The following is a 229,719-nucleotide window of genomic DNA, read 5'->3' on the forward strand; positions in this document are numbered from 1 at the left end:
TACCACCAGTGGCTGAACAGGTAGGGGTGCGCCCATCCGAGCTGCGGCACCGCGTCGATCACCTGGCTGAACACCGGCAGGACGGCGGTCGTCGTGATCGCGGCGATCGGGCTGTCCGTCACCGTGGACACCGCCAGGCCGATCGCGGCGAGCGTGGCGACGCCCGCGGTGATGTACAGCGCGATGAGGAGCAACCGGAGCGTCCCGGCCCCCAGGGAGACCGTCGAGCCGGACAGCAGTGTCACCGGTCCGACCGGGAACAGCAGCAGCCCCGTGACAAGCGCGGTCGCGGTGAGCGTCGCGACGGCGGCCACACAGAAGACCACCGACGAGACGTACTTGACCAGCAGCAGCCGGGTGCGCCCCGCCGGGACGGCCAGCAGGTATCGCAGGGTGCCGGTGCCGGCCTCTCCGGCGATCGCGTCTCCGGACACGACCGAGACGGCCAACGGCAGGATCAGCGGCAGCACGAAGAACAGCGAGCCGACCGTCAGGAAGACGCCATTGCCCGTGACCTGGGCGACCAGTCGCGGGCCGCCGTCGTCGGGGCGCGGTGTGCTCAGCCTCAGGGCCGTGCCGACCAGCACGGGGATCGCCCCGAGCAGGACGAGCAGCGCCTGGTTGCGCCGCCGCCGGAACACCAGCCCGAGCTCCGAGCCGAACAGCCGCAGCCCGAACGTGGAGCCGGCGGATCCCGTCCCGGCCTCCGGGCGGGCGGACGCGGGCGTCGGCGGGTCCGTCGTCCCGGCGATCGCCCGCCGGTCGGCCTGCCGTGACAGGTCAGCCGTCGACATCGAAGCCCTCCCCGGTGAGCTCGACGAACATGTCCTCCAGGCTCGGCCGGACCACCGCCAGCCCGCGTACGGCGACGCCCACGCCGACCAGCTCGGCGCACACCCGTTCGGGCGCCATCCCGCCCAGCTCCGCGCTCACCTCGTCGTCCGATCCGCGTACGTCGGTGAGGCCCAGTCCGGTCAGCACGCCGCGCGCCGAGCCGGTGTCCGGCGTCTCCACCCGGATCCGGACGCCGGTGCCCGCCCGCAGTTCGTCGAGGGAGCCCTGCGCGACGAGCCGGCCGGTGCGCATCACCGCGACGTGTGTGCAGACCTGCTCGATCTCGGCGAGCAGGTGCGAGGACACGAACACCGTGGTGCCGTCGGCGGCGATCTCGCGGATGAGGGTGCGGACCTCCCGCGTGCCCTGCGGGTCGAGGCCGTTCGTCGGCTCGTCGAGGATCAGCAGCTCCCGGTGGCGCAGCAGCGCCGCCGCGATCCCCAGCCGCTGCTTCATGCCGAGCGAGTAGGCCTTGTAGCGCTTGCTCGCGGCGGCGGTCAGCCCGACGCGTTCCAGCGCGTCCCCGATCCGACGGCGCGAGGTGCCGGGATCGGCCGTGCGGTCGGCGGCGTCACAGCGGCGCAGGTTCGCCGCGCCCGACAGGTGCGGGTGGAACGCCGGCCCCTCGATCAGCGACCCGACCTTCGGCAACGCGGTCGCCCAGCCGTCCGGCATCGGAACGTCGAGCAGTGTGTGGCTGCCGGACGTCGGTGAGATCAGCCCGAGCAGCATCCGGATCGTGGTGGTCTTTCCCGAGCCGTTGGGGCCCAGGAAACCGAAGACCGACCCGCGGGGGACGGTCAGGTCGAGGTCCGCCACGGCGAGCTGCCCGCCGCGGAACCGCTTGGTCAGGCCACGTGTGGCGATCGCCTGACCCTCGGCGGGGGACGGGGGCGCCGCGACCGGCGCCCCCGCTTCGGTGGCCGCGGTCACTTGTGCGCCGCCGCCTGCTCGAGCACATCGGGGGTGACGGCTCCGACGTACACCCGGCCGTCGTCGGTGAGCAGGGCCGAGACGAGCTTGGTGCGCAGCAGCCGCCCGCTGCCCCAGGATCCGCTGACCGGGGTCGCGGCCTTCTGGAGGGCGGACAGGATCCCGGCCCGCTGGTCCTTCTGGCCGGGCTGCCCGCTGTTCTGCGGGAGCGTCAGCCGCTTCACCGCGGTCCAGCCGCTGCCGATCGTCGACGAGTCGCCCGACCGGCCACCGGCCTGCGCCCTGCCCGGCAGGGTCTTCGCGATCGGACCCTTCCCGCCCGGGATCTTCGCGCCCGGCGCCGGCTTGGAGGTGTCGGGGCGCACGACCTTCGCGCCGGAGGGCGGCGTGAAGGAGAAGTTCGCCGCGGCCGGCTTGGAGAAGGTCACGGACGTGAACCCGATCTGCGCCGCCGGGCTGTTCGCACCCCGCGCGAACACCTGCACCCGCAGCGGGACGTAGGTGCCGCCGTCGAGCGCCAGCCGCACCCGGCCGATGAGTGATCGTCCGTCCTTCGGTGTCAGGACCAGCTCATAGACGTCCCGCCCGGCGACGCGAGCCGTCGGGTCGACCCGTACCTCGGTGGTCTTGTCGATCGCGGCCAGCGCCCGGTCGGCGGCCTGCTGGGGCGTCAGCGGCGTCTCCGTCGGCGCGGCCTTCTCCGGCCTTCCCGGCTTGTCGGCGGCCCGCCGGTACGTCGCGGTGTTCGCCTCGCTGTTCCACTCCCAGACGTCCTGTCCGTTGCGGATCAGGTCGGTCTCGCTGCCGGTGCCCAGCAGCGCCAGCCGTACGTGCTTCTCGTCGCCGTACCAGACCCGTGCGGTGTTGGACCCGGACAACAGGCTCATCAGCGAGGTGCCGCCGCCACCGATGCCCGGCAGCGCCGGAAGCCCCAGGGACGCGTTCTCGACGACCGTGCCGGAGAACGGCTGGACCTTCCCCGAACGATGCGCCTCCTGGACGGCGGTGAGGAGCTGCGCCGCGGTCTTCGGCGGCAGCGACGGCCTGCCCTGTGCGGCGGCGATGACCGGACCGGCGCCGGCCGCCGCGCCGACGACGGCGATCGCCCCGACGGGCACCGCCCATCGGATGGCGCGCGAACTCTTGAACGTGGATGCCATCGAGACCCCCTGCTCGTTTCCAATGTCCGCAACACTGTCAGTCCGTTCCTGTGGGGACGCTGAGAAAGCCGTACGTCTCGGGAGGTATCCCGATTCATCCCTGCGCACGACGTCGTGAGCCGGTGAACCCCGTCATGCTGGGACGGGCCGGAAGGAGGGGCGCGTGCGGGTTCTCGTGGTGGAGGACGAGCGCCGGTTGGCCGACGCGCTGCGCCGCGGGCTGCAGGCCGAGGGATTCGCCGTCGACCTGGCGCACGACGGCGTCGACGGTCTGCACCTGGCCCGCGAGGGCGGCTACGACGCGATCGTGCTGGACATCATGCTGCCCGGCCTGTCCGGCTACCGCGTGTGCGAACGGCTGCGCCAGGAGCAGAACTGGGTGCCGATCCTCATCCTCTCGGCCAAGGACGGCGAGTACGACCAGGCCGACGGTCTGGACCTCGGCGCCGACGACTACCTCACCAAACCGTTCTCCTACGTCGTCCTGGCCGCCCGGCTCCGCGCCCTGCTGCGCCGTGGCCCGACCCGCAGGCCCACCGTCCTCACCGTCGGTGACCTCCGGCTCGACCCGGCCCGCCGCGAGGTACGCCGCGGGGACGCGGAGATCGAGCTGACGCCGCGCGAGTTCGCCCTGCTGGAGTACCTCATCCGGCGGCCCGACGAGGTGATCTCCAAGACGGAGCTCCTCGAACACGTGTGGGAGGACTACGACGGCACCGACCTCAACACCGTCGAGGTCTACGTCGGCTACCTCCGTCGCAAGATCGACGCGCCGTTCGGCCGGACCGCCCTGCGCACCGTGCGCGGCGCCGGATACCTGCTGGTCGCCGACGGTGGCTGACCCCGCGCCACGGCACCGCGACCGTCCGGACGGATCGAAGGCCGCGGCCGGTCGCACGCGGCGCCCGACCGAGCGGCATGGCCCACTCCGGTGGTGGCGTCGACGCGGGATCCGCGCCCGGCTGGTCCTCACCTCCGCCGCCGCCCTGGCGCTCGCGCTGTTCGGCCTGGCGCGCCTCTTCGCCTTCGCGGTGGGGCACTCGATGCTCGCGACGCTGGACTCCTCCACCCGGCGCAGCGCCTCGGACGTCGTCACCCTGATCAACGCGAATCGGCTGCCCGATCCGATCCTGACGGCCGGCGGCACGATGACGATCCAGGTGGTCGACACGACGGGCCGGATCCGCGCGGCGTCTCCGGGCGCCGACCGTCTCGTCCCGCTCCTGGACGCCCACACTCTGGCCGCGGCGCGTCGCGACGGCCGCGCGCGATTCCTGGACGGGCGCGGTTACGGAATGCCCGCCGTGCTGCGCGTGGTGGCCCTCCCGGCCGACGACGGTGAGACGGTCATCGCCGCGACCTCGTTCGAGCAGGTACAGGACGGCCTCAAGACCGTCTCGCGGATCCTGGTGATCGGCGCGCCGATTCTCCTGGTCCTCCTCGGTACGGCCGGCTGGCTGGTGATCGGGGGAGCGCTGCGCCCGATCACCGAGCTGCGGCGCGGCGCCGAGGAGATCAGCGGCACGGCCCGGTCCCGCCGGCTGCCCGTCCCCGAGGCGCGGGACGAGGTGCACGACCTCGCGGTCACCCTGAACGACATGCTGCACCGGCTCGAACGCGCCGAGGCCCGGCAGCGGGCGCTGGTCTCCGACACCGCCCACGAGCTGCGCAGCCCGCTCGCCAGTATCCGGGCCCAACTGGAGGTCGCCCTGGACCACCCGGACGGTCAGCGGTGGTCCGAGACGGCGGCGGGCGTGCTCGCCGACACGCTCCGGCTCTCCCGCCTCGCCGACGACCTGCTCGTCCTGGCCCGGCTCGACGAGCACGGGGTCCGGCCGGCGGCGCGCGAGGCCGTCGACCTGGCCGCGCTGGCCTGGGCGGCGGGGGAGCGCCATCCCGCCGCGCGGGTTCCCGTCACCGTGGACGCCGGCGATCCGGTGATCGTTCACGGCGATGCGAAGGGCCTCACGCGCCTGGTCGACAACCTGGTCGACAACGCGATGCGACACGCGGCCACCGGCGTACGGGTCCGCGTGTCGCGGGCCGGCGAGCGGGCCGAGCTCTGCGTCTCCGACGACGGCCCGGGAATCCCGCCGGCCGACCGCGAACGCGTGTTCGCCCGGTTCACCCGTCTCGACGAGGGCCGGAGCCGCGATGAGGGCGGCGCGGGTCTCGGCCTGGCCATCGTCCGCGAGACCGCCCGCGCCCACGGCGGCGACGCCCACCTCGAGGACGCGTCGCCCGGCCTTCGCGCCGTCGTACGCCTGCCTCTGCGGGGTCCCGCCCGCTGAAACGGACTTCGGGCGCATTCCTGCCGCCGCCGGAGAGCGCCTGCCGATCCGGATGCGGAGGCCGATATCCGCAGGCAACATGCCTGAAACGTGACTATGGCAGCCTGTTCGTCCAGGAGGTGAGCAGTATGCCGCTTTTGCGGATACGACTCAGGCTGCCGGACCGACCCGGATCGCTCGGTACGGTCGCCCGTACGCTGGGTGCCGCAGGTGCCGACATCGTGCAGGTCGTTGTGTTGGAACGTTCCGGAGGCCGGGCGGTCGACGACATCACCGTCTCGTGGCCCAAGGGCGCGTCACTCGACGTCCTCTGCGACGCCCTCGTCTCGGTCCGCGGTGTCGAGGTCGACGGCGTCTGGCAGACCCACGAGGCGCCCGGCGTCTTCTCCGACGTGGAGGTGGTCGGCCAGATCGCCGCCAACCCGCCGAACGGAGTCGTCGCCCTCGTCGAGGCCGTTCCCAAGATCTTCGGTGGCGACTGGGCCGCGATGCTGAACCAGGACGGGCTCGTCGTGCACGCGAGCTGGCAGGCCCCCGATCCGCTCACACTGCCGGTCGTCCCCGTGTCCGGCGCCCGCGCGTTCACCGGCGTCGACGGGATCCGCTACGCGTTCGTCCCGGTCGGCCGGTCCCGGCAGACGCTGCTGCTCGCGCGCGTGGCCGCCCCGCCGTTCCACCAGACCGAGCTCGAGCGGCTGATCCAGTTGGCCACCGCCGCCGAGGCGGTCCTCGGCGTGGGCTCGTCGGTGATCGGACGTCCGGTTCCGTGACGCGAGTCGGCCCGTGAAACCCTGAGCAGGTGGTCGAGGAACAGGAACAGCAGGAGAGCCGGCTGACCGTCGTCCTCGCGCTCGCGACCAATCTCGGCATCGCGCTCGCGAAGACGGTGGCCGCGGTGATCACCGGCTCGGCGTCTATGGCCTCGGAGGCGGGGCACTCATTCGCCGACACCGCCAATGAGGTCCTCCTGCTCACCGCGCTGCGCCGGAGCCGGCGACCCGCCGACCGGCGGCACCCGTTCGGGCACGGCACAGAGCGGTACATCTGGTCGCTGCTCGTGGCCGTGTGCATCTTCGGCATGGGCGCGCTGTTCGCCTTCGTCCAGGGCGCGCAGGCGATCCTGGGCGGGGAGGCCGAGCACAAGAACGCACTGGTCGGTTACCTGGTGCTGGCCGTGTCGGCGGTGCTGGAGTCCATCTCGTGGCGGCAGGCGTTCCGGCAGACCCGGCAGGGGGCCCGCGCGGACGGGCAGTCGCTTCTCGCGTTCCTGCGCAGCACCGACGACCCGACCACCAAGTCGGTGCTCTACGAGGACTCGGCCGCGCTGATCGGTCTCCTCCTCGCCGCAGCCGGCCTCGGCCTGCACCAGGTCACCGGCTCCGCGGTCTGGGACGGCGTCGCCTCGCTGCTCATCGGGGTCGTGCTGACGGTGGCGGCGTTCCTCCTCGGCCGGACCAACCTCGACCTGCTCATCGGCCGGCAGGCGCAGCCGAGGATCCTGGAGGGGGTGAAACGCCTCCTCATGACCGCGCCGGAGATCGAGGCGCTGGTCGACCTGATGACCATGACCGTCGGCACCGGCGAGGTGCTCGTCTGCGCCCGGCTGGACTTCCGCGACGACCTGGGCGCCGCCGACGTCGAACGCGCCTGCGTACGCCTCAGCGAGGAGCTCCGCGCGAGCCACCCGGACGTCTACGAGGTCTTCCTGGAGCCGGTGCCGCGAGACGACCCCGGCCTGCGCCGGCGCGTCATCGAACGGTACGGGCGCCCGCCGTCGTACTGGGCGGCGGGCGAGCGATGACGGCGGAGTCCGGCCGGGCGACGACCGCGCGGGCGCGTTCGTTCCGCCGGGCGCGACCGTCCGGTGCGCCGCGGTAGCGTCCGGCGCGGAGGTCAGCCGAGCTGGACGCCGAAGAAGAGGGCGACCAGCGCGCCGAGCGCCCCGAGGGCGCCCCAGATCGCCAGCCCCCGCTTCGAGGTGGCGCGCATGTGCAGGAACGCCGCCACGCCGGACAGCACCACGAAGACCATCTTGACGTTCAGCGTCATCCGGTAGGCGTCGCTCGGGTGGTCGAGCGCGACGATGTTCCAGACGCCGGTGAGGACGAGCACCGCGAACGCGGGCCACGCCACCACGTTGAAACGGCGCGCAGCGACCTTGGTCACGCCCTCATAGCCGCGCAGGGCGGGGACCAGCGCCCCCAGGGTCACCTGGCCGCCGACCCAGATGGTCGCCGCCAGAACGTGCAGGAAGACACGCACCGTGTCCATCGAAACCGCGAGCAACGTCCTTCGCCTCTCTCTCGGGGAACCGGTTCAGATCATTCCGGTAGGTCCGGCCGGGTCCGCACCGGGGCCGTCATTGCGCTCCCGGGCGGATCCGTGACGCCGTTCCGTACGGCCTTGGCGATACCGTGACCCAACCGGCGCGTCAGCTTGAATCGGCCGACTAATGATCTACGGTCGGTTTCGTGACCCGTACGGACCGCTTGCTCGCCCTGGTGGAGGAGCTTCGTGCGGGCGCCCCCCGGTCCTTCAGCGCCGGTGAGCTGGCCGGGCGGCTCAAGGTCGGCGAGCGGACCATCGAGCGGGACGTCGAGGAGCTGCGCGAGGCCGGCGTCCCCATCAAGGCCGACGCGGCCGGAACCGGCTGGTTCCTGGACACCGTCGGGACCCTGCCGCCGGTCGTTCTCTCCCCGGCCGAGGCCGTGGCCCTGGCCACCGCGGTGGGCCGCGACGGCGCGTCGCCCTTCGCCTCCTCCGGCCGTACCGCCCTGCTGAAGATGGTCGCGGCCATGTCCGCGGCGGAGGGCCCGGAGGACCGGCGACTCGCCGAGCGGATCCGCGGGCTGATCCTCGACGGCGCCCCGCAAGTACCCGCCGCGGCGGTCGTGGAGGAGGCGGTCGCCACCCGCCGGGTCGTCCGGTTCGCCTACGCCGGCCGCGACGGCACGCGGACCGAGCGCGAGGTGGAACCGGCCGCGTTCGTCGCCGGCGCCCGTGACTGGCACCTCATCGGCTGGTGCCGGCTCCGCGACGCGCCACGGATCTTCCGGATCGACCGCATCCGGCAGGCCGCGCTGCTGGAGGAGATCGCGCCGCCCCGCGACTACTCCCGCGCGACCCCGCACGTCTCCGACCTCCTGGCCGCCGCCCTCCGTCTCGACTGACCGAACAGGGTCAGCCGGTGAAGTGCGGCTGCTTCTTCAACGGGGACGCCGCAGGAGCCTCGGTCGCCGGAGACGATGTGTCCTCCTCGCTCGGCGTCGTCTCACTCGCCGACGGCTCCGGCTCCGACGGGGACGGCTCCGGAGCCGAATCCGTCGGCGTGGGCGTCGGTGTCGGCCTCGGGCAGTCCTTCCCGGTGATGTGGCCGTCCACCTTGGGGTACCGGCTGTCCTCCACCAGGCGCTCGCAGTACGTCCGGTACACCCACCGCCACGGGTCGATGCCGCTCGTGGTCGCGTCCGCCGCGAAGTAGTGCAGCGGCCACTGAGCCGTCGCGGGACCGGCCGTGCCCTCGTAGTGCTCGGTGTCGGCGCACTGCGGTCCGGTGGCACTCGTCACCGTGTAGTCGCCGTCGCCGCGGAACGAACCCGTCACCTTCGCCTGGATCGGGTCGCCGCTGTCGGAGGTGGTCCCCGGGATCGTCGTGAACTTCCCGCGGTCGCGGATGCGCACCTTCCACGTGCCGTCGGTGTCGCCCGGCTCGAACGTCGTCGTCCGCGTGAAGTCATCGAGCGCCCACGCGGGCGAGGCGTTCTCGGGGTGATCCACGAACGTGGCGGTGCAGGTCGGCAGCTTGCCGCCGGTCCGTGCGTACGCGACGGCGGGCACGGCGGCGACCGCCGCGGTCACGGCCGTGGCGGCGAGAAGCTTCTTCATGAGTACTACGACGCTCCGTGGCCCCCGAAGGATCGCATCCTGTCCGGTTCAGGACAGGCATGACCGCGGGTCAGGTTCCCCCGAGGGCCGGCCTCGACTCGTCGGCCTCATCGAGGTCGGCGGCGAGATCATCCGGCGCGCGCATCCGCCACGCGTCGGTCACGAGCTCCCTCAGACGTTCGACGTCCACCTCTGCCAGGCGCAGCATCACCAAGGGAAAGTCGTCGTAGCCGGGCGCGGTGAAGAAGACGTCCGGCTCGCCGAGCAGGAGAGCCTGCTTCTCGGCCTCGTCGCCGACGAAGAGCACCGCGATATCGGTTCGGATCAGGCGCGGCTTCCCGGGCGTGCGCTCGGGATAGGACCAGACGAACCCTTTGCCGGCCACCCGGAAGTCGAAGCCGTCACTGTCGATCTCCACCACGTGAGGCAGAGCCAGCGCCAACCGGCGCACATCATCGGCGTCAGCCACCGAGATCCCTTCCAGAACGCCCGATCCGCACGTGCAGATGCTATGCGGGCCCGGCGGCCAGGACATCCCGGTCCGGCGTCACCGCGGGCACCAGGCCCACGCCCCAGAGTCCGAAGGTCTCAGGGGCGCCGGTCGCCGAGCGAAGCGAGCGCCTGTGCGCGCTCGATGATGAGCAGGCGTTTCTGGTGTCGTCTGCGTGGGTCGGTGTGAGAATCCCGCGCGGTGGTCTGGTGCGGGTGCTGGCGGTAGAGCATGCTCGGCTCCCCGATGAAGTACCCGTCGGCCACGGCGTTCGCCGCGATGACCAGCCCGGTGTCCTCGGACGTGTCGAGCGCCATCCACCCGCCGAGCGCGAGCAGGAGGCCACGCCGTATGCAGAGGGTTCCCGGCACCAACGGGAGGATCCACCCCTGCTCTTCCCAGGCGCGCAGGACCGCCCCACGCTCGATGACGCCTTCTGGAAGATCGTTCTCCTCGTGGCTCCTGGTCGTTCCCTCGGGGAGAAGGTCGAGCGCCCGAGACGCGGTCCAGCCGATCTCCGGTCTGTCCGCCAGCAATGCGATGTCCCGGAAGAGCGCGCCGGGGAGCAGGCGGTCGTCGGCGTCGAGGTTGCGCACGAGTTCTCCGGTGCCGTGAGCCAACGCGGTCGTACGGGTCACCGCCGGGCCGCTGGTCGGAGTGGTGCCGAAAGTGATGCGCGGGTCCTCGGGAAGCGCGGACTCGATCAGACCGCTTTCGCCGTCCTCCTGGACGACCCACTGCCAATCCCAGCCGCGCGGAAGCACCTGAGCGCATAGTGATTCGTACGCTTCGCTCAAGAACGGCGCGTTCGGCGGATGCGCCGGAGTGACGACGGTGATGGTTCGTGTCATCGTTTCCCCGGCCGCCCGGGCGTATCCGCGGTGTCCCGGACGCGGAGGTGCTGGCTGAGGAACAGGGCCGCGCGATCCAGTGCCTCGTCGGCCTCATCCAGAACGCCGGCGAACGCCTGGAACACGTGGGGCACGTCGGCGGTGATGTCCAGGACGACGTCCACTCCCGCCGCCCTCGCGCGCGCGGCCGTGCGTGTGGAGTCGTCCAGGAGCACTTCGTTGGTGCCCGCTTGCAGCAGCATCGGCGGGAAACCGGCCAGGTCGGCGAGGACGGCCGGGCTGAGCAGGGGCTGGTGCGGGTCCTGTCCCACGAGGTACATGGCCGCGGTCTGTTCCAGCGACTCGCGCGTGAAGAACGGATCGATGGCCGCCTTGGCGTCCATGCTCTCTCCCGTCCGGGTGGCGTCGAGCCCGGGGGAGAACGCCACGAGCGCGGCGGGCATGGGCAGGCCGGCGTCGCGGGCGGCGAGGCAGGTCGTGACGGTGAGTCCACCGCCGGCGGAGTCTCCGGCGAACGCGATCATCGAAGGATCTTCACCACTGTCGAGAAGTGCGCGGTAGGCGCTCAGGGCGTCCTCGATCGCGGCCGGGAACGGGTGCTCGGGAGCGAGCCGGTAGTCCAGCGAGAAGGCCCGGTATCCGGTCCGGACCACCAGGTTCCCCGTCAGCGACAGCGCCGTTTCGGGCGAGCCGACCACATAGGAGCCACCGTGGAAGTACAGGATCGTTCCGGCGCGGGGGCCGTCGACCGGCTCGACGAGCAGCGCGGGCCGGTCGCCGAGCGTCGTGGACGAGGTGCGGATCCCGAGCGGGACGATCATCTCGGCCATCATCGCCCTGAATCCGGCTCGGATCTCCTCCACCGACTGAGGGCCTTCGGGTCGGGGGCGCCGCAACATCGCGTCGATCTCCGCTCGCTGTTTCCTGCTCATTGTCCCCTCCATCGCAAGTGCATGCCGGTACACTATATGCCGTGGCATACAAGTCAAGCGGGGACCCGGTCGACCTCCCGGGCTTCTTCGGCGACCTCGTCCGGTGCGAGACGCGTCTCTACAACGCCCTGAACGACCGTCTTCGCGAGCGGCACGGGATCGTCACGTCCCAGTTCGAGTTCCTGCGCTACCTCCGCGACCATCCCGGGTCCCGGGTGGCGGACCTCGCCGCCGAGTTCGCCGCCGGAATCGGGGCGATGAGCAAGGGCGCCGACCGCCTGGAGAGACAGGGATGGATCGTGCGGCAACCGAACCCATCGGATCGCCGGTCATCACTGCTGGCCCTGACGGACGACGGCCTGCGACTCGTCGACGCGGCGGAGGGAACCTTCACCGAGCGGCTGGCCGAACTGATCGGAGGCGTCCTCGGGAGTTCGTCGGCGTCGGCCGCCGCGCAGGCCCTCGCGGAGCTCCGCTCAGTGCTCGAACACGACCAGATCGGTCTACCGACAGGCTGACGGGCAGGCGCGGGTCGTCCACCCGGCCCACAACGCGAACGACCCCGAACCCAATGAAGGTCCAGGGTCGTTCCGATGTCCTGAGACATGACAGGGTGGGCACAGCTGGATTCGAACCAGCGACTCCTGGTTTGTAAGACCAGTGCTCTAACCACTGAGCTATGCGCCCGCTGCCGGAAGGACCCGGCGCGCCACAGCCTACCGGGATCTTCCCCCTGCTCGCGAAACGGAATCAGGCCACGGGACGCCAGGGGCCGTAGATGCCGGCGGGGCTGCGGGACGTGACGTACAGGCGGCCGTCCTCGGCCAGCGCGAGGGCGTACACCTGGCCGGTCCGGTCGGTGGCGACCATGGGAACGCCGATCGGCGGGAGCGGCAGGGCGGGCGGCGGGACGCGGCTGCCGGTCGGCACCGGAGCCTCGCCGGTCTCGTGGAACACCGCCCGCAACGGAGTGGCGGGGCCGCTCCACGTACGGCCGGTCTCCTTGGCCTGGCGGATCGCCGTGGTGCCCGCCTCCTCGTACACGAGGGTCGGGTTGCCGCCGGCGTCACGGGTCGCGGTGATGGGTCCGCCCGGCCGTACGCCGGGGACCGCGCCCGCGTACACGAAGGTGCAGCCCGTGCCCTGCCGCCACTGCAGCACCTGGGTACGGGTCGGCGCGAACAGCTCGATTCCCGGGCTGCCGCCGACGGCGTCCATGCCGTCCTGGACGTCCCGGCCGGGAGGGTTGACCCGGGGGCGCTTGCGGGCGGGCGCCGCGGCGGCCTTCTTCCGGGGAACCGCGGTGTGCCGGGGGGAGGCGGGGCCGCCGCTGCGCGGGGTCGTCCGCGGGGTCGCCGGGGTGCGGCCGGGAGCCGGGATGGTGCTCACGCGGGGCAGCGGGAGGGAGGGCAGGACAGGGCGGCGCGCCGACGGCGAGGCGCTCGGCGTCGGGGTCGTGCTCGGGGTGGCCGATGCCGTCGGGGAACGGCGCGGGACGGTCCTGCGGGGCGTGGGGGAGGAGGGCGCCACGGCACGCCTGCGGGCGGTCCCGGCCGCGGGGCCGCGCAGCTCCTGCCACGAGGTCCACGATCCGTCCGTGGACTGGCACCGCACGCTGACTCCGCCCCTGGCGTTCCGGACGAACAGGGCGGGGTGGCCGGTACGGCCGGGTACGGCCACGGGGGTGCCCGTCGCGGCGCCGAGCCCGGTCCAGGTGACCGTCCATCTGCCGCCGGCGTAGCGGGGGCGGGCGACGACGATCTGACCGCCCCGGCGGGCGAAGACCTGGCCGTCGGCGGTGGCGATGGACGGCGCGAGGCCACTGCCGCCGAGCGAGGCCGGCCCGGACCAGCCGGTGGGCGTCTGCCACCACGTGTACAGCCGGCCGGAGAGGACCGCGAACGCCTGCAGTCGTCCGTCGTCCGCGCGGGTCGTCCAGGAGGCTCCCCGGGGCCAGCGGTAGCGCATGCGCAGCTGCCAGGACGCGAAGTTCTTGGCCTCCGGGTTGATCCGGTAGTCGTCGGCCCGGTAGTCGGCGAAGAAGCGCTGCTTGGCGGTCGAGGCGGCCCTGCCGAGGTTCACCGGCGTGTCGCTGAGGTTGTAGTCGCGGTAGTCGACCTGGGCCACGGGCCGGCCGTACGCGGCGACCGCCTCGGTCGCGAACTGAGCCGTCGCCTTGTGATCGGTGTGGTCGGCGGTGTAGCGCCGGTCGGGCGACGGGTCCTGCGTCCGTACGACCGTGGGACGGTACCGCTGGAACAGGGTGACCAGGGCACGGACGACGTCGGCGTGGGTGTAGCAGTGGGCGTACGGCGACAACGGCGGCGTCACGGTCGAGGCGCACTTGGTCGAGCCGCGGTCGGCCTCGAGCTGGGCGACCGCCCGTCTGCCGATGTGGACGCGGGGGTCGCGGCCGTCGGGCAGGCCGAGGAACGCCAGGTGGACGTTCGGGCGCGCCGTCAGCGTGTGCACCTCGATGTTCACCCGACCGGAGCGGACCGTCTCGACGGACCAGCCGTCGGCGACGCCGGCCATGGCGGCGTACGCGGCGTGCAGCCCCTGGCGACGTTGCGCGACGTACGCGAGGGCGTCGTGGGTGTCATTCATCCCGGCGTGGCCCTCGGCCGCGGTGAGCACGACCGTCGTGACGCTCTCGCCGCGGCGGAGGTCGTTCGTCAGGTCCGGGGACATGAACAGGAGATCGTCGTCCGGGTGGGCGACGACCTGGACGAACCCGGCCCGGACCGGGAGCGTCCGCTGCTGGGCGGCCCCTGCGGGGCCGGCGACGCCGAGAAGTCCGACACATGTCGCCGCAGCCGCCAGACCCGCGATCGTCCGCGCAGGGCTCCCCGCCACGCTCTTCCCCCTCAGCCCTGCGATCGCCCGTCAGCAGGAGCGGAAGGATCATGCCATACCGCAGGTTGACATTTCGTTAAATGCCGGTGAATGGGGCTTTGATCACATCAACTGATCAAAAGGTGTCTGGTTGATCGCATGGCGGGCCCCGCGCCGGAGGCGTTCGGGATCAGGCGGCGGCCGGCACGGCGACCAGGACGATCGGCCGGCGGCCAGAGTGGATCAGGGGGTGGGGTCGCTCCCCAGCAAGCGGCTGAGCGCGGCGGCGACCTCTTCGGACAGCCCGGGACTGTCGGAGGGGGACACCGGCGTCTCGGGCGCCCGTTCGACGGCCCGTACCTGCCCGCAGGCGCGGCACTCGACCTCGCCGAGGCGGCACACCAGCATGGTGGCCCCGCACGCCGTGCAGTGATCGAGCTCCCGGGCCCAGTCCCGGCCGTGCTGGCAGCCGGGGCAGATCAGGACCTGCCGATCCGCGCGGACTCCCCGTCGCCAGGGACTGGGGCCGCGATCCGGGTCCGTCTGCCGGGCCCCGCAGCGGTAGCAGGGCATGGCGCCTCCGGTGGGATCCGGGGCCGGGCCCGTGCGGGCCCGGCCACAGGCGACTAAGCGATGTCGGCGAGCGCCTTGCGGTACTCGTCGAGGTCACGGGCGTCGGGGATGGCGTTCTCCACCTTCCACCGCACGACACCGGTCTTGTCGATGATGTAGGTGCCGCGCGTCGCGATGCCCCGGTCCTCGTCGAAGATCCCGTAGGCCTTCGCCACCGCACCGTGCGGCCAGAAGTCCGACAGCAGCGGGAACTGGTAGTTCTCCTGGTCGGCCCAGGCCCGATGCGAGAACATCGAGTCGACCGACACCGCGAGGACCTGCACGTCGTCGCCGCCCAGAGTGGGCAGCTCGTCGCGGATCGTGCAGAGCTCGCCGGTGCACACGCCGCTGAACGCCAGCGGGTAGAAGACCAGAACGACGGTCTTCTTCCCCTGGAAGTCCGACAGCCGCACGGGGGTCCCGTGCTGATCCTTGAGCTCGAAGTCCGGTGCGGATTCGCCGACCTCAACCGCCATGTGGTGTCACCCTTCCTCGCCGAGTCTGGCCGTACGCCAGTCTGCCACCCGGCGCATCGGCGGATCGAGGGAACCCCCGCGGGCTGACACGTCTCACACGCCCGTCAGCCCTCTCTCCGCACGGTCCGTTCCTCGGCGGGAAAGGTCAACGCCGTGCCTTGGGCGAGACCAGACGCGTGCCCGACCACTCCTGGGCCGCGCTGATGCTCTTGGTCTGCGACAGTCCGGCCTGCTGGGCGGCCTCGAGGATGTCGCTCGGCTCGACGTGGCCCTCGCGCCCCGCCTTCGGCGTGAGCAGCCAGATGTGGCCGCCGTCCGCCAGTGTGGTGAGTGCGTCGGACAAGGCGTCGAACAGATCGCCGTCGTCCTCGCGCCACCACAGCAGCACGACGTCGACGACGTCGCCGTAGTCCTCGTCGACCAGCTCGCTACCCGAGACCGACTCGATGGAGCTGCGCAGCTCCTGGTCGGTGTCCTCGTCGTAGCCGATCTCCTGCACCACCTGGTTCGGCTTGATGCCGAGCCGTTCGGCCAGGCTGCTCTGCGCCTGACCCGCGGTCGCGCTCACGAACGTCCTCCCTGTGTTGTGGGCCGCGAATGTCAAACATGCCCATGTTGTTTACCGCCCGACCCTCCGGGTGCGGCATTGCCGGACAGTTCACACGGCGGACCGCCCCGTGCGCAAGTGTCTGACCCGCAAGTGAGCGAACCCGGCCACTTCTCTCAACCCCCGGTGATGAAGCTGAGTCGCACCTTGCGCACGACATTGTCCACGTTGAGGTCGACCACAGCCACCGATTGCCAGGTGCCCATCGCCGGTTTCCCGTCGATCACCGGGATCGTGGCGTACGGCGCGATGAACGCCGGCATGACGTGGGAGCGGCCGTGGCCGCGGGATCCGTGTGCGTGAGCCCACCGATCGTCCGCCGGGAGCAATTCGCTCAACGCGGACAAGAGGTCTTGGTCACTGCCGGAGCCGAGCTCTATGAGCGCGAGGCCGGCGGTCGCGTGCGGAACGAAGAGGTTGAGCAATCCGTCGGACGCCCCGATGTCTCGCAGGAAACTGAGGCATTCGCCGGTGATGTCGTGCACGACCTCCTTGCTCCCGGTGGCCACGCTTATCACTTTGCTCATCATGCGTACATGTCTACTCTTCCGGCTCGATCACGGCATCCGGCCCCGGGTACACCAGACCGGTGTGCCCATCGTCAAAGCGGACGAGATAGGGCGGTCCCCCGGAGGTGCCGCGCACTTCAATGATCTTTCCTGTCCGGTCGGCCTGTCCGACGGTGTTGCCGTGGACGTGCAACCGGTCACCAACGGCCGCTTCCATCCTCGTTTCACCTCCCGACCGCGGGTATCCCCTGAGCGGTGGCTCTCCACACAGCCTCGTACGGCTCGAGGCCGATGGGAAGCCGTACCGAACGGTTACCCGGCAGTAGAGATGCGTTACCGGTCCTGACGTACGACGATGGTCGGGACAGCAACGATCCATCACCTGACCTGGGTGGGCACGAAGCGAAGGGGAACCCGTGGCTTCCGGACGCCAGCGCTTTTCGATCATCAGCGACGGCCTCCCCAGTCAGCTTCCGGACATCGACCCTGATGAGACCCGGGAGTGGCTGGAGTCGCTCGACACGGTCATCAAGACCGAGGGCCGCTCGCGCGCCCGCTACCTCATGCTGCGGCTGCTGGAGCGGGCCCGAGAGCAGCAGGTCGGCGTGCCCGGCCTGCGCAGCACGGACTACATCAACACGATCCCGCCGGAGCGCGAGCCCTGGTTCCCCGGTGACGAGTACGTCGAACGCCGCATCCGCGCCTATATCCGGTGGAACGCCGCGATCATGGTCTCGCGGGCGAACCGCCCGGAGCTGTCGGTCGGCGGCCACATCGCGACCTACGCCTCCGCCGCGTCGCTGTACGAGGTCGGGTTCAACCACTTCTTCCGCGGCAAGGACCACGGCGAGTCCGGCGACCAGGTCTTCATCCAGGGCCACGCCGCGCCGGGCATCTACGCCCGCGCGTTCCTCGAGGGCCGGCTGCCCGAGGACAAGCTCGACGGGTTCCGCCAGGAGATCTCCCACCCGGGCGGCGGGCTCTCGTCCTACCCGCACCCGCGCCTGATGCCGGACTTCTGGGAGTTCCCCACGGTCTCCATGGGCCTCACCGCGATCAACTCGATCTATCAGGCCCGGTTCAACCGCTATCTGTACAACCGGAAGATCAAGGACACCTCGCGGTCGCACGTGTGGGCGTTCCTCGGTGACGGCGAGATGGGCGAGCCCGAGTCCCTCGGCGCGATCGGCCTCGCCGCCCGCGAGGAGCTGGACAACCTCACCTTCGTCATCAACTGCAACCTGCAGCAGCTCGACGGGCCGGTCCGCGGCAACGGCAAGATCATCCAGGAGCTGGAGTCGTTCTTCCGCGGCGCCGGCTGGAACGTCATCAAGGTCATCTGGGGTCGCGACTGGGACCCGCTGCTCGCCCAGGACGTCGACGGCGCGCTCGTCAACAAGATGAACACCACGCCGGACGGCCAGTTCCAGACCTACACCGTCGAGACCGGCGAGTACATTCGCGAGCACTTCTTCGGCGACGACCCCCGGCTGCGCAAGATGGTCGAGCACATGTCCGACGACGACATCCGCAAGCTGTCGCGCGGCGGCCACGACTACCGCAAACTGTACGCCGCGTTCAAGGCGGCCCGTGAGCACGTCGGCCAGCCGACCGTCATCCTCACCCACACGATCAAGGGGTGGACGCTCGGGCCGGACTTCGAGGCGCGCAACGCCACGCACCAGATGAAGAAGCTCACCAAGGCCGAGCTGAAGGAGTTCCGCGACCGGCTCTACCTCGACATCCCCGACTCGGCCCTCGAAGCGGAGCTGCCGCCGTACTACCACCCGGGCGAGGACTCCGACGAGGTGCAGTACATGCGCGAGCGGCGCATGGCCCTCGGCGGTTACCTGCCCAAGCGGCTCAACCGGGCGAAGGCCCTCAAGCTCCCCGGCGACCCGGTCTACGCCGAGCTGAAGAAGGGCTCCGGCAAGCAGAACGTCGCGACGACGATGGCGTTCGTCCGGCTGCTCAAGGACCTGATCAAGGACGAGAACCTCGGCGCCCGCTTCGTGCCGATCGCCCCGGACGAGTACCGCACGTTCGGCATGGACTCGCTCTTCCCGTCGGCGAAGATCTACTCGCCGCACGGACAGACGTACGAAGCGGTCGACCGCAAGCTGCTGCTGTCCTACAAGGAGTCCGAGCAGGGCCAGATGCTGCACGAGGGCATCAGCGAGGCGGGCGCCGTCGGCTCCGCCATCGCGGCCGGCACGGCGTACGCCACGCACGGCGTGCACATGATCCCCGTCTACATCTTCTACTCGATGTTCGGGTTCCAGCGGACCGGCGACAGCATCTGGGCGATGGCCGACCAGATGAGCCGCGGCTTCCTGCTCGGCGCGACCGCCGGCCGCACCACCCTCACCGGTGAGGGCCTGCAGCACAACGACGGCCACTCGCCGCTGCTCGCCGCGACCAACCCGGCGTGCGTCTACTACGACCCGGCGTGGGCGTTCGAGCTGGCGCACATCATCAAGGACGCGCTGCGGCGCATGTACGGCTCGAGCGAGGAGCACCCGAACGGCGAGGACGTCTTCTACTACCTCACCGTCTACAACGAGCCGTACCAGCAGCCCGCCGAGCCGGCCGACCTCGACGTCGGCGGCCTGCTCAAGGGCCTGTACCGGTACGCCGAGGCGCCGCAGGTCGAGGGCGAGGCGCCGGGCGCGCAGATCCTCGGCTCCGGCGTCGGGCTCCGGTGGGCCCTGGAGGCCCAGCGGATGCTCGCCGAGGAGTGGGGCGTGGCCGCCGACGTCTGGTCCGCCACCTCCTGGACCGAACTGCGCCGGGAGGCCGTCGCCTGCGACGAGTGGAACCTCCTGCACCCCGACGACGAGCAGCGCGTCCCGTACGTCACCCGCACGCTCGACGGGCAGCCCGGCCCGGTCGTCGCGGTGAGCGACTTCATGCGCGCCGTCCCGGACCAGATCGCGCCGTGGGTGCCGGGCGACTGGTCGTCGCTGGGCACCGACGGGTTCGGGTTCTCCGACACCCGGGCCGCGGCCCGCCGCTTCTTCCACGTGGACGCGGCGTCGATCACCCTCGCCGTGCTGACCCGGCTGGCCCGGCGCGGCGAGATCAAGCAGGAGGTCCTGCAGAAGGCGATCGACCGGTACCAGCTCGGCGAGGGCGCCGAGGTGGTCGTCGGCGCCGGCAGCACCCCGCCGGAGAGCGAGACCGGCGGCATGAGCGCCGGCTGAGACACCGAGAATACGGCGGCCGGGGCATCCCACAGGTGGGGCGCCCCGGCCGCTTGTCATTTCCGACCTTTCCGAGGCGTTCGGCGGTCACCCGTACTCAGCCGCACGGCCGGATCCTCTTCACGGCGCCGTCGCAGGGATGTGGTCGGGGAGTTGCGCCGCCCTGGGGACAGATGTTGTGAATTTGTGTCAACGCCCGATTCGTCTTGCTGACCTGTCCGCGGAGTTAGCGTTGTGACTACCTGGAGACACGCGGACGACCCGTTCAGGATCCATCGTGATCCCGCCTCTCCCCATCGCTCTGATCCGCTTCTCCAGGCGACCGAGTGGAGGAGGGAAGGGCCCGGCACACCGCCGCTGCCGGGCCCTTCCGAATGTCCGGGCACCGAACCTCGCCGTTGCGTTCCCCGGAGGGGACGAAGGGAGATACGGTCTTCGAGCTGACAGTCGAGATCATCCCGATTACGGATCGCAGGGGGGATGAGAGTGTCCGGCCCGACGGACGACAACGTGCCCGAGTCCGATGCCGCCGTGCCCTCCGGCGACGGCTTCGCCCCGGGCCCTGCCGGCCCGCCCGGTACGGACCGGTCCGCGACCGGCGCGGACGTCTCTCCGCCACCGGCGGAAGAGGCCACCGCGGCGGCGGACGGCCCGCAGGGGAACGTTCCCGCCGAAGAGGACGGCCTACGGGACGAGACCCCGGTGGAGACCGACGGCCCCCCGCAGGCGGGCTCCGAGCCCGTGACCGGCGGGGAGGGCGAGCTGCGCCCCCCGGACCACCCGCCGGGGCCGGGCACTCACGTGGTGGACGGCCCGCCGGGATCGGGCGCCCACGTGGTGGACGGCCCGCCGGGGCCGGGCGCCCACGTGGTGGACGGTACGCCGGGATCGGGCGCCTACCTGGCGGACGGTACGCCGGGGCCGGGCACCCGCCCGGCGGATGGCACGCCGGGAACACGCGAGGCTCTGCCCCCGCTCCAGGACGGGGGCGACGCCGATGCGCGCCCCTGTGCCTACTGCGGGCGTCCGATCCCCCAGCCGGGCGAGGCGGGACCCGTCCTGCGGTACTGCGTCGACAATGACGGCGCCTGCGCCCGCGCCGCGGCCGAGCGGCGCCGCCGCGACCAGGACTCCCCGGGCCTCGCCGGCCAGGTCGCGCGGACCTGGGACATGGTCGAACGCCTGGAGGACGTCGCCGAGCTCCTGGCCATGTCCCTGACGGCGGATCTGAGCGTCGCGGGCGTCGAGCGGCGGATCGCGGAGGCGAGGGCGGAGGCGGCCGCCGCCGTCGCCGAGGCCCAGCGGGACCGCGAGGCGGCCCGGCTGGACGCCGAGCAGGTGCTCGCCCAGCTCGGAGACGTACGGCGCCGCGCCGAGCAGGCCGAGGCCGGCGTCGCCGACCTGACCGCCCGGCTGGAGGCCGCCCGTTCGGACCGGGACGCCGCGCGCGACCTCGGCGACCAGGCGACCCGGACGGCGGAGGCGGCGACCGAGGCGGCCACCGCCGTACGCGAGGAACGCGACCGTCTCACGCACCGGACCACCGAGCTGACCTCGGCGTTGGACCTGGCCCGCGACGAGATCGCGCGATACCGGGCGGAGCTGGCCGAGGCCAAGGAGTTGCAGAAGCGGGCCGTGGCGGTGGAGGAGATGCGCTCGCGGCTCCGGGCCGCCGAGTCCGAGCTGGACAAGATGCGCACCACGGCCGAACTCGCACAGAACTCCCGGGCGGCCGCGGAGCAGGCACGGGCCGCGGCGGATCGCCAGGCTCTGGAGGCACGGGCGCACGCCGATGAGGTGAGCGGCCAGCGGGAGACGGCCCTGGCCGAGCTCGAAGAGCTGCGCGGCGAGCTGGAACGCACCCGCACTGAGCGGGACGAGGCGCATACCGAGCTGGAACGCACTCGCACGGAGCAGGACGCGACGCGTACGGAGCTTGAACGGACACGTACTGAGCGGGACGAAGCCCGTACGGAGCTGGAACGGACTCGCATCGAGCGGGACGAGGCGCATACCGAGCTGAAGGGCGTCCGTCCCGAGCTGGAGAGCGCTCGAGGCGAGTTGGAGACGGTCCGTGCCGATCTCGCGACCTCGCGCGGGGAGCTCGACGCGGCGCGGCCTCGGCTGGACGAGGGCGCGCGGCTCACCGAGGAGCTCGAGTCCGCCCGCCGTGAGCTGGAGAAGGCACAGGCCCGGCTGGATCAGTACCGGCTGCAGGCCAAGGAGCGCTCGAGCATGCTGGACCAGCTCCGCGCCGCGCTCGCCACGATGATCGCCGAGCGTGACGCCGCGCGGGCCGACGCCGATGAGGCCAAGGCCCAGGTGGAGCAGTTCGCCAAAGGCCATCTGAGACCCACGATCTCGGCTCGGCACGCGCGGCCGACCGCCGATCCGCAGGCCCAGGCCGAACCGGCGGCCGACTCATCGGCCGGCCCGCAGGAGCCGAGCGACCCGTCGGCCGCTCCTCAGGCCCCCGACGACCCGTCGGCCGACCGGCAGGGGCCGGTCGATCCGTTGCCCGATCCACGGAACCCGAGCCTCCCGGCGCCCCACCCGCGGCCTCCGGGTGTCCCGTTGTCCGACCCGCAGGGATCGGCCGATCCGTTGAGTGATCCGCAGGGCGGAAGCGATCCGTTGTCCGATCCGCGGGGCCCGAGCGTCCCCGCGCCCGCTCCGTGGGGCCCGAGCGTCCCGTTGGGCGATTCGCGGGGTGGGGGCGATCCGCTGTCCGACCCGCGGGCTCCGGGTGTCCCGGTGGCCGACCGGCAGGGATCGGCCGATCCGTTGTCCGATCCACGGGGCCCGAGCGTCCCCGCGCCCGCTCCGTGGGGCTCCAGCGTCCCGTTGGGCGATCCGTTGACGGATCCGCGGAGCCCGAGCGTCCCGGTGTCCGACCCGCGGGGTGCGGGTGATCCGTTGGCCGACCGGCAGGGGGCGGGCTTCCCGTTGGGCGATCCGCGCCGACCGGGGAGCCCGTCGATCGACCCGCGCTTCCGCCCGCAGGGACCGCTCGATCCGGGGTTGCCCGGCCGGGCGGCGGCCGATCCGCAGGGCCCGCCGTCGGCCGACCCGCTCGCTCCCGCACCATCACCTTCGCCGCCGGGTCCGCGGCCGGTACCCCCGTCTCCGCCATCGTTCCCCGGCACGGGGCCAGGCGCGGGAGGCTCCCCTCCTCTTCCGGGCGGAGCCCGACCCGGCCCGCCGGCGTACGGCGGGACGTCGTACCCCGCGCCCGGCCAGCCCGCCCAGCCAGGCCAGGCCGCGCCCGGTCAGGCCGGCGCGGCGCCGGATACGGGACCGACGTACTTTGCGCCGGGCTCCACCGGCGGACCGGGTCTCCCAGGCCGGCCGGGCGTCCCCGGCGCCTCGCCCGCCCATGGCGGAGGGAGCCCCACCGGCGTACCCGGCGGGCCGGGTCTGCCGGGCGTGCCCCAGGGGTCCGCACCGGGGCAGGAGAGCGATCCGTCCGCCGACGACCCGGCGAACGACGCCGCGCGTACCCAGCCCCCACCCGAGCACGACTCCGGCTGGGTCGGCCCGTTCGACCGTTTCCGCCGTCGCTTCCCGCCGTCGTCCGGCGATTGACGCGCTCCCCGGCCTGAGGGCCGGGGACGGGTCAGGACGGGCGAGTCGGCATGGGGATTGGGGCGGGTCGCCGGACGCGGTTGGCGGCGACCCGCGCGAGCACCGCCGGGGCGAACAGCGACGTCGGTGCGGCCATCAGCGCCAGGACGTGGACCAGGCGTTCGCACACCAGCGGGTCGACGTTGGCGGTGGCGACGACCTCGTCGACGTACGCGTTGATGACGCGGGTCCGGAGCCGTACGGGCGCGGCGACCGTCTCCCGGTAGCGCAGGTCCTCGCCGGTGGCGACGAGCCACGCTCCGGCGGCGCTCCGGGCGGCGCCGCGCTGGAAGCGACGTTCGAAGCCGGGACGGGCGTCGCGCAGGCAGCGGTCGAGGGCCAGGGCCGCGACGGCGGCCACGCTCATCCCCTGGCCGTAGATGGGGTTGAACGCGCAGGCCGCGTCGCCGGTGACGACGAACCCGCGCGGCCAGGACGGCAGCCGGTCGTAGTGCCGGCGGTGGTTGGCGGTCCGGCGGAACGCGACGATCGGCGTGAGCGGCTCGGCGTCGCGGATGGCCTCGTACAGGACGGGGCTGCGCAGCCCCTTGGCGAACTCCAGGAACGCCGTCTCCTCCGCCGGGCCGTAGTCGCGGCCCGCGCCGGACAGGCTGCAGATCCAGCGACCGCCCTCCTGGGGGAACAGCCCGCCGGTGCGCCGCGTCGCGGGTGGGTCGGCCTGGATGTACAGCGCCTTCCAGCCGGGCTCGAAGCCGGGCGGTATGGCGTAACAGCGGCTGGCGTACCCGAGGAGGGGGTCCACCCGCGTCTCGGGCGGCGCCGGGTGACCGAGCCGGGCGAGCCATTCCGGTGCCCGCGACCCGCGGCCGGTCGCGTCGACGACCAGGTCGGCGTGCAGTTCGCCCTCGGCGCCGAGGACGACCCCGGCGACGTCCCGGCCGCGGGGGACGAGCCCGGTCACCCGGTGCCCGTCGAGGATGTCGATGGGCTTCCGCGCACCGTCGGGCGGTGCGGTGAGCCGGTTCCGTACGGCCCAGTCGAGGAGCGGGCGGCTGAACGTCAGCAGCCGCGTCACGTCGAAGCGCTCCCGCCAGCCCGCCGAGGTCAGCCAGAGGACGTCGGCGGGCACGCGGACCTCCTCGGCGCCGGCCGCCCGTAGCGTGTCCTCCAGACCGGGGAGCAGCGCCTCGACGATCTCCCGGCCGCGCGTCCAGAGCACGTGCAGATGCGGGGACTGGGGTACGCCCGGCCGGAACACCGGCTCGGTGGGGAACGGGTCGCGTTCGACGAGGGTGACGCGTTCGAAGTGGGCGGTCAGGACGCGGGCGGCGAGCAGGCCGGCCATGCTTCCGCCGACGACGATGGCGTGTTCGCGTTGCACTCAGGTCTCCGGTGGCGGGGGAGTGAGCTCCGGCTTATATGAAAACGCGGATATTGACCCTATGTGAAGGGCGCACGGATACTCGGGTGAACGAGCGAGGAGTCAGATCATGGCGACCACTGTCGGCGACCATTCACAGGTCCCCTCTCGGACCCGTCATCACCGCATGGTGAAGAGCGAACTCACCGAGACCCCGCATCCCGCATGGGCTCGGTCGATGGTCGATTCGCTCCGTCCGGACTGGACGTCGGTGCTCGAGGCGAAGATCTTCGCCGAGACGGTCCACGGGCCGTTCCCGGAAGAGGCGTGGCGGCGGATCCTCCTTGATTTCTTCTGCGTCGTGGAGGCGTTCCCCAAGTACATGGGCGTCTATCTGGCCAAGACCACATTCGGTCAGATCCCCGGGGACATCCTGGCCCGCGACTGGCTGATCGGGAACATCCGTACCGAGGCCCTGCACGCCCAGTGGTACGCCGACTGGGCGGCCGCGCACGGCATCGGCTTCGAGGAAATCGTCTCGCACCGGCCCTGCCCGGAGGTCGGCGCGCTGTACGACTATCTGTGGTCGGTCTGCTATCGGGGCGGGCTGGCCGAGGCGTTCGGCGCGGTCAACTACGCGATCGAGGGGGTCACGGGGGAGTGGACGCGCCTGGTCCTGCCCGCGTTCCGCGAGAGGTACGGCGATGACGTGCCCGCCCTCCGCTGGCTGACCGGGCACGCGGAGTACGACGACGCGCATCCCCGGGAGGCGTTCGAGCTGATCAAGCTGACCGTCCGGGACGAGGCCGAGCAGGCGAAGGTCGAATCGGCCGTCCGCCGGTCGCTGGAGTTGTTCCGGCGAGCTTTCGACGCCAGTTACGAAAATCGGGCAATCCGGGTGAATATCCCGTAATGTGCGCCTCAAAAGGGTAAAACCGCCCTAAGCTCCGGAGTAGTGCACTACTCAGAACAGGCAGCGACGTACCATTTTTCCTCCTTGACGCCCTGATGGCGGCCGAAGTGGACTGCATTCTCCCGATCCCCGATGGGTATCTCGTAGTCGATCAATTTTGCCGTCGGCTGGGCCGTTGGAAGGGCTGCACATGCACGTCAATGCCATACGGACGCAATTGGCGCTCGGCGCGGTCACGGGGACCGCCCTGGTCATGACCACGGGTTGCAGTGGCGGCAACCGGGCTGCCGGAGAGAGCGCCGAGAAGATCAAATTGGACGCGGCGGCGGCTCGCGTGCTGATCACGCCGGGCAACGGAACGTCGGCCGTGCGTCCCGATCAATCCGTCGTCGTACGTGCCGCGAGCGGCCGGCTGGCCGACGTGGCACTCGACAGCGGCGGCCGGAACGTCTCCGGGGAGTACAACAAGAGCCGCACCGAGTGGCGATCCCGGTGGGGCCTCGAGCCGGGAGCGAACATCACGGTCCGGGCCGTCGCCCAGAACGCCGACGGGCGAACGGCCACCGCGGTGAGCACCTTCCGCACCGAGGGGACGCCCAGCACGGTGACCGTGTCCCAGGACCCCGTCATGGAAGAGAACCGTAAGGAGACCTACGGCGTCGGGCTGCCGATCATCTTGAACTTCAACAAGGCGATCAAGGACCGTGCGGCGGTCGAGAAGGCGCTCCAGGTGGTCGCCGACAAACCGGTCGAGGGCGCGTGGCACTGGTTCGACGACGACAAGCAGGTGGTCTACCGGCCCAAGTTCTTCTGGCCGGCCCACCAGACGGTGCGCCTCGTCGCCCACCTCACCGGCGTTCCCTTCGGGGACAACACCTACGGCACCAAGGACTTCAGCCGGACGTACCGCATCGGCCGGGCACAGATCTCCCACCTCGACATCGCGGGGCACCACATGCGGGTGGACTGGGACGGCAAGCCGGTGCGCACGATCCCGATCAGCGCGGGCAACGGCGAGACCCACGAGTACACCACGACCAGTGGGATCCATCTCAACATGGAGAAGGACGAGGACGTCACGATGACCTCCCCGGGCCGCGGGCCCGGCGACCCCGGCTACTACAGCGAACTGATCCACTACGCCGTCCGCGTCTCCAACGCCGGTGAGTACCTCCATCAGACGCCGGGCGATGAGGGCTGCCTCGGCAACCGCAACTGCAGCCACGGCTGCATCCGCCAGTCCCGCGATGACGCCATCTGGTACTACAAGCACTCCCAGCCCGGCGACCCGGTCATCGCCACCGGGACGGACCGGCAGGTCGAGCCGGACAACGGCTGGTCGTTCTACCAGATGCCCTGGCGCAAGTGGCTCAAGGGCAGCGCCCTGCACCGCTGACTCCGGCTCGACCCACAGAAGTCAGCGGCTGGTCATCCGCCCGGAAGGCGGCCGTTCCGCCGCCTGGGCACCGTGCGAGGGTGAGCATCACCCGCCTGAGCGTGATCGCCGTCATCCTGCTCCCGACCTGTGTCGCGGCCACGGTGGCCACGCCGGCCCGGCGCCCGGGCACGCGGGCCGTCGGCGCGGTCCTCGAACCGGCCCGGCGCTGCCACGCCGGGGCCGTCCCCGACTTCGACGGGGACGGCGTCCGTGACCTCGTCCTCGGCGCCCCGTACGCGACGAGCGGCGGCCGCCGCAGGGCCGGGGCGGTCGCCGTCCGCTACGGGGGCCGGCCCGCCTGGCTCCGGCCGGGCCTCCCACAGACCGGCGCGGGGTTCGGCGGCACGCTCGCCGTCGGCGACTTCGACGGCGACCACTGCGCCGACCTGGCCGTGGCAGCCTCCGACCAGGGGCGGACGCGCCCCGGCGCCGACGGCACGGGGGCGGTCGCGGTCTACTTCGGCTCACCCGGCGGGTTGCGCCCGCGGCTGACCCTGAACGTACGGACCCTCGGCCGTACGCCGGCGAGCGACCGTTTCGGCGCCGCCCTCGCCGCGGCGGACCTGGACCACGACGGCCGGGACGACCTCGTGATCGGCATCCCCGGCCTCGCGGGCGGCGGCGGTGTCGCCCTGTTCACCCGCGGTCTGCGCAGCGCCCGCCTGATCACCCAGCACACCTCCTGGGTGGGGCAGCGGTCGAGCCGGACCGACGGCTTCGGCGCGGCCCTGGCCGTCGGCGCGTTCGGCGCCTTCGGCCGCGGGCGGCACCCGCAGATCGCCGTCGGCGCACCCGGCGACGGCACCGAGGCGTCGGGCGCGGTGACGGTCGTCGACCCGGCCGCGCACCGGTCCCGGCGGATCACCGAGGACAGTCCGGGCGTCCGCGGCGTCCCCGAACGCTACGACGAGTTCGGCGCGGCCCTGGCCGCCGGCGACTTCGACCACGACGGCACCGACGACCTCGCCATCGGAGTGCCGGGCGAGGACGATACCGCGATGCCGGAGAACTTCGCCCAGGGCGCCGTGTACGTCGAGTACGGCTCCGGAGGCGAGGACGTGTGGAACCTCCACCGGCCCGGCCCCGCGGACCGGCTGGGAGCCGCGCTGGCGGCCGCCGACCTGAACGGCGACGGCACGGCCGACCTCGCCGCGGGCGCTCCGGGCGGCGGCGTCGTCCAGGTCCTCGACGGCCGTCGCCGGCGGGGCCTGAGTCGCGGCGCCCTCGTCGCCTCCCCGGCCGGGGGCACGGACCAGTTCGGCTGGTCCGTGGCGATCCGCGGCCGGGACCTGCTGATCGGCGCGCCGGGCGCCGGCGGTTTCGGCGGCGCCGCGTTCCTGGCGCGCGGCTCCCGTACGACGACCGTGCAGGCGGGCGCGGCGGGCGAACTGCTCGGCTACGCCGTCTCCTGAGCCGCCCTCCGGCCCGGCACGCGAGCGCCGCCGCCACGGCACCGTACGAAACGCTCGGTGACCGCTGTCGCGAAGCGGGACAAGGACACTGAGGAGCCGTCCGCCTCCGGCCTTCACCGGGCTTCCCGCCCGCCATGCCCCAGGGGAACACCACGCAGGTCCGCGCCGGCTCGTCAGGCCGGCCGGTTCTGGGCGATCAGGGATGGCGGGGCGCGCCGGCGGCCGCGGCCTGGGGTGCGCGCGACGCCGGTACGGCGGAGCGGGAGAGGTGGTGCGCGCCGTCGGTGACGGTGAAGCTCGCGGTGACGGTGCTGGGCGCGTTCCGCTTCGTCACGTACGGCAGCGTGTGGAAGTCGGCCCGCAGTTCCGTGGGCGTCAGCCGGGCGGCGATGAAGCCGCGGCGCTGGTCGGCGTAGGCGATGTGCGGGTTCTCGGCCAGTTCGACCGCGCGGGCGGCCGGGGCGTCGTAGCCGTCGCCGTCGCTCGTCACGGAGGTCGTCACCAGTTCGACGCCGATCCGCCGGGAGTCGGGGTCGTCGAAGTCGGCGAGCAGGTCGCTGGCGTAGTGGCAGTGGATGTCGCCGGTCAGGACGACGGGGTTCCGGGCGCCCGAGGCGACGACGTCGCCCAGGACCCGGTCCCGTTCGGCGGTGTAGCCGTCCCAGGTGTCGAGGAGCACCTCTTTGCCCGGCCCGAGGTGGTAGTCGTGCTGGGCCATGAAGATCTGCTGGGCCAGCATGTTCCAGCGGGCACGGGACGCGCGCAGGCCGGCGGCGAGCCAGGCCCGCTGGGCGGCCCCGACCAGCACCCGGCCGGTGGCCAGGCGCGCGGCGCAGTCCGCGCGTACGCCGTCGTCACACGGCTGGTCGTCCCGGAACTGCCGGGTGTCGAGGACGTGGAACGTCGTCAGGTCGCCCCAGGCCAGCCGCCGGTAGAGCCGCATGCCGGACCCGCGCGGCAGCGCGGAGCGGCGGAGCGGCAGGTGCTCGTAGTACGCGCGGTAGCCCGCCCTCTTGCGCTGGGCGAAGTCCGGCCGGCCCGACGTGCCCGGATGGACGCCCGCCCAGTTGTTCTCGATCTCGTGGTCGTCGTTCACGGCGATCCACGGGGCCAGGGCGTGCAGCGCGCGCAGGTCCGGATCGGTCTTGTACTGCGCGTGCCGGAGCCGGAACTCGGCGAGCGTCTGGCACCGGTGCTCGGTGTGCGAGCGGACGATCGTTCCGGCCGAGTTCTTGTAGCCGCCCGGCGCGTACTCGTAGATGTAGTCCCCGAGGTGCAGGACGAGGTCGGGCTGCTGCTCGGCGAGACGCCGGTACGCCGTGAAGTAGCCCTGCTCGTAGTTGGAACACGACACCACGCCGAACGCCAGGTCCGGCGCCGTGCCCGGGGCGGGCGCGGTCCGCGTCCGGCCGGTCGGGGAGAGGTGGCCGCCGGTGCGGAACCGGTAGAAGTACTCCCGGCCCGGTCGCAGCCCGGAGGGCTCGACGTGCACGCTGTGCGCCCACGACGGCCGCGCGGTGGCGGTCCCGGAGCGTACGACGCGGGTGAACCTCTCGTCCTCGGCGAGCTGCCACTCGACGCCGACGTCCCGGTCCGGCATGCCCCCGTGCCCGCCGTCGGCGAGCGGCCGGGGCGCCAGGCGGGTCCACAGGACGATGCCGTCGGCCGTGGGGTCGCCCGAGGCCACGCCCAGCGTGAACGGGTCGCCCGTCCGCCGGGAGGCCAGCGGCAGCCCGGCCGTGCCGATCAGGAAGCTGCGGCGTGTCAGATCCACGCCCTCAGTTCAGATCCCGCCGCTGAGGGCGGCGAGACGTGCCGCTGACCGGGCGGACAACATCCGGTGGACGCCACATGACCCGGATACCCACATTTTTGTGGGTACTTGTCGGCTGGATCCGGTGGCCCGAAGCTTGGTCATGGACATTCCGCGCCGTCACGCCGGGCGGAGGTCATCTCGTCCGGCGTGACGGCCGAAAAAGAACACGGAGGGGTGGCGGTGCATCAGGAGGGCGACCGGGATTCGGCCAGCTTCTCCAGGCGCCGGTGGCCCCAGTCGGACAGCGGCGTCAACGCCTCGGACAGGTCGCGGCCGAATTCGGTCAGGGAGTACACGGTCTTCAGGGGCCGCCCGTCGTGCACCTCACGGTGGACGAGACCGTCGGCCTCCATCTCCCGGAGCGTCTGAGTCAGCACCTTCTCGGTGAGGCCGGGTAGCCGCCGGCGCAATTCACCGGGACGGTGCGGACGCGATTCCAGCAGCCACAGCAGGATCGTCTTCCATTTGCCGTCGATCACGGCGATCGCGGCGGTGACTCCGCACACATTGGTGTCCTGCGCACGGCTGCGCGTCATCGTCATTCCCTCTATCGACCCGATCAGGAGTTCAATCATGCCCTTCAACCCCGAACATTCTGCCGTCACCGTGCTCGGTCTCGGCCCGATGGGCCGGGCGCTGGCCGGCGCCTTCCTCGACGCCGGGCTGCGCACGACGGTGTGGAACCGGACGGCGGGCAGGGACCGGGAGCTGACCGGACGGGGCGCGGTCGGCGCCCCGTCACCCGAGACGGCGGTCGCCGCGAGCGGGCTGACCGTCATCTGCGTGGTCGACTACGACGCGGTGGACGCCATCCTGCGGCGCGACGCGGTCACCGACGCGCTGAAGGGGCGCACGGTCGTGAACCTCACCGCGGACACCCCCGACCGCGCGCGGAAGACCGCGGCCTGGGCGGCCGAGCACGGCATCGGCTACCTCGACGGCGCGATCATGACGCCGGCCACCACGATCGGGACGCCGGCCGCGGCGTTCATCCACAGCGGCCCGGGAGAGCTCTACCAGGAGCACCGGCCCGCGCTGGAGGCTCTGGGCGGCACGCACACCCACCTCGGCGAGGAGATCGGCCGGGCGGCCGCGTACGACGTCGCGTTGCTCGACATCTTCTGGACGACGATGGCGGGCTACGCGCACGCGCTGGCGGTGGCGCGGGCGGAGGGGGTGAGCGCGGGAGAACTGGCGCCGTTCGCGCAGGGCATCGGCGCCTTTCTCCCAGCGCTCTTCGAGAAGTTCGCGCATGATGTGGACAGCGGCGGCTTCTCCGGCGAGATCAACCCGATCACGTCGGCGGCGTCGTCCATCGCCCACATCGTGCACACGTCCGAGTCCCACGGCATCGAGGCCGGCGTGATGCGCGCGGTCCAGGACCTGGCGCGCCGCGTGATCGACCAGGGTCATGGCGCGGACGGGTTCACCAGGATCACCGAGCTGCTGAACCCGCGCTAGGGGGGTGTCCGGTGGACCTTCGTCCGGCTGCGCGTCGCTCGCTATGAACACGATCCACCGGGAAACCCCTGGGCGAGCGGGTCAGCCGGTGGCGAGCCGCTCGTGGGTCTGCCAGGACGACGTCAGGTTCTTGCCCGAGCGGCGGCAGCGGCCGGCGTTCAGCTGGACCCAGTCCTCGGTCCGTTTCGTCTTGGCCCCGAACCGGACGGTCGGCCCATTGTCGACGGGCTGCACGCCGCCGCCCTTGGACGAGATCAGCGCGGTGCTGATGAAGCCGCCCGCCGACCCCGTCAGGTGGCCGCGCAGCTGCGCGCAGACCTCCCAGCCGTCCTTCGGCGCCGTGTCGGCCAGGACGAACGTCCCGGAGTAGACCGTCCGGCAGACCTTGCCCCTGAAAATCACCGTTCCAGCGTTGGGCAGGCCGTACGTGCGGGTGTACTCGCGACAGCCCGGCGCCTTCGGGTCGTTCTTCTTCCTGCTCCTGGTGGGGGTCGGCGTCGGGGTCCGGCCCTGGTGCAGAGCGTCGTCCGGGGAGGTGCTCGCCGAGGAGGACGGCTGTGATGACGGCGTCGCGGCGACGGCCACCGTCTTCCCGGGGCTCGCGGAGCCCCCGCCGTCGGGCCACAGAAACACGGCGAGGAGGAGCGCCACCAGGGCCGTCGCGGCGCCGGCGCCGACCGCCCAGCGGGCCGCCGAGCGCCGGGACGCGGGCGGCGCGGCGGCGCGGGAGGCGGTGCCGGCCCCGCTGGTCGTGCCAGGGTCCGTCCCGCTCGGCATGGTGGGGCTCGTGCCGGGCGGCGCGGCGGCGGATGATCCCGGGTCGGTCCCGCGCGGCATGGCGGGGGTGGTGCCGGGGCGGGACACCGGGTCCGTCCCGCTCGGCATGGCCGGGGTCGTGTCGGCGCGCTCGCCGGTCGGGACCGGCACCGGGGGACCGAACGAGGACGGGACCGTCAGCGCGTCGACGGGCTCCTGTCCGAGCAGCGCGGCCTGGGCCTGCTGGGCGGTGGGCCGGCGTGCCGAGTCCTTGGCCAGACACGCGGCGACGACGGAGCGCAGCGGCTCCGGCAACGGGTCGAGGTCCGCGTCGCCGCGCACGATGCGCTCCATGACCCTGGGCACCGAGTCGTTGCCGAACGGCGGACGGCCGGTCGCGGCGAACAGGATCGTGGAGCCCCAGGCGAACATGTCGACCGGCGGGCCGATCTCGCCGCCCGCGATCTGCTCCGGTGCCATGTACGCGGGTGTGCCGAGGTTGTTGCTCTCGTTGCTGCGGGTGGTCCCGAGGGCACGGGCGATGCCGAAGTCGATCACCCGTGGCCCGTCCACGCCGAGCAGGACGTTCTGCGGGTTGAAATCGCGGTGCACGATCCCGGCCTTGTGGATCGCGGCGAGGGCGGTCAGCGTGCTGATCGCCAGCCGTTCCAGCGCGCCGCCCGACCGGGGGCCCTCGGTGAGGATCTGCGACCGCAGCGACCGGCCCTCGACGTACTCGCTGACGATGTAGGGCTGGTCCCCGGCGAGGTCCGCGTCGAGGACCTGGGCGGTGCAGAACCGCGCGACCTTCTTGGCGGCGTCCAGCTCCCGGACGAACCGGTCGCGCGCGTCCGGATGCGCCGCCGTGCGGGCGTGCAGAAGCTTGATCGCCACGTGGGTGTCGGCGTCGTCCCGGCCGAGGTAGACGACTCCCTGCGTGCCCTCGCCGAGGCGCCCCACGAGCCGGTACGCCCCGAGCCGCGTGGGATCTCCCGGCCGCAGCGGATGACCCTCGGGCATCTGGTCGTCCTCCCGGTCTTACCGTCGGTCACGCGAGAGGTAACCATAGCGCCGGTCACGCCGGCCGACACTCCGGTGGGCCGAGCCGCCGGGCCTCGGCCGCAGGCTTCGGCGGCTCAGCTCGTGGCGCGGCCGAGGGCGTACTGGTACAGATGCTCCTGCTGGATGGAGCCGTCGGCCCGCTGCATGGTCGCGAAGTTGGCGATGAAGATCTCGTGCGCCGCGTCGACGCCCATGACGTCGATCGCCCGCTCGACGTTCGGCGAGGTCGTCATGGACTCCCAGGCGCTGTCCAGGGAGGCGAAGTCGTGCCGGTGGTTGACCTCCGCGCTGGCGAAGACGTCGAGTCCCGCCTCCACCATGACCTCGCGCAGCCGGTACAGGTCGTGCACGGGCGGGCCGTCCGTGGGCGGCGTGGGCACCCGGCCCCGTACGGCGCTGAGGAAGGCGCTCGCCTCGCGGCCCGCCCAGTTGTGCCACAGGCCGATGGCGACCACGCCACCTGGCCGGGTGACCCGGGCCAGCTCCGCGATGGCCGCCGCGGGCGACCTGGCGTACTGGATGGCATCGAACGCCATCACCTGGTCGAAGCAGCCACGGTCATAGGGCAGCTCGGTGACCTCCGCGGCGCGCAGGTCCGCGTCCGGCAGCCGGTCCCGGGCGTACGACAGCAGGTCCGGCGCGGGGTCGAGTCCGGCGAGGTCCGCGCCGGTGAACGCCGCGAGGCCCAGCGCCGTGCCGGTTCCGCAGCCCACGTGCAGCAGGCGGGTGCCGGGTTGCGGTCCCAGCGCCGCGAGTGTCGCGGCGTACAGGGGGCGGACCTGCTCCTCACGCACGCGCGTGCAGGGGGTACCGCGCTGCTGACGGACCTGCACGGTCCCCATCGTCGCGTCCTCCGTGTCGACTGCCGATGACCCCATGGTCATGATCGGGTTCATCGAGTGCATCAGCATAATTGCTTACTTTTCAACTACATGTACGGCTTATCTACTACATACTCGCCATGTGACAAGGCGGGTTTCGTGTCCCACGCTCATCGGCCGTGCCGCCGAGCTCGACCGACTCGACGCCGCCCTGACCCAGGCGCAGGGCGGTTCGTCCGTCCTGCTCTTCGTCTCAGGGGACGCCGGGATCGGCAAGTCTCGGCTGGTCACGACCTTCACCGACCGCGCGCGGTGGCGTGACGCGCTGGTCTTCACGGGCGGCTGCCTCGACCTGGCCGAGGGCGCCGCGCCGTACGCGCCGTTCGTCGCCGCGCTCCGGCCGCTGGCCGAGGAGCTCACGGCCGAAGAGCTGTCGCACGTCCTCGGCGACGCGCCACGCGAACTCGGCGCCCTGCTGCCCGAGCTCTGCGGACGGCCGCCGACCCGCCGGGACGGCGCGGAGCGTGGACGGCTGTACGAACTCGCCCTGGGCCTGTTCCAGCGGATGGCCGCGTTGCGCCCGGCCGTCCTGGTCCTGGAGGACCTGCACTGGATCGACCCGGCCTCCGCCGACCTGCTGTCGCTGCTCGGCACGAACCTGCGCCGCTCCGGTCTGGTCGTCGTCGGGACGTACCGCAGCGACGAGGTGGTGCGCGGCCACCCTCTGCACGGCACCGTGCTGGAGCTGGAGCGCTCGGGAAACGCCGAGCGCATCGAGCTCAGCAACCTGTCCCGGGACGAGGTGGCCGCCCAGGTGGCCGGCATCCTCGGGACCCGTCCCGCCACCCGCCAGGTCGGCACGCTGTTCGACCGGTCGGAGGGGAACCCGTTCTTCGTCGAGGAACTGGTCGCGGCCGGTCCGACCACCAGGGAACTGCCCGCCAGCCTCCGCGAGGTGCTCCTGACCCGCGTCGAACGTCTCGCCCCGGAGACCCGGCGGGTCCTGCGCGCCGTCGCCACCATCGGCCGGGTCGGCGACGAGGAGCTGATCGCCGCGGTGACCGACCTGCCGTCCGAGGCGCTGAACGACGCGCTGCACGAGGCGGTCGCCCACCGGCTGCTCGTCGTCACGGACGATGGATACGACGTACGGCACGCGCTGCTGCGCGAGGCGCTGCACACCGAACTGCTGCCCGGCGAGCGCAGCCGGCTGCACGTCGCCGTCGCGACGGCCCTGGAGAAGCGGGGCCCGTCCGCCGAGCTCGCCCGCCACTGGCACGCCGCCGGCGACGCGGAACGGGCGCTCACCGGCTTCGTGGCGGCCGCCGCGGCCGCGGCGGCCGGGTACGCCTGGGCCATCGCCCTGGCGCACTACGAGCGCGCCATCCGCCTGTGGCCGGAGGTGCCCGACGCCGAGTCCCGCGCCGGGATGCCGCACGCCGAACTGCTGGGCCGCGCCGCCGAGGTCGCGATGGCGGCGGGGGAGGTGGACCAGGCGGCCCGCCTCGTTGAGGAGGCCATGACCGAGGTCGACCCGGCGGCCGCGCCGACACGCGCGGCGAGCCTGTGGACGCTGATGGGCCGGGTCCGCTGGATGGCCGGGGACATGGCGGCCGCCTGCGAGGCGTACGACAGGGCGATCGCGCTGCTGCCCACCGAGGCGTCGGCCCGCGAACGCGCCCGGGTCCGCGGGCTGCAGGGGCACGCGCTGATGATCCAGTGCCACTTCCGGGAGTCCGTGGCGTCCTGCCGCGAGGCGATCGAGGTCGCCGCCGCGGTCGGCGCCCGCGACATCGAAGGGCACGCCCGCAACACCATGGGCGTCAGTCTCGCGATGCTCGGCGAGATGACCGCCGGTCTCGCCGAGCTCGCCGAGGCCCTGCGCAGCGCCAAGGAGCGCGAGGACGCCTGGGAGCTCGGCCGCGCGTACGTCAACTACACCGAAGCGCTGCTGTGGGCGGGGGACTGGGCGAAGGCCGCGGAGCTCGGCATGGAGGGCGTGGGCACCTGCCGGCGCCTCGGGTACGGCCGGACGACCTGCATGTGCGCCGCCGGCAACACGCTCGCCGCGCTGATCCGGCTGGGCCGCTGGTCCGACGCGGACCGGCTCGTCGACGAGGTCATGGACATCGAGGCGCCGCCATGGCAGCGCTGGGGTGTCACGCTCGCCATGGCCGAGCTGCAGCTGCGCCGGGGCGACGCCGACGGCGCGCGGCGTCACCTCGCCACCCTCGCCGAGACCGTCGGCCGGACCGACGGCCTGGACCTGGCCAGCGCCTACCACGCCTGCCGGGCCCGCCTGGCGATCCTCGAGCACGACCCGATGGCCGCGCGGAGCCACGTACGGGCGGGGCTCGACGTGATTCGCGGCAGCGAGTTCACCCGGATCGGGCCGGAGCTGTGCGCGTCGGGAATCCGGGTGGAGGCGGGGCTGCACGGCGACCCGACGCCGCTCCTGGAGGAGTGCCGGGAGACGCTCGCGGCGATGCCCAGGATGCCCGAGTCGGAGGCGTACGCCCTGCAGGCCGAGGCGGAGGCGACTCGGCTGACGGGCCCGGATCCGGTCCTCTGGCGCTCCGTGATCGCCCTCTGGGACGGCCTCGGCGAGATCTACCGCGCGGCGTACTGCCGGATCCGCGAGGCCGAGGCGATCCTCGCCGTCCGTGGTCCGCGCGAGGCCGCGGTGAAGGCACTGCGGACGGCGTGGGCGGCCGCCGACGCCCTCGGCGCCGGCGCGCTGCGGCCGGAGATCGAGGGCCTGGCCCGGCGGGCGCGGCTCGACCTCGTCCCGGCGGAGGAGCCCGACCCCGCGGAGGAGACGGTGCCGGGGCTCACCGCGCGGGAGGTCGAGGTGCTCGCGCTGCTGAGCAGCGGGCGGACCAATCGGCAGATCGCCGAGACGCTGTTCATCAGTGAACGGACGGTCGGCGTCCACGTCTCCCGGATCCTGCACAAGCTCGGCGTGCCCAACCGCGGCGCCGCCGCCCATCTCTTCCGCGCGTCGAACTGACGGCGGCCGGCGCGACCGACGATCAGTGTTCGGGAGCGACCGATCGGAACCCGGAAGCGAAGGATCAGAGCTTCAGAGCGAACGATGGGAGCTTAAGGAGCGAACGATCGAAGCTCGGGAGTGAATGATCAGAGCTTGGGAGTGAACGAGCCGCCGCGCAGGCCGGCGTCGACCAGCTCGACGGCCCGGGCCATGGCCGCCAGCCGGGTGCCCTCCCGGCGGTAGATCTCCAGCACCGCCTCGAGACCGTGTGCGGGGACCGTGTCCGCCAGCTCGGCGCGGGCGGTGCGGAAGCCCTCCCTCGCCGCCTCCAGGTCCGCGGCGACGTGATGACGGGCCATGCGCGACAGCACGGTCGGATAACGCCGGAGTACGCCGTACCGGCGGTATTCGGCCGGCACCAGGTCGAAGAGCCAGGCCACCGCCGTGCCCTCGAATCTCTCGGTGCCCGGCGGATGCACTCCCGAAGGCCAGCCGGGCGGTACGTACGCGGTCACGTCGTCAGGATATCTTCAACTCGAATATATGTTCGAGAAAAGGTAGGGGAAACTACCGATCCGGCCTACTTATCCGAGTCATCGTCTGGATCGCGGCGCTTCGTGATTCTGATCATGCCGGAGTCGAGATCATCGCGGCCGCCGGCGCTGTTCGTGTGCAGCTCATGGCGGCGGGTCTTCTCCTTCTCCTGCTCCTCGAGCTGGATCTGCTTCCCCGCACCACCGAACGCGGCCTGCAGGTCCGCGAACATCCCAGGCCCGAACCCGGCACCGGACGACGAATCACCCCGGATGGCCGACATCAGGCCGCCGCCTCCGCCGTTGCCCTCCTTCGGCCAGTCGATCACTTCCGGCTCAGGAGCAGCGACGGGGCGCTTACGCGGACGCCTGCGGCGCCGTCGAAACGGTGACTTCACGCAACCTCCAACGATCGGCCGAGTGCCATGATTCCGCCCGGCGCCCCGCCGATGGTATGCGCGATTCCAGTGATCTTGAATGCGCGGTCACCGCGATCTCGGACGGTACCCTGCGGAGGGTGCCCACCACACTGGCCGACATCATCACGATCCTGGAAGATCGCTACGATCCCGCCTGGGCGGAGTCCTGGGATGCCGTCGGCCTGGTCTGCGGTGATCCGGAGGCCGTCGTCCGCCGTGTCCTGTTCGCCGTGGACCCGGTGAGCGACGTGGTCGACGAGGCCCTGGACTGGCACGCCGACCTGATCGTCACCCATCACCCGCTCCTGTTGCGGCCCGTGCACGGCGTGCCGGCCACCACCCCGAAGGGCCGCGCCGTGCACCGGTTGATCACCGCCGGCGCCGCCCTGTACACCGCGCACACCAACGCCGACGTCGCCGACCCCGGCGTGTCCGACGCGCTCGCCCGGGCCGTCGGTGTCACCGGGAGCCTGCGACCGCTCAGCCCGTCCGCCGAAGATCCGCGCCGGGGGCTCGGCCGCGTCGGTGAGCTTCCCGCACCCCTCACGCTGCGGGAGTTCGCGGACGCCGCGGCCAAGGGCCTGCCCGCCACCGCCGCCGGACTGCGCGTCGCGGGCGACCCGGAGGCGCCGGTCCGTACGGTGGCGGTCTGCGGAGGCGCCGGCGACTCGCTGCTGGGCGCCGCCCGCGCCGCGGGAGCCGACGTCTACCTCACCGCCGACCTCCGCCACCATCCGGCGTCGGAGTTCCGCGAAGATGGAAGTACGGCACTCATCGACGCCGCGCATTGGGCGACGGAATGGCCGTGGCTCGGCGACGCGGCGGCCGTGGTGCGACAGACTGGCGTGGAGACCCGGATCTCCACCGTTGTAACCGACGCGTGGACCTTTCGATCCCTTGAAGGAAGTACGTGAAAGCAGCACCTGAAGCCCAGATGCGGCTCCTCGACCTGCAGGAGCTGGACAGTCGGCTCGACCGGCTGGCCCACCGCAGGCGCACCCTCCCGGAGCTCGCCGAGATCACGAAGGTCGAGGAGCGCATCGGCGGGGTCGCCGACGCGCTCGTCGCGGCGCAGACCGAGATCAGCGACATCGACCGGGAGCAGAAGAAGGCCGAGCAGGACGTCGACCAGGTACGCGCCCGCGCCGACCGGGACCAGAAGCGGCTCGACTCCGGGCAGGTGTCCTCGGCCCGCGACCTGGAGAACCTCCAGTCCGAGATCGTGTCCCTGCAGAAGCGGCAGGCCGACCTCGAGGACATCGTGCTCGAGGTGATGGAGCGCCGCGAGGAGGCCGAGAACCGCCTGCGCACTGTCGAGGCGGACAAGGAGGCGGCCGACAAGGAGCTGACCGAGCTGGCCGAGCGCCGCGACGCCGCCTACCGGGAGATCGACGGCGAGGCCGAGCTGGTCCGTACGGCGCGGGCCGGTGTCGCCGACGACATCCCCGGCGACCTGCTCAAGCTCTACGAGAAGCTGCGCGAGCAGCACCGGGGCGTCGCCGCCGCGGCCCTGCTGCGCGGCCAGTGCCAGGGCTGCCACCTGCAGCTCAACACCGTCGAGCTGAACGCCATCCGCGCGGCCGCCAAGGACGACGTCATCCGCTGCGAGGAGTGCCGCCGAATCCTCGTCCGCACCCCGGAATCCGGCCTGTGAAGCTGATCGTCGAGGCCGACGGCGGGTCGCGCGGCAACCCCGGACCGGCCGGGTACGGCTCGGTGGTCCGGGACGCCCTCACGGGCCAGGTCCTCGCCGAGCGGGCCGAGTCTCTCGGCGTGGCCACCAACAACGTCGCCGAGTACCGCGGGCTCATCGCGGGCCTGGAGGCCGCGGCGGAGCTCTCCTCGGACGCCGACGTCGAGGTCCGGATGGACTCCAAGCTCGTCGTCGAGCAGATGTCCGGCCGCTGGAAGATCAAGCATCCGGACATGAAGCCGCTGGCGCTCCAGGCGCAGCGGCTTGCCTCGCGGCTGCGTTCGGTCCGCTACACGTGGATCCCCCGGGAACGCAACAAGCACGCCGACCGGCTCGCCAACGAGGCCATGGACGCCGCCGCCGAGGGCCGTACGTGGGCGCCGTCGGCGGTCGAGGAGGACGAGCCGGAGCCGCAGCCGCCCACCGCCACGACGGGCTGGGCGCCGCCGACCACGGAGCCGACGACGACGCTGCTGCTCCGGCACGGCGAGACTCCGTACTCCGGGGAGCGGCGGTTCGCGGGCACCGGCGACATCCCGCTCACCGACACCGGCCTGGTCCAGGCCCGCGCGGCGGGGAAGGCCCTCGCCGGTCGCGGCATCGAAGCGATCGTCACGTCGCCGCTCAAGCGCACGCGGCAGACCGCCCAGGAGGTCGCCCAGGCCCTCGACGTTCCGGTCCGCGTCGAGGACGATCTGCGCGAGACCGACTTCGGCGACTGGGAGGGCTACACCTTCGCCGAGGTCCGCGAGCGCTGGCCCGCGGAGATGGACGCCTGGCTCGCCGACCCGTCCGTCGCGCCGCCCTACGGCGAGAGCTTCGCGGCCACCCAGAAACGCGTGCAGACCGCCCGCGACAAACTGCTCGTCCGCTTCCGGAAGCAGAAGATCCTCGTCGTGTCGCACGTCACGCCGATCAAGACGCTCGTACGCCTGGCGCTGGACGCCCCGCCCTCCGCGCTCTACCGGATGCACCTAGACGTCGGATCACTGTCGGTCGTCGACTGGTACGCCGACGGCCCCGCCGTCGTACGGTCCCTCAACGACACCCACCACTTGCGTCAGGGTGCCGAACCGGGACTTTGGTAAAATCTTGAACGACGGACGAGTCGGCCGGACGGTCGCGTCGGAGTTCCGCTCCGACGAGGAAGGTCCGGGCTCCACCGGGCAGGGTGGTCGGTAACGCCGACCCGGGGTGACCCGCGGGAAAGTGCCACAGAGAACAGACCGCCTCCGCGTGCGGAGGTAAGGGTGAAACGGTGGTGTAAGAGACCACCAGCGCCCCAGGTGACTGGGGCGGCTCGGCAAACCCCACCCGGAGCAAGGTCAAGAAGGACCCGCAACGCGGGTCCGCGCAGGCGTTCGAGGGCGGCCCGCCCGAGCCTGCGGGTAGACCGCTCGAGGCCGCCGGCAACGGCGGCCCTAGATGGATGACCGTCGCTCCGCGCGAGCGGAGGCACAGAACCCGGCCTACAGGCCGACTCGTCCGTCATCCACGCTGCTGACCTGGAGCGCAGCACGTCAGCCCTCCTCGTCAGGGCACTTTGAGGGCACACCGAGCGCGAGCCCGAACGCCTTGTCCAGCGCGTCACGAGCCCGGCCGCCGGCCTCCGGCACCAGGTGCCCGTACAGGTCGACCGTCGTCGTGATCGACTTGTGCCCGAGCCACCGCGACACCTCGGAGATCGGTACGCCCCCGGCGAGCGCCGTGCTGGCGAAGGTGTGCCGCAGATCGTGGAACGTGGTGTCCTCAGGCAGGCCGACCGCCTTGATCGCTGGCTTCCATATCCGCTTGTTGTAGTAGTCCCGCCGCAGCAGACCACCGCGCGGAGTACGGCACAGCACCGCGTCGGCGTCGAGCTGGAGCGCCTGGGCGTGCTCGTCGATCGCATCACTCAGGAAGACCGGCATCGGTACGTCCCGGACCGACGCCGAGGTTTTCGGCGATGCCAGCACCGGCCGCCTGTCGATCACGACGACCTGTTGATTAACGGTGATCATCCCTAGCTCGGAGTCGATGCGGTCGAGCGCCAGCCCAAACGCCTCGCCCTGGCGGAGGCCGGCCGCAGCACCGAGCAGGACCAGGACCCGGTACCGCTTGGGCATAGCGTCGGCGAGGGCCAGGACCTGTTCCGGTGGGGTGGGGCCTGGCCATCCCGCCCGCCGACGTCCCAGGACAAGCCGAGCAGAGCCGCCGGCGGTGGCGAAGGTCGTTCTTCCGCGGGGAGCTCCACCATCACCACCGCCGGCGGCCCCGCTCCCCACGGGGTGGGACGACGGCGAACGGGATGGCCAGGCAAGAAGATAGCCGCTTGTGGGACAAAGTTCCGCCCGGCGCTGGCATGGCGCCCTATTTGCTACAGCGCCATGAGCTCATTTATCAAACGCTCACTAAGTAGTGACAGATTCATTTAGTGAAGATCGGGAACCCTTTAGCCAAGGTAACGCCGACTGGATGAACGATAGGGTTGTCCGACTTCTCGGCGAACGATCAAGAGTGTAAGCCCCTGGCGGCTGGCTAGAATAGGAGAACTCGAATGCCTCTACCGGAGTCGCATCGACAGCAAATGTGTGAAATGGAGTCGGGTTTTGATGCAATTCATCAACTTGTGAACTCGATGCAAACTCTACTCAGCGACGCTAATTTTCTGAATGTATTGAATCACATTTATGACGATCCCAGGGCCCAAGTGGCCGCAGAAAGGGACGGTGCGGCATATTTCAGGGACCGAGATGTCGACATTCCTGAGTATGTGGAACTAAAGGTAATAGCGGGCAACTGGCGTGCTAGCGGGTGCGCGTACATAAATGGATGGGGTGGTTGCATTCACTACGACAGCAACTCTGGATGGGGCTGGGGCCCTTAGTGGTCTTTTCCGCAAGTCATTCGGGGGTTAGGCCACGGCTTCCCGGCGTTGACAGGGGCACATCGACGGAACATGACTGCGAGAACAGTCGACAAGCGATGACAGATATCGGTAACCGTCGGCGCAGCTTAAAGGCTTGCCAACGGTATCGCCGCAGGTAGTTGTCACGCAGTCCAGAGTTCACGAACATCTACAGAGTCATAGCCGCCAACAGGCTGCGTGACCAACTGAGTGACAATCGCGACGTACAGCCAAGGACTCTGGCGGACGACCAGAGACCATCTGTCCAGGTAGAGCCGAGGATTGGCCGTAGTCGACGCTTACTCGATCTTCCCTCGTAACGAATCGGTCTCCCTCCGCCGTAACGATCACACCTCTTTGCGCAACGGGTATCACTCAGGTATGAGCAAGCTGGATGAGAACGCGAAGCGCCGAATCCAATCTAGCGAGGACAGGAAACCAGAGCACCTCAGAAGCCGGGGGTTCAAGCAGCGCGTACAACGCACCGTAGATCGCCGCGACAGTGAGAAGGGCAACGGGAAGAAGGGGCGCTCAAGCTGAAGGCACATCGAGGGCACATCGCAGCGCGATCGTGCGCGAAACGTTGAGAACAGTCGAGACGGTCCAGCCCAGGTCAGCAGCGAGAGCACAGCGCTGACGCAGCTCAGGGATACGCCGGTTAAGAACCCGGCCTACAGGCCGGCTCGTCCGTCATCCACGCGCTCGGCACACCCTCGGCGAGTGCCGTACGCGATCAGCCATGGGTATCCAGCCCTCTGTGATCGAGCGCTGTTCGGATCCGGCTGAGCCACTCTGTGCCCAGCCGGCGCCCGTTCGGGAGTTGGTCACCTCGATCCCAGCGCCACGTTGTGATCATCGCCAGCACGAGGATCCGGCACTCGCGCAGCAAGTCTTGGTCGACACCCGGATAGTGCTCGCCGACTTCTTCGGGCGCATGGGCGAGGTCGAATTCGACAGGCCCACGGCAACACGTCTCAAGGTCTATGAACAGCAGACCGTTCTTCGTGGTGAGCACGTTGCCCGGGTGCGGCTCGCCGTGCAGCAGCTGCTCAGTGCCGCCGCGCTCGCCGATCACCCGCCTCAGGCTTCGCAACGTGTCGCCGAGCAGCTCCCGGTCCGCTCCGGCGAGCGCCGGAGTGCGGTCGCGGTCCGCCACGAGTCGCTGAGCCTGCTCGACTCGATTCGTGAAGTGCGGCGTCGGGACGTCGACCTCGCGCATGCCGGCGTGCAGTCGCTGGAGCGCATCGGCGTAGTCGGTCGGTGAGATCTCTCGAGGTGCCACGGGTTCGTAGTAGGTCCATAGCGTGACCACGAAGCCATCACGCTCATAGGCGCGTGGCTCCGCTCGAGGCTCGAGGGCAGCCACCGGGCAGCCGGATTCGGCGAGCCGCTGAGCAAGCTCGAGTTCGAACCGTGCGACCTGATGCGCTACTGGTGCCACCCGGGCCAGGACGTCACACGGCAGCAGACGCAGAGTCAGCTTGTTCGAGTCATGAAGAACGATCGCGTCGTCGGCTGTCAGGCCAAGTGATGAGGCGGTGGACATGGCCGCGGCTACCGCACGCGAAACCTCTGAGGCCCGCACCGTCGCCTGGCCCCTCTCCCGTGAGCGCTGCCGTGACTCTCCAAGCGGTGCGACGCGCGCACCTTACCAAGTCATCGGTATCGGATCAGTGGGGAATGCCGGCGATGATGTCGCGGGCGCCCTTGCGCGCCAGAGTCGCGGCGACGAGGGCGCCGAGTTCGGGCGCGCGGTCGAGGGTGTCCGATTCGTGGGCGTAGGCGAACTCGCCGCCGTCGCGGGAGAAGACCATGCCGGTCAGCGAAAGCCGTCCATCCGGCGTGGTGGTGCAGTGCCCGGCGATCGGGGAGTTGCAGTGTCCTTGCAGGCCCTGCAGCATCGTCCGCTCGGCGGTGATGTGCGTACGGGTCTCGGGATGGTCGACCAGGCGCAGCAGCTCGCGGATTCCCTCATCCGCCTCGCGACACTGGACGCCGATGACGCCGGCGCCGATCGCGGGGCACATCCGGTCCATCTCCAGGATCTGGCCGACACGGTCCGACACTCCGGCGCGTACGAGGCCGATGCGGGCCAGAACTAGCGCCTCGATGCGGTCGTCGTTCTCGTCGAGCTTGGTAAGGCGGGGGATGACGTTGCCGCGGAAGGGGACCACTTGCAGATCGGGGCGGGCTTGCAGGATCTGGGCTTTGCGTCTCACCGCGGAGGTGCCGATCACCGAACCGGGCGGGAGTTCGTCGAGGGAGGCATGGCGGGAACCGGAGCGCCACACGACGCAGTCGCGGACGTCTTCGCGGGGAAGGTAGGCCGCGAACATCAGCCCCTCGGGGAGCGGGACGTCACCGGGCACGTCTTTCATGGCGTGGACGGCCATGTCGATCTGGCCGGCGACCATCGCCGCGTCGATCTCCTTCATGAAGGCGCCCTTGCCGCCGAGTTGGGCCAGGTCGCCTTTCCACGCGTCGCCGGAGGTCTTGATGGCGACGATCTCAATGTCGATGTGAGGGAGTGCGCTGCGGATCGCCTCGACGACGCGGTTCGCATAAGCCATGGCCAGGTGGGAGGTGCGGCTGCCGAGCCGGAGCCTCCTGCGTGGTAGGAGTTGGTCGAAGTCCGTGATGACGGTCGTGTCGGTGGAGTCGGCAGGGACGATGGTCATAGCGGCAACGCGTTCCTTGTCGTGATCGGCCGGCCGGAGTCGCGCGGTGTCCGCGGCGGCGTAGGTGATGATCCTGGCAGCGCCCGCCCGCTTCAGCGCGGTGAACAGCTCGATCCGCAGTGTGAGATCCAACGCGTTGTGTTCGCCTGACACGCTGAAGGGCCCCTCGTGCTCGCGAAGTGGAAGGGGCGCCTGATGGCCTTGTCCAGCGCGTCCCGTGCCCGGCTGCTCCGCTGCGTCTGGCCATGAAGCCTCTCGCCGCCGGGCAGGGCGGCCGACAGGGCATGCACGCTGCCGGGCACCGCCCCGGACACCCAGATGGTCGATCCGTCGGAACCTGCGATGACCCAAGAACCCCACCGGCCCGGGTCGTGATCATTGGCGCGGACGCCTGAACAGCCTTTGTGAACAGTCTTCGCCGGCCCCCCAGTGGTAGAGGTGCGTCGACCCTGGTCACGGGGCCGCGAAATTGGTCACGGTCAGCGCCTTGTCCCACCGAGCGGCGGCCAGGTCGTCGTGGCGGATCATGAATTTCGTGTAGTACTCCGCGTAGACCCGGGATTCATTGGCGAGCGGTATCCATTCGCTCGCCAGCTGGAGCGCTTCTTCGTCCAGATAGGAAAACCTTTCTCCCTTCGGGAGGGTCTTCGCCGTGATGCTGCCGACCGTCGCCTCGTCATCGGCATACCCGCCGATGACGAGGTAGGCGCCAGACGACCAGAGGCCGTAGGCCAGATCTCTCGTCGTCCGGGATGCCCAACTCAAGCGCTGCCCGACGAAACTCTCCCTGATGATCCATGCCCGAGAAGATAAACCCTTTTCAACCCGGCTGTGCCATCGGGGTGTTGGTGGGCCTGGGTTGTACGTGGCTCAGTGTTTCGCCACAGCCTGGCCCAGGTTGAATGCGACCGTGGCCACAATGCCGGCGATGACGAGCAGGGCGGCGATGGTCGCCCAGAGCTGAGGCAGCCGAATAGTGCGAACAAGTTGCCCCAACGTCAACTGCTCTGGCGCGATCCGCTGCTTTTCACTGCCGCGCGCTTCGAACTCCGACACGCGTCGCTTCCAGTCGCTGAAGATTCCTTTGAATTCTGCCCCGTTCAGCACATCGACGTCCAGGTCCACCCGTTGCACATACCAATCGTATCTGCCTTCGAGTAGTCCTTCGGTTTTTAGGCCGTCTTCCACGATGACCAGTAGTGGATGCCCCTTGATGTAGGCCATCGAGGCTTCTATCTGATTCCAAATCGTCGGAAGTGCCAGATCGGAGATGCTCTGCTCTTTGGTGGTGCCGCGAAATTCTATAGCATGGTCGGCGCGGATGCGTTCGAAGGCTATCACCACCGTCCCCTTGCATCTGTCCATCATCTCGGCGATCAGTTCTAGGGGCTGGCGGGAGGTGAAGTCGTTCCTCCCTACCGTTCGAGGTGTCATTCCGTTTGCGCGCAGCAGATCTTCGATGGCGCATACGAAGTCTTCTTGATTTGAATTGTATGTGCGGCCTACGCTCAGAAAAATGTCTGTCTGCAACGTCTGTGTCCAATGAAGGCGTGAGTGGTCTTTGCTCTGACTATCGCATGCGAGTAAGTGATCGTTTCGCCGAGTCATCGATTCCATCCACTGAAGCAGTGGACTCTGCGCATCGGGGCGCACGAGCACTACGGCCGGCCTTCGGCAGCAGTAAGTGCGGAGAAGTAACGCCCCAGGTGGGCAATGTGGCCAGGATGCCGAAGTGGTAGGCGACGTCGCCGGTACGGGTGCTGTTCAGCGTGATGTTCAGGCAGTAGACAGTCCCCAGGAGCGCGAACGATGTCGTCCCCAGCGCGATAACCGCCCTGCGGCACCAATCAGCCGTCGACGGCCGCCTGGTCCGCGCGTCCGCGGTTCGGGAAACTCAGACCGCACTCGTCGTCATCCTCCGCCTGCTCCTCATGCCGGACGGGTCGGGCGTCCAATCGACCCCGGCACAGGGGAAGGGCAGAGGGCCCGGCTGATGCCGGGCCCTCGTGGTTGAGCGAGGAGGCGGTGAGCCTCCCCGCGTGGCCGCCTCAGGCGTCCCGGGTCCCCTTGAGACGGGAACGCACGAAACGGCGGATGGCACGGATGGCGACCTCGCCGCCGACGAGGCCGGTGACGGCGCCGCCGACGATGCCGAGTCCGAACGTGCTGGCACCGACGAGGACGCCGGTGGCGGCGGTGGCGATCGACCCGACGATCAGCCCGATGACGAGACCGAGAACGCCGCCGACGGCGCCGAGGACCAAGGCCCAGCGCGCAGGGGGATCGGGTGAATCACGGGCCGATTGGCCATCTGCGGCCACGAAGGCGTCAGCGTTGGGACAGGGCGATGGGTGGCCGAGAGCAGACCAGTCCTAGGAGCCGCGCGTGCTCCGCGTGGCCGGGCACGACCGGACAGCGGAACGGATCTCGGTTGACGGCATGACGCCGGATCCAGGAGCATCCGCCGGTGATCACAATCCGCATGAACGACGATGCGGCCGACGCCCTGGGGCTCCTTGCCGGCTCCGCGCCCGCGGACGCGTACCCGGAGTTGGACGATCAGCTGCGCGAGATGCTCGACCGGGGGCTCACCCGAAACGACGACGCCCTCGTCTTCGTGATCAATGATCGGGGCGGGGCCAAGCTGACGGCGGGCTCACGCGAGGCCATGGCCCGGATGGGCTGGGACACCACGCAGTACGAGTGTCAGGCCAGCAGCTTCCACCTGGAGGACCATGCTCCGGTCACCGTCGACGTGGTCGACGGTGACCTGTACATCAGCCGGGAAGACCAGGTGGTGATGCTCCGACTCGGCCTGCGGGTGGCCGACGGCGTCGGACGGCTCGTTCGCGCCCTTCCCGATCCGGTTCCGGTCAGGTGCATCATCGGTGCCGGATCGACCAATGGGACCTTCCGTTTCCACCAGCTTCGGGAGGGGGAGTCCTGGCTCCTCGATGACCTCGACCACTATCAAGAGGAGATGCTCGTGGTCGTCGACATCGAGCCCTGATCACGATCGAGTCGATCCGCAGGCCGGGTTCCGCGCGCCGATCAACCGAGGCGCCGGCGCTCCCACTCGGCTCTGCTCAGCGCGTACTCGACCTCACCATGCTCGGAGCCTTCGATGGAATCCCATCCCTCAGGGTGGAAGGTACGCACCAGTGTCAGACCGGCCTTCTCCAGCACGCGCCGAGAGGCGGAATTGACCGTCATCGTCTCCGCGACCACGCGTTCCACCCCTTGCTCGGTGAAACCCTTGTCGATCAGCGCACGGGACCCCTCGGTGGCGTAGCCCTTGCCCCACGCCGACCTGCGCAGTCGGTAGCCGAGCTCGATCTCGCCATCACGTGCTTCATCCTCGTACGGTCGAAAGTGGAACCAGCCCAGAAAGCGTCCGGTGGCTTTCTCTTCCGCCGCCCAGAACCCGAGATCTTCGAACCGTTCGTAGTAGCCGAGGAACCTGGGCAGAACCCGGCTGCGGATCTCTTCGCGGGAACTCGGCCTGCCGCCGGTGAGGTAGCGCATGACCTCGGGATCGCCGTTAAGCTCGACCAGATCGTCCTCGTCGGCCGTGGTGAAACGGCGGAGTATCAGACGGTCGGTCTCCAAGAAGATGGACATTTCTCGATCATCCCGCCTCCGAGAGCCGTGTCGTGCGGCTCAGGTGCTCTCGGTCTCCGCTCTCAGAGAGCCGGACGGCGATCGGTAGGGTGCCGGCGTGCTCGTCTCCCAGTACACCTACTTCGCCCTGGCCTCGATGCGGATACCGGGGACCGAGATCACCGCTCGGCTGGGAATCGAGCCCGACGAGGTGACCGTGCGCGGTAGTCGTCTCGCCAGGCCGCCCCGGCCGGTCGCCCATGAGTGGCGTGTCGTCTGCCGCAAGCCCGGTCTGACCGTCGATGAGCAGATGACCCGGATCATCGACAGGCTGTTCGATCATGCCGAGCGCATCGGCGCCCTGGCCGCCGAACTCGACCGTGTCGATGGAGAGTCGGGTGCCAGTCGATTGCAGGTCGTGCGGATATTCGAGCATCCGGCCGGTGAGGCGGAGGGTTCGGCCGGCCCGGTCGACGGCCTCGGAAACCGCTTTGGGCAACACCGGTTGCTCGGTTGGCACCTCGATTCGCGGATCCTGGAGTTCCTCAGGCTGACGCGTGCGCAACTGGACGTCGACGAATACGCCTACGAATGACAGACACCGGTCCGTCCAGGAAGTAGGGAAGCCTGCGCACCGAAGTCTCGGGGAACACCTTCCAGCCGCCCGCTTCATCCCGGTTCAGCAGGACCGGCGCGCCCGGTGGAGCCTCGTTCACCGAATGTTCAGGAAGGGGGGCGTACGACGGAGATGGCGGTGAGGATCAGGCCGTCGCGGGCGAGCCAGCGGCCGGTGAAACCGGTCAAGGGGCGGCCGTCGACCTGCGGGGGAGGGACGGTCAGCGCGGCGGTGAAGGTTCCGGCGTCGGGGTCCACGGTGATGCTCGCGCCCTCGAAGTCCAGCCAGCGCCGGGTCAGCGGGAACCACGCCTTGTAGACCGACTCCTTGGCGCTGAACAGCAGGCGGTCCCAGCGCACGCCGGAGTCGGCGGCGAGCAGGTCGGTCAGCCAGGCGCGCTCTTCGGGGCGGGACACGGCCCCCAGGACGCCGTCGGGGAGCGGACCGTTGGGCTCGGCGTCGATGCCGATCGTCTGGACGTCGCGGGACCGGGCGACCGCGGACGCCCGGTAGCCGTCGCAGTGGGTCATGCTGCCCACGATCCCGTCCGGCCAGATCGGCGCGCCGCGTTCGCCCCGGAGGAGGGGCGCCGGGGCGACGCCGAGGCGCGCGAAGGCCGTACGGGCGCACGCCCGTACGGTGGTGAACTCCCTGCGGCGCTTGTCGACGGCGCGGGCGAGCAGCGCCTCCTCTTCGGGAAACAGCGTCGTCGCGGGCGCGTCGTCGAAGGTGTCCTCGCCCACCGCCTCCGGTGGCAGCAACTCCTCGATCATGGTGTCGGAAGGATCTGCCGCAGGGACGGTGCCGCCGGGCGTTTCTGCCACTCGCGCGGGTAACCGACCGAGACCTCCTCGAAGCGCACGCCGTCGTGGTAGGTCGTGCGCGGGATGTGCAGGTGGCCGTAGACGGCCACGGTCGCCCGGAAACGCAGGTGCCAGTCGGCGGTCCGTTCGGTGCCGCACCACTGGGCGAACACCGGGTGGCGCAGGATCCGGGTCGGCTCCCGCACCAGGGGATAGTGGTTCACCAGTACGGTCGGCAGCTCCGGATCCAGCGCCGCCAGGCGCTGCTCGGTCGCCGCCAGCCGGGCCCGGCACCATGCGTCGCGTGTGGGGTACGGGTCCGGGTGCAGCAGCATCTCGTCGGTGCAGACCACGCCCTCCTCGTAGGCCTGCGCCAGCGCGGCCTCCTTGGTCGTGACGCCGTCAGGACGGAACGTGTAGTCGTAGAGCAGGAAGAGCGGCGCGACGACGGCCGGGCCGCCTGGGCCCCGCCAGACCGCGTACGGATCCTCCGGAGTCAGCACGCCAATGGCCCGGCACAGCTCGACGATCCGCAGGTAGCGTGCCTCGCCGCGCAGCCCGGTCGTGTCGCGCGGGTGGGTCCACAGCTCGTGGTTGCCGGGCGCCCACACGACCGTCGCGAACCGTCGTCGCAGCGTGTCCAGCGCCCACGCGATGTCGTCGAACTTCTCGCCGACGTCGCCGGCGACGAGCAGCCAGTCGTCATTCGACCGCGGACGCAGCTCCTCCACCAGCTTCCGGTTCTCCGAGTAGGAGACGTGCAGGTCGCTGATGGCGAAGAGCTTCGCGCCCTCTCCCGGCGTGCCGATCACATCCGTGATGCTACGGCGGATCTCGCCGGAGCGGACCCCCTCACCATCCCCGCTCGAGCGGCCGTCGACCGCCCGTCCGTGCGAGCGCGGACCGGCGGCCGGGAACGGAGGTCAGCCGAAGTTCACGTCACTGCAGAAGAAGAACGCCTGGTCCATGTGCGAGGCCTGCCAGATCGTGAAGACGACGTGGCGGCCCGTACGGCCCGGGGCGCTGAGGTTGTCGACGATGTAGTCGCTGCCCGGCGCGTACTTGCCCGTCTTGCGGATCAGCTCCAGATCGCTCCAGCGCAGGGGCTGGGTGAGGGCGTCGTACCCCTGCCGGGTGACGTAGACGAGGAGGTAGTCGGCACCGTGATGGGCCTGATCCATCAGGTGTACCGAGAACGTGTTGTGCACGGCGGTCGTCTTCCAGGCGCCGGGGACGTCGAGGGAGCGGTAGCGGCCGCTTTCGGTCAGGCCGCCGCTGCACAGCTGCCCGTCCGGCAGGCCCGCCTGGAAGTTGCCGCCGAGGCCGTTACGGTACAGGCCGTTCCAGTTCCACATGGCGTTCGGGTTGTCCTGCCATGCCTGCCAGCACATCGGGTCCTGCTGCTGCATCGCGGGGTCCTGGAAGTCGCTTCCCCAGCGCAGCCAGCAGCCGTAGTTGCGGGAGGCGGGGTCGACGACCGAGCCGTGGGCGAAGGCGGCGTCGGCCCAGGGGACCAGGAACAGCACTGCCGCCGACAGCAGGGTCAGGGCGCGGAGCGCCCGGCGGGAGAGGTGACCTCGGTGGTGATGCATGCGCGTTTCTCCGTCTCGCGGGGACAGAACGGACGGTGGGAGCGCACGATGGATCTTATCCTGACAGAGTAATTTACCGAACTTTACCGGTGAAACTTTCACCGTTGCGGTGCGGGCCGGCAGCCGAGCATGAGTCGAGCCGCGGTGGCGGGGGCGTGGTCACCGCCACCGCGGCTCGGTCCGTTCGCGCGATCGGGCCGGGGGCTCGGTCACGCGGGCTTGTCGAACGCGCCGTCGAACTTCGCGCAGATCTCCCGCGCCTCGTCGGGGTAGCGTCCGATCAGTCGGTGCAGCTCGGCGAGCTCGGCGTCGCGGCGAAGGTGTCCGACCACGGTCAGATCGTCGAGGATCTGCCGGAACTCGCTCAGCTCCTGGTCATAACTCATGCGGCCTCCTTCGCCCCGTTCGCTCATGTGTCCGTCCGGAGACGTGAGGCGCGGTTGCCGATCACGCGACTGATCTCCCGGGCCGCCAAGGCCTTGTCCACCGCCGGACAGATGGGCTGGCCCCACGAGTAGAAGAACCAGTAGGCGTCGCCGTCCACGATGTGGTGTTCGCAGCGGATCGTCTCCGACATGACAGGCGCGTGCCGATTGGTCGCCCGGAGGTACGGTGCCGCGCCGTGGGGATGGTCGAAAGTGGTCTCGAAGCCGGCCTGATCGAGCGCGCCCCGCAGTTCGTGCAGGTGCCGGACGACTAACGCGGCGACGGGCTCCTCGCCCATGTGCGTTCTCCTCATCGCGCGGGGTACACGGCCGTCTGCCGTGACGTTAAAGCCGGCGACCTGCAAGGTGCGAGGAGTGTGCCCGAGTGTGGCACACGCTTAAGGCGCACGGGTCTCCGGCGCGCGATCCTCCAAGGCGCGCGATCCCCGGCCCGGCGGACGCCCGCCGGGCCGGCTCAGGGGAGGCCCACTCGGGTCGGGCGGGGGGAGCTCAGTCGAGGGCGTCGATCGCGGCGGTGATGAGCGCCCGTGCGGCGGTGCCGAAGACCGCCATCGTCGACAGCTCGGCGAACGCCTTCGCGTACAGCTCCACCTCGCCCGGTGTCGTGACCGTCACCGCCGCCGACAGCAGCTCCACCGAGACCTGGGCGGAGTCGAAGATGTTGAAGCCCTCCAGGGTCCACATCCGGCGGCCGCCGTGGTCGAAGGGGATGACGCCCAGGGACACCGACGGCATCGCCATGATGTCCAGCAGGTGGTGCAACTGCCCGGCCATGGTCTCGGGGCCGCCGACCTGGTAGCGGAGCACCGACTCCTCGACGAGCACGGCGAACCGGTGGTCGCCGTCCCGTACGACGTGCGAGCGGGCCATCCGGGCGGCCACCGCCTCCTCGACGTCGTTCGGGGAGTCGTGGAACGTCGTGATGGCCGACAGCAGCGCCCCGGCGTACGCGGCCGTCTGGAACAGACCGGGAACGACCTGGGAGCAGTAGACGCGGAAGTTGCGGGTCCGCTCGTACAGCGGCACGCGGGACTCCTGGAGCCGGCGCAGGCCGGTGCGCTGCAGCCGCCGCCACTCGACGTAGGCGCCCTCGACGGTGCGCAGCGAGGCCACGAGGTCGGCGGCCTGGTCGTCGGCCTTGCAGACGGCGCACCAGCGGCGGATGTCGTCCGCGGAGGGCGGCCGGGAGGCGTGCTCGATCTTGGAGATCTTGGTGCGGTCCCATTCGGCGGCGAAGGCGAGCGCCTTGGCGGTCAGGCCGGCGTCGACCCTGATCTCCCGCAGCCGGTCGGCGATGGCCTGACGGGCCGCCTGGACGGACGAGGACGGTGAGGTCATGGACACCGTCCCTCGCGATGGTCGGGGGCGCTCAGGCGGGGCGATAGTCATCGTGATCGACCCCGCGTTCCCAGGCCGCCTCGAAGGCGGAGGTGCATAGCTTCACCACGTCAGGATCCTCCCAGACGTCGTGGCCGACGAAGTCCCCGTCTCCGGCGAAGTAGCCGAATCGTACGACCCGGCCATCGAACACCCAGAAGTCATTGCCCGGCAGGGCCAGGTCCGAGGCCTGCCGGCGAGGCAGCCACCGTACCTGCTCGCCGGCCGCGACGTTCAATCCTCCCGTTATGTTGTATTCGAAACGGATGAAGTCCGCCAGTGGTTCCGACACGATGCGGACGCGCCGCATCCGGACACCACGGGCGACGGTGGTCCGTACGAGCGCGAACCATTCGGCGTAGCGCTCCGGCCCGTCGATCCGGAGCCCCGCCCGCCAGTCGCGGTAGACGGGATCACCGGGCGTGTAGCCGTCCCGCATCTCCAGGTGGACGGCCGACTCGTCGCACTCGGCCAGCAGGTCATTGAACGATGGGACCTCCGGCGACATCGCACGCCTCCTTCAGGATCGGTGCCATTCGCGCCGGTAGCCGCAGCACCGTCTCGTGGTCGGGTATCGGGCCGGTCGCCAGGCATTCCCTCCGAGTATCCGGGTCCGCGGTCCATCCTTGAATGACGATCTCGCTGGTCTTCTCGTCCACCCACACGGTGGGGCAGTTATCCCCGTTGGTGAATGGGTCGATTCCGACGAACTTAAGAGGCATGGATGATCTCCTGAGTCGCTGTCCGTGTACGGAGTGCGTAGGAGAGATTCACGCAGCGTGTTGGGGGTGGTCAAACGGTTGCCATGCAATCGAACGGTCGTTCGCCGCCTCTCCGGAGGGATCCTTATATCCCGCGGTGTACGTCTCTCCCGCCGCGACCGCCGGGTGGACGAAACCGACCCCCTCGGGAAAAAGACGTGGGCTCCGTGGTTCGCATGAACCACGGAGCCCACGGTCGTGTCGGGGCGAGGGGCCTCAGCCGCGATGGTCCCCGTAGGAGCCCCAGTCGTCCGAACGCTTGTCGTCGGTCTTCCGGTCGCCGTAGGAGGTGCCGTACGGGCTGCTCGGGTAGGCCTGCGTCGCGTTGGGATCGTCGGACGCCTGGCCCGACCCCGGCGTCGAGGAGCCGAGGTCGTAGCCGGAGCCGGGCGAGGAGGAGCCCAGGTAGTCCGAGCCGCCGTAGGACGAGCCGGAGGCCTGGTAGCCGCCGGTGCTCGAGTAGCCGCCGGTGGACGTGCCGCCGTAGGAGCCGTACGAGTCCGACGACGAGGACGACGAGCCGGTGTATCCGCCGCCGAGCGGGTCGTCCTGGCTCGCCGAGCCCGAGCCCGAGCCCGAGCCCGAGCCGTACGAGGACGAGTCGCCGCCGTACGCCGGGGAAGAGCCGTAACCGCTGGAGCCGCTGTCGTAGGAGGGGGTGCTGTACCCGCCGGTCGAGCTGTAGCCGCCGGACAGCGGGTCGGACCCGTACGAGCCGCTCGTCGAGGAGCCGTAGGAGGAGTCCCCGGAACCACCGCTGTAGGAGTCGGAGGACCCGTAGGAGCCCGTCGACCAGCCGCCGCCGGTGGAGGAGCCGGCCGACGAGGAGCGGTACGAGTGGTCGCCGGTGTCGAGCGGGTCGGTGAGCGGGTCGAACTTGGCGGGGCTCGGCGAGACCGGGGCGGAGCCGCCCGAGTCTCCCTCGCCGCCTCCGGCGCGCTGCCGCTGGATCTTGGCCAGCAGCTCGTCGACGGCCGGGACGACGGGTCCGTCGTCGCTGCCGCTGATCGAGGGGGACGAGCCGAGCGGGGCGGAGGATCCCAGCGGGGAGGGGACCGGCGGCGCGGACGGCGGAGTCGGCGCGGCGGGGGAGCTCGAGCCGTACGCCGGGCGTTCGCCGGTGTTCAGCGGATCGTCGCCGTAACCGCTCGTCGGGTCCGCGCCGTACGGGCGGTCGCCGCCGTACGAGGGCTCGGACGAGTACGGGGACTCCGAGGAGTAGGACGGCGCCTCGGAGGAGTACGACGGTGCCTCCGAGGAGTAGGACGGCTCGGAGGAGTACGAAGGTGCCTCCGAGGAGTACGAGGGCGCCTCGGACGAGTAGGAGGGCGCCTCGGACGAGTAGGACGGCTCGCTCGGGTAGGAGGGCGAGAAGCCGCCGCTCTGTTCGGTCGAGCCGTACGCCGGGATCTCGTCACCGGCCACCGTCTCGGCCGCCCGTTCGGAGGACGGGATGTCCAGCGCGGACGGGAGCGACGGGATATCGAGCGGGCCGGGCGGCGTCGACGGCGTGTCGAGGGCCGGGACGGCCGGCTGCGGCCTGGTCGGCGGTGCCGGTGAGTCGATCGAGCCGCCGTGCGGGGACTGGCCGGCGAGCGGCATGCCCTGCGGCTGCGGGCCGGCCAGCGGCGTCGGCTCGGGGTGCGCCGCCTGGTGCTGGCCCAGGGGGTCCTGCCCCCGCGCCTCGGACGGCTGCCCGGCGTCCTGCCGCCAGGGGAACTTCGGCTTGTCGAAGGTGATGGTCGACCAGTACTCGTCGTCGTCCATGTCCTCGTTGTTCCGGCTGCCCGGAGGCGCGGCCGGAACCGGGGCGGGCAGCTGCGCCGGACCGGCGCCCGGGCCGGCGATCGGCGCGGCGGGCAACTGGTGCTGCTGCTGCGGGAGCGGAGCACCGGCCACGCGCATGTCGCCGCCGCCGTACGAGTCCTCCACCGCCTCGTCACCCTCGCCATGGCGGCCTCGGGATCTGCCGGCGCGGCGGCCCCGAGGCTGCTCCTCGTCGGACATCCAGTCGTCTTCGTCTCCGGACCGGCTCGCCCTCATGCCGAGGGCGACGAGCACCCCGACCAGGATGACGACCGCGACCAGGCCAAGGACAACGATCAGACCCCACATAGCTACCACCCAACGCCATGGTCTAGCGGTCGACGCCGACGCGGAGACCTTTTCCCATGATCACCGGCACCGGGCCCCCCAAGGAGCTAGACCGATTGTCGCCGACCGCTATGACCCTTGTCATACGGTTCGCACACATCTACCTTCACACTACTGGCCCTCAGACCCGTTGGTGCCGCCATGCCCGCTCCACGCCTCCTGGCGCGCGGCGACGGTCCGGCGCACCCGTCCCTCAGGACTTCACGACCGCTCCCTGGAAGATCGCGGTCAGCCGGCCCCGCGCGATCGTACGGGAGGCGATCGCCGCCAGGGCGTCGCCCAGGCTCGCGCCGTTCTTCAGGGGCACCTTGTCCTTCAGCGCGTAGAGCGTGAAGCGGTACTTGTGCACCTCTCCCTTCGGCGGGCAGGGCGGGGCGTACCCGACCTTCTGCGCGGTGTTGACCGCCTGCTCGGCGTGCGGCGGGACGGTGTTCTCCAGGAGCTCGGCCGCCGTGGCGTCGATGTTGTAGAGCACCCAGTGGACGTACGCGCCGCTGGGGGAGTCCGGGTCGTCGATGACGAGCGCGAGGGAGCCGACGCCGTTCTGCGCGACGGACCAGCGCAGCGGCGGCGTCTTGGACCGGCCGCCGTACTGCGGGCATGCGAAGCGGACGGGCATCGGCGCGCCGTCGCGGAACGCCGGACTGGTCACCGTGATCGAGTCCGGCACGCTGCCGCGTACGAGTTTGTTCTGCCCGAAGAGGCTGCAGCCCGTGAGGGACAGCAGCCCGACGACGGCCAGGCACACCGGCCGCCACAACGTGGTCATCATCGATATACAGCTCCCGGGGGACGATCGTACGCCGCGCCCGGCGGATGTCCGCGTATTCGGCGCATCGGGGGCCGCGCGGCTCCTCGACGCGGCGTCGGGACCGAACACCGGGCGTGCGGCTCACCCTAAAGCGGTCCGGCGGCCGATGCCGTCTCGACCGGCGGACGGCCGGGAGACGGACCGAGGTGGAAGGCGGGTCATGCGGCGGCACGATCGGAAGAGGTGGCGGATTTCTCGGGGGAACCCGCCGGTTCATTTGGCGTAACGTGAACTTTCGCGATCTTTCACATGGCGATCCCCTGGAATATCGGGCTCGATGGCGTAGTTTGTGAATGTATTCACAAGTCGAGCAGTCGAGCGAGGAGAGCATCGCCGTGGCCACGAGCCCGAACCCGAGCCGGACCACTCCCCACATCCTCATCGTCGGCGGCGGTTACGTCGGCATGTACACCGCACTGCGCCTGCAGCGGCGACTGCGGTCGAACGAGGCGACGATCACGGTCGTGGACCCCCAGTCGTTCATGACCTACCAGCCGTTCCTCCCCGAGGTGGCCGCCGGCCACCTGGAGGCCCGCCACGTCGTCGTGCCGCTGCGCCGGGTGCTGCCCAAGGCGCGCGTCCTGAACGGGCGGGTCGTCTCCGTCGACCACGCCCACCACGTCGCGACGGTGCGCCCGGCGTCCGGCCCGGCGACCGAGATCTCCTACGACTACCTGGTGATGGCGCCGGGATCGGTCTCCCGCACGCTTCCGATCCCCGGGCTCGCCGAGCACGGCATCGGGTTCAAGAACGTCGCGGAGGCCATCCACCTGCGCAACCACGTGCTCGGACGGCTCGACGCCGCCGCCTCCACCGACGACGAGGCGGTGCGCCGCCGCGCCCTGACCTTCGTCTTCGTCGGTGGCGGCTTCGCCGGCGTCGAGGCCCTGGCCGAGCTGGAGGACATGGCGCGCGGCGCCCTGAAGTACCACCCGGAGCTCGGCCCGCAGGACATGCGCTGGGTGCTCGTCGAGGCCAGCGACCGGATCCTGCCCGAGGTCGGCGACCGGATGGGCCGCTACACGGTCGAGGAGCTGCGCCGCCGGGGCATCGACGTACGGCTGAACACGCGCCTCACATCGGCCGTCGACCGCCGGATCGTGCTGGACGACGGGACGGAGTTCGAGGCGGGCACGCTCGTGTGGACCGCCGGCGTCAAGCCGAATCCCCTCAACCGCTCCACCGACCTGCCCCTGGACCGGCAGGGCCGCATCGTGGCGACCGAGTACCTCACCGTCGAGGGCGCCGACGACGCGTTCGTGGCCGGTGACTGCGGCGCCGTCCCGGACCTGACCCGGCCCGGTGAGTACTGCGCGCCCAACGCCCAGCACGCCGTGCGCCAGGCCAAGCGGCTCGCCGACAACATCGTGGCGACCCTTCGCGGCAAGGAGCGCAAGGCGTACCGCCACTCGTACGCCGGGTCGGTCGCCAGCCTCGGCCTGTACCGGGGCGTGGCGCACGTGTACGGCGTGAAGCTGCGCGGGTTCGCGGCCTGGTTCATGCACCGGACGTACCACCTGTCGCGGGTGCCCACCGTCAACCGCAAGGTGCGCGTGGTGGCCGACTGGACGCTCGCGCTGTTCTTCCGTCGCGAGACGGTGGCCCTGGGCGGCATCGAGCGGCCGCGCGCGGAGTTCGAGCTGGCCAGCGGGCAGGACCGCGCGGCCTGACCCCGTGTCCCCGCCCCCGGCCGGGGGCGGGGGCGCCGTGTCCTTCCCGGCCAGGGGGAGCGCGCGAAGTACCACTTTTCCATCGTTACGGCGGGTCGGCAGGGAGGCCGACCCGCCGTTTTTGTGCGAGACTCATCGAGATATATCTCGCGAATTCGGAGAAGCCGGGGCGCCGCCCCGGGCGGACAGGGGAGGATCGACCCGTGCGGATCTCGTTGCTCGGCCCTCTCGAGGTCACCGATGACGGCGGACGGCCGGTGGAGGTCGGTGGCGTCCGGCTGCGCACCCTCCTCATCCTGCTCGCCCTCGAGGCTCCCCGCGTCCTGACCGCCGACCGCCTCGTCGCCGGCGTGTGGGACGGCGATCCACCGGCCGGCGCCCCGAACGCCCTCCAGTCGCTGATCTCCCGGCTCCGCCGGACTCTGCCACCCGGGGCGATCGACTCCCGGCCCGCGGGGTACCGGCTGGTCGTCGAGGAGGACGTGGTCGACCTGCGGCGCTTCGACCGGCTCATCGCGCACGGACGGCGCCTGCTGCAGGACGACCCGGCCCGCGCGGCGGACGCCCTGGCCGAGGCGTTGAGCCTCTGGCGCGGCACGCCGCTCGCCGACGTCACCGACACCGGATTCGCCCGCGGCCACGTCGCCCGCCTCACCGAACAGCGCCTCGCCGCGATCGAGGACCACGCCGAGGCGCTGCTGCTGCTCGGCCGCGCCGACCCCGCCGAGCTGGAGGCGCTGGTCGCCGCGCACCCGCTCCGCGAGCGCCTGCGCGGGCAGTACATGCGGGCGCTGTGCGCCGCCGGCCGCCAGGCGGACGCGCTCGCCAGCTTCGAGGACGCCCGCCGCACCCTCGCGGAGGAACTCGGCGTCGACCCGTCGCCGGAGCTGCGCGCCGTCCACCTCGCCGTGCTCCGCGGCGACCAGACCCCCGCCCGGTCACGCGGCCGCAGCAACCTGCCCGCCCGGCTGACGAGCTTCATCGGCCGCGAGGAGGAGATCGAACGCGTCGGCAAGCTGCTCGAGGAGAACCGCCTCGTCACCCTCACCGGGCCCGGCGGAGCGGGGAAGACCCGGCTGGCCGTCGAGGCGGCCGCGGGCCTGACCGAGCGCATGCCCGGCGGCGTCTGGCTGGTCGAGCTGGCCGGCGTCGGCGACCCGGGTGAGGTCCCGCAGGCGCTGCTGAGCACGCTCGGGCTCCGCGAGACCGCGCTCACCGCCGGCATGCTCGGCGCGGCGCCCACCAGCGTCGAACCGGTCGAGCGGCTCGTCGCCGCGCTGGCCGACGAGCGGCTGCTCATCCTGCTCGACAACTGCGAGCACCTGATCGACTCCTGCGCCCGGCTCGTCGACCGGGTGCTCGGTGACTGCCCCGGCGTGCGCGTCCTGGCGACGAGCCGGGAGGCGCTCGGGATCACCGGTGAGAGCCTGTGGCCGGTGCCTCCGCTCGCCTTCCCGCCGGAGGGCCCGGCCGAGGCCCACCGGCCCGCCGCCGACTCCGGCCGGGCGCCCTCGCCGCCGGGCGGAGCACTGAACTACCCCGCCGTGCGCCTGTTCGTCGAGCGCGGCACCGCGGTGCGGCCCGGCTTCGACCCCGGAGCCGACCTCCCCGCGGTCCTCGCCATCTGCCGCCGCCTCGACGGTATGCCGCTGGCCATCGAACTGGCCGCCGCCCGCCTCCGTACGATGACCGCCACGCAGCTCGCGGACCGCCTCGACGACCGGTTCCGCGTGCTGACGGGCGGCAGCCGTACGGCCCTGCCCCGGCACCAGACCCTGCGCGCCGTCGTCGACTGGAGCTGGGAGCTGCTCGACGACGCCGAACGCGCGCTGCTGCGACGGCTGTCGGTCTTCGCGGGCGGCGCGACCCTGGAGAGCATCGAGGACGTCTGCGGTGACGACGTCCTCGACGCGCTCACCGGGCTGGTCGAGAAGTCGCTCGTCGAGATCGATGCGACCGGGCGGTACCGCGTCCTGGAGACGATCCGGGCGTACGGCGCGGAGCGGCTGTCCGACGCGGGCGAGGCCACGAGGGTCCGCCGCGCGCACGCGCACCACTTCCTCCGCCTGGCCGAGACGGCAGAGCCCGAGCTGCGCACCCGTGATCAGCTGCGGTGGCTGGACCGCCTCATCGCCGAGTACGACAACCTTCATTCGGCGCTGCGCTGGGCGATCGAGGTGCAGGACGCCGCGCTCGCCCTCCGCTACGTCGCGAGTCTGGGCTGGTTCTGGTTCCTGCGCGGGATGCGCGTCGAGGGGCAGCAGCTCGCCCGGGACGCCCTGGCGGTGTCCGGCAAGGGGCCGGCCGTCGCGCACGCGGTCGCCACCCTCTACTGGATGATCGGCAAGATCGACGACGATCCGATGCTGCGCGACAGGGACGACATGCGGCACAGGATCGAGGCCGCGATGGAGGCCTGCGCGGGCATCCCGCCGGACGACCTGCATCCGATGCTCCGCATCGCTCCGCTGGGCCTGTTGATCTTCGACGGCCGCATCGAGGACGCGCTCGCGGCGGTGGAATCCCTGCGCGACGCCCGTGACCCGTGGCTCCGGGCCACCGTGGGGACGATCCGCGGGCACGCGCTGATCAACCTCGGCCGGGTCCGGGAGATCGGCCGGAACTTCACCGACGCGCTCGACGAGTTCCGCGCCCTCGGCGAACGCTGGGGCATGTCGCTGACGCTCACCGGGCTCGCCGAGCTGACCTTGTGGCAGGGCGATCCGCTGTCCGCCAAGGACTACATCGAGGAGGCCCTGCGCTACTCGCTGGACCTGGGCAGCTTCGACGAGTCCAGCCACCTGCGCGTCCGGCTGGCCCAGGCCTACGCCTCGCTCGGCGCCGACGAGAGGGCCCGCGCCGAGCTCGACGCCGCGCTCCGGGGCGCCGAGCGCCGCGGCTCGCCCATCGACGTCGCCGTCGTCCGCTTCACCACCGCCGACGTGGCACGGCGCCGCGGCGACCTCGACGCCGCACGCGCCGCGCTCGAGGACATCGTCCTCGGAGAGTGGCCCGGCGGGCCGCCGCAGTTCGCTTCGATGATCAACACCCAGCTCGCCATGCTCCACGGGGTGGAGGGCGATCTCGACGCGGCGCGGGCCCGACATGTCGAGGCGTTCCGGTACGCGTGGGTGGCGCACGACGCCCCGATCATCGGGCAGGCCCTCGTCGGCCTGGCCGACCACGCGCTCCGCAGCGGTGACCACGAGCTCGCGGCATCGTTCCTCGGGGCCGCCGTCGGCATCCGCGGGACCGAGGACCGGTCGCTCGAGGATCCGCCGCGGATCGAGCACGCCGTACGGGAGGCGATCGGCGAGGAGCGGTACGCGGAGGCGTACGCGCGCGGTCACGCGATGCGGATCACGGACGTCGCGGAATACCTCGGGATCGACCCGATCACCGACCACTGACCGGCGGCCCGCCCGGGAACAGCGACCCCGCACGCTTGACCGTACGGATGATCGGCGCGGTCTCCATCGACTGGATGCCGCCGAGGGCGGCGACCCGCTCGGTGAGGTAGCGGGCGAGGTCCCCGGCGTCCCGGCAGTTCACGGCCGCCAGGAGGTTGGTCGGGCCGGTCGTGAGCGCGGCGAACGAGACCTCCGGGTGCCGCGCGAGCGCCTCGGCGGTCTCGATGGCCTCGGCCGGCCGGATGCTCATCCACAGCCGGGCCTCGGCCGCGAAGCCGACCACCGCGGGCGGGACGTCCAGCTGGTACCGCAGGACCCCGGTCCGGCGCAGGGCCGTCAGGCGCCTCCTCACCGTGGACTCCGACCAGCCGGTGACCGAGGTCAGCTCCGCGTACGGGGCCCTGCCGTCGCGGGACAGGGCCTGCAGCAGCGCCCGGTCGCCGTCGTCGAGCGTGACCGGCCCGTCCTCGGCCTCCTCCGGCTCGGGCCGGAGCCGCTCCACCTGCTCGGGGGACAGGGCGGCCACGCCCGCCCAGCCGGTGGGCAGCGCGAAGCCGCGCAGCAGCAGGTGGGCGGACACGGAGACGACCCGGCTCGTCCGCGGCAACCGGTGCAGCAGCAGCGCCTCCTGCTCGTCGGCGCTACGCGCCTGCACGTTGCAGGAGATCTCGGTGCCGCCGGACAGCAGGTACACCCATGAGGTGTCCTCCCGGGTGGCGAGCGCCTCGGCGACCCTGCTCGCCGCGTCGGGCGTGCAGCGGAGCCGGATGGTCCAGGGGACGTAGCCGAGGCGGGCGCCGTTGACGGTGCCGACCACCCGCAGCAGGCCCTCGCCCCGCAGCCGCCGGTAGCGGCGCGCCACGGTGTTCTCCGACACGCCGAGGACCTCGGCGACGGCGCGGAACGACACCCGGCCGTCCAGCCGCAGCGCGTGAATCAGGCCCAGGTCGACGGAATCCACCGCGCCACCGTAACAGCCTGACGGTATCCGGCGAGCGGTCCCGCATGGCTGGCGGCGGCGGCCCGGTCGCGCAGGCGATCGTTCGGACCCGTTCCCGTCCCTCACCGTATGCGGGCCCGCGCCGGCGCGGGCCCGCATACGGTGAGGGCCCGCATCAGACGGACGGCCCTCAGACCCGGCGGCGCAGCGCGCGGACCGCGAGCGGCGCGAAGACCACCGCGATGCCCGCCGCCCACACCAGGGACTTCAGGACCGGGGACGCGACGGCGCCGCCGTTCATGAGACCGCGGGTGGCGTCGGCGAGGTGCGTCACGGGGTTGACCTTCACCCAGGCCTGCAACCAGCCGGGCATCGTGTCGACCCGCGCGAACGCGCTGCTCGTGAAGCTGAGCGGGAAGACCGTCGTGAACCCGAAGATCATTACCTTGTCCGGCTCGCTCACCAGTACGCCGATCAGCACGGCGATCCAGGAGAACGCGAGCGCGAAGGCCAGGAGCAGCAGGAAGGCCAGGAGCAGGTGGACGACGTCGGTCTTCACACGGAAGCCGATGATCATGCCGACGGCGATCAGGATCGCCATCGACCAGGCCTGCTTGACGGTGTCCGCGACGATCCGCCCGGCCAGGGGCGACATCCGCCCGATGGGCAGGCTGCGCAGCCGGTCGAACACGCCCTTGGTCAGGTCGGTGTTCAGCAGGAAGCCGGTGTTCATGGTGGCGAACATGGCGTTCTGCGCGATGATCCCCGGCAGCGCGAACTGCAGGTATTTCGTCGGCCCCCCGGCCATCTGCCCGCCGAACACGTACGCGAACAGCACGACGAACATGATCGGCTGGATGCTGAGATCGATCAGTTCCATCGGGTTGTGCTTGATCTGCACCAGGCTGCGCCAGGCGAGGGTCGCGGTGTGCCGCAGGGTCGCGACGGGGCTGACGCGCCGGGTCAGCGTACGGGGTGCGGCGACGGTGGAGGCGGTCACGCCCGGCTCCCTTCGGTGACGAGTTCGGCGGCGGTGTCGGCGGGATCGGCGCGGTGGCCGGTCAGGGCGAGGAAGACCTCGTCGAGGGTCGACTTGCGCAGCGACAGCTCGGCCACCAGCACGCCCGCGTCGTCGAGCCGGCGGACGATCGTCGGCAACACGGCCGGATCGGCCACCGGCGCGGTCACCAGGTCACCCTCGACCTGCATCCCGTCGCCGACCACCATGCTGACCAGACCGGCGACCGTCTCACGGTCCCGCTCGTCGACCGGCCGGACCTGGAGCACCTGCCCGCCGACCTGCGTCTTGAGCTGGTCGGGGGTGCCGTTGGCGATCACCTTGCCCCGGTCGATCACGGCGATCTCGTCCGCGAACAGATCGGCCTCCTCCAGGTACTGCGTGGTCAGCAGCACGGTCACACCGTCGTCGACCAGGCCGCGGACGTTGTCCCACAGCCCGCCGCGGGCGTGCGGATCCAGGCCCGTGGTCGGCTCGTCGAGGAACAGCACCGACGGCCGCCCGACCAGGCTGGCCGCCAGGTCCAGCCGACGGCGCATGCCGCCGGAGTAGGTCTTGGCCGGGCGGTCGCGGGCGTCCCACAGCTCGAACCGCTCCAGCAGCTCGGCCGCGCGCGCCTTCGCCTCCGACCGTGACAGGTCCAGCAGCCGGCCGATCATGACGAGGTTCTCCGTGCCGGTCAGCATCTCGTCGACCGACGCGTACTGCCCGGTCAGCCCGATCAGCTGCCGGACCTGGTGCGCTTCGCGCACGACGTCGTGGCCGTCGACGGTCGCGCGGCCCTCGTCGGGCCGCAGCAGGGTGGCGAGGATGCGGACGGCGGTGGTCTTGCCGGCCCCGTTCGGGCCGAGCACGCCGAGTACGGTGCCGGGGCGCGCCGTCAGGCTCACGCCGTCCAGGGCGACCGTCTCACCGAACCGCTTCACCAGGCCCTCCGCCTGGATCGCGTAAGTCATGGGGGTCTTCTCCCGTGAGGTCTATATGTGTACGACCCTCACTGTCTCCGACCGCTCTGACATACCGCGCACATCCGTCTGATACCGCCTGACAGCCCCCTGAGAAGAGGCCCCTCAGCGCGGCAGTCCCGCCGCCGGCCACGCGATCAGCTCGACGTACACGCTCTTGCCCCGCGCCAGGACCTGCCAGCCGAGCCGGTCGGCCAGCGTCTCGGCGAGCAGGAGACCCCGGCCGTTCTCCTCCAGCAGCCCGCCGTGCCGGATCCGGGGGAGCGCCGGATCCGTGTCGTGGACCTCGATCCGCAGCCGTTCGCCGTCGCGGGAGACGACCAGGCGCAGATTCGTGCCGAGCCGGTCACGCGCGTGCCTGGAGGCGTTGGCGACCAGCTCACAGACGAGCAGTTCGGCGCGGTCGGCGACCGCCGCCGCGCCCCAGGCGCAGGTGACGGCCTTCACGATCCGGCGCGCCGCCGACGCCGACTCCGGCGTGTTGACCAGCCGCACGTCGGCCAGCAGCACCCCGCTGACCTCTCCCGGTAGAGCGCAGCGCGTCACGACTTCCTCCTGTTGGTTGGGGATTTCACCAGGACAGAGTGTCGCGACGTGATTACGCTGCGGAGGGATTCGGATTTCACAATCGAGGTGCCGCATGCCCCCACCCCGCAAGCTCGACGCCTTCTCCTCGCTCGGCGCGTTCTTCGGCGCGGAGGTCCGCCGCCTGCGCGAGCGGAACGGCTGGACCCTCGACGAACTCGCCCACAAGCTCGGCTGGGCGCTGTCCACGGTCGCCAGCGTCGAGACCGCCCGCCGCAACCCGCCGGACGGTTTCCCCGAGCGCGCGGACACACTGTTCGCCCTGCCCGACATGCTCACCCGCCTGGCCGAGCTCGTCCGCTCCGCCCCCCGCTGGTTCGAGCACTACGTCGAACTCGAATCCCAGTCCAACAAGATCAGCATCTGGGCCAACAGCCTCATCCCCGGCCTTTTCCAAACCGAGGACTACGCGCAAGCAGTCATCCGAGCGAACCGGCCGATGATCAGCGATGAGGACATCGGAGCCGGTGTCACGACACGCCTCGATCGACAAGCGCTCTTCGACCGCACCGACCCGCCGTTGCTCTGGGTCGTATTGCACGAGACGGTTGTGAAGCAGCCGGTCGGAAACGCGGAGATGACCCTCGCGCAGCTTCGGCGGCTCGTCGATCTGGCCCGCCTTCCTTTCGTGAACTTGCAGGTGCTGCCCTTCACCGCCGCCCAACTGACCGGAGCTACTGGGCCATTCACCATCTTCGACTTCGTCGATCAGTCACCGGTCGCTTTCGCGGAGGGCCGTAGAGGAGGGCGACTGATCGATCAGAAGGAAGAGATCACCGAGATCACGTTGACTTACGATCGGTTGCGGGCGGCGGCACTGTCGCCCGAGGAATCGATCGGCATGATCGTCGGAGCGATGGGGCAGACATGGATCGACCGGGCCTGATCGGAGCTGAGTGGCGAAAGTCGACACGTAGCGGCGAGGAGAACACCAGCTGCGTCGAAGTCGCGATCACTTGGCTTCGTGTCGATCGATCGGCGTGATCCGGAGGTGGGCTCCAGGGATCGACCGAACCTGATCAAGACCGAGTGGCGTAAGTCGAGTCGCAGCGGAGAAGCGCAGTCCAGCTGCGTCGAAGTATCCGTGGCCTGGCTTGAGTCGGATCGAGTGGCTGGCTGACCACAAGATCACTGGCGTTCGCTGACTCTAGAACGCAGTGATGGCCAGTGATCATGGTTCGGCCGGAACCCGACGGCGCCGGGCCGGGGCGGTATGGCCTGTATGTGGTGCTCAGTGACGTCGAGACTGGCCGTGATGGTCCGTTGCGTGACGTGGCGCGCCGTGCGGGCGTCGCGGTGTGGATCGGCTGGTGCGTGGGCGCGCGCGAGGCTCGGTGAAGCCGCCGTGAGTAGGCCCTTCATTGGGACGAATCACCCGACGGCGCGCACTTTCCCCGAGACTTTTGCCCGCCCCCGAACGGGAGCGGCCGAGTCCGTCGGCCCATCGGGCGCAGTAGCGGGCCAGCGATCACCCAGGGGCCGGTGATCGACCCGTCGGTGGGCGTTGTCGCAGGTCATCGCCGAGCCTCTCATAAACTCTGGGTAATCACTGCACGTACCCGGAGGTGTGTCACGGCTGCCGAGATCGACTACGAGGCTCTGTTCGCGGCCACTCCGAGTCCGTGCCTGGTGCTCACTCCCGAACTGACGATCGTGGAGGCGAACCGGTCCTACCTCGAGACCACAGGACGCACGAGGGAGGAACTCCTCGGCCGGTACATGTTCGATGCCTTTCCCACGGAGCATGACGCCGGGCTGCGGGGCTCGCGCAGCCTGAAGACGTCGGTGCGACGGGCCGCGGTCACGCGCCAGCGGGACATCCAGGGACCGCAGAAGTACGACATTCCCGTGGCGGACCGCCCCGGTGAGTTCGAGGAGCGGTACTGGAGCACGTTCACCAGCCCCGTCCTGGGCCTGGACGGTGAGGCGGTGCTGTTCGTGGTCCGTACCGAGGATGTGACCGCGTTCGTCACGCATCAGGCGCAGGAGGACCCGGTCAGGCACCAGGCCATGGAGGCCGAACTGTTCGGCCGGGCCAAGGAGCTCTATGAGAGCTACGAGGAGCTGAGGCGGGCGTACGCCCGGGAGCGGCAGGTCGCGCTGACGCTGCAGCGGGCGATGCTGCCGGAGGTCGACCTCCAGCGGCCCGGTGACGTCGCGGTGCGCTACCTGCCCGCGGTCGACACGTTGCACGTGTGCGGCGACTGGTACGAGCTGATCGAGCTGGACGAGACCCGGCTCGCGGTGGCGGTCGGGGACGTCGTCGGGCACGGGCTGTCCGCCGCCGGAGTGATGGGGCAGCTGCGCAGCGCGCTCAGCACCGCCGTCCACTCCCTCGCGGAGCCCGCCCCGGCGCTCCAGGCGCTCGGCCGGTACGCGCTTTCGGTCGAGGGGGCGCTGGCCAGCACCGCCGTGCAGGCCGTCATCGACAAGGCCGAGCAGAAGATCACCTACAGCTGCGCCGGCCACCTGCCGCCGGTCCTGCTGCAGCCCGACGGCACGGTCGACCTCCTCGACCAGGCCACCGACCCGCCCCTCGGCCTGAAACCCCTGGGCACTCCTCGGCCGCAGGCCGAGCGGCGCTACGCCTCCGGGGCCACGCTCGTGCTGTACACCGATGGCCTCGTCGAACGCCGGGGCGAGGACATCGACGACGGCATTGGCCGCCTCGCCGACAGCGTCGGACGGCACCGCGGGCTGGACCCCGAGCCGCTGGCCGACGCGGTCCTCACCGACCTCGGTGTCGCCGGCGGCGCGGCCGACGACACGGCCCTCGTCGTCGTACGCCTCTGAGCCCGCCGCGCCTCCAATGGGCACGGCGTGCCGCTGGAGGCGCGGCCGTCACCCGCCCAGGGGAGCTCTGCGGGCGAGCACCGTGCGGTGGCTGATCCGCCAGCCGTTCTCCACGCGCACGACGGTGTCCTCGTAGGTCACGCTTCCGCTGGTGCCGTTCGCGTAGATGCCGATTCCCTTCGACCGCGCGTGCACGTGGCCGTCGGCCTGCTCGCTGAGGACCACGTTCGTGACGTGGTGGCCGACCGGGTTCCGCTCGCCGAGGGCGCGCCCCGCCTCGGCGAGGGCCGTCACACCTACGATCTTCTGCCCGAAATCCGGGACGTCGTACGTCACGTCGGTGGTGAACACCTCGCCGAGGCGGTCCAGTTCCCCGCTGTCGCACAGGTGCCCGTGCATCGCGATCAACTCCGTGACGGCGAAGCGATCTTCAACCGTGATGGCCATGACGATCCTTTGCTCGCGGGACGTGAGGGGCGCCGCTCGGCCTGCTCGCGGGCGGACGACGAAACGGGGAGCTCCCCGGATAGTGCGCTAACCTAAGTGGGGAACTCCCCACTTCGCAACCATGGAGACGACGATGGCGCATCCGGGCAGTCCGCGGGACTCCCGACGACCGCGCAGGACGGACGCGGCCCGGAACGCCGAGTCGCTGCTCGCGGCGGCGCGGGAGCTCTTCGACGAGCGCGGGCACGACGTCGCGTTGGACGAGGTGGCCCGCAGGGCGGGCGTCGGCAACGCGACGCTCTACCGGCATTTCCCGACCCGCCGCGACCTGATCGTGGCGGTGTACGCGGACGAGGTGACGGCGCTCTGCGAGCGGGGCGCCGCCCTGATCGAGGCCGAATCGCCGGCAGAGGCCCTGTTCACCTGGCTGGACGACTTCGTGGTCCACGTCGCCACCAAGCGCGCCTTGGCGCTCGCCGGGACGGACGACGACGACCAGCGCCGTACCGCGTTGTTCGACGACTGGCACCGGTCGATGCGGTCCACCGCGGACAGGCTGCTCGCCCGAGCCCGACGGGCCGGTGCCGTGGACGGCGGCCTCAGCGTGGACGACCTGCTCGCTCTGACGAGCGGGGCCGCCATCGCGGCGACCGGCGCGGACGACGCACGACGGCTTCTCCGGATCACGCGCCACGGCTTCGCGGGCGACCAAGGGTCGGCGGGCTTCGTGGGGTGACGGGAAGTGGCCGGCTCAGGGCGGGCGCGATGCTCGGTGAAAGCCCGTGCTGCCGGGTGATTCGTCCCGACAACGGGCTCGCCGGCAGCGGCCTCACCGAGCGCTATGCCTGCCTCAAGCCGTCGAGACCGGCCCCGATCAGCGCACCGGCCCACCGTACGGTGCCCGTCCGCCGCCGCGACCGACGACGACAACCGACCTCGGCGGCCGGCCTGCAGGCGATGGTCCGGGTTCCGCCGCCCGTCGGCTTACTCGGGGCGGCGGGCGCCGAACATGATCTCGTCCCAGGACGGGACCGAGGCGCGCTTGCTCCGGGCCCTCTTCCGGGCCGGCGGGCGCTTCTCCGGAGCGGGCGGTGCGGCGGGCTTCGCCGCCGCGGCGGCCGCGGGACGGTCGGCGACCTTCTCCGCCGGCTTCTCGGCGGGCTTGGCCGCGGCCGGTTTGGCGGCCGGCTTCGCCGGAGCCGGTTTGGGCGCAGGGGCGGGCTTCGGTGCCGGAGTGGGCTCGGGCGTCGCGGGCTTGGCCGCGGCGGCCGGTTCGGCGTCGCGTGGCTTCGGCGTGGTGGGCCGCGGGGCGATCGGCTTCGGCGCGGCGGGCCGGGGAGCCGGCGGCTCGGCCTCGACGCGCTCCTCCTCCGAGCGCTGCGGCTGCTTCGGCTCGGCCGCCTTCGGGGCCGGCTCGGGCTCGGCCGGGGCCGGCGTGGCCGGCGACTGCGCGGCGGCGGGCGGGGCGACCGGCTCGGGCTCGGCCGGCTGCGGCGCGGGCGCCGGGCGCTCGGCGGCCGGGGCGGGCCTCGGGACGGTCAGCTCCTGCGGCCTGGCGACGATCTCCGGGCGGGCCTCACGGGGGCGCGGGGTGAGCGCGGCCGGCTCGTCGGGGACCGGCTTGGGAACGTCGCGGACGACGGCCGGCTCGGCCGGCGGCTCCTCCCGCAGGACCGGCCCGGGGACCGGAACGGGCGGAGGCGGCGGAGCCTGGTCGCGCGGCTGGCCGCGTAGGGGGTCGCCGACGACCTTCATGGCGCGGCGCGGCATGAACGGGGTGACCGTGTCGTCGACGGGCTCCTCGACGTCGAGCGAGGACAGGCGCGCGGCCTCGTCGTTCACGGCCGAGATGTGGCGGCGTCGCGGGTCGTACGCCCACTCCGCGGAGTAGGGCCGGCCGTCGTAGTAGAAGGCGAGGCTGACCCGCCACGTAAGGTCCTCGCACTTGCGGGAGTCCCATTCGACCTCTTCCAGGTCGATGCCGCGGCGGCCGAGACGCTCCTCGACGAGCTCGCCGAGGGCCGGGGCGGGTGAGGACTCTCCCGGGCGTCGGATGGGCACACGCTGAGCCTGCTGCGCCATGTACTCGCGCTCCTGGAGAACCGGTCCCTCGAACCAGCGGACACGCTCCACCGGAATGCCGGCCGTCTCGGCGATCTCTTCCGCTGTCTCTCCAGCGCGGATGCGAGCCTGGATCTCCTTGGGACGCAAGGGACTCTCCACTTCGATCTCGTACTGGCCGAGGCGGGAGAAATGTCCACGGACCACGGCGCGCAGCCGATCATCGATTGGCAGCGTGAACCGGGTGCCCCGTCCCGCGGTGGCGAGGACGAGGTACGACCCGTCCTCACTGACCGCGACGAGGCGCAGCTCCTGCATGCGTGTCCTTTCGTGCCCTGTCCGACGCGGCTCGGGGCGCATGCGTGCCCTTCCCCCGGTCCTACCAGTCTCGCGTCAGGACGCACCTGCCCGCCAGCACCGTACCCGGCATGTCCGAACATCGCCGCCCTCGCGACGTGATCCTTGTCAAGTTCCCGCAGTGTCGTCCCAGCTTGCCTGCTCGAAAGCCACGGGGGCGGGGGGCTTAACCATTCTTGTGGATCCTTTGCCGCGTGATGCCGTCCCTCTTGCGTGGCTCACGCGGTCGCTGTCGTGGGAGGCGGCCGGGGGATCGGTGGATGCTGACGGTAGAAGGGTCCTGCGCGGTTACCGGTCGGAGCGAAAGGGAATCAGCACGCCGCGCGAGCGGAATGCGACACCAGGGAGTCTACGGCCTTCACGTGCCGAGAACCTGGGTCAGATAGCGATTCGCGAATCTGCGTTCGGGGTCGAGCCGGTCGCGTAGCGCGAGGAAGTCGCCGAACCGGGGATACACCCCCTCCAGGTACGAGGCGTCCCGCGTGTGCAGCTTTCCCCAGTGCGGACGGCCGCCGAGCGGCGTCAGGACCTCCTCCACGCCGCGGAAGTACTCCTCGTGCGGGGTCGCGTGGTACACGTGGATCGCGATGAAGGCGCTGTCGCGCCCGTACGCCATGGACAGCCAGGCGTCCTCCGGCGGCAGCAGGCGCACCTCGATGGGGAAGGAGATCCGCCAGCCCCGGCGCTCGATGAGCGCCCGGACCTCCCGCAGCGCGTCGGCCAGCTCCTCGCGCGGGATCGCGTACTCCTGCTCCTTGAACCGCACCCGGCGCGGGCTGGTGAAGACGTTGTGCGACACGTCGGTGTACGTCCGGGCGCCGAGGGCCCGCGCGGACACGCCGTTGATCGTCGTGATGGTGGCGGGGAAGCGGCGGGCGACGCGGTTGGCGACCCCGAACACCGAGTTGGACAGGAACTCGTCGTCCAGCCAGTGCCGGAACCGCCCGAGGGGCTCGGCCGGGCCGGCCGCCCGGTTGTTGCGCTTGGTCAGGCAGCCGTCGGTGTGCGGGAACCAGTAGAACTCGAAGTGCTCGTTGCCGGTGGCGAACTCCTCCAGGCGCTCCAGGACCTCCTCCCACCGCATCGGCTCCTCCCGCGCCTCCAGCAGGAACGCCGGGACGGTCTGCCAGGTGATCGCGGTGACGACGCCGAGCGCGCCGAGGCCGGCGCGCGCCGCGTCGAACAGCTCGGGCCGCTCCTCACGGGAGCAGGTGACGACGCTGCCGTCGGCCAGCACGAGTTCGAGCCCGGCGATCTGCGACACCAGGCCCGCCGCGTCGCGCCCGGTCCCATGAGTGGCGGTCTGCGTCGCACCGGCCAGGGTCTGCTCCTGGATGTCCCCCATGTTGGCGAGCGCGAGGCCGTGCTGGGCGAGCTGCTCGTTGAACACCTTCAGCGGCATCCCCGCCTCGGCGGTGACGAGGCCGGTGGCGGTGTCGACCGACCGCAGCTCCGTGAGCCCGTCGGGCCGCAGCAGGAGGCCCTCGGTCGCCGCGACGTCGGTGAACGAGTGCCCGGTTCCGGTCATCCGGACCGGCAGGCCGGCGCCGGCGGCGGCCTTGACGGCGGCGGCGACGTCCGCGGTGGACCGGGGCGTGACCACGCGGCGAGGTGTGGCGCGCTGGTTACCGGCCCAATTTCGCCAGGTCTGAGGTGTGACGGGGGGCATAACACGAAATTTACTCACGTTGCGCCAGGCTCGGGCAAGCCCGGTGACATGATCCTTGTCCGTCGGGCCATGCCTGTCGAGTCCCCGCGAGTCATGGGTAACTACCGTCCGGGTCCGATCGTTGGGAGTAGCGATGAGACGTTTCGTGCGCAGAGGACTCCCGGCCGCCGTCGCGGCCATCGCGCTGGCTGCCACCGCGACCGCGGCCAGCGGCGCGGTGTACGTCGTGACCGCCGCGCCGAAGACGACGCCGAAGGACGACGGTGCGGCGGCCTCGGGGCGGAGGGCCACGAACGGGCCCGTCACCACGATCGTGCCGAGCACCGAGCAGCCCGCCGCGCTGAGACGGGTCGTCGACCCGGACTTCCTCGTCGTCGCCGACCGCCCGGTCACCTCGGCGCGGCTGCGCTCGGTCTCCCAGGTCAAGCGCGTACGGGACCTGATCACCGTGGACGCCGGGGCGGTGCAGTTGCAGGGCGGCCGGGTGAACATGTTCGCCGTGGACCCGTCGGCGTTCCGTGCCTGGACCCCGCCCGGCACCGCGAAGAACGACGGGCTGTGGAACGCGCTCGCCCAGGACCGGTTCGTCGTGACGGACGAGGTCCAGCAGCAGTTCGGGCTGCGCGAGTCGATGCAGTATCCGATCATCGGCCGGACGCAGCTGTTCGTCACCATGGGCGGCTCCGGTTCGCTGGGCCTGCCCGGCATCAACGTGCTCGTCGGGCGCGAGATGGGGCGCCGGATCGGGCTGGTCCACGACCTCGCCCTCCTCGTGAACGCGCCCGGCGCCGACCACGCGATGCTCGGCTCGCAACTGCGCAAGCTCGTCGGCGCGCACAGCCAGGTCATCGACCTGCACCAGTCCGCGACCCAGTCCCAGGGGCAGCCGGCGCAGCAGCAGCGGTCGCCGGCCGGGCGCCCCGGCACGTACCTCGCGCTCTACCAGCAGTCGGCCCGCCTCTGCCCGGGCCTGTCGTGGACGGTGCTGGCCGCGATCGGGCAGATCGAGAGCGACCACGGGCGCAACACCGGCCCGTCGAGCGCCGGCGCGCTGGGCCCGATGCAGTTCATGCCGGCCACCTGGCGGACCTACGGCGTCGACGGCGACGGCGACGGCAAGGCCGACATCATGGACCCCTACGACGCGGTCCCGGCCGCGGCGAAGTACCTGTGCGCCAGCGGCGCCGGGCGCGGCGGCAGCGGCCTGTCCCGCGCCATCTGGGCCTACAACCACTCGCAGTCGTACGTGAACAACGTCCTGTCCCTGGCCCAGGCCTACGCCCGCCGCTACTCCTAAGACGCGTGCGGGGCGGTGTCGCGCTGCTGGTTGGATGGTAGGCATGCCGTACGACGCGCTGCTGTTGCTGTCCTTCGGTGGGCCGGAGGGGCCCGAGGACGTCATGCCGTTCCTGGAGAACGTCACGCGGGGCCGGGGAGTCCCGCGGGCCCGCCTCGAGAGTGTGGCCGAGCACTACCACCGCTTCGGCGGCGTCAGCCCGATCAACCGGCACTGCCGCGACCTCAAGGCCGCCATCGAGGCCGATTTCGCCGCGAACGACCTCGACCTGCCGGTCTACTGGGGGAACCGGAACTGGCACCCGTTCCTCGCCGACACGCTGCGGCGGATGAAGGCCGACGGCGTACGCCGGGCGGCGGCGTTCGTGACCTCCGCCTACAGCGGCTACTCCTGCTGCCGGCAGTACCTCGAGGACATCGACCGGGCCCGCGCCGAGGTCGAGGACGCCCCCGAGGTGGACAAGCTCCGGATCTACTACAACCACCCCGGCTTCGTCGAGCCGATGATCGAGAACACCCGGGCCGCCCTCGACCGGCTGCCCGCCGAGCTGCGCGACGACGCGCGCCTGGTCTTCACCGCCCACAGCGTGCCGCTGGCCCAGCCTGGCCGCGAGGACTACGTGGCCGAGCTGAACGACATCTCCGCCCTCGTGGCGGAGGGCCGTCCCTGGGACCTGGTGTACCAGAGCCGCAGCGGTCCGCCCAGCGTGCCGTGGCTGGAGCCGGACGTCCTCGACCATCTGTCCGAGATCCACGCCAAGGGCGTCCGCGCGGCGGTCATCGTGCCGGTCGGGTTCGTCTCCGACCACATGGAGGTCAAGTACGACCTGGACGTCGAGGCGGCCGAGCTCGCCGACCGGCTGGGCCTGCGGATCGAGCGCGCGGCGACGCCCGGCGTCCATCCCCGCTTCGTCGCGATGGTCCGTGAGCTGCTCCTCGAACGCGACGGCACGGAACGCCCCGCGCTGGGGAGTCTCGGTCCGCGCCCGGACTGCTGCGCCGCGGGCCACTGCCGCCGCACGGGCTGACGGCCGGCCGACGCCGGACGCGTACGAGGCCGTACGGGCCTGAATCACGAGGGGGGAACGTGCAAGACCTGCAGGAGCTGCTGGAACTGGCGATCAGCACGGCGGAGGTGGCCGCCGTCATGCTCGTGGACAAGCGACCGGCCGACCTCGGCGTCGCGTACACCAAGAGCAGCTCGACCGACGTCGTCACCGAGATGGACCGGGCGTCCGAGCGGCTGATCGTCGACCGCATCCGGGCCGCCCGGCCGGGCGACGCCTTCCTCGGCGAGGAGGGTGGCGAGACCGGCGGGTCCAGCGGCGTCCGCTGGATCATCGACCCGATCGACGGCACGGTCAACTACCTGTACGACCTGCCCGACTGGGCCGTCAGCATCGCCGCCGAGGTCGACGGTGAGGTCCTGGTCGGCGTCGTCGCCGTGCCGATGCGCGGCGAGCTGTACACCGCCGCCCGCGGCCAGGGCTCCCACCTGGTGTGCGTGGACGGCTCGATCCGGCCGCTGCGGTGCAACACCGGAGTCTCCCTGGACCAGGCCCTGGTCGCCACCGGGTTCGGGTACGCCGCGGAGCTGCGCGCCCGCCAGGCCGAGGCCCTGCTGCGCGTGCTGCCGCGCGTCCGCGACATCCGGCGCGGCGGCTCGGCCGCCGCCGACCTGTGCTCCGTGGCCGCCGGGCGCGTCGACGCCTACTACGAGAGCGGGCCCAAGATCTGGGACTTCGCCGCGGGCGCGTTGATCGTCCAGGAGGCCGGCGGGTCGGTCGGCGGCCTGCACGGCGCCCCGCCGAGCGCGGGCCTCACGATGGCCGCAGCCCCCGACCTGTTCGCTCCGCTGCACGACCTGCTGGACGAGGCCGGCGCCGCGAACGGCTGACGAAGGATCCGGTCGAGGAAGGATCCGTTCGGCGCGTACGCAGAGCCCCGCACCGGATCGGTGCGGGGCCCCCGTACGTTTCAGGTGCGGGCGTCGGCCCGCGGTGTGCTCAGCCGCAGCGCGGAAGGTCGATCCCGTGGTCTGCGGCGGTGCGCCGCAGGTCGTCGATCTCGGCCTGTTGGGCGTCGATCAGGAGATCGTCGCCCGTGTCGCGGGCCGTCCGGAGCGAATCGTACGCATCGGACAGGCGCTGGTGGATCGTGGCCGTCAACTCGCCCACGCGGTCTCCTTTCGATAGGTCGCCAGGCTCCCCTACCCATGCCACTCTTCGCGGTAAACCTGTGAATATCCTGGACGCGGCTTATCGGGCGCTTACGCGCGCTGTGACATAACTGAACCTGCCGGTCCAGCGCGTGGCCTTCCAGGGGGTGGAAACAGGGTGAGAGTCCTGGTCGTCGAGGACGAGCGCGTACTCGCCGACACCATCGCCACCGGGCTGCGGCGCGAGGCGATGGCCGTCGACGTCGCGTACGACGGCGCCAGCGCGCTGGAGCGGACCAGCGTCAACGACTACGACGTGGTCGTGCTGGACCGCGATCTACCGCGGGTCCACGGCGACGAGGTCTGCCGGAGCCTCGTCGCCGACGGGGCCACGGTACGGGTCCTCATGCTGACCGCGGCGGGTGAGCTGGAGGACAAGGTCGAGGGCCTGTCGATCGGAGCCGACGACTACCTGGCCAAGCCGTTCGCGTTCGCCGAGTTGATCGCCCGGATCCGCGCACTGGGCCGACGTTCCGCGCCGCCGCTGCCGCCCGTGCTCGAGCGCGCCGGCGTGCGGCTGGATCCCGCGCGCCGCGCCGTCACCCGGGACGGCCGCCCGGTCGACCTGACGCCCAAGGAGTTCGCCGTCCTCGAGGTGCTGATGCGCGCCCAGGGCACCGTCGTCAGCGCCGAGCACCTGCTGGAGAAGGCGTGGGACGAGAACATCGATCCGTTCACCAACGTGGTGCGGGTGACCATGATGACGCTTCGCAAGAAACTCGGTGAACCGCAGGCCATCGAGACGGTCCCGGGCGCGGGGTACCGTCTTTGATCCCTTCGCCCGGCTCGCTGCCGCGCCGCATGACGGTGCGGCTGCGGCTCACGCTCCTGTACGGCGGGCTGTTCTTCGCCGCGGGGTTCCTGCTGCTGACGGTCGCGTACGTCCTGGTCACCAACATCCTGGAGAACCTGCCGTTCGCCGTGCAGCCCGCCGAGCCGGGCGGCATCACCCAGCAGCAGGCCAGCGCCATCCGGCGGGCCTTCATCGACGGGGTGCAGCACCGGCTGATCGTGCAGTCGGCGTTCGCCCTGCTCGGAGTCGGGCTGATCGCGCTGGCACTCGGCTGGTTCGTCGCCGACCGGGCGCTCGCGCCGCTGCAGAAGGTCACGGTCACCGCGCGCAAGCTCTCCGAGAGCACCCTGCACCAGCGGATCGCCCTGCAGGGCCCTGAGGACGAGATCAAGGAGCTGGCCGACACGTTCGACGCCATGCTCGACCGGCTCAGCCAGGCGTTCGACACGCAGCGGCGGTTCGTCAGCAACGCCTCGCACGAGCTGCGCACGCCGCTCGCCATCAATCGGACCCTCCTGGAGGTCGCGGTCACCGACCCCGAGGCGTCGGAGGACATGAAGACGGTCGGCAAGACCCTCCTGGCGAACAACGCCCGCCACGAACGCCTGATCGAGGGACTGCTCCTCCTGGCCCGCAGCGAGCGTGAACTGACGACCCGCACGGCCGTGGACCTGGGCGAGGTCGCCTCCACGGTGCTCAAGACGGCGGTCCGGACGGACCGGCCGGACATCGACGTCAAGCCGGAGCTCACCGAGGCGCCGACGGTGGGGGACCCGGTGCTGCTCGAGCACCTCGTGTCGAACCTCGTCGACAACGCGATCCGCCACAACGTCGACGACGGGATGGTCGTCGTCCGCACCGGCGTCCTGGACGGGTGGGCCACCTGCCAGGTGGAGAACACCGGCCCGGTGGTGCCCGCCTACGAGGTGCAGAGCCTGTTCGAGCCGTTCCGGCGGCTCAACACCGACCGGATCGAGTCGTCCAAGGGCGCGGGCCTGGGCCTGTCCATCGTGCGGTCGGTGGTCGGCGCGCACGGCGGGACGGTGATCGCCACGCCGCGCGAGGACGGCGGCCTGATCGTGACCGTACGGCTGCCGCTCGCCTGACCGAGGCCCACCGGCGGGCGGCCCCGGCCGGCGCTCTCACTTGTGCGCGGTCGTGGTGAGCACCGGGAAGCCGGTGTAGTCCAGGTCCATGCCGACGAAGGACGCGGTGTTCGCGACCCGGAACGTCGCGTTGGAGTACAGCGGGATGTAGGCCATGTCGTCGAGCGCGATCTTCTCCGCCGCCTGGAGCCGCTGGGCGCGCTGGGTCGAGTCGGAGGTGGCGCGGGCGCTGTTCAGCGCGGTGTCGAAGGCGGGGTTGCTGTAGCGCGCGTAGTTGGTCCCGGTGGTGGAGCCGTCGCTCTTGCGCTGGATGTTGTCACCGGCCAGCAGGGCGTCGAGCACGCTCTCGGCCGAGGGATAGTCGGCGGCCCAGGACAGCCGGTACAGGCCCTGCGGGTTCTTGCCGGCCATGTCCTTGTAGAACTCGGCGGTCGGCAGGGTCCGCAACTGGACGTTCCAGCCCAGCGCCGTCTTCAACTGGCTCTGCACCAGCGTCGCGAGCTGCAGGTAGGTGGCCTGGTTCGCGACGGTGAGGGTCACCTTGGCGCCTGAGCCGAGCCCGGCCGCGTCGGCCATGGACTTGGCCTTCCCGATGTCGGTCGTGCAGGCGGTGCAGCCGCCCACGTCGGCGCCGGGGACCGCGGGCGGCACCAGGGAGGTCGCCGGGGTGTAGCCCTGGCCCAGCGCGGCGGCGAGGGCCTTCCGGTCCAGGGCGTAGGAGACGGCGAGCCGCGCCTCCTTGGACTTCATCGGCCCCTGGTCCGTGAGCGGCATCAGGTACGTCATGGTGGTCGAGGCGACCTGGATCAGCTTGTGGTCCGCGGTGTGCCGGGCGCGGGCGCTGTTCACCGTGGTCCCCTCGACCTCGGCCCAGTCGTACTGCCCGGCGTCGAAGCCCGTCAGTGCCTGGTTGAGGTCGGAGACGAAAGTGACGTCGACCGTGTCGAGTTTGGGCCTGGCCAGGGTGTAGCCCTCGTTGCGGACGAGGCTCAGCCGCTGGTTGGGGGTGTACTGGCTCACCCGGAACGGGCCGTTGCCGACGGGGTTGTTGTTGAAGGCGGTGTTCGTCGGCTCCCCGGCGGCCGCCGGGACCGGCGCGAACGGCGGGGTGGCGACCCGCATGGCGAAGTCGCAGTCGGCCTTGGTCAGGGTCACCCGGAGCGTCCCGGCGCCCTCCGCCACGACGCCCTGCATCGTCTTGCTCCGGCCCGCGACGACGTCCGGGTACCCCTTGATCTCGGTCATGAGGTAGCCCATGCCCGTGCCGCGGGCGGCGCGGTTCCAGCCGCGGACGAAGGCGGCGGCGTCGACGGGGCTCCCGTCGGTGAAGGTGGTGCCCTGCTTGATCGTGAAGTCCCACTCGGTGCAGCCGGTGTTCGGCGTCATCTTCGTGGCGAGCGCCTGGGCGACGGAGCCGTTGGGCCGGATCGTGGTCAGACCGGTGAAGAGGTTCTCGGCGGCGAACACGTCGGAGGTGAGCACGGCGTTGGACGGGTCGATGGCCCCCGGGGCGTACATCGCCATCCGGAAGCCGCCGCCGAACCGGCCCGCCAGGGCGTCCGTCGGGCCGGGGCGCGGGTTCGAGCGGTGGTGGGGCAGGAGCTGGACCGCCGCCACCGCGCTCGTCGCGATCAGCACGACCGCGCCCGCGGCGACGGCCGCGACGACGCCGGGCCGGGTGCGCCGCCGGGCGGGCGTCGTCGGCGGGTCCCCGGCGGGCCCGTACGGGCCGTACGGCGCCGTCGGGCCGTACGGGCCGGGTGGCGCCGTGTCGGGCCCGCGGCCGTACGGCGGCGTGTCGCCCGGGTAGGGACCGGCCGGCCGGTCGGTGCCATAGGGGCCCGGCGGTGGGGTGTCGCCCGCCAGGGCGTAGGGGCCGGGCGGCGGGGTGTCGCTCAGCGGGGCGTAGGGGCCCGGTGGCGGGGTGTCGCCCGCCGGGGCGTAGGGGCCGGGCGGCGGGGTGTCGCTCGGCGGGGCGTACGGCCCCGGGGACGCCCAGCCGCCGGACGGCGCCCCTTCGGCCGCGACCTGCGCGCCCTCCTGCAGAATCGTGGTGGGCGCGGGCGCACCGGCGCCCGGCAGGACCACGCCCTCGTGGCTGAGCAGGCGCAGCAGGACCTGCTGGGCGGTGGGCCGCCGCGCGGGGTCCTTCACCAGGCAGGCCGTGACGATCTCCCGGAGCGGCCCGGTCAGCATCCCGAGGTACGGCTCCTGGTTCAGGATGCGGTTCATCACGGCGGGGATGGAGTCCTGGCCGAACGGCGGCGAGCCCGTCGCGGCGAACACCATCGCGGCGGCCCACGCGAACACGTCCGTCGCCGGGCCGACGACGTGCCCGGAGATCTGCTCGGGCGACATGTACGACGGCGTGCCCACCGCCGTGCTCGACAGGGTGCCGGTGGCGTCCAGGGCTCGGGCGATGCCGAAGTCGATCACCCGTGGGCCGTCGGTGGCGAGCAGGACGTTCGACGGCTTGAAATCACGGTGGACGATCCCGGCCTCGTGGATCGCCGCCAGCGCGGTGACCGTGCCGATGGCCAGGCGTTGAAGTGAAGCGCCCCAGCGGGGCCCCTCGGCGTCGACGACCTGGCGCAGCGACGGACCGTCGATGTACTCGCTGACGAGGTAGGGCGTGTCGCCCTCGACGTCGGCGTCGAGGATCTGGGCCGTGCAGAACGGCGCCACGCGCTTGGCGCTGGCCAGCTCCCCGGCGAACCGGGCCCGTACCTTCGTGTCCCCGCTGAACTGCGCGTGCAGGAGCTTGACCGCGACCTGCCGGCCGTCCGGCGCCTCGCCGAGGTAGACGACCCCCTGGCCGCCCTCGCCGAGGCGGCCGGCCAGGCCGTAGGCGCCCACGCGTTCCGGATCACCGGCTCGTAGCGGGCTTCCGGGCATGGGCGTCCTCCCTCGGACGGGTTCGGGGGCCTACTGCTTGGTGAGGGTGCCGCTGGCGAGCGGAGCGCCGCCGGCGGTCTGGCTCATCTGCCAGGTCATCGACGAGCCGCTCAGGGTCAGAGTCACGGACGAGGGGGACAGGCACTGGTTGGTCCCGAACGACGTGAGGGTCTGCTGGAACGTCACCTGCTTGCCGTCGTCGGAGATCTGCGGGTTGTCGAGGCTGCCGGAGCAGGTCTCGTACCGGACGTTGCCCGATTTGATGAGGCGGTAGAGCGTGAGGTCGATCTCGTGCGACTGGCTGGTGCCGAAGGCCACGTTGCTCGTCGGTATGCCCTTGCCGCCCCAGCTCCCCTCGAAGCCCGACGGCAACTGGTCCTTGTTGACCTTGTTCCACAGGCCCGCCCCGATGGCGATCGGCAGGCCGATCGCCAGCAGCAGCACGACGACGCAGCCGAGGCCGACGAAGAGCGGGGCGTTACTGCTCTTCTTCTGGGGACGCGGCGGGGCGTACGGCGCCCCCTGCGGGTGCGTCGGCCGGCCCTGCCCCTGCCAGGGCGGGGGCGTCTGGGGTCCCGGACGCATCATCGGGTTCGGCGTCGCCGGGCCCGGGTGCATCATCGGGGGCGGCGTGGACGGGCCGGGACGCATCGGCGGCGGGGTCGGGGGGCCCGGGTGCATCATCGGCGGCGGGGTCGTGATCGGCGGAGGCGGCGGCAGCTGCGCGGCGATCTGGGTGCCCTTGTCGAGCAGGTCGTTCCGGTCGGCCGCCGGACCGGGAGCCGCGCCGACCTGGCCCAGCAGCCGCAGCAGGAGCTGGTGCGCGGCGGGGCGGCGGCGTGCATTCTTGTCCAGGGCGGCGGCGACCAGCTCGCGCATCGTGCCGTGCAGCCGGGACAGGTCCGGCTCCTCGTTGAGGATCCGGTTGATGATGATCGGGAGCGTCTCGGCCTCGAACGGCGACCGCCCGGTCGCCGCGAAGACCATGGTGGCGCCCCACGCGAAGATGTCCACGGACGGCATCAGCGGCTCACCGGTGAGCTGCTCCGGGGCGAGATACCCGGGCGTGCCGACCACCATGCCGGTCGCCGTCACCGAACTCTGCTGGGAGTCCACGGACCGGGCGATGCCGAAGTCGACCACGCGCGGGCCGTCGGACGCCAGGAGAACGTTGTTCGGTTTGAAATCGCGGTGGACGATGCCGGCCTCGTGAATGGCCGCGAGCGCGGTCGCCGTGCCGATCGCCAGGCGCTCGAGCGCCGCCCCCTCGAAAGGGCCCTCCTGAAGGACCACGTCGTACAGCGGCGGGCCGTCGATGAACTCACTGATGATGTAGGGCGGCCGGCCGTTCAGGTCGTAGTCCAGGACCCGCGCGGTGCAGAACGCCGAGACCTTCTGCGCCGCCTCGGCCTCGCGCGCGAACCGCGTCCGGGCAGAGGAGTCGGAGTTCATCTGCTCGTGCAGCAGCTTGATCGCCACTGGGTCCCCCGACGGGGACCGACCGAGGAAGACCGCGCCCTGGCCGCCCTCTCCGAGCCTTCCGACTACCTGGTATTGCCCCAGCGCGGCCGGATCGCCCGGCTCCAGGGGAGCGGCATCCGGCATGTGTGACCCCTTCCCGCAACCCTTATCCTGTGCACCCGCCAGGTCCGTACAGGCGGGAAACCATATCGCGTTACCTGTGACGTTCGCCGTCATCATCCGGTTCACGGCGGAGGGCTGTCACCGCTTCGCCATGGGCTGTGTGATTTACGCCACATCGGACATCTCGGAAGCGCGGTGAGAGGAGTCACGGAGTGATACGACGCGCCTTGCGTGTTCGGGGTCAAATCCCGTGACAGAATTTCCCGCCCGGATCGGGCACAAGATGAGCCTCCCGAGCGTTAGACCCGCGCGACGGGGCGCATAACTAAGGACCGAGGGGGATGGAGACAGAAGATGGCCACCGACTACGACAGCCCACGCAAGACTGATGATGACCTCAACGAGGACAGCCTGCAGGAGCTGCAGGCGCGCCGGGCGGACAAGAGCACGGGTGTCATCGACGAGGACCTGGACGCCGGTGAGGTGACCGAGCTGCCGGGTGCGGACCTGTCGAACGAGGAGCTGAGCCTCCGCGTTCTGCCGCGCCAGGCGGACGAGTTCACCTGCGCCCGCTGCTTCCTCGTGCACCACCGCAGCCAGCTGGCAGAGGAGAAGAACGGTCAGCTGATCTGCCGCGAGTGCGCCGCCTGACGCCGGGTTCACCCGTGTCCGAGGGAGAGCTCGCCCGTAGGGAAGACGGTGACGACCGGCTCGGCCAGGAGATGGCGGAGCTGGTCGGCCGATTGTCCGACGATGAGATCGATAACGGGACCCGCGGTCGCCTGCTCGGCCGGCTCGCCCGCCTGCTGGCGGCGAGAGCGCGCCGGGCGCGCGCCGCGGGTCTCGCGCGCGGACGCTGGCTGACGGACGTCGTCGCGGAGATCGGCCCGCACATCCCCGTCCGTGACCTGCAGACCCTCCGAGCCCACCACCAGGGCCTCACCGGGGAGCGGCTGGCCGACTCCCTCGTGCGCGCCGCGCAGCGCGCCACGACCGCGGTCGGCGCCACCGGAGGCGCGCTGGCGGCGGTGGAGTTCGTCACACCGCCGCTTCTGCTGTCCGCGCCCGCCCAGATCGTGGCGGAGACCGTCGCGGTCGCCGCGATCGAGGTCAAGCTGATCGCCGAACTGCACGAGGTCTACGGCGTGCAGGTGCCCGGCAGCGGTACGGCCCGGGGCGCGATCTTCCTGCAGCTCTGGGCCCAGCAGCGGGGTTTCGACCCGATGCAGCCCGGCAGCGTCGCCGCCGTGCTCGGCCTGGCGGCCAGAACCGGCCTGCGCAAGCGCCTCATGCGCACACTCGGCCGGCACCTGACCACGATGGGCCCCTTCCTGACCGGCGCCGTCGCCGGCGGCACCCTCAACCGCACGGCCACCAAGCGGCTGGCCGACATCGTGCGCAAGGACCTCCGCCGCGCCATCGGCGCCCCCGCGCCCCGGCCGGGCACTGACGAAGACCCGGCTGCCTGATCCGCCGCCAGTCCCCCTCCTCGTCGACATCCCCCGGCGGCGCCCCGACCACCCGGTCGTCCATGCGACGGCCGTCGCCGCACTTCGGCGCGGCGCGTGGCGGATCGAGTCACCGGATGAGAACGGCGCCCCCGGTCGGTCCGTGGGGCGCCGGGCACGACCTCGCTCAGGCGACGCTCTTGGCCTTGTCGACCGCCGTGCGCAGCGCGGCGGGCAGCTCGCCCGTGCTCTTGTGCCAGCGGTTCGCGGCGGCGCGGGTGGCCAGCAGCCGCGCGACCTCCATGCCGACGCCCATGACGACGGCCCAGGCGATCGCCTCCTTCAGCTCGACCTCCGGCGACTCCGGGTTGGTCGGCGGCTCCTTGCCGATGGCCCGCTTCCACCCGAACGTGATCGCCTTCCGGGCCGCGAACCCGGCGCCGAAGGCCGCCGCGCCGGCCACCAGCCGCCAGCCCAGCTCTCCCTTGTCCGGCATGCGTTCTCCCTCTCCCGCGTTACCAGTGTGATTTCCGGTTCTGTCGATGTTCCGACCCTCTCACAGGCGATCACCTGACGAGGCCCGACTCCGCCGTCGTCGCCAATACCATGGGCGCCATGACAGACAAGCCACGCCCGCCGGAGAAGCCCACCCTCGACGGTCTCGAGGAGAAATGGGCCGTACTCTGGGACGAGCGCGGCACCTACCGCTTCGACCGGTCGAAGGCGCGCTCGGAGATCTACTCGATCGACACGCCGCCGCCCACCGTCAGCGGCTCCCTGCACGTCGGTCACGTCTTCTCCTACACACATACCGACACGATCGCCCGTTTCCAGCGGATGCGCGGCCGCGAGGTCTTCTACCCGATCGGCTGGGACGACAACGGCCTGCCCACCGAGCGCCGGGTGCAGAACTACTTCGGCGTCCGATGTGACCCGTCCCTGCCCTACGACCCGGCGTTCGAACCTCCGGACAAGCCCGGCCGGCAGATCCCGGTGTCCCGGCGCAACTTCGTCGAGCTGTGCGACCGGCTGACCCGGATCGACGAGAAGGCCTTCGAAGACGTCTGGCGCCGCGTCGGGCTGTCGGTGGACTGGTCCCTGCTCTACACGACGATCGGCGCGCCCGCCCGCGCCGCCGCCCAGCGGGCGTTCCTGCGCAACCTGGCACGTGGCGAGGCGTACGTCTCCGAGGCCCCGACCCTGTGGGACGTCACGTTCCGCACCGCGGTCGCCCAGGCCGAGCTGGAGGACCGCGAGCAGCCCGGCGCGTTCCACCGGATCCGCTTCCACGGTTCCGCCGGGCGTCCGGTGTACATCGAGACGACCCGGCCGGAGCTGCTGCCCGCCTGCGTCGCGCTGGTGGCCCACCCGGACGACGAGCGCTACCGCGAGCTGTTCGGCACCACGGCGCGGACGCCGCTGTTCGGCGTCGAGGTGCCGATCGTCGCGCACCGCCTCGCCGAGCCGGACAAGGGGTCCGGCATCGCGATGATCTGCACGTTCGGCGACCTGACCGACGTGACGTGGTGGCGGGAGCTGCACCTCCCGACGCGCGCGATCATCGACTGGAACGGCCGGATCCTGCCCGACCCGCCGGCCGGCGTCGCCCCGGAGCCGTACGCCGAGCTGGCCGGGCTGACCGCGCACTCGGCCCGCGAGCGCGTCGTCGAGCTGCTGCGCGCGTCCGGCGACCTCGACGGCGAGCCGCGGCCCCTCACCCGCCCGGTGAAGTTCTACGAGAAGGGCAGCAAGCCGCTCGAGATCGTCACCACCCGCCAGTGGTACATCCGCAACGGCGGGCGCGACCCGGAGCTGCGCGACCGGCTGCTGGCCCGCGGCGCCGAGCTGACCTGGCACCCGCCGTACATGAAGGGGCGGTACGACAACTGGGTCGAGGGGCTGGCCGGCGACTGGCTGATCTCCCGGCAGCGGTTCTTCGGCGTGCCGATCCCGGTCTGGTACCCCCTGGACGGCGACGGCGAGCCGATCTACGACCGGCCGATCACGCCGCCGGAGGACGCGCTGCCGGTCGACCCCTCCTCCGACGCCCCTCCGGGCCGCACCGAGGACCAGCGCGGCAAGCCGCACGGCTTCATGGCCGACCCGGACGTCATGGACACCTGGGCGACCTCCTCGCTGACGCCGCAGCTCGCCGGCGGCTGGGAGCGGGACCCGGACCTCTTCGGCCGGGTCTTCCCGTACGACCTGCGGCCCCAGGGGCACGACATCATCCGCACCTGGCTGTTCTCCACCGTCGTGCGGGCGCACCTGGAGCACGGCTCGCTGCCCTGGACCGGCACCGCGCTGTCCGGCTGGATCCTCGACCCGGACCGCAAGAAGATGTCCAAGTCCAAGGGCAACGTCGTCACGCCGATGGACCTGCTCGTCCAGCACGGCGCCGACGCGGTGCGCTACTGGGCCGCGAACGGCCGGCTCGGCACGGACACGGCGTTCGACACGGGGCAGATCAAGATCGGCCGCCGGCTCGCCATCAAGATCCTCAACGCCTCGAAGTTCGTGCTCGGCCTCGGCGACGTCCCGCCCGGCGCGTCCGTGACGGAGCCGCTGGACCTGGCGATGCTGGCGACGCTGGCCGAGACCGTCCGCGAGGCCACGGCCGCCTTCGAGGCGTACGACTACACGCGTGCCCTCGAGCGCACCGAACGCTTCTTCTGGGACCTGTGCGACGACTACCTGGAGCTGGTCAAGGCCCGCGCCTACGGCGGGCCGGACGGCGAACCAGGCCAGGGGGCGGTCTCCGCCCGGGCGGCGCTGCGCGAGGCGCTGTCGGTGGTCCTGCGGCTGTTCGCGCCGATCCTGCCTTACGTCACCGAAGAGGTCTGGTCGTGGTGGCGGGACGGCTCCGTGCACCGGGCCGCCTGGCCGATCGCCGACGCCCCGGCGGGCGGTGACGCGGCGGTCCTCACCGCCACCTCCGACGTCCTCCGGCAGGTCCGCAAGGCCAAGTCGACCGCGAAGGTCTCGATGCGTGCCGACGTCGAGCGGGCGGTGGTCCGCGGCGCGGACGTCGCCCGCCTCGCCGTGGCCGACCTGCGGGCCGCCGGCCGGATCGCCGACCTGGCGCTCGACCCGGCGTCCCAGGAGGAGGGCTTCACCGTCGACGTGACGCTGGCGCCCTAGCCGTAGAGCAGGGCGAGCGCGAGCAGGACGGCGACGCCGATCGCGTTGGTCAGGATCGGCATCCGTGTGACGCGGCGGTCGTCCCACTCGTCGTGCCGGCTGGCGTACCGGGCGGTCGCGGTGACCGCCCGGCCGACGCCGAAGCCGGTGCCGGCCAGGATCGTCGCGAGCGGCCCCTGGTGCGCCAGCACGAGCCCGAGCGCGACGACGTACGGCGCGCTCGCCGAGACGTACGTGCGCACCCCGGTGCCCAGTTCGAAGCCGAACTGCAGCGAACCGCGCCGGATCCGGCTCTGCAGCACCTCGCGTGGGATCTGCCGGGCGTTCTGGGGGAGCGGCACGCGGATCCAGCCGGCCTCGCGCGCCACGCCCGCCACCGCGATCACCAAGATCGCCCCGATCCGCACGGCCCGGGGCAGCGGCGCCGCGAGACCGGACAGCAGCCACAGCACGGTGGCGCTGAGCGTGCCCCCGAGGAGCAGCCCGAGGGAGAAGACGGTCAGGACCTCGCCCTGCCGTACGTGAGCCCGCCAACCTGGCGAGAACAGCACGAAGTCGCTGTTACGCGTTCAAACCGAGCCGGACAGCGAGTATCCGGCCAGCGCCCCGACCGACGCCCAGCACAGCACGGTCCGCTGCGCGGCCGCCGCCGCGACGGCCAGCAGGGCCAGCGCGACGAACGGCAGCAGCGGCTCGGTCAGCCCCCGGCGCAGCCGGCCGGCCGGCCGCGTCTCACTTGGCGCAGGCAAGGGCCCACCGGCAGACGGTCTTGTACCAGTGCCCCGCCGCGCTCTTCTTCCAGCCGTCGTGGCAGCGCCAGGTCACCGACTTGGTGCAACTGCCGCACTTATGGGCGTACGCCCAGATCCAGCCGTCGTACTTGCCCGCGTAGCACTGGTTGGGACGGAGCTTGAACCGCCCCGGATCGGAGACCCCGGAGCGGTGGTACCCCGTGTACTTGCCGCTCGTCCGGCAGGCGCTGGACAGCACGGTGCTCGGCCCGCAGCCAGGGGAGCAGTCGAACGGCGCGGCGTACGCCGGGCACGTGCCGTAGATGTCGTAGTAGCCCGGCGTCAGGGTGTAGCCGGCGGCGAGGGCCTTGCGCGCGGGGGCGAAGACCCCGAGCGCGGACAGGCCGACGGTGGTGCCGGCGGCCAGCGCGCCGCCCAGCATGGACCGGCGCGCCACCCCCTCGGCCGTCGCGTGCGGGATCCGCCGGGCGGCCCGCCGGGCGCCCTCGGGCCGCGGGCCGCTCAGCATGGGAATGTCGTCGAGTTCGAGCATCGGGCATCCTCCCCGTTCTCTCTCACACGGTCGCCGTGTCCGCGTCGGTGATCGGCGGCACGGGCGTACCTGCTTCCACGACCCGGCCGCCGGCCTGCACGATCAGCCCGTGCAGCGCGCGCACCGAGCCGACCGGCTCGGCCGTCCGGATCCGCCCGTCCGAGCCGACGAGCACGGCGTACGGCGTGGCCGGGACCTGGTACTCCTGGAACAGCTCGCCCTGATCCGCCAGGACGACCATGTTGTCCGGCGGGGTCACGTCGAGGGCGTCGTCGAAGAACAGCGCGCGGATCGGCGGTGCCTCGGTCTGGCCCAGCGCGTCCTCGAAGACGTCGTGGCAGGCCGGGCACTCCGCGCCGAGGAACAACAGCAGCGTCGGGCGGCCCGGCTCGGGCGCGAGCCGGGCCAGACCCGGTGCGGTCATGCCCGTGGTCAGGCCGTCGTCGGGCGTGCGGGGCCCCTTGGTCAGGTGGTGTACCTGGCGGACCAGCCCGGCCACCACGAGGGCGAGCAGGAGGATGGCCACCCAGGTCACCAGCAGGGCCGTGGTCTCGAAGGTCATCCCGCGACGCTCCTTTCGGGGTCGGCCATGGCCGTCGGCAGCGACCACAGCAGCACCGCGAACGTTACGGACGACAGGCCAACGAGCGCCACATGCACTCCGTGCGAGGCGATGGCCGAACCGGCGCCGGCCGACGCGGTCACCGACGCCAGTGCGAGCGCCGCGGCCCGCCCGGCCACCCAGCCGCTCATGGGGGTGTCGTCGGCCGAGCAGCCGCACGGCACGGCCCGGTTCTCCGCACCCGCCACGCGGTCGCCGTGTCGTCCCCGCCCGCTCGGCCGGGTGCGCAGGACGTACAGCCCGTACAGCGCGTAGGCCACGAACAGCAGGGCGCTGCCGGTCGCGCCGAGCGTCAGCGCCCGGGGCCGTCCGGCCAGCAGCGCGTACCCGGTGACCGCCCCGAGAACGCCCTCCAGCGCGCCGACCGCGACGGCCACCGGCCAGATCAGCGGGGCGGGAACCGTGCGATGCGCGGTCAGGGCGGCGGGCAGGACACGCGGATGCAGCAGATGGCCCGCGAAGCCCGCGAGCAGGATCAACGCCACCGTCCCGGCCGACACACCGGTCAGCATCGCCGCCATCAGGCGACGGTCTCGACGCGCAGCCCGCCGATCCGGTTCGCCACCGCGGCGGCCTGGCGGGACTCGTGCGGCAGCACGGTGACCATGGCGGACGACGTGGCGAGCAGGAAGTACGTCGTGTCGTCGTCGAGCGTGTCGCGGAACAACTCCCCGCTGTGCACCTGCGCGCCCGACCACGCCGGGAGCCTCCGCGCGGTCGTCTTGGTGAGCGCGGTGATCTCGAGCAGGCCGATCCCCGGGATCTCCTTGGCCACGTCGGCCGGCTCGGCGATGCCCGCCCGCTTGGGATTCCGGGAGGCGACCGTGATGCCGTCCTGATGCTCGGTGACCCGCAGAAGCTGGAAAAGGCGCACGGCGTCGGCTGCCTTGGCGCTGTACATGGGGACGAACAGTGAATAATTCCGACCCTGCCACATCACGGCGAGGAGATGGTCTTCCAGAGCGACGCGTTGGTCATAATGGGTCACCCGTGTCGTGCGAAGTGCGCCGCCCTGAACCGAGAATTCATCGTCGAAGTGGCGAATGCCGAGATCCTCGGCCCACGCGGACGCCGCCTGGTGGTCGCCGGAGGTCAGCTCGTAGATCCTCCCGTCCACGGCGTACCGCGTCACGGAGGTGAAAGGAAGAGTAAGATCAAGATCGCCGGAGATCTGGAATCGATAGCCGTCCAATGCCCTATGTATCACCCCGTGCGCCATGACGCAGCCCTTCCCCGTTCGACCGACCCGCCTAGCGAGGGTCTTGGTTAACACAACGTAAGAGCATTTCGGCTTGTTGGCGAGATACCAGAGCACGGATGCCCGAATGTGGCCAATCGTGCATCAGTGTGAACACGACAGGTCACGAAGACGTCGGCTCGGTAATGAGTCGATGACGGTGGTCCGGGTAGGGCGTGGTCCGGAGGAGAACAGTGAGCGATCGAGATCCGGGAGTGCCGCGGACGCTGGCGACCGTGGCCGCGTTCTGCTGGCGGTTGATCGTCGTCGGGATCGTGATCTACGCGGTCGCGCGCATTCTGGACAAGCTGCGGCTCGTCGTTCTGCCGTGTGCCATCGCGCTGCTGCTGTGCGCGCTGCTGTACCCCGTCACCGCCCGGCTGCGCCGCCGGATGCCCTCGCTCGCCGCGACCTGGCTGACGATGCTGCTCGCCCTTGGGGTGCTCGGCGGCGTGGGCACGTTCGTCGGGATCCAGGCCAACGACCAGTTCCCCCACCTGGTCACCCGGATACAGCGGACGGCGACCCAGTTCCAGCGCTGGCTGGTGACCGGGCCGCTGCACCTCAAGAACTCCCAGCTCCAGTCGGCCGTGGACCAGTTGCTCAACCAGATCCAGCAGCAGCGCGGCAAGCTGGTCAGCACGGCCTTCACCGGCGCCACCGTCGCCGGCGAGGTGCTCGCGGCCATCGTCTTCCTGTTCTTCGTCACCTTCTTCCTGCTGAAGGACGGGCCGGGGATCTGGCGCTGGCTCATCAGCGGGACGGGGCGGTACCGGGACCGCGTCGACCGGGCGGGGCGCGCGGCCTGGGAGACGCTGTCGCAGTACGTCCACGGCACGGTGATCGTCGCGCTCATCCACGCGATCGTCATCGCCGTGACGCTGATGATCATGGGTGTGCCGCTCGTGGCGCCGCTGGCGGTGATCGTGTTCTTCGGGAGCTTCATCCCGATCGTCGGCATCCTGGTCGCCGGGGCGCTGGCCTTCCTCGTCGTCTTCAGCTTCAAGGGCTTCGTCGCCGCCCTGGTCTTCCTCGGCATCCTGATCATCGAGCAGCAGCTCGAGGGTCACGTCCTGCAGCCGCTCGTCGTCGGCCGCTGGGTGCGCTTCCACCCGCTGGGGATCATCATCGCGATCTCGGTCGGCGCGGTCGTCGGCGGCATCCCCGGCGCGGCCGTGGCGGTCCCCACGGCGGCGGTCATCTACCGGGCGTGGCCCGCGCTGCGCGGTGCCGACGACCAGGCGTCCCCGACGGAACACCCCGCCCGCGCCCCCCTGCTGGGCCGGAGCCGGAAGAAGACCGCGCCGTCCGGTGACGCTCGGGCGGGCACCGGGACGATCGCGCCGGACGAGGCGTCATCGTCCGACCCACCGGCCGATCGGGCGGCGGACGACCGGTCCTCGGACGCCTCCTGAGCGGCGCCGCGCCGGACCCGCCCGCGCGCCGGGGCGAAGCCGGGCGGGGGCCGTCCCCGCGCCGGTGGCGGCGCCGGCGTCTCGCACCGTCCGGCGGAGCCGTGACCGGCCGCGCCGCGCTCATCGGCGCGGGGCCGCACAGGCGGTAGTGTCACGGCCTGTGACGCGCGCCGAGGCGAGCGCCGCCATCAAGATCGCGACGAGGTGGAGCCCTTGACTGTGGAAGTTCTCATCCAGCGGCTGGATCCCGGCCTGCCCGCGCCGTCGTACGCCCACCCGGGCGACGCCGGGGCCGACCTGGTCACCACCGTGGACGTCGAGCTGCCGCCCGGGGCCCGCGCACTCGTGCCGACCGGAATCGCGATCGCCATCCCCGACGGCTACGCCGCCTTCGTGCACCCGCGCTCCGGGCTGGCGGCTAAATTGGGAGTGACGATCGTGAACGCGCCCGGCACCGTCGACGCGGGCTACCGGGGAGAGATCAAGGTCACCCTGCTGAACACCGACACCGAGCACACCGTGCGGCTGACGCGCGGCGACCGTATCGCGCAACTGGTCATCCAGCGCGTCGAGCGGGCCGTCTTCCATGAGGTCCAGGTCCTGCCAGGCTCGGCCCGCGGAGACGGTGGTTTCGGATCCACGGGCGGGTACGCAGGAGCCGTGGGGGGCCGCGCCGCGGACGTGGCCGTACAGCACAACGAAGGAGCGTGAGTCGTGTTTCGACGCCGTCGTCGGGACGAGGAGCCCGAGAAGAACCTCGAGCCGACCGACGAGGAGACCGTCGCGGCCGAGGAATCCGAGGCCGAGGAGCCCGGGTCCGAGGGGGAGCAGGAGAGCGCGGCAGTGTCCCACGGCGGCCCTTGGGACGCCGAGGCCGACTCGATCCCAGAGGTGGAGCGCGTCGACTTCGGCGCGTTCCAGGTGCCCATCGCCGAGGGGATCGAGCACCAGCTCAACATCGAGGACGCCGAGCAGGACGCCCAGGGCAACCTCGTCGGCGGGCACTTCGTCGCCGTCACCGTCGTGATCGGTGAGAGTGGCCTGCAGCTTCAGGCCTTCGCCGCGCCGAAGAAGAGCGGTCTGTGGGACGAGCTCCGTCAGGAGATCGCCGAGGAGATCAAGCAGGCGCAGGGGGAGACCCAGGAGGCCGAGGGGCCGTTCGGCACCGAGCTGCACGCCATGGTCCCGGTCGCCATCCCGGAAGAGCTCAAGGACCAGGTGCCGCCGGAGATCGCCGAGCAGGGCTTCGGCTGGCAGCCGGTCCGCTTCCTCGGCGTCGACGGCCCCCGCTGGTTCCTGCGCGGCGTGGTGCAGGGTGCCGCCCTGCAGGACCCGGAGCAGGCGCGGGCCGTCGAGGAGATCTTCGCCAACATCGTGGTCAACCGTGGCGACGCCCCGATGCCGCCCCGTGAGCTGCTGGAGCTGTCCCTGCCGGACGGCGCCCAGCAGGCGATGGGCCAGCAGGAACAGGAGGGCGGCGAGGACGGCGGGTCCCCGTTCAACCCTTTTGAGCGCGGCCCGGAGATCACCGAGGTCCGCTGACCCGACCCCGAATCCCGCCCCCGGCACCGGCCGGGGGCGGGATTTCGCGTTTTCAAGATCTGTGACCGAGCCGTTGCTTACAGTGATTCACCGGCGTGCGAGACTGGCGACGTGTACGGAGGTGATCCACCGATGACGAAGGCGTTTGCCGTGCCGCCCGATCATTACCGAACGAGCTGGACGATCGAGGAGGTGCTGGCCCTGCCGGAGAACGGCATGCGCCAGGAGCTCCTCGAAGGAAGACTGGTGGTATCCCCCGCGCCTCCGAAACCGCATCAGTGGGCCGCAAAACGGCTGGAGAGGCTCTTCGACGACGCGGCGCCGCCCGGCCTTGAGGCGAACCGCGAGGTCAACCTCCAACTCGGGGCCGATCTTCTGATCCCGGACGTCATGGTCGGATCGGCCGTCGCGCTCTCCGACGCGGGCCCGTGCATGAACGCCGCGGACGTGACGATGGTGGCCGAAATCCTCAGTCCCGGTAACACCGCGTTCGGGCGCGCGTGGAAGTCTCAGCGCTACGCGGAAGGCGGCATTCCCTTCTTCGTCGAGGTGGAGCTGTCCGGCGTCGTACAGGTCACCGTCTACGAACTGCGCGGGCGGGGATACGCGAAGATCGCCGCGGCGCACGCGGGAGAGATCCTGAAGTCGGCGGAACCGTTCGAGCTGAGTTTCGACCCGGCCGAGCTCGTCGGGGCGCGCTGAGGGCGCGCGGGCGTGGACCGGGGGCGGGCGGATTCGTAGCCTGGGAGGACGGCCAGGTTCGCGACGGTGCTCGGGAGGACTCCATGGGGACGGCTCTGACGCAGGCCCGCTGGACGCACGTCGCGCTGCCGACCGGGGACCTCGACAAGGCGATCGAGTTCTACACGGCGCTCACGCCCCTGGTGGTCGTCGAGCGCTTCGCGGACGCCGCCGGCGAAAGCGCGTGGTTGTCCAACGACAAGCAGGTCGAGACGCCGTTCGTGCTGGTCCTCGTGTCGTTCAACGAGGACAGGGGCGGCAGGCTGGGGCTGCTCGCCCCGTTCGCGCACCTCGGCATCGAGGTGCCGCGGCGGGAGGACGTCGACGCGCTCGCCGACCGCGCCCGGGAGCTCGGGTGCCTGCACTGGGAGCCGCGCGACATGCCCGGCCCGGTCGGCTACATCTGCGCCCTGAAGGACCCGGACGGCAACATCGTCGAGATCTCCCACAACCAGAAGGTCTTCGAGACCGTACGCCGGCTGTGGGGCGAGGGCTCCTGATCGTACGGGCGGCGGACCGTGGGTGACGCCGAGCGGCCCCATGTGATTCCATGCACTGGGTTGCCGTTCGAGGAGATGGAACATGTCTGTTCTGCGCAGCTCACAGTGGTACTCGGGGCAGGACCGTAACGCGTACATCCACCGGGCGTGGATGCGCCGGGGCCTGCCCGGTCGCGCCTTCGACGGGCGGCCGCAGATCGCCATCGCCAACACCGCCTCGGACCTGACCCCCTGCAACAGCCACCTGGACGAGGTGGCGGAGAGCGTCAAGCAGGGCGTGTGGGAGGCCGGGGGCGTCCCGCTGAACCTGCCCGTCGTGTCCCTGGGCGAGACGCAGTTGCGCCCGACCGCGATGCTGTGGCGCAACATGGCCGCGATGGCGACCGAGGAGATGCTGCGCGGCAACCCCGTCGACGGCGTCGTCCTGCTCGGCGGTTGCGACAAGACGATCCCGTCCCTGCTGATGGCGGCGGCCTCGGTGAACCTGCCCGCGGTCGTCGTGCCCGGCGGGCCGATGCTGTCCGGCACGTTCCGCGGCGTGCCGCTCGGCTGTGGCACCGACGTCTGGCGCCTCAGCGAGGAGGTACGCGCCGGCGAGCTGTCCGAGCGCGACTTCCTGGAGTCCGAGTCCTGCATGATCCGTAGCCGTGGCCACTGCAACACGATGGGCACGGCCTCCACGATGGGCCTGCTCGCCGAAGTGCTCGGCACCACGCTCCCGGGCACCGCGGGTCTGCCCGCGCCGGACAGCCGCCTGCTCGCCCGGGCGCACGAGACCGGCCGGCTGGCCGTCGAGATGGTGCACGAGGGCCGCAGGCCCGGCGACGTGCTGTCGATCGGATCGTTCCGGAACGCGATCGTCGCGCTGGCGGCGCTCGGCGGCTCGACCAACGCGGTCGTCCACCTGCTCGCCATCGCCGGCCGGCTCGGCGTCCCCCTCACCCTGGACGACTTCGACCGGATCGGCGCGGACGTCCCGCTGCTCGTGAACCTGCAGCCCGCCGGCCGTTTCCTGATGGAGGACCTCCACCGGGCGGGCGGACTGCACGCGGTGCTCCGCCAGGTCCAGGACCTCCTCGACCCCGCCGCGCTCACCGTCACGGGGCGGCCGCTCGTGGACCACCTCGGCGACGCGGAGATCTGGGACCCGGAGGTCATCCGCGGCCGGGAGTCGCCGCTGCGGCCCGCCGCCGGGATCGCCGTGCTGCGCGGCAACCTCGCCCCCGACGGCGCCATCATCAAGCCCGCGGCGGCCTCCCCGCGCCTGATGCGCCACCGGGGCCGCGCCGTGGTGTTCGACTCGATCGAGGACCTGCACGCCCGCCTGGACGACCCGGACCTCGACGTCGACGAGGACTCCGTGCTCGTCCTGCGGGGCTGCGGCCCGAAGGGCTACCCGGGCATGCCGGAGGTCTCGAACATGCCGCTGCCGGAGAAGCTCCTCAAGCAGGGCGTCCGCGACATGGTCCGGGTCTGCGACGGCCGCATGAGCGGCACGGCGTACGGCACGGTCGTCCTGCACGTCTCGCCGGAGGCCGCGGCGGGCGGCCCGCTGGGCCGGGTCCGGACCGGCGACCCGATCGTCCTGGACGTCGAGAACCGCCGGATCGACGTGGACATCCCGCAGGAGGAGCTGGCCGGCAGGGAACCCTCACGAGCCCTGCTGGAGAGCGTGGCCCGCCCGCTCCGCGGCTGGGAGCGGCTGTACGTCGACACCGTCATGGGCGCGGACACCGGCGCGGACCAGGACTTCCTGGTCGGTTCCTCGGGCGACGAGGTGGCCCGCGAGTCGCACTGATCGCCCTACGGCTTTCGTCACGCCGGAGCCGTGAGCCGTGTACCGGTGGGGTCGTTAGGAGTCCGTTAAGGCCCGGAGGGTGCGCGCTAAGACTCCGTCAATAGCGACCGAAACCCCGGAAATCGGGCGTTTACTCCTGCCGTAGCCCCGACGTGGGGGCCGGCGGGGCATGCCGTCGGCATGCTCAAGGAGGATGCGATGACGCGCCTGGACATCTCCGCATGGTCTTTGGCCGGCGGTAGCGGCTGCGTCTTCGCTCTGGCCGTCGTAATGGCCGGGCTGCCGTGGCAGGCCGCGTTCGCGGTCGTCGCGCCGGCCGTCGTGGCCTGGGCATGGCAGAGCCGGATCGTGGACGGTGCCGCGCTCGGCGGAGTCGCGTGGATGTGCGTCACCGGCTTCGACGTGCACCGCTTCGGGTACATCCGGATCACAGGGAGTGACGACATCGTTCGCGCGGCGGTGTACGTCCTCGGCGGGGCCTTGGCGGCCTCGGTGCACACGGTGATCGATGCCCTGCGCCGTTACCGGCGTGCCGATCAGGTGTGGGTCGACTTCCACTTCCATGAGCCCGCCCTTCGGGCAGATCCGACCACGGGGACCGGCGGTCCGATCGAGGCCGCGACCCTTGACGGCGCTCGGCGGCACGGCGGTCATCCCCGTGAAGCGAATAGAGGAACCGAGAGAAATGGCTGACCTGGTCTACATCCTGCTGACAGTGGCGATCTTCGCCCTGTTCAGCCTCATCGTGAGGGCGGTCGAGCGACTGTGAGCGTGGAGAACGTGGTCGGGCTGGTCCTGGCCGTGCTCCTGTCCGTCTTCATGGTGGCCGCCCTACTGTTCCCGGAGCGTTTCTGATGAGCATGACGGTCGCCGGGATCCTCTTCACGGGATCCCTGGTGCTCGCTCTGGCCCTGGTCTACCGGCCGCTGGGCGACTACATGTACCGGGTCTACACCGGTACGCGGCACTCGCGGCCCGAGCGGCTGGTCTACCGCCTGATCGGTGCGCATCCGGAGGCCGAGCAGACCTGGGCCACCTACGCCCGGAGCGTGCTGGCGTTCTCGGTCGTGTCGGTGCTGTTCCTGTACGGCCTCCAGCGGCTGCAGAACCATCTGATGCTGAGCCTGGGATTCAAGCCGGTCATGACGCACCAGGCGTGGAACACCGCCATCAGCTTCACTACCAACACCAACTGGCAGTCGTACTCCGGTGAGTCGACCATGGGCCACCTCGTGCAGATGGCCGGCCTGGCGGTGCAGAACTTCGTGTCCGCCGCCGTCGGCATGGCGGTGGCGATCGCCCTGGTCCGCGGCTTCGCGCGCAAGAGGACCGAGCACCTCGGCAACTTCTGGGTCGACCTGGTCCGCGGCACGCTGCGGATTCTGCTGCCGATCGCGTTCATCGGCGCGATCATCCTCGTGATCGGCGGCGTGGTGCAGAACTTCCACGACCCGCACACGATCCAGACCCTCGCGGGCGCCAAGCAGTCGATCACCGGGGGCCCGGTGGCGAGCCAGGAGGTCATCAAGGAACTCGGCACGAACGGCGGCGGGTTCTACAACGCGAACTCCGCCCACCCGTTCGAGAACCCGACGACGTGGACCAACTGGCTGGAGATCTTCCTGCTCCTGATCATCAGCTTCAGCCTGCCCCGGACGTTCGGGCGCATGGTCGGCAGCAACAAGCAGGGTTACGCGATCGTGTCGGTGATGGCCACCCTCGCCATCATCAGCGTGACGCTGATGTCGTACTTCCAGCTCTCCCACCACGGCACGGTCCCGACCGCGATCGGCTCCTCCATGGAGGGCGTGGAGGCACGATTCGGAGTCGCGAACTCCGCGACGTTCGCGGACGCCACCACGCTGACCTCGACCGGCGCGGTGGATTCCTTCCACGACTCCTACACCAGCCTCGGCGGCATGATGACGATGTTCAACATGATGCTGGGCGAGGTCGCGCCGGGCGGCACGGGTTCGGGTCTGTACGGCATGCTGATCCTGGCGGTGATCACGGTGTTCGTGGCCGGGCTGATGGTCGGCCGCACCCCCGAGTACCTCGGCAAGAAGATCAGCAGCCGGGAGATCAAGTTCGCGGCGAGCTACTTCCTGATCACTCCGATCTGCGTGCTCGTCGGCACCGCGTTCGCGATGGCGCTGCCCGGCGAGCGGGCGGGGATGGCCAACAGCGGTCCGCACGGGCTGTCCGAGGTGCTGTACGCATTCACCTCGGCGTCCAATAACAACGGGTCGGCGTTCGCCGGGATCACGGTGAACACGACCTGGTACGACACCGCACTGGGCCTGGCGATGGCCTTCGGGCGCTTCCTGCCGATGATCTTCGTACTGGGTCTGGCCGGGTCTCTCGCCCGGCAGGGGCACACCCCGGCGTCGGAGGGAACCCTCCCCACCCACCGTCCGCAGTTCGTCGGCATGGTCACCGGAGTGACGGTCGTCCTCGTCGCCCTGACGTTCCTCCCGGCGCTCGCGCTCGGGCCGTTGGCCGAAGGAATCCACTGATGTCCACACAGGTCACTGAAGCTCCCACCGAGACTCCGGAGTCGCCGAAGTCGTCAGGCGGGCGTGTCCAGGGCGGTCTCCTGGATCCCAAGCAGTTGCTCACGTCGCTGCCGGACGCCGTCAAGAAGCTGGACCCGCGCAGGATGTGGCGCAACCCGGTGATGTTCATCGTCGAGATCGGCGCCGTGTGGTCGACGATCCTGGCGGTCCTGAAGCCCGACTGGTTCGCCTGGCTGATCGTGGTATGGCTCTGGCTGACCGTCATCTTCGCGAACCTCGCCGAGGCGGTGGCCGAGGGCCGGGGGAAGGCACAGGCCGACACGCTGCGCAAGGCCAAGACCGACACGATGGCGCGTCGCCTGATCGACTGGGCGCCGGGACGGCGGCTTCAGGAGGAGCCGGTACCCGCGCCGCAGCTCCAGCAGGGCGACCACGTGATCGTCGAGGCCGGGCAGATCATCCCCGGCGACGGCGACGTCGTCGAGGGCATCGCCAGCGTCGACGAGTCGGCCATCACCGGCGAGTCCGCGCCGGTCATCCGCGAGTCCGGTGGTGACCGGTCCGCGGTCACGGGCGGCACCAAGGTGCTGTCCGACCAGATCATCGTGAAGGTCACCCAGAAGCCGGGCGAGAGCTTCATCGACAAGATGATCGCGCTGGTCGAGGGCGCCAACCGGCAGAAGACCCCGAATGAGATCGCCCTCAACATCCTGCTGGCCTCGCTGACGATCATCTTCGTGATGGCGGTCGCGACCCTGCAGCCGCTGGCGATCTTCGCCAAGGTGAATCAGCCCGGCGTACCGGACTCGCTCGCGCTCGACGCACACGGCGTTACCGGCATCGTCATGGTCTCCCTGCTGGTCTGCCTCATCCCGACGACGATCGGCGCGCTGCTGAGCGCGATCGGCATCGCCGGCATGGACCGGCTCGTCCAGCGCAACGTCCTCGCGATGAGCGGCCGTGCCGTCGAGGCGGCCGGCGACGTCAACACACTGCTGCTGGACAAGACCGGCACCATCACGCTGGGCAACCGGCAGGCCGCGGAGTTCACGCCGGTGTACGGGGTGAGCGAGCAGGTCCTCGCCGACGCGGCGCAGTTGTCCAGCCTCGCCGACGAGACCCCGGAGGGCCGGTCGATCGTGGTCTTCGCCAAGACCGCGTACGGCCTGCGCGAGCGCACGCCCGGCGAGCTGCACCGCGCCGAATGGATCGAGTTCACCGCGCAGACCCGCATGTCCGGCGTCGACCTCGACGGCGATGGCGCTCCGGGCCGGAGCCGGTCGCTGCGTAAGGGCGCGGCGACCGCGGTGATGAAGTGGGTCCGCGACAACGGTGGCCATCCCACGGGGGAGATCGGCCACATCGTGGACGGCATCTCGGCCAGCGGGGGCACGCCCCTCGTGGTCGGCGAGGTCGTCCGCGAGAACGGCGCGACGAAGGCCCACGTGCTCGGCGTCATCCACCTGAAGGACGTCGTCAAGGCCGGCATGCGCGAGCGTTTCGACGAGATGCGCCGGATGGGCATCCGCACCGTGATGATCACAGGGGACAACCCGCTGACGGCCAAGGCCATCGCGGACGAGGCCGGCGTGGACGACTTCCTCGCCGAGGCCAAGCCCGAGGACAAGATGGCGCTGATCAAGAAGGAGCAGCAGGGCGGCAAGCTCGTGGCCATGACCGGCGACGGCACCAACGACGCGCCCGCGCTCGCCCAGGCCGACGTCGGCGTGGCCATGAACACCGGCACGTCGGCCGCCAAGGAGGCCGGCAACATGGTCGACCTCGACTCCAACCCGACGAAGCTCATCGAGATCGTGGAGATCGGCAAGCAGTTGCTGATCACCCGCGGTGCGCTGACGACCTTCTCGATCGCCAACGACATCGCCAAGTACTTCGCGATCATCCCCGCGATGTTCGCGGCGGTGTACCCCGGTCTCGACAAGCTCAACATCATGCGGCTGCACAGTCCGCAGTCGGCGATCCTGTCGGCCGTCATCTTCAACGCGATCATCATCGTCGCGCTGATCCCGCTCGCCCTGCGGGGCGTGAAGTACCGCCCGAGCAGCGCGTCCAAGTTGCTGTCGCGGAACCTGTACGTCTACGGGCTCGGCGGCATCATCGCGCCGTTCATCGGCATAAAGATCATCGATCTCTTCGTCCAGTTCCTTCCGGGGATGTCCTGACATGCGCCTGCCCAACTGGATCCGCCAGCACCTCGCCGCGGTCCGCGCCCTGCTCGTCCTGACCGTGGTGCTCGGAGTGATCTATCCGCTCGCCGTCTGGGGCGTCACGCTGATCCCCGGCCTGCATGACCAGGCCGAAGGCTCGTTGATCAAGGGCGCGGACGGCAAGGTCGTCGGTAGCCGCCTCATCGGACAGGCGTTCACCGACAAGGACGGCAATCCGCTCAAGCAGTACGTCCAGAGCCGCCCGTCCAACGCAGGCACCGGCTACGACCCGACCTCCACGGCCGCGGGCAACCTCGGCCCGGAGGACATCGTCGACACTCTCCCGAAGAACCCTGCCGAGAAGGCGGCGGAGATCACCGCCAAGACCGCCCGGGACAGTCTGCTCACACAGGTCTGCTCCCGCAGCAATGCGGTCGGTGCGCTCGAGGGCGTCAGCGGCGCGCGACCGTTCTGCACGCCGGGCGGAGTCGGGGCGGTCCTGTCGGTCATCGGCCCCCGCGACCGCTCGGGCCACGTGACCCGGCCGACCCGTGTCGTCAGCGTCAACGAACAGTGCGGCGTCGTGACCAAGCCGTTCCTCGCCACGTACAAGGGCGTCGCCGTCGAATGCGCGAAGGCGGGTGAGGACTACTCCGCGGGCGAGATCGTGCCGATCCGCGGCAGCGCCCCGGCCGTGCCGCGGGTGCCCGCGGACGCGGTGACCGCCAGCGGAAGCGGCCTGGACCCCCATATCTCCCCGGCGTACGCCCGGCTGCAGGCTCCCCGCGTCGCGAGGGCCCGTGGTGTCGCCGTGGCGCAGGTCCTGGCCGTGATCAAGAACAACGAGGCCGGCCGGACGCTCGGCTTCATCGGCGAGCCGCGCGTCAACGTCGTGCAGCTCAACCTTGAACTCGACAAGAAGTACCCGTTCCACGGCTGACCGTACGGCCTGCCGCGTTCGGAAGAGCGCGGCGGGCCGCCCCACCGGATGAGAAGGAGGCGAGGTGACATGGCCCGGGGGCGTCTGCGCGTCTATCTCGGCGCCGCGCCGGGCGTCGGCAAGACCTACGCCATGCTGGCCGAGGGCCATCGGCGCCGGGACCGGGGCACCGACGTGGTCCTCGGCTACGTCGAATGCCACGGCCGGCCTCGAACGATCGACCTGCTAGACGGGCTGGAGGCCGTGCCCCGCAAGACCATGGCGTACCGGGGGACGACGTTCACGGAGCTGGACGCCGACGCCGTCATCGCCCGTGCCCCCAGGGTCGCGCTGATCGACGAGCTCGCGCACACGAACATCCCCGGGTCGCGTAATGAGAAGCGCTGGCAGGACATCGAGGAGATCCTCGAGGCCGGCATCGACGTGATCACCACCGTCAACGTCCAGCATCTCGACTCGGTCAACGACGTGGTCGAGCAGATCACGGGCATCCCGCAGCGGGAGACGGTGCCCGATGAGGTCGTCCGCCGGGCCGACCAGGTCGAATTGGTCGACATGGCCCCGGAGGCGCTGCGCCGCCGGCTGGCGCACGGCAACGTGTACGCTCCGGAGAAGATCGACGCTGCGCTGGCGAACTACTTCCGCGTCGGAAACCTCACCGCGCTCCGCGAACTCGCCCTGTTGTGGCTGGCGGACAAGGTCGACGACCAGCTCGACCGTTACCGCGCCGACCACGACATCCACACCACCTGGGAGGCGCGCGAACGTGTCGTCGTGGCCCTGACCGGCGGACCCGAGGGCGACACGCTCATCCGCCGGGCGGCGCGCATCGCCGACCGGGCGAAGGGCGCGGACCTGTTCGCCGTGCACGTCACCGCCGGCGACGGGCTGACCGGCGCCAGCCCGGCGAACCTGGCCCGCCAGCGTGCGCTGGTCGAGAGCCTGGGCGGCACCTACCATCAGGTCGTCGGCGACGACATCCCGCAGGCGCTGCTGGACTTCGCCCGGGGGGTCAACGCCACCCAGCTCGTCCTCGGCGCGTCCCGGCGCGGCCGGTTCGCCCAGCTGTTCTCCCGCGGCGTCGGGGTCACCACCACCGCGCTGTCCGGGCCGATCGACGTCCACATGGTCACCCATGAAGAGGCGAGCAAGACCCGGCTGCGCACCCGCCGCGCCGGCGCGATCACACGCCGCCGCCAGGCCGCGGGATTCGTCCTGGCCGCCGTCGGCCTGCCCCTCCTCACCGTGCTGCTGGCCAACCTGCGCGGGCAGCTGTCCATGCCCAGCGACATCCTGCTCTTCATCGTCGCCGTGGTCGGAGTCGCCTTGGCCGGCGGGATCTACCCGGCGCTGTTCGCCGCGGTCGTCGGCTCCTTGTTGCTCAACTACTACTTCACTCCACCGTTCTACGAGTTCACGATCAATCAGCACGAGAACGTCCTCGCGCTCGTCGCCTACGTCCTCGTGGGGGTCGCGGTCAGCGCCGTGGTGGAGATCGCCGCGCGGCGCACCCGTGAGGCGGCTCGCGCGGGCGCGGACGCCGAACTGCTGTCCGACCTCGCGGGCAGCGTGCTCAGGGGCTGGAACGCGGACGGACGGCACCAGGGCGCACTGAACGATCTGCTGGAGCGCCTCCGGGTCACCTTCGCCCTCAGCGCGGTGACGCTGCTGGAACGCCGCCCGGAGGCGCCGCTGACCCCGAATCGCCAGCGCGACCCGGGCTGCTGGCGGATCATCGCCACCGTCGGCGGAGAACCGGCGTGCACCCCTGACGAGGGTGACGCCGACGTCCCCGTCGACGATGATCTGGCGCTGGTCCTGCGCGGACGTACGCCCTCGGCCGCCGACCGGCGGGTGCTGGAGGCGTTCGCCGCCCAGGCCGCCGTCACGCTGCGCCAGCAGCGCCTCGCCGAGGAGGCCGAGCAGGCCCGGCCGCTGGCCGAGGCCGACCGGCTCCGCACCGCGCTGCTGACCGCGGTCAGTCACGACCTGCGGTCCCCACTGGCCTCCGCCAAGGCGGCGGTGGAGAGCCTGCGCACCGACGACGTCCACTGGTCCGAGCAGGAGCGCGGCGAACTGCTCGCCACCGCCGACGAGTCCCTCGTACGGCTCGACCGTCTTGTCGCCAACCTGCTCGACATGAGCCGTCTGCAGGCAGGGGCCCTCGGCGTCTCGGCCCAGCCCGTCGCGGTCCAGGAGATCGTCCCGTACGCCGTCGACGAGCTCGGCGCGCCCGAGGTGCGGCTCCGGATTCCCGACGACCTGACCGATGTGCTGGCCGACCCGATTCTGCTGGAACGCGTCCTGGTCAACCTGATCTCCAACGCGGTGCACCACAGCCCGCCCGGCGAACCGGTGCTGGTCACGGCCAGCGCCCACGCCGGCCATCTCGAACTGCGGGTCATCGACCGCGGTCCTGGCATCCCGCCGGCCGACCGGGACCGTGTCTTCCAGCCCTTCCAGCGCCTCGGCGACCGGGACAACGAGACCGGCGTCGGGCTCGGCCTGGCCCTGTCACGTGGGCTCGTCGAGGCCATGGACGGCACCTTGATCCCCGAAGAGACCCCGGGTGGAGGGCTCACGATGATCATCACCCTTCCCGTCGCTCCTTCCGACGTGGCCGATCCGGCGCTGACCTCACATGTCGACGCGCTGCGGGAGAGGCGGACTCGATGACACGCGTCCTCGTCGTCGACGACGAACCGCAGATCACCCGCGCGATCTCCCTCAACCTGCGGGCCCGTCAGTACGACGTGACCGTCGCCGCCGATGGCAGCGAGGCGCTGCGGCGCGCCGGCGACTGGCATCCCGACGTCGTCATCCTCGACCTGGGGTTGCCGGACCTGGACGGACTCGACGTCATTCACGGACTGCGCGGCTGGAGCCAGGTTCCGATCATCGTGCTGTCGGGACGTATCGGCGCCGAAGACAAGATCACGGCACTGGACGCCGGCGCCGACGACTATGTCACCAAGCCCTTCGGCGTGGACGAGTTGTTGGCCCGCATCTGCGCCGTGAGTCGTCGTACCGGTTCGTCGAGATTGTCGCCCACCGTCCAGATCGGTGATCACCTCGTCGACCTCGCCGCCAAGACCGTCACCCCCGACGTCCATCTCACGCCCACCCAGTGGCGCCTGATCGAGATCCTGCTGCGCAACCCGGGCAGGCTGGTGAGCCAGCGCTGGCTCCTCACCGAGGTCTGGGGGCCCTCCTACGAGCGCAGGACGAACTACCTGCGCCAGTACATGGCCCAGCTCCGCCGCAAGCTGGAGGCCGATCCGACGCATCCGCGGCATCTGCTCACCGAGCCCGGGATGGGCTACCGCTTCCAGCCCTGAAGGCGCTCATGCCACTGCTGTTCGAACGTGAGAGAACTCACCGGTCCAGGGCGGCCGGCGAGGCCGATCGACACCGGTTGTCGGTCGTCGGAGGGCTCGCCGCGCTGTCGCTCGACGCCATGGCGTCCGTGGCGTACGGCCCGGAGGCCATCGTCGTCGTCCTGGCCGCCGCCGGCGCGAGCGGGCTGGGCTACACCCTGCCCGTCACTCTGGCCATCGCCGGGCTGCTGGGCGTCCTGACCCTGTCGTACCGCCAGGTGATCGCGGCCTTCCCGGAGGGAGGCGGGGCGTACGGCGTGGCGAAGACCCATCTCGGTCGGAGATCGTCGCTGGTGGCGGCCGCCTCGCTGGTCGTCGACTACGTGCTGAACGTGGCGGTGTCGATCGCCGCGGGCGTGGCGGCCCTCACCTCCGCGGTGCCCGGCCTGCTGCCGTACACCGTCTGGCTGTGCCTGGCGGTCCTGGCGCTCGTCACCGCCGTCAACCTGCGGGGCATCGCGCACAGCGCCCGGCTCTTCATCGCGCCCACCGCGGTCTTCGTCTTCTCCATCGTCGCGGTGATCGTCGTCGGGATGTTCCGTGACCACCCCGTGTCAGTCGAGCACGCCACCGCGCAGGCGCACACGCTGCGCGCAGTCGGTCTGCTCCTGCTGCTGCGGGCCTTCTCCAACGGATGCGCGGCGCTGACGGGAGTCGAGGCGATCGCCAACGCCGTGCCCAGCTTCCGCGCTCCCCGGGTCAGGCGGGCCCAGCGCGCCGAAGTCGCGCTCGGCGCGACCCTCGGGCTCATGCTGATCGGCATCGCCACGCTGATCGTGAAGTTCCACATCCACCCCGTCCACGGCGTCACGGTCCTCTCCCAGGTCACCGCCGGCTCCTTCGGGCACGGGATCGGGTACTACGTCGTCCAGTTCGCCACGGTGCTGCTCCTGGCCCTGGCCGCCAACACCTCTTTCGGCGGCATGCCCGTCCTGGCGCAGCTCCTGGCCAACGACAACAACCTGCCGCACCTGTTCGCGCTGCGTGCCGAACGGCAGGTCCACCGCTACGGCATCTACTTCCTGACCGCCACCGCCGCCCTGCTGCTCATCGGCACGGACGGCGACATGAACACGCTCGTGCCGCTGTTCGCCATCGGCGTCTTCGTCGGCTTCACCCTGTCCCAGGCGGGCATGGTGCGGCGGTGGTGGACCGAGCGGCCGGCCGGGTGGCGCCCGCGTGCCGCGCTGAACGGCCTCGGTGCCCTGCTCACGGGGTTCGCCGCGATCATCGTGACCGCCACCAAGTTCACCGAGGGCGGCTGGCTGATCGCCGTCGCGATGCCGCTCATGGTCGCGCTCATGGCGGCCATCAACCGTGCGTACGGCCGCATCGCGGACCGCCTGGAGATGAACCGGGTCCCGGATCGTCCGCGCCCGAGGCACGCCCTCGTGATCGTGCCCATCGGCGCGGTCAACCGGCTCGCCCAGGAGGCGATGTCGGCGGCGCTGTCCATCGGCGAGCGCGTCGTCGCGCTGCGCGTCACCCATCCCGAGGACCCGGAGGACGTCAAGGAGTTCATCGAGGCGTGGGAACGCTGGGCCCCGGACGTCAACCTGACCTTGATCAGCGACGCCCACCGGCGCCTGGTCGAACCGGTCGTCGACTACGTGCGGAGCGTCGACGAGCCGCACGTGTTCGTTCTGATCCCCGAGGTCGAACCGGCGCACGCCTGGCAGCGGGTCCTGCAGAACCAGCGTGGTGCCGTCCTCGCGCACGCGCTGCGCCGCGACACCGACGCGGTGGTCTGCCGGCTGCGCTTCCGCCTCAGCCCGATCACCCACCTCCGCCGCGCCGTGCCCTGACCGGCGACGGGTTCTGGCTCACGTACCGACGGTGGAAGGATCTTTCATGCTCGACAGCGTGCTGCTCGTGGCCGGCTTCACCATGCTGGTGGCCGGTGCGCTCGTTTTCACCAACGCGGTGGAATGGGCGGGGATACGTCTCGACCTCGGCCATGGAGCGGTCGGCAGTGTGCTGGCCGCCGTGGCGACGGCGATGCCCGAGTCCCTCGTTCCCGTCGTCGCGATCATCCGCGGCGAGCAGGGGGATCCGATCGCGATCGGGGCGATCGTCGGAGCGCCTTTCCTGCTCGGCACCCTGGCAATGGCGCTGTGCGGCACCGCGGCACTGGTCTACCGCGTGCGGCGGGAGGGAGCCGGTCTCCGGTTGGACCGGCAGGCGATGAGCCGCGACCTGCTGGTCTTTCTCGGCACGCTGTCGATCGCCATCGTCATCGGGAACATCCACGCCCGCCCGGTGCACGTCATCGGAGCGTTGCTGCTGGTCGTCGCGTACGGGGCGTACCTGACCACGACGATCGCCCGGGCCAGGCGGCAGGGTGCCGAGGATGAGCCGCCCGGCCCCCTGTACTTCGACCGTACCGGGAATGCTTCGCCGGCCGCGTACCGCATCCTGGCGCAGGCTCTCGTGGGCCTCGGTCTGCTGGTCGGCGGCGCGGAGGTGTTCGTCACCGTCATCGAGCATCTCGCGCGGGCGATCGGAACCAACGCCCTGGTGCTGACCATCCTGGTCGCGCCGCTGGCGACGGAGCTACCGGAGAAGATCAACAGCGTGCTGTGGATCCGCCAGGGCAAGGACACCCTCGCCCTGGGCAACATCACCGGCGCCATGGTCTTCCAGTCGATGATGCCCGTCGCGGTCGGGATGGCGTTCACCGACTGGCACCTGACCGCACCCGCACGAGTGGCCGCGATCGCCGCGCTCACCGGCGCGGTCCTCGCCGTGATCGCCGTACGGCGTACCGGCCGCTTCTCCGGGCCGCTCATCGGTTGCTGGACCGGTCTGTACGCCGGAGCGACCGTTTCCATCCTCGCGCTCACGTGACCCGTCCGCTCGGACATTAAGGCCCTGTTAGGAATGACGGCCATGACGTTCGGATGCCGTAGCGAACTCCGGATCCCTTCCTGATCAGGCATAACGTTGAGCCAACGGCTGCTTGTGAAAGGAAGCACAAGGTCTGCATGGAAGAGCCAGGTGAGCCCCCGGATCCCCTCTTCGTTCCGGTTCGCCTGACGGAGGGGGTGCGCTGAATGCCGCCGGACACTGTGAAGGCCGATGGTCTGGCCGCGGTGGAGGCGTTCGTCCGGGTCCGTATGACGGAGCAGGTGCCGCCGGAGTCGTTCGAGTCGTGGCTGCGCGGCCGCCCGGTCGTACGCGGCGTGTGGTCGCTCAGCGGCGACTGCGACTACGAGATCCGCGTGGCCGCCGCGAGCCTCGACGAACTCACGGCGGAACTCCGCGCCCTGCGCCACCACGGCGTCGAGCAGACCAACACCTGCCTGCTGCTGCGCGAGATTCTGTGAAGGAGCGACCCCATGGTTCTGACAAGGGAGAAGAACACACTGGCCCACGCGGTCTGGCCGGCGACGGCGCAGGCCACCCCCGGCGGTGACATCCTGGTCGGCGGCGTGCGGCTGACCGACCTCGCCGAGCGATATGGCACCCCCGTCCACGTCATGGACGAACGCGACGTGAGGCAACGCTGCAGGGAATTCCGCCGTGCGTTCCCGGACGCCGAGATCGCCTACGCCGGCAAGGCGTTCCTGTGCCGCGCCATGGCCCGGTTGATCGCCGAAGAAGGGCTCACCCTCGATGTCTGCTCCGCCGGCGAGCTGGCCGTGGCGCGGTCGGTACGGTTCCCGGCCGAGCGGATCCTCATGCACGGCAACGGCAAGACCCCTGAGGACCTGCGAGCCGCCCTCTCCTACGGTGTGAGCCGGATCGTCGTGGATTGCCCCTCCGAGATCACCCGGCTGGCCGCCCTCGTCGGTGGTGACGGGCCCGCCCAGCAGGTGCTGATCCGCGTGACCCCTGGCGTGGACGGGCGTACCCACCCTGCCGTGGCGACCGGTGGGGAGGACCAGAAATTCGGCTTCTCGCTGACCTCGGGCGCGGCTGCCGAGGCCGTACGCCGGGTCCTCGCCCAGCCCGGACTCGTCCTGGCCGGCCTGCACTGTCACCTCGGGTCGCAGATCACCCGCGTCGCCGCCTATCAGCAGGCCGCCCGCCGGATGGTGGACCTGCTCGCGGCGGTACGAGACGAACACGGCCTGGCCCTTCCCCGGCTCGATCTGGGCGGCGGCTTCGCCGTGCCCTACCTTCGGGACCAACAGGGCCTCGACCCCCTCGCCCTGGCCGTGCCACTGATCACCGAGCTCAGGTCGGCCTGCGATGCCCACCGGTTCCCGATGCCGCGGGTCACCTTGGAACCGGGCCGCGCGATCAGCGCCCGCGCCGGCGTCACCCTCTACCGGGTCCTCGGGATCAAGCACACGGCGACCGGCCGCGTCTTCGTCACCGTCAATGGCGGCATGAGCGACAACCCACGGCCGAGCCTGTACGGCGCCCGCTACTCGATACGGCTGGTCGGCCGGCGCCCGGTCCCCGGACACCGGTCCGTGACCGTCGCGGGACGGCACTGTGAGGCCGGCGACGTGCTCGTCGAGGACGTGCAGTTGCCGGCGGACCTGCGCCCCGGAGACCTGCTCGCGATCGCCTGTACCGGTGCGTACCACCACTCCATGGCGTCCAATTACAACCTGGTCCCCAGGCCGCCGGTCGTCGCCGTGCGGGGAGGGGAGAGCCGGTTGCTGATCCGCCGTGAGACCGAAGCGGATCTGCTCTGTCGCGACGTCGGCTGAGAACGCTCGTCGCCCGTTCGCCGGAGAGGGATCAAAGGTCTGGCTCGGCCACCACTTCGGCGGCGATGCAGAGCCCGACGAGCCTGGCGCTCACCGGCGCCGCGAAGCGTAGCTCCCGGTGTCGTGCGTGGTGGTTGGCGTACCGGAAGGCGCGGCCCACATCGACACCCTCCTGGTCGAAGATGACGCTGTTGCTCGGACCGGGAGCCGCGGTCAGCCGGGGGTCGAACTCCGCGAACGGGCGAAGAGCCATGCGTCCGACCTGCCGGCCGTCCGCGTCCGACAGGTCGTACAGGACACCGCCGCGGCGGGCGCTCGGCCGACGAGTGTGGTGCACGGATCCATGGGTGACGCCGTCGGAGCCGGTTACGGACAACAGATTCCGGGCGGACCGGGCGACCGTGAACAGCGGAGCCCCGTCGGCGGCGGAGAACTCCATCGCCACACTGCGGGTGTCGATCGTCCCGGGCGTGAGCCGCCGTACCCGTACGCCGGGCCGGGGACGATACCGGGCGACCGCGAGCAGTTCACCGGCCTCGTCGCGGACGTGCCACGGATGGTTGGCGAAGTCGCGCCGCAAGATGACGACAGGGCGCTCAAGAAGTGTCAGCATCACTGAGTCCGTGAGAAAGTGTTGCGGATATCGCGCCGAACGGTCCGGCCAAGGACCTGTCATATCACACGAGCCACTCACGGAATACACCCGGAGCTCGAGGAGTGACTTCGCGTTAAGAATTCGCTAACGCTGGACATGGCGGCGTCATGGCGGCGTCTAAAACGTTCGCCCGCTGAAAAATTGATCGTAGTCTCGGTGATCGGAACGACGTTCATTGGAGGACGATGATGGACGAGCGGATCCTCGCGCAGGCGGTCGAGGACGCGACGGCGCAGCGGTTCGCGGGGACCGACGGCCACCGAACGGTCACCGTGACCGTGAACGGGGCCGGAAAGGTGGTCGAACTGCGCGTCATCGCGCAGGACCCGCGGCGGCTGCCCGCCGGGGTCTTCGCAGGCGGCGTCATGCAGGCGTTCGCCCGCGCCCGGGAGGCCGCCGCGGAGGACGGATCGGTGGTGCGGGCCCTGCGCGAGCAGGGCGTCGACGTCGCGACGCCTCGTGGGATCACGGCATGACCCCGGACGACGCGATCACCCGGATCCTGGATCGGCTCCGTACGAGCCTGGACCAGATCACCGTGTCGGTGAACGCGCTCGGCGCGGAAGAGTCCTGCGGCGAGTCGGCCGCGGGCTCCGTGAAGGTCGTGTTCAACCCGCTCGGCGAACTCAAGCGTGTCGAGATCGATCCCTCCTTCCTGCACGGCGCAGGTCGGCGGCGTGTGGAAGAGGCGCTGCTCGAGGCGTTCCGCGAGGCCGAACGGGCGGCCGACGCGGCACGCGCGGATTTCGCGAGAGGATTGGAATTCATGGGCGTTCCGATCGGCCAGGCCCTGCAGGACGGCTCGATCGTCGAGATCCTCCCGGACCGCCGGCACATCTCCCGAATGTTCCAGGACTGAGAGAGAACGCTGATGGACGAATTGACGGTGAACACCGCGGAACTGTGCGCGTTCCACGACGAGACATTGCACGGGGCGATCACGGCGATCGAGGATGTGCGCCGGATGCTGGACGACGCCCACGTTCCCGCTGAGGCCTACACGGTCACGGAGGCGGGTCGCGTCGCCCACCGCGGACACACCGAGAATCAGCGGGCCCTGGACGGGCTGCTTCTCGACCTGCACACGCTGCTCGGCGACTCCGCGCAACGGGTCCGTCTCGTCACCGGCGATTATCGGTCGGCCGAAGACGCGGCCGTTCGAACCGTGCGACGCGTGTCGGCCTAGGAGGGCGCACGGTGCAGACCGCGGTCGACAGCGACTTCTCGCCCCTTCCACAGATCATCGAGCGGTTCGGACTGCCGAATCCGCTGGCGGTCCTCCCGGAGCTGAAGAACCGGCTGGAGACGGTCGACGTCTCCTCCGGGCACCTGACCCGCCTGCGGGACCACCTCACGCGCCTGGCCGACGACATCGAGGACTCCGCCGGAAGCCTTCGATGGCAGGGGGACGCGGCCTCGCGTTTCCACCGCAGGAACGCCGAGACGGTCACCTCACTTCGCCGGACGGCGGCGGCCGCCCAGGACACCGTTCAATGCCAGTCCTACGCAAAGATCACCATGTGGGACCTGGCCGTGTGGATCACCCTGGCGATAGCCATCCTGACGCTCATCGTGGCGGCGATCCTGGCCATCATGGTCGCCACGGCGCTCCAGTCCGGCGGGACGTCGATCGTCGTCGGGATCACCGCGATGTCCACGCACACGGCCACGGTCACCGCGGAGATCCTGGGGGCCATCGGGACGGTGTCCTGGCTGCTTTCGAGCGTCTTCGGGGAGGTCCGCGGGAAGCTTGACTCGCCGGACATCGTCTGTCCGGTCCCGGCTCCGCCGCCCGGATCCGCGCCGGCGCCCACGCCTCCCGGATCTCCGACGGGCACTCCCGCCGATCCCTCGCCGAGACGCCGCGCGGTGTGATCGCGTGCCGGAGCGGGAGCCGCCTTCCTCTAGCGAGAGGTGAGCAGGACGCCCGCGTAGGAGATCCCGGCGATCAGCGCCCAGGAGGTCAGGCCGAGCAGGAGGGCGCGGCGACCGGTCCGCATGAGCTCCCGCAGGCGCACGGCGCTGCCCAGGCCGAACAGCGCCGCCGCGAACAGCACGTCCCGCGCGGTGCTCGCGGCGGCCAGGGCGCCCGGCGGGACGCTCACCGCCGAGCGGAGCGCCATCAGGCCCAGGAACCCGAGCACGAACGCCGGCAGCAGCGCGGGCCGGCGGTGCCCGGCCGCCAGGGAAACCCGACGGGTCCGCAATGCGACTCCGGCGGCGATCGGCGCGAGCATGACGACCCGGACGAGCTTCACCGCGACCGCCGGGACGAGCGCCGCCGAACCGGCGAGGGTGGCCGTGGCGACGACCTGGCCCACGTCGTGCACGCTCGCCCCGATCCAGCGGCCCGCGTCGTACGCCGGCAGGCCGAGCAGGCGCGCGACGGGTGGCATCACGACGATGGCCAGGCTGCCGCACAGCGTGACGAGTCCGACGGCGGTCGCCGTCTCGCGCTCCGCGTCCGGGTCGCCCGGACGGGTGCCGAGCGCGCCGTCGACCGCGGCGACGGCCGACGCGCCGCAGATGGAGAAGCCGGCCGCCACGAGCAGGGAGAGACGTTCGGACAGGCCCAGCCGACGGCCCAGCCACCGTGTTCCGGCGAACGTCACCGCCAGCACGGTGACCACCATGACGATCGTGCGCGCTCCCAGCGCGAGGATGTCGCCGAACGACACCTGCAGCCCCAGGAGCACCACTCCCGCGCGCATGAATTTGGTCGCGGCGAAGCGGAGGCCCGGCCGCGCCGCCGCGGGCAGCAGTCCCAGGTTCGCGGCGAGTACGCCGATGATCAGTGCGGCGGTGAGCATCGGCACCGTCCCGGCGACGCGGTGCGCGGCGTACGACGCCGCGACGGCCAGGGCGGCGGCGATCATGCCCGGGGCGAGCGTCCGTCCGCGCCGGAACCGGGCCGGGCCGGGAGGCGGCGCGGACGACGGCGCCACGCCTTCCGTGAGGTGAGCGACGGAACGGATCGACCGGTGCGGCGTCGAGATCGGCATGATCTCCAGCATCGGTGCCGCACGACCCCTCCAATAGCAGGCATTCTTGGGGCAGGTCATAGGGTTGCCCTATGAGTACCCGGCTGCCCGACCTGGAGGCACTGCAACTGCTGGTCGCCGTCGCCGAGACCGGAAGCCTCGGCCAGGCCGCCGCCCGACAGGGGATCAGCCAGCCCTCGGCGAGCGCCCGGATGCGCACACTGGAGCGGCGGCTGGGCGTGCGGCTCCTCGTGCGTTCGACCAGCGGTTCCCGGCTGACCCCGGCCGGTTCGGTGGTCACCGACTGGGCGCGCGCCGTCCTCGTCCAGGCGAACGCGCTCGTCGAAGGCGCCGCCGCGCTGCGCTCCCGGCAGGCCGACCGCCTCCGGGTCTCGGCCAGTCTCACGATCGCCGAGCACCTCGTCCCCGGCTGGCTCGTGGCCCTACGGGAGGCCGCGCCCGGCGTCCACGTCGAATTGAACGTCGCCAACAGCACCCACGTGATCGAGCGGCTCCGGACGGGCGAGGCCGACCTGGGGTTCATCGAGGGGCGTGGCGCGCCGCGCGACCTGCACAGCCGAGCCGTCGGCCGGGACCGCCTCGTGATCGTCGTCGTCCCGGAACATCCGTGGGCCCGCAAACGCAGGCCACTGCGCCCGGTCGAACTGGCGGCCACGCCGCTGCTGCTGCGAGAGGCCGGATCGGGGACCCGCGAGACGTTCGAGGCCATGCTCGCTCCGTACGGAGGACCGGCCGAGCCGGCTCTCGAGCTCGGCGCGACCGCCCCGTTGCGCGCCGCCGCCATCGCGGGCACGGCGCCGGCCGTGCTCAGCGCCCTGGTGGTCGCCGACGAGATCGCGACCGGACGGCTCGTCGAGGTGCCCAGCGAGCTGCGGTTCGACCGGGTCCTGCGGGCGGCGTGGCCACGGGGCCGAGCACTTCCCGAGCCCGCCCTCCACCTCCTGCGCGTCGCCCGCTCCTGAGCGGCACGCCCGGCTTCGCCCGTTAGAACCGCGTTAAGGCGGTGTCGACCGCCGCGAAAGATCCGTCAAAGGCGGCGGATGCCGCCTTCTTCGGGCGTTGACTGCCTGCGTACTGATCTGTCCGTCTCGAATACCGTCATCTAGGGACACAATTCAGGAAAGGGGGTGAGGCAGATAGCGACGCGGGGCAGGCTCAAGATCTACCTCGGGGCGGCGCCCGGGGTGGGCAAGACGTACGCCATGCTCGACGAGGCGCACCGGCGGCTGGAGCGCGGCGCCGACCTCGTCGTGGGCCACGTCGAGACATACGGCCGCGCGCGCACCGCTGCGCTGCTCGACGGCCTGGAGACCGTGCCCGGCCGCGAGACCGCCCACCGCGACCGGGTGGTCACCGAGATGGACGTCGACGCGATCCTCGCGCGCCGCCCCGAAGGGGTGCTGGTCGACGAGCTGGCGCACACCAACGTCCCGGGGTCCCGCAACGAGAAGCGCTGGCAGGACGTCGAGGAGCTCCTCGAGGCGGGCATCGACGTGGTCTCCACCGTCAACGTCCAGCACCTGGAGTCGCTCACCGACGTCGTCGAGCGCATCACCGAGGTACGACCCCAAGAGACGGTTCCCGACGAGGTCGTCCGGCGCGCCGACCAGATCGAACTGGTGGACATGGCTCCGGAGTCCCTGCGTCGCCGCCTGGCCCACGGCACTCTGTACGCGCCGGACATGATCGACGCGGCGCTGGCCAGCTACTTCCGCGTCGGCAACCTCACCGCACTGCGGGAACTCGCCCTGCTCTGGCTGGCCGACCGGGTCGACGACGCGCTCGCCCGTTACCGCGACGAGAAGGGCATAACCGGCACCTGGGAGGCCCGAGAGCGGATCGTGGTCGCGCTGACCGGCGGTCCGGAGGGCGACGCGTTGATCCGCCGCGCCGCCCGGATCGCCGCCCGCGCCGGCCGTGCCGACCTCGTGGCGGTGCACGTCGCGCGGGGGAAGGGCCTCAGGGACGGGTCTCCGGAGGCGCTCGCCCGGCAGCGCGCGCTGGTGGAGAGCCTGGGCGGCTCCTACCACCAGGTCACCGGTGATGACGTGCCCAAGGCACTGCTCGAGTTCGCCCGCGCCGCGAACGCCACGCAGATCGTGCTCGGGTCGAGCCGGCGGAGCCGTTGGCAGTACGCCTTCGGCCCGGGCGTCGGCACGACCGTCGCCCGCGCGTCCGATGACGTGGACGTGCACATCGTCACCCACGACTACGCGGGCAAGGGCAGGGGACCGGCGGCCGTTCCGCCCACGTCGCTGGGGCGCGGACGACGGACGGCCGGCTGGCTGCTCGCGCTGTTCGGCCCGCCGGCGCTGACCGGTGTGCTGTCGGCGGCCGTCCGTCACCTCGGGCTTCCGACCGAGCTGCTCTTCTTCCTCGCGCTGGCCGTCGGCGTGGCGCTGGTCGGCGGGCTGTGGCCCGCGATCGTCGCCGCCGTCGCCGGGTTCCTGCTCGTCAACTGGTTCTTCACGCCCCCGGTGCACACCCTCACCGTGGCCCACCTGGAGAACGCCCTGGCACTCCTCGTGTTCGTGACCGTGGCCGTCGCCGTGTCGACCGTCGTGGACCTCGCGGCGCGGCGCAGTTCCCAGGCGGCGCGGGCGCGTTCGGAGGCGACCACGCTCAGCATGCTCGCGACGAGTGTGCTGCGCGGCGAGGACGCCCTGCCCGAGCTGCTCGAACGCGTCCGGGAGACGTTCGGGCTGTCCTCGGTGACGCTGCTCGAACGCTCCGGCGACGGTTGGGCGCCCGTGGCGTCGGCGGGTCCGGAGACCTGCGCGCGACCCGGGGACGCGGACGTCACCGTTCAGGTCAGCGACACTTTGACACTGGCGCTCGACGGCCGGGTGCTGCCGGCCGCCGACCGCCGTGTGCTCGCCGCCTTCGCCTACCAGGCGGCGGCGGCCCTGGACCGCCAGCGCCTGGCCGAGGAGGCGAAGGAGGCTCGGCGGCTCGCGGAGGGCAACCGGATCCGCACGGCGCTGCTCGCCGCCGTCTCGCACGACCTGCGGACCCCCCTCGCGTCGATCAAGGCGGGCGTGAGCAGCCTCCGCTCGCCGGACGTGCGCTGGGATCCCGAAGACGAGGCAGAGTTGCTGGCCACGATCGAGGAGTCCGCGGACCGCCTCGACGGCCTGGTCGCCAACCTGCTCGACATGAGCCGCCTGCAGACCGGCGTCGTCAACCCGCTCGCCCGCACCGTCGCTTTGGACGAGGTGATCCAGCCTGCGCTGGCGAACGTTCCGGGCGACCAGGTCAAGATCGAGGTGCCGGACGACCTGCCGCCCGTCGTGGCCGACCCCGGGCTTCTGGAGCGTTCCCTGGCCAACGTCATCGAGAACGCGGTCCGGCACGGCGGCCCCGAGCCGGTCCGGGTGACGGCGAGCGAGCACGGCGGGATGGTGGAACTGCGGGTGACCGACCGGGGGCCGGGTGTCCCCGACTCCGCCAAGAGCCGGATGTTCGAGCCCTTCCAGCGACTCGGCGACCGGCCGCGCGGCAGCGGGGTCGGGCTGGGACTCGCGGTCGCGCGCGGCTTCGCCGAGGCCGTCGGCGGCGACCTGCACGCCGAGGACACCCCCGGCGGTGGGCTGACCATGGTGTTCGCACTGCCGACCGGGGGGAGCCCTGTGGTCGGGGCAGGCAAGGGGGAAACGTGACACGAGTACTCGTCGTGGACGACGAGCCGCAGATCGTCCGCGCGCTCCGCATCAACCTGCGGGCCCGCGGGTACGAGGTCGACGCGGCGCCCGACGGCCGCACCGCTCTCGACCTGGCGGCCCGCCGCCATCCCGACGTCATCGTCCTCGACCTGGGCCTGCCGGACATGGAGGGCGCCGAGGTGATCAAAGGCCTGCGCGGCTGGACGAGCGTGCCGATCATCGTGCTGTCGGCGCGGCACGCGTCCGAGGAGAAGGTCGAGACGCTCGACGTCGGCGCGGACGACTACGTGACCAAGCCGTTCGGCATGGACGAGTTGCTGGCCCGGCTGCGCGCCGCCGTACGGCGTGCCGCCCCGCCCGAAGAGGACGCCGTCGTCGTGACCGACGACTTCACGGTCGACCTGGCCGCCAAGAAGGTCGGCCGCGACGGCGCGGACGTCCGCCTCACCCCGACCGAGTGGCACGTCCTGGAGGTGCTCGTGCGCAACGCGGGACGCCTGGTCAGCCAGCAGCAGCTGCTCCGCGAGGTCTGGGGCCCGGCGTACGAGAACGAGACCGGCTACCTGCGCGTCTACCTCGCCCAGCTCCGTCGCAAGCTGGAGCCGGACCCGTCCCGCCCCCGCCACCTGATCACCGAACCGGGCATGGGCTACCGCTTCGAACACTGACCCGGCGCGGGCGACGAACGACGCGGGCGGCTGGGGAGGAACCTCTCCTGTGTGGCATAAGGGGTCAACGGCGGGCCGGTGAGGTGTCAGACTGCCGTCATGTCCGACGGTTCCACGCTGGCCTCGTTGATCACGGCCGCGGGCACGGTCGGAGGGGTCGCGGTGACGCTCTGGGGAACCGTCCGGCGGGAGTCCGTCCAGGCCGAGCGGGACCGCAGGCGGCATGCCCTGGAGGCGCGGCAGGCCGCGTACGGCGAGCTCCTCGGACCGGCGACACAGCTCCGCGTCCAGCTCGAGCTGGCCGGTCAGCGGTCCTGGCGCGACCTCGACGTCAAGCTCGCCGCCATCGATGAGCACGTGCGCACGGTGGGACAGCGGGCCGCGCAGGTGGCGGTCCTCGCTCCGGGCGAAACGGCCGAGGCCGCCCGCGCGCTCGCCGCCGCCGCGACCGCCCTCGCGGCGTTCGCCGCCAAACACGCCGAGTTGAAGTACGACCCCGGGCCCGACAAGAGATTCCTGATCGGGGAGATCAGGGCGCCGTTCGACTTCGCCGCGTTCGACGCGAGGCTCGCGGAGATGTACCGGGCGATCGACGCCGATCTCGGCGATCGTCACCCGGCCGAGCGCGGATCGTCCGGCCGGTGGGCGAGGATACGGCGGACGACCCGCCGCTGATGCCGTGGCAGGGCGGGGTCCCGTGCGGCCTCCGCGCGCCGGGCGAGGTCCGCGGCCGAGTCACCGCCCCCGCGCAGGCCCGCGATCCGCGCGGCGCACAGCAGCACCGGGCCGCTGTCGGGGGCCTCGTCCAGGGCGGCGTCGATCTCGTGTCGCGCCGCGTCGAACCGCCCCAGCGTGGCGAGTGCGAGCGCACGAGCCGCGCGCGCGCCCGGCGGAAGGCGCCGCAGGCGGTCGAGGTCGCGCAGGGCCGCGTCGGCATCGCCGAGGTCGGCCAGGAACTCGCCCCGCGTCCGGAGGATCTCCGGTGCGTCGCCCTCGGCCGACAGGACGGCGTCCAGGACGGTGATCGCCGCCCGGGTCTGCCCGAGCTCCCACAGCGCCCGGGCGAGTTCGGCCTGCACGGTGAGGTCCGTGGGAAGGCGCTCCGCGGCGGCGTGCAGCTCTTCGAGTGCCTCCGCGCCACGCCCGTCCGCCAGCCGGATCTGGCCGATGGCGGCGAGCAGCCGGCCGACGGCGGCGCGGTCCTGGCGGGCCTCGAACAGGGAGGCGGCCGTCTGGTAGTGCGTCTCCGCCTCTTTCCGCAGCCCCCTGCCGTGCGCGACGTTGCCGAGCAGGGACTCGGCCTCCGCGCGCAGCCGCAGGTCGGACTTGGCCCCGAGGCGTACGGCGGTCACCGCCTGGCGCTCGGCCCGCGCGAACTCGCCGCTCGCCAGGGCGCGCGTCGCGGCGCGCAGCCGCTCGGCCGGCCCGGAGGCGCTCGGGCGAGTGTCGATCATCTGACCGAGCGGCGCGATCAGCCGGGGATGCTGCAGTTCGTAACGGAGCTCTCCGCCCGAGCGCTCCGACCTGATCAGGTGAAGGTCCTCGAGCGCGCGCAGCACCGCCGGGGGCATCTGCGGCGGGTTCGGGGAGGAATCCCGGTTCGTGCCGGCGAAGGTGCGCTGCATCCAGGATCGGAGGCCGCCGACCGGCACGTCGTACTGCTCGGCGACGTCGGCGAGGGCCCGCGCGACGTAGCCGGTCAGCGCGGCGTTGCCGTGCGTCTGAACCGCCTCGGCGGTGATGGCCCCGGCCTGCGGCGGCAGCGATCGCCACAGCCGCTCGCACACGATCTGCGCAAATGCGGGCTCCACGACGGGAGTTCCCGCTCGCAGATCGTCGATGAGCGCCTCGGCGGCGCCGGGGGCGAACGACCGCGCCGTCCTCCTGAGCGGCCCGCGAACGGCGTCCAGCGCGGTCCCGGCGTCGAACGGTGTCAGCCGAAGCCGGGCGGCCTCGCCGCCGCCGAGGGTGCGCTCGTACGGTTCCAGGTCTGGGAGGGACCCGTCGCGGACGGACAGCAGCAGCCGCAGGTGGCGATGTTCGTCCAGCGCCTCCGCCAGTTCGTCCGCGAAGGAGCGCCGGGCGCGCTCCCGGTCGGGCGCGTGCCGCGGCCCGGCGACGAGTTCCTCGGCCTGGTCGATGACGGCGAGGAGGGGTACCCGGCGACCGAGGACGTCGGTGCGCTGCGGCCGCCGGGTCAGGAAGTCGGTGACCGACCATCCCGCGAGGCGGCTGGCCGGCTCGGCCGGCGACCAGGACGACAGGAGCGCCAGGGTGTAGGGGTTGTGCTCGGGCAGGGCCGCCGCCGGGAAGACCGAGCCGTAGGACAGCCGCCCGGTCGGCAGGATCTCGGCCTCGGCGGAGGGCAGCAGGGGCCGCGCCCCGGCCTCGATCAACGAGGTCCGGCCGGATCCGGATGGCCCGTGCAGGACGGTCAGCCGATGCTTCCGCCACAGCTCGGCCAGCCGGTGGGACGCCGCCTCGCGGCCGAAGAATCTCGGCGCGTCGGCCGTGGTGAACGCGCGCGCTCCCACGTAGGGAGGCCCGCTCACCTGGGGCGTCATCGTCTCGATCATCATGAGGCCCGGCCGATCGGATGCGAGGGCGGTCTCACGGTGATCCCCCTGCCGTCACCGATGATCACGGAACACATCGCCCGGCGACGGCGCCTGGGCGTCGGGCAGCCGAAAGGCGTTCGCGGCGGACACGCCTCAGTCCTGGAATCCGGCGACGGCCTCGGTCCCTCGCGACTGTGCGTCGACCAGGTGCCGGAGCGCCTCGGCCAGGCACGAACCGTCGGCGGCGTCCAGATCGCCGAGGTCGAAGCCGGTGAGGTCGATCAATCCCTCGTCGGGAGCCGGATCATGACTCGGCGTCGTCGTGTCGTCGCGCATGCGGCGCTCCCTGGCCCGTCCCTGGCAGTCGCAACTGAGGCATTCCCCGAAGGCGCGCCCGCAATCCGGCTCCCGGGGTTCATGTCTCTTCCTGTCGCTTAACTCTTACACCCCGGGCGCGGGGATGTCGATCGGTTCTCACGCGACGGGGCCATGACCATTCGCTTTTTTAGGATGCCCAATATTGGCAGAATGGTGATCAACTGCGCGCTGCGTGCGCAATGGGTGTTAGGGAACGTTCACTGCAAAAGTGGACATCATCTCCGAGCTTCCGGCATTGGCCTCGTGCGTCTCGGGGTAATGAGTGTTTAGATGACCCCGTAATTCGAAGTGCACAGTGGTGGCGGAGGCGGCGCGTGGAATCCGAGAACGTGGGCAGACGGCGTACGGCCGGACGCGTGCCCCAGGTGTGGGGCAAGATCCCGCCGCGCAACAAGAACTTCACCGGTCGCCAGGGGATGCTGGACAACCTGCACAAGGGCCTGACGAACCGCGTCACCGCCGTCATCCCGCAGGCGCTGCACGGCATGGGCGGCGTCGGGAAGACCCAGGTCGTCATCGAGTACGCCCACCGCTTCCAGGCCGAATACGACCTGGTCTGGTGGATCTCCGCCGACCAGCCCGACCTGGTCCCCTCCTCGCTCGCCGGCCTCGCGCCCCGGCTCGGGCTGGAGTCGGCGCAGGCGGCGGGGATCGAGGACTCCGCGGCCGCGGTGCTGGACGCCCTCCGCCGGGGCGACCCCTACGACCGCTGGCTGCTCATCTTCGACAACGCCGGCGACCCGGAGAGCATCCTGCGGCTCGTTCCCGCGGACGGGCCCGGCCACGTGCTCGTCACCTCCCGGAACCAGGAGTGGGAGAGCGTCGTGGACACCGTCGCGGTCGACGTGTTCACCCGCAGCGAGAGCATCGAGTTCCTCAACCGCCGGGCGCCCCGGTCGATCAGCGAGACCGACGCCCGGATGCTCGCCGAGAGCCTGGGCGACCTGCCGCTCGCCCTGGAACAGGCGGGCGCGCTGCAGTCGGTCACCGGAATGGCGCCCGACGAATACCTCGACCTGCTCAGCAAACAGCCCACCGAGCTGCTCAATCAGATCCGCGCGTCCGAATACCCCGCGTCGATGACCGCCGCCTGGCAGCTGTCGGTGAGCAGGCTCGAACAGCAGCTTCCCGAGGCCATGCAACTCCTGCGGGCGTGCGCCTTCTTCGGTCCCGAGCCCATCCCGCTCGACGTCTTCCGGCGTAACACCTTCACCGGCGAGTCCGCGCTGAACCCGGTGCTGGGCAACGCCATCCGCCGGTCCCAGGCGATCCGGATGCTCGGCCGGTTCGCCCTCGTCCGGATCGACTCGGACAGCCGGACGATCCAGGTGCACCGGCTGATCCAGGCGCTGCTGCGCGAGTCCCTGCCGGCCGACGAGCAGCGGGAGTTCCGGCTGGAGGTCCAGCGGCTCCTGGCGGGCGCCGCGCCGGCCAACCCGGACAACGAGACCGACTGGCCGCGCTACGCCGAACTCGTCCCGCACGTCCGGCCGGCGCGCATCGCGGAGTCGGCCGATCCGCGGGTCCGCAGGTTCGCCACCAACATCGTGCGTTACCTGACCACCTACGGCGACCTGGCGAACGCCCGGGCCTTCGTCGAGGAGTTCCTCGAGACCTGGCAGGCCGACTCCGATCCCGACGCCCGCGAGATCATCGTGGCCAAGCGCCGCCTCGGCACGATCCTCCGCGAGCTGGGCGAGTACCGCCTGGCCTACGACCTGGTCAGGGACACCCTGGCTCAGGCGCGCCGGGTGCTCGGCCCCGAGGACGAGACCACCGTCGGCCTCATCAACGGGTTCGGCGCCGACCTCCGGGCGCGCGGTGAGTTCGCCGAGGCGTTGCGGCACGATGAGACCTCGCGGGATCTGCACCGGTCGGTGTACGGCGAGCGCGACGGCCGGACGCTCGCGACGGTGAACAACCTGGCGCTCGACTACGCCCTGTTGAGCGACTACAAGACGGCCCGCGACCTGCACGAGGCGGCGTTCAACGCGCAGAGCGAGGCCAGCACGGGCGTCAGCAAGTCGAACGTCCTGTCCTCCTGGAACGGCCTCGCCCGCGTGGTCCGGCTGTGCGGCGACTACGTCGAGGCGCGCTTCCTCGGCGAGGACGCCTACGACTTCGGGCGCCAGGAGCTCAGCGCGGAGAACCTCTGGACGCTGCGCACCGGGAAGGACCTGTCGATCGCCATGCGGCGGGCCGGGGCGTACGACGACGCCCTCGACCTCGCGCAGGACATCTTCACCAAGTGCAACCGGCAGCTGGGCGCCGACCGCCCCGACACCCTGGCCGCGGCGATGTGCCTGTCGAACATCCTGCGGACGATCGGGCGGATCGACGACGCGCTCACGCTGGCCCAGGACACCGTGGACCGCTACCCGAAGGTCTACGGCGAAGACCACCCCTACAACATGGGCTGCCTCGGCAACCTCGCGCTGCTGTACCGCGTCCGCGGCAGGGCCGAGGAAGCGCGCGCGCTGAACGAACGGGCCCTCGCCGGCCTGCACGCCCAGCTCGGCAAGGACCATCACTATCCGCTGACGGTCGCCATCAACCTCGCCAGCGACCGCCACGCGCTCGGGGAGTTCGACAGCGCCCGTGAGCTCGGCGCCGACAGCCTCGCCCGGCTGAAGACGGTCCTGGGCGAGGAGCACCCCGTGACGCTGGGCTGCGCGGCGAACCTCGTGGTCGACCTGCGCGCCGCCGGCGCCGACGAGGAGGCCGAGGCGCTCGCGGCGGCCACGATCCTCGGGTACAACCGGACCCTCGGCCCCGAGCACCCTGACACGCAGGTCGCCGCGATCGGTAACCGGCTCGACTTCGACTTCGACGCGCCGCCGATCTGAGCCGCCGGCCCGCGCGCCGTGCCGGCGGCGCTCAGCCGGGCTCGGAGGCGGCGCAGTTGCGCAGGCGCCAGCGGGTCCGGTGCTGTTCCGCCTCGCGGCGAGCCCGCAGAAGCGCCGGGGCGGGCACGTGTTCGGCCTCCCATGCCTCGAGCGTGCGCCGCATACCGGTCGCGAAGGCCATCCCCTCGTCGGTGAGCTCGCCGCTGGCGAGGAGCGTCCTGGTCACCCGCAGTGCCGCGGTCCGCCAGCGCGCGAACTGCGCGTGGGCCCGCATGGCGGCCATGCCCCGCTCATGGTGGCGTTGCCGCCGCCAGAAACCGCTGACCCCGAGATGGGCGTACGCCCCCTGCAGCAGACCCTCGACGGGCCGTGGATCCTCCCGCCACGGCGCGTAGTAACGCCGCCCGGAATCCGGCCGGATCAACAAGACGGTGTCCAGGACGGCCGCGAGCTTCGCGTGCTGGACCTCGTGCGCGAAAGTGACCGCCAGGCCGAGGGCGTCGACGGGCCGGGAGGTTCCGACGGCGCCGAAGGTCTCCCGGGACGACGCGCTGCGCTGACCGCTCGGCGGCGCGACGAGGGGCACGAGGGCCCGGACGATCGTCTGGCACTCCATCGCGGTCGTCCAGTGGTGACAGGTCAGGACCTCCCACGCCTCCTCGAGCAGCGACCGCCACTCGGCGACCTCGGCTCCGCCGAGCCGGTCGCGGACCATGGCGCCCGGCAGGCGCCAGGCATCCAGGTCGTCGAGCACGGCGCGGATCGTGAATCCGTGCGCGGAGGCGGTCACCGTCCGCAGGCCGTGCCAGCCCGGCGCGTCCGTGCGCGGGTCGGCCGGAATCGCCACCCGGACACCGGGCGCGGTCACCTCGGCGCCGCGACCCGACGACCGGACCAGGACCTCGTCGCCGGGGACGTCCGCGCGACCAAGCGACGGGAGCATGACCGCGCCATCGGCCGCCGGCACACGGACGGCGCCCCGTACACCCGCCCTGATCATGACCGCGGCCGCGATCGCGCTCAGCCCGGCGGGGTCGGTGTGCGGGCAGCCCGGAGCCTCGGCGCCCTGCAGCGCGCGCAGCACCCCGAGCGCCCAGGCCCCCGTCGCGGGGTGGCCCAGGACGGTCTCGGCCTCTTCCGGATGGCGCCGTTGCAGATCGGCCAGGAGGCGGTACGCCTGCCGCGTCCGCTCGGCCTCGACGTGTCCCACCCGGCGGGCGGTGTCCATCACCCCCCAGAGCAGGAGCAGCCCTCTCCCGAGCTGGGTGTCGGCCAGCCAGCGCGCCACGGGAGCGCCGCCGGACCCGTGCGCGAGCACGTCCAGATCGTGCGGGGAGAGCCGGCGGCGGGCGAACTCCATCGGCTCAGGACCGCCCGGGGAAGCGGGCGGTCAGCCCGGCCTGGACGCGACCGCGGATGTGCGTGATGAGGCGGAACAGGTCCGGACAGTACACCGACGGATTGGCGAAGCCGGTTCCGGCGCGGTACCGGTGGGCGTACAGGCCGGCCCCGCAGACCCGCCGTAGCGCGCAGGAGCGGCAGGTGGGCGCCAGCGCGTCGAGCCCGATCTGCCGGGCCGCGACCGAGGGCAGGAGGAGGGCCGCGTCGAACGAGTCCCGCTCCACGTGCAGGCCGGTGGCCGGGGCGCCCGCGAACGCCGACTTGAGCGAGGAGATCTGCTCCATCGAGCCGTCGGTCTCGATGACGATCGATGCGACCGGCGACAGCCCGACGATCTCCGTCGTACTGGCCCCGCCGAGCAGCAGTTGCATGATCTCGCCGAAGGTCCGCACCCGCGTCTCCTGGCGAGGGACGTCGTACCACCGGTCGAAGACGGCGATGAGCCAGTCCGCGTACGGGGTGTCCAGGTCATCGGGCACCCGCCCGGGCGGCGGCGTGCTCCAGTTGCCGTGCGGCAGCAGGAAGTCGATCTGCGGTGGGCCCCATGCCAGGAGCGCCTCGTAAGTCCGTACCGGCGGGTTGCGCAGGTCGATGGTGCTCAGCAGCCCGGCGAAGAGGTGGCGATAGGGCCCATCGGTCAGCAGGGCGAGCCCCGCCTTCACGGCGGCGTGGCTGCCGCGTCCGTCGGCGCGGCGGCGGTGCCGGTCGTGCGCCTCCTCGTCCCCGTCCAGGCTCACCGACACGGCGACGTCCAGTTCGTCGAACAGCCGGAGGAAGCCGGCGTTCAGCCGGACGGCGTTGGTCTGGACGCGCACGTCGACACGGGTATCCGGGCCGACCGCCGTACGGACGGCCCGTACGGCGTACGCGAGCCGCTCGGCCCCGGCGAGGAGGGGCTCGCCCCCGTGAAGGACGAGTTTGACCCGGTCGAGTCCGTGGGCGTGGACGTGCTCGGCGATGCGCCCGGCCGTCCGGTCGAGGACGTCGCGTTCCATCCGGCGCGGGCGTGACCGCCAGCTCTGGTCCGCCATCTCGTACATGTAGCAGTAGTCGCAGGCCAGATTGCAGCGGCTGTGGATCTTGAGGACGAACTCCCGGAACGGGGTGGGCCGCCATCCTCCGGAGCACAGGGCGGCGACGTCGAGGTCGGCCGGCCACTCTCGATCGGATCGCGTGACGCTCGGGCCGAGGTTCACGGTCACGCTTCATCTCCCGTGCGGAAGTCGGGCGCGGAGCCGCGCGGAGACGTGCCCTTGAGAGGTATATACACCGACAAAGGTAGTCAGAATGTGTCATACGACACGTCGATGGGCGCGGCGTGGCGCCGGGTGAGTCCGGCGGGCGCCGCGGCGTGGGGTGGCCGCCGTCCCGGGGCGGGCGCGGCCGTCCTGCCGCCCGCCCGGTCATCGCGCGTCCGCCCCGGACCGGGGGTGTAAGGGAAGCGTTAAGAAGCGGCCCGCGCGCGTAAGAAGGGTGTTAGGGGACGCGGATTCGGGGGGCTCGGGCCGGTTTGCTGGCAATCGTGAAGCAAGCCGTGCTGCAACTGCCCAAGCGCTTCCTCGTCGGCCGGCCGCTGCGTACCGGGCAGATGGGCGAGACGCTGCTGCCCAAGAAACTGGCGCTCCCCGTCTTCTGCAGTGACCCCCTCTCCTCCGTCGCGTACGCGACCGAGGAGATCCTGCTCGCGCTCAGCCTCGGCGGCCTGGCGATGCTCGCGCTCTCCTGGTGGGTGGGGGCGGGCGTCGTCTTCCTGCTCCTGGTGGTCACCACCTCGTACCGGCAGACCTGTCACGCCTATCCCAACGGCGGCGGGGCGTACGCGGTCAGCCGGGCCAACCTCGGGGAGAACGCCTCGCTCGTCGCGGCGAGCGCGCTGCTGATCGACTACGTCATGACCGTCGCGGTGTCGGTCGCGGCGGGCGTGGCCAACGTCATCTCCGCGTTCCCGGCGCTGGACCCGTACGCGGTCCCGATCTCACTGGCGCTGATCGCGGTGCTCGCCGTGATGAACCTGCGCGGGGTCAAGGAATCGGGCACGACGTTCGCGATCCCGACGTACGGCTTCGTCGCGAGCATCCTCCTCATGCTGGCCGTCGGACTGCTCCACGTGGCGACCGGGCACCCGCCGACCGCGGAGTCGGCCGCCGTCGGGGTGCGGGCCGTGCACGGCACGGCCGGGGCGGCGGCCGTCCTGCTCGTCATGCGCGCGTTCGCCCAGGGCTGCACGGCGCTGACCGGCGTCGAGGCGGTGAGCAACGGCGTGCCGAACTTCAAGCCGCCCAAGAGCCGGAACGCCGCCTCCACGCTGACGATCATGGGCCTGCTGGCCGTCACGATGTTCGGCGGGATCACGATCCTCGCGAGCGCCGCGCACGTGCACCTGGCCGACGACCCGGCCCAGCTCGTCGGCGCGCCGCACGGCTATCAGCAGAGGACGGTCATCGCCCAGCTCGGCGCCGCCGTCTTCGGGCACGGGTCGATCCTGTTCTTCCTGGTGCAGGCGTTCACCGCGGCGGTCCTCGTGCTGGCGGCCAACACCGCGTTCAACGGATTCCCGATCCTGGCCTCGATCCTGGGCGGCGACGGGTACCTGCCCCGGCAGTTCGCGCGGCGCGGCGACCGGCTGGTGTTCAGCAACGGCATCGTGATCCTGTCCCTGCTGGCCGGCGCGCTGATCTGGGCGTTCGACGCCAGCACGACGAGACTCATCCAGCTCTACATCCTCGGGGTGTTCGTCTCCTTCACCCTGAGCCAGATCGGCATGGTCAGGCACTGGGGCGACGAGCTGCGCCGGCTCGCCGATCCGGCGCGACGCCGCTCCGTCCACCGGTCCCGCGCGATCAACCTGGTCGGAGCCGTGCTCACCGGGCTCGTGCTGGTCATCGTGCTGCTCACCAAGTTCGCGCACGGCGCGTGGATCGTCGTGGTGACGATGCCGCTGGTCTTCCTGATGATGAAGGGGATCCAGCGGCACTACCGGCGGGTCGCGGAAGAGCTCGAGCCGGGGGAGGAGGGCGTGCCGCTGCCCAGCCGCATCCACGCGGTCGTGCTGGTGTCGAAGGTGCACACCCCGACCCTGCGGGCGCTGGCGTTCGCCCGGGCGACGCGACCGCACACGCTGACCGCGCTGAGCGTGGCCACGAGCCCGGAGGAGGCCGACCGGCTCGAGCGAGAGTGGGCCGAGCGTGACATCCCCGTACCCCTGACGATCCTCGATTCTCCCTATCGCGACATCACCGGGCCGGTGCTCGACTACGTCGCCCGGATCCGGGTCCGGAGCCCGCGCGACGTCGTCTGTGTGTTCATCCCCGAGTACGTCGTGGGCCGCTGGTGGGAGCACCTCCTGCACAACCACAGTGCCCTGCGCCTCAAGGCGCGCCTGCTGTTCCGGCCCGGCGTGATGATGACCAGCGTCCCGTGGCAGCTCGGCTCGGCGGAGGCGGCCCTCGCACGGCACGCGGAGGGTGCGGAATTCGCCGCACGTACCAGGGTTCGCTCCGATATCGGATGATTCAAACCTTGTGCGGTGGTCTGTTACATCAGGTGATGGCCTACGCTTGCGAATCATGGAGGAAGTGCCGGCCGGTACGGCGCAGGAGAGCGCACAAGGTGCTCGGGGACTGCGCGGCTTCCTGCGCCGTCTGACGTCGAGTAAGGCGGAGCTCGAGGCCGAGGAGCTGCAGAAGACCACCGGCGAGGAGGGCGCCACTCCGATCAAGAAGTGCGCCGTGCGCCGACGCGCCTGCGTGGCGGGTACGCTACGTACCGTGACTCTCCGACCGCGCGGCGGCGCGCCCTCTCTGGAGGCCGAGCTGTACGACGGCTCGGACATGATCAGTCTGGTGTGGCTCGGCCGGCGGCGCATCGCCGGGATCGAGCCCGGGCGGCTGGTGCGCGCGGAGGGCCTGGTGAGCGTCCAGGACGGCCGCAAGGTGATGTTCAACCCGCGGTACGAACTGCGGGGAGGATCATGAGCGATCGGCGCCGACCGGAGACCGCGGACGGCGAGGGCGCGAAGGCCCCCGCCGAGGCCCGGCCGGCCGTGGGCGGCGCGGCGGAGACCTCTGCCGGAGCGCGGCGTGGTACGGCGGAGACGCCCGCCGGGGCGCGGCGCGACGCGGACGGCGCGGCGGAGGTCCGCGCCGAGGTGCCGGGCGACGCGGAGGGGGAGACGGCGGGTTCCGGCGAGGCGCGGCGCGACGCGTACGACACCGTCGAGGAGGCCGTCCGCAAGCAGCTGGGCAAGGCGCTCGGCGGGCCGCGCGGCGTCGTGGAGGCGGCGATCCCCACGATCGGCTTCACCGTCTCCTGGATCGTCGGCCACCAGCTCCGGCTGTCCCTGGTCATCGGCGCCGGGCTCGCCGTCGTCCTGCTGGTCGTGCGCCTGGTGCAGCGCTCGACCGTCCAGTTCGTGCTCAACAGCATCTTCGGCATCGCCATCGCGGCGTTCTTCGCGCTGCGCTCGGGCAAGGCCGCCGACGCGTTCCTGCCCGGCATCCTCTACAACGCGGCCTACGCCGCGGGGATGCTGCTGTCGATCGTCGTGCGCTGGCCCGTCGTCGGGTTCCTGATCGGCTCGGTCACCGGCGACCCCACGGCCTGGCACCGCGACCGCGACATCGTCCGGCTGTGCTCCCGGCTCACCTGGCTGCTGCTGATCCCGTGCCTGGTGCGGGTCGCCGTGCAGTACCCCCTCTACCTGGCGGGGCACGTCGGCTGGCTCGGCGCGGCCAAGGTCGTGCTGGGCTGGCCGCTGCAGGTGGCGGCGCTGGCCGCCATGGTCTGGCTGCTGGCCCGTGGCCGCACGCCGATGGAGACGGCCACGGGCGCCTCGAAGTCCTGACTCCGGCCTAGGGCCCGTCTCGAAGCCCCCGCCGTCCTGGGGAGTTCGAGACAGGCTCCTGGGTCAGTGCGCCGACAGCAGGTCGCCGAGCTCGTCCTCGACGTCCTGGCTGGCGACGAACATCAGCTCGTCCCCGGCCTCGAGGGTGTCGTCCGGGCTGGGCACCAGCACCCGGCCCTCCCGCAGGATCGCCACCAGCGCGGTGTCGCGCGGCCAGGTCACCGAGCCGACCAGCTGGCCGGCCAGCGGGGCGTCCTCGGGCAGGGTCAGCTCGACGAGGTTCGCCTCGCCCTGCCGGAAGGTCATCAGCCGGACCAGGTCGCCGACGCTGACCGCCTCCTCGACCAGCGCGGACAGCAGGCGCGGCGTGGAGACCGCGACGTCGACGCCCCAGGACTCGTTGAAGAGCCACTCGTTCTTGGGATGGTTGATCCGCGCGACGACGCGGGGGACGCCGTACTCGGTCTTGGCGAGCAGCGAGACCACCAGGTTGACCTTGTCGTCGCCGCTGGCGGCCACGACGACGTGGCAGCGCTCCAGGCCGGCGTCGTCGAGCGAGGCGATCTCGCAGGCGTCGGCGAGCAGCCACTCGGCGCGCGGCACCGCCTCGACCTTGATCGAGCGGGGGTTCTTGTCGATGAGCAGGACCTCGTGGCCGTTCTCCAGGAGCTCCTGCGCGATGGAACGGCCGACGGCGCCCGCTCCCGCGATGGCGACCCGCATTACTCCACCTTCTCCTCGGGCCGCTGGGACACGGCGTCGTTGATGCGTTGGATGTCGGAGGACGCCGCCATCACGTGGACGACGTCGCCGTCCTGGATGACGGTGTCGCCCGTGGGCACCAGCGCCTCGCCCATGCGGGACAGGTACGCGACGCGGGTCTTGGCGGCCTCCTCCAGCGCCGCGACCTTGGCGCCGATCCACTTTGGATCCGTCTGCACCTCGGCCAGCACCACCTCGCCGGTCGGGTCGCGCCACAGCGACGACACGCCCTCGGGCAGCAGTCGCCGGATCATCTGGTCCGCGGTCCAGCGGACGGTCGCGACGGTCGGGATGCCGAGCCGCTGGTAGACCTCGGCCCGCCGGGGGTCGTAGATCCGCGCCACGACGTTCTCCACGCCGAAGGTCTCACGGGCGACCCGAGCCGAGATGATGTTGGAGTTGTCACCGCTGCTGACGGCGACGAAAGCGGAGGCCTGCTCGATCCCGGCCTCGACGAGCACGTCGCGGTCGAAACCGAACCCGGTGATCCGGCGCCCCTTGAAACCGCCGCGCAGCCGGCGGAACGCCTCGGGGCTCTGATCGATGATGGCCACGGTATGGCCTTTGTCCTCCAGGATGTGGGCGAGGGTGGATCCCACTCGCCCGCAACCCATGATCACGATATGCACGGTCGTCCTTCCCGGCGCCGGTGCCGTCCGCTTGGCTCCGCTTGACCTGATGAAACCTACACAGCCGGAGGTGTGCGGAGCACTTCCTGACCCGTCTTAAGGACGGCACTTGCATTCATCCCCCGGGCGAGGTGGAACTCACAGCCGCCGGAACGACTAGCCTTACCTGTCGTGTCGAAGGCTCCAGACCTCGTCAAGAGGCTTCTGCTCGGCCGGGCGCTTCGCAGCGCCCAGCAACACGAGCAGACACTCCCCAAGACGATCGCCCTCCCGGTGTTCGCCAGTGACGCGCTGTCGTCGGTGGCGTACGCCCCTCAGGAGATCCTGATCGCCCTCGGCCTCGCGGGGCTCGCGACGTACCACTTCACGCCCTGGGTGGCCGGGGCGGTCGTCGTGATCATGCTCACGGTGGTCGCGTCCTATCGGCAGAACGTCCGCGCCTACACCAGCGGCGGCGGCGACTTCGAGGTCGCCACCACCAACCTGGGCGGCAACGCCGGCATCGTGGTGGCCAGCGCCCTCATGGTGGACTACGTCCTGACGGTCGCGGTGTCGGTGTCCTCGGGGATCGAGAACCTCGCCGCCCTCCTGCACTTCCTGCAGCCGCACAAGGTCCTCGCCGCGCTCCTCATCGTCGCCATCTTGACGATCATGAACCTCCGGGGGATCCGGGAGTCCGGCGTCGCGTTCGCCATCCCGACGTACCTGTTCATGTTCGGTGTCTTCCTGATGCTGGTCTGGGGCTTCACGCGCATGGCGTTCGGCGCGCACCTCCGGGCCGCGACCGCCGACATGACGATCCACGGCACGGCGGTCGGCGTCAGCGGGTTCGCGCTCGTCTTCCTGCTGCTGCGGGCCTTCTCCTCCGGCTGCGCCGCGCTGACCGGCGTCGAGGCGATCAGCAACGGGGTGCCCGCCTTCCGGAAACCCAAGGGGAAGAACGCCGCGGCCACGCTGCTGGCCCTCGGGTTGATCGCGGCCTCCATGTTCGGCGGCATCGTCGCGCTGGCGTACATCACGAAGACCAAGTTCGGCGACCCGGCGATGGGCACCCACATCCTGGACCGGACGGGCAAGGAGGTGTCGCCGGACCCGGTGATCGCGCAGGTCGCGCACAGCGTGTTCAGCAACTTCCCGCTGGGCTTCGCGTACCTGACGACGATGACCGCGCTGATCCTCGTGCTGGCCGCCAACACCGCCTTCAACGGTTTCCCCGTGCTCGGCTCGGTGCTCGCGCAGAACCGCTACCTGCCCCGCCAGCTGCACACCCGCGGCGACCGGCTGGCGTTCAGCAATGGCATCATCATCCTGGGCGCGCTGGCCGGCGTGCTGATCTACGCCTACGACGCCTCGGTGACGTCACTGATCCAGCTCTACATCGTCGGCGTGTTCGTGTCCTTCACGGTGAGCCAGACCGGCATGGTCCGGCACTGGAACCGCCTGCTGCGGACCGAGACCGACCCGGCCGCCCGCCGGCGGATGAAGATGTCGCGGGCCATCAACACGTTCGGTGGCATCGTCACCGCGATCGTGCTGATCGTGGTGCTGATCACTAAGTTCCTGCTCGGCGCGTGGATCGCCTGTGTCGCGATGTCGGTGCTGTTCCTCATGATGCGGGGCATCCGGCGGCACTACGACCGGGTCGCCGCCGAGCTGGCGGTCACCGGGGAGGACGTCGCCCTGCCCTCCCGCAACCACGCCATCGTCCTCGTCTCCAAGCTCCACCGTCCGACGATGCGGGCGCTGGCGTACGCGCGGGCCACCCGGCCCTCGACGCTGGAGGCGGTCACCGTCGGGGTCGACCCCGAGGAGTCGCAGAAGCTCCAGGAGGAGTGGGACGCGCGCGAGCTGCCCGTGCCGCTGAAGATCCTCGACTCGCCGTACCGCGAGATCACTCGGCCGATCCTGGAGTACGTCAAGAGCGTCCGGCGGCGCAGCCCCCGCGACGTGGTCACCGTGTTCCTGCCCGAGTACGTCGTGGGACGCTGGTGGGAGCACCTGCTGCACAATCAGAGCGCGCTGCGGCTCAAGACGCGCTTGCTGTTCCAGCCCGGTGTGATGGTCGTGAGCGTGCCCTGGCAGCTCGCCTCGTCCGACCGCCTCAAGGGCCGGCAGGAGCCGCCGGCCCCCGGTTCCGTGCGCCGCCCGTACGGTCCAGAGCAAGAAGTCGAATCGGGAGGGACCCGTGCCGCCGGTGGAATCGTCTGAGCTGATCGAACTCCAGATCGGAGCGGTCGCCAACGGCGGCTGGTGCGTGGCCCGCCACGAAGGGCGTGTCGTGTTCGTCCGGCACACGCTGCCGGGCGAGCGCGTACGGGCGCGGGTCACCCAGGAGACCAAGAACTTCCTGCGCGCGGACGCCGTGGAGATCCTGGAGCCGTCACCCGACCGGGTCCAGGCGCCCTGCCCGTTCGCCGGTCCCGGCCGCTGCGGCGGCTGCGACTGGCAGCACGCCTCCCTGCCCGCGCAGCGCCGGCTGAAGGCCGAGGTCGTCAAGGAGCAGCTCAGCCGGCTGGCCGGCATCGACCGCGACATCGTTGTCGAGGAGGTGCCGGGCGCCCCGGACGGCCTCGGCTGGCGGACCCGCGTTCAGTTCGCGGTCCGCCGCGACGGCGTGATCGGCCTGCGCAAGCACCGCTCCCACCAGATCGAGCCGATCGACGAGTGCCTGATCGCCCATCCGCAGGTCGAGGCGCTCGGCATCGAGCGCAAGCGCTGGTCCGGCGCGACCGGCGTGGAGGCCATCGCGTCGGCTGCCACGGGCGACCGCCTGGCCGTCCTGTCCAGCCGGGGCCGCGCCCGCGTCCCCCGCATGGACGCGCCCGTACGCCTCGTCAGCGGCAAACGGGAGGAGAAGCCGCCCTTCGTCCGCGAGGAGGCCGCCGGGCGGCTGTGGCAGGTCAGCGGCAGCGGGTTCTGGCAGGTCCACCCCGGCGCCGCCGAGACGCTCGCCGCGGCCGTCCTGGACGCGCTGGAGCCCCGGAAGGGCGACATCGCCGTCGACCTGTACTGCGGCGCGGGCCTGTTCGCCGGTGTGCTCGGTGAGGCGGTCGGCGCGGACGGCCTCGTGGTCGGGATCGAGTCGGAGGGGCAGGCCGTCCGCGACGCCCGCTTCAACCTTCGCGACCTTCCGCACGTGTCGGTCGAGCGCGGGGAGGTCGAGAAGGTCATCGACGAGATCCAGTTCGGCCGTGGCAGGTCCACCCTGCGCCAGGCCGACCTCGTCGTCCTCGACCCGCCGCGGGCCGGCGCCGGCCGGGACGTCGTCAAGCGCGTCGCCGAACTCGCCGCCCGCCGCGTCGCCTACGTCTCCTGCGACCCGGCCACCCTGGCCCGCGACCTGGCGTTCTTCTCCGAGTACGGCTGGACGCTGTCCGGGCTGCGCGCCTTCGACGCCTTTCCCATGACCCAGCACGTGGAGTGCGTCGCCACCCTGGTCAGAGGCTGACGTTCGGGGATGATGGCGGCATGACGCTGAGCGCCGCCGACGGCAACGCGATCCTGAAGGAGAACTTCGCGCCCTGGGTGCAGGACCTGGGCCTGGTCGTCGAGGAGGTCGGCGACCGGAGCGCGGTGCTGCGCCTGCCCTGGTCGCCGAGGCTGGCCAGGGAGGGTGGGGCGCTGTCCGGCCAGGCCCTGATGGCCGCCGCCGACACGGCCACGGTGATCGCCGTGTCCGCGGCTCGCGGCGCGTACGTGCCGATGACGACCGTGCAGCAGTCCAGCACCTTCCAGCGCCCGGTGGTGGACGCCGACGTGGTCGTCACGGCGCGGCTCACCAAGATCGGCCGCACGCTGGCCTTCGCGGACATCGAGATGGCCGCCGACGGTGCCGTCGCGGCCCACGCCACCACCGTCTACGCCCTGCTCGGCTAGCCGGCTTTTCCCATACGGGGGAGTTTGCGCAGTTCCGGCGGTGGGCGACCTCGGAAAAAGTGCGGTGCTGCGGCTCCTGGTGGAGGAAGCTGGCAGGTGAGGGTTCGGTCCGGTCGATCCGGGTGGCCGTGAGGGGGGACGGCGCATGAGCGATGAGACCATCGGCGACGGGGCGTTCCAGGGGATCGTGATGCCCTGCCAGATGTGCATCGGCAGCGGCGAGCTGGTCACCCTCCAGAAGGACCCCCCTCTGCTGCGCATGGGGGACTGCCCGCAGTGCGACGGTACGGGGCACATCCGCATCCGTTGCACGCGCGACGAGGTGGACGAGGTCATCCGCGGCCTGCCGCCCAGCCGGCTGCTGATCGCGGTGCGGCAGGCCCTCTCGGGCGTCGGCCTGTGCCCGGTGTGCTTCGGCTGCGGGGTCCTGGCGTCGATCGAGTGGAGCGAGGAGCAGATCCCCGTCCGCTACCTCGAAGCGTCCTGCCCGGCCTGCGAGGACCGCATGGGGCTGTGAGGCCGGACCGGGGGCGCTGAGGACGCCCCGACGTCCCCGGTCCGGCCGGGGACGCTCGTCAGGGCGCGGCGGGCGGGGTCCGGGGGGCGGTCGCCGGGCCTTCCAGGTCCGGACGATGAGTGTGCGGGGCGAGGTAACCGGCGGCGGCGGACAGCAGAGTGGTCGCCGCCGCCGCGACCTCGGCCGGCACGGCGATGTGGGACAGACGCAGGATCCAGACGACGATGGTCACGACGGCACCGGCGATCGCGGCCGCGGTGACCTTCTTCTCGGGCACGGTCGGCTCCTAGGTCGGGGTGATCGAAACTATCGCCGTGCTTCTGATCTCGCCATGATCGCCCAGGTTTTTACCATCACGCTTTGTGACGACACGCCGACACGCTGCTAGGCGGTCATCCGGGGGTCGGTTACAACGGGTCGTTGTCGAAAGCATCCGAGCACGTCACGGGGGACAACGATGATCGACTTCTCTGGCCGCGCCACGCGTGCCGGAACCCGGGGCATCGCGGCGGCGGCGGCCGTTTCGTGCTTCACGATCATGCCGCTACTCGCGTCGCATGAATCCGCGCACGCCGACGGGCCGGGCGGCTCATCGGGGCGCGCACACGACCACCGGCCCACCGGACGGGATCACGACGTACGGCCCGGCGGGCGGGAGCAGGCGCCCGCCGGGCCGGAGCACGGGCTCGCGGGCTGGGACCGCGGTCCGGCCGCCTGGGGGTACGGCGACCGTTCGGCGTGGCCGGGAGGCGACCACGAGACCACGGACCGGGATCACCGGGACGGGCACGTCCCGCCGCGCTCGCGGGTCATCCTCGACACGCAGGGCCCGCACGGTGCCGTCGTGCCCGGCAGGACGTACACCTGGCCGTACTCGGTGACGAACACCGGCGCGGCCCCGGTGCGGAACGTCACCCTCACCACCAGGCCGAACCGCGACCTCAAGATCGTCGCCATGCCGCCGAAGTGCAGGTGGCGGGGCGGCCGGGACCTCGTCTGCCAGATCGGCGTCCTCCCCGCCCGGCAGACCAGGCACGGCGCCCTCACCGCGACGGTGGACCCGAAGACCCCGACCGGGCGGACGCTCGCCGGCCCGGCCAAGGTCTCCTGGGAGGGCCGGCCGGGCTCCACGACGCGGGAGATGGCCTTCCCTCCGGTCACGGCGTCGCAGCCCACCGACCTGGCGGTCTCCGGGGACGTGCTGCCGGAGACCGTACGGCCGGGGGGAGAGGTCCCCTACGAGATCTCCGTGACCAACGAGGGGCCGGTGACCGCGGAGGCGGTCGTCGTCCGCAGCTCGGTGGCGAACGACCCGGACGCGTGGCCGGCCGCGAACGATCCGGGCACACGGCCCCTCACGAAGGACACGGGCACGTCGCCCTGCGGCACCACGGCGGATCCCGCGCGGCCGCTCGCCGGGAAGAACACCCCGCGGGGGCCCGCCGACCCGCCCTGCGCGGCCCCGCTGGACAGGCCGGCGACCTCGGCGGGGCAGGCGCCGGCAGCCCCGCCGTGCGCGGCGGCTCAGGCGCAGCCGGCCGCTCCTCGCTGCGGAGCTGAGGGACGGCAGCCGGCGTGCGGCGCGTGTGCGGCGCGGCAGCCGGCAGCCGGGGGAGTCGCGGCCGATCGGCCGGAGGTGCGTCATCCGGCGGAGGCTCCGGCGGCCGGGTCGGCGTGCGGCGCCTGCGCGGGACAGCAGGGCGCCCCGGCGTGCGGCTCCTGCGCGGTGCGTCATCCGGCGGCGGAGGCCCCGGCGGCCGGGTCGGCGTGCGGCGCCTGCGCGGGACAGCAGGGCGCCCCGGCGTGCGGCTCCTGCGCGGGTCAGCAGAGCGTGCCGGTGTGCGGCTCCTGCGCGGGACACCAGGGTGTCCCCGCGTGCGGCTCCGCGCCGAACGGGCCGGCCGGGAACGTCGCCGATCGCCCGGTCGGCGCCCCGTGCGCCTCGTCGCCGGCGCGCGTCGCGGCCGAGCCCGGCAAGGCGGCCGCGACCGGAGCCGACAGCGGAATCCCCCGCGGCGGTTCGGCCGAGGCGCCGATCGGGCCCGGCATCGGGCCGGAGCGGCCCGCTCCGAACGAGGACACGCCGATCGTGATCGGCAAGGACCGCCACTGCCTGACGCAGGGACCGGGCTTCGTCTGCCCGCTCGGCGCCATCCCGCCGGGAAGGACCCGTAAGCTCCGGCTGGCCGTGCGGGCGCGGCCGCACGCCCACCCGGGCAGGCTCCGCTGCCTCAGCACGGTCGCGTCCGGAACGCCGGACGAGAACCCGGCCAACAACAGTGTCGCGTGTCACACCCGCAACGCCCGGCCGATGCCGGTGCGGCCGGCCCCGGGGGTCCACCGCCTGCCGCACACCGGCTTCCCGTACGCGACCGTGGCGCTGTCGGGGATGGGACTGGCGGCCGTCGGCCTCCTCCTGGTGTGGATCGGTCGCGCGCGGCGCGGCGAAGAGGTCTAGACCAAATAGTGCATTAGACGGCGGCGGGGTAGCAGGATGGGAGCCATGCTTCTGCGGATCTTCACAGAGCCCCAGCAGGGGGCGAGCTACGACACCCTGCTCCGCGTCGCCAAGGCCACCGAGGAGTGCGGCTTCGACGCGTTCTTCCGCTCCGACCATTACCTGAAGATGGGAGACGTCAGCGGCCTGCCGGGTCCGTCCGACGCCTGGATCACCCTGGCCGGACTGGCCCGGGAGACCCGGCGGATCCGTCTCGGCACGCTGGTGACCGCCGCGACCTTCCGGTTGCCCGGTCCGCTGGCCATCTCCGTGGCGAACGTCGACCAGATGAGCGGAGGACGCGTCGAGCTCGGGCTGGGCACGGGATGGTTCGAGGAGGAGCACACCGCGTACGGCATCCCGTTCCCGAGCCTGAGCGAGCGTTTCGACCGGCTGCAGGAGCAGTTGCAGATCGTGACGGGGCTGTGGGAGACGCCGACCGGTAAGACGTTCTCCTTCGAGGGCGAGTACTACCGGGTGACGGACTCGCCCGCGCTGCCGAAGCCCGCGCAGCAGCCGCGCCCACCCCTGATCATCGGGGGCGTGGGCGCGAAGCGGACGCCCCGGTTGGCGGCGCGGTACGCCGACGAGTACAACGTGCCCTTCAACGGGCTGCAGGAGACCGGGGCGGCGTACGAGCGCGTGCGGGCGGCCTGCGAGCAGGGCGGCCGGTCCTGCCAGTCGATGACCTTCTCCGCCGCGCAGGTCGTGTGCTGCGGGCGGGACGAGGCGGAGATCGCGCGCCGGGCCGAGGCGATCGGCCGGCGGGTCGACGAGCTGCGCGAGAACGGCCTGGCCGGCACCCCGGCCGAAGTGGTGGAGAAGATCGGCCGGTTCCGTGAGCTCGGCGCCGAGCGGATGTATCTCCAGGTGCTCGATCTCGACGACCTGGACCACCTCGAGCTCATCGCGAGCGAGGTGCTCCCCCAGGCGTGACGGTCATTCCAGGTTGATCGCCCGGTGTCGGAAGACGCCGGGCGATCGCCCTTTTGCGGCAGAATCCCGGCATGCCCTCTCTACGGCCGTTGACGTCTCAGGACCCGCCGGAGGTCGCCGGCTATCGACTGCTCGGCCGGCTGGGCGAGGGCGGTCAGGGAGTCGTCTGCCTCGGTGAGTCGCGGTCCGGCGAGCGAGTGGCCGTCAAGCTGCTGCGGTCCGCCGGTGACGCGCGCGAGCGGCGGTACTTCGCCAAGGAACTGGCCGCCGCGCGGAAGGTCGACCCGTTCTGCACGGCGCGGATCCTCGCGGCCGACGTCGAGGGCGAGGTGCCCTACATCGTCAGCGAGTTCATCGACGGACCGTCGCTGCGTCAGGTGGTGGGAGAGAGCGGGCCGTTGCGCGGGTCGGCGCTCCATCGGCTGGCGATCGGCACGGCCACCGCCCTGGTCGCCATCCACCAGGCGGAGGTCGTCCACCGTGATTTCAAACCGGCCAACGTCATGATGGGGCCCGACGGGCCACGCGTGATCGACTTCGGCGTGGCGCACGTCGTCGACGCCACGCTCAGCGGGAACATCACCGGGACCCCGGCGTTCATGGCGCCGGAGCAGTTGCGCAACGAACCGCCGGGACGGGCGGCGGACATGTTCGCCTGGGGCGGGACGATCGTGTACGCGGCGACGGGCCGGCCCCCGTTCGGGCAGGACCACATCGGCGCGGTGGTGAGCCGGATCCAGCACGCGCCGCCGGACCTCGGCGACCTCCAGGGCCCTCTGCGGGTGATCGCGGCGGCCTGCCTGGACAAGGATCCGGCCCGGCGGCCGTCGGCGCGGCAGGCCCTGGCCTGGCTGCTCGGCGAGGAGCCGCTGCCGTCCCCCGGCCGGGGGACGGCCGGACCGGCTCTTCGCGGGAACCCCGGACCCGTCCCCGGGGCTCCCGGTGCGGCGCCGTCCGTCACCATGCCATCGGCGCATCCGTACGACACCACCAGGGAGCCGTACGGACCCGGCGGTCCCACCGCCCCGCGGTCACGGTCCGGAGGACGGACGGCGTTGCTCGTGGGAGCGGGGGCGGTGGTCGTCGCGGCGCTGGTGGCCGTCGCCGTGACGCTCGTGCCCTGGAACGCCGGGGCCGGCCGTGCGCGGAAGCCGACGCCCACGCCGACGCCCACACCCCCGGCGAACCTCACGTGGTTCGACACGCTGGGCCTGCCGCTGCGCGCCGGCTGGACCGTCGTCGACACCGAGTTCTCCGGGAAGCACGTGCTGACCGATCGGTGCACGGACCCGAAGGCCGAATTCTTCCGGACGCCGTGCATCGGATTCTGGGTGATGGGGCCGAAACAGATCAGCACCGCGGCGCACGGATTCGGCACTTATCTGGCGGGGAGGCAGATGTACTATCCGGCCTCCGACGTCGAGCCGTGCCCGAACTTCCCGGAGGACTTCATCGTCGCGCCGAAGAAGCCGGTGGTGACGGAGCAGCGGCAGATCGGCGGGCGTCCCGCCACGTACAGCGAATACGCCGTCAGTTGCGCCGAACAGGGCGGCGCTCACCGGACCACGACCGGTTACACCGAGCGTGAATGGTATATCGCCGACCGGCAAGTCCTCATCGTCGATGTGACCTCAAATCCCGACCTTCCGGATGTTCTTTCCAAGGCGTATTGGCATTGACCGGAACGGCGGGCCTCCCTGCACAATGCCGGTGCCGGTGCCGGTGCCGGTGCCGGCGCACGCGCTGAACCTCGATCGCGAGGTCTCCGCCTGGCGAAAACCAGTGGGGGAGGAGCCGGACATCCGGAACACTGTGCCGTGTGCTGCTGACGATCACCACGACCGTGCGCCCGGCCACCGACCTCGGGTACCTGCTGGTCAAGCACCCTGAGCGGGTGCAGACGTTCGAGCAGTCCTTCGGCACCGCGCACGTCTTCTACCCCGACGCGTCATCCGACCGGTGCACCGCGGCGCTGCTCCTCGACGTCGACCCGATCAAGCTGGCGAAGGCGCGGAAGACACCGGACCTGTCCCTCGGGCAGTATGTCAACGACCGGCCGTACGCCGCGTCGTCCCTGCTGGCCTCGGCGATGGCGAACGTCTTCCGCACCGCGATGCGCGGCGCGAGCCGGGACCGCGCCGAGCTGGCGGCGACGCCGATCCCGCTGACGATCACGCTGCCCGCGCTGCCGTGCCGGGGCGGCGCGGAGGCGGCCCGGCGGCTGTTCGAGCCGCTCGGCTGGCGGGTGACGGCCCGGCCGGTCCCGCTCGACCCGGAGTTCCCGCAGTGGGGCGACTCCCGGTACGTCACGCTCACGCTCGAGGGTGAGCTGAAACTGGCCGACGCGCTGAACCAGGTGTACGTCCTGCTGCCCGTCCTCGATGATTCAAAGCACTACTGGATCGCCTCGGACGAGGTGGACAAGCTGATCCGGGCGGGCACGGGCTGGCTGGCGGCCCACCCCGAACGCGGCCGCATCACCCGCCGCTACCTGGCGAACCGCCGCGGCCTGGTCCGTACGGCGCTGGCCCGTCTCGCCGAGGCCGACGACCGTCCGGAGGACGCGCTCGACCGGGACCCGATCGACGAGGAGCCGGCCGCGTCCGACCCGACGGCCGCCGAGCCGGGCGACGCGGAGACCGGCACCGAGGCGGCGGCCCCGCCGGTCCCGCTCGCCGAACGCCGCGTCCAGGCGGTGCTGGACGTGCTGCGGGCCGAAGAGGCGCAGCGGGTCATCGACCTCGGCTGCGGCTCCGGGAAGCTGCTGACCCGGCTGCTGAAGGACCCGTACTTCCGCTCCGTCGCGGGCACCGACGTCTCGCCGCGGGCCATCATGATCGCCCAGCGGCGGCTCAAACCCGCGCGCCTCACACGGGCGCAGGAGGAACGGCTGAGCCTCTTCACGGCGGCGCTCACCTACGCCGACGACCGGTTCCACGGGTACGACGCGGCGGTGCTGATGGAGGTCATCGAGCACGTGGACGTGCCGCGGCTGCCCGCCGTCGAACGCGTCGTGTTCGGCGACGCCAGGCCCCGAGTCGTGGTCGTCACGACGCCGAACGCCGAGTACAACGTCCGCTACGAGGGCCTCACCGGCTTCCGGCATCCGGACCACCGGTTCGAGTGGACCCGCGCGGAGTTCCGGGAGTGGGCCGCGCGGGTCGCCGGAGCGTACGGCTACCAGGTCCGGTACGTCCCGGTCGGCGACGACGACACCGAGGTCGGCGCGCCGACCCAGATGGGGGTGTTCACCCGATGACGGAGCTGGAGAGCCCGGAGACCGAAGCCCCGGAGCTCAAGATCCCGGAGATGGCGCTCGTCGTGCTGGTCGGCGTGTCGGGCTCCGGCAAGTCGCACTTCGCCCGCCGGCACTTCGCCCCGACCCAGGTGGTGTCCTCGGACTACTGCCGGGGCGTCGTGTCGGACGACGAGAACGACCAGTCGGCCACCGCCGACGCCTTCGACCTGCTGCACTACATCGTGCGCACGCGCCTGCGGCGCGGTCTGCTCACGGTCGTGGACGCCACCAACGTGCAGCCGCGCTCGCGCGAGCAGTTGGTGCGGATCGCCAAGGAGCACGACGTGTTCGCCGTCGCGATCGTCCTCGACGTGCCCGAGTCGGTCGCGATGGAGCGCAACGCCGCCCGGACCGACCGCGACCTGCCCGACCACGTCGTTCCCCGGCAGCGCCGCGAGCTGCGGCGCGGGCTGCGCGGCCTGCACCGGGAGTTCAAGCGCGCGTACGTGCTGCGCGGCGAGGAGATCGACCGGGCCGTCGTCACGTACGACAAGGCGTGGTCGGACAAGCGGCACATCACCGGCCCGTTCGACCTGATCGGCGACGTGCACGGCTGCCGGGCCGAACTGGAGGACCTGCTCACCGAGCTCGGGTACGCGATCGAGCGCGATCCGCTCGGCCGCCCGGTGGGCGCCGCGCACCCCGAGGGCCGGACCGCCGTCTTCCTGGGCGACCTGGTCGACCGGGGGCCGGACACCCCCGGCGTGCTCCGTCTCGCCATGGGCATGGTCGCCGCCGGGACCGCGCTGTGCGTCCCCGGCAACCACGAGAACAAGCTCGGACGCGCGCTCAGGGGCCGCCGGGTCACGGTCGGCCACGGCCTCGCCCAGTCGCTCGAACAACTCGAGAACGAGCCCGAGGAGTTCCGCGCGGCGGCGCTGGCCTTCATGGACGGGCTCGTCAGTCACCTGGTCCTCGACGGTGGGCGTCTCGTCGTCGCGCACGCGGGGCTCAAGGAGGCCTACCACGGGCGGGCGTCGGGCCGCGTACGGTCGTTCGCGCTGTACGGCGAGACGACCGGGGAGACGGACGAGTACGGGCTGCCGGTGCGGTACCCCTGGGCGAACGACTACCGGGGCGAGGCCATGGTCGTGTACGGCCACACCCCGGTGCCCGAGCCGGAGTGGGTCAACAACACGCTGTGCGTCGACACCGGGTGCGTCTTCGGCGGCCGGCTGACCGCGCTGCGCTACCCGGAGAAGAGGCTCGTCTCGGTCCCCGCGCACGAGGTCTGGTACGAGCCGGTCCGGCCGCTCGTCCCGGAGGCCGCGACCGCGTCCGGCTCGCACCGGGAGTCCGGCGTGCTGCGCATCGCCGACGTACGGGAGGCGGTCCGGACGCGGCTGATGGGCCGCGTCAGCGTCCGTGACGAGAACGTCTGGCCGGCCCTGGAGGTCATGAGCCGGTTCGGCGTCGACCCGCGCTGGCTGGTGTACCTGCCGCCGACGATGGCCCCCGCGCCCACGTCCGCGCTGGAGGGGTACCTGGAGCACCCGGCCGAGGCCTTCGAGGAGTACCGGCGGCAGGGCGTCGCGCGGGTCGTGTGCGAGGAGAAGCACATGGGCTCGCGCGCCATCGTGGTCGTCGCCCGCGACGGGCGCGCCGCCTCCGGCCGGTTCGGGGTGGACGACGGCACGACCGGGGCGGTCTACACGCGGACCGGCCGGCCGTTCTTCCCGGACCCGGCGACGACGGAGGAGTTCCTGGCACGGGTCCGGGCGGCCGCGGGCGGGCTGTTCGCGGAGCTCGAGACCGGGTGGCTGGCGCTGGACTGCGAGCTGATGCCGTGGTCGGCCAAGGCCGTCGAGTTGCTGCGCACCCAGTACGCCGCGACCGGCGCGGCGGCCCGTGCCGTGCTGCCGATGGCCGCGGACGTCCTCGACCGCGCCGCCGCCCGCGGCCTCGACGTGGCCGCGCTGCGCGACCGCGTGACCCGCCGGTCGGCCAACGCGGAGCTGTTCCGGGACGCCTACGCGCGCTACTGCTGGCCGACGGAAGGGCTGAAGGGACTGCGGCTGGCCCCGTTCCAGGTGCTCGCCGGGGAGGGCCGCTCGTACGCCGAGCGGGACCACCTGTGGCACCTGGCGGTCGCCGACCGGCTGGCCGCCGCCGACGAGGAGCTGTTCGTGCCGACCCGGTCGCACGTCCTTGACCTGAACGGCGACGAGTCCGCCGCGGTCGCGTGGTGGACGGAACTGACCGCGGCCGGCGGCGAGGGCATGGTCGTCAAGCCGCTGTCCCCGGCTGAGGGCGGCGGACCGGCGCCGGCCGGGCCGGACGGGGAGCGCCGCCTCGTACAGCCCGGCCTGAAGTGCCGGGGCCGGGAGTATCTGCGGATCATCTACGGGCCGGACTACACCGAGCCGGAGCACCTCGAACGGCTGCGGCAGCGGTCGCTGGGCCGCAAGCGGTCCCTCGCCATGCGGGAGCACGCCCTGGGCCTGGAGGCCCTGGACCGGCTGGCGGCCGGAGAGCCGCTCTGGCGGGTCCACCAGGCGGTGTTCGGCGTGCTCGCGCTCGAGTCCGAGCCCGTCGACCCCCGCCTCTGAGCCCGGCCCCTGAACTCCGGGCTCTGGCTCACGGGTCCTGAACTCCGGGCCGTGGCTCACGGGTCCTGAACTCCGGGCTGTGGTTCACGGGCCTCGAGCTCCGGGCTGTGATCTCCGGGCGCCGTGCGGAGGACGCATCCGCGATCTTCCGCGCGGCGCGCCGGGGGCCGTACGTTCGGTGGTGGCCGCCGCCGCGGCCCGGAACGAAAGGTCGATCGAATGGCATTCGCCGACGTCCCCCTGCTCGACGGCCCGGTCGAGATCCGAGGCGCGCTGGATCTGGAGCGCACCGGGGCCGGGCTTCGCCCCCGGCGTCTGCCGAGCTGGACGAGGCCGCAGATCCCGAGCCCGTTCTGCGAGCTCGTGGTGGCCATGCCGTCCGGTGTCCGGATGGTGTTCGCCACCGAGGCGACGGGGCTGGAACTCGATGTGCTGACCACCAAGACGCTGGACTCCACGGGCGAGCCGAGCTCCGGCGGTGTGTTCGAACTGGTGGTGGACGGGGTGCCGGGTGAGCGGGTCGCCACGCCCGACGGCAACGTGCTCGCCATGGACGCGTCCGGCGTCAACCCCCCGGAGATCACCCCGGGCGAGCCCGCCACCGTGCGCTTCGGGCTGCTGCCGCCGGGGCGCAAGGAGGTCGAGATCTGGCTTCCGCAAAGGGCCCAGGTGGAGCTGATCGCGTTGCGCGCCGACGGGCCGGTGCATCCGCCGCAGCCCGATCCCCGGCCGCGCTGGGTGCATCACGGCAGCTCGATCAGCCACTGCATGGAGGCCGACAATCCGCTCGGCACCTGGCCCGTCGTCGCGGCGCGGGCCGCCGACGTGAACGTCTTGAACCTCGGGCTGGCGGGGAACGCCATGCTCGATCCGTTCACCGCCCGGACCATCCGCGACCTGCCCGCCGACTGGATCAGCCTCAAGCTCGGCATCAACGTCGTCAACGGCGACACCATGCGGCTGCGGGCCTTCGAACCCGCGGTGCACGGCTTCCTCGACACCGTGCGTGAGGGCCACCCGGAGACGCCGCTGCTGGTCATCTCGCCGATCCTGTGCCCGATCGTGGAGGATCGGCCCGGCCCGACGTTCGACGACATCGAGGACGGGGTCGTGCGCTTCCGCTCGACCGGCGACCCGGCGGGGCTCGCCGCGGGCGCCCTGAGCCTTTCGGTGATCCGGGAGTCCCTGCACCGGATCGTGGGCGTGCGGTCGGCCACGGACCCGAACCTGCACTACCTGGACGGACGGGAGCTGTTCGGCGAGTCGGACGTCGCGGACCTGCCCGACGCGCTGCACCCGAACGCCGCCGGGTACCGCCGGATGGGGGAGCGCTTCGCCGCGTACGCCTTCGCCGCGGGCGGCCCGTTCGCCCGCTGACGCACTCCGGGCCACTGACGCACTCCCGGCGGCCGGGAGCACCGCCTCGTGCCGACGGACGCCGACGACGCCGGCGGCGCCGCCTCGTGCCGACGGACACCGGCGGTGGGCGGCGCCGCATACGGACGGGCGCCGGCGGCCGGTGGCGCCCGTCCGGTCGGACCCGCTCAGTCCGCGGACACCTCGCGGCCGTCCTCGGACCAGAGCGTGTGGAAGACGCCCTCCCGGTCGATGCGACGGTAGGTGTGCGCGCCGAAGAAGTCCCGCAGGCCCTGGATGAGCGAGGCGGGGCCGCGCTCCCGGCGGAAGCCGTCGTAGTAGGCCAGCGCCGAGGAGAAGGCCGGGGTGGGCACGCCCAGCTCGACCGCGGTGCGCACGACCTTGCGCCAGGCGTCCTGAGCGCCCGCGACGGCGTCCCGGAAGTAGTCGTCCAGGAGGAGGTTGGACAGCTCCGGGTCGCGGTCGTAGGCGTCCTTGATCCGGTTGAGGAACCGGGCGCGGATGATGCAGCCGCCGCGCCAGATCGTCGCGAGCGTGCCGGGCTGGACGTCCCAGCCGTACTCGTTGGACGCGGCGCGGATCTGCTCGAACCCCTGCGCGTAGGCGACGACCTTCGAGGCGTACAGCGCGTCGCGGACCGCGTCGACGAAGTCGCCTCCCGCTTGCCCGGCGGCCGGGCCCGGCAGGATCTTCGACGCCTTGGTCCGCTCGTCCTTGCGCGCGGACAGCGCCCGCGCGAACACCGCCTCGGTGATCGCCGTCACCGGAACGCCGAGCTCCAACGCCGACTGGGCGGTCCAGCGGCCGGTGCCCTTCTGCTCGGCCTCGTCGAGGATCACGTCGACGAGCGGCTTACCGGTCGTCTCGTCGGTGTGCGCGAGCACCTTGGCGGTGATCTCGATGAGGAACGACTCCAGGTCGCCTTCGTTCCACTGTTCGAAGACGCGTGCGATCTCCGGGGCGCTCAGCCCGGCGGCGTGCGTGAGCAGGTCGTACGCCTCCGCGATGAGCTGCATGTCGGCGTACTCGATGCCGTTGTGCGCCATCTTGACGTAGTGGCCGGCGCCGTCCGGGCCGATGTAGGCGCAGCACGGCGTGCCGTCCACCTGTGCCGCGATGGCGGTGAGAACCGGCTCGACGGGGTCGTACGCCTCGCGCGGGCCGCCCGGCATGATGCTCGGGCCGTGCAGCGCGCCCTCCTCGCCGCCGGAGATGCCGGCGCCGACGAAGTGGATGTCGTGCTCGGCGAGCTCGGCGACACGCCGCCGGGTGTCCTCATAGTGGGAGTTGCCGCCGTCGATGATGATGTCGCCGGCGTCGAGCAGCGGCAGCAGGTCCTTGATCACGGCGTCGACGGGCGCGCCCGCCTTGACCATGATGATGATCCGGCGGGGCCGGTCCAGCGCGGCGACGAACTCCTCGAGGGAGTACGCGGGCGTGAAGTCGCCCTCGTCACCATGGTGCTCGATGAGCTGCTTGGTGCGGCTCTCGCTTCGATTGTGCACGGCCACCGGGAACCCGTGGCGCGCGATGTTCCGCGCGAGGTTCTGGCCCATGACGGCGAGCCCGGTGACACCGATCTGGCTACCCATGATGCCGACACTAACCTCCGCGACTCGGGGGGCACGCGCGCGGCTCGCGTTGGAGGGCGACGCCTGGGGAAATGGTTTTCACGCTGCGCTACGGACGGCGTACAGCCGAGGGTGACCTCGTGGACGCAGGGCGTTATGTGACGGGTTTGTTTCGATGTCGTAACCGTCGGATTTCTCCGGCTTTCTCCCTCTATACGAACCCGTAACGGCGGAATACGTTGTGCGGCCAAACAAACTGTTCCTGGGGACCCCGAAGAAGGTGTCGACTTGATCTTCAAGCGCACGGCATGTCTCGCCGCGATCGCGGCCATGGCGACCGCCGCCCTCACCGGCTGCGGCGGCAGTGACGACAAGAAGGGTGGCGGCTCGGCCAAGGCGAAGGCCAAGGTCGGCATCATCCTGCCCGACACGAAGTCGTCCGTCCGCTGGGAGAACTTCGACCTCCCGGTGCTCAAGAAGGCGTTCGCGGCGGCCGGCATCCCCGCCGACATCCAGAACGCCGAGGGCGACAAGCAGCGGATGCAGACCATCGCCGACCAGATGATCACCAGCGGCGTGACCATGCTGGCGATCGTGAACCTCGACTCCAACTCCGGCGCGGCGATCGAGCAGAAGGCCAAGGCCCAGGGCGTCCAGACGATCGACTACGACCGGCTGACCCTCGGTGGGTCCGCCGACTACTACGTGTCGTTCGACGGCGTCCAGGTCGGCCGGGTCCAGGGCCAGGGCCTGCAGAAGTGCCTCGGGGCCAAGAAGTCGAACATCGTCTACCTGGACGGCTCGCCCACGGACAACAACGCGACCCTCTTCAAGCAGGGCGCGCACGAGGTCCTGGACAAGGTGACCGACTACACCAAGGTCGCCGAGCAGGCCGTGCCCGACTGGGACAACCAGCAGGCCGCCACGATCTTCGAGCAGATCTACACGCAGCAGAAGGGCAAGGTCGACGGCGTGCTCGCCGCCAACGACGGCCTCGGCAACGCCGCGATCTCCATCCTGAAGAAGAACAACGAGGCCGGCAAGGTCCCCGTGACCGGTCAGGACGCGACCGTCCAGGGCCTGCAGAACATCCTCGACGGCACCCAGTGCATGACGGTCTACAAGCCGAACAAGCTGGAGGCCGACAGCCTGGTCTCGGTCGTCACCGCGCTGGCCAAGGGCCAGAAGCCGCAGACCAACGCCACCTCCAACGACCCGCAGGGCCACCGTCAGGTGCCGTCCATCCTGCTGAACCCGGTCCTGATCACCAAGGACAACGTCAAGCAGGTCGTCACCGACGGCGGCAGCGGCATCACCGCCGCCGACATCTGCAAGGGCGCCTACGCCGCCAAGTGCAAGACCGCCGGAATTCAGTAAGGAACGAGGGGCGCCCGGGTCACCGGGCGCCCCATCGCGCCTTTTAGGGAGTGCGCAGCGTTGTCTGACAACGGAACCCCGACCCTCGAACTGGCGGGGATCAACAAGAGCTTCGGAGCCATTCATGTGCTCCACGACATCGACTTCGCGGTCTACCCCGGACAGGTGACCGCGCTCGTCGGCGACAACGGTGCCGGTAAGTCCACGCTGATCAAGTGCATCGCCGGCATCCACCCCACCGACTCGGGCCAGGTGAGCTTCGAGGGCAGGCCGGTGAGCATCCACGGCCCCCGCGACGCGGCCGACCTCGGCATCGAGATCGTCTACCAGGACCTCGCCCTGGCCGACAACCTGGACATCGCCCAGAACATGTTCCTCGGCCGGGAGCGCAAGAAGGGCATCGTCCTGGACGAGGGCGCCATGGAGCAGGCCGCCCGCGAGACGCTGGCCAAGCTCTCGGTGCGCACCGTCAAGTCGGTCCGCCAGCAGGTGGCGAGCCTGTCCGGCGGCCAGCGGCAGACCGTGGCGATCGCCAAGGCCGTGCTGTGGGAGTCCAAGGTCGTTATCCTGGACGAGCCCACCGCCGCGCTCGGCGTCGCGCAGACCCGGCAGGTCCTGGACCTGGTGCGCCGCCTCGCGGAGACCGGCCACGGCGTCGTGCTGATCTCGCACAACATGAACGACGTCTTCGAGGTGGCGGACCGGATCACCTGCCTCTACCTCGGCCGCGTCGCCGCCGACGTCAAACGGTCCGACGTCACCCACAGCCAGGTGGTCGAGCTGATCACCACCGGGCGCTCGGGAGACCTCGGCCTCGCCCCCTCGACCGCGGCAGAAAGCATCTGAGGTTTTACATGTCCACCGAAACCCCCGAGCCGAACGTGGTCGACCCGGTGCCCGAGAAGCGGGCGGCGACGGCGACCCTCGCGGACTCGGACTTCTCCGCCGACACCCGTGAGCAGACGGTCTCGTCGGCGATCAACGGCTACGTCATCAAGCTCCGCTCTGGAGACCTCGGCGCGCTGCCGGCGGTGTTCGGACTCGTCGTCCTGATCATCCTCTTCTACGGGCTGCGCCCGGAGACCTTCCTCAGCAAGGGCAACATCGCCAACCTGCTCACGCAGGCGCTGCCCGTCACGATCCTCGCGATGGGCCTGGTCTTCGTCCTGCTCCTCGGCGAGATCGACCTGTCGGCGGGTGTCGCCAGCGGCGCGTGCGCCGCGGTGATGGCCAAGCTCATGGTCGACGGAGGCCAGAACTGGATCGTCGCGGTGCTCGCCGCGGCCGTGACCGGCCTGGTCATCGGCGCCGCCATCGGCGCGCTGGTGGCGATCGTGCGCATCCCGTCGTTCGTCGTGACGCTGGCGTTGTTCCTCGGCCTGCAGGGCATCGCGCTGAAGCTGATCGGCGAGGGCGGGACCGTTCCCGTCCACGACAAGGTCGTCTACGCGCTGGCCAACAAGTACATGCCGGTCTGGCTGGGCTGGACGGTGGCGGCCGTCGGCGTCCTCCTGTTCGCCGCCGTCAAGCTGCTGCGCTGGCAGCGGCAGAACGCCAAGAGCCTGTCCCGGCAGCCCCTCGTCCTCGTCGTCGTCCAGGTCGTCCTGGTCGCGATCGCCCTGCTGGGCGGCGCGTACATCCTCAACCTGAACCGGGCGCGCACCCCGCTGGCGCCGTTCTTCGGCGGCATCCCCTGGGGCGTGCCCCTGGTCGCGGTGCTCCTGATCGTCTGCACGTTCGTGCTGAGCCGTACCGCGTACGGCCGTCACGTCTACGCGGTCGGCGGCAACGCCGAGGCGGCGCGACGGGCCGGCATCAACGTCAACCGCATCCGGATGTCCGTGTTCATGATCGGCTCGCTGCTCGCCGCGGTCAGCGGCATCGTGGCCGCGTCCCGGCTGAACTCGGTGACCCCGGACGCCGGTGCCGGCAACACGCTGCTGTACGCCGTCGGCGCGGCCGTCATCGGCGGCACCAGCCTGTTCGGCGGCAAGGGCAAGGCCCGGGACGCCATCCTGGGCGGTCTGGTCATCGCGATCATCGACAACGGCCTCGGCCTGCTGGGTGCGAAGGCGTACGCCAACTACCTGATCACAGGTGGGTTCCTGCTGCTCGCCGCGAGCATCGACGCCCTGGCCCGGCGCCGGCGCTCCGCGACCGGTCGCTGAGCGCCGGGAGCGATCCGGTGACACGTCGGCGCATCCGCGGATCGACCCAGGACGACGTACGTCGGCACAACCTGGGCGCGATCCTGACCGAGGTGCACCGGCACGGCTGCCGGTCCCGGGCCGAGCTGACCGCGGAGATGGGGCTCAACCGGAGCACCATCGGGGATCTGGTCGGCGAACTGGTCGACGCGGGTCTCGTCCTCGAGCGCTCCGCGAGCGCTCGGGGACGGGCCGGCCGTCCCTCACTCGAGGTACTGCCGTCGCCGCAGGCCGCGTACGTCCTCGCGGTCGACCTCGGCGTCCGGCACCTGGTGATGGCGCGGGTCGGGCTCGGCGGGCGGGTGCTCGACCGGGTCGAGGTCGACTCCGGGCGGGACTGGAGCGAGCTGGACGCGACGATCGACGCGATCGTCGACAACTGCCGCCGCCTGCGCGACGGAGCGCCGCAGGGCGCCCGTTGCGTCGGCGTCGGCCTGTCCGTGCCCGGCGTGGTCCGCCAGGGGGACGGGCTGCTGCGGTTCGCCCCGAACCTCGGCTGGATCGACCTGCCCCTCGGAGCGCGGTTGGGGGAACGGCTGGACCTGCCGGCCTTCCTCGCCAACGACGCCGACCTCGGCGCGCTCGCCGAGCACTGGCGCGGCGCCGCCGTCGGGTACGACCACGTCGTGGTGATCTCCGGAGAGATCGGCCTCGGCGGCGGCATCCTCGTCGGCGGGCGGCCGCTGCGCGGCCGCGGCGGGTACGCGGGCGAGATCGGGCACCTGCGCGTCAACCCGGACGGACGGCTCTGCCGGTGCGGGTCCGTCGGCTGCCTGGAGACCGAGACCGGCGTGGAGTCACTGCTGACCGCCGCGGGACTGTCGGCCGACAGCGGGCTGGAGGTCTACCGCGCGGTGCTGGCCCGGGTCGCCGCCGGGGAGCCGAAGGCGGTGGCGGCGGCCGCGCGGGTCGCCCGCTGGCTCGGGATCGGCGTCGGCATGCTGGTCAACACGTTCAACCCGGACATCGTCGTGCTCGGCGGGCCGCTCGGTGAGCTGTTCGCCCTGACCGAGGACGTCGTACGGGACAGCGTCGCCCGGTCGACCCTCGTCGCGCCGCGCGAGCAGGTACGGATGGCGGCCTCGGTGCTGGGCCCGGACGCCCAGTTGGTCGGCGCCGCCGAGCTGGCCTTCGCGCCGCTCCTCGAGGACCCGATCGGCGTCCTCACCAGCCTCGCCGCCTGACCCTTCTCCCGTCTCACTCTCTGTGCAGGATCTTGACGGGATCGTCGTCTCCCGCTTCCATTGTCCCGGCACTTCTCGGACGTGGTTCGAAATTTCGAACACCTTGGCCGGTGCGTCCGTGCCGCTCCACACCCATTTCTCGGGGGACGATGAGAAAGGGAGTCCGATGAGACTCTGGAGATCGGTACGGCGAGGGCCGCTGGCGGCGTTCGCCCTATCGGCGGCACTGCTGACCGGCCTGGCCGTGCCCGCGACCGCGGACGACACACAGGCCCAGCCGCAGACGATCACCGTCGACCCCAACGGCACCGGCCGCGTGTACGAGGGAGTCGGCGCGATCAGCGGCGGTGGAGGGACGTCCCGCCTGATCGTCGACTACCCCGAGCCGGAACGCAGCCAGATCCTCGACTACCTGTTCAAGCCCGGCTACGGCGCCTCGCTGAACATCCTCAAGGTGGAGATCGGCAGCGACACCGACTCCAGCAACGGGGCCGAGCCCAGCCACGAACGCGCCGCCGGCGAGGTGGACTGCGACCGCGGATACGAGTGGTGGCTGATGGAGGAGGCGAAGAAGCGCAACCCCGACATCAAGCTCTACGGCCTCGAATGGGGCGCGCCCAGCTGGTTCAAGGGCGGATTCTGGTCCCAGGACAACATCGGCTACCTCACCGACTGGCTCGGCTGCGCCGACCGGCACCACCTGAACATCGACTACCTCGGCGGCTGGAACGAGAAGAGCTGGGACGCCCAGTGGTACGTCGACCTGAAGGCCACGCTGCGGCGCGAGGGGTACGACAAGGTCAAGCTCGTCGCCGCCGATAACGCGGGCTGGCAGGTCGCCACCGACCTGAAGAACGATCCGGCCTTCAACGCGGCCGTCGACGTCGTCGGCATCCACTACCCGTGCACCGCGATTCACTGCTCGAGCTCCGCCGACGCCCTGAGCCTCGGCAAGCCGATCTTCGCCAGCGAGTCCGGCTGGAACGACTACATGACCGGCGGCACACGCCTCGCGGCCGAGATCAACCACGAGTACGTCGACGGGCGCATGACGGCGTTCGTCAACTGGCCGGCGGCGTACGGCTGGTACCCGACCATCCAGTACGCGGGCAGCGGGTTCCTGAAGGCCAACGAGCCGTGGACGGGCCACTACGAGCTCGGCCCGACACTGTGGACCGTCGCCCAGACCGGGCAGTTCGCCCGTCCTGGCTGGCAGTACATCGACTCGGCGAGCGGCTACCTGAACGGCGGCGGCACGTACGTGAGCCTGCGGTCGCCGGGCGGCCGTCCCGACCACAGCACGGTCATCGAGACGACCGAGGCCACGGGACCGCAGACGATCAGCCTGCGTCCCGGCGCGGGACTGCCCGGCGGGCCGCTGCACGTGGTGTCCACCGAGGTCTCGTCGACCGACCCGGCGACCTGGTTCGCTCGCGGCGACGACCTGCGGCCCGCCGCCGACGGCTCGTACCAGATCACCGTGCGGCCCGGCCGCGTCTACACGCTGACGTCCCTCGCCGTCGACCGTAAGGGAGTGGCGACCTCACCGGCGACACCGGTGTCGAAGCCCCTGTCGCTGCCCTTCGAGGAGTCCTTCCAGGGCTACCCGTACACCGCCACCCCGCGCTACTTCTCCGACATGGAGGGCGCGTTCGAGGTGGCGAAGTGCGCCGGCCGGACCGACCGCGGCAAGTGCCTGCGCCAGGTCATCACCAAGCAGCCCAACAAGTGGACGAAGGTGCCGGCGCCGCTCACCCTGGTCGGTGACGCCTCCTGGACCGACTACGAGGCGAGCACGGACGTCCTGCTCGAGCAGTCCGGCTCCGCCGAGCTGCTCGGCCGGATCAACGGCCAGCACGACCCGCGCAAGAAGCCGAACCTGGTCCTCTGGCAGGGCTACCACTTCAAGGTGTCCGACACCGGCGAATGGTCCCTGTACGTCATCCAGGCCGACGGCACGACCCGGACCCTCGCGTCCGGAACCGTCGACGCCCTCGGCACCGGCACCTGGCACCGCCTGGCGCTGCGCTTCCAGGGCGCGGCCGTCAGCGCGCTGATCGACGGGAAGGAGGCCGCCGCCGTCACCGACGCGACCTACGACCACGGCCAGTCGGGTCTGGCGCTGGACTCGTACATCAACGCGCAGTTCGACCGGTTCGCCGTCACGGCCCACTGACGGCGCGGGTGGCAGGGACCCTTCACCGCGGGCCCTGCCACCCGTCTTACCGCTCGCGGTGCGGTCACCTGCTGAGGCGATGCCGGCGCGCGTGCCGGATCCCGGCGAAGGCCATCGCGCACCAGACGACGGCGAACAGCGGGAAGAGGAACCACCCGCGGGTCACGGCCGCGATGGCGAAGAGCGCGATGAGGAACACGCCGGCGCGCGGCGCGAACCGCGGATGCCGGCCCCCGTACGCCATTCGCCTCGCCGCCGCGTGCCGGGCCCACGGCGGACCGCCCAGGTGCGGCTCGGCCCAGGACCGCCCATGCCACCGGGGGCCGCCCCAGTACGAACCATCCCGGTACGGGCCGCCCCACTGCGGACCCGGCCGCCCGAACCGGTCCGCCTCGTCCGCGGCGCCGAACGGCGGTGCGACCGTGTCCGGGCTCGCGGGCAGGTCGCGGGCGACCTGCCGCAGGTCGCCGACGGTCTTGGCGGCCAGCGTCGCCGAGAGCCGCTCGTCGAGCTCCTCCCGGTCCAGCCGCCCCTGCGCGAAGTGCTCGTGCAGGGCCGACGCGACCGCGTCCCGCTCCGCGTCCCCGATCCGCAGCTCGCTGTTCATCGCCTCACCCACTTCCGTAGTCGCTCCGGCGCCGGGTCACTCGTCCTCGGCGAGGAGGTGGTAGAGGCGGCGGCGGGTCTCGGCCAGGATCTCCTTGGCCTGGGCGACCTGACTCTCCGAGCCCGTCCGGACGATCTGCATCACCGCCCCGCCGGCACCGGCCGCGGTCTTGAACAGGTCCCGCACGTCGTCGCGGACGTCGGAGGTCATCGCCTCCCACGGCGCGCCGACCTCGTCCGAATGCTCCTCGACGTACGCGCGGCCGGCCTCGGTGAGCCGGAAGGTCTTCCGGCCGTCACCCTCGGTGCCCTCGATGAGCCCCTCGTCGGTGAGCTGCTGCAGCGCCGGGTAGACCGCGCCGGGGCTCGGCCGCCACTCGCCGTTGCTGCGCTCCTCGATCGCCTGGATGAGCTGGTAGCCGTTGCGCGACTCCTCGGCGAGCAGCGCCAGGATCGCCGCGCGGACGTCGCCGCGCCGGGCCTTCGCCCGGCCCTCGGCCCAGGGCGGGGGCCCGCCCCACGGGCCGAACGGGGGACCCCACGGCCCGCCACGCCTGCCTCGACCCCGGCCGCCACGGCGACCGCCGGCCCACGCCTGCCACGGGGCGTCGAATGTCGCGTTGTGCATGTTCGGTACTCCCTTCCGAGAACCATCTGAGAGCGTTCGCGATACTCGAACGATATATCGGAACCGCTCGCTGTCAAGGGGGAGGGGTCGATACCTTGATGTCGAGATATTCGTGATACCTTGATGTCGAGAGAAATTGCGGCGAAGTTAGGCCAGCCCCGGTGCGCGCGCCGGCGGGCTACTGGGGCAGGATCGCTGACGTATCCACCCATGAATCCCCGCGTACGCTGAACGAGCGGTAGCCGCGCTCGGGGAGCGCGTAGAGGAGGAAAAGACTTGAACAGCTTCGGCAGCCGCCAGACGCTGCGCGTCGGCGAGGCGTCCTATGAGATCTTCCGGCTGGATGCCGTCGAGGGTTCGGCGCGCCTCCCGTACAGCCTGAAGGTCCTGCTGGAGAACCTGCTGCGCACCGAGGACGGCGCCAACGTCACCGGCGAGCACATCCGCGCGCTGGCGTCCTGGGACCCGAACGCCCAGCCGAACCAGGAGATCCAGTTCACGCCGGCCCGGGTCATCATGCAGGACTTCACCGGCGTTCCGTGCGTCGTGGACCTGGCGACGATGCGGGAGGCCGTCCGTGACCTCGGCGGCGACCCGGCGAAGATCAACCCGTTGAACCCCGCCGAGATGGTCATCGACCACTCCGTGCAGGTCGACGTCTTCGGCCGGGAGGACGCCTTCGAGCGGAACGTCGAGTTCGAGTACGGCCGCAACAAGGAGCGCTACCAGTTCCTCAAGTGGGGCCAGAAGGCCTTCGACAACTTCAAGGTCGTCCCCCCGGGCACCGGCATCGTGCACCAGGTGAACATCGAGCACCTGGCCCGCGTGGTCTTCGACAACGAGGGCGTGGCGTACCCCGACACCTGCGTCGGCACCGACTCCCACACCACCATGCAGAACGGTCTGGGCGTCCTCGGCTGGGGCGTCGGCGGCATCGAGGCCGAGGCGGCCATGCTGGGCCAGCCGATCTCGATGCTCATCCCGCGCGTCGTCGGGTTCAAGCTGACCGGCGAGCTGCCGGCCGGCACCACCGCCACCGACCTCGTGCTCACGATCACCGAGATGCTGCGCAAGCACGGCGTGGTCGGCAAGTTCGTCGAGTTCTACGGCGAGGGCGTCGCGGCGGTGCCGCTGGCCAACCGCGCCACCATCGGCAACATGAGCCCGGAGTTCGGCTCCACCTGCGCGATCTTCCCGATCGACGAGGAGACCGTGGGCTACATGCGGCTCACCGGCCGCCCGGCCGAGCAGGTCGACCTCGTCGAGGCGTACGCCAAGGAGCAGGGCCTCTGGCACGACCCGTCCCGCGAGGCCGAGTACTCCGAGTACCTCGAGCTGGACCTGTCCACCGTCGTCCCCTCGATCGCCGGCCCGAAGCGCCCGCAGGACCGCATCGCGCTGTCCGACGCCAAGTCCGCGTGGCGCACCGCCGTCCGCGACTACGTCCCGGACGGCATCGAGGGTCCCACCGACGAGTCGTCCGCCGAGTCCTTCCCGGCCTCGGACTCCCCGGCGATCTCCCACGGCTCCAACGGCGACCGGCCCCACGACGGCGCCGCCGACCCGAAGGCCGGCCGGCCGAGCAACCCGATCACCGTCAGCCTGGACGGCGCCGAGTTCGAGCTCGATCACGGCGCGGTGGTGATCGCCGCGATCACCTCCTGCACCAACACCTCGAACCCGTCGGTCATGATCGGCGCGGCGCTGCTCGCCAAGAAGGCCGTCGAGAAGGGCCTGTCCCGCAAGCCGTGGGTGAAGACCTCCCTCGCCCCGGGTTCCAAGGTCGTCATGGACTACTACGACCGCGCGGGCCTCACCCCGTACCTCGAGAAGCTCGGCTTCAACCTGGTCGGCTACGGCTGCACGACCTGCATCGGCAACTCCGGCCCGCTGCCGGAGGAGATCAGCGCGGCCGTCAACGAGAACGACCTGGCCGTCACCTCGGTGCTGTCCGGCAACCGTAACTTCGAGGGCCGGATCAACCCCGACGTCAAGATGAACTACCTGGCCTCACCGCCGCTCGTCGTCGCGTACGCCCTGGCCGGCTCCATGGACGTGGACATCGCCAAGGACCCGATCGGCACGGGCTCCGACGGGCAGCCGGTGTACCTGAAGGACATCTGGCCGTCGCCCCAGGAGGTCCAGGAGGTCGTCGACTCGGCGATCGCGCAGGAGATGTTCAGCCGCGACTACGCCGACGTGTTCGCCGGCGAGCAGCGCTGGCAGGCCCTGCCGGTGCCGACCGGCAACACCTTCGAGTGGGCCGCCGACTCCACCTACGTCCGCAAGGCCCCGTACTTCGACGGCATGACGGACAAACCGGAGCCGGTGGAGGACATCCGCGGCGCCAAGGTCCTCGCGCTGCTCGGCGACTCGGTCACCACCGACCACATCTCGCCGGCCGGTGCGATCAAGGCCGACAGCCCGGCCGGGAGGTACCTGACCGAGCACGGCGTCGAGCGGCGTGACTTCAACTCGTACGGTTCCCGGCGCGGCAACCACGAGGTGATGATCCGCGGCACCTTCGCCAACATCCGGCTGCGCAACCTGCTCGCGCCCGGCACCGAGGGCGGCGTCACCGTCAAGGACGGCGAGCAGATGTCCATCTACGACGCCGCGCAGGCGTACGCCGCCGAGAGCACGCCGCTGATCGTGCTGGGCGGCAAGGAGTACGGCTCCGGCTCCTCGCGCGACTGGGCGGCCAAGGGCACCGCGCTGCTCGGCGTCCGCGCCGTGCTCGCCGAGTCGTTCGAGCGCATCCACCGGTCGAACCTCATCGGCATGGGCGTCCTGCCGCTGCAGTTCAAGGACGGCGAGTCGGCCGAGTCGCTCGGCCTGACCGGCCAGGAGACCTACGACATCGTGGGTGTCGAGGCGCTGAACGGCGGCGAGACCCCGCGCGAGGTCACGGTCAAGGCCGGCGACAAGGAATTCCAGGCGATCGTCCGCATCGACACGCCGGGCGAGGCGGACTACTACCGCCACGGCGGCATCATGCAGTACGTCCTCCGCTCCCTCCTGAAGAAGTAACCCTCAGCGAAACGGGCCGTCCCGCCTCCACCCGGAGGAGGGGCGGCCCTTTCCCGTTCCGGGGACCCTTTTCGGCCGAGGAACGCCACCGGCATCACTACGAGGACGGCGAGGCGAGGGGACATCAGGTGCGCCAGGACTTCGCCGCCGTCGTGGCCACGCTGTCGCCGTTGTTGCCGAGGTGATGCCCGGTTCACCGGTCTTGGTAGGACCATGCCGGCGTCGATGTGGCTGGTCGCTCCGGCCGGATCGCCTCGCCAAGCGCCAGGGATCCGCGGTGACCACGTCATTGCACCGGTACGGCGCGGGTTCCGCTGCCGAGACCTGGTGTAGGCCGCCGCCCATGAACTGGGTGGCAACGCTCCGATTCCGAGGACAATGCGCTACCAATTGATTACGGTTAGTCGTGAAGCGGTGTACATCGGTGTGCACTGCTTAACCCCCCGTAGTCCGACACCGCCATCGATGCTCTACGCGCCCACTTCAGCCGGGAGTTGCGCCGCCTGCGCGAGCACGCGAGTCTGTCCAGGAACCGACTCGCCGACGCTCTCGGTTGCAGCCCGCAGTGGATCCGGCCGCACTGACAGGCAACCTGATCCTGCTCAGTTTCGAGCGGGAGAGCGACTTGATGTACACCGAGGCGAGTGACATCGGTCAGCTGACTGAGAGCAAGGAGATGGTCTTCAAGGCCGGGGTGGATTTCGAGACGATAATGGGCGAAGCTCTGAGTCAGGCCGAGTCCCTCGAACTGATGAGCCGAGCGCGGGAGGCGTACCTGTGAGCCCTATCAACCCGACGGCCGTACTGTGGCGTAAGAGCAGCTACAGCGGGGGCAACGGTGGTGAGTGCGTCGAGGTCGTCATGCTGCGATCGGATTCACCGGGACACGCGTGATCGCCGGCGATTGCTGCTCCTAGGAGGCAGTAACAGTCAGTGATCAATGGTGGTCCGTTTGCGATGTGCCCGATAGGGCAGATCGGCCGGCATGTTCTTCGAGGAATTCCGCCTTGAACGGGTGGACGCCGGGGAGGCCGAGCTGCGGGTACGGTACGGCGGATCCGGGCCGGCGCTCCTGCTGCTGCACGGGCATCCGCGTACGCACGCGACCTGGCACAAGGTCGCACCCCTGCTCGCCGACCGGTTCACCGTCGTCTGCCCGGACCTGCGGGGGTACGGGCAGTCATCGAAGCCGCCGACGACGCCGGACCACACGCCGTATTCCAAGCGGGTGATGGCGCGTGACTGCGTCGCGCTGATGCGGGCGCTCGGGCATGAGGAATTCGCCGTCGCGGGCCACGATCGGGGTGGGTACGTCGCCCTGCGCACGGCCCTCGACCACGCCGACGCGGTCACGGCGCTGGTCGCCATGGACGTGGTGCCGATCGGGGAGGCGCTGGCGCGCTGTGACGCGCGGTTCGCGGCGAGCTGGTGGCACTGGTTCTTCTTCGCGCAGACCGGGAAGCCGGCGGAGCGGGTCATCAACGCCGACCCGGACGCCTGGTACACCGCGACGGACGAGTACATGGAGCCCGAGGCGTGGGCGGACTACCAGAACGCCATCCACGATCCGGCGACCGTGCACGCGATGATGGAGGACTACCGCGCCGGGCTCGGCGTGGACCGCGCGCACGACGACGCCGACCGGGCCGCCGGTCGCCGGGTCTCCTGCCCGGCGCTGGTGCTGTGGGGGGTCAAGGACGACATGGAGGAGCTGTACGGCGACCCGCTCGCCGTCTGGCGCCCCTGGGCGACCGACCTGCGCGGTAGCGGCCTCGACTGCGGCCACCACATGGCGGAGGAGGCGCCGGAGGATCTGGCCGGGCGGATCGGGTCGTTCCTCGCCGAGGTCCTGCCCTGACCGGGCCGACCGGCCGGTATGGTCCGAGGGTGACGATCCGACCGACCGCCGCGGACCTGGAGGCCGCGCGGGAGCGGACGATCCCGGATGTCGTGCCGCCCGAGGGCGGCGTGCTGTTCTGCGGGATCAATCCCGGCCTCTACTCCGCCGCGACCGGGTGGCACTTCGCGCGGCCGGGCAACCGGTTCTGGCCCGCCCTGCATCGGTCCGGCTTCACCGACCGGCTGCTGCATCCGAGCGAACAGCACCTGCTGCCGTCGTACGGGGCGGGCATCACCAACCTGGCCGCCCGCGCCACCGCCCAGGCGGCCGAGCTGACCGCCGACGAGCTGCGGGAGGGCGGTGCGATCCTGGAGAAGTTCGTGGAGCGGCACCGGCCGCGGATCGTCGCGGTGCTCGGCGTCACCGCGTTCCGTACGGCGTTCGGGCGGCCGAAGGTCAAGATCGGCCCGCAGGAGGAGCGGCTGGCCGAGGCGGTCCTGTGGATCCTGCCGAACCCCTCCGGCCTCAACGCGCACTACACGCCGGCGGCGCTGGCCGAGGAGTTCCGCCGGTTGCGGGACTGACGGCGGCCCCGTTCACGAGCCGTCGTGCAGAACCTCCCGGTCCCATCCGTCGCGGGGCTGGGTGTGCAGGCGCCAGTAGTGCTCGGCGATGTCGTCGGGGTCGAAGGCGGTGCCCGGGGCGACCGGGCCGGCCACGGTCACGCTCGCCACGTGGACGCCCGAGGGGCCGTACTCCTGGTCGAGCAACTCCACGAGGGTGCGTACTCCCGCTTTGCCGAGGGAGAGGCTGACGTACTCGCGTCTCGGCTCCGGCATCCCGCCGGTGATGAGGAACGAGCCGCCGCCGCGTGCCGCCATCCCGGGGGCGACATGGGCGGCGGCGACGAGCGCGCCGACCACGTTGACCGCCCAGGCGTCCAGGTGCTCGCGTACGGTCAGGTCGGCCGGACCGTCGGGCCGGATGATCGCGGCGTTGTACACGACGACGTCCGGCGGGCCGAGCTCGGCGACGGCCGTGTCGAGGGCGGCGCGCAGCGACGTCTCGTCGGCCGCGTCGGCGGTGAGGGGAAGGGCTCGGGCTCCGGTGGCGGTCACCGCGGCGGCCGACGCCTTCAGCGTCGAGTCCGTCCTGGCCACCAGGGCGACCGGCAGGCCTTCGCGCCCGAACCGGCGGGCCACGGCGCGCCCGATGCCCGGACCCGCTCCGATGATCACTGCACCCGGCATCACTGGCTCCTTTTCGGGATCACTGGATGACGGGAGGGTAGGCCTTCACATCGATGTGAAGGTCAAGGAGCGGGCGAGGCCGTATGAGAAGAAGGTGCTGGAACGTGTGCCGCTACCAGGCGATGGCGGGCGGCAGCAGGGAGGTGGGCGCGGCCGGCCAGTCGGCCGGCTTGCCCAGCGGGATCAGCTGGGCCATCTGCTCGCGGTACCACGGGGACGCCGAAGGGTCGTCCACCAGCGCCACGCAGGACTCCCAGTCGCGCCAGTCGGCCGTCGCGGTCTCGTCCGGATGGAGGCGCAGGTCGCCGACGGCGGCGGCGCGGACCACGGGGCACAGCTCGTACTCCACGACGCCGTCCGCGGCGGTCGCGCGGTACCGGAACTCCGGGAGAATGAGCGTCATGCTCTCGATCTCCAGCCCCAGTTCCAGGCGGACGCGACGGCGCACGGCGTCGCGCAGGCCCTCGCCGGGCGCGGGATGACCGCAGCAGCTGTTGGTCCACACCGATGGGAACGTTCGCTTCCCGTGCGCTCGTTGAGTGATCAGGATGCGCCCGGCCGGGTCCACGAGATAGCACGAGAACGCCAGATGCAGGGGCGTGGCGCCGTGGTGACTCGACGCCTTCGGGGCCGTGCCGACGGCATGGCCATCGGTGCCCAGCAGCACGATTCGTTCGTCATCCATCACTCTCTTTATATCCGATCGCTACGCTGCGCCACGTGAACTCGGCACAGGGGCTTCGCGTCTCATAGTCGAGCGGCCACTAAAATCAGCATCCGCAGAAAAAACGAGGAGATGACCCGCGTGACCCTTCTTGAGTCGATCCGAGGGCCCGAGGACCTCAAGCGCCTGGCTCCGGAGCAGCTTCCGCAGCTCGCCGGCGAGATACGAGACCTCCTCGTCACCGCGGTGTCGACGTCGAAGAACGGCGGTCACCTCGGCCCCAACCTCGGAGTGGTCGAGCTCACCATCGCCATGCACCGCGTCTTCGACTCGCCGCGCGACCGCATCCTCTTCGACACGGGCCACCAGTCGTACGTCCACAAGCTGCTCACCGGGCGGCAGGACTTCGGCACGCTGCGGCAGGCCGGCGGCCTGTCCGGCTACCCGAGCCAGGCCGAGTCCGAGCACGACGTGATCGAGAACTCCCACGCCTCCACCGCCCTGTCGTACGCCGACGGGCTGGCCAAGGCCTACCAGCTGCGCGGCGAGGGCGACCGGTTCGTCGTGCCGTTCATCGGCGACGGCGCGCTGACCGGCGGCATGGCCTGGGAGGCGCTGAACAACATCGCGGCGGGCAAGGACCGCAAGGTCGTCATCGTCGTCAACGACAACGGCCGGTCGTACTCCCCGACGATCGGCGGGCTGGCCAGCCACCTCGCGGACCTGCGGATGACGCGGGGGTACGAGCACGCGCTGGACCTCATCAAGCGCACTGTGCCGCGCACCCCGGTCGTGGGGCCGATGGCGTACGAGGCGCTGCACGGCATCAAGAAGGGGATCAAGGACATCCTGCAGCCGCAGGCGATGTTCGAGGACCTCGGCCTGAAGTACCTCGGACCGATCGACGGGCACGACGAGGAGGCCGTCGAGCACGCGCTGCGCAAGGCCAAGGACTTCGGCGAGCCGGTGATCGTGCACTGCATCACCCGCAAGGGCTTCGGCTACGCGCCCGCGGAGAACGACGAGGAGGAGGCGTTCCACGCCCCCGGCCTGTTCGACGCGGCCACCGGGCGCAAGCTCGCCAAGAGCTCGCGTACCTGGACCAACGCGTTCAGCGAGGAGCTCGTTGCGCTGGGCGCCGAGCGCCCGGACGTGGTCGCCATCACCGCCGCGATGCTGCACCCGACCGGGCTCGCCGCGTTCGCCGAGGCCTACCCCGAGCGCACGTTCGACGTGGGGATCGCCGAGCAGCACGCGGTGACGTCCGCGGCGGGCCTGGCGTTCGGTGGCATGCACCCGGTGGTCGCGGTGTACGCCACGTTCCTCAACCGCGCGTTCGACCAGTTGCTCATGGACGTCGCGCTGCACCGGCTGCCGGTCACGGTCGTCCTCGACCGGGCCGGGGTGACCGGCGACGACGGGCCGAGCCACAACGGCATGTGGGACATGTCGATCCTGCAGGTCGTGCCGGGCCTGCGCGTCGCCGCGCCGCGGGACGGAGTGCGGCTGACGGAGCTGCTGCGCGAGGCGGTGGGCGTCGCCGACGGGCCGACGGCCCTCCGGTTCCCGAAGGGACCGGTCGCCGAGGAGGTCCCGGCCATCGACCGGGTCGGGGGGATGGACGTCCTCGTCCGGTCGGGCGAGCGCGACGTGCTGATCGTCGCGGCGGGCCCGATGGCGGGCGTGGCGGTCGAGGCCGCCCGGACCATCGACGCGCACGGCATCGGCGTCACGGTCGTGGACCCGCGCTGGGTCAAGCCGCTGGACGCGGCGCTGCCCGGCCTGGCGGCCGAGCACCGGGTCGTCGCGGTCGTCGAGGACAACTGCCGGGTCGGCGGGGTGGGCGACGCGGTGGCGCGGGCGCTGCGCGACGCCGACGTCGACGTGCCGGTCCGCACGTTCGGCATCCCCGACCGCTTCCTCGACCACGCGAAGCGCGCGCAGCTCCTCACCGACATGGGACTGACCCCGCAGGGGCTCGCCCGGGAGATCACGGCGGCCACCGCCAGGGACGACGTGCTCGCACCGACCGAGTCGTGATCACTCCTCCGTTCGTTACTTTTCCCAAGGCTGGGTAAGGAGGGCCCAAAAGGCCACAAAGGAGTGACGGTGCGTGTATTCCGAACCAAATCGGTTGAGCGGTCCATTCAAGACACGGACGAACCCGGTCACCGACTACGTCGGGATCTCAGCGCACTCGATCTGACCGTCTTCGGCGTCGGCGTCATCATCGGCACCGGCATCTTCGTGCTCACCGGAGAGGTCGCCAAGGAGAAGTCCGGGCCCGCGGTGGCGCTGTCCTTCGTCGCCGCGGGCATCGCCTGCGCCCTCGCCGCGCTGTGCTACGCGGAGTTCGCCTCGACCGTTCCGGTGGCGGGCTCCGCGTACACGTTCTCGTTCGCGACGCTCGGCGAGCTGCCCGCCTGGATCATCGGCTGGGACCTGGTCCTGGAGCTGGCGCTCGCGGCGGCGACCGTGGCGGTGGGCTGGTCCGGCTACGCCAGAACACTGCTCAGCGACCTCGGCTGGGACCTGCCCACGTCCGTCGCCGGCGAGCACGCGGCCTTCAACATCCCCGCGGCCCTCATCGTGCTGGTCGTGACGGGCGTCCTGGTCTTCGGCGTGAAGATCTCCTCACGGGTGAACGCCGTCATCGTGGCGATCAAGATCTTGATCGTCCTCTTCGTGATCGTCGCGGGCCTGTTCTTCATCAAGGGCGCCAACTACCACCCGTTCGTCCCGAAGGCCGTTCCCACGCCGGAGGCGCACGGCGGGAAGACGCCGCTGATCCAGGTCATCTTCGGCTTCGTGCCGTCCACGTACGGCTGGGCCGGCGTCTTCGCGGGCGCCGCGATCGTCTTCTTCGCCTTCATCGGCTTCGACATCGTCGCCACCGCCGCCGAGGAGACCAAGAAGCCGCAGCGCGACATGCCGGTCGGCATCATCGCCTCGCTCGCCATCTGCACCGCGCTGTACGTCGCCGTCTCCCTCGTCGTCGTCGGCATCGAGAACTACCGGCAGCTGAGCGTCGACGCGCCGCTGGCCGACGCGTTCAAGGCGATCGGCCATTCCGGGTTCGCCACGATCGTCAGCGTCGGCGCGCTCGCCGGCCTGACGACCGTCGTGCTGATCCTCATCCTGGGCCAGAGCCGGGTGTTCTTCGCGATGAGCCGGGACGGGCTGCTCCCGGCGTGGCTGGCCGAGGTCCACCCCAAGTACGGCACGCCCGCCCGGATGACCGTCATCATCGGGGTGATCGTCGCGGTCATCGCCGGCCTGGTCCCGCTGTCGGCCCTGGCCGACCTGGTCAACATCGGCACCCTGTTCGCGTTCGTGGTCGTCTCGATCGGCGTGGTGCTGCTGCGCCGGACCCGGCCGGACCTGCCGCGCTCGTTCCGTGTCCCGGCGTCGCCGGTGGTGCCGATCCTGTCCGTCCTGGCCTGCGTCTACCTCATGCTGAACCTGCCCGTCGAGACGTGGATCCGGTTCGTCGTCTGGATGCTCATCGGCTTCGTCATCTACTTCTCGTACGGGTACGCCCACAGCAGGGCCGGTAAACCGTCGGTCGAATCCCGGTGATGTGGCCACGCCGGTCCTGATGTTCCGGCGGGGGCTGTGCGCACAATGGCGAGGTGGCGGACACTCATCCGCTCCGCGTGGCGGTCATCGGGTCCGGGCCGGCGGGCATCTACGCCGCCGAGGCCCTGGTGAAGCAGGCGGACGGCAACGTACTCGTCGACGTCTTCGACCGGCTTCCGACGCCGTACGGCCTCGTACGGTACGGCGTCGCGCCGGACCACACGTCGATCAAATCCATCGCGCGCTACCTGCAGCGGGTGCTGGAGCACCCCGGGGTGCGCTTCCTCGGCGGCGTGGAGTTCGGCTCCGACGTCACGCGGGACGACCTGCTCGCCTGCTACGACGCGGTGATCTACGCGACCGGCGCCATGGTCGACCGGCACCTCGGCGTGCCGGGGGAGGACCTGCCGGGCAGCGTCGCGGCCACCGACTTCGTCAACTGGTACTGCGGCCACCCCGATGCCTCCGGCCTCGACGTCGACCTGTCCGCCGACGAGGTGGCGGTCATCGGGGTCGGCAACGTCGCCGTCGACGTCGCCCGGATCCTCGCCAAGACCGCGGACGAGCTGCGCGCCACGGACGTGCCCGAGCCGGTGCTCGACCTGCTCGGCGGCAGCGGCGTGCGGCACATCCACATGATCGGCAGGCGCGGGCCCGCGCAGGCCAAGTTCACCACGAAGGAGCTGCGTGAGCTGGGCGCGCTGCCGCACACCGAGGTCCACGTCCGGCCCGCGGACCTGGAGCTCGACCCGGCGAGCGCCGCGCTCGTCGAGTCCGACCGGCACGTGCGCGGCAACGTCACGGTCATGCGCGACTGGGTCGGACACCCGGTCGAGGGCCGGCCGCGCCGGCTCGACCTGCGGTTCTGGCTGCGGCCCGTGGAGATCCTCGGCACCGATCGGGTCGAGGGCCTGCGCCTGGAACGCACCGCGCTGAACACCGAGGGCCGGGTCGTCGGCACCGGCGAGTACGAGACCCTGCCGGTCGGGATGGTGCTGCGCTCGGTCGGCTACCAGAGCGTTCCGCTGCCCGGCGTGCCGTTCGACCCGCGGGCGTACGTCGTCCCGAACGAGGCCGGGCGGGTGCTCGGCGAGGACGGCGCGCCGGCTCCGGGGGAGTACGTCGCCGGCTGGCTCAAACGGGGCCCCACCGGGGTGATCGGCACGAACAAGGCCGACGCCGCCGAGACGGTCCGCGCCCTGCTCGCGGACCTGGACGGCAGGGCCCGCGAGCATCCGTCGATCGAGGGGCTGCTGGAGGCGCGCAACGTCCGCGCGGTGACGTACGACGACTGGCTGGGCATCGACGCCGAGGAGATCGAGCTCGCCCGCTCGCTCTCCCGCGGCGAACGGGTCAAGCTGACCAGCTGGGACGCCCTCCGCCGCGCCTGCCGCCCGCACACTCCCTGACTCCACCGCGCATCGGGACTCCGGGCCCTCCCCGCATGGGGACCGGGGGCTCAATCCGGCGCGCCAGGGGTTCGACCCATCCCGAAAGCCCGGCCACCCGCCGGAGATCGTCCCTATGATCTTCGACGGCGTCGGGGGGAGGCGGCCGTACGGCCCTCGCCGTGTCCTGAACCCCCTCGAAGGAGTCCCCCATGCACCCGTCTCGTCGTCTCCTGGCCTGCGCGGCCGGGACCGCCGTCGCCGTCGGAGCGGTTCTCACCGGCGTCGTGGCCTCGGACGGCTCGTCCTCGCCGAAGGCGTCCCGGGTCGGCTACGCGGACACCGCCGCGCGCCCGGCCACGACCGTCACCGGGCAGGTGGCCGACGGCACCGCCGCCTCCCGGTACAAGTGGGGCACGCCGCTCCGGGTCGAGAACTTCTCCGGCACGGCCGTCAACAAGAAGGACTGGGAGCTCTACGAGGACCCGGGCAAGAACAAGCCGGGCGGGGAGAAGACCAAGCGGCGCCCGAAGCAGGCGACCGTGAAGAACGGCGTGCTGACGATCACCGGCCTGGCGAACGGCTGGTCCGAGGGCATGGCCTGGCACAAGGGCATCCGCAAGTACGGCCGCTGGGAGACCCGCGTACGGTCGACCCGGGGCTGCGGCTGCTACCACCCGGTGCTGCTGCTGTGGGGGGAGAGCAGGCCCGCCGAGGTCGACTACATGGAGGTCATCAAGAGTCCGAAGCGGAACAACGCCAACTTCTTCCTGCACTACGGGAACGACGGTCAGCTGCAGTCGAACGTCAAGGTCGACCTGACCAAATGGCACACGTTCGCGGTCGAGGTCACGTCCACGCGGGTGAACGGGTACCTCGACGGCAAGCGGTGGTTCCACACCACCAGGAGCGCCGCGATCCCCCGTGGGACGCTGGCGCCGACGATCCAGCTCGACTGGTTCCCCGGTGACGGCGCCGGCAGCGGCGCCACCATGCAGGTCGACTGGATCAAGATGTACAAGGCGTGAGCGGAGCCGGGCGCCCCGGCACGACGTGCCGGGACGCCCGTGGTGGTGCGGCAGGCGTCAGGAGTGGAAGCGCGCTCCGTTGACCTTCTCCGCGATGCCGGTGCGGTCGAGGTAGGGCGTGATGCCGCCCAGGTGGAACGGCCAGCCCGCGCCCAGGATCAGGCACAGGTCGATGTCCTCGGGCGCGGCGACGACGTCCTCGTCCAGCATGATCTTGATCTCCTCGGCGAGCCCGTCCAGGGCCCGGGCGAGGACCTGCTCCTCCGTGGACGGGGACGCGCCGCCCTCGAACAGCGCGACGGCCTCGGGGTCGAGGCTGAAGTCCGGCCGGTAGACGCCGGGCTTGCCCGCCGCGACCAGCTTGGCCAGGCCGTCCGAGAGCGGGAACCGCTCGGGGAACGCCGCGTGCAGCGTCTCGCCGACGTGCAGCGCGATGGCCGGGCCGACCAGCCCCATGAGCACGAAGGGCGACATCGGCAGGCCGAGCGGGTTGGTGGAGCGCTCGACGACCTCGATCGGCGTGCCCTCCTCCACCGTCTTGAGGATCTCCGCCTGCAGTCGCAGCAGGATGCGGTTGACCACGAACGCGGGGGCGTCCTTGACCAGCACGCAGGACTTCTTCAGCGCCTTGCCGGTGGCGAACGCCGTCGCCAGCGCGGCGTCGTCGGTCCGCTCGCCACGGACGATCTCCAGCAGCGGCAGGACCGCGACCGGATTGAAGAAGTGGAAGCCGACGACCCGCTCGGGGTGCTTGAGCTTCGCGGCCATCTCGGACACCGACAGCGAGGAGGTGTTGGTGGCCAGCACGCACTCGGGCGAGACGACCGCCTCGACCTCGGCGAAGACCTTCTGCTTGACGCCCATCTCCTCGAAGACGGCCTCGATGACGAAGTCGGCGTCGGCGAACGCGTCCTTGGTCAGCGAGCCGGTGACGAGGCCCTTGAGCCGCGACGCCTCGTCCGCCGAGACGCGGCCCCTGCCGAGCAGCTTGTCGACCTCGCCGTGGACGTACCCGACACCCTTGTCCAGGCGCTCCTGGTCCAGGTCGGTGAGCACGACCGGAACGTTCAGCCGCCGGGCGAACAGCAGGGCCAGCTGCGAGGCCATCAGCCCGGCGCCGACCACGCCCACCTTCGTCACCGGCCGCGCGAGGGCCTTGTCGGGGGCGCCGGCGGGCCGCTTCGCGCGCTTCTGCACCAGGTCGAAGGAGTACAGACCGGACCGGAACTCCGGGCTCATGATGAGGTCGGCGAGGGCCTCGTCCTCGGCGGCGAACCCCTCGTCCCGGCTGCGGTCCTTGGCCGCGGCCACGAGGTCCAGCGCCCGCAGCGGCGCGGGGGCCGCGCCGTGCAGCTTGCCCTCGGCGAACCACCGGGCCTGCGCGACGGCGTCGTCCCACGCCTTGCCGGTGTCGACCTCGGCGCGCTCGACCGTCGTCTCGCCGGTCAGCACCCGGGCGGCCCAGCGCAGCGACTCCTCCAGGAAGTCGGCCGGCTCGAACATGGTGTCCGCGATGCCCAGCTCGTACGCCTGCGGGCCGCGGAGCATCTTGTTCTGGTTCAGCGGGTTCTCGATGATGACCTTGAGGGCGTTCGCCGCGCCGATCAGCTGCGGCAGCAGGTACGTCCCGCCCCAGCCGGGCACCAGGCCCAGGAAGCACTCGGGCAGCGCCAGGGCCGGCACGCCCGAGGAGATGGTCCGGTACGCGCAGTGCAGCGCCACCTCGACGCCGCCGCCCATGGCCGCGCCGTTCACGAACGCGAACGACGGGACGGTCAGCTCGCCGAGCCGCCGGAACACGTCGTGTCCGAGCCGGGCGACCAGCTCGGCCTGCTCGCGGCCCTCCAGCGCCGAGACGCCCTTGAGGTCCGCGCCGACCGCGAAGATGAACGGCTTGCCGGTCACGCCGACGGCCGCGAGATCGTCGCGCGCGGCCACCTGGTCGAGGACGTCGTTCAGCTCGAGCAGGCCGCGCGGGCCGAAGGTGTTCGGCTTGGTGTGGTCGAACCCGTTGTCGAGCGTGATCAGCGCCATGGTGCCCGCGCCGTACGGCAGCTCGACGTCGCGGACGCGCACGTGCGTCACGACCTCGTCGTGGCTCGGGCCGTCGCCGTCCAGCAGCGATCGCCAGGTCTGCACCGTGCTCACTTGCCCCCCTCGAAGTTCGGGTTCTCCCACAGGACCGTGCCGCCCATGCCCATCCCGACGCACATCGTCGTCAGGCCGAAGCGGACGTCGGGCCGCTCGGCGAACTGGCGGGCCAGCTGCATCATCAGCCGAACCCCGGAGGACGCGAGCGGGTGGCCGAGCGCGATCGCGCCGCCCCAGGGGTTCACCCGCGGGTCGTCATCGGCGATCTTGAAGTGGTCGAGGAAGGCGATGACCTGGACGGCGAACGCCTCGTTGATCTCGATCAGGCCGATGTCGTCCACCGTGATCGAGTTGCGGGCCAGGAGCTTCTCGGTGGCCGGGACCGGGCCGACGCCCATGACCTCGGGCTCGACGCCCGCGAAGGAGTAGTCGACGAGCCGCATCCTGGCCGGCAGGCCCAGCTCGGCGGCGACGTCCTCCGCCGCGACGATGCAGCCGGTGGCGCCGTCGTTGAGGCCGGCGGCGTTGCCCGCGGTGACGCGGCCGTGCGGCCGGAACGGCGTCTTCAGGCCGGCCAGGCCTTCCAGCGTCGTGTCGGGACGCGGCGGCTCGTCGCGGGTGGCCAGGCCGTAGCCCTTCTCCTGCGAGCGGATCGCCATCGGCACCAGGTCCGGCTGGATCTTGCCGGTCTCGTACGCCGCGGCGACCTTCTGCTGGCTGCGCAGGGCGTACGCGTCGGCGCGCTCGCGGGTGATGTGCGGGTACCGGTCGTGCAGGTTCTCCGCCGTCGATCCCATCACCAGCGCGGAGGGGTCGACGAGCTTCTCGGCGAGGAACCGCGGGTTCGGGTCGACGCCCTCGCCCATCGGGTGCCGGCCCATGTGCTCGACGCCGCCGGCGATCGCGACGTCGTACGCGCCGAAGGCGATGCCGCCGGCCACGGTCGTGACGGCCGTCATCGCGCCGGCGCACATGCGGTCGATGGCGTATCCGGGGACGCTCTTGGGCAGTCCGGCGAGTACGGCGGCCGAGCGGCCGATGGTGAGGCCCTGGTCGCCGATCTGGGTGGTCGCGGCGATCGCGACCTCGTCGACGCGGTCGGCAGGCAGGGAGGGGTTGCGCCTCCGCAACTCGCGGATCACCCGGACGACGAGATCATCTGCGCGGGTCGCGGCGTAGAGCCCCTTGGGGCCCGCCTTGCCGAACGGCGTGCGAACGCCGTCGACGAAGACCACGTCACGTGCGGTACGGGGCACGGTCGGTTCTCCTTCTGACAGAGCCTGCGGAGCACTCCTGGTACTCCTACCCATAGGTTACTCATCAGTAACGACTGGCGGGTAACCCGGGGCCGCGCCGCCGGCCCGGCGAGGTGGGAACCGTGCCCGTACGGGCCGCGTGATCAGCTCTGCGCGGTGGCGGTCTGCCGCTGCGGCTTGGGAGCGGACGGCTTGGCCGGGCGCAGGAACAGGGCCATGACCGGCACCAGGTAGAGGACCCACATCACGGCCTGGACCGTGGTCACCTGAGGCGTCAGGTTGAAGACGCCCTGGAGGGCGGTCTGCAGCCACTGCCCCGGCGTTCCCATGCCGTCGAACCAGGTGCTCGGCTCGAACGCCCAGGACCTGAGTCCGGGCAGGATGCCGGCCTCCTGCAGGTCGTGGAAGCCGTAGCCGAAGACCCCGGCGGCCACCACGATCAGCGCGGCGCCAGTGATCGTGAAGAAGCGCTTGAGGTTGAGCCGGAGCCCGCCGCGGTAGAGGAGGTATCCCAGCAGGGCGGCGGTGAGCAGGCCGAGGACGGCGCCGACGATCGGCTGCACGCTGCTGCTCTGGGCGGCGTTGATGTTGGTCCACAGGAACAGGGCCGTCTCCAGGCCCTCCCGGCCGACCGCCAGGATCGCGACGGCGAAGAGCGCCCCGGTCCCCAGGGACAGCGCGCCCTCCAGCTTGCCCTCGAGCTCGGACTTCATCGACCGCGCGGCCCGGCGCATCCAGAACACCATCCACGTCACCAGGCCGACGGCGACGATCGACAGCGTCCCGCCGAACGTCTCCTGGGTCTTGAACTGCATCTCGCCCGAGGCGACGCTGAGCAGCACGCAGAACGCCACGCTGATCGCGATCGCGGCGCCGATGCCGGCCCAGACGGGGGTGAGTGCCCGGCGGTTGCCCGACTTGACCAGGTACGCGATGAGGATGCTGACGACGAGCGAGGCTTCCAGCCCTTCGCGCAGGCCGATGAGGAAGTTGCCGAGCAACAAGGGACGCGCTCCTTCGGACGAACCAGACGTCAGATCACATTAGGCATACCTAACCTAACCCGAGTGTGGGGGAGGGGCTGCGCGATCGCAAGCCCGGAATGTCACCCAGATGCCGGTTTCCGTGTCTGATGGGTCACGTTCCCGATCTGTTTCGATCCGATCGAATACGTCCACGGGGCCCGCCGTCAGGGCATAGCGTTTGACATGTGGAGTTTCGGGACGTGATGACTCGCCGCCGGATGCTGACCCTCGGCGCCGCGAGCGCCGCTCTTCTCCTTGCCGGGGACAGAGTCAAGGGCGCACCGGCCGGGCCCCGGCCTCCGCTCGCGCGGGGCCGCGCCGTCATCCCGCCCGCGAACACCAGCCCGTCGCCCACGCCGAAGCCCGTGCCTCCTCCTCCGCTGCCGCCCGTGCCGCGCCGCAAGGAGGCCGTGCACCGGGTCCATGACCTCCTTCCGGAGGCGCCGCCCAACGCCATCGCGCTGACCATCGACGACGGTCCGCATCCGGAGTGGACGCCGAAGATGCTCGACGTGCTCGCCGAGCACGATGTGAAGGCGACGTTCTCGCTGATCGGCATCCAGGTGAAGCAGTACCCGAAGCTCGCGCGGCGGATCGTCGAGGCGGGCCACCAGCTCTGCAACCACACGATGAACCACCCGCTGTGGATCGCCGAGATGTCCTCCCACAAGGTGGACAAGGAGATCACCGAGGCGCACCACCGGATCGCCGACGCCACCGGAGTCGCCCCGAAGTTCTTCCGCTCGCCCGGCGGGGCCTGGTCGCGCGCGGTCTTCGGCTCGGCCGCCCGGCACGGGATGGTGCCGATCGACTGGGACATCGACCCGAGGGACTGGTCCCGCCCGGGCACCGGCCACATCAAGCGAAGCATGCTGGCCGCCAAGGGCGGCGACGTCCTCCTGTGCCACGACGGTGGCGGCGACCGCTCCGAGACGATCAAGGCGCTACGGCAGGTCCTACCGAAGCTCCAGGCCCGCGGCCTGTCATTCGTCCAGCTCTGACGAGGCGTGCGGAAACCGCGCCGCCGCGCCCACCGCGTCCGTCCAGGCGCCGGGCCGACGGGCGGCCACGCTCACCCGAGGGCGCGGGCGTACCAGACGTACGGGGGTGTGAGGTCGTCGACGGAGAAGCCGAGCCGTTCCAAGAGCCGCCGGGACGGCAGGTTCCCCTCGTGGACCTCGGCGGTGACCCGGCGGCAGGCCGGGAGCTCCTCGAGCCGGCCCAGCAGCCCGCGGATCGCCTCCGTGCCGTACCCCTGTGACCGCCAGGGCGCGCCGAGCCCGTAGCCGATCTCGACCACCCCGTCGGCGCCCGGGCCGTGCTTGATCCCGCACTCCCCGATCACGGCGCCCTCCCGGTGGATCAGCCAGGTGAGCGCCTCGGCGTCCGCGGCCGCCCGGTGGGCGACGATCGCGGTCGCGTCCGTCGGCCACCCGCGCGCGGGGACCATCCCCGAGCAGTCGCCCTGGGAGAGCGCGCGGGCGGAGCGAGGCTCGAGCCGGTCCAGGACCAGACGCCGCGTGACGATCCGGTCGGCGCCGGAGGCCCGCCGATCAGGACTCACGCTTGGCGGCCAGCCGGAACAGCGCCTTGGCGAGAGGCGTGGCCGTCAGCGTGACCTGCCAGGTACGCGCCCCGAGGCCGCTGAGCGCGGCGCCCACCGCCTCCGGCGTGGCCTCCTCGGGCGGGGACCAGGCGAGCCGGCGTACGGAATCGGGCTGCAGGAGGTTCTCCGTGGGCAGCGTGTGCTCGTCGGCCAGCGCGGCGACCACGGACCGCAGGGTGCTGAGACGCTCGGCCGCCGCCGGGTCGCGTTCGGCCCAGCGGTGCGCGGGCGGCGGCCCGTCGCCGGGAACGCTGTGCTCGGGCAGCGAGGTGTCCGGGAGCGTGCGCCCCCGCTGCACCGCGCGGAACCACGCCGGCGCGTGCCGCCGGGTGTTGCGCCCGCGGAACGTCGACAGCGCCGCCAGGTCGTCCGGGGTGCGGGGGAGTTCGAGCGCGGCCTCGACGATCGCGGCGTCGGGCAGGACCCGGCCGGGGGACAGGTCGCGGTCGCGGGCGATCCGGTCGCGGGTCGTCCACAGCTCACGGACGACGGCGAGGCTCCGGCGGCTGCGCAGCCGGTGGATGCCGGAGGTGCGGCGCCAGGGGTCCTGCCGGGGCTCCTTCGGCGGCGTGGTCAGGATCGCGGCGAACTCCTCCATGGCCCACTCGAGCTTGCCCGCCTCCTCCAGCTCCACCTGCAGCGCGTCGCGCAGCTCGACCAGGAGCTCGACGTCGAGCGCGGCGTAGCGGAGCCAGTCGGCGGGCAGCGGACGGCTCGACCAGTCGGCCGCGGAGTGCCCCTTCTCCAGGGTGAAGCCGAGGATGGTCTCGACCATCGTGCCGAGGCCGACACGTGGATAGCCGAGCAGCCGGCCGGCCAGTTCGGTGTCGAAGAGGCGCCGGGGCGTCAGCCCGAGTTCGGACAGGCACGGCAGGTCCTGGCTGGCCGCGTGCAGCACCATCTCGGCGTCGGCGAGCGCGGCGTCCAGCGCGGACAGGTCGGAGCAGGGGACCGGGTCGATCAGGAACGATCCGGCGCCGCGGCGGCGCACCTGTACGAGGTAGGCCCGCTGGCCATAGCGGTAGCCGGACGCGCGTTCGGCGTCCACCGCGACCGGGCCGTCACCGGCGGCCAGGCGCTCGATGGCCTCTTGGAGCACCTCCGGAGTCTCGATGACCGGAGGAATGCCCTCCCGTGGTTCAAGTAGGGGTACGACTTCTGCTTCCGACACTTCCACGCGCCTACCGTATGTGTTCAAGCTCCTGGACTTGGCAGTGAGGTGACTCCCGCCGGCGGCAAGCCGGCCGCCTGACATAGAACATCGCACCACGCACTGATATGCCCAGCAATATCATCACTTATCGGTGACCAGGAGGCACGAAGCTCCAGCTCGGTCGTGGCCGGATCGGCGCCCTTGTCTCCGAAACTCTCCGAGACCGCGCGGGTGATCGTGCCCGACGCGGCCTTGTAGCCGGCCCGATGGCCCTCCAGGGCCTCGGTCAGCCAGCTCCACCCGACCGGGCCGATCAGCGGGTCCGCCGCGATCTCCGGCTCCAGCTCGGCCCGTACGTAGGCGACCAGCCGGAAGTCCCCGTCCCAGCCGCGCTGCCCCTCGGGGTCGTACAGCACGATCAGGCGGCCGACGGCGAGCTCGGTGTCGTCCTCGCGGTACACCGTCGCCATGATCGCGGCGGCGTACGGCGCCAGCCGCTGCGGGGCCGGCATGTCCTCGATCAGGAGCTCCGGTCGCGCCGGTTCGGCGTCGACCACGGCGCGCAACGTCTCGAGCGCGCGTTGAAACGGTCCCGGAGCGGGGTCACTCCGGGCGGTCATCGGGCGTACGGCCGATCCACCGGGCACACCTCGGAACGCGTTGACGGACACATCAGTACAGGAGGCCTCAGGCGGCCTTGGATCGAACGGTGATCAAGATCTCCGGCGTGTCGCCGATCAGGATCGCCATGCCGCAGTCCACACACGCCCACTCGGGGCAGTCCACGCCGTGGCCGTCCGCGCACGGCGGCTGCTCGAAGCGGCGTTCGCCGCCACAGGCGGAACAATGACGTGTGAGGGCCATCTCGGTGACCTCCCTCGATTCGGCAGGGGAGCGTTCACACGGTCGCATGTGCCTCGCCGCGATCGCAGGACATCGCTCGGCGTGTCCTGAAGATTCTCATAACGGACGTAGGGCCATGCCCCTGGCGACGTTCCCGCCCGCCCGCGTCGGGACCACATCGTACGGGACCCGGAACCGTCGCGGGACCGTTCCAACGCGCACGTCCGGAGCGGGCCCACCGTCGGAGCCGTTCGACCGCGCGTGTCCGGGAGCGGTGTCGCCGTCGGGGCCGTTCGACCGTGCGTGTCCCGCAGTGGGGTCGCCGTCGGCCGGTCCGCGGGGCGGTGCGTACCGGCGCGCCGATTCGTGGGACGATCCAGAGCGTGCCTCAAGCCCACAACGTTTCGCGGGAAGCCAGACAGGAGAGCACTGTCATGCCGCAAGACAGCGCCACGGCCGCCTCCGGGCCGGGCGAGGAGAGCGCCTTCCTGCTCGCCTGCCGCCGCAGGCCGGTGCCGCACACGCCCGTGTGGTTCATGCGCCAGGCGGGCCGCTCGCTGCCGGAGTACCGCGAGGCGCGTGCGGGCATCCCCATGCTCGAGGCCTGCGCCCGGCCCGACCTCGTCGTCGAGATCACGATGCAGCCCGTCCGGCGCTACGCCGTCGACGCGGCGATCTTCTTCAGCGACATCGTCGTGCCGCTCAAGGCGATCGGCATCGACCTCGACATCAAGCCCGGCGTCGGCCCGGTGATCGCCGACCCCATCCGCGACGCCGCCGCGGTCGACCGGCTGCGCCCGCTGGAGCCCGGCGACGTCCCCTTCGCCACCGAGGCGGTCCAGGCGCTCACCGGCGAGCTCGGCGGCACCCCGCTGATCGGGTTCGCCGGCGGCCCGTTCACGCTCGCGTCGTACCTCATCGAGGGCGGTCCGTCCAAGACCCACGACCGGACGAAGGCGATGATGTACGGCGAGCCCGAGCTGTGGGCCCGCCTGCTCGACCGGCTGGCCGACATCGCCGCGGCCTACCTGAAGATCCAGATCGAGGCCGGGGCGCGCGCGATCCAGCTGTTCGACTCGTGGGTGGGCGGCGTCGGCCCGGAGGACTACCGGACGTCGGTGCTGCCGCACAGCCGCAAGATCTTCGAAGCGCTGGCGCCGTACGACGTGCCGCGCATCCACTTCGGCGTCGGGACCGGCGAGCTCCTCGGCCTGATGGGCGAGGCCGGCGCCGACGTCGTCGGCGTCGACTGGCGGGTCCCGCTCGACGAGGCGGTCCTGCGCGTCGGCCCCGGCAAGGCGCTGCAGGGCAACCTCGACCCGGCGATCCTGTTCGCCCCCTGGGACGTCATCGCGGACCGCACCCGCGACGTGCTCGCCCGCGGCCGTACCGCCGAGGGGCACGTCTTCAACCTGGGCCACGGCGTGCTGCCCACGACCGACCCCGACAAGCTCGCCCGCCTCGTCGACCTCGTCCGCGAGGAGTCGGCCCGCTGAGCGACGTCGCGGGCTCGAGGGGCGCCGGGCCGGATGAGCGGCGGCGCGGGTCAGGCCGGACCCTGCGGTTCGGCTCCGGGCCGCGAGAGACGCCGGCGCCTCCGTAGCCCGTAGACCGGCAGGCCGATCACCGCGGCGACGACGAGGAACGGCAGTGCCCACCCGAGCGCCAGCGTGAGCGCGCCGACGAACGCGGTGAACGCCCGCCAGCCGGCCGCGAGCCCGCCGGTGAAGCCGTGCGTCCGCCGCTTGGCCGGCGCGCCGCCGCCGTCGACGCGCAGGGTCACGGTCGCGTACGCGGTCTGCCGGGCCAGCGTCCGCTGACGCGCCTGCAGCGACTCCAGGTCCGCCTCCCGCTGGGAGATCTCCTGCTCGACGCGGATCACCTCGCTCACGGTCGTCGCCTTGGCCAGGAGGGCGCGGAACGAGGCGAGCGTGGCCTTGGCCGAAGCGACCCGGCTGTCGACGTCCGCGACCTCTTGCGTCACGTCCTCGGCATGCTGCTGGAGCGATGTCCGCCGGCCGATCTGCGCGGATCCCAACCGGTCGAGGACCTCCGCGTACCGTGCCGCCGGGACCTTGAACGTGATCGTCGTCCCCGGCCGGGAGCCGGAGGAGGTCTCGGCGTCCTCACTGCCGATGTAGCCGCCCGCGCCGGTGACGATCTGCTTCGCCCGCGACGCCGCGGCGGTGACGTCCCCGGCCCGCACGGTGACGGAGGCGGTGTACACGATCGCCTGGGCGGGCGCCAGGTTCGCCGCCTCGGCGGCCTTCGCGGCGCCGCCGTCCGCCGGTCCCCGCAGCGCCGGGGCACCCGCCGCACCGGAGCGGGCCACGCCGGCGGTGCCGCTCGAACCGCCCGAGCCGGCGCAGCCTCCGATGAGCAGCACGGTGACCAACACACAGAGAAATGCCCTCATGTAAAGAGGACGTCGTGACGTGAGTCACGGTTCGCGGGGCGCGGTCGCGATCCCGTCACGTTCCCGACGCGCCGGGATCACGGACGCGCCGCGACCCTGAACGCGGGTCGCCCGGACCGTCTGCCATCGTGGACCCATGACCGAGCGAAGCGAGGGAATCATTCGACACAGCACCTTGGTCATGGGGCCGACGGAGGAAGTTCGATGACCGATCAGTCGCACCGTGGCCACGTCGCCGTCGTCGGCGGGGGAGTCGCCGGGCTGACCGCCGCGTACGAGCTGGCGAAGCAGGGCGCCCGCGTCACCCTCCTGGAGGGGACGACGGACGTCGGGGGGAAGCTGAGGGCGAGCGAGATCGCCGGTGTCGCCGTGGACGAGGGCGCCGAGGCGATGCTCGCCCGGCGCCCCGAGGGCCTGGATCTCGTCCGCGAGCTCGGGCTCGGCGACCGGCTCGTCCACCCCGGCACCACGTCGTCGGCGATCTGGAGCCGGGGCGCCCTGCACCCGATGCCCGCCGGACAGGTGATGGGCGTGCCCGCCGACCTGACCGCCCTCGCCCGCTCCCAGGTGCTCTCACCCGCCGGCCTGGCCCGGGTACCACTCGACCTGGTCCGCCCCGAGACCCCCCGGGGCGAGGACGTGTCGGTCGCCGACTACGTCGGCGCGCGCGTCGGCCGCGAGGTGGTGGACCGCCTGGTCGAGCCGCTGCTCGGCGGGGTGTACGCCGGACGGGTCGAGGAGCTCTCCTTCGAGGCGACGATGGGCGGGCTGGCCGCCGCCTCCCGGAGCCGCCGGTCCCTGATCAACGCCGCCCGCGCCGTCGTCGAGGCGGCGCCCGCCAACGCCGGGCCGGTGTTCACCACGCTCATCGACGGGATGGGCGCGCTGCCGGGCGCGCTGGCCGCCAAGGTCGCCGAGCTCGGCGGCGCCGTGCGCACCGAGGCGATGGTCCGCGAGCTGGCCCGTACGCCCGATGGCTGGCGCCTCACGATCGGACCCGCCCGCGCGCCCGAGTCCCTCGACGTGGACGCCGTCGTCCTGGCGGTGCCCGCCCGGCCCGCCAGACGCCTCCTGAAGGACACGTCCCCGGTCGCGGCCGCCGAACTCGACCGCGTCGAGTACGCGAGCATGGCGATCATCACACTCGCGTACTCGGTCACGGCCTTCCCCGAGCGGCCATACCGCAGCGGCTACCTGGTGCCCGCCATCGAGACGCGGGACGTCAAGGCCGTCACGTTCAGCACGACCAAGTGGCCGCACCTCACCGACGGTTCGCCCGACCTGGTGGTCGCCCGCTGTTCCATCGGCCGGTACGGCGACGAGCAGGCGCTCCAGCGTTCCGACGAGGAGCTGAAGGCCGCGGCGATGACGGAGCTGGCCCGTACCGCCGACGTCAACGAGCTGCCGATCGACTCGCGGGTCACCCGATGGGGCGGCGGGCTGCCGCAGTACACCGTCGGGCACCTCGAACGGGTGGCGCGGATCCGCGCGGCGGTCGCCGGGCTGCCCGGCGTCGCGGTGTGCGGCGCGGCCTACGACGGCGTCGGCGTCCCCGCGTGCGTCGCGTCCGGCCGGGTCGCGGCGGCCCGGGTGCTCGACCACCTGAAGGGTCGGGGAGAATCGAACCGGGGCGCCGAGCCGGTCGGCGACCGTGGCGGCCGGTCAGAGTGACCCCCGCAGGCGTCCCCCGAACAACGATGAGGAGTGCGACCGTGAGTGCCGCAGAGACGGGCCGACCGAAGGCACGGGAGCTCAACCAGGTCATCCGGTACACCATGTGGTCGGTGTTCCGGGCGCGCGACCTCGCCGAGGCCGATCGCGCGGCGGTCGCCCGTGAGGTCGAGGACCTGCTCGAGCAGGCGGCGGCCAAGGACGTCACGACCCGCGGCCTGTACGACGTCGCCGGGCTGCGCGCCGACGCCGACTTCATGTTCTGGTGGCACGCGCCGAGCTCCGACGACCTGCAGGAGATCTACCACCGCTTCCGCCGGACGGCGCTCGGCCGCGCCTCCGAGCCGGTGTGGTCGGTGATGGCCCTGCACCGCCCGGCGGAGTTCAACAAGAGTCACGTCCCGGCGTTCCTCGCCGACGAGGAGCCGCGCGCCTACGTCTCCGTCTACCCGTTCGTCCGGTCCTACGAGTGGTACCTCCTGCCCGACGAGGAGCGCCGCGCGATGCTCGCCGAGCACGGGATGATGGCGCGCGGCTACCCGGACGTGCGCGCCAACACGGTCTCGTCGTTCTCGCTCGGCGACTATGAGTGGATCCTGGCCTTCGAGGCGGACGAGCTGCACCGCATCGTCGACCTGATGCGCCACCTGCGCGGCGCGGCGGCCCGGCGGCACGTCCGCGAGGAGATCCCGTTCTACACCGGCGCCCGCAAGCCGGTCTCCGAACTCGTCGCCGCCCTGCCCTGATCCCGGATCGGCCGTCCGCCGGCCACCATCGCGTCCCCTCAGCCGGTCCAAGCCACCTACGGTCCGTCTGAGGGGACATCCCGCGAGAACGAGGCGCGCCCCCGGCGCGCGACGCGTCGCCTCTGCCCGGTCTGTCCCAGGGGCGGCGTCAGGGGCCGTGCCGATGGCCCGGAAAAGCTGTCAGCGTCCTGGAAGTACCGACCGGGAAGAGACGGGAGCGATTGACTTCGGAATGTATTCCGAACTATTGTGTGGTCGTGTCCACTCCTGTCGTTTCGTTCTCCGAGCTGTCGAAGAACTCCAAGCGGGTCGCCGAGGCCGTTGAGCGTGCTCAGCGTGTGCATGTCACACGGCGTGATGGCGAGGACCTGTACCTCACCACTGAACACCACGATCGGCAGCGCGAAGAGACCGCGGACGTCACCACACGTTTGTTCACCGCGTTGATCAGCAGCGATGAAGGCGCTCGTGCCGTCCTCCTCGCCCTCCCACAGGTGTTCCCCTGGGTCCGTCACCTCTCGGCGGCGGAGGTTCGCGAGTTCGTGATCGATCTCGTGGATGCCGTCCGTGACGTGGCCGAACTGGACGTACATTCCAACCTCCATCGCGTCATCGTGGAGTGGCGGGCCACCGCCCGGATCCTGGCTGATCCGGACCTGGCGGCCCGGCTGACCGCCCCTCTTCCCGATGAGGATCATGGAGAGGTGCCCGCTCCATGAGCCCAAAACGGGGCGACGACGTCCCGCCGCCACCGTGGGTGGTGTCGAGTATCAACAGTGGGAGTACGAAGTAACCGCCGGCGGCCGCGTACGCTACCTCGTCGATCGAGCCAAGCGAACCGTGTATCTGGTCTACGCATCCCCGCGCCATCCCAAAGACACGGATGGCTGATCGCGGTTCGGTCCTGACCGCAGCCCGCTTCAGTGCCCATCAGCGCCTCGACGGAAGTGCTCGGTAGAGCACTGCGGCGTGGGCGTCGATCTGGATATTCGAAGGCGACGCCGCCTTCGTTCACCGCCGGGCAGACCTCGCTTACCGAGGCCGCGACCGCCTTTGCCGGATCGCTCGACCAGGCGGCCACAGGCGAATTCCGCCTCGACGTCGAGACCAGCCCGCTCGCCGACGTGGAGAAGAACCGGACGCGGAGCGGAGGCGGCCGTCGTATCGTCTTCGTGCCGTGACGGTCGTGGTCGGCGTCCGCCGGCTAATCGGCGGGTCAAGTGCGGTCGAAGACTTGGCCATCGGGCGGGTCGGTCGGCGCGCCGCGGCGGAGTATTCCACGCGTGACTCGATCAGGGCGCCGGAGGGGCAGACACGTGCGGCCGCGCGCCGACGTGGCCTACGTGATCGTCCGGCTGCTGCCGGCCTCGGCCGTACGCCCGGTGTGCCTGCTGCTCGGCGGGGCGACCGGTCTCGTACTGGTGGCCGTCGCGCTCATCCCGGCCGCCCCGCACCGGCGGCCGGGCCGACCGGTGGTCGAGGTGGAACGGCCGACCCCGGTCGCGACGCCGAGCACGACGCCGACCGCGCCGGGGTGGCATGACGACGCCCGGGACGCGGCCGCGGTGACGTACTACCGCAGCGCGGTGCCCGAGGTCGCCGGCCACGTGCGTGAGGTGATCTGGACGGCGCCGATCCTGCGTGTCTACACCGACCTGCCCGGCAGCGACGCGAACTCCCCGGCCGCTCTGGCCCTGTGCCAGACGGGCGCCGCGTACCTTCAGGTCCGGGGCAGGGCGCCGGTGGTGTTCGTGCACGCGCGCGAACGTGACGGGTACCCCGTCCTCGCCAACAAGATGGACACGAACGACAGCTGTCGGCTCGGCCGGGTTCCCTAGTACTCCAGCGAAGTCCGCGCGAAGACCGCTGGTCATCCGGCGAAGACGCGGCCGGAGGCAGGGTGAGCACCTCGGCGATCGGTCGGCTGTCCGCCTGAAGACCGGCCGAGGCCGGGCGGAGCCACGGCGCTCCGCCCGGCCTCGGGGCCGGTTCAGGTGGGTCGGGTCATGGGCAGTTGCCGATATCGCTTTCGGAGGAGGCCAGGACGACGTTGGTCTTGGCCAGGCCGACGGCATCGACGGTGATGTGGACGGCGTTGACGGTCAGGCCCTTGTCGGGGGTGGTGATCGGGGTCTGCTCGTTGAGGACGAGCTTGACGACGCCGACGTTGACCGTGGTGTTGGGCTGGACGACGGTGGGTTCTGCGATGACCACCGTGCCCCCGACCTGCAGGAAGGCGATCGTGGTGGTTCCGCTGGACCCGGCGCAGGTGGTGGTGGAACCGGAGTTGATGGTCTTGACGGTGATCACCGGGATGCCGGTGATCCCGATGGTGGTGTCGTCAATGGAGGCGGTGGCCACGGATTTGCCGGGGAATTCCGTGGTTGCGACCTTGGCGCACAGGGCGTGCGCGCTGATCAGTCCGCTGAGGCTGGCGGTACAGGGCACCGAGGTGGTGCCGGTCGAGGTGGTGGAGATGTGGCCGGTGTCAGGGGTGGGTGCGATGTGCACCAGCTGGATGCCGGCCAGGGAGGCGTCGGCGGTCAGGCCGTAGGCCCGTCCGGTCAGCCGCTGCGGCGTGACGACGACCTGTTCGGCGCTGCACGGTGAGGTGACGGAGTTGTTGTTGGCGTCGCCGCTGTAGGTGGCGGTCCACCGGTAGGTGCCGGCCGCGCCGATGGTGACGTTGCCGGATGCGGCGGTGCCGCTGCCGGACAGCGTGTCGGTGCGGGTGGCGATCGGCGTCGCGCAGGTGGTGTCGCCGGGGCTGTACAGCTGGAACGTGACGGTACCGGTGGGGTGGAACCCGCCGGAGATGGTGGCGGTGTCGGACACGACGCCGCCCGCGGGCACGGTCCCCGATGGGGTGGTGGCGATGCCCGGGGTGGCCTTGACGACCACGACCTGTTCGTCGCCGCACGCGGAGGTGACCGGGTTGTTGCTGTCATCGCCGCTGTAGGAAGCGACCCACCGGTAGGTGCCCACCCCGCCCGCGGCGATGTTCCCGGACGCGGCGGTGCCGCTGCCCGACACCGTTCCGGTACGAGTCGCGATGGGCGTCGTACAGCCGGTGTCACCGGGCCCGAACAGCTGGAACGTGACGGTGCCCGTCGGGTGGAACCCGCCGGTCAGGGTGGCCGTGTCGGAGACGTTCCCGCCTGCGGGCGCCGAGCCTGACGGCGTTGTGGCGATCGATGGGGTCACCTTCGGGACGTGTTCGGTGATCGTTTCGGTGAAGCCCGGTGACAGGACGCCGTTGAGCAGGAAGTCCACCTTGCAGGTCAAGGTGCTCCCCGGTACGGCTCCGGAGCCGACGGAGACACTCTCGGTGAAGGTGGCGTCATCGCCGCTGGTCACCGTCCGACTGCCCGGAGTCAGAGACACCGACAGGCTCGGGTCGCAGTCGCGCAACTGGTGGGTGACCGTGACCGGCAGGTTGTGCAGGGCCGCCAGGATGGTGCTGCTGACCTGCGAGGGGTTGATGCCGGAGAACAGCTGCCCGCCCGTGGCGTTGGTGATCGCGGTCGCCTGCCCGGTCGAGTCCAGCCCGGACAGGTCGAGCGCGAGCACGGTGACGTCGGCCGCCTGCAGGGCGCTGATCGCATCGGCCAGCGTGTGGCCGTTGCTGGGGTCATGGCTGGGGGCGTCCCCGATCAGCAACACGATCCGAGAGCTGTTCGGCCGGAAGTCGACCGCCCCGGACGCGACCTGGAACAGACCGTTGATGCCGTCCTCGGGGATGTCGCCGCCGCCCGTCGCGACCAGCGAGTTGAGACCGTTGGTGACGTCGGTCTGGTTGGCGGTGAGGTTCTGCGCCACCCGGAACGACGTCGCGTCCGCCGACACGTCCCTGTACTCGGCGACCGCGAACTGCGCGTCCGGCTGCGCCGACGCGACGTTGGACAAGATGGTGTTCGCATTGGTCTGCACGTTCGAGATGACCCCGCCCATGCTCCCAGTCGTGTCGATCAGGAACGTGATGTCCGGCTTGGGCGGGAGTGCCGGAGTGGACACGGTCTTGGCGATCGTCGCCGATCCGCCCGGGGGCAGGTTCAGCGTCACGTTCGCCGGTGTCACCCCGGGCGTGGCGGATGCCGTCCCTACCCCGGTCGCCAGCATCGCACCGGCCACCAGCGCGCATGCGGCGGCCCGTAATCTTCGCGTCGTTCTCACGGTGTCATTCCTTCTGGTGTGGCGTTGTGCCATAACGAATTTGAAATATCTGACCGTGCGGAATATTCATGATTGCGCGATCCGGGACGCCCTCTCCTCGCGTGTTGGCGCGTGTGTATACCAAATGGTATTGGTTGACGGCCTCGGTGACATTTTCGCGCCAGTCGCTGATCAACGAGGCGGGGGTGTGGCCACTGCCATAGGGTGACCGGTCGGCGAATAGATGTAAACAGACCCCTTACTGTAAGTTCCCGACTGGCCGCAGTCGGCCACCCTCTGCCGATGAGAGCCGCCCGTAAGAAGCGATCCCCGTCAAGATCTTTTTCAGGTGTGACCAATGAAATGAGTGCTCAGCGGCTTGACGCTTCAAAAAAGAGTGGCCGTTTCCCATCATTCGGACCGCCCGAATTGTGGTTAGGACATCACTGCAGAGTCGACCGACGGGCTCCCGCGCTCATTCGGCCTCGGTCGGATCCGACGGTTAGGACTGCTTCCGGTCATGGCGCCGGAACCCCGGCGAGGCGCAACCGCCGGCGTCCAAAGCCGCAGGCGTGTGAACAGACAACCGCAGGCTCTCGGCCGCCGAGTTCCGTAGACAACGCTCGGCTACCAGGAGCCCGTTCCCGTCCGCGGGCGATCACTCAACGACAACCTGAACCAGAGCATCCTCTGACCCGGATCCAGCGACCGAACTCTTTATCGGCAGACTTTTAAGCCCGCTCTCAAGGTGATCTCATTATGCTCCTAATGGTGCTTCACTGTTCTCTCAGACAGCGCAATTACGGTGGTCAACACCTGAAAGCTGAAGAACACCAGGGGGTAGTAATGAAGCTGCGCAATCGGGTCCTCGCCGCTGTCGCCGCCGCGACCATCGCCGGAGGCGGGGTCCTGGCCACGGGGGCGGCGGCCAACGCCGCCGTACGGCCCGTCTCCGCGCCCGCCGCGCACGTCCCGAGCGCGAAGACCATCACCTACCAGGTCGTCGAGGTGAGGAAGGGTCATGAGCTCGCCGTTCGGGCGTCGGCGAGCTCGACGGGGCGGATCGTCGGCCACCTCAAGGCGGGGGCGACGACCATCGGTACTGGCAGGTCGTCGCACGGCTACGTCGAGGTGAAGGCGAGCAATGGCAGGACCGGGTGGGTCCCGGCGAAGAACCTTCGGCAGGTTCAGAAGAAAGGCCGCTGAGGCTCACTGAGATGCGCCGGCACGCGACGTGCCGGCGCATTCGTGCTTTCGTGGCTCCCTGGCCGAGATCTAACCCGATCTTCTCGGCAGGCCGCGGACGGTCAGTCCGCGTACCAGTAGTCGGCCCCGTCGCTGTAGTAGGTCGCGCTGTATTCGAGCTGTCTGCGCAGGAAATCCGCCTGGACCGGGCTGGAGGCTTCCAGCGAGAGCAGCGCCTCCTCGAAGGTCCGGCGTACCTGCGCGATTCGCTCGACCACTTGGGCTCTGTCGAGACCCAGCGCGAAGACGTTGATGTCCCCCCACGCCTTCTCTCGGTCAGACGATGCCAGATCGTTCACGAGGCGCAACGCCCGCTGCGCGGTGTCACTGGCGCCCTTCAGCTCATCGATGCAGGCGGCCGCCTGGGGGTCGCCGGAGCTGATCCAGAACGTGACGTTCGTGAATGTGCAGCCGAAGTTGGCGGAGTTCGCCAGGTACTCCTCCAGCGTCGGCCGGACCGCAGAAGGGCCCGCTTCCCTGAATGATCTTTTCCAGTCCCATTCTCTGGACATGGCGTCGATCATCTTCGTCAGCTCCTGGTCCCAGACGCGGCCCAGATGGGCGAACATGGGCTCGGCGCGAAGGTCCTGCCGGATGTCGAACAGCATCCGGGACAACGACGAGCCGGGAGGCCGGCCGTCGCGAACGGCCAGACAATCGGCTGTGAGGTCGGACACCTCGTGAGGTGACTCCGCCACGTGATCGACGAGCCAGTCGAGCGCGAAGATCCACAGAATCGTCCGGCAGCTGATCGCCAGATCGTCGGGCGCGCACCACGGAGCGCTGAACACCATGGTCTTCGCGACCTCTCCATGGACCGTGGCGAACGGCTTGTCGGGAAACAGGCCGGGGTATCGCCGTGCGTGGTCGACGAGGTCCTGTTCGCAGGCGCGAATCTTCGCCGTGGCCGCTCCGGCGAAGAACGCTTCGGTTCTCGGTGACGTGGAGAAGGCGGGCGTCATGCTGGTTCTTTCCCCTCACCTCGATGGTCCGGTGCCGCTACGGTGCGCACGCCGTCACTCGGCGGAGTATCACACGGCCGCCATGGAGGCACAAGATCGTTTGGCGTTGGGGGTCAGACCCATGCCGGAAGGCCCACTGAAACGCGCCGGCACGCGACGTGCCGGCGCATTCGTGTTCTCGCGCGGCGCGAGTCCGCCCCGGCGGGCGCCGGGAACGGCGGCGGGTCTACTCGGTCGGTGCGAGGTTCAGCGAGACGCTGTTGATGCAGTAGCGCTGGTCGGTCGGGGTGGGGTAGCCCTCGCCCTCGAAGACGTGGCCGAGGTGGGAGTCGCACCGGGCGCAGCGGACCTCGGTGCGGATCATGCCGTGCGAGGCGTCCCGCAGCAGCGTGACCGCGTCCGACTCGGTCGGCTGGTAGAAGCTCGGCCAGCCGCAGTGCGAGTCGAACTTGGTGTCCGAGCGGAACAGCTCCGCGCCGCACGCCCGGCAGCGGTAGACCCCTTCGGTCTTGGTGGAGACGTACTCCCCGGACCACGGCGCCTCGGTGCCCGCCTCACGCAGGACGCGGTACTCCTCCGGCGACAGCTGGACCTTCCACTCTTCCTCGCTCTTGCGAATGACTGTCATGTCCCGCATAACCCGGGAGGGGGAGCGGCCATTCCGGTGATCTGTCGGTGCGCGGTTGTACGGTGCGGTTATGGCATCGCCGTTCGTGGAGATCCAGGTCGGAGATCGTGTCGTCAAGATCACCAATCCGGACAAGGTCTACTTCCCCGCACGCGGGGAGACCAAGCTGGACCTGGTCAACTATTACCTGGCCGTCGGTGACGGCATCCTGCGCGCGCTGGGCCGCCGGCCGACGACGCTGGAGCGTTGGCCGGGCGGAGTGTTCGAGGGCGCGAAGATCGCCACGCGCGCCGACAACCGGGGCGACGCGTTCTACCAGAAGCGGGTGCCGAAGAACGCCCCGGACTGGCTCGAGACGGCCCGGATCGGCTTCCCCAGCGGGCGCCACGCCGACGAGATCTGCCCCACCGAGCTCGCGGCCGTCGCCTGGTGCGCCAACCTCGGCACCGTCACCTTCCACCCGTGGCCGGTGCGCTGCACGGACGTCGACCATCCCGACGAGCTGCGCATCGACCTCGACCCTCAGCCCGGCACCGGCTTCGCGGAGGCGAGGAAGGTCGCTCTGGAGGCGGTCCGCGAGATCCTGGACGAGCTGGGGTTCGTCGGCTTCCCGAAGACCTCCGGCGGACGCGGCCTGCACGTCTACGTGCGGATCGAGCCCCGCTGGACCTTCACCGAGGTCCGCCGCTGCGCGCTGGCCTTCGGGCGGGAGATCGAGCGCCGGATGCCCGACCTGGTGACCACCAACTGGTGGAAGGAGGAGCGCGGCGAGAAGGTCTTCATCGACTTCAACCAGAACGCCCGTGACCGCACCATCGCCTCGGCCTACAGCGTCCGCCCGAAGCCGTACGCCCCGGTGTCCGCGCCGCTGACCTGGGAGGAGGTGCCCGACGCCGACCCGGCGGACTTCACGATCGCGACGATGCCGGAGCGCTTCGCCAAGGTCGGCGACCCGCACGCCGCGATCGACGAGCGGGCGTTCTCCCTGGAGACGCTGCTGGAGTGGGCCGACCGCGACGAGCGTGACCGTGGCCTGGGCGACATGCCCTATCCGCCGAACTACCCGAAGATGGCGGGGGAGCCCAAGCGCGTCCAGCCGAGCAAGGCCCGCCGCGACTGAGCCGCCGGCGCCGGCGCCTCACGTCTCGATCAGGCAGGACTTCTCCCGGGTGTTGGCCAGCACGGAGTCGTGGCCGTAGCCGCTGTCCTTGAGGCCCTCGAAGGGCAGGCCCGGCGGCATCTTCCGGTAGGTGTTCACCCAGACCGTGCCGGCCTCGACGTCCCGGCACACGCGGTGCGCGCGGCCGAGGTCCCGCGTCCACACGCCCGCCGCCAGGCCGTACGCCGAGTCGTTGGCGATCGCGACCGCCTCCTCCTCGGTGTCGAAGGGCAGTGCGACGGCGATCGGCCCGAAGATCTCCTCCTGGCAGACCCGCAGCGCGTTGTCCTCGGTGGCGAACAGCGTCGGCTCGACCCAGTAGCCGCCCGCGTACGCCTCGTCCACGATCTCGCCGCCGGAGCGGCCGCCGAAGACCAGCTCCGCGCCCTCCTTGGCGCCGATCTCCAGGTAGCCCGTGACGCGCTGGAACTGCTCCTGCGAGACGATCGGCCCCATCGTCGTCTCCTCCGACAGAGGGTCACCGAGCCGGATCTCCCGGGCGATCGCGGTGATCCGGTCGATCATCTCGGCGTAGATCGGCCGTTCGATGAGGATCCGCGAACCGGCCACGCACACCTGGCCCGCGTTGGCGGTGAAGACGCTCTGGGTCGACACGCCGAGGGCCGCGCGGTCCAGGTCGGCGTCGGCGAAGACGATGTTGGGTGACTTGCCGCCGAGCTCGAAGGCGAGGGGTTTCAGCGCGTCCGTGCTGGCCCGGGTGATGATCCGCGCCGTCTCGGTGGAGCCGGTGAGACTGATCCGGTTCACGCCGGGGTGGCGGACGAGGGCGTCGCCGACCTCCTCGCCCAGTCCGGAGACGAGGTTGAGCACGCCGGGCGGGAGGACCTCGCGCAGCAGTTCGCCCAGGCGCAGCGTCGACGCGGTCGCCTGTTCGGCCGGCTTGATGACGACGGTGTTGCCGGCGGCCAGCGCGAAGGCCGCCTTCGCCGAGAAGGTGGAGATCGGGGAGTTCCACGGGATGATCCCGACGACCACCCCGTAGGGGACCCGCCGGGTGAATCCCAGGCTGCCCGGTCCGAGGATGACGGTCTTGCCCTCGACGGCGGAACCGCACTCGGCGGCGGCCAGTTGCCAGAGGTACGTCATGCCGGGCAGATCGCGCTTGGCGGTCTCGGTGATGACGCGGCCGTTGTCGCGGGTCTCCATCTCGGCCAGTTCCCGCGCGTTGGCGGCGAAGACCCCGGCGACCTTGCGGAGCAGGTGCGCCCGGCCGGCCGCCGGCATCGCGGACCAGGCGGGGAACGCCGCGCGGGCCGCCGCGACGGCCGCGTCCGCGTCATCGGCCGAGCTGCGGGGGATCCTCGCCCAGACCTTCCCGGTCGCCGGGTCGACCGAGTCGAGCATGCGATCGGCGGGGCGCAGTTCGCCGCCGATCAGGTTGGAGAACTCCCGCATCGCGATCCCTTCGCCCCACGCGTGACGGAGCCGTCCGCGTCCGCTCAGCATTCCGCCAAGCGTACGCTTGGTTGGGGTGTCGAGAGAAGAGCCCCCACACCGAGCCGTGCCGTTCGCGTCAGCGGCGCCGCACCCATGTCCGCCAGACCCACGTCGTCAGTGTCAGCGGAGTCGCGGTCGCGCGATCGGGAGCCGTGCCGTCCGCGTCGGGGATCAGCCGCCGAGGATGTCGTCCAGGTCGTAGGCGACGGGCACCTCGAGCTGGTCGTACCCGCACGACTCCGGCGTGCGGTCCGGCCGCCAGCGGCGGAACCGGGCGGTGTGCCGGAACCGGCGGCCCTCCATGTGGTCGTAGGCGACCTCGCACACCAGCTCCGGACGGAGCGGCACCCACGACAGGTCCTTCTTGCCGGTCCACCGGCTGATCGCCCCGGGCATGCGGTCCACCGTGGCCTCGGTCTGCTCGGCCCACCCGGCCCACGGGTGCCCGGTGAGGTCCGTGACCCGGTACGGCTCCAGCTCCGCGACCAGCTCCTCGCGGCGCTTCATCGGGAAGGACGCCGAGACTCCCACGTGCTGCAGCCGGTCTCCGTCGTACAGGCCGAGCAGCAGCGAGCCCACGACCGGCCCGGACTTGTGCCAGCGGAACCCGGCGATCACACAGTCGGCGGTGCGCTCGTGCTTGACCTTGAACATCGCCCGTTTGTCCGGCTCGTACGCGCCGGCCACCGGCTTGACGACCACGCCGTCCAGCCCGGCGCCCTCGAACTCGTCGAACCAGCGCAGGGCCTCGTCGTACGCGTCGGTGGCGGGCGTGACGTGGACGGGCGCCTTCGCGCCGGCGAGCGCCTCGGTGAGCCGGGCGCGCCGGTCGCCGAAGGGGGTCTCCAGCAGCGACTCGTCGCCGAGCGCGAGCAGGTCGAAGGCGACGAAGCCCGCCGGGGTCTCCGCGGAGAGCAGCTTGATCCGGGACGCGGCGGGGTGGATGCGCTGCTGCAGCGCGTCGAAGTCGAGGACGTGGCCCTTCCGCAGGACGATCTCCCCGTCGAGGACGGACCGCTCGGGCAGCTCGCGGCGGAAGCCCTCGACCAGCTCGGGGAAGTAGCGGTCGAGCGGCTTGCCGTTCCGCCCGTAGATCGCCACCTCGTCGCGGTCCCGGAACACGACCGCCCGGAACCCGTCCCACTTCGGCTCGTAGAGCACGTCCCCCCGGGGCAGCTCCTTGACGGCCTTGGCCAGCATCGGCGCCAGAGGCGGGCTCACAGGCAGGTCCATGACCTCACACTAGAACACGCCTACGACGGTCTTCCGTCGTCCACGCGGCGGGTGTAGCGGAGGAACAGGAAGTCCTCCTCCTCCAGGACGTGCCCGAGGCGCAGCGGGGTCGACGCCGGTCCTGGGCCGTTGATGATCCGGGCCGCGTCGCCCGCCGTGAGCTGCGGGCTGACGGTGAGGCACAGTTCGTCGAGCCGTCCCGCCGCGACGAACTGGGCGAGCAGCCGCGGGCCGCCCTCGGTCAGCTGCCGGGTGAGGCCCCGCTCGGCGAGGGCGTCCAGCGCGACGGCCACGTCGACCGCCTCCTCGCCGGCCACGATCACGTCGGCGTGCTTCTCGGCGCCGCTGCGGCGATCCTCCGGAGCCGACGCGCAGGTGATGACGATCGTGCGGTCGGCCGCCTCGGTGAAGACGGGGGCGTCGAAGTCGAGCTCCAGCGAGCGCGACACGATGGCCAGCGGCGGCGTCGGCGGCCGGCCCGTACGGATGTCCCCCCACCACTCGCGGGCGTGGACCGGTCCGTACCCCTCGACGCGGACCGTCGCCGCGCCCACGACGATGACGTCGGCCAGCCCGCGCAGGAGGGACAGCAGCCGCCGGTCGGCCTCGTTCCCCAGGCCCCCGGCCTTCCCCTCGAACGTCGCGGCGCCGTCCGCGCTGGCGACCATGTTGCCCCGGAGCCAGGGGGTGGTGTCCGGATAGGCGTACGCCTCGGCGAGGTCCGCGAGGCCGGCTGGTTCGAGTCGTCGCATGACACCCAGGGTGGCACAGCAGTCGGTTCGTGACTTTATTGCGCTCTTGTCGCGAGGTTGCCTAAGTGACACTTGTGGTGAGACAACGGGTAAGAGGGGGCAAAGGATGGGCTTCGCCGCATTAGTGATGTGGGTCCTGGCCGCGGCCGTGGGCGCCTACCTGCTGATCATCTGGCTGGCCAACGGCGGCCTGCGACGGCAGGGCACGAAGGTCACCCGCTTTCCGGTGACGGTCGTCCTCGGCCATCCCACCCTCGCCGTGGTGGCACTGGCGGCCTGGGTGGCGTTCCTGCTGACGGCGCGGATCGCGTACGCGTGGAGCTCATTCGGGGTGCTGGTGGTCGTGGCGCTGCTGGGGTTCACCCTGCTGACGCGGTGGCTGACCGGACGCGGCGGAAAGCACGCGCGCGGGGCCGAGCAGCATTTCCCGCTGCTCGGCGTGCTCGCCCACGGCACGGTCGCCATCCTGACGTTCGTGCTCGTGCTGTTCACCGCGATCAGGGTCAGCCGTGGCCAGCCCTGATCAGTCGGGAAGGACGCGGCGCAGCAGGACCAGGGCCCGGTCGGCGACCGCCAGGTCGTCGTCGGCCTTGACCGGCTCGCGGTCGGCCGGTTTCGGCGTCGCCGTGTCGAGGACGACCTCCCACCGCTCGCCGAACCGCGTGTCCGGGATACGGAAGACGATGCCGTCGGAGTGCGCGTTGAACAGCAGCAGGAACGAGTCGTCGCGGACCCGCCGCCCCCGGGGGTCCGGCTCGGTGATCGCGTCGCCGTTGAGGTACACCGCGACGGCCTTGGCGTAGCCGATGTTCCAGTCCGCCTCGGTCATCTCCGTGCCCGACGGCGTGAGCCAGCAGATGTCGCGCTCGCCGTCCAGCTCGTCGCCGTGCGTGCGTCCCTGGAAGAACCGCCGCCGCCGGAAGACCGGGTGGTCCCGGCGCAGCTCCGACACCGTACGGACGAAGTCGACGAGGTCCTGGTCGCCGTCCCAGGACGCCCAGGCCAGCTCGTTGTCCTGGCAGTAGGCGTTGTTGTTGCCGTGCTGCGTGCGGTTCAGCTCGTCGCCGTGCGACAGCATCGGCACGCCCTGGGACAGGAACAGCGTGGCGATGAGGTTGCGCTGCTGGCGGGCGCGCAGCGCGTTGATCTCCGGGTCGTCGGTCTCGCCCTCGACGCCGTGGTTCCAGGAGCGGTTGTCGTCGGTGCCGTCGCGGTTGTTCTCGCCGTTGGCCTCGTTGTGCTTGCGGTCGTAGGAGACGAGGTCGTGCAGCGTGAACCCGTCGTGGCAGGTGACGAAGTTGATCGAGGCCAGCGGGCGCCGGCCGTCGTCGGCGTACAGGTCGCTGGAGCCGGTCAGGCGGGAGGCGAACTCCTGCAGCGCCGGCTGGCCGCGCCAGAAGTCCCGGACCGAGTCGCGGTACTTGCCGTTCCACTCCGTCCACAGCGGGGGGAAGTTGCCGACCTGGTAGCCGCCCTCGCCGACGTCCCAGGGCTCGGCGATCAGCTTGACCTGCGAGACGATCGGGTCCTGCTGGACGAGGTCGAAGAACGCCGACAGCCGGTCCACGTCGTGGAACTCGCGGGCCAGCGCCGAGGCGAGGTCGAACCGGAACCCGTCCACGTGCATCTCGGTCACCCAGTACCGCAGCGAGTCCATCATCAGCTGCAGCGCGTGGGGGTGCCGGGCGTTGAGGCTGTTGCCGCAGCCGGTGTAGTCCAGGTTGTACCGCTTGTCGGTGTCCCGGAGCCGGTAGTAGGCGGCGTTGTCGATCCCGCGGAAACTGAGCGTCGGGCCCAGGTGGTCGCCCTCGGCGGTGTGGTTGTAGACCACGTCGAGGATCACCTCGATGCCCGCCTCGTGCAGGGTCCGCACCATCGCCTTGAACTCCAGGACCTGCTCGCCGAGCTGCCCGGCCGAGGAATAGGCGTTGTGCGGCGCGAGGAACCCGATCGTGTTGTAGCCCCAGTAGTTGGTCAGCCCGCGGGCCACCGGGGCGTGCTCGGAGACGAAGTGGTGCACCGGCATCAGCTCGATCGCCGTGACGCCGAGCTCCTGGAGGTGCTCGATCATCGCCGGATGGGCGAGCCCCGCGTAGGTGCCGCGCTGGCTCTCCGGGATCGCCGGGTGCAGCCGCGTCAGCCCCTTGACGTGCGCCTCGTAGATCACCGTCTCGTGGTACGGCGTCCGCGGCGACCGGTCGTCACCCCAGTCGAAGAACGGATTGATCACGACGTTCTTCGGCATGTACGGCGCGCTGTCCTCGGTGTTGAGCTCCGCCGGCGCCGCGAACCGGTACGAGAACAGGGACTCGTGCCAGCGCACGTCGCCCTCGATGGCCTTGCCGTACGGGTCCAGCAGCAGCTTGGCCGGGTTGCACCGGTGTCCCCGTTCCGGGGCGTACGGCCCGTGCACCCGGTAGCCGTACCGCTGCCCGGGGCCCACGCCGGGCAGGTAGCCGTGCCAGACGAAGCCGTCCGTCTCGGGCAGGGCGTAGCGGGTCTCGGTGCCGTCCTCGTCGAACAGGCACAGCTCGACCCGCTGCGCCACCTCCGAGAACAGCGCGAAGTTCGTACCGGTCCCGTCCCAAGTGGCGCCCAACGGGTACGGGGTGCCGGGCCAGACCTCCTGCATCGCTCTCCTCGGTGTCCACGGACATGCCTCATCGAATTGTTGCCGCACCTCGCCGAAGACGCGAATGGCGCGGCCGGGAACGGCCGGGAATCGGCGCCCGGAACCCGCGCGGACGGCACCGGCCACGCCGGTGACCAGGGATTTCTCCCGTTTCGCCAGGGCTGCACTCTACGTGAGGTCAGGAAAGATCGCGCCAGGACGGTCCGGCCGGTTCTCGGGAGAGCCGCTTCGTGGAAGGATTCGGCACGAATGAACAGAAGTGTTCCTCTGATTCGAGGATAGGTGTCGATGGTTCCGCTTGACGCGGCCGATCCACGGCAGGTGGGGCCGTACCGTCTGGAGGGGCGGTTGGGCGGCGGCGGGATGGGCCAGGTGTTCCTGGGGCGTTCGCCGGGCGGCCGGCCGGTGGCGGTGAAGGTGGTCCGGCCGGAACTGGCGGGCGACGTGCGGTTCCGGGAGCGGTTCGCCGTCGAGGTGGAGGCGGCCCGCCGGGTGGGCGGCTTCTACACCGCGCAGGTCGTCGACGCCGACGTGCGGGCCGATCCGCCGTGGCTGGTCACCGCCTACGTCCCGGGCCCGTCCCTGCACGAGGCGGTGCGATCACACGGGCCGCTGCCCGCGACGGCGGTGGCCGTTCTGGGGGCCGGTCTGGCCGAGGGGCTGGTCGCGATCCACGGGTGCGGCCTGGTGCATCGCGACCTCAAACCCGCCAACGTGATCCTGGCCGATGACGGGCCTCGCGTGATCGACTTCGGTATCGCCCGGGCACTGGACGCCACCCATCACACGACCTCGATCCTCGGGACCCCGGCGTTCATGTCACCCGAACAGGGACGAGGCGACCCGCTCGGGCCGGAGAGCGACGTGTTCTCCCTCGGGTCGGTGCTGGCCTTCGCCGCCACGGGCGACAGTCCTTTCGGTACCGGAGCGGCCCACGCCGTCGTCTACCGCGTCGTGCACGACCGGCCCGACCTGACCGGTCTGGCCGGGCTGCCGGCGCGACTCGCCGATCTGATCACTGAGTGCCTGGCCAAGGATCCCGCCGACCGTCCCACCCTCGCGGCCATCCTCGACCGCCTCGGGACGGCGCCCGACCTGCTGGGGCGGTGGTTGCCGTCGGCCGTCACCACGATGGTCGCCGAACGAGAGGCGGTCCCCGGCGGCGCGTCGCCGGGCCTGGACGGTTCCGGCACGAGCCCTACGCGGTCGACGACCCCCGCCCGGACGCCCGAGGGCGAGGACGGCATGGGCCCGGAAGAGCGTACGGGCGCCGCGCCGAAGGCCCGTGAGCTCCTCGCCGCCGGGCCGCCCGGCGCGTTCGCGGTCGCGGCCGGGCCGGGATCGGCGCCGCCGGGGGAGATGCGTCAGGCCGTTCCCGGTCAGGCGGTTCCCGGTCAGGCGGTCACCCGGGGGGACCAGGCGCCGCCCGGGCCGGGCCGGGCCCGACCGCGACCGACGCGACGCGCCCGCACGGTACTGGCGGCGGCCGCCGCGGCTCTGGCGCTGGTGGTCGGCACCGTGGTGGCTCTCAGCCTCTCCTCGCCGCCCGCACGGGGGAGGGCGAAGGCGCGGGCCACCACTCCGGTCAACACTCCGGTCCCCACGCTGTCCCCTGCCACGCTCATGGCGAAAGGGGCGAGCGTGGATTTCACCGTGTTCAGCCCGGACGGCAAGGCCCTGGCCAGCGCCAGCCGCCGTGAGCGCGTCATCCGGCTGTGGGATGTGCCCACCGGCGAGCTCAGGACCACTCTCACCGCTCCGGGGAACGTCTTCGCCCTCGCGTTCGGCTCCGGCGGCACGACCCTGGCCGCCGCCACCGATGCCCGCGGTGGCTACGCCATCCGCATCCAACTATGGAGCCTGTTCAACGACAAGCTGGTGGACACCCTCCCCCGCAGCGGTCTCCTCGGGGCGTACATCACCCTCCCGGCCCTGCTGTTCAGTCCCGATGGGAGCACCCTGGCCAGCGCCACCAACGACGCCCACGCCAAGGACATCTACCAGGACATCGTTCAGCTGTGGGATACGACCAGCGGCCGGGTCACGGCGAGTTTCTCCCTGCCCGCCCATATCCTCAGCATGGCCTTCAGCCCCGACGGCAGGACCCTTGCCACCAGCGACAACAACTCCGGGGCACCCGGCACGCGGGTCATCCGCCTCTGGGACGTCACCAGTGGCCGCGCCAACGGCGTCATCAACACCGGCTCCGACGGCGGCCCCTGCGACCAGGGCGTACGCTCACTGTCCTTCAGCGCGGACGGCAAGACCCTGGCGGGCGGCTGTGACGGCACCGCCGCGAAGAACGGTGTGCGCCTCTGGGACGTCACGACCCGTCAGGTCATCACCCCGTCACCCGGGTACGGCGGCGACTGGGTCGCCTTCAGCACCAATGGCGCCACCCTCGCCAGCCTGCAGTGCCCGGTGGCCGGGGACGGCTGCGGCGGAACGCTGCACGTCTGGATCAGCGACGCGACCCACCGTTATGCGACCCGCGAGAACGACCTCGCGCCCCAGCCCGGTGCCGTTCAGGCCCAGGCCTTCAGCCCCGACGCCATGACACTGGCCATCGGGTACGACAACGGCGCCCTCCGGCTCTGGAAGCTCCGCTGAGCATGCCACCGCGAGGGTCACGCGGTCGCCTCGCCGGGCTGAGACGGGGTGGTCCGCTCCGGCTCCTGCGGGCCGGGCGGGGCTGTCGGAGCGCCGCCGAACTCCACGCTGTGGGCCTCGCGGCCGAACGCGGTCAGCAGGATCACGGCGAGGAGAGTCGGTGCCACCACGACTGCGAACGCGAACGAGTAGCCGTGCGCGTCCGCGAGGCGTTCCTGCAAGGGCAGGTTGACCGCGGCGAGGAGGTTGCCGAGCTGGTAGGTCACGCCGGGGTAGAAGCCACGGATGGCGTCGGGTGACATCTCCGTCAGGTGTGCGGGAATGACGCCCCAGGCGCCTTGGACGAAGAACTGCATGAGGAACGCACTGATCGCGAGCATGGCCGTGCTCTTGGAGTAGGCGAACAGCGGCACGACGAGTAGGGCCAGCAGGGACGCGCCGACGATGGCGCGCCGCCGGCCGAAGCGCTGTGACAGCGTGCCGACCAGGACGCCGCCGAGGATCGCGCCGACGTTGTAGATCACGGCGATGCCGACCGCGTAGTGGGGGGAGTGCCCCAGGCCCTTCTTCACGAAAGTCGGATAAACGTCCTGCGTGCCGTGGCTCATGAAGTTGAAGGCGGTCATGAGCAGCACGAGGTAGAAGAACCGGACCAGGACCCTCCGGTCGAAGAAGACCTTGCGCAGCGGGGTGCGCGTCATCTGCAGCCGCGCGTTCGTGCGCTCCCAGACCTCCGACTCGCCCACGCGGTACCGCACGTACAGCGCCAGGAGCGCGGGCACCGCCCCGAAGACGAACAGGCCCCGCCAGCCGAAGATCGGCGTGATGACGAAGTAGGCGAGCGCGGCCACCAGGTAGCCCGCCGGATAGCCGACCTGGAGCATGCCGGAGTAGAACCCGCGCTTGGCCGGCGGGATCTTCTCCATCGCCAGGGAGACGCCCAGGCCCCACTCGCCGCCCATGCCGAGGCCGTACAGGAATCGCAGCACGAGCAGCATGGTCAGCGAGGTCGAGAAGCCGGAGATCATCTCGATGACGGAGTAGAACAGCACGTCGACCATGAGCGGGATCCGCCGGCCGACCTTGTCCGCCCAGAGTCCGAACAGGTACGCGCCGAGCGGCCGGGCGATCAGCGTCAGCGTGGTCGCGACGGTGACCTTCTCGGCCGACGTGCCGAAGTCCTTGGCGACCTCGGTGATCACGAAGACGAGAAGGAAGTAGTCGAACGCGTCCATCATCCAGCCGAGGAACGCGGCGAGGAAGGCGTTGCGCTGGTCTCGATCCAGGCCACCGGCCTGGTCACGGATGTCGCCGAGCAGGGGGATGCCCATGTGCGGTCCTTAGTCCGGTCGATCGCTCCCAGCCGATCTTTACCCAGAGTTGAGAGGATCAATTCCATGGTTATCAGGTAGGAAAGGTTGACCGCGTCCGGTTCGTCGTGTTTCATTCAGGGCATGCGCGTCCGGCCCGCCCTCACCCGCCGGTGGCACGTCGACCTGGTCCGTGTCGCCGCAGCCCGCTGTCGCGGCTGACGACCTCGCCGATCACCGTCTCCCGCGGCCCTTCTCCCGACCGCGTCCCCTCACGTCCCCGCAGCCCGTTCACCCGTCACGGGGCCCCACGGCACTCCTCCGACGAGTGCTCCGTGCCCGAAGGCGGCGCCGCCCCCGTACAGGAGCGCACTCCCTCATGCCCTACAGATCCCTTTCGGCCGTCCTGGCCCTGACCCTGGCCGGAACCGGCTGCGCCGCACAGGCGCGCTCGGACTCGCCGAACCTGAAGATCGGATACTTCCAGGGGGCCGTCGCCGGCCCCGAGGCCGTCGTGGCCGCCGACCCCGGCCTGGCCTCCCGCGTCAAGGCGAAGATCGAGCTCCGCCCGATCGACAGCGGCGTCGCCGGCATGGCCCAACTGCGCGCCGGCGCCTTCCCGGTGGTCTCCGGCGTCGGCAACCCGCCCTTCGTGGGCGCCTTCACCTCCGGCACGGACGTGGAGGTGGTCTTCGCCGAGAGCCTCGACGAGTCCGGGCTGGTGGTGAGCAACGCGGTCAGGTCGAACGCCGACCTGGGAAAGGTCGGCGTGCTCGTCGGCTCCACGCTCGACTTCCAGCTCCGGGGCTGGTTGAAGAGCCAGGGGCTCGCCGGCAGGGTGCAGATCGCCAGCTTCGCGAGCGAGGCCGCCGAGGCCGCCGCCTGGAAGGCCCACAAGATCGACGCGGTGTACATCAGCCAGGCCTTCCTGCTCGAGCTGAAGAAGCACGGCGGACGGGTGCTCACGACGGCGGCGGACATCGCGAAGCTGGGGTACGCCGCGGTCAACCTGCTGGCCGTCAGCCGGCCGTACGCGGCGAAGAACCGTGACGTGGTCCAGCGACTGGTCTGCCAGATCTCCAAGGCCCAGACGCTGGCCCACGGCGACCAGGCCGCCAAGTACGTCCGCCCGGCCGCCCGGTTCCTCGGCGTGCGGCCCGACGACGCCGTCGAGGCGACGAAGGGCTACCCCTACATCCCGCCCGCCGAGGAGACCGGCTGGCTCAAGGGCGCGGACGGCACGGCGTCCTCCGGCAGGCTGGCCGCGAACTTCCAGCGCACCGGGGAGTTCCTGGTGACGCAGGGCCGGGCGAAGACGGCTCCGTCCGTCGCCCAGGCCGCCGCGCACATCGACCTGAGCTTCTGGGACAAGGCACAGGCGGGAGGCTGCGCGTGAGCCGGCCCACCGCGACCCGCCTCCCGTCCCGGCGACCCCGGGAGGCCCGCCGATGAACGCGGTCGTCGAAGAACGCCCGATCACCGAACGGCCGTCCGCCGTACGGCTCCGGGACGTCGGCAAGACCTTCCGCGGACGACGCAGACGGACCCCGGCGCTGGAAGGCGTCAGCCTCGACATCGAGGCGGGGGAGTTCCTCTGCCTGCTCGGCCCCTCCGGATGCGGCAAGTCCACGCTGCTCGGCATCCTCGCCGGGTTCGTCCCCGCCGACGCCGGCGAGGTGCTCGTGGACGGACGGCCGGTGGCCGGGCCGGGCCCCGACCGGGGCGTGCTGTTCCAGACGCCGACGCTGTTCCCCTGGCTCACCACCCGCCAGAACGTGCTGTACGGGCCGAAGGCCCGAGGCGCGCTCAGCCCGGAGGTGGCGGAGGAGGCCGACGCGCTCCTGGAGACGGTCGGGCTGGCGGACTTCCGGGACGCCTACCCGCACGAACTCTCCGGCGGGATGCGCCATCGGGCGGCGTTCGCCCGCGTGCTGATCAACCACCCGAGCGTGCTCCTCATGGACGAGCCGTTCGGGGCGCTCGACGCCATCACCCGCGCCGGGATGCAGCGGTTCCTGCTGGAGCTCTGGCAGCGGCACCGCATGACGATCGTTTTCGTCACCCATGACGTCGAGGAGGCGACGCTCCTGGGCGACCGGGTCGCGGTGCTGTCCGGGCGGCCCGGCCGGACGAAGGCGGTCGTCGACATCCCCCTCAAGCGTCCCCGGGTCTACGAGGACACCGAGACGCTCGAGTTCGTCACCGCCAAGCGGCGCATCAGGGAGGTGCTGGAACAATGACCGAGAAGTCCCTCGACGCCGACCCGCGCCCGCCGGCGACCGTCGTAGGCGAGGTCCCCGACGGGAAGGAGCCGCCCCCGGAGACGCCCGGGACGGGCGGCACACGGGGACGGCGGAGGCGGCGTTCGTGGCGGCGGGTGGCGTACGGCGGCGCCGGGCTGCTGCTGGCCCTCGGCGGCTGGCAGGTCGCGGCGGTCGTCATCGACGACCCGGTGACGCTGCCGACGGTCGTCCAGACCGTCCGTGAGTTCCTGCACTACGTCACCCATCCGTACCCGGAGGTCCAGGGGAAGACCCTGGTCGAGGACGCCCTGATCAGCACGGGCCGGATCCTCGCCGGGTTCGGCCTCGGCACGGTCGTGGGTCTCGTCCTGGGCGCGGCGATGGCGGGCGTCCGCGTGATCCGCGAGCTGGCCGACCCCCTCATCGCGGTCGTACGGCCGCTGCCGCCGATCGCGTTCATCCCGCTGCTCGTGGTCTGGTTCGGCATCGGCGAGACGTCGAAGGTGGCGCTGCTCTTCTTCGGCGTGGTCCCGGTCATCACGATCGCGACCCTCGGCGCCCTCGACGCCGTACCGGTCGAACTGGTGCACGCCAGCCGGAGCCTGGGCGCCTCGCACTTCCACACGATGGTGCACGTACGACTCCGCGCCGCCGTCCCGGGCGTGATCACCGGGATGCGGATCGCCATGGGCGGCGCCTGGACGAGCATCATCGCGGCCGAGATGATCGCGGCCACCGGGGGAGTCGGCTTCCTGATCCTGCAGGCCGGCAACTACCTCCAGACCCCGTTGATCTTCAGCGGGATCATCGTCATCGCCGTCCTCGGCTTCGCGTTCGACGGCCTGCTGCGTCTGCTGCTGCGCGCCGCCGACCCCACCGTCCGCCACTCGTGACATCTCGGCGAGAGAAGGAGTTCCCCATGTCCATCATCGACATCCGCAAGGTCGGCGGACGCATCGGCGCGGAGGTCACCGGCGCCGACCTCGGCCGGCTCGACGACGAGCAGTTCCGCGAGGTCGACGCGGCACTGCTGGAGCACAAGGCCCTGGTCTTCCGCAACACCGGCCTCGACGACGAGGGCCAGATCCGCTTCGCCTCGCGGTTCGGCGAGCTGACCGCCGCCCATCCCACCGTGCCGTCCGTGGACGGAAGTCCCAACATCCTGCCGGTCGACGGCGAGGAGGGCATCCGGTCCAACCACTGGCACACGGACGTGACGTTCGTGCGCACGCCGCCCAAGGTCACCACGCTGCGCGCACTGGTCGTGCCGCCGTACGGGGGCAACACGCTGATCGCGAACGCCGCGGCGGCCTACCGGGACCTGCCGGAGCAGTTGCGGGAGTTCGCCGACCGGCTCTGGGCCGTGCACACCAACGACTACGACTACGTCCTGCCGCGTACGAACACGGAGAGCGCGGTGAAGTACCGGGAGACGTTCGTCTCCACGCGCTACCGGACCGGGCACCCGGTCGTGCGGGTGCATCCGGAGACCGGCGAACGCGGGCTGTTCATCGGCGGGTTCGCCCAGCGGATCGTCGGGCTGAACAGCGACGAGTCGCGCGACATCCTGCGCATCCTGCAGGAGTACGTCATCCGGCCGGAGAACATCCTGCGGGTGCAGTGGAACCCCGGCGACCTCGTGGTGTTCGACAACCGGATCACCCAGCACTACGCCCCGGACGACTACGGGGACCAGCCGCGCAGGCTGCACCGGGTGACCGTGGCGGGCGACGTTCCGGTGGGCGTCGACGGTGCGGAGAGCCACGTCATCGAGGGCGATGAGGCCCATCACTACACACCGGCGGTCGCGGCCGCCTGATGGACGCGGGGCCCGGAGTGGCGGGGTTCCGGGTCCCGTCCGGCCGCCGCGGGCGGCCGGACGGGGCGGGTCAGGCCGGGTTCGGCCGGGTCCGCTCGAATCGTTCGGCCGCCCGGTCGCGGGCCTCCTCCAGCAGGGCCCGCGCGAGCGGGCCGGTCGCCTCGCCGGGGTTCAGGACGCAGACCCAGCCCTGGACGGCGTACGCGGGGTGGGGAAGGATCCGGTCGGTCACCGTGAAGTCGATCCCGGCGCGGTGCTCCGCGGCCGCGGCGGGCGGGTGACCGAGCAACTCCTCGAACCGCTTGCGCCCGACGGCGATGTTCAACCGGAACACGCCGGGGCGGTTCAGGTCGGACGCCGTGTCGAATCCCTCGTAGTCCTTGGTGACGATCGTCGCGAAGGGCTGCCACCGATCGGCGGGCGCGTCACCGTGCGGATCGTAGGAGATGAAGGTGTCGCCCCAGGCCGCCTCCGGAGCCCCGGTGTCCTCGCCCGCCGTGACGGCGACGGTCCCCGGCAGGCCGGCGGCGAACTGGATGATCTCGTCCTCGGTCATGAGGTCCTTTCGTCCCAATCTCGCGCTGTTTCCTCCCTTCAAGTTTTCCATTGAAGTGCTATTTGCGACTTTTCGCGCAGGGTGGCACCGAGACCGCTGCGTCCAACGACAGAACCCTCAAATGCGGGTTGAACGAGCCTGCCGGCCGAGGGGCGCGTCAGTCGTCGAGGCGTTCGAGGATGCGTTCCATGCCGCTGTTCCAGTTGACCTTCAAGGCGGCCACCGCGCCGTCGATGTCGCCGGCCTGGACGCACTCGGCGATCCGTTCGTGCTCCTCGGCCGAACGCTCCAGTACCTGCTGGTCGCCGATGATGACGCGTTCGTACCGCCGCATGGTGAGCTTGAGCGAGGTGATCAGGTCCATCAGGCGCTCGTTGGGGCAGCCGGACAGGAGCAGGTCGTGCCAGGCGTCGTCGTAGCGTTCGAGCACGGCGTACTCCGCCTCCGGCGCCGAGAACGCCCGCGCCTCCTCGAGCAGGCGTGGCGCGATCGAGATGAGGTACTCCGGTTCGGACAGCGCCAGCGCCAGCGACTCCATGTGGGCCACGATCGTGGTCAGGTCGCGGAACTCCTGCGCGCTCATCGGCGCGAACCGGAACCCCCGGCCGCGCTCGCTGACGATGATGCCCTCGCGCTCCAGTCCGATCAGCGCCTCCCGCAGGGGAGTGCGGCTCACCCCCAGATCGGTCGCCAGGACGGTCTCGTTGATCGGCTGGTCGGGGTCGAACTCGCCCCGGCCCAGCCGGTCGAGGATCTCGTCCTTGATCTGCTCACGCAACGGGCGGCGCTCGATCGGCATCTGGCAGTCTTCCCTTCTCCGGCGGCGATCAGGTCGTTCAGGCGGTGCCGGCGCCGTCGACGGCGATGACCGCGCCGCTGACGAACGACGCGGCGTCACTCGCCAGGAAGGCCACGGTCCGCGCGATGTCCCCAGGCGTGCCGATCCGGCCGAGCGGACGGTCGGCGGCCTCCTCGTAGAAGGCCTCCACCGATCCGCCGAGCTGCCGCGCCTCCTCGGCGAGCATGCCGGTGGCCGTGTCGCCCGGGCAGACGCAGTTGACCCGGATGCCGTCAGGCCCGTGGTCGATGGCCATCGCACGCGTCATGTTCACGACCGCGCCTTTGGACGCGCAGTACGATACGGCGTCCGCGCCGCCCTTGATGCCCCAACCGGACCCCGTGTTGATGATGCTTCCGCCGCCGGCGGCCCGCATCAGCGGTATCGCGTGCCGGCTCAACAACATGATCGACTTGACGTTGACGGCCATCACCCGGTCCCAGTCGTCCTCGGCGATCCCGCAGACCGTCGACCGCCGGATGATCCCGGCGTTGTTGAACAGCACGTCGACGCCGCCGAAGGCCTCCCGGGCGGTCGCGATGACGCGCTCACAGTCGGCGGCGTCGGACACGTCGCAGCGCACGAACACCGCCCGGCCACCGGCGGCGATGACGGCCTTCTCGGCCTCCGCCCCGCCCGTCTCGTCGACGTCGGCCAGCACGACGGCGGCGCCGAGCTCGGCCAGCAGCTCGGCCGTGGCCCGGCCGATGCCAGACGCGGCGCCGGTCACGACGGCCCGCTTGCCCGCAAGAGAGATCATTCTTCCGGTCCTTCCTTCAACGGATGGGGTACATGGCGGTGCGCCCGTGCCCCGTCAGCACGGGCCGGTGGCCCGTGAGCTCGCGGTCCAGGTCCTCGTCGCCGGTGTCGACGAGCAGGGGCCGCCCGCCCAGGGCGGCGAGCTTGGTCTCGGTCGCCACGACCAGCAGGCGGTCCGCGCCGACGGCGCGCAGCACGGCCGGGGAGATCTGCTGGTTGCCCCGGCCCAGCAGGAAGCCCTGCCCGCCGATCGGGGTGACGGCCACCCACGCGGGCGTCTCCCGGACGGTCTCCTCAAGTCTCGCCGCGGCGACGTCCGCGGCGACGAGCCGCCCGTCCCGGTCCAGCACGTTCACGCCCATGACGGGGACGTCGGCGCCGAGCGCGGCGGCGACGGCGCGCATCGTGCCGCCCGGGCCCAGGACGAGCGCCTCGCCGGGGCCGAGCCGCCGGCGCAGTTCGGCGGCGATCCCGCCGACGGACGCCGGCGAGGTGACCGAGCCGCCCACCTTGCGCTGCTGGATCCGGACCGGGACGTCCGGCACCCGCAGGTGGCCGTACAGCCGGGCCGAGACCCGTCCCTCGCGTACCGCGTCCTCGTCGAGGTCCATCACCTCGGCGTCGCGGAGCGTCGTGCCGCCGGCCGCCATCAGCGCGGCCGCCTCCCCGGCGGCGCGCGGGCTGACGCCGAACACCGCCGAGTGCATCTTCACGCCGGTCGGCACGCCGAGCACCGGCACCGACGTTCCGACCGCGTCGAGGACGTCGCGGGCGGTGCCGTCCCCGCCCGCGAACAGCAGCAGGTCGACCTCGGCGGCCAGCGCGACGGCCGCGGCCCTGGTGTCGGCGGGCGTGGTGGGGCGGCCCGGCTCATGGACGACGACGGGCCGCAGCCCGGCGGCGGCGACCGCGTCGGCGCCCATCGCGCCCGCGGCGGTCCGCACGGTCAGGCCGGCGCCGAGCCGTGAACGCAGCTCGGCCAGCGCGAGCGCGGCACGCTCGGCCGCCCGGGGCTCCGCGCCGAGCGCGCGGGCCCGCCGCTGCACGTCCGCGCCGTCGCTGCCCTTGAGGCCGACCCGGCCGCCGAGGCCGGCGACCGGGTTGACGACGAGCCCGAGCCTCATTCGCCCAGAATCTTCCGCCGGTAGGCGCGCCAGGTGACCGCCCAGGTCCGCGGGTCCTCCAGGGTGTCCTGCCGGATGCGGTGCACGGTCGAGCGGTGCGGCGCGGTCCGCACCGTCTCCGGCTCCTCGTACGCCTCACGCGCGACCTCGGCCAGGATCGCGGCGTACTCGTCCAGGTCGGCCCTGGAGTACGACTCGGTGGGCTCGAGCGTCATCGGCTCTGGCACCAGGAACGGGTGATGGCTGGTCCAGTAGTGCGTGCCGAAGTCGGCGGCGCGGTAGCCGATGTCCTCGGTGTGCACGCCGGTCTCCTCGGCCAGCTTCGCCCAGCTGTAGCGGACCTGCTCGATCCGCCGCCGCCCCTCCGCGTACGGGGCGGACGTGCCCCGGATCTCCAGGACCTTCTTCATCAGGTAGTTGTTGTTGAGCACGGCGACCTCGGCGGCCTCCCGCAGGCCCTCCGCGCCGAGCGCCATGATCCAGGCGTAGGCGCGGACCAGGTTCGGGACCACGCCGTAGAACGGCCGGATCTTGCCGACCGACTCGGGCCGGTCGTCGTCGAGGCGGTAGCGGGTGCCGTCGAACTCCACGGTCGGCCTGGGCAGGAACGGCGCCAGCGCCTCGGTCACGCCGGAGGCGCCCGCCGCGGGGCCGCCGCAGGCGTGCGGCGTCGAGAAGGTCTTGTGCAGGTTGAAATGGCACAGGTCGAAGCCGGCGTCGCGGGCCCGGGTGATGCCGAGGATGCCGTTGGCGTTCGCCTGGTCGTAGGAGCACAGGCCGCCCGCGTCGTGGACGATCTTGACGAACTCCTCGATCCGCGGGTTGAAGATCCCGGTGTCCTCCGGGTTGGTGATCAGCAGGGCCGCCGTGCGGGGGCCGACCGCGGCCTTGAGCGCCTCGATGTCGGGGTAGCCGTCGGCGTCCGGGTACAGCGTGATCACCTTGAACCCGGCCGTCTTGGCACAGGCGGCGTTGGACGGGTGCGAGAAGATGGTGGTGATCACCTCGTCCCGCTGCTCCAGCTCGCCGCGCGCGGCGAAGTACGCCCGGATCATGGCCACGTTCGTGTAGATCGCCGCCGAACCGGCGCCCGGCTGCAGGGACACCCGGTCCATGCCGGAGATCTCCCGCAGCAGCCGCTCCAGCCGGTAGATGATCTCCAGCACGCCCTGCACGGTCCGCTCGTCCTGCAGCGGGTGCAGTTCGGCGATCTTCGGGTCGCGGACGAAGGTGTCGTTGACCTTCGGGCTGTACTTCATCGTGCACGTGCCCTGGCCGACGTCGACGTTCAGGTCGACACCGAGGTTCTCCTGCGACAGCCGCAGGTAGTGCCGGAGGACGTGCAGCTGGGACAGCTCCGGCAGGGCGGGCGGGGCCGCGCGCCGCAGTCCCTCGGGCAGGCTGTCGTCGAGCGGCACCTCCGGCTCGGGGACCAGCACGCCCCGCTCGCCGGGGCTGCTCAGCTCGAACAGCAGCGGTTCGTCCCAGCGGGCCTGGTGGAAGCGGCGCAGCGGCGGCTTCGGGCCGATCTTCGCGTCGGCGGGCGTGACGGTGGCGTGTTCGGTCTTCACTTCGCGATCTCCTGCAGGGCGGTGGCCAGGCGGTCGATGTCGTCCTTGCCGTGGACCTCGGTGACGCAGTACAGGGCGTCGGTCTCGGACAGCACGCGGCCGCCGAAGATGCCGCGGTCCAGCAGCGCGTCGCCCACCTCGGCCGCCGTCCGCGCGCCGGTGAAGCGCACGGTGAAGTCGGCGAAGTGCGGCGCGTCGGCGTACGGCACCTCGACACCGGGGACCTCGGCCAGCCGGCGGATCGCGTACCGCGTGTTCGCCATGATCGTCCGACCGATCTCGCGCATGCCCTGCGGGCCCATCAGCGCCAGGTACACCCCGGCGGTGATGCCGTTCAGCGCGGCGGCGGTGCCCACCCACTCCTTGCCCTCCTCGCGGAGCGCGAAGGACGTCCGCTCGTAGGCGACGTCGCCGAAGCCGTACTCGCCCTCGACCTCGGTGGGCGCCACGCCGAACAGCCGGAAGGGGAACTCGGCGACGAACCGCTCCTCGTCGCGCGTCGCGACGAACCCGCCGTTCAGCCCGCCGTACGCCAGGTGGAGCCCGAGCGGCTGGATCTCGCCGCAGACGATGTCCGCGCCGTAGGCGGCGGGCGGCGCGACCACGCCGAGGGAGATCGGGTTGCAGCCGACGACGTACAGCGCGCCAGACTCGTGCGCCAGGCGGCCCAGCTCCGGCAGCGCGGGGTCGACGATGCCCAGGTAGGAGGGCGCCTCGGCGTAGACGGCCGCGACGTCGCCGGCGGCCAGCTCCGCCCGTACGGCGTCCAGTTCGGCCCGCCCGTCCGCGCCGACGGGAAGGACGACCACGTCGTGGACGGGACGCACGTAGTCGTCGATCTTCGACAGCTTGTCCGGGTCGAGGGCGGTGACCAGCAGCAGACGGCGGCGCCCGGTGATCCGGCCGGCCATCCGCAGCGCGGTCGCGGATGCCTGGAAGCCGTCGTAGGTCGGCACGTTGACGACGTCCATCTCCAGCAGCTCGCCCATCAGCGACTGGTACTCCCACAGCGCCTGGAAGCGGCCGTGGTCCTCGTACGGCTCGCCCGCGTAGGCGGTGAGGAACTCACTGCGGTTGATCACCTCGTCGACCACCGCCGGCACGTGGTGCTGGTAGCAGCCGGCGCCGAGGAAGCTGAGCGCCTCGTGGGTCCCGGTGTTGCGGGTCAGCAGGGCGCCGACGTGCCGGACCAGCTCCGCCTCCGAGCGCAGCGGGGCGGGCAGGTCCAGGGGCCGGCGCAGCCGGATGCTCTCCGGCACGTCGGCGTAGAACTCTTCGGTGCTCGCCGCCCCGACGGCCGCCAGCATCTGCTCTTTGATGGCCGGTACGGAGTTGGGGATGTACGGATGAACGCTCACACGCGTCCTCGCTTTCGAGTTTCTCGTCGCACCCTCTTGACGAAAGCACATGATGCAGTGTGCTGTATACAGCATTCTTCATACCAGTCCTGGGAGGCAAGATGGCGACGAGCCTGAATCGGCGGTCAGCGTTGACCGCCGGGTTCGCCGGCGTGATGTCGGTACTGCTCGCGGTGAGCGGCTGCGCCACCGGGGGGACGGCCCGCAGGCCCGGCCCCGCGCTGAAGTCCGGCTCGGCCGTCGCGCTCAAGGGCGACGTCACCGTGTGGTCGTGGGACGTCGCCGCCAAGGCGCTCAAACGGCTCGCGCCCGCCTTCGAGCAGCAGCACCCCGGCGTGCAGGTCAAGGTCGTCGACATCGGCTACGACAACGCGTACGACAAGATCACCGTCGGCATGCGGTCCGGGCAGGGCCTCCCCGACGTGCTCACCGTCGAGGGCAGCAAGCTGCCCAGCTACATAGGCAACTTCCCGCGCGGGCTGTACGACCTGACGTCCCTGGCCGGTCGCTACAAGCCGAGTTTCGCCCCCGCGACCTGGGCGAACGTCACCGACGAGCGGGGCCGGGTGTTCGCGCTGCCGTGGGACAGCGGTCCCTGCGCGCTGTTCTACCGGACGGACCTGTTCCAGCAGGCCGGCGTCGACCCGGCCTCGATCCACACGTGGGACGACTACGTGCGCGCCGGCGAGCAGATCAAGGCCAAGACCGGCAAGAAGCTGCTCGTGATGGACCCCGCCGAGGACAGCATGTTCCCGATGCTGCTCCAGCAGCAGGGCCAGCGGTATTTCAAGGACGGCAAGGTCGCGGTGGCCGATCAGCAGGCCGTCCGCGCCGCGACGCTGCTGAAGACGCTCGCCGACAAGGGACTGGTCGACTTCGAGAAGGGCTGGGACGGCCTGGTCGCCGCCACCAAGGCGGGCAAGGTCGCCACCACCCCGTACGCCGTCTGGTGGTCCGGCACCCTCACCGACGAGATGAAGGAGCTGAAGGGCAAGTTCGGCGTCGTCCCGCTGCCCGCCTTCGACGCCGGCGGCGTGCGCACGTCCAACGACGGCGGCTCGACCCTCGCGGTCGCCGGCCAGACGAAGAACCCCCAGGCCGCGTGGGCGTTCGTCGAGTTCGCGCTGGCCAATGCCGCCAACCAGGCGTCCATGCTGAAGAACGAAGGGCTCTTCCCGGCCTTCCTGCCCGCGCTGAACGACCCGTACGTCAGCGCGCCGCAGGACTACTACGGCGGCCGGCCGGTCTTCAAGACGTTCGCCGACCTGGAGCGGACCGTGCCGCCGGTGGAGTACACCAAGGACGGGTCGAAGGCGTCCGACATCGTCAACGGCACCGTCTCCGGCATCGTGCTGCACCACGACGATCCGCAGAAGGCGCTGAACTCGGCGGCGCAGCAGATCGCCGCCGCGACCGGCCGCGCGGTGGGGTGACGCCGTGACCGTCGACGTGACACGGGAGGCCGTGCGCGCGCCCGCCCCGGCCGGGCGGCGGCCCGGCCGGGGCGAGGGGCGGCGCGGCCTGCCACGCCTGACTCCGTGGATCTTCGCCGGGCCGGCCGCCGCGCTCTTCGTCCTCTTCTTCGCCTATCCGCTGCTGGCGAGCGTCTACCAGAGCTTCACCGCCGACCGCGACGGCGTGCAGACCTGGGTCGGGTTCGCCCAGTACCGGCGGATGCTGCACGACCCGGTCTTCTGGGCGTCGCTGCGCAACACCGGGCTCATCCTCGTCGTGCAGGTCCCCCTCATGATCGGCCTGGGGCTGTCGCTGGCGTACGGGCTGAACCGGTCGTGGCTGCGGTTCCGGTCGACCTGGCGCATCGCCTACTTCCTGCCGGCCGTGACCATGCTGGTCGCCTACTCGGTCGTGTTCCGCGTGCTGCTGAAGACCGACGGCGGCATGGTGAACCAGACGCTGCACGCCGTGGGCCTGCCCGAGGTGGACTGGCTGAACAGCCCCGGCTGGGCCCGGCTTGCGCTGATCGGCTCGATCACCTGGCGGTGGACCGGCTACAACGCGGTGATCCTCCTGGCCGGGCTGCAGGGCATCGGCCGCGAGCAGTACGAGGCGGCGGCCATCGACGGCGCGGGCGCCTTCACGACGTTCACCCGCGTGATCGTCCCGCAGCTGCGGCCGGTGATCCTGTTCTGCTCGGTCACCTCGACCATCGGCACCCTGCAGCTGTTCGACGAGAACTACGTGCTGACCAAGGGCGGGCCGGGCAACGCCACGATGACGCCCGTCCTCTACCTGTACAAGGTCGGCTTCGAGCAGCTCGACTTCGGCTACGCGGCCGCGATCGCCTGGGTCGTCGTCCTGCTGATCGGGCTGATCTCGTTCGTCCAGTTCCGCTTCCTCGGAAAGGACCGGTCGCGCCGATGACCACGACGACCCGCACTCTGCGCCCGCGCCTGCTCGGCCGCGCGGTCGGCTACCTGTTCCTCGCCGCCGGCGCGGTGGTCAGCATCGTGCCGTTCTACTGGATGGTGGTGGCCTCCACCCGGGACAACGACGAGCTGTTCCGCTCCCCGCCGCCGTTCCTGCCGGGCGGCCGGCTGCTGCACAACCTCGTGTCGCTGCAGCACTCGATCGGCTTCGCCCGGGTGATGGCCAACAGCCTGGGCGTCGCGGTCGTCTACACCGTGGTCAGCTCGGTGATCTCCGCGATGTGCGGGTACGGCCTGGCGAAGTACCGGTTCCGCGGCCGCGGGCTGCTGCTCGGCCTGGTGCTGGCGACCATGATGATCCCGTTCCAGGTGCTGCTCGTCCCGCTGTTCCAGATGATGTCGAACCTCGGCTGGATCGACACGTACCAGGCGGTCATCATCCCGTTCCTGGCCAACTCGTTCGGCATCTTCCTGATGCGCCAGGCGTTCCTCGACTTCCCCGACGAGCTGATCGAGTCGGCCCGCATGGACGGCGCCGGCGACCTGCGCGTCTTCTACCGGATCGTGCTGCCGGTGGTGCGCCCCCAGCTCGGCGCGCTGGCCATCTTCACGTTCATGAGCCAGTGGAACTCCTTCCTGTGGCCGCTGCTGATGCTCAACACCGAGGACAAGTACACCGCGCCGGTCGCGCTGTACACCCTCGTCGGGCAGAGCCACGTCGACTACTCCGGGCTGATCCTCGGCTCGTTCCTGGCGACGCTGCCGCTGATGCTCGTCTTCTTCATCTTCCAGAAGCAGTTCGTGTCCGGGCTGCTCGGAGGGGCGGTAAAGGGATGACACGGACCGACGGTCGCCTGACCCGGATTCCGGGCCTGCTGTACGGCGGCGACTACAACCCCGAGCAGTGGCCCGAGGAGGTGTGGGAGCAGGACGTCCGGCTGATGAAGGAGGCCGGGGTCAACCTGGTCACGGTGGGAGTGTTCTCCTGGGCGCGGCTGCAGCCCGGCCCCGACACCTGGGACTTCGGCTGGTTCGACCGGCTGCTGGACCTGCTCGCCGCGAACGACCTCGGCGTCGACCTGGCCACCGCCACCGCGTCGCCGCCCGCCTGGCTGGTCCGCGCGCACCCGGAGGTGCTGCCGGTCACCGCCGAGGGCGTGCGCCTGGAGTTCGGCTCGCGGCAGCACTACTGCCCGTCCTCGCCGGTCTACCGGCGGGCGGCCGTACGGCTCGCGCGGGCGATCGCCGAGCGCTACCACGACCATCCGGCGCTCGCCCTCTGGCACGTCCACAACGAGTACGGCGACCACGTCACCGAGTGCTTCTGCCCGACCTCGGCCGCCGACTTCCGGCGCTGGCTGCGGGAGCGGTACGCCGACCTGACGGATCTGAACGCCGCGTGGGGCACCGCCTTCTGGTCCCAGCGGTACGGCGCCTGGGAGGAGATCGAGCCGCCGCGCGCCGCGCCCGGCCCCGTCAACCCCACCCAGGTGCTGGACTGGCGGCGGTTCTGCTCCGACGCGCTGCTGGCCTGCCACCGGGCCGAGAAGGCGGTGCTCGACGAGGTCCGCGGCGACGTGCCGGTGACCACGAACTTCATGTCGATGTTCAAGGCGCTGGACTACTGGGCCTGGGCCGCGGAGGAGGACCTGGTGTCCGACGACGCCTACCCCGACCCGGCCGACCCGGCGGCGCACGTCGGCGCGGCGCTGAACTACGACCTGATGCGCTCGCTCAAGGGCGGCCGGCCGTGGCTGCTGATGGAGCAGGCGCCCTCGGGGGTGAGCTGGCGGCCCGTCAACGTCCCGAAGACCCCGGCGCTGCAGCGGCTGTGGTCACTGCAGACGGTGGCGCGCGGCGCCGACGGCGTCCTGCACTTCCAGTGGCGGGCGTCCCGGGCGGGCGCGGAGAAGTTCCACAGCGCACTGCTGCCGCACCGGGGCGTCGCGTCGCCGCGCTGGGCCGGCACCGTGGGGCTCGGCCGGGAGCTGGCCCGGCTCGGCGAGGTCGCGGGCAGCCGGCTGACCGCCGACGTCGCCATCGCCTTGGACTGGGACTCCTGGTGGGCGCTGGAACTGGACGAGCACCCGTCGTCGCGGCTACGGCTGCGCGAGCTGACCGCCTCGTGGTACGCCCCGGCGCACGCCCGCAACGTGACCGTGGACTTCGTGCCGCCCGGCGCGCCGCTCGACGGCTACCGCGTCGTCCTGGCCCCCAACCTGTACCTGGTGACCGAGGCCACCGCGCGGTGGCTGACCGCGTACGTCGAACGCGGCGGACGGCTCGTCTGCGGCTGCTTCAGCGGCGTCGCCGACGAGCACGACCACATCCACGACGGCGGCTGCCCGGGCCCGCTCCGCGACCTGCTCGGCGTGGCCGTCGAGGAGTTCTGGCCGATCGCCGACGGGGACGCGACCGAGGTCGCGACCGGCGACCGGGTCCTCACGGCGACGCTGTGGAGCGAGTGGCTGACCGCGACGACGGCCGAGGTGGTCGGGGCGTACGCCGCCGGCCCCCTGACCGGCCGCCCCGCGATCACCCGCAACGACCACGGCGCGGGCCGCGCCTGGTACGTCGGCTGCCACCTCGGCGAGGACGTCGGCGTCCTGCTGGACGCGGTGTTCGCCGACGCGGGCGTCCGGCCCGTGCTGGCGGCCCCGGACGGCGTCGAGGTCACCCGCCGCGACGGCCCGGACGCCTCCTACCTCTTCCTGCTCAACCACGGCGGCGCGGACACGGACGTGCCCGTGCCCGACGGGGTCGAGCTGCTGACCGGCACCGCCGCGCGGGGCACGCTCCGGCTGCCCGCGCTCGGGGCGGCGGTGCTCAAGACGGCCTCGCCCCAGCGGCCGCTCCATCCCCACGAAAGGTGACCATGCGTCGATCGTTGCACGCCCTGGCCGGGCTCTCGCTCGGCTCGGCCCTCGTCATCACCGCCCTGCCCGCCGCGCAGGCCGCGCCGCCACCCGCCGGGCCCGCCGGGTACGCCGACGTGCTCGACCTGCACGGCGTCCCCGCGAACGCCCTGCCCGCCGACGTCAGCGACATCAACGTGTTCGCCGACCAGGGCGCGTGGCACGCCTACGCGCTGCCGAAGGACCCCTCCACGTACGGCGCGTTCTCCGGGCCGATGTACATCGCCCAGGAGTACCCGTGGTGGCTGAGCAAGGCGTTCTCCCGCATCCGGCTGCGGGAGAACGGCCGGGACATCGACCTGGCCGCCGCGAAGAAGCCGGTGCTGACCGCGCTGCCCGGCCTGCTGCGCCAGTCGTACGACCTGCCCGGGCTGCGCCTCACCCTGGAGCTGCGGTTCGGCAGTGACCGCAGCGCGCTCGTGCGGGCGTACCTGGAGAACACCGGCACCACCGCGCGCACGCTGGAGGTCGGCTGGAGCGGCGCGCTGCTGCGGCCGGACACCGAGCCGATGCGCGGCGCCCCGTCGCTGCGCGCCACCGGCCAGGGCGTCGCCGTCGACTTCGCCAAGGTCCGGAAGGTCTGGGACTACCTCACCGACGGCACCGAGCGGTTCGAGGTCGTGCACGCCGAGCCGGTCCGCACCACGGTCACCGGCGACTCGTACGTCACCGAGCTGGCCCGCCCGCGCACGGTCGCGCCGCACCGCACCACCGCGCTGACCTGGACCGAGACCTACACCTTCACCGCCGCGGAGCGGGACCGGGAGACGCCGGTCGTGCGCGACCTGCTGCGCCGGCCGGAGCAGGCCATCGCCCGGGGTGACGCGCGCTGGCGCGGCTACGTCACCGCCGCGACCCGGGGCGTGCCCGCCGACCGGCGCCGGGCCGTGGTCAAGTCGGTCGAGACGCTGATCACCAACTGGCGCGGCGCGGCCGGGATGCTCAAGCACGACGGCGTCACCCCGTCGATCACCTACAAGTGGTTCACCGGCGGGCTCTGGGCCTGGGACACCTGGAAGCAGGCGGTCGGCACCGCCCGGTTCGCGCCCGCGCTCGCCGAGTCGCAGATCCGGTCGATGTTCGACTACCAGGTCCGCCCCGACTCGCCGACCCGCCCGCAGGACGCCGGGATGATCCCCGACTGCGTCTTCTACAACGACCCGGCGCGCGGCGGCGGCAACTGGAACGAGCGCAACTCCAAGCCGCCGCTGGCCGCCTGGGCGGTCTGGGAGGTCTACCGGGCGAACGGCGACACCGCGTTCCTCAAGGAGATGTACCCGAAGCTGGTCGCCTACCACGACTGGTGGTACCGCGACCGGGACCACGACCACGACGGCCTGGCCGAGTACGGCGCCACCGTCGACCCGGCCAACGACAGCACCGAGGAGCGGCGGCAGGCGGCGGCCTGGGAGAGCGGCATGGACAACGCCCCGCGCTTCGACGCCGCGCTCGGCACGAGCGTGGTGGACAACCGCGACGCCAACGGCCGCCTGGTCGGCTACTCGCTCAACCAGGAGTCGGTCGACCTGAACTCCTACCTCGTCGCCGAGAAGGGCTACCTGGCGGCCATCGCCGCGCGGCTCGGGCACCGGGCGGACGCCGCGCGGTACACCGCGCAGGCGCGGACGCTGGCCGCGACCATCCGGGCCAAGATGTACGACCCGGCGACCGGCTTCTTCTACGACACCGACCTGACCACCGGCCGGCGGCTCGTCGATCGGGGCCGGGGCATCGAGGGCGCCGTCCCGCTGTGGGCCGGCGTCGCCGACGACGCCGAGGCGGCGCGGGTCCGGGCCAGGCTGACCGACCCGGCGGAGTTCGCCACGAAGGTGCCGTTCCCGACGGTGGCCAAGAGCTCGCCGTACTTCGCCGCGCAGGAGTACTGGCGCGGGCCGGTCTGGCTCGACCAGGCGTACTTCGCGCTGGCCGGCCTGCGCCGGTACGGCTACGGCAGGGACGCCACGGCGGCGGCGGACCGGCTGTGGCGGTCGGCCGACGGTCTGCTCGGCGACGGTCCGATCATGGAGAACTACGACCCGCTGACCGGAGAGCCGCTGAACTCCACCAACTTCAGCTGGTCGGCGGCGCTGCTGCCCGGCATCGCCTGAGCGCGACCGATCGGTGAGATCACGGGCCCGCGGCCTCGGCCGGCCGCGGGCCCGTGCACGTCCATGGCGAGCGGCTCCGGGACACGTCCGTGGCGAGCGACTCGGGGACACGTCCGTGGCGAGCGGCTCCGGCATCCGCGGGACCGGCCTTCGAAGCCGCGGGCGACCGGAGTCAGCCGGTCTTCGGGCGGGCCCGTTCGATGATCGCGGCGAAGTCGGCGCCGGCCGGCAGGGTTCCGAACGCCCGGCCCCAGTCGCCGTCCAGGCGGGAGGCGCAGAAGGCGTCGGCGACCGCCGGGTGACCGTGCCGCACCAGCAGCGAACCCTGCAGCGCCAGGGCGAGGCGCTCCACGATCCGCCGGGCGCGCAACTCGATCGTCGCGACGTCGGCGAGGGAGTCCTTGACCTCCCGTACGGCGGCGTCCAGCCGGGCGTCCGCGCCCGAGGCCAGGCCGACCTCGTCGAAGAACGTCTCGACGGTCTCCGGCTCCTTGACCATGGCGCGGAGCACGTCGAGTGCCGAGACGTTCCCCGAGCCCTCCCAGATCCCGTTGAGCGGCGACTCGCGGAACAGCCGCGGCATGCCGGAGTCCTCGACGTAGCCGTTGCCGCCGAGGCACTCCAGGGCCTCCGCGGCGTGGGCGGGCCAGCGCTTGCAGACCCAGTACTTGCTCACGGCGAGCCCGAGCCGCTTGAACGCGGTCTCACCCCGGTCGGTCGCCCCCGCCAGGCGGAGCATCAGCACGGTCGCCGCCTCCGACTCGACGGCCAGGTCCGCCAGGACGTTGCGCATCAGCGGCTGGTCGACGAGGTACCGGCCGAAGGCCTGCCGGTGCGCGGCGTGGCGGGCGGCCTGGATGAGGCCCTCGCGCATCCCGGCGGCCGCGCCGACGACGCAGTCGAGCCGGGTCATGTTGACCATCTCGATGATGGTGCGGACGCCCCGCCCCTCGTCGCCGACGCGCCAGGCGACCGCCTCCTCGTACTCGACCTCGGCGGACGCGTTCGAACGGTTGCCCAGCTTGTCCTTGAGCCGCTGCAGGCGGATGGCGTTGCGGGTGCCGTCGGGCAGCACGCGGGGCAGCAGGAAACAGGTGAGGCCCTCCGGCGCCTGCGCGAGGACGAGGAACACGTCGCACATCGGCGCGCTCGTGAACCACTTGTGGCCGGTCAGCAGGTACGTGCCGTCGGGTTGCGGCACCGCCCGCGTCGTGTTCGCCCGGACGTCGGACCCGCCCTGCTTCTCCGTCATCGACATGCCGGCGAGAATGCCGCGCTTGTCCGCCGGGGTCCGTAGCCCGAAGTCGTACGTGTCGGACGTCAGCAGCGGTTCGTACTGCCGGGCCAGCTCGGGCGCGTGGCGCAGCGCCGGTACGGCGGCGTAGGTCATCGAGATCGGGCAGCCGTGCCCGGCGTCGACCCGCCAGACGTAGAACTTGGCCGCGCGGGCGACGTGCGCCCCGGAGCGTTCCGTCCAGGCGCGGGCGTGCAGCCCGTGGCCGACGGCGACCCGCATCAGCTCATGCCAGGCCGGGTGGAACTCCACCTCGTCGACGCGCCGGCCGTACCGGTCGTGGGTCCGCAGCACCGGCGGGTGCTCGTTGGCGAGCCGGCCCCATTCCCGGGCCTGCTCGGTGCCGGCCAGCCGGCCCAGCTCGTGGACGGCCTCGGCCGCCCAGCCACCGCCCTCCCGGAAGATCCCGTCGAGAAGAGCCGGATCGTCGGCCACGTCATGGCCGATGAGCGGCGGGACCTGGTTGAAGACCTCATGTGTTGGCACTGACCGCTCCGATGCTGCGCTGGGCGAAGGAGGTGAGATTGAAGATCAGGTCGGTCCGGACCCGGTCGCGCGCCGCCGCGTCCGTACGGGTCGGCGAGGCCGGGCCGGCGGGCGGATACGGGTCGGCGGGCCGTGTCGCGCCGACCGCGAGCGGGCCGACGAGGGCCTCGCCGATGGCGCCGACGAGCGCGGCGGCGCTGACCTCGACGTCCTGGTCGGGGAGTTCACCGGTGGCGATGCCGCGGCCGATGAGCCCGGCGAGGACGGCGGCGTACGCCCGGCGGAAGACCAGCCGCTCGGCGTCGACGGCGGGGTCCACCGGCTCGGCGAGGAGCGCGTACGCCATGCGGGGGGCGCGCAGGGCCCGGCCCGCGAAGGTCTCGATCACCGCCGCGACGCTCTCGGCCGCCGGCCGCGCCGGCGACGCGGCGCGCGCGAACGCGTCCACCTCGCGTTGTGAGGCCACCCGGAACACCTCGGCGACCAGCTCGGACTTCGACGGGAAGTGGCGGTAGACGCTGCCGGTCGCCACCCCCGCCCGCCGGGCGACGGCGGCGATCGAACATCCGGCGTAGCCCCGCTCGGCCACGACGGCCAGCGCGGCGGCGCGGATGCGCTCCCGCGACGCGCTGAGCCGGGCCTCGACGCGGGGCGTACGGCGGTACGGCACACAAGGATTGAACCTCAGTTCACTCCTTCCCGGCAAGCCTCGTCACCGGAGACAGAACAACGGCGCGGGATCCCGAGAGGGGATCCCGCGCCGTCCGGCCGGCAGGCGAGGGGGAGCGGGTTACGCCTTGCCGGTGGCTGTGTCGTAGCCGGTGCCGGAGTGGCGGTAGACGCCACCCTTGCCCAGCTCCAGCACCTGGAACTTGATGGTGATCGAGTTCGAGGCGGTGCCGGTGAGGTGCTGCATCATCTTCTCCGACAGGTCGATGAGCGCCGGCGGGTTGTGCTGGGCGACCGCCCACTCCGCAGGGCCGAAGTCATCGACGACTCCGATCTCGCTCTTGCCGTTGTAGGTGATCTTCACCTTCGTGCCGAGCGGCCAGTACGGGCTGGCGATCGTGTGGTACGACATCGGTTTGCCCGACGCCGTCGAGGGGTCCCAGAAGGACGTGGCGGTGGAGACGCCACCCGGCAGGGCCGCCGCCTTGGCGTCTTTCTTGGCGTTCTTGGGGTCCTTGTCCTTCTTGACCGCCACGAGCATCCGGTCCTGGGCGGCGCTGTCGACGCGCTTCTCGGCCTGGGCGGGGGCGTTCTGCGCCTGCGGCGCCGACGCCGCCTCCGAGGTACCGCCGTAGGCGAGGGCGGTGGTCACGCCGCCGCCGGCGAGAGCGACACCGGCGGCGATACCGGCGATGGCCTTGGTCGAGAACCTGATCATCGCTTTCCTTTCGGGGGGCATGGGGGCATAGGGGGATGAGGGCATGGAGGTACCGGGGGAGGGTGAGGAGAGATCCGGGGAGCGACCCGGGAAGGGGGCGGCACGTGCCGCGTCGCCGACGGCGGCACGGCACGCGCCGACGGGTGAATTACTGGGGGTACTCCGGGTAGCCGTAACCCACGACGGTGGAGGTGTTACGCGTCCGGACCTTCACGGCGTCGTCCGTGTTGCCCTCGACGGTCTGGATCGTTCCGTCGCCGTTGTCCTTGATGACCAGGCCCACGTGATCGATGTTGTCGACGCCGCTGCCGTTCCAGGAGAAGAAGACGACCGCGCCGGGCTTGGGAGTGGTGCCCCAGCGGCCCTGCGAGATGAACCACTTGGCGTGGGAGGGGGTGAACGCGTCGCCGCCCATGCCCTTGACGCCGAGCTGGTCGCCGACCCAGGTGACGAACATGTCGCACCAGGAGGCGTTGGCGTAGTCGTTGACCGACCCGCCGTCGCGCGCGGCGCCGGCCTTGGCGTACGGGGTGGTCATGAACCACTGGTTGAACTTGCTGCCGCCGGTCGCGTCCTCGGTCGTGCCGACCTGGGAGGTGGCGAGCTTCACGACGTCCGCCGCGGTGGGCAGCTTCTTCGCCTTCTGCTCGGCGACGGTGTGCACCTTGATGTGCGGGTTGTCGTTCACCGGGCGGGCGTGCTTCGCCTTACCCGTACCAGGTGCGGGTACCTGACCAGCCTGGTGGGCGGCGGAGCGGGACGCGGTGGGGGTCTGCGCGGAGACGGCGGGCGCGGCGGTGGCGACGGCCATCGCCGCCGCGCCGGCGGTCACGGCACCGGCGACGAGGCCGGTGAGGCACTTCTTCGGTGCAAAGCGGGGTTTGGCGTGTCGAGGGGACACGGGGGGTACTCCTTCGGCTTCCATGCCGCTTACCGGGTTAGCTGACGGGTTCGGGCGTGGAAGCTGCCCTACGGCACGAGAGACGTGCCGATTCACCCCGGGACTTCTTGTGGGTCCCCGGTTCCGCGATGTGCGGATTCAGCGGGTCGCCCGCTTACGCGGACGGCACGAACAAAGAGACAGGGTCTGGCCGTACGGTCCCAGGGGAGGGACGAACGACCGGATATTCAGGTCAGGGAGGACTCGCGGACGAGGTTCTTAAGCTCCTTACTTCCAGCCGCCTACCGGGTTAGCTGACGGGTTCGGGCGTGGAAGTCGCCCTACGGCACGACAGGTGTACCGATTCACCCCGGGACTTCTTGTGGGTCCCCGGCTCCGTGATCTTCACGGACTCGACGTTGCCGCTCCCGCTCCATATGGATCAAAGGGTTCTCCACGGGAGTGGCGTGATATTGGATATGAACCGTCCGGTCTTCACGGAGGCCCTCACACGCTTCTTCGCGCCGCGCCGTTCGCGCTGGTGGGCCGGCCGTCACCGGCGGGCGTCCGGGAGGCGCATGGGGGGCGTCCGCCGGACTTAGGCGAACATAGCAGACAAATACCGACGGGCCAAATACCCCAGGTTTGCGACATGGCTCACATGATCCATTGGAATAAGTGATCGTTATTGCGCCATGGCCTGCCGTGATCAATTTCCGGATAAGGAAAAAGAATCACGAACCCTGGAAATGATCATAATTGCGGACGGGCCGAAAAGCCTTACGGCATAGGGCGTCGCGGCCAGTCGAAGAAGATCGCTCAGCCCGGCGTCCCGGGCGGCGGGAGGAGACGCCGGGCCCGGTGTTCCGGCGGCCGCGGAGAGGCCCGGCGCGGGGTCCGGGCGGCCGGAGGAGAGGCCCGGTGCGGGGGTCCGGCCGGCCGGAGGAAGGTCGCTCAGCCCGCGGCCGCGACGAGGTCGGCCCGGACGAGGGCCTCGCGATAGCGCTGCACGGCGATCTCCGCCAGCTCCGGAGCGGCGCCCAGAGCCGGTGAGACGGCCACGGCGCCCGCCGCCAGGGACTCGTCCCGCACCTTGTCCGCGAAGAAGCCCGGGGCCAGGAAGTACGACGCCACCACCACACGCCGCGCCCCCGCGGCGTACAGCGCGCGTACGGCCTCGGGGGGCGTGGGACGGGCCGCGGAGGCGTACGCGGGGACGACGGCGCGCCAGCCGCCCCAGTCGCGCGCCATCCGGCCGATCGTCGCGTTCGCGGCCGGATCGCTGGAGCCGGCCGCGGCGAGCACCACGGCCGTCTCCGGGTCCGGCCGGACGCCCACCTCGGCGAGCCGCCGTTCCAGGGCGCCCGTCATCAGCGGGTGGGGGCCGAGCGTGGCGCCGTAGTGCAGCGCCAGCTGCGGGTGGGCCGCCCGAGCCTCCCGCAGCGCGCCGGGGATGTCGGTCTTGCTGTGATAGGCGGCCGTGAGCAGGAGGGGGAGCACGACGGCCTCGTCGGCCCCCTCTCCGACGAGACCACCGAGCGCCTGCCCCGGTGCGGGGGGAGCGTGGTCGAGATACGAGGTCACGACCCGCACCCCCGAGGAACGACGTACAAGATCAAGAAGTTCCTCGACCGTCGCCGCCGCACGTGGATCACGGCTCCCGTGGGCCACCGCCACCAGGGGGACCGCCGCCCGGCTGCTCCCGGCTCTCACAGGTTGATGCCGCATTCGGTCTTTCCGGTGCCGGCCCAGCGTCCGCTGCGCGGGTCCTCGCCCGGCGCGACCTGCTTGGTGCAGGGCTCGCAGCCGATGGAGGGGTACCCGTCGTACTGCAGCGGGTTCACCAGGATGCCGTGCTTCTCGATGTAGCCGTGCAGGTCGGCCTGGCTCCAGCGGGCGAGGGGGTTGACCTTGACCTTGCCGCGCGCGGCGTTCCACTCGACCACGCGCGCGCCGCGCCGGTGCGAGGTCTCCTCGCGCCGGATCCCCGTGATCCACGCGAGGTACGGCTCGAGGGCACGGTTCAGGGGCTCGACCTTGCGCAGGTGGCAGCACAGGTCCGGGTTCCGGCCGTACAGCCGGGGCCCGAGATCGCGCTCCTGCTCGGCGACGGTACGCGAGGGGGTGACGTTCACGACGTTCACCGGGTAGACGGCCTCGACCGCGTCGCGGGTGCCGACCGTCTCGGCGAAGTGGTACCCCGTGTCGACGAACAGCACGTCGATGCCGGGGCGGACCTTGGAGGCGATGTCCACCAGCACGGCGTCCTTCATGGACGACGTCACGCAGATCCGGTCGCCGAACGTCGCGATCGACCAGCGGATGATCTCTTCGGCGGAGGCGTCCTCCAGGGCGTCCGCAGCCGACTCGACGATGTCGGTGAGGTCGAGCGCCGCGGTGGGGCGTTCGAACAGGAGCGTCATGCCGAGCCCTCCCCTCGGGGAGCACCCGACGAGCTGAGCGCGCCGAGCCCGATGAAGCGGAGCCGGAAGGCCCGCGTGCAGGCACGGCAGTGCCAGCCGCCGTCGCTCTCGTACGGCTCCAGGTCCTCGTCTCCGCAGTAGGGGCAGTAGAAGGGGACGGCTCGTTCGGTCACTTCAGGTCACCTTCTTCCGCACGCTGCACCCACGCGGCGAAGGACTCGCCGTCGGCCTTGTTCTCCTGGAACCTGCGCAGCACCCTCTCCACGTAGTCGGGCAGTTCCTCGGCGGTGGTCTTCAGGCCCCGGATCTTCTTGCCGAACTCCCCCCCGATCGAGCCGCCCAGGTGGACCTGGAAGCCCTCGACCTGGTCACCGTTCGCATCGGTGACCAACTGGCCCTTCAGCCCGATGTCGGCGGTCTGGATGCGGGCGCAGGAGTTCGGGCAGCCGTTGATGTTGATCGTCAGCGGCTCGGCGAAGTCCGGCAGGCGCTGCTCCAGCTCTTCGATCAGGTCCATGCCGCGCTGCTTGGTCTCGACGATGGCGAGCTTGCAGTACTCGATGCCGGTGCAGGCCATCGTCTGGCGGCGGAACGTCGACGGGCGGACCCGCAGGTCGTGGGCCTCCAGCTCGGCGGCCAGCTCCTCGGTCCGCTCCTCCGGAACGTCCAGGATGACCATCTTCTGCTCGGTCGTCGTGCGCACCCGTCCGGAGCCGTACTCCTCGGCCAGGTCCGCGATGACGCGGAGGATGTCGCCGTCGACCCGCCCGACCTTCGGCGCGAAGCCGACGTAGTACCGGCCGTCGCGCTGCCGGTGGATGCCGACGTGGTCCCGGCGCTGGTCCCGCGGTCCGCCGGGCGCGGGACCGTCCGCGAGGGCGTACCCGAGGTACTCCTTCTCCAGGACCTCGCGGAACCGCTCCGGGCCCCAGTCGTTCATGAGGAACTTGAGCCGGGCGCGGTGCCGGAGCCGGCGGTAGCCGTAGTCGCGGAAGATCCCGGTGATGCCCGCCCAGACCTCGTGGACCTGGTCCGGCCGGACGAACGCGCCCAGCCGCTTGGCGAACATCGGGTTCGTGGACAGACCACCGCCCGCCCAGAGGTCGTAGCCGGCCTCGCCCTCGTCATTGACCACGCCGACGAACGCGATGTCGTTGATCTCATGGATCGTGCACTGGGCCGTGCAGCCGGACAGCGCCGTCTTGAACTTCCGCGGCAGGTTGGAGAAGTCCGGGTGGCCGATGTACCGGTCGTGGATGTCGCGGAGCTGCGGCGTCGCGTCGATGACCTCGTCCGCGTCGATCCCGGCGAGCGGGCAGCCGAGGATGACCCGTGGCGTGTCGCCGCAGGCCTCGGTCGTGTGCAGCCCGACCGACTCCAGGGCCTCCCAGATGGCCGGGACGTTCTCGATCTCGACCCAGTGCAGCTGGATGTTCTGCCGGTCGGTGATGTCCGCGGTGCCACGGGCGTACTTCGACGACACGTCGGCGATCGTCCGGAGCTGGTCGAGGTTCAGCTGGCCGCCGTCGATGCGGACGCGCAGCATGAAGTAGCGGTCGTCGAGCTCCTCGGGCTCGAGGACCGCCGTCTTGCCGCCGTCGATGCCGGGCCGGCGCTGGGTGTACAGGCCGTACCAGCGGAACCGGCCCCGCAGGTCCGCGGGGTCGATGGAGTCGAAGCCGCCCTTGGCGTAGACGTCGATGATGCGACGGCGGACGTTCAGGCCGTCGTCGTTCTTCTTGTTCTCTTCGTTCTTGTTGAGCGGTTCACGGTAGCCCAGGGCCCACTGGCCCTCGCCTCGTTTCCGCTGCAGACGGGATGGCATCGTGCGCGTCCTCCGTGGTCGTGGGGGACGCGAAGCACGCCGGCAGATCGCACTGCTGGCTCAACGCTGAGCTTTGGGGAATGACACCGGCATACCGCGCGCCCTTGAGGCAGTGGCGGTGATCAGGTGTCAGCGACAGATGGCGCTGCCCACACGGAGAAAGTCGACGTGCCGGCGCATAACCAGCAACGGATCCGCAGCAGCCATGTATCGATGATGACATGTGGTTCGATGACTGTCCAACCATGTCCGAAATGCGGACGGACGTCGCATTGGTCGGATCTCAGCCCTGCCGGAGCCAGTTGATGCCCGGCTCGGAGCCCTCGCCGGGTTCGGACCGCTGCTCCTCGGGGCCGTCGGACTCGGGCGGCAGGTGCTGGCAGTCGCACCATGTGCCGCCACGGCACTCGTCGTGCCGCCGCTCACGACACGCTTCGCAGATCACGTGTCCATTGTGCCCACTCAGAGCCTGTTCACCGCCCCACCGGGGGCTCGCGCGTACGGACTGGACCGAACATCGTTCTGTACGCTGGGCCCGTGGCCGTGGCGGTGACTCCTCCGCTCCCTGAAGGGAGCGGCTTCTCGCTAGGCTGCTTGCGCAGTTTCGCGAAGGGCAAGCCCTGCCCTCAAGATGTCGATCGCCGCGTTCACATCGGCGTGCGTGGCGTGCCCGCACCCTCTGCAGGCGAACTTGGCCTGGGTGAGGCGGTTGTCTGCCGCACAGTGCCCGCAACGCGAACAGAGGCGGGAGGTGTTGTGGGGCTCGATGGCGATCAGCTCGCGACCGGCGCTTTCAGCCTCGTGCGCGAGGACCGTCAAGAACCAGGTCGCCGTCACGTCTAACCGCGATCGTCTTTACCCGACCGCGCACAGGGCGGTGCTGATGCACGCGGATATGCCCGATGCCCTGCAACCGCATGTACGTCGCCGTCGGATGCTCGGGTTGGGAATCCCACCGGCAGCGGTCGCCGTCTTTTGGCCACTCGACGGAATCGAACCAGCCGCGCCCTTTGAACCGGGGGAAACCTGGCTTGTGCCCGGCCTTAAGGCGGCGAAAGAACGCGGCAAACGCCTTGTCCAACCGCCGCAGCGTGGCCTGCTGGGAGGAGAACGACCACCGGCCCTGTCCGGCGGGGTCGTCGGCACGGATGTGCTTCAGATCCCCCGACTGGTCGCCGTACCGAACCGTCACACCCGCCTTGCGGTAGGCGGTACGGCGGTGCTCAAGGGCCGCGTTGTAGAGCTGCCGATGGTCCTCGAGACAAGCGGCGAGCGCGATCTGCTGGTGCCGGGTCGGGCGCAGCAAGAACTTGTAGGACCTACGCACGCCCCCTCCCTTCGGGGGCATGCTCAAACTGCGTCTCGATCTTCCGCTCATGCTCGTCGGCCTGGCGCAGATCAGCTTCTCCACGCACGTCCGAAGGCGGAGGGGCCGGACGGCCATGCTTCGGGCACCACACCATGTGGTGTCCGAAGTCATATGCCGCGCCGCGGGAACGCACCTGACGAGTCACACGATCACTTATAACAGCGTCGCCTATCTGGTATGCAGGAGAAAGGAAAACCGGTGGGGAGACCAGAGAGCAAACCGGCCAGAGACGGCATTTCGCCATTGCATGGAGGCGACGTTTCGCTGTTGCAAATCCTGATGGATCAGCTGCTGACCGACCTGCGGGCGGAGACGCGCGACCTCGAGTGCCTGCTGGGGCCGGAGGTCTGGGACCTGCCGACCCCCGCGGCGGGCTGGACCGTACGCGACCAGGTGACCCACCTGGCCTGGTTCGACGATGCCGCCGTACGCGCCGTGACCGATCCCGAGGCCTTCCGCGCCGAGGTCCGCCGGCTGGTCGAGGAGGGCTTCGACACGGACCGGATCGTCGCGGAACGGCGGTCCATGCCCGGCGAGGAGGTCCTGGACTGGTTCCGTGCGGCCCGCGGCCGGCTGGCCGGCGCCCTGACCGCGCTGGGTCCGAAGGCGCGGATCCCCTGGTACGGCCCCGACATGGGGGCGGCCTCGTTCACCACCGCCCGCCTGATGGAGACGTGGGCGCACGGCCAGGACGTGGCCGACGCCGTCGGCGTCCGGCGCGAGCCGACCGATCGGCTCCGTCACGTCGCCCAGATCGGCGTGCGGACCCTGCAGTGGAGCTTCGTCGTCCACGGCCGGCCGGCGCCGCAGGCGCCCGTACGGGTGGAGCTCACCCTCCCCGGCGGCGGTGCCTGGGCCGCCGGGCCGGAGGACGCCGCGGACGTCGTACGCGGCCCGGCGCTCGACTTCTGCCTGCTCGTCACGCAACGACGGAATCGTGCCGACGTCGACCTCACGGTCGCCGGGCCGGTCGCGGAGGAGTGGATGGAGATCGCGCAGGCGTTCGCCGGACCGCCCGGCACCGGTCGGCCGCCGGCCGGTTCGCCCGAGATGTGATGATCGTCACATTCGCCTGATGCGTCCGCCGCGCCGACCAGGTCATCTCAAGGGGGAGCCTTCGGTTCTCCGCTCCGGACGGGGATCCCGGCCCCCGGCGCGGGGCCGCGGCGACCGGCCGAAGGTGATCGGCGAGATGAGCGTCATGCCGCGTACCGGCTCCGTGAGCCCCTACGGTAGATCCTCATGACCACCGCCTCCGATGCTTCGACGGGCGCTGCCGGGTCGTCCGCCGTGGCACGGATGCGCTCCGCCGTATGGCAGGTCGTCCGGGGCACCACCCTGTCGGCGTTCCGCTACCGGGTGACCGGGCTGGCCGCGGAGGCGGCGTTCTTCACGCTCCTGTCGCTGCCGCCCCTGGCGCTCGGCCTGATCGGCCTGATCGGGCACTTCCGCAACCTGTTCGGCGCCACGACGGTCAGGGAGACCCACGACTGGGTCCTGGACCGCGCCCAGACCGTGCTCACCGAGCAGACCGTCAAGTCCGTCGTCGAGCCCCTCCTGGACGAGGTGCTGCGCGGCGGCAAGGTCGGGATCGTCTCGCTGAGCTTCCTCATCTCCCTGTGGGCCGGCTCCCGCGCGCTGAA

211 protein-coding genes, 1 tRNA gene, 1 other RNA gene and 2 riboswitches (2 of these 215 only partly in view) are annotated in these 229,719 nt (G+C 71.2%); of the genes, 110 read left to right on the forward strand and 103 right to left on the reverse strand.

Annotated features, from left to right (window positions below):
• The 3 genes in view from AB0L00_RS12670 to AB0L00_RS12680 are tightly spaced (each overlapping or abutting the next) and all read right to left on the reverse strand, a layout consistent with a single transcriptional unit that may run on beyond the window.
• Positions 1–794: the 5' portion of an ABC transporter permease gene (locus tag AB0L00_RS12670; protein ID WP_364432296.1), read on the reverse strand. It extends 136 nt beyond the left edge of the window; the window shows 794 of its 930 coding nt (coding positions 1–794); the start codon lies at positions 792–794; its stop codon lies off the left edge, out of view.
• Positions 781–1,767, reverse strand: a complete 987-nt coding sequence (locus AB0L00_RS12675) for an ABC transporter ATP-binding protein (RefSeq protein WP_364432298.1) — start codon at positions 1,765–1,767, stop codon at positions 781–783. Before AB0L00_RS12675 ends, AB0L00_RS12670 begins: the two co-directional genes overlap by 14 nt.
• Positions 1,764–2,927 carry a sigma-E factor regulatory protein RseB domain-containing protein gene (locus tag AB0L00_RS12680; RefSeq protein ID WP_364432300.1) on the reverse strand — a complete coding sequence of 388 codons (1,164 nt, stop codon included), beginning with the start codon at positions 2,925–2,927 and terminating at the stop codon, positions 1,764–1,766. Before AB0L00_RS12680 ends, AB0L00_RS12675 begins: the two co-directional genes overlap by 4 nt.
• A 163-nt stretch (positions 2,928–3,090) precedes the next feature.
• On the opposite strand from AB0L00_RS12680, the gene AB0L00_RS12685 reads away from it, so the two are divergent.
• From AB0L00_RS12685 to AB0L00_RS12700, 4 genes are all read left to right on the forward strand, one after another.
• Positions 3,091–3,768, forward strand: a complete 678-nt coding sequence (locus AB0L00_RS12685) for a response regulator transcription factor (protein ID WP_364432303.1) — start codon at positions 3,091–3,093, stop codon at positions 3,766–3,768.
• Positions 3,761–5,218 carry a HAMP domain-containing sensor histidine kinase gene (locus AB0L00_RS12690; protein WP_364432306.1) on the forward strand — a complete coding sequence of 486 codons (1,458 nt, stop codon included), beginning with the start codon at positions 3,761–3,763 and terminating at the stop codon, positions 5,216–5,218. The genes AB0L00_RS12685 and AB0L00_RS12690 overlap by 8 nt, the downstream gene beginning before the upstream one ends.
• A 221-nt stretch (positions 5,219–5,439) precedes the next feature.
• Positions 5,440–5,988 carry an amino acid-binding protein gene (locus AB0L00_RS12695; RefSeq protein WP_345364076.1) on the forward strand — a complete coding sequence of 183 codons (549 nt, stop codon included), beginning with the start codon at positions 5,440–5,442 and terminating at the stop codon, positions 5,986–5,988.
• 29 nt (positions 5,989–6,017) lie between these two features.
• Positions 6,018–7,019, forward strand: coding sequence for a cation diffusion facilitator family transporter (locus tag AB0L00_RS12700; RefSeq protein WP_364432309.1), 1,002 nt, complete (start codon positions 6,018–6,020; stop codon positions 7,017–7,019).
• Positions 7,020–7,111: 92 nt separating this feature from the next.
• Here AB0L00_RS12700 and AB0L00_RS12705 read toward each other — a convergent pair whose 3' ends face one another.
• Positions 7,112–7,489, reverse strand: a complete 378-nt coding sequence (locus AB0L00_RS12705) for a hypothetical protein (RefSeq protein WP_364432312.1) — start codon at positions 7,487–7,489, stop codon at positions 7,112–7,114.
• Positions 7,490–7,689: 200 nt separating this feature from the next.
• Between AB0L00_RS12705 and AB0L00_RS12710 the strand changes: the two genes are divergently transcribed.
• Positions 7,690–8,388, forward strand: a complete 699-nt coding sequence (locus tag AB0L00_RS12710) for a WYL domain-containing protein (protein ID WP_364432315.1) — start codon at positions 7,690–7,692, stop codon at positions 8,386–8,388.
• Between the two features lie 10 nt (positions 8,389–8,398).
• Here AB0L00_RS12710 and AB0L00_RS12715 read toward each other — a convergent pair whose 3' ends face one another.
• From AB0L00_RS12715 to AB0L00_RS12730, 4 genes are all read right to left on the reverse strand, one after another.
• Positions 8,399–9,103, reverse strand: coding sequence for a hypothetical protein (locus tag AB0L00_RS12715; protein ID WP_364432318.1), 705 nt, complete (start codon positions 9,101–9,103; stop codon positions 8,399–8,401).
• Between the two features lie 70 nt (positions 9,104–9,173).
• Entirely contained in the window at positions 9,174–9,572 is a 399-nt protein-coding gene (locus tag AB0L00_RS12720; protein ID WP_364432321.1) for an MmcQ/YjbR family DNA-binding protein, read from the reverse strand.
• A 119-nt stretch (positions 9,573–9,691) separates the two neighbouring features.
• Complete coding sequence (locus AB0L00_RS12725) at positions 9,692–10,444, reverse strand: glycosyltransferase family 2 protein (RefSeq protein WP_364432324.1); 753 nt, start codon at positions 10,442–10,444, stop codon at positions 9,692–9,694.
• Positions 10,441–11,376 carry an alpha/beta hydrolase gene (locus AB0L00_RS12730; RefSeq protein WP_364432326.1) on the reverse strand — a complete coding sequence of 312 codons (936 nt, stop codon included), beginning with the start codon at positions 11,374–11,376 and terminating at the stop codon, positions 10,441–10,443. Before AB0L00_RS12730 ends, AB0L00_RS12725 begins: the two co-directional genes overlap by 4 nt.
• Positions 11,377–11,417: 41 nt before the next feature.
• Between AB0L00_RS12730 and AB0L00_RS12735 the strand changes: the two genes are divergently transcribed.
• Entirely contained in the window at positions 11,418–11,894 is a 477-nt protein-coding gene (locus tag AB0L00_RS12735; RefSeq protein ID WP_364432329.1) for a MarR family transcriptional regulator, read from the forward strand.
• 96 nt (positions 11,895–11,990) lie between these two features.
• Here AB0L00_RS12735 and AB0L00_RS12740 read toward each other — a convergent pair.
• The 7 genes from AB0L00_RS12740 to AB0L00_RS12770 all read right to left on the reverse strand — a co-directional run bounded on the left by AB0L00_RS12740 (position 11,991) and on the right by AB0L00_RS12770 (position 16,632).
• Positions 11,991–12,063 (reverse strand) — tRNA-Val (locus tag AB0L00_RS12740).
• 63 nt (positions 12,064–12,126) lie between these two features.
• On the reverse strand, positions 12,127–14,232 hold the full coding sequence (locus tag AB0L00_RS12745) for a PIG-L family deacetylase (protein WP_364432332.1): 2,106 nt from the start codon (positions 14,230–14,232) through the stop codon (positions 12,127–12,129).
• A 222-nt stretch (positions 14,233–14,454) separates the two neighbouring features.
• The gene (locus AB0L00_RS12750; RefSeq protein ID WP_364432335.1) at positions 14,455–14,784 is read right to left on the reverse strand and encodes a hypothetical protein; all 330 of its coding nucleotides are present in this window, start codon (positions 14,782–14,784) and stop codon (positions 14,455–14,457) included.
• Positions 14,785–14,837: 53 nt separating this feature from the next.
• Positions 14,838–15,299 (reverse strand): peroxiredoxin, encoded by a 462-nt coding sequence (locus AB0L00_RS12755; protein WP_364432337.1) that lies wholly within the window; start codon positions 15,297–15,299, stop codon positions 14,838–14,840.
• A gap of 145 nt (positions 15,300–15,444) precedes the next feature.
• Complete coding sequence (locus tag AB0L00_RS12760; protein WP_345364100.1) at positions 15,445–15,867, reverse strand: DUF3052 domain-containing protein; 423 nt, start codon at positions 15,865–15,867, stop codon at positions 15,445–15,447.
• A 155-nt stretch (positions 15,868–16,022) separates the two neighbouring features.
• Positions 16,023–16,436, reverse strand: a complete 414-nt coding sequence (locus tag AB0L00_RS12765; RefSeq protein ID WP_364432339.1) for a secondary thiamine-phosphate synthase enzyme YjbQ — start codon at positions 16,434–16,436, stop codon at positions 16,023–16,025.
• Between the two features lie 10 nt (positions 16,437–16,446).
• Positions 16,447–16,632, reverse strand: coding sequence for a DUF1918 domain-containing protein (locus AB0L00_RS12770; RefSeq protein ID WP_345364104.1), 186 nt, complete (start codon positions 16,630–16,632; stop codon positions 16,447–16,449).
• Between the two features lie 199 nt (positions 16,633–16,831).
• Here AB0L00_RS12770 and aceE point away from each other — a divergent pair, with 199 nt between their 5' ends.
• Positions 16,832–19,618 carry a pyruvate dehydrogenase (acetyl-transferring), homodimeric type gene (gene aceE, locus AB0L00_RS12775; RefSeq protein WP_364432340.1) on the forward strand — a complete coding sequence of 929 codons (2,787 nt, stop codon included), beginning with the start codon at positions 16,832–16,834 and terminating at the stop codon, positions 19,616–19,618.
• Positions 19,619–20,128: 510 nt separating this feature from the next.
• The gene (locus AB0L00_RS12780; RefSeq protein WP_364432342.1) at positions 20,129–23,203 is read left to right on the forward strand and encodes a hypothetical protein; all 3,075 of its coding nucleotides are present in this window, start codon (positions 20,129–20,131) and stop codon (positions 23,201–23,203) included.
• A gap of 31 nt (positions 23,204–23,234) precedes the next feature.
• On the opposite strand, the gene AB0L00_RS12785 is transcribed toward AB0L00_RS12780, so the two are convergent.
• Positions 23,235–24,584 carry a hypothetical protein gene (locus tag AB0L00_RS12785; protein ID WP_364432345.1) on the reverse strand — a complete coding sequence of 450 codons (1,350 nt, stop codon included), beginning with the start codon at positions 24,582–24,584 and terminating at the stop codon, positions 23,235–23,237.
• 109 nt (positions 24,585–24,693) lie between these two features.
• Between AB0L00_RS12785 and AB0L00_RS12790 the strand changes: the two genes are divergently transcribed.
• The 3 genes from AB0L00_RS12790 (at position 24,694) to AB0L00_RS12800 (ending at position 28,326) form a co-directional block, all read left to right on the forward strand.
• Positions 24,694–25,476 carry an iron-containing redox enzyme family protein gene (locus AB0L00_RS12790; protein ID WP_364432347.1) on the forward strand — a complete coding sequence of 261 codons (783 nt, stop codon included), beginning with the start codon at positions 24,694–24,696 and terminating at the stop codon, positions 25,474–25,476.
• 190 nt (positions 25,477–25,666) lie between these two features.
• Entirely contained in the window at positions 25,667–26,872 is a 1,206-nt protein-coding gene (locus AB0L00_RS12795) for an Ig-like domain-containing protein (RefSeq protein WP_364432350.1), read from the forward strand.
• A gap of 80 nt (positions 26,873–26,952) precedes the next feature.
• Positions 26,953–28,326, forward strand: coding sequence for an FG-GAP and VCBS repeat-containing protein (locus AB0L00_RS12800; protein ID WP_364432353.1), 1,374 nt, complete (start codon positions 26,953–26,955; stop codon positions 28,324–28,326).
• A 196-nt stretch (positions 28,327–28,522) separates the two neighbouring features.
• Here the strand turns inward: AB0L00_RS12800 and AB0L00_RS12805 are convergent, their stop codons facing one another.
• Both AB0L00_RS12805 and AB0L00_RS12810 read right to left on the reverse strand, forming a co-directional pair.
• The gene (locus tag AB0L00_RS12805) at positions 28,523–30,100 is read right to left on the reverse strand and encodes an alkaline phosphatase D family protein (RefSeq protein WP_364432355.1); all 1,578 of its coding nucleotides are present in this window, start codon (positions 30,098–30,100) and stop codon (positions 28,523–28,525) included.
• A gap of 227 nt (positions 30,101–30,327) precedes the next feature.
• On the reverse strand, positions 30,328–30,678 hold the full coding sequence (locus tag AB0L00_RS12810; RefSeq protein WP_364432358.1) for a helix-turn-helix domain-containing protein: 351 nt from the start codon (positions 30,676–30,678) through the stop codon (positions 30,328–30,330).
• Positions 30,679–30,715: 37 nt separating this feature from the next.
• On the opposite strand from AB0L00_RS12810, the gene AB0L00_RS12815 reads away from it, so the two are divergent.
• A complete protein-coding gene (locus AB0L00_RS12815; RefSeq protein ID WP_364432361.1) occupies positions 30,716–31,603 on the forward strand; it encodes an NAD(P)-binding domain-containing protein in 888 nt (295 codons plus the stop codon).
• 81 nt (positions 31,604–31,684) lie between these two features.
• On the opposite strand, the gene AB0L00_RS12820 is transcribed toward AB0L00_RS12815, so the two are convergent.
• Both AB0L00_RS12820 and AB0L00_RS12825 read right to left on the reverse strand, forming a co-directional pair.
• Positions 31,685–33,379 (reverse strand): serine/threonine-protein kinase, encoded by a 1,695-nt coding sequence (locus AB0L00_RS12820; protein ID WP_364432364.1) that lies wholly within the window; start codon positions 33,377–33,379, stop codon positions 31,685–31,687.
• A gap of 116 nt (positions 33,380–33,495) precedes the next feature.
• Positions 33,496–34,317, reverse strand: coding sequence for a methyltransferase domain-containing protein (locus AB0L00_RS12825; RefSeq protein WP_364432366.1), 822 nt, complete (start codon positions 34,315–34,317; stop codon positions 33,496–33,498).
• Positions 34,318–34,384: 67 nt separating this feature from the next.
• Between AB0L00_RS12825 and AB0L00_RS12830 the strand changes: the two genes are divergently transcribed.
• The gene (locus AB0L00_RS12830; protein ID WP_364432369.1) at positions 34,385–37,252 is read left to right on the forward strand and encodes an AAA family ATPase; all 2,868 of its coding nucleotides are present in this window, start codon (positions 34,385–34,387) and stop codon (positions 37,250–37,252) included.
• A gap of 128 nt (positions 37,253–37,380) precedes the next feature.
• Here AB0L00_RS12830 and AB0L00_RS12835 read toward each other — a convergent pair whose 3' ends face one another.
• Entirely contained in the window at positions 37,381–37,749 is a 369-nt protein-coding gene (locus AB0L00_RS12835; protein WP_364432372.1) for a hypothetical protein, read from the reverse strand.
• Positions 37,750–37,814: 65 nt separating this feature from the next.
• Entirely contained in the window at positions 37,815–38,096 is a 282-nt protein-coding gene (locus AB0L00_RS12840) for a DUF6191 domain-containing protein (RefSeq protein WP_364432374.1), read from the reverse strand.
• Positions 38,097–38,284: 188 nt separating this feature from the next.
• Here AB0L00_RS12840 and AB0L00_RS12845 point away from each other — a divergent pair, with 188 nt between their 5' ends.
• From AB0L00_RS12845 to rnpB, 4 genes are all read left to right on the forward strand, one after another.
• A complete protein-coding gene (locus AB0L00_RS12845) occupies positions 38,285–39,100 on the forward strand; it encodes a Nif3-like dinuclear metal center hexameric protein (protein ID WP_364432376.1) in 816 nt (271 codons plus the stop codon).
• Positions 39,097–39,840 carry a C4-type zinc ribbon domain-containing protein gene (locus AB0L00_RS12850; RefSeq protein WP_364432378.1) on the forward strand — a complete coding sequence of 248 codons (744 nt, stop codon included), beginning with the start codon at positions 39,097–39,099 and terminating at the stop codon, positions 39,838–39,840. Before AB0L00_RS12845 ends, AB0L00_RS12850 begins: the two co-directional genes overlap by 4 nt.
• On the forward strand, positions 39,828–40,967 hold the full coding sequence (locus tag AB0L00_RS12855) for a bifunctional RNase H/acid phosphatase (protein ID WP_364433231.1): 1,140 nt from the start codon (positions 39,828–39,830) through the stop codon (positions 40,965–40,967). Before AB0L00_RS12850 ends, AB0L00_RS12855 begins: the two co-directional genes overlap by 13 nt.
• A gap of 16 nt (positions 40,968–40,983) precedes the next feature.
• An RNA gene (gene rnpB / locus AB0L00_RS12860) (RNase P RNA component class A) lies at positions 40,984–41,367 on the forward strand.
• Positions 41,368–41,399: 32 nt separating this feature from the next.
• Here the strand turns inward: rnpB and AB0L00_RS12865 are convergent.
• The 6 genes from AB0L00_RS12865 to AB0L00_RS12890 form a co-directional block, all read right to left on the reverse strand.
• Positions 41,400–42,143, reverse strand: a complete 744-nt coding sequence (locus AB0L00_RS12865; protein ID WP_364432380.1) for a site-specific integrase — start codon at positions 42,141–42,143, stop codon at positions 41,400–41,402.
• Positions 42,144–43,499: 1,356 nt separating this feature from the next.
• Positions 43,500–44,312, reverse strand: coding sequence for an aminoglycoside phosphotransferase family protein (locus tag AB0L00_RS12870; protein WP_364432383.1), 813 nt, complete (start codon positions 44,310–44,312; stop codon positions 43,500–43,502).
• A gap of 124 nt (positions 44,313–44,436) precedes the next feature.
• On the reverse strand, positions 44,437–45,597 hold the full coding sequence (hemC, locus tag AB0L00_RS12875; protein ID WP_364432386.1) for a hydroxymethylbilane synthase: 1,161 nt from the start codon (positions 45,595–45,597) through the stop codon (positions 44,437–44,439).
• Positions 45,598–45,897: 300 nt separating this feature from the next.
• The gene (locus AB0L00_RS12880) at positions 45,898–46,209 is read right to left on the reverse strand and encodes a hypothetical protein (RefSeq protein WP_364432388.1); all 312 of its coding nucleotides are present in this window, start codon (positions 46,207–46,209) and stop codon (positions 45,898–45,900) included.
• 105 nt (positions 46,210–46,314) lie between these two features.
• Positions 46,315–46,974 (reverse strand): hypothetical protein, encoded by a 660-nt coding sequence (locus AB0L00_RS12885; RefSeq protein ID WP_364432391.1) that lies wholly within the window; start codon positions 46,972–46,974, stop codon positions 46,315–46,317.
• Positions 46,975–47,492: 518 nt separating this feature from the next.
• Complete coding sequence (locus tag AB0L00_RS12890; protein ID WP_364432394.1) at positions 47,493–47,708, reverse strand: hypothetical protein; 216 nt, start codon at positions 47,706–47,708, stop codon at positions 47,493–47,495.
• Between the two features lie 218 nt (positions 47,709–47,926).
• Between AB0L00_RS12890 and AB0L00_RS12895 the strand changes: the two genes are divergently transcribed.
• Positions 47,927–48,454: a hypothetical protein gene (locus AB0L00_RS12895; protein WP_364432397.1), complete on the forward strand. Its 528-nt coding sequence runs from the start codon at positions 47,927–47,929 to the stop codon at positions 48,452–48,454.
• A 41-nt stretch (positions 48,455–48,495) separates the two neighbouring features.
• On the opposite strand, the gene AB0L00_RS12900 is transcribed toward AB0L00_RS12895, so the two are convergent.
• Positions 48,496–49,065 (reverse strand): GNAT family N-acetyltransferase, encoded by a 570-nt coding sequence (locus AB0L00_RS12900; protein ID WP_364432400.1) that lies wholly within the window; start codon positions 49,063–49,065, stop codon positions 48,496–48,498.
• A gap of 97 nt (positions 49,066–49,162) precedes the next feature.
• Between AB0L00_RS12900 and AB0L00_RS12905 the strand changes: the two genes are divergently transcribed.
• A complete protein-coding gene (locus tag AB0L00_RS12905) occupies positions 49,163–49,639 on the forward strand; it encodes a DUF4279 domain-containing protein (protein WP_364432403.1) in 477 nt (158 codons plus the stop codon).
• Between the two features lie 128 nt (positions 49,640–49,767).
• Here AB0L00_RS12905 and AB0L00_RS12910 read toward each other — a convergent pair whose 3' ends face one another.
• The 10 genes from AB0L00_RS12910 to AB0L00_RS12955 form a co-directional block, all read right to left on the reverse strand.
• Positions 49,768–50,433, reverse strand: a complete 666-nt coding sequence (locus tag AB0L00_RS12910; RefSeq protein WP_364432405.1) for a 4'-phosphopantetheinyl transferase superfamily protein — start codon at positions 50,431–50,433, stop codon at positions 49,768–49,770.
• Positions 50,430–51,272: a metallophosphoesterase gene (locus AB0L00_RS12915; RefSeq protein WP_364433234.1), complete on the reverse strand. Its 843-nt coding sequence runs from the start codon at positions 51,270–51,272 to the stop codon at positions 50,430–50,432. The genes AB0L00_RS12910 and AB0L00_RS12915 overlap by 4 nt, the downstream gene beginning before the upstream one ends.
• Before the next feature lie 114 nt (positions 51,273–51,386).
• Positions 51,387–52,055, reverse strand: a complete 669-nt coding sequence (locus AB0L00_RS12920) for a lytic polysaccharide monooxygenase (protein WP_364432407.1) — start codon at positions 52,053–52,055, stop codon at positions 51,387–51,389.
• 209 nt (positions 52,056–52,264) lie between these two features.
• Positions 52,265–52,441: a hypothetical protein gene (locus AB0L00_RS12925; RefSeq protein WP_364432409.1), complete on the reverse strand. Its 177-nt coding sequence runs from the start codon at positions 52,439–52,441 to the stop codon at positions 52,265–52,267.
• A gap of 23 nt (positions 52,442–52,464) precedes the next feature.
• The gene (locus tag AB0L00_RS12930) at positions 52,465–52,779 is read right to left on the reverse strand and encodes a hypothetical protein (RefSeq protein WP_364432411.1); all 315 of its coding nucleotides are present in this window, start codon (positions 52,777–52,779) and stop codon (positions 52,465–52,467) included.
• Positions 52,780–52,990: 211 nt separating this feature from the next.
• Positions 52,991–53,839 (reverse strand): helix-turn-helix transcriptional regulator, encoded by an 849-nt coding sequence (locus tag AB0L00_RS12935; protein WP_364432413.1) that lies wholly within the window; start codon positions 53,837–53,839, stop codon positions 52,991–52,993.
• Positions 53,840–53,870: 31 nt separating this feature from the next.
• Positions 53,871–54,386, reverse strand: coding sequence for a DUF6879 family protein (locus AB0L00_RS12940; protein ID WP_345364158.1), 516 nt, complete (start codon positions 54,384–54,386; stop codon positions 53,871–53,873).
• Positions 54,358–54,600 carry a hypothetical protein gene (locus tag AB0L00_RS12945; RefSeq protein ID WP_364432416.1) on the reverse strand — a complete coding sequence of 81 codons (243 nt, stop codon included), beginning with the start codon at positions 54,598–54,600 and terminating at the stop codon, positions 54,358–54,360. Before AB0L00_RS12945 ends, AB0L00_RS12940 begins: the two co-directional genes overlap by 29 nt.
• A 255-nt stretch (positions 54,601–54,855) precedes the next feature.
• On the reverse strand, positions 54,856–56,754 hold the full coding sequence (locus AB0L00_RS12950; RefSeq protein WP_364432418.1) for a hypothetical protein: 1,899 nt from the start codon (positions 56,752–56,754) through the stop codon (positions 54,856–54,858).
• 232 nt (positions 56,755–56,986) lie between these two features.
• Complete coding sequence (locus AB0L00_RS12955) at positions 56,987–57,565, reverse strand: YbhB/YbcL family Raf kinase inhibitor-like protein (protein WP_345364162.1); 579 nt, start codon at positions 57,563–57,565, stop codon at positions 56,987–56,989.
• A gap of 332 nt (positions 57,566–57,897) precedes the next feature.
• Here AB0L00_RS12955 and AB0L00_RS12960 point away from each other — a divergent pair, with 332 nt between their 5' ends.
• Positions 57,898–59,274, forward strand: coding sequence for an NAD(P)/FAD-dependent oxidoreductase (locus AB0L00_RS12960; RefSeq protein ID WP_364432421.1), 1,377 nt, complete (start codon positions 57,898–57,900; stop codon positions 59,272–59,274).
• 203 nt (positions 59,275–59,477) lie between these two features.
• Complete coding sequence (locus tag AB0L00_RS12965) at positions 59,478–62,684, forward strand: BTAD domain-containing putative transcriptional regulator (protein ID WP_364432424.1); 3,207 nt, start codon at positions 59,478–59,480, stop codon at positions 62,682–62,684.
• On the opposite strand, the gene AB0L00_RS12970 is transcribed toward AB0L00_RS12965, so the two are convergent.
• The 4 genes from AB0L00_RS12970 to AB0L00_RS12985 form a co-directional block, all read right to left on the reverse strand.
• On the reverse strand, positions 62,671–63,645 hold the full coding sequence (locus AB0L00_RS12970; RefSeq protein ID WP_364432427.1) for an Lrp/AsnC family transcriptional regulator: 975 nt from the start codon (positions 63,643–63,645) through the stop codon (positions 62,671–62,673). The genes AB0L00_RS12965 and AB0L00_RS12970 overlap by 14 nt on opposite strands.
• Positions 63,646–63,814: 169 nt before the next feature.
• Entirely contained in the window at positions 63,815–64,624 is an 810-nt protein-coding gene (locus AB0L00_RS12975) for an ABC transporter permease (protein ID WP_364432429.1), read from the reverse strand.
• Positions 64,621–65,598 (reverse strand): ATP-binding cassette domain-containing protein, encoded by a 978-nt coding sequence (locus AB0L00_RS12980; RefSeq protein ID WP_364432432.1) that lies wholly within the window; start codon positions 65,596–65,598, stop codon positions 64,621–64,623. Before AB0L00_RS12980 ends, AB0L00_RS12975 begins: the two co-directional genes overlap by 4 nt.
• Before the next feature lie 114 nt (positions 65,599–65,712).
• A complete protein-coding gene (locus AB0L00_RS12985; RefSeq protein ID WP_364432434.1) occupies positions 65,713–66,153 on the reverse strand; it encodes an ATP-binding protein in 441 nt (146 codons plus the stop codon).
• Between the two features lie 94 nt (positions 66,154–66,247).
• Here AB0L00_RS12985 and AB0L00_RS12990 point away from each other — a divergent pair, with 94 nt between their 5' ends.
• From AB0L00_RS12990 to AB0L00_RS13005, 4 genes are all read left to right on the forward strand, one after another.
• A complete protein-coding gene (locus tag AB0L00_RS12990) occupies positions 66,248–67,078 on the forward strand; it encodes a helix-turn-helix transcriptional regulator (RefSeq protein WP_364432437.1) in 831 nt (276 codons plus the stop codon).
• Complete coding sequence (locus tag AB0L00_RS12995; protein WP_364432440.1) at positions 67,060–67,176, forward strand: DUF397 domain-containing protein; 117 nt, start codon at positions 67,060–67,062, stop codon at positions 67,174–67,176. The genes AB0L00_RS12990 and AB0L00_RS12995 overlap by 19 nt, the downstream gene beginning before the upstream one ends.
• Positions 67,177–67,183: 7 nt before the next feature.
• Positions 67,184–67,312: a DUF397 domain-containing protein gene (locus AB0L00_RS13000; RefSeq protein WP_364433236.1), complete on the forward strand. Its 129-nt coding sequence runs from the start codon at positions 67,184–67,186 to the stop codon at positions 67,310–67,312.
• 377 nt (positions 67,313–67,689) lie between these two features.
• The gene (locus AB0L00_RS13005; protein WP_364432443.1) at positions 67,690–68,985 is read left to right on the forward strand and encodes a SpoIIE family protein phosphatase; all 1,296 of its coding nucleotides are present in this window, start codon (positions 67,690–67,692) and stop codon (positions 68,983–68,985) included.
• A 48-nt stretch (positions 68,986–69,033) separates the two neighbouring features.
• Here the strand turns inward: AB0L00_RS13005 and AB0L00_RS13010 are convergent, their stop codons facing one another.
• The gene (locus tag AB0L00_RS13010; protein WP_364432446.1) at positions 69,034–69,432 is read right to left on the reverse strand and encodes a nuclear transport factor 2 family protein; all 399 of its coding nucleotides are present in this window, start codon (positions 69,430–69,432) and stop codon (positions 69,034–69,036) included.
• A gap of 121 nt (positions 69,433–69,553) precedes the next feature.
• On the opposite strand from AB0L00_RS13010, the gene AB0L00_RS13015 reads away from it, so the two are divergent.
• Positions 69,554–70,168 (forward strand): helix-turn-helix domain-containing protein, encoded by a 615-nt coding sequence (locus tag AB0L00_RS13015; protein WP_364432449.1) that lies wholly within the window; start codon positions 69,554–69,556, stop codon positions 70,166–70,168.
• 248 nt (positions 70,169–70,416) lie between these two features.
• Here AB0L00_RS13015 and sepH read toward each other — a convergent pair whose 3' ends face one another.
• Both sepH and AB0L00_RS13025 read right to left on the reverse strand, forming a co-directional pair.
• Complete coding sequence (gene sepH, locus AB0L00_RS13020) at positions 70,417–71,811, reverse strand: septation protein SepH (protein ID WP_364432452.1); 1,395 nt, start codon at positions 71,809–71,811, stop codon at positions 70,417–70,419.
• Between the two features lie 397 nt (positions 71,812–72,208).
• Positions 72,209–73,519, reverse strand: coding sequence for a D-arabinono-1,4-lactone oxidase (locus tag AB0L00_RS13025; protein ID WP_364432455.1), 1,311 nt, complete (start codon positions 73,517–73,519; stop codon positions 72,209–72,211).
• Between the two features lie 145 nt (positions 73,520–73,664).
• On the opposite strand from AB0L00_RS13025, the gene AB0L00_RS13030 reads away from it, so the two are divergent.
• The 3 genes from AB0L00_RS13030 to AB0L00_RS13040 are packed head-to-tail and all read left to right on the forward strand — an operon-like array spanning position 73,665 to position 76,712.
• Positions 73,665–74,816 (forward strand): lytic transglycosylase domain-containing protein, encoded by a 1,152-nt coding sequence (locus AB0L00_RS13030; protein WP_364432457.1) that lies wholly within the window; start codon positions 73,665–73,667, stop codon positions 74,814–74,816.
• 43 nt (positions 74,817–74,859) lie between these two features.
• The gene (locus AB0L00_RS13035) at positions 74,860–75,843 is read left to right on the forward strand and encodes a ferrochelatase (protein WP_364432460.1); all 984 of its coding nucleotides are present in this window, start codon (positions 74,860–74,862) and stop codon (positions 75,841–75,843) included.
• A gap of 59 nt (positions 75,844–75,902) precedes the next feature.
• Positions 75,903–76,712 (forward strand): inositol monophosphatase family protein, encoded by an 810-nt coding sequence (locus AB0L00_RS13040; RefSeq protein WP_364432463.1) that lies wholly within the window; start codon positions 75,903–75,905, stop codon positions 76,710–76,712.
• Between the two features lie 109 nt (positions 76,713–76,821).
• Here the strand turns inward: AB0L00_RS13040 and AB0L00_RS13045 are convergent, their stop codons facing one another.
• Entirely contained in the window at positions 76,822–76,992 is a 171-nt protein-coding gene (locus AB0L00_RS13045) for a hypothetical protein (RefSeq protein ID WP_364432465.1), read from the reverse strand.
• Between the two features lie 159 nt (positions 76,993–77,151).
• Between AB0L00_RS13045 and AB0L00_RS13050 the strand changes: the two genes are divergently transcribed.
• Together AB0L00_RS13050 and AB0L00_RS13055 are read left to right on the forward strand one after the other, a co-directional pair.
• On the forward strand, positions 77,152–77,805 hold the full coding sequence (locus tag AB0L00_RS13050) for a response regulator transcription factor (RefSeq protein WP_364432467.1): 654 nt from the start codon (positions 77,152–77,154) through the stop codon (positions 77,803–77,805).
• 29 nt (positions 77,806–77,834) lie between these two features.
• Positions 77,835–78,932, forward strand: coding sequence for an ATP-binding protein (locus AB0L00_RS13055; RefSeq protein WP_364433239.1), 1,098 nt, complete (start codon positions 77,835–77,837; stop codon positions 78,930–78,932).
• A 36-nt stretch (positions 78,933–78,968) separates the two neighbouring features.
• On the opposite strand, the gene AB0L00_RS13060 is transcribed toward AB0L00_RS13055, so the two are convergent.
• Together AB0L00_RS13060 and AB0L00_RS13065 are read right to left on the reverse strand one after the other, a co-directional pair.
• Positions 78,969–81,827, reverse strand: coding sequence for an ABC transporter substrate-binding protein (locus tag AB0L00_RS13060; RefSeq protein ID WP_364432470.1), 2,859 nt, complete (start codon positions 81,825–81,827; stop codon positions 78,969–78,971).
• 30 nt (positions 81,828–81,857) lie between these two features.
• Positions 81,858–83,432, reverse strand: coding sequence for a protein kinase (locus AB0L00_RS13065; RefSeq protein ID WP_364432473.1), 1,575 nt, complete (start codon positions 83,430–83,432; stop codon positions 81,858–81,860).
• A gap of 333 nt (positions 83,433–83,765) precedes the next feature.
• On the opposite strand from AB0L00_RS13065, the gene AB0L00_RS13070 reads away from it, so the two are divergent.
• Positions 83,766–84,062, forward strand: coding sequence for a DUF4193 domain-containing protein (locus AB0L00_RS13070; protein WP_329240019.1), 297 nt, complete (start codon positions 83,766–83,768; stop codon positions 84,060–84,062).
• 71 nt (positions 84,063–84,133) lie between these two features.
• Positions 84,134–84,880 (forward strand): hypothetical protein, encoded by a 747-nt coding sequence (locus AB0L00_RS13075; RefSeq protein WP_364433242.1) that lies wholly within the window; start codon positions 84,134–84,136, stop codon positions 84,878–84,880.
• 166 nt (positions 84,881–85,046) lie between these two features.
• Here AB0L00_RS13075 and AB0L00_RS13080 read toward each other — a convergent pair whose 3' ends face one another.
• A complete protein-coding gene (locus AB0L00_RS13080) occupies positions 85,047–85,355 on the reverse strand; it encodes a DUF4235 domain-containing protein (protein WP_345359050.1) in 309 nt (102 codons plus the stop codon).
• 119 nt (positions 85,356–85,474) lie between these two features.
• Between AB0L00_RS13080 and valS the strand changes: the two genes are divergently transcribed.
• Positions 85,475–88,000 carry a valine--tRNA ligase gene (valS, locus tag AB0L00_RS13085; RefSeq protein WP_364432475.1) on the forward strand — a complete coding sequence of 842 codons (2,526 nt, stop codon included), beginning with the start codon at positions 85,475–85,477 and terminating at the stop codon, positions 87,998–88,000.
• Here the strand turns inward: valS and AB0L00_RS13090 are convergent.
• The 6 genes from AB0L00_RS13090 to AB0L00_RS13115 are packed head-to-tail and all read right to left on the reverse strand — an operon-like array spanning position 87,997 to position 91,038.
• Complete coding sequence (locus AB0L00_RS13090) at positions 87,997–88,551, reverse strand: hypothetical protein (protein ID WP_364432478.1); 555 nt, start codon at positions 88,549–88,551, stop codon at positions 87,997–87,999. The two genes, valS and AB0L00_RS13090, sit on opposite strands and share 4 nt — an antisense overlap.
• A gap of 18 nt (positions 88,552–88,569) precedes the next feature.
• Positions 88,570–88,749, reverse strand: coding sequence for a hypothetical protein (locus AB0L00_RS13095; protein ID WP_364432481.1), 180 nt, complete (start codon positions 88,747–88,749; stop codon positions 88,570–88,572).
• Positions 88,733–89,284, reverse strand: a complete 552-nt coding sequence (locus tag AB0L00_RS13100) for a hypothetical protein (RefSeq protein WP_364432483.1) — start codon at positions 89,282–89,284, stop codon at positions 88,733–88,735. The genes AB0L00_RS13095 and AB0L00_RS13100 overlap by 17 nt, the downstream gene beginning before the upstream one ends.
• A gap of 22 nt (positions 89,285–89,306) precedes the next feature.
• Positions 89,307–89,846 carry a hypothetical protein gene (locus AB0L00_RS13105; RefSeq protein WP_364432486.1) on the reverse strand — a complete coding sequence of 180 codons (540 nt, stop codon included), beginning with the start codon at positions 89,844–89,846 and terminating at the stop codon, positions 89,307–89,309.
• Positions 89,843–90,427 carry a MauE/DoxX family redox-associated membrane protein gene (locus tag AB0L00_RS13110; protein ID WP_364432488.1) on the reverse strand — a complete coding sequence of 195 codons (585 nt, stop codon included), beginning with the start codon at positions 90,425–90,427 and terminating at the stop codon, positions 89,843–89,845. The genes AB0L00_RS13105 and AB0L00_RS13110 overlap by 4 nt, the downstream gene beginning before the upstream one ends.
• Positions 90,427–91,038 carry a hypothetical protein gene (locus AB0L00_RS13115; RefSeq protein ID WP_364432491.1) on the reverse strand — a complete coding sequence of 204 codons (612 nt, stop codon included), beginning with the start codon at positions 91,036–91,038 and terminating at the stop codon, positions 90,427–90,429. The genes AB0L00_RS13110 and AB0L00_RS13115 overlap by 1 nt, the downstream gene beginning before the upstream one ends.
• Positions 91,039–91,337: 299 nt before the next feature.
• On the opposite strand from AB0L00_RS13115, the gene AB0L00_RS13120 reads away from it, so the two are divergent.
• The 17 genes from AB0L00_RS13120 (at position 91,338) to lysA (ending at position 110,804) form a co-directional block, all read left to right on the forward strand.
• Positions 91,338–92,558 carry an AI-2E family transporter gene (locus AB0L00_RS13120; RefSeq protein WP_364432494.1) on the forward strand — a complete coding sequence of 407 codons (1,221 nt, stop codon included), beginning with the start codon at positions 91,338–91,340 and terminating at the stop codon, positions 92,556–92,558.
• A gap of 213 nt (positions 92,559–92,771) precedes the next feature.
• Positions 92,772–93,269 (forward strand): dUTP diphosphatase, encoded by a 498-nt coding sequence (gene dut / locus AB0L00_RS13125; RefSeq protein ID WP_345359023.1) that lies wholly within the window; start codon positions 92,772–92,774, stop codon positions 93,267–93,269.
• A gap of 3 nt (positions 93,270–93,272) precedes the next feature.
• Positions 93,273–94,100 (forward strand): DUF3710 domain-containing protein, encoded by an 828-nt coding sequence (locus AB0L00_RS13130; protein WP_364432497.1) that lies wholly within the window; start codon positions 93,273–93,275, stop codon positions 94,098–94,100.
• 192 nt (positions 94,101–94,292) lie between these two features.
• The gene (locus AB0L00_RS13135; protein ID WP_364432499.1) at positions 94,293–94,802 is read left to right on the forward strand and encodes a Uma2 family endonuclease; all 510 of its coding nucleotides are present in this window, start codon (positions 94,293–94,295) and stop codon (positions 94,800–94,802) included.
• A gap of 83 nt (positions 94,803–94,885) precedes the next feature.
• Entirely contained in the window at positions 94,886–95,341 is a 456-nt protein-coding gene (locus AB0L00_RS13140; protein WP_364432502.1) for a VOC family protein, read from the forward strand.
• Positions 95,342–95,423: 82 nt separating this feature from the next.
• Positions 95,424–97,139, forward strand: a complete 1,716-nt coding sequence (locus AB0L00_RS13145) for an IlvD/Edd family dehydratase (protein WP_364432505.1) — start codon at positions 95,424–95,426, stop codon at positions 97,137–97,139.
• Between the two features lie 198 nt (positions 97,140–97,337).
• The gene (locus AB0L00_RS13150; protein WP_364432507.1) at positions 97,338–97,832 is read left to right on the forward strand and encodes a hypothetical protein; all 495 of its coding nucleotides are present in this window, start codon (positions 97,338–97,340) and stop codon (positions 97,830–97,832) included.
• 72 nt (positions 97,833–97,904) lie between these two features.
• On the forward strand, positions 97,905–97,994 hold the full coding sequence (gene kdpF, locus AB0L00_RS13155) for a K(+)-transporting ATPase subunit F (RefSeq protein ID WP_364432510.1): 90 nt from the start codon (positions 97,905–97,907) through the stop codon (positions 97,992–97,994).
• Complete coding sequence (gene kdpA / locus AB0L00_RS13160; protein ID WP_364432513.1) at positions 97,994–99,655, forward strand: potassium-transporting ATPase subunit KdpA; 1,662 nt, start codon at positions 97,994–97,996, stop codon at positions 99,653–99,655. Before kdpF ends, kdpA begins: the two co-directional genes overlap by 1 nt.
• Entirely contained in the window at positions 99,655–101,838 is a 2,184-nt protein-coding gene (kdpB, locus tag AB0L00_RS13165) for a potassium-transporting ATPase subunit KdpB (RefSeq protein WP_364432516.1), read from the forward strand. The genes kdpA and kdpB overlap by 1 nt, the downstream gene beginning before the upstream one ends.
• 1 nt (position 101,839) lies before the next feature.
• Positions 101,840–102,763, forward strand: a complete 924-nt coding sequence (locus tag AB0L00_RS13170; RefSeq protein ID WP_364432519.1) for a potassium-transporting ATPase subunit C — start codon at positions 101,840–101,842, stop codon at positions 102,761–102,763.
• A gap of 69 nt (positions 102,764–102,832) precedes the next feature.
• A complete protein-coding gene (locus AB0L00_RS13175) occupies positions 102,833–105,439 on the forward strand; it encodes a sensor histidine kinase KdpD (protein WP_364432521.1) in 2,607 nt (868 codons plus the stop codon).
• A complete protein-coding gene (locus AB0L00_RS13180; protein WP_364432524.1) occupies positions 105,436–106,101 on the forward strand; it encodes a response regulator in 666 nt (221 codons plus the stop codon). The genes AB0L00_RS13175 and AB0L00_RS13180 overlap by 4 nt, the downstream gene beginning before the upstream one ends.
• Positions 106,102–106,178: 77 nt before the next feature.
• Positions 106,179–107,945 carry an APC family permease gene (locus AB0L00_RS13185; RefSeq protein ID WP_364432526.1) on the forward strand — a complete coding sequence of 589 codons (1,767 nt, stop codon included), beginning with the start codon at positions 106,179–106,181 and terminating at the stop codon, positions 107,943–107,945.
• A gap of 46 nt (positions 107,946–107,991) precedes the next feature.
• Positions 107,992–108,987 (forward strand): hypothetical protein, encoded by a 996-nt coding sequence (locus tag AB0L00_RS13190; protein WP_364432529.1) that lies wholly within the window; start codon positions 107,992–107,994, stop codon positions 108,985–108,987.
• A 206-nt stretch (positions 108,988–109,193) separates the two neighbouring features.
• Positions 109,194–109,466, forward strand: coding sequence for an Lrp/AsnC ligand binding domain-containing protein (locus AB0L00_RS13195; RefSeq protein WP_364432532.1), 273 nt, complete (start codon positions 109,194–109,196; stop codon positions 109,464–109,466).
• A gap of 12 nt (positions 109,467–109,478) precedes the next feature.
• On the forward strand, positions 109,479–110,804 hold the full coding sequence (lysA, locus tag AB0L00_RS13200; RefSeq protein WP_364432534.1) for a diaminopimelate decarboxylase: 1,326 nt from the start codon (positions 109,479–109,481) through the stop codon (positions 110,802–110,804).
• 31 nt (positions 110,805–110,835) lie between these two features.
• Here the strand turns inward: lysA and AB0L00_RS13205 are convergent, their stop codons facing one another.
• Positions 110,836–111,417: a hypothetical protein gene (locus AB0L00_RS13205; protein WP_364432537.1), complete on the reverse strand. Its 582-nt coding sequence runs from the start codon at positions 111,415–111,417 to the stop codon at positions 110,836–110,838.
• 230 nt (positions 111,418–111,647) lie between these two features.
• Here AB0L00_RS13205 and AB0L00_RS13210 point away from each other — a divergent pair, with 230 nt between their 5' ends.
• From AB0L00_RS13210 to AB0L00_RS13225, 4 genes are read left to right on the forward strand one after another with little or no spacing between them, the layout of a single operon-like run.
• Complete coding sequence (locus AB0L00_RS13210; RefSeq protein ID WP_364432539.1) at positions 111,648–111,935, forward strand: YbaB/EbfC family nucleoid-associated protein; 288 nt, start codon at positions 111,648–111,650, stop codon at positions 111,933–111,935.
• The gene (locus AB0L00_RS13215; protein ID WP_364432542.1) at positions 111,932–112,318 is read left to right on the forward strand and encodes a YbaB/EbfC family nucleoid-associated protein; all 387 of its coding nucleotides are present in this window, start codon (positions 111,932–111,934) and stop codon (positions 112,316–112,318) included. Before AB0L00_RS13210 ends, AB0L00_RS13215 begins: the two co-directional genes overlap by 4 nt.
• A 12-nt stretch (positions 112,319–112,330) precedes the next feature.
• Positions 112,331–112,645, forward strand: coding sequence for a hypothetical protein (locus tag AB0L00_RS13220; RefSeq protein WP_364432545.1), 315 nt, complete (start codon positions 112,331–112,333; stop codon positions 112,643–112,645).
• 11 nt (positions 112,646–112,656) lie between these two features.
• Positions 112,657–113,334: a hypothetical protein gene (locus AB0L00_RS13225; RefSeq protein ID WP_364432547.1), complete on the forward strand. Its 678-nt coding sequence runs from the start codon at positions 112,657–112,659 to the stop codon at positions 113,332–113,334.
• Between the two features lie 29 nt (positions 113,335–113,363).
• On the opposite strand, the gene AB0L00_RS13230 is transcribed toward AB0L00_RS13225, so the two are convergent.
• Positions 113,364–114,461, reverse strand: coding sequence for a putative sulfate exporter family transporter (locus tag AB0L00_RS13230; protein ID WP_364432550.1), 1,098 nt, complete (start codon positions 114,459–114,461; stop codon positions 113,364–113,366).
• Positions 114,462–114,532: 71 nt separating this feature from the next.
• Between AB0L00_RS13230 and AB0L00_RS13235 the strand changes: the two genes are divergently transcribed.
• The 4 genes from AB0L00_RS13235 to AB0L00_RS13250 all read left to right on the forward strand — a co-directional run bounded on the left by AB0L00_RS13235 (position 114,533) and on the right by AB0L00_RS13250 (position 119,466).
• A complete protein-coding gene (locus AB0L00_RS13235) occupies positions 114,533–115,423 on the forward strand; it encodes a LysR substrate-binding domain-containing protein (RefSeq protein ID WP_364432553.1) in 891 nt (296 codons plus the stop codon).
• Between the two features lie 165 nt (positions 115,424–115,588).
• On the forward strand, positions 115,589–118,120 hold the full coding sequence (locus AB0L00_RS13240) for a sensor histidine kinase KdpD (protein ID WP_364432556.1): 2,532 nt from the start codon (positions 115,589–115,591) through the stop codon (positions 118,118–118,120).
• On the forward strand, positions 118,117–118,791 hold the full coding sequence (locus AB0L00_RS13245; RefSeq protein WP_364432558.1) for a response regulator: 675 nt from the start codon (positions 118,117–118,119) through the stop codon (positions 118,789–118,791). The genes AB0L00_RS13240 and AB0L00_RS13245 overlap by 4 nt, the downstream gene beginning before the upstream one ends.
• A gap of 99 nt (positions 118,792–118,890) precedes the next feature.
• On the forward strand, positions 118,891–119,466 hold the full coding sequence (locus tag AB0L00_RS13250) for a hypothetical protein (RefSeq protein WP_364432561.1): 576 nt from the start codon (positions 118,891–118,893) through the stop codon (positions 119,464–119,466).
• Here AB0L00_RS13250 and AB0L00_RS13255 read toward each other — a convergent pair.
• Both AB0L00_RS13255 and fxsA read right to left on the reverse strand, forming a co-directional pair.
• Entirely contained in the window at positions 119,403–121,355 is a 1,953-nt protein-coding gene (locus AB0L00_RS13255; RefSeq protein WP_364432564.1) for a tetratricopeptide repeat protein, read from the reverse strand. The two genes, AB0L00_RS13250 and AB0L00_RS13255, sit on opposite strands and share 64 nt — an antisense overlap.
• Before the next feature lie 147 nt (positions 121,356–121,502).
• Positions 121,503–121,685: an FxSxx-COOH cyclophane-containing RiPP peptide gene (fxsA, locus tag AB0L00_RS13260; RefSeq protein ID WP_364432567.1), complete on the reverse strand. Its 183-nt coding sequence runs from the start codon at positions 121,683–121,685 to the stop codon at positions 121,503–121,505.
• Between the two features lie 356 nt (positions 121,686–122,041).
• On the opposite strand from fxsA, the gene fxsT reads away from it, so the two are divergent.
• Positions 122,042–124,573, forward strand: a complete 2,532-nt coding sequence (gene fxsT, locus AB0L00_RS13265) for an FxSxx-COOH system tetratricopeptide repeat protein (RefSeq protein WP_364432570.1) — start codon at positions 122,042–122,044, stop codon at positions 124,571–124,573.
• A gap of 31 nt (positions 124,574–124,604) precedes the next feature.
• On the opposite strand, the gene AB0L00_RS13270 is transcribed toward fxsT, so the two are convergent.
• Complete coding sequence (locus tag AB0L00_RS13270; protein ID WP_364432573.1) at positions 124,605–125,933, reverse strand: HEXXH motif domain-containing protein; 1,329 nt, start codon at positions 125,931–125,933, stop codon at positions 124,605–124,607.
• Positions 125,934–125,937: 4 nt separating this feature from the next.
• Complete coding sequence (locus AB0L00_RS13275; protein ID WP_364432576.1) at positions 125,938–127,176, reverse strand: FxsB family cyclophane-forming radical SAM/SPASM peptide maturase; 1,239 nt, start codon at positions 127,174–127,176, stop codon at positions 125,938–125,940.
• 320 nt (positions 127,177–127,496) lie between these two features.
• Here AB0L00_RS13275 and AB0L00_RS13280 point away from each other — a divergent pair, with 320 nt between their 5' ends.
• The 3 genes from AB0L00_RS13280 to AB0L00_RS13290 are packed head-to-tail and all read left to right on the forward strand — an operon-like array spanning position 127,497 to position 130,817.
• Complete coding sequence (locus AB0L00_RS13280; RefSeq protein WP_364432579.1) at positions 127,497–129,485, forward strand: APC family permease; 1,989 nt, start codon at positions 127,497–127,499, stop codon at positions 129,483–129,485.
• Positions 129,486–129,540: 55 nt separating this feature from the next.
• Positions 129,541–129,948, forward strand: a complete 408-nt coding sequence (locus tag AB0L00_RS13285; protein WP_345358940.1) for an OB-fold nucleic acid binding domain-containing protein — start codon at positions 129,541–129,543, stop codon at positions 129,946–129,948.
• Positions 129,945–130,817 (forward strand): DUF3159 domain-containing protein, encoded by an 873-nt coding sequence (locus tag AB0L00_RS13290; RefSeq protein WP_364432583.1) that lies wholly within the window; start codon positions 129,945–129,947, stop codon positions 130,815–130,817. The genes AB0L00_RS13285 and AB0L00_RS13290 overlap by 4 nt, the downstream gene beginning before the upstream one ends.
• 63 nt (positions 130,818–130,880) lie before the next feature.
• On the opposite strand, the gene AB0L00_RS13295 is transcribed toward AB0L00_RS13290, so the two are convergent.
• Both AB0L00_RS13295 and AB0L00_RS13300 read right to left on the reverse strand, forming a co-directional pair.
• The gene (locus AB0L00_RS13295; protein WP_252778446.1) at positions 130,881–131,540 is read right to left on the reverse strand and encodes a TrkA family potassium uptake protein; all 660 of its coding nucleotides are present in this window, start codon (positions 131,538–131,540) and stop codon (positions 130,881–130,883) included.
• Entirely contained in the window at positions 131,540–132,208 is a 669-nt protein-coding gene (locus AB0L00_RS13300) for a TrkA family potassium uptake protein (protein WP_364405725.1), read from the reverse strand. Before AB0L00_RS13300 ends, AB0L00_RS13295 begins: the two co-directional genes overlap by 1 nt.
• Positions 132,209–132,379: 171 nt before the next feature.
• On the opposite strand from AB0L00_RS13300, the gene AB0L00_RS13305 reads away from it, so the two are divergent.
• The 4 genes from AB0L00_RS13305 (at position 132,380) to AB0L00_RS13320 (ending at position 136,601) form a co-directional block, all read left to right on the forward strand.
• On the forward strand, positions 132,380–134,416 hold the full coding sequence (locus AB0L00_RS13305) for an APC family permease (protein ID WP_364432586.1): 2,037 nt from the start codon (positions 132,380–132,382) through the stop codon (positions 134,414–134,416).
• Positions 134,403–135,656, forward strand: a complete 1,254-nt coding sequence (locus AB0L00_RS13310) for a class I SAM-dependent RNA methyltransferase (RefSeq protein WP_364432589.1) — start codon at positions 134,403–134,405, stop codon at positions 135,654–135,656. Before AB0L00_RS13305 ends, AB0L00_RS13310 begins: the two co-directional genes overlap by 14 nt.
• A 20-nt stretch (positions 135,657–135,676) precedes the next feature.
• Positions 135,677–136,084, forward strand: a complete 408-nt coding sequence (locus tag AB0L00_RS13315; RefSeq protein ID WP_345358928.1) for a PaaI family thioesterase — start codon at positions 135,677–135,679, stop codon at positions 136,082–136,084.
• Positions 136,085–136,229: 145 nt separating this feature from the next.
• Positions 136,230–136,601 carry a hypothetical protein gene (locus tag AB0L00_RS13320; protein ID WP_364432592.1) on the forward strand — a complete coding sequence of 124 codons (372 nt, stop codon included), beginning with the start codon at positions 136,230–136,232 and terminating at the stop codon, positions 136,599–136,601.
• A gap of 58 nt (positions 136,602–136,659) precedes the next feature.
• On the opposite strand, the gene AB0L00_RS13325 is transcribed toward AB0L00_RS13320, so the two are convergent.
• Entirely contained in the window at positions 136,660–136,878 is a 219-nt protein-coding gene (locus tag AB0L00_RS13325) for a hypothetical protein (RefSeq protein ID WP_364432595.1), read from the reverse strand.
• Positions 136,879–137,058: 180 nt separating this feature from the next.
• Between AB0L00_RS13325 and AB0L00_RS13330 the strand changes: the two genes are divergently transcribed.
• The 6 genes from AB0L00_RS13330 (at position 137,059) to AB0L00_RS13355 (ending at position 147,258) form a co-directional block, all read left to right on the forward strand.
• Complete coding sequence (locus tag AB0L00_RS13330; protein ID WP_364432598.1) at positions 137,059–139,059, forward strand: hypothetical protein; 2,001 nt, start codon at positions 137,059–137,061, stop codon at positions 139,057–139,059.
• Between the two features lie 45 nt (positions 139,060–139,104).
• Entirely contained in the window at positions 139,105–140,034 is a 930-nt protein-coding gene (locus AB0L00_RS13335) for an LLM class F420-dependent oxidoreductase (protein WP_364432601.1), read from the forward strand.
• Between the two features lie 71 nt (positions 140,035–140,105).
• A complete protein-coding gene (locus tag AB0L00_RS13340; protein ID WP_364432603.1) occupies positions 140,106–141,713 on the forward strand; it encodes a serine/threonine-protein kinase in 1,608 nt (535 codons plus the stop codon).
• Between the two features lie 140 nt (positions 141,714–141,853).
• Entirely contained in the window at positions 141,854–143,293 is a 1,440-nt protein-coding gene (locus tag AB0L00_RS13345) for a 3' terminal RNA ribose 2'-O-methyltransferase Hen1 (RefSeq protein WP_364432606.1), read from the forward strand.
• The gene (locus tag AB0L00_RS13350) at positions 143,290–145,881 is read left to right on the forward strand and encodes a polynucleotide kinase-phosphatase (RefSeq protein WP_364432609.1); all 2,592 of its coding nucleotides are present in this window, start codon (positions 143,290–143,292) and stop codon (positions 145,879–145,881) included. Before AB0L00_RS13345 ends, AB0L00_RS13350 begins: the two co-directional genes overlap by 4 nt.
• A gap of 219 nt (positions 145,882–146,100) precedes the next feature.
• Complete coding sequence (locus AB0L00_RS13355) at positions 146,101–147,258, forward strand: SGNH/GDSL hydrolase family protein (protein ID WP_364432612.1); 1,158 nt, start codon at positions 146,101–146,103, stop codon at positions 147,256–147,258.
• A 167-nt stretch (positions 147,259–147,425) separates the two neighbouring features.
• Here the strand turns inward: AB0L00_RS13355 and gndA are convergent, their stop codons facing one another.
• Complete coding sequence (gndA, locus tag AB0L00_RS13360; RefSeq protein WP_364432615.1) at positions 147,426–148,850, reverse strand: NADP-dependent phosphogluconate dehydrogenase; 1,425 nt, start codon at positions 148,848–148,850, stop codon at positions 147,426–147,428.
• A gap of 267 nt (positions 148,851–149,117) precedes the next feature.
• On the opposite strand from gndA, the gene AB0L00_RS13365 reads away from it, so the two are divergent.
• From AB0L00_RS13365 to AB0L00_RS13385, 5 genes are all read left to right on the forward strand, one after another.
• On the forward strand, positions 149,118–150,206 hold the full coding sequence (locus AB0L00_RS13365; protein WP_345358898.1) for a substrate-binding domain-containing protein: 1,089 nt from the start codon (positions 149,118–149,120) through the stop codon (positions 150,204–150,206).
• A gap of 60 nt (positions 150,207–150,266) precedes the next feature.
• Positions 150,267–151,052, forward strand: a complete 786-nt coding sequence (locus AB0L00_RS13370; protein WP_345358895.1) for an ATP-binding cassette domain-containing protein — start codon at positions 150,267–150,269, stop codon at positions 151,050–151,052.
• Positions 151,053–151,060: 8 nt separating this feature from the next.
• Positions 151,061–152,374, forward strand: coding sequence for an ABC transporter permease (locus tag AB0L00_RS13375; RefSeq protein ID WP_345358892.1), 1,314 nt, complete (start codon positions 151,061–151,063; stop codon positions 152,372–152,374).
• Positions 152,375–152,391: 17 nt separating this feature from the next.
• Positions 152,392–153,597 (forward strand): ROK family transcriptional regulator, encoded by a 1,206-nt coding sequence (locus AB0L00_RS13380; RefSeq protein WP_364432618.1) that lies wholly within the window; start codon positions 152,392–152,394, stop codon positions 153,595–153,597.
• Positions 153,598–153,763: 166 nt separating this feature from the next.
• The gene (locus AB0L00_RS13385; protein WP_364432620.1) at positions 153,764–155,773 is read left to right on the forward strand and encodes a hypothetical protein; all 2,010 of its coding nucleotides are present in this window, start codon (positions 153,764–153,766) and stop codon (positions 155,771–155,773) included.
• Positions 155,774–155,837: 64 nt separating this feature from the next.
• Here the strand turns inward: AB0L00_RS13385 and AB0L00_RS13390 are convergent, their stop codons facing one another.
• On the reverse strand, positions 155,838–156,380 hold the full coding sequence (locus AB0L00_RS13390; protein ID WP_364432623.1) for a DUF1707 domain-containing protein: 543 nt from the start codon (positions 156,378–156,380) through the stop codon (positions 155,838–155,840).
• A 36-nt stretch (positions 156,381–156,416) separates the two neighbouring features.
• Positions 156,417–157,007: a PadR family transcriptional regulator gene (locus AB0L00_RS13395; protein WP_364432626.1), complete on the reverse strand. Its 591-nt coding sequence runs from the start codon at positions 157,005–157,007 to the stop codon at positions 156,417–156,419.
• Between the two features lie 276 nt (positions 157,008–157,283).
• On the opposite strand from AB0L00_RS13395, the gene AB0L00_RS13400 reads away from it, so the two are divergent.
• The 6 genes from AB0L00_RS13400 (at position 157,284) to mug (ending at position 162,461) form a co-directional block, all read left to right on the forward strand.
• Complete coding sequence (locus AB0L00_RS13400) at positions 157,284–160,037, forward strand: aconitate hydratase (RefSeq protein ID WP_364432629.1); 2,754 nt, start codon at positions 157,284–157,286, stop codon at positions 160,035–160,037.
• A 494-nt stretch (positions 160,038–160,531) separates the two neighbouring features.
• A complete protein-coding gene (locus tag AB0L00_RS13405) occupies positions 160,532–160,621 on the forward strand; it encodes a helix-turn-helix domain-containing protein (RefSeq protein ID WP_364432632.1) in 90 nt (29 codons plus the stop codon).
• Positions 160,603–160,818: a hypothetical protein gene (locus AB0L00_RS13410; RefSeq protein WP_364432635.1), complete on the forward strand. Its 216-nt coding sequence runs from the start codon at positions 160,603–160,605 to the stop codon at positions 160,816–160,818. Before AB0L00_RS13405 ends, AB0L00_RS13410 begins: the two co-directional genes overlap by 19 nt.
• Complete coding sequence (locus AB0L00_RS13415; RefSeq protein ID WP_364432637.1) at positions 160,815–160,931, forward strand: DUF397 domain-containing protein; 117 nt, start codon at positions 160,815–160,817, stop codon at positions 160,929–160,931. Before AB0L00_RS13410 ends, AB0L00_RS13415 begins: the two co-directional genes overlap by 4 nt.
• Before the next feature lie 91 nt (positions 160,932–161,022).
• Positions 161,023–161,895, forward strand: coding sequence for an alpha/beta hydrolase (locus AB0L00_RS13420; RefSeq protein WP_364432640.1), 873 nt, complete (start codon positions 161,023–161,025; stop codon positions 161,893–161,895).
• A 29-nt stretch (positions 161,896–161,924) separates the two neighbouring features.
• Positions 161,925–162,461 (forward strand): G/U mismatch-specific DNA glycosylase, encoded by a 537-nt coding sequence (mug, locus tag AB0L00_RS13425; protein WP_364432642.1) that lies wholly within the window; start codon positions 161,925–161,927, stop codon positions 162,459–162,461.
• Positions 162,462–162,473: 12 nt separating this feature from the next.
• Here mug and AB0L00_RS13430 read toward each other — a convergent pair whose 3' ends face one another.
• Both AB0L00_RS13430 and idi read right to left on the reverse strand, forming a co-directional pair.
• A complete protein-coding gene (locus AB0L00_RS13430) occupies positions 162,474–163,127 on the reverse strand; it encodes an SDR family NAD(P)-dependent oxidoreductase (protein ID WP_364432645.1) in 654 nt (217 codons plus the stop codon).
• A 112-nt stretch (positions 163,128–163,239) separates the two neighbouring features.
• Entirely contained in the window at positions 163,240–163,812 is a 573-nt protein-coding gene (gene idi, locus AB0L00_RS13435; RefSeq protein ID WP_364432647.1) for an isopentenyl-diphosphate Delta-isomerase, read from the reverse strand.
• A gap of 120 nt (positions 163,813–163,932) precedes the next feature.
• On the opposite strand from idi, the gene dxs reads away from it, so the two are divergent.
• From dxs to AB0L00_RS13455, 4 genes are all read left to right on the forward strand, one after another.
• On the forward strand, positions 163,933–165,831 hold the full coding sequence (gene dxs / locus AB0L00_RS13440; protein WP_364432650.1) for a 1-deoxy-D-xylulose-5-phosphate synthase: 1,899 nt from the start codon (positions 163,933–163,935) through the stop codon (positions 165,829–165,831).
• 69 nt (positions 165,832–165,900) lie between these two features.
• On the forward strand, positions 165,901–167,370 hold the full coding sequence (locus AB0L00_RS13445) for an amino acid permease (RefSeq protein WP_364432653.1): 1,470 nt from the start codon (positions 165,901–165,903) through the stop codon (positions 167,368–167,370).
• Positions 167,371–167,423: 53 nt separating this feature from the next.
• The gene (locus AB0L00_RS13450; protein ID WP_364432655.1) at positions 167,424–168,779 is read left to right on the forward strand and encodes an FAD-dependent oxidoreductase; all 1,356 of its coding nucleotides are present in this window, start codon (positions 167,424–167,426) and stop codon (positions 168,777–168,779) included.
• A gap of 191 nt (positions 168,780–168,970) precedes the next feature.
• Positions 168,971–169,786, forward strand: a complete 816-nt coding sequence (locus tag AB0L00_RS13455) for a glycoside hydrolase family 16 protein (RefSeq protein WP_364432658.1) — start codon at positions 168,971–168,973, stop codon at positions 169,784–169,786.
• Between the two features lie 57 nt (positions 169,787–169,843).
• Here the strand turns inward: AB0L00_RS13455 and AB0L00_RS13460 are convergent, their stop codons facing one another.
• From AB0L00_RS13460 to efeU, 3 genes are all read right to left on the reverse strand, one after another.
• A complete protein-coding gene (locus tag AB0L00_RS13460; RefSeq protein ID WP_364432661.1) occupies positions 169,844–171,934 on the reverse strand; it encodes a 3-hydroxyacyl-CoA dehydrogenase NAD-binding domain-containing protein in 2,091 nt (696 codons plus the stop codon).
• On the reverse strand, positions 171,931–173,133 hold the full coding sequence (locus AB0L00_RS13465; protein ID WP_364432663.1) for a thiolase family protein: 1,203 nt from the start codon (positions 173,131–173,133) through the stop codon (positions 171,931–171,933). Before AB0L00_RS13465 ends, AB0L00_RS13460 begins: the two co-directional genes overlap by 4 nt.
• Positions 173,134–173,276: 143 nt before the next feature.
• Positions 173,277–174,137 carry an iron uptake transporter permease EfeU gene (efeU, locus tag AB0L00_RS13470; protein ID WP_364432666.1) on the reverse strand — a complete coding sequence of 287 codons (861 nt, stop codon included), beginning with the start codon at positions 174,135–174,137 and terminating at the stop codon, positions 173,277–173,279.
• Between the two features lie 206 nt (positions 174,138–174,343).
• Here efeU and AB0L00_RS13475 point away from each other — a divergent pair, with 206 nt between their 5' ends.
• Positions 174,344–175,159, forward strand: coding sequence for a polysaccharide deacetylase family protein (locus AB0L00_RS13475; RefSeq protein WP_364432669.1), 816 nt, complete (start codon positions 174,344–174,346; stop codon positions 175,157–175,159).
• A gap of 71 nt (positions 175,160–175,230) precedes the next feature.
• Here AB0L00_RS13475 and AB0L00_RS13480 read toward each other — a convergent pair whose 3' ends face one another.
• The 4 genes from AB0L00_RS13480 to AB0L00_RS13495 all read right to left on the reverse strand — a co-directional run bounded on the left by AB0L00_RS13480 (position 175,231) and on the right by AB0L00_RS13495 (position 177,781).
• Positions 175,231–175,722: a GNAT family N-acetyltransferase gene (locus AB0L00_RS13480; protein WP_364432672.1), complete on the reverse strand. Its 492-nt coding sequence runs from the start codon at positions 175,720–175,722 to the stop codon at positions 175,231–175,233.
• The gene (locus AB0L00_RS13485) at positions 175,712–176,935 is read right to left on the reverse strand and encodes a ribonuclease D (RefSeq protein WP_364433244.1); all 1,224 of its coding nucleotides are present in this window, start codon (positions 176,933–176,935) and stop codon (positions 175,712–175,714) included. Before AB0L00_RS13485 ends, AB0L00_RS13480 begins: the two co-directional genes overlap by 11 nt.
• A 23-nt stretch (positions 176,936–176,958) precedes the next feature.
• Positions 176,959–177,537, reverse strand: coding sequence for a DUF3000 domain-containing protein (locus AB0L00_RS13490; protein WP_364432675.1), 579 nt, complete (start codon positions 177,535–177,537; stop codon positions 176,959–176,961).
• A 67-nt stretch (positions 177,538–177,604) separates the two neighbouring features.
• Positions 177,605–177,781, reverse strand: a complete 177-nt coding sequence (locus tag AB0L00_RS13495) for a hypothetical protein (protein WP_345358833.1) — start codon at positions 177,779–177,781, stop codon at positions 177,605–177,607.
• Positions 177,782–178,194: 413 nt separating this feature from the next.
• Here AB0L00_RS13495 and hemE point away from each other — a divergent pair, with 413 nt between their 5' ends.
• Entirely contained in the window at positions 178,195–179,256 is a 1,062-nt protein-coding gene (gene hemE / locus AB0L00_RS13500) for a uroporphyrinogen decarboxylase (protein WP_364432678.1), read from the forward strand.
• Positions 179,257–179,306: 50 nt separating this feature from the next.
• Here the strand turns inward: hemE and AB0L00_RS13505 are convergent, their stop codons facing one another.
• A complete protein-coding gene (locus tag AB0L00_RS13505) occupies positions 179,307–180,146 on the reverse strand; it encodes a DUF4349 domain-containing protein (protein ID WP_364432681.1) in 840 nt (279 codons plus the stop codon).
• Positions 180,147–180,380: 234 nt separating this feature from the next.
• On the opposite strand from AB0L00_RS13505, the gene hemG reads away from it, so the two are divergent.
• The 5 genes from hemG to AB0L00_RS13530 all read left to right on the forward strand — a co-directional run bounded on the left by hemG (position 180,381) and on the right by AB0L00_RS13530 (position 184,431).
• On the forward strand, positions 180,381–181,847 hold the full coding sequence (gene hemG, locus AB0L00_RS13510) for a protoporphyrinogen oxidase (protein ID WP_364432684.1): 1,467 nt from the start codon (positions 180,381–180,383) through the stop codon (positions 181,845–181,847).
• A 41-nt stretch (positions 181,848–181,888) separates the two neighbouring features.
• Positions 181,889–182,593 carry a hydrogen peroxide-dependent heme synthase gene (gene hemQ / locus AB0L00_RS13515; RefSeq protein WP_364432687.1) on the forward strand — a complete coding sequence of 235 codons (705 nt, stop codon included), beginning with the start codon at positions 181,889–181,891 and terminating at the stop codon, positions 182,591–182,593.
• Between the two features lie 251 nt (positions 182,594–182,844).
• Positions 182,845–183,312, forward strand: coding sequence for a hypothetical protein (locus tag AB0L00_RS13520; RefSeq protein WP_364432690.1), 468 nt, complete (start codon positions 182,845–182,847; stop codon positions 183,310–183,312).
• A 204-nt stretch (positions 183,313–183,516) separates the two neighbouring features.
• On the forward strand, positions 183,517–183,774 hold the full coding sequence (locus AB0L00_RS13525) for a hypothetical protein (RefSeq protein ID WP_364432693.1): 258 nt from the start codon (positions 183,517–183,519) through the stop codon (positions 183,772–183,774).
• A gap of 135 nt (positions 183,775–183,909) precedes the next feature.
• Positions 183,910–184,431 carry a hypothetical protein gene (locus AB0L00_RS13530; protein ID WP_364432695.1) on the forward strand — a complete coding sequence of 174 codons (522 nt, stop codon included), beginning with the start codon at positions 183,910–183,912 and terminating at the stop codon, positions 184,429–184,431.
• 166 nt (positions 184,432–184,597) lie between these two features.
• On the opposite strand, the gene AB0L00_RS13535 is transcribed toward AB0L00_RS13530, so the two are convergent.
• On the reverse strand, positions 184,598–186,766 hold the full coding sequence (locus AB0L00_RS13535; protein WP_364432697.1) for a vWA domain-containing protein: 2,169 nt from the start codon (positions 186,764–186,766) through the stop codon (positions 184,598–184,600).
• An 825-nt stretch (positions 186,767–187,591) separates the two neighbouring features.
• On the opposite strand from AB0L00_RS13535, the gene AB0L00_RS13540 reads away from it, so the two are divergent.
• Entirely contained in the window at positions 187,592–187,951 is a 360-nt protein-coding gene (locus AB0L00_RS13540; protein WP_364432700.1) for an SH3 domain-containing protein, read from the forward strand.
• Between the two features lie 101 nt (positions 187,952–188,052).
• Here the strand turns inward: AB0L00_RS13540 and AB0L00_RS13545 are convergent, their stop codons facing one another.
• Together AB0L00_RS13545 and msrB are read right to left on the reverse strand one after the other, a co-directional pair.
• Complete coding sequence (locus AB0L00_RS13545) at positions 188,053–188,952, reverse strand: terpene synthase family protein (protein WP_364432702.1); 900 nt, start codon at positions 188,950–188,952, stop codon at positions 188,053–188,055.
• Between the two features lie 226 nt (positions 188,953–189,178).
• On the reverse strand, positions 189,179–189,580 hold the full coding sequence (msrB, locus tag AB0L00_RS13550; RefSeq protein WP_364432704.1) for a peptide-methionine (R)-S-oxide reductase MsrB: 402 nt from the start codon (positions 189,578–189,580) through the stop codon (positions 189,179–189,181).
• Positions 189,581–189,650: 70 nt separating this feature from the next.
• Here msrB and ligD point away from each other — a divergent pair, with 70 nt between their 5' ends.
• Positions 189,651–190,700 carry a non-homologous end-joining DNA ligase gene (gene ligD / locus AB0L00_RS13555; RefSeq protein WP_364432707.1) on the forward strand — a complete coding sequence of 350 codons (1,050 nt, stop codon included), beginning with the start codon at positions 189,651–189,653 and terminating at the stop codon, positions 190,698–190,700.
• Positions 190,701–190,718: 18 nt separating this feature from the next.
• Here ligD and AB0L00_RS13560 read toward each other — a convergent pair whose 3' ends face one another.
• From AB0L00_RS13560 to AB0L00_RS13570, 3 genes are all read right to left on the reverse strand, one after another.
• Positions 190,719–192,206 (reverse strand): aldehyde dehydrogenase family protein, encoded by a 1,488-nt coding sequence (locus tag AB0L00_RS13560; RefSeq protein WP_364432710.1) that lies wholly within the window; start codon positions 192,204–192,206, stop codon positions 190,719–190,721.
• A gap of 162 nt (positions 192,207–192,368) precedes the next feature.
• Positions 192,369–193,430 carry an ATP-dependent DNA ligase gene (locus AB0L00_RS13565; protein ID WP_345358800.1) on the reverse strand — a complete coding sequence of 354 codons (1,062 nt, stop codon included), beginning with the start codon at positions 193,428–193,430 and terminating at the stop codon, positions 192,369–192,371.
• 20 nt (positions 193,431–193,450) lie between these two features.
• Positions 193,451–194,182 (reverse strand): pyrimidine reductase family protein, encoded by a 732-nt coding sequence (locus AB0L00_RS13570; protein WP_364432712.1) that lies wholly within the window; start codon positions 194,180–194,182, stop codon positions 193,451–193,453.
• A gap of 106 nt (positions 194,183–194,288) precedes the next feature.
• Here AB0L00_RS13570 and AB0L00_RS13575 point away from each other — a divergent pair, with 106 nt between their 5' ends.
• On the forward strand, positions 194,289–194,705 hold the full coding sequence (locus AB0L00_RS13575) for a hypothetical protein (protein ID WP_364432714.1): 417 nt from the start codon (positions 194,289–194,291) through the stop codon (positions 194,703–194,705).
• Here AB0L00_RS13575 and glgX read toward each other — a convergent pair whose 3' ends face one another.
• The gene (glgX, locus tag AB0L00_RS13580) at positions 194,706–196,814 is read right to left on the reverse strand and encodes a glycogen debranching protein GlgX (RefSeq protein WP_364432716.1); all 2,109 of its coding nucleotides are present in this window, start codon (positions 196,812–196,814) and stop codon (positions 194,706–194,708) included.
• A 288-nt stretch (positions 196,815–197,102) separates the two neighbouring features.
• Here glgX and AB0L00_RS13585 point away from each other — a divergent pair, with 288 nt between their 5' ends.
• Complete coding sequence (locus tag AB0L00_RS13585) at positions 197,103–199,424, forward strand: protein kinase (protein ID WP_364432718.1); 2,322 nt, start codon at positions 197,103–197,105, stop codon at positions 199,422–199,424.
• A gap of 17 nt (positions 199,425–199,441) precedes the next feature.
• On the opposite strand, the gene AB0L00_RS13590 is transcribed toward AB0L00_RS13585, so the two are convergent.
• A complete protein-coding gene (locus tag AB0L00_RS13590) occupies positions 199,442–200,755 on the reverse strand; it encodes an MFS transporter (protein WP_364432721.1) in 1,314 nt (437 codons plus the stop codon).
• Between the two features lie 358 nt (positions 200,756–201,113).
• On the opposite strand from AB0L00_RS13590, the gene AB0L00_RS13595 reads away from it, so the two are divergent.
• From AB0L00_RS13595 to AB0L00_RS13610, 4 genes are read left to right on the forward strand one after another with little or no spacing between them, the layout of a single operon-like run.
• Entirely contained in the window at positions 201,114–202,130 is a 1,017-nt protein-coding gene (locus AB0L00_RS13595; protein ID WP_364432723.1) for an ABC transporter substrate-binding protein, read from the forward strand.
• Positions 202,131–202,182: 52 nt separating this feature from the next.
• A complete protein-coding gene (locus AB0L00_RS13600; RefSeq protein WP_364432726.1) occupies positions 202,183–202,974 on the forward strand; it encodes an ABC transporter ATP-binding protein in 792 nt (263 codons plus the stop codon).
• The gene (locus tag AB0L00_RS13605) at positions 202,971–203,870 is read left to right on the forward strand and encodes an ABC transporter permease (RefSeq protein WP_364432728.1); all 900 of its coding nucleotides are present in this window, start codon (positions 202,971–202,973) and stop codon (positions 203,868–203,870) included. The genes AB0L00_RS13600 and AB0L00_RS13605 overlap by 4 nt, the downstream gene beginning before the upstream one ends.
• A gap of 26 nt (positions 203,871–203,896) precedes the next feature.
• Entirely contained in the window at positions 203,897–204,796 is a 900-nt protein-coding gene (locus AB0L00_RS13610) for a TauD/TfdA family dioxygenase (RefSeq protein WP_364432731.1), read from the forward strand.
• Positions 204,797–204,866: 70 nt separating this feature from the next.
• On the opposite strand, the gene AB0L00_RS13615 is transcribed toward AB0L00_RS13610, so the two are convergent.
• The 6 genes from AB0L00_RS13615 to gcvPA all read right to left on the reverse strand — a co-directional run bounded on the left by AB0L00_RS13615 (position 204,867) and on the right by gcvPA (position 211,002).
• Positions 204,867–205,352, reverse strand: coding sequence for a DUF6194 family protein (locus tag AB0L00_RS13615; RefSeq protein ID WP_364432734.1), 486 nt, complete (start codon positions 205,350–205,352; stop codon positions 204,867–204,869).
• Positions 205,353–205,509: 157 nt separating this feature from the next.
• Positions 205,510–206,151, reverse strand: a complete 642-nt coding sequence (locus AB0L00_RS13620; RefSeq protein ID WP_364432736.1) for a GntR family transcriptional regulator — start codon at positions 206,149–206,151, stop codon at positions 205,510–205,512.
• A gap of 37 nt (positions 206,152–206,188) precedes the next feature.
• Positions 206,189–206,950 (reverse strand): SDR family NAD(P)-dependent oxidoreductase, encoded by a 762-nt coding sequence (locus AB0L00_RS13625; protein ID WP_364401086.1) that lies wholly within the window; start codon positions 206,948–206,950, stop codon positions 206,189–206,191.
• A 16-nt stretch (positions 206,951–206,966) separates the two neighbouring features.
• Positions 206,967–208,073: an NAD(+)/NADH kinase gene (locus tag AB0L00_RS13630; protein ID WP_364432739.1), complete on the reverse strand. Its 1,107-nt coding sequence runs from the start codon at positions 208,071–208,073 to the stop codon at positions 206,967–206,969.
• On the reverse strand, positions 208,070–209,644 hold the full coding sequence (gene gcvPB / locus AB0L00_RS13635) for an aminomethyl-transferring glycine dehydrogenase subunit GcvPB (protein ID WP_364432742.1): 1,575 nt from the start codon (positions 209,642–209,644) through the stop codon (positions 208,070–208,072). Before gcvPB ends, AB0L00_RS13630 begins: the two co-directional genes overlap by 4 nt.
• Entirely contained in the window at positions 209,641–211,002 is a 1,362-nt protein-coding gene (gene gcvPA, locus AB0L00_RS13640) for an aminomethyl-transferring glycine dehydrogenase subunit GcvPA (RefSeq protein WP_364432744.1), read from the reverse strand. Before gcvPA ends, gcvPB begins: the two co-directional genes overlap by 4 nt.
• 101 nt (positions 211,003–211,103) lie before the next feature.
• Between gcvPA and AB0L00_RS13645 the strand changes: the two genes are divergently transcribed.
• The 5 genes from AB0L00_RS13645 to AB0L00_RS13665 are packed head-to-tail and all read left to right on the forward strand — an operon-like array spanning position 211,104 to position 218,412.
• Positions 211,104–212,435, forward strand: coding sequence for a sugar ABC transporter substrate-binding protein (locus AB0L00_RS13645; RefSeq protein WP_364432747.1), 1,332 nt, complete (start codon positions 211,104–211,106; stop codon positions 212,433–212,435).
• Positions 212,436–212,439: 4 nt separating this feature from the next.
• On the forward strand, positions 212,440–213,384 hold the full coding sequence (locus tag AB0L00_RS13650) for a sugar ABC transporter permease (protein ID WP_364432749.1): 945 nt from the start codon (positions 212,440–212,442) through the stop codon (positions 213,382–213,384).
• A complete protein-coding gene (locus tag AB0L00_RS13655; protein ID WP_364432752.1) occupies positions 213,381–214,226 on the forward strand; it encodes a carbohydrate ABC transporter permease in 846 nt (281 codons plus the stop codon). The genes AB0L00_RS13650 and AB0L00_RS13655 overlap by 4 nt, the downstream gene beginning before the upstream one ends.
• Positions 214,223–216,262, forward strand: a complete 2,040-nt coding sequence (locus tag AB0L00_RS13660) for a beta-galactosidase (RefSeq protein ID WP_364432755.1) — start codon at positions 214,223–214,225, stop codon at positions 216,260–216,262. The genes AB0L00_RS13655 and AB0L00_RS13660 overlap by 4 nt, the downstream gene beginning before the upstream one ends.
• A 2-nt stretch (positions 216,263–216,264) precedes the next feature.
• Positions 216,265–218,412: a trehalase family glycosidase gene (locus tag AB0L00_RS13665; RefSeq protein WP_364432758.1), complete on the forward strand. Its 2,148-nt coding sequence runs from the start codon at positions 216,265–216,267 to the stop codon at positions 218,410–218,412.
• Positions 218,413–218,584: 172 nt separating this feature from the next.
• Here AB0L00_RS13665 and AB0L00_RS13670 read toward each other — a convergent pair whose 3' ends face one another.
• The 11 genes from AB0L00_RS13670 to AB0L00_RS13720 all read right to left on the reverse strand — a co-directional run bounded on the left by AB0L00_RS13670 (position 218,585) and on the right by AB0L00_RS13720 (position 228,034).
• The gene (locus AB0L00_RS13670) at positions 218,585–220,192 is read right to left on the reverse strand and encodes an isovaleryl-CoA dehydrogenase (RefSeq protein ID WP_364432761.1); all 1,608 of its coding nucleotides are present in this window, start codon (positions 220,190–220,192) and stop codon (positions 218,585–218,587) included.
• The gene (locus AB0L00_RS13675) at positions 220,179–220,862 is read right to left on the reverse strand and encodes a TetR/AcrR family transcriptional regulator (RefSeq protein WP_364432764.1); all 684 of its coding nucleotides are present in this window, start codon (positions 220,860–220,862) and stop codon (positions 220,179–220,181) included. The genes AB0L00_RS13670 and AB0L00_RS13675 overlap by 14 nt, the downstream gene beginning before the upstream one ends.
• A 120-nt stretch (positions 220,863–220,982) precedes the next feature.
• Positions 220,983–221,579, reverse strand: coding sequence for a hypothetical protein (locus tag AB0L00_RS13680; RefSeq protein WP_364432767.1), 597 nt, complete (start codon positions 221,577–221,579; stop codon positions 220,983–220,985).
• Positions 221,580–221,727: 148 nt separating this feature from the next.
• Positions 221,728–222,480, reverse strand: a complete 753-nt coding sequence (locus AB0L00_RS13685) for a CHAP domain-containing protein (protein ID WP_364432769.1) — start codon at positions 222,478–222,480, stop codon at positions 221,728–221,730.
• 12 nt (positions 222,481–222,492) lie between these two features.
• A riboswitch (cyclic di-AMP (ydaO/yuaA leader) is annotated at positions 222,493–222,634 on the reverse strand.
• Positions 222,635–222,741: 107 nt separating this feature from the next.
• Positions 222,742–222,888, reverse strand: a riboswitch (cyclic di-AMP (ydaO/yuaA leader).
• A gap of 525 nt (positions 222,889–223,413) precedes the next feature.
• On the reverse strand, positions 223,414–224,187 hold the full coding sequence (locus tag AB0L00_RS13690) for a sirohydrochlorin chelatase (protein WP_364432772.1): 774 nt from the start codon (positions 224,185–224,187) through the stop codon (positions 223,414–223,416).
• Positions 224,169–224,882 (reverse strand): phosphoadenylyl-sulfate reductase, encoded by a 714-nt coding sequence (locus AB0L00_RS13695; RefSeq protein ID WP_364432775.1) that lies wholly within the window; start codon positions 224,880–224,882, stop codon positions 224,169–224,171. Before AB0L00_RS13695 ends, AB0L00_RS13690 begins: the two co-directional genes overlap by 19 nt.
• Entirely contained in the window at positions 224,879–225,055 is a 177-nt protein-coding gene (locus tag AB0L00_RS13700) for an Insertion element protein (RefSeq protein ID WP_364432778.1), read from the reverse strand. Before AB0L00_RS13700 ends, AB0L00_RS13695 begins: the two co-directional genes overlap by 4 nt.
• Complete coding sequence (locus AB0L00_RS13705) at positions 225,052–226,707, reverse strand: nitrite/sulfite reductase (protein ID WP_364432781.1); 1,656 nt, start codon at positions 226,705–226,707, stop codon at positions 225,052–225,054. Before AB0L00_RS13705 ends, AB0L00_RS13700 begins: the two co-directional genes overlap by 4 nt.
• 283 nt (positions 226,708–226,990) lie before the next feature.
• A complete protein-coding gene (locus AB0L00_RS13710) occupies positions 226,991–227,152 on the reverse strand; it encodes a hypothetical protein (protein WP_364432783.1) in 162 nt (53 codons plus the stop codon).
• 140 nt (positions 227,153–227,292) lie between these two features.
• Entirely contained in the window at positions 227,293–227,544 is a 252-nt protein-coding gene (locus AB0L00_RS13715) for a zinc ribbon domain-containing protein (RefSeq protein ID WP_364432786.1), read from the reverse strand.
• Positions 227,501–228,034 carry a transposase gene (locus AB0L00_RS13720; RefSeq protein ID WP_364432789.1) on the reverse strand — a complete coding sequence of 178 codons (534 nt, stop codon included), beginning with the start codon at positions 228,032–228,034 and terminating at the stop codon, positions 227,501–227,503. The genes AB0L00_RS13715 and AB0L00_RS13720 overlap by 44 nt, the downstream gene beginning before the upstream one ends.
• Positions 228,035–228,355: 321 nt before the next feature.
• Between AB0L00_RS13720 and AB0L00_RS13725 the strand changes: the two genes are divergently transcribed.
• Together AB0L00_RS13725 and AB0L00_RS13730 are read left to right on the forward strand one after the other, a co-directional pair.
• Positions 228,356–229,132 carry a TIGR03084 family metal-binding protein gene (locus AB0L00_RS13725; protein ID WP_364432792.1) on the forward strand — a complete coding sequence of 259 codons (777 nt, stop codon included), beginning with the start codon at positions 228,356–228,358 and terminating at the stop codon, positions 229,130–229,132.
• Positions 229,133–229,318: 186 nt separating this feature from the next.
• Positions 229,319–229,719, forward strand: the beginning of a protein-coding gene (locus AB0L00_RS13730) for a YihY/virulence factor BrkB family protein (protein WP_364432795.1). The gene runs 547 nt beyond the window's last position; only the first 401 of its 948 coding nucleotides appear in the window; its start codon is at positions 229,319–229,321; the stop codon falls past the right edge of the window.

The sequence above is a fragment of the Actinoallomurus sp. NPDC052308 genome, assembly GCF_040679195.1.
Taxonomy (GTDB): Bacteria; Actinomycetota; Actinomycetes; order Streptosporangiales; family Streptosporangiaceae; genus Actinoallomurus; species Actinoallomurus liliacearum.

Bases quoted from the DNA above. Each gene is read 5' to 3' on its own strand.
- AB0L00_RS12680 (WP_364432300.1), bottom strand. From the start codon at position 2,927: ATGGCATCCACGTTCAAGAGTTCGCGCGCCATCCGATGGGCGGTGCCC.
- AB0L00_RS12705 (WP_364432312.1), bottom strand. From the start codon at position 7,489: ATGGACACGGTGCGTGTCTTCCTGCACGTTCTGGCGGCGACCATCTGG.
- AB0L00_RS12715 (WP_364432318.1), bottom strand. From the start codon at position 9,103: ATGAAGAAGCTTCTCGCCGCCACGGCCGTGACCGCGGCGGTCGCCGCC.
- AB0L00_RS12725 (WP_364432324.1), bottom strand. From the start codon at position 10,444: ATGACACGAACCATCACCGTCGTCACTCCGGCGCATCCGCCGAACGCG.
- AB0L00_RS12730 (WP_364432326.1), bottom strand. From the start codon at position 11,376: ATGAGCAGGAAACAGCGAGCGGAGATCGACGCGATGTTGCGGCGCCCC.
- AB0L00_RS12750 (WP_364432335.1), bottom strand. From the start codon at position 14,784: ATGCCCTGCTACCGCTGCGGGGCCCGGCAGACGGACCCGGATCGCGGC.
- AB0L00_RS12755 (WP_364432337.1), bottom strand. From the start codon at position 15,299: ATGGCGGTTGAGGTCGGCGAATCCGCACCGGACTTCGAGCTCAAGGAT.
- AB0L00_RS12765 (WP_364432339.1), bottom strand. From the start codon at position 16,436: ATGATGAGCAAAGTGATAAGCGTGGCCACCGGGAGCAAGGAGGTCGTG.
- AB0L00_RS12770 (WP_345364104.1), bottom strand. From the start codon at position 16,632: ATGGAAGCGGCCGTTGGTGACCGGTTGCACGTCCACGGCAACACCGTC.
- AB0L00_RS12790 (WP_364432347.1), top strand. From the start codon at position 24,694: ATGGCGACCACTGTCGGCGACCATTCACAGGTCCCCTCTCGGACCCGT.
- AB0L00_RS12795 (WP_364432350.1), top strand. From the start codon at position 25,667: ATGCACGTCAATGCCATACGGACGCAATTGGCGCTCGGCGCGGTCACG.
- AB0L00_RS12810 (WP_364432358.1), bottom strand. From the start codon at position 30,678: ATGACGCGCAGCCGTGCGCAGGACACCAATGTGTGCGGAGTCACCGCC.
- AB0L00_RS12815 (WP_364432361.1), top strand. From the start codon at position 30,716: ATGCCCTTCAACCCCGAACATTCTGCCGTCACCGTGCTCGGTCTCGGC.
- AB0L00_RS12820 (WP_364432364.1), bottom strand. From the start codon at position 33,379: ATGCCCGAGGGTCATCCGCTGCGGCCGGGAGATCCCACGCGGCTCGGG.
- AB0L00_RS12825 (WP_364432366.1), bottom strand. From the start codon at position 34,317: ATGAACCCGATCATGACCATGGGGTCATCGGCAGTCGACACGGAGGAC.
- AB0L00_RS12870 (WP_364432383.1), bottom strand. From the start codon at position 44,312: ATGTCCACCGCCTCATCACTTGGCCTGACAGCCGACGACGCGATCGTT.
- AB0L00_RS12895 (WP_364432397.1), top strand. From the start codon at position 47,927: ATGAACGACGATGCGGCCGACGCCCTGGGGCTCCTTGCCGGCTCCGCG.
- AB0L00_RS12900 (WP_364432400.1), bottom strand. From the start codon at position 49,065: ATGTCCATCTTCTTGGAGACCGACCGTCTGATACTCCGCCGTTTCACC.
- AB0L00_RS12910 (WP_364432405.1), bottom strand. From the start codon at position 50,433: ATGATCGAGGAGTTGCTGCCACCGGAGGCGGTGGGCGAGGACACCTTC.
- AB0L00_RS12920 (WP_364432407.1), bottom strand. From the start codon at position 52,055: ATGCATCACCACCGAGGTCACCTCTCCCGCCGGGCGCTCCGCGCCCTG.
- AB0L00_RS12925 (WP_364432409.1), bottom strand. From the start codon at position 52,441: ATGAGTTATGACCAGGAGCTGAGCGAGTTCCGGCAGATCCTCGACGAT.
- AB0L00_RS12930 (WP_364432411.1), bottom strand. From the start codon at position 52,779: ATGGGCGAGGAGCCCGTCGCCGCGTTAGTCGTCCGGCACCTGCACGAA.
- AB0L00_RS12935 (WP_364432413.1), bottom strand. From the start codon at position 53,839: ATGACCTCACCGTCCTCGTCCGTCCAGGCGGCCCGTCAGGCCATCGCC.
- AB0L00_RS12940 (WP_345364158.1), bottom strand. From the start codon at position 54,386: ATGTCGCCGGAGGTCCCATCGTTCAATGACCTGCTGGCCGAGTGCGAC.
- AB0L00_RS12945 (WP_364432416.1), bottom strand. From the start codon at position 54,600: ATGCCTCTTAAGTTCGTCGGAATCGACCCATTCACCAACGGGGATAAC.
- AB0L00_RS12950 (WP_364432418.1), bottom strand. From the start codon at position 56,754: ATGTGGGGTCTGATCGTTGTCCTTGGCCTGGTCGCGGTCGTCATCCTG.
- AB0L00_RS12955 (WP_345364162.1), bottom strand. From the start codon at position 57,565: ATGATGACCACGTTGTGGCGGCCGGTGTGCCTGGCCGTCGTCGGGCTG.
- AB0L00_RS12960 (WP_364432421.1), top strand. From the start codon at position 57,898: ATGTATTCACAAGTCGAGCAGTCGAGCGAGGAGAGCATCGCCGTGGCC.
- AB0L00_RS12980 (WP_364432432.1), bottom strand. From the start codon at position 65,598: ATGACTTACGCGATCCAGGCGGAGGGCCTGGTGAAGCGGTTCGGTGAG.
- AB0L00_RS12990 (WP_364432437.1), top strand. From the start codon at position 66,248: ATGCCCCCACCCCGCAAGCTCGACGCCTTCTCCTCGCTCGGCGCGTTC.
- AB0L00_RS12995 (WP_364432440.1), top strand. From the start codon at position 67,060: ATGGATCGACCGGGCCTGATCGGAGCTGAGTGGCGAAAGTCGACACGT.
- AB0L00_RS13010 (WP_364432446.1), bottom strand. From the start codon at position 69,432: ATGGCCATCACGGTTGAAGATCGCTTCGCCGTCACGGAGTTGATCGCG.
- AB0L00_RS13015 (WP_364432449.1), top strand. From the start codon at position 69,554: ATGGAGACGACGATGGCGCATCCGGGCAGTCCGCGGGACTCCCGACGA.
- sepH (WP_364432452.1), bottom strand. From the start codon at position 71,811: ATGCAGGAGCTGCGCCTCGTCGCGGTCAGTGAGGACGGGTCGTACCTC.
- AB0L00_RS13025 (WP_364432455.1), bottom strand. From the start codon at position 73,519: ATGCCCCCCGTCACACCTCAGACCTGGCGAAATTGGGCCGGTAACCAG.
- AB0L00_RS13035 (WP_364432460.1), top strand. From the start codon at position 74,860: ATGCCGTACGACGCGCTGCTGTTGCTGTCCTTCGGTGGGCCGGAGGGG.
- AB0L00_RS13055 (WP_364433239.1), top strand. From the start codon at position 77,835: ATGACGGTGCGGCTGCGGCTCACGCTCCTGTACGGCGGGCTGTTCTTC.
- AB0L00_RS13060 (WP_364432470.1), bottom strand. From the start codon at position 81,827: ATGCCCGGAAGCCCGCTACGAGCCGGTGATCCGGAACGCGTGGGCGCC.
- AB0L00_RS13065 (WP_364432473.1), bottom strand. From the start codon at position 83,432: ATGCCGGATGCCGCTCCCCTGGAGCCGGGCGATCCGGCCGCGCTGGGG.
- AB0L00_RS13070 (WP_329240019.1), top strand. From the start codon at position 83,766: ATGGCCACCGACTACGACAGCCCACGCAAGACTGATGATGACCTCAAC.
- AB0L00_RS13075 (WP_364433242.1), top strand. From the start codon at position 84,134: ATGGCGGAGCTGGTCGGCCGATTGTCCGACGATGAGATCGATAACGGG.
- AB0L00_RS13080 (WP_345359050.1), bottom strand. From the start codon at position 85,355: ATGCCGGACAAGGGAGAGCTGGGCTGGCGGCTGGTGGCCGGCGCGGCG.
- valS (WP_364432475.1), top strand. From the start codon at position 85,475: ATGACAGACAAGCCACGCCCGCCGGAGAAGCCCACCCTCGACGGTCTC.
- AB0L00_RS13100 (WP_364432483.1), bottom strand. From the start codon at position 89,284: ATGCTCGAACTCGACGACATTCCCATGCTGAGCGGCCCGCGGCCCGAG.
- AB0L00_RS13105 (WP_364432486.1), bottom strand. From the start codon at position 89,846: ATGACCTTCGAGACCACGGCCCTGCTGGTGACCTGGGTGGCCATCCTC.
- AB0L00_RS13110 (WP_364432488.1), bottom strand. From the start codon at position 90,427: ATGGCGGCGATGCTGACCGGTGTGTCGGCCGGGACGGTGGCGTTGATC.
- AB0L00_RS13140 (WP_364432502.1), top strand. From the start codon at position 94,886: ATGGGGACGGCTCTGACGCAGGCCCGCTGGACGCACGTCGCGCTGCCG.
- AB0L00_RS13145 (WP_364432505.1), top strand. From the start codon at position 95,424: ATGTCTGTTCTGCGCAGCTCACAGTGGTACTCGGGGCAGGACCGTAAC.
- AB0L00_RS13150 (WP_364432507.1), top strand. From the start codon at position 97,338: ATGACGCGCCTGGACATCTCCGCATGGTCTTTGGCCGGCGGTAGCGGC.
- kdpA (WP_364432513.1), top strand. From the start codon at position 97,994: ATGAGCATGACGGTCGCCGGGATCCTCTTCACGGGATCCCTGGTGCTC.
- kdpB (WP_364432516.1), top strand. From the start codon at position 99,655: ATGTCCACACAGGTCACTGAAGCTCCCACCGAGACTCCGGAGTCGCCG.
- AB0L00_RS13170 (WP_364432519.1), top strand. From the start codon at position 101,840: ATGCGCCTGCCCAACTGGATCCGCCAGCACCTCGCCGCGGTCCGCGCC.
- AB0L00_RS13175 (WP_364432521.1), top strand. From the start codon at position 102,833: ATGGCCCGGGGGCGTCTGCGCGTCTATCTCGGCGCCGCGCCGGGCGTC.
- AB0L00_RS13180 (WP_364432524.1), top strand. From the start codon at position 105,436: ATGACACGCGTCCTCGTCGTCGACGACGAACCGCAGATCACCCGCGCG.
- AB0L00_RS13190 (WP_364432529.1), top strand. From the start codon at position 107,992: ATGCTCGACAGCGTGCTGCTCGTGGCCGGCTTCACCATGCTGGTGGCC.
- AB0L00_RS13195 (WP_364432532.1), top strand. From the start codon at position 109,194: ATGCCGCCGGACACTGTGAAGGCCGATGGTCTGGCCGCGGTGGAGGCG.
- lysA (WP_364432534.1), top strand. From the start codon at position 109,479: ATGGTTCTGACAAGGGAGAAGAACACACTGGCCCACGCGGTCTGGCCG.
- AB0L00_RS13205 (WP_364432537.1), bottom strand. From the start codon at position 111,417: ATGCTGACACTTCTTGAGCGCCCTGTCGTCATCTTGCGGCGCGACTTC.
- AB0L00_RS13210 (WP_364432539.1), top strand. From the start codon at position 111,648: ATGGACGAGCGGATCCTCGCGCAGGCGGTCGAGGACGCGACGGCGCAG.
- AB0L00_RS13215 (WP_364432542.1), top strand. From the start codon at position 111,932: ATGACCCCGGACGACGCGATCACCCGGATCCTGGATCGGCTCCGTACG.
- AB0L00_RS13220 (WP_364432545.1), top strand. From the start codon at position 112,331: ATGGACGAATTGACGGTGAACACCGCGGAACTGTGCGCGTTCCACGAC.
- AB0L00_RS13230 (WP_364432550.1), bottom strand. From the start codon at position 114,461: ATGCCGATCTCGACGCCGCACCGGTCGATCCGTTCCGTCGCTCACCTC.
- AB0L00_RS13235 (WP_364432553.1), top strand. From the start codon at position 114,533: ATGAGTACCCGGCTGCCCGACCTGGAGGCACTGCAACTGCTGGTCGCC.
- AB0L00_RS13250 (WP_364432561.1), top strand. From the start codon at position 118,891: ATGTCCGACGGTTCCACGCTGGCCTCGTTGATCACGGCCGCGGGCACG.
- AB0L00_RS13255 (WP_364432564.1), bottom strand. From the start codon at position 121,355: ATGACGCCCCAGGTGAGCGGGCCTCCCTACGTGGGAGCGCGCGCGTTC.
- fxsA (WP_364432567.1), bottom strand. From the start codon at position 121,685: ATGCGCGACGACACGACGACGCCGAGTCATGATCCGGCTCCCGACGAG.
- AB0L00_RS13270 (WP_364432573.1), bottom strand. From the start codon at position 125,933: ATGGAGTTCGCCCGCCGCCGGCTCTCCCCGCACGATCTGGACGTGCTC.
- AB0L00_RS13285 (WP_345358940.1), top strand. From the start codon at position 129,541: ATGGAGGAAGTGCCGGCCGGTACGGCGCAGGAGAGCGCACAAGGTGCT.
- AB0L00_RS13290 (WP_364432583.1), top strand. From the start codon at position 129,945: ATGAGCGATCGGCGCCGACCGGAGACCGCGGACGGCGAGGGCGCGAAG.
- AB0L00_RS13295 (WP_252778446.1), bottom strand. From the start codon at position 131,540: ATGCGGGTCGCCATCGCGGGAGCGGGCGCCGTCGGCCGTTCCATCGCG.
- AB0L00_RS13315 (WP_345358928.1), top strand. From the start codon at position 135,677: ATGACGCTGAGCGCCGCCGACGGCAACGCGATCCTGAAGGAGAACTTC.
- AB0L00_RS13320 (WP_364432592.1), top strand. From the start codon at position 136,230: ATGAGCGATGAGACCATCGGCGACGGGGCGTTCCAGGGGATCGTGATG.
- AB0L00_RS13330 (WP_364432598.1), top strand. From the start codon at position 137,059: ATGATCGACTTCTCTGGCCGCGCCACGCGTGCCGGAACCCGGGGCATC.
- AB0L00_RS13335 (WP_364432601.1), top strand. From the start codon at position 139,105: ATGCTTCTGCGGATCTTCACAGAGCCCCAGCAGGGGGCGAGCTACGAC.
- AB0L00_RS13340 (WP_364432603.1), top strand. From the start codon at position 140,106: ATGCCCTCTCTACGGCCGTTGACGTCTCAGGACCCGCCGGAGGTCGCC.
- AB0L00_RS13350 (WP_364432609.1), top strand. From the start codon at position 143,290: ATGACGGAGCTGGAGAGCCCGGAGACCGAAGCCCCGGAGCTCAAGATC.
- AB0L00_RS13355 (WP_364432612.1), top strand. From the start codon at position 146,101: ATGGCATTCGCCGACGTCCCCCTGCTCGACGGCCCGGTCGAGATCCGA.
- gndA (WP_364432615.1), bottom strand. From the start codon at position 148,850: ATGGGTAGCCAGATCGGTGTCACCGGGCTCGCCGTCATGGGCCAGAAC.
- AB0L00_RS13375 (WP_345358892.1), top strand. From the start codon at position 151,061: ATGTCCACCGAAACCCCCGAGCCGAACGTGGTCGACCCGGTGCCCGAG.
- AB0L00_RS13385 (WP_364432620.1), top strand. From the start codon at position 153,764: ATGAGACTCTGGAGATCGGTACGGCGAGGGCCGCTGGCGGCGTTCGCC.
- AB0L00_RS13390 (WP_364432623.1), bottom strand. From the start codon at position 156,380: ATGAACAGCGAGCTGCGGATCGGGGACGCGGAGCGGGACGCGGTCGCG.
- AB0L00_RS13395 (WP_364432626.1), bottom strand. From the start codon at position 157,007: ATGCACAACGCGACATTCGACGCCCCGTGGCAGGCGTGGGCCGGCGGT.
- AB0L00_RS13420 (WP_364432640.1), top strand. From the start codon at position 161,023: ATGTTCTTCGAGGAATTCCGCCTTGAACGGGTGGACGCCGGGGAGGCC.
- AB0L00_RS13430 (WP_364432645.1), bottom strand. From the start codon at position 163,127: ATGCCGGGTGCAGTGATCATCGGAGCGGGTCCGGGCATCGGGCGCGCC.
- idi (WP_364432647.1), bottom strand. From the start codon at position 163,812: ATGGATGACGAACGAATCGTGCTGCTGGGCACCGATGGCCATGCCGTC.
- AB0L00_RS13455 (WP_364432658.1), top strand. From the start codon at position 168,971: ATGCACCCGTCTCGTCGTCTCCTGGCCTGCGCGGCCGGGACCGCCGTC.
- AB0L00_RS13490 (WP_364432675.1), bottom strand. From the start codon at position 177,537: ATGACCGCCCGGAGTGACCCCGCTCCGGGACCGTTTCAACGCGCGCTC.
- AB0L00_RS13495 (WP_345358833.1), bottom strand. From the start codon at position 177,781: ATGGCCCTCACACGTCATTGTTCCGCCTGTGGCGGCGAACGCCGCTTC.
- hemE (WP_364432678.1), top strand. From the start codon at position 178,195: ATGCCGCAAGACAGCGCCACGGCCGCCTCCGGGCCGGGCGAGGAGAGC.
- hemG (WP_364432684.1), top strand. From the start codon at position 180,381: ATGACCGATCAGTCGCACCGTGGCCACGTCGCCGTCGTCGGCGGGGGA.
- AB0L00_RS13540 (WP_364432700.1), top strand. From the start codon at position 187,592: ATGAAGCTGCGCAATCGGGTCCTCGCCGCTGTCGCCGCCGCGACCATC.
- AB0L00_RS13545 (WP_364432702.1), bottom strand. From the start codon at position 188,952: ATGACGCCCGCCTTCTCCACGTCACCGAGAACCGAAGCGTTCTTCGCC.
- msrB (WP_364432704.1), bottom strand. From the start codon at position 189,580: ATGACAGTCATTCGCAAGAGCGAGGAAGAGTGGAAGGTCCAGCTGTCG.
- ligD (WP_364432707.1), top strand. From the start codon at position 189,651: ATGGCATCGCCGTTCGTGGAGATCCAGGTCGGAGATCGTGTCGTCAAG.
- AB0L00_RS13560 (WP_364432710.1), bottom strand. From the start codon at position 192,206: ATGCTGAGCGGACGCGGACGGCTCCGTCACGCGTGGGGCGAAGGGATC.
- AB0L00_RS13565 (WP_345358800.1), bottom strand. From the start codon at position 193,430: ATGGACCTGCCTGTGAGCCCGCCTCTGGCGCCGATGCTGGCCAAGGCC.
- AB0L00_RS13570 (WP_364432712.1), bottom strand. From the start codon at position 194,182: ATGCGACGACTCGAACCAGCCGGCCTCGCGGACCTCGCCGAGGCGTAC.
- AB0L00_RS13575 (WP_364432714.1), top strand. From the start codon at position 194,289: ATGGGCTTCGCCGCATTAGTGATGTGGGTCCTGGCCGCGGCCGTGGGC.
- glgX (WP_364432716.1), bottom strand. From the start codon at position 196,814: ATGCAGGAGGTCTGGCCCGGCACCCCGTACCCGTTGGGCGCCACTTGG.
- AB0L00_RS13585 (WP_364432718.1), top strand. From the start codon at position 197,103: ATGGTTCCGCTTGACGCGGCCGATCCACGGCAGGTGGGGCCGTACCGT.
- AB0L00_RS13590 (WP_364432721.1), bottom strand. From the start codon at position 200,755: ATGGGCATCCCCCTGCTCGGCGACATCCGTGACCAGGCCGGTGGCCTG.
- AB0L00_RS13595 (WP_364432723.1), top strand. From the start codon at position 201,114: ATGCCCTACAGATCCCTTTCGGCCGTCCTGGCCCTGACCCTGGCCGGA.
- AB0L00_RS13600 (WP_364432726.1), top strand. From the start codon at position 202,183: ATGAACGCGGTCGTCGAAGAACGCCCGATCACCGAACGGCCGTCCGCC.
- AB0L00_RS13605 (WP_364432728.1), top strand. From the start codon at position 202,971: ATGACCGAGAAGTCCCTCGACGCCGACCCGCGCCCGCCGGCGACCGTC.
- AB0L00_RS13610 (WP_364432731.1), top strand. From the start codon at position 203,897: ATGTCCATCATCGACATCCGCAAGGTCGGCGGACGCATCGGCGCGGAG.
- AB0L00_RS13615 (WP_364432734.1), bottom strand. From the start codon at position 205,352: ATGACCGAGGACGAGATCATCCAGTTCGCCGCCGGCCTGCCGGGGACC.
- AB0L00_RS13620 (WP_364432736.1), bottom strand. From the start codon at position 206,151: ATGCCGATCGAGCGCCGCCCGTTGCGTGAGCAGATCAAGGACGAGATC.
- AB0L00_RS13625 (WP_364401086.1), bottom strand. From the start codon at position 206,950: ATGATCTCTCTTGCGGGCAAGCGGGCCGTCGTGACCGGCGCCGCGTCT.
- AB0L00_RS13630 (WP_364432739.1), bottom strand. From the start codon at position 208,073: ATGAGGCTCGGGCTCGTCGTCAACCCGGTCGCCGGCCTCGGCGGCCGG.
- AB0L00_RS13645 (WP_364432747.1), top strand. From the start codon at position 211,104: ATGGCGACGAGCCTGAATCGGCGGTCAGCGTTGACCGCCGGGTTCGCC.
- AB0L00_RS13655 (WP_364432752.1), top strand. From the start codon at position 213,381: ATGACCACGACGACCCGCACTCTGCGCCCGCGCCTGCTCGGCCGCGCG.
- AB0L00_RS13660 (WP_364432755.1), top strand. From the start codon at position 214,223: ATGACACGGACCGACGGTCGCCTGACCCGGATTCCGGGCCTGCTGTAC.
- AB0L00_RS13665 (WP_364432758.1), top strand. From the start codon at position 216,265: ATGCGTCGATCGTTGCACGCCCTGGCCGGGCTCTCGCTCGGCTCGGCC.
- AB0L00_RS13680 (WP_364432767.1), bottom strand. From the start codon at position 221,579: ATGATCAGGTTCTCGACCAAGGCCATCGCCGGTATCGCCGCCGGTGTC.
- AB0L00_RS13690 (WP_364432772.1), bottom strand. From the start codon at position 224,187: ATGCGGCATCAACCTGTGAGAGCCGGGAGCAGCCGGGCGGCGGTCCCC.
- AB0L00_RS13695 (WP_364432775.1), bottom strand. From the start codon at position 224,882: ATGACGCTCCTGTTCGAACGCCCCACCGCGGCGCTCGACCTCACCGAC.
- AB0L00_RS13705 (WP_364432781.1), bottom strand. From the start codon at position 226,707: ATGCCATCCCGTCTGCAGCGGAAACGAGGCGAGGGCCAGTGGGCCCTG.
- AB0L00_RS13725 (WP_364432792.1), top strand. From the start codon at position 228,356: ATGGATCAGCTGCTGACCGACCTGCGGGCGGAGACGCGCGACCTCGAG.